Annotated in this window: 211 protein-coding genes, 1 tRNA gene and 2 pseudogenes (2 of these 214 only partly in view); 108 read left to right on the forward strand and 106 right to left on the reverse strand. The window is 67.9% G+C overall.

Annotated elements, in window-relative coordinates; translation table 11 throughout:
- From C6Y44_RS20835 to C6Y44_RS20845, 3 genes and pseudogenes are all read right to left on the reverse strand, one after another.
- Positions 1 to 868 (reverse strand): annotated as a pseudogene (locus C6Y44_RS20835) (sugar transferase); it reaches 661 nt to the left of the window's first position.
- Positions 869 to 1314: 446 nt separating this feature from the next.
- A pseudogene (locus C6Y44_RS20840) lies at positions 1315 to 1464 on the reverse strand (hydroxyquinol 1,2-dioxygenase); the annotation flags it as partial.
- 27 nt (positions 1465 to 1491) lie between these two features.
- Positions 1492 to 2022 (reverse strand): nuclear transport factor 2 family protein, encoded by a 531-nt coding sequence (locus C6Y44_RS20845; protein WP_192378554.1) that lies wholly within the window; start codon positions 2020 to 2022, stop codon positions 1492 to 1494.
- Between the two features lie 286 nt (positions 2023 to 2308).
- Here C6Y44_RS20845 and C6Y44_RS20850 point away from each other — a divergent pair, with 286 nt between their 5' ends.
- The 4 genes from C6Y44_RS20850 (at position 2309) to C6Y44_RS20865 (ending at position 6100) form a co-directional block, all read left to right on the forward strand.
- Positions 2309 to 3481 carry an acyl-CoA dehydrogenase family protein gene (locus C6Y44_RS20850; protein WP_120280295.1) on the forward strand — a complete coding sequence of 391 codons (1173 nt, stop codon included), beginning with the start codon at positions 2309 to 2311 and terminating at the stop codon, positions 3479 to 3481.
- A gap of 29 nt (positions 3482 to 3510) precedes the next feature.
- A complete protein-coding gene (bphC, locus tag C6Y44_RS20855) occupies positions 3511 to 4422 on the forward strand; it encodes a biphenyl-2,3-diol 1,2-dioxygenase (protein ID WP_016694848.1) in 912 nt (303 codons plus the stop codon).
- A gap of 159 nt (positions 4423 to 4581) precedes the next feature.
- Complete coding sequence (locus C6Y44_RS20860) at positions 4582 to 5247, forward strand: IclR family transcriptional regulator (RefSeq protein ID WP_225623634.1); 666 nt, start codon at positions 4582 to 4584, stop codon at positions 5245 to 5247.
- A 70-nt stretch (positions 5248 to 5317) separates the two neighbouring features.
- Complete coding sequence (locus C6Y44_RS20865) at positions 5318 to 6100, forward strand: IclR family transcriptional regulator (RefSeq protein WP_088897946.1); 783 nt, start codon at positions 5318 to 5320, stop codon at positions 6098 to 6100.
- On the opposite strand, the gene C6Y44_RS20870 is transcribed toward C6Y44_RS20865, so the two are convergent.
- On the reverse strand, positions 6082 to 6870 hold the full coding sequence (locus tag C6Y44_RS20870) for an SDR family NAD(P)-dependent oxidoreductase (RefSeq protein ID WP_088897945.1): 789 nt from the start codon (positions 6868 to 6870) through the stop codon (positions 6082 to 6084). The two genes, C6Y44_RS20865 and C6Y44_RS20870, sit on opposite strands and share 19 nt — an antisense overlap.
- A 108-nt stretch (positions 6871 to 6978) precedes the next feature.
- Here C6Y44_RS20870 and C6Y44_RS20875 point away from each other — a divergent pair, with 108 nt between their 5' ends.
- Complete coding sequence (locus tag C6Y44_RS20875; protein WP_088897944.1) at positions 6979 to 7566, forward strand: TetR/AcrR family transcriptional regulator; 588 nt, start codon at positions 6979 to 6981, stop codon at positions 7564 to 7566.
- A gap of 36 nt (positions 7567 to 7602) precedes the next feature.
- Here the strand turns inward: C6Y44_RS20875 and C6Y44_RS20880 are convergent, their stop codons facing one another.
- The 4 genes from C6Y44_RS20880 to C6Y44_RS20895 form a co-directional block, all read right to left on the reverse strand.
- Positions 7603 to 8739, reverse strand: coding sequence for a Rieske 2Fe-2S domain-containing protein (locus C6Y44_RS20880; protein ID WP_088897943.1), 1137 nt, complete (start codon positions 8737 to 8739; stop codon positions 7603 to 7605).
- A 40-nt stretch (positions 8740 to 8779) separates the two neighbouring features.
- Positions 8780 to 9058, reverse strand: a complete 279-nt coding sequence (locus C6Y44_RS20885; RefSeq protein WP_088897942.1) for a hypothetical protein — start codon at positions 9056 to 9058, stop codon at positions 8780 to 8782.
- A gap of 115 nt (positions 9059 to 9173) precedes the next feature.
- Positions 9174 to 10580 carry a sensor histidine kinase gene (locus C6Y44_RS20890; RefSeq protein WP_192378555.1) on the reverse strand — a complete coding sequence of 469 codons (1407 nt, stop codon included), beginning with the start codon at positions 10578 to 10580 and terminating at the stop codon, positions 9174 to 9176.
- Positions 10577 to 11284, reverse strand: a complete 708-nt coding sequence (locus C6Y44_RS20895; RefSeq protein WP_016694841.1) for a response regulator transcription factor — start codon at positions 11282 to 11284, stop codon at positions 10577 to 10579. Before C6Y44_RS20895 ends, C6Y44_RS20890 begins: the two co-directional genes overlap by 4 nt.
- 117 nt (positions 11285 to 11401) lie before the next feature.
- Between C6Y44_RS20895 and C6Y44_RS20900 the strand changes: the two genes are divergently transcribed.
- The 4 genes from C6Y44_RS20900 to C6Y44_RS20915 are packed head-to-tail and all read left to right on the forward strand — an operon-like array spanning position 11402 to position 15350.
- Positions 11402 to 12259, forward strand: a complete 858-nt coding sequence (locus C6Y44_RS20900; RefSeq protein WP_225623635.1) for a polyphosphate polymerase domain-containing protein — start codon at positions 11402 to 11404, stop codon at positions 12257 to 12259.
- A gap of 28 nt (positions 12260 to 12287) precedes the next feature.
- On the forward strand, positions 12288 to 12965 hold the full coding sequence (locus C6Y44_RS20905; RefSeq protein ID WP_088897938.1) for a DUF4956 domain-containing protein: 678 nt from the start codon (positions 12288 to 12290) through the stop codon (positions 12963 to 12965).
- The gene (locus C6Y44_RS20910; RefSeq protein ID WP_192378556.1) at positions 12965 to 14512 is read left to right on the forward strand and encodes a CotH kinase family protein; all 1548 of its coding nucleotides are present in this window, start codon (positions 12965 to 12967) and stop codon (positions 14510 to 14512) included. The genes C6Y44_RS20905 and C6Y44_RS20910 overlap by 1 nt, the downstream gene beginning before the upstream one ends.
- Positions 14513 to 14552: 40 nt before the next feature.
- Positions 14553 to 15350: an enoyl-CoA hydratase gene (locus C6Y44_RS20915; protein ID WP_159417553.1), complete on the forward strand. Its 798-nt coding sequence runs from the start codon at positions 14553 to 14555 to the stop codon at positions 15348 to 15350.
- 350 nt (positions 15351 to 15700) lie between these two features.
- Here the strand turns inward: C6Y44_RS20915 and C6Y44_RS20920 are convergent, their stop codons facing one another.
- Together C6Y44_RS20920 and C6Y44_RS20925 are read right to left on the reverse strand one after the other, a co-directional pair.
- Positions 15701 to 15919 (reverse strand): hypothetical protein, encoded by a 219-nt coding sequence (locus tag C6Y44_RS20920; protein ID WP_192378557.1) that lies wholly within the window; start codon positions 15917 to 15919, stop codon positions 15701 to 15703.
- A gap of 44 nt (positions 15920 to 15963) precedes the next feature.
- The gene (locus tag C6Y44_RS20925; RefSeq protein WP_192378558.1) at positions 15964 to 16398 is read right to left on the reverse strand and encodes a PaaI family thioesterase; all 435 of its coding nucleotides are present in this window, start codon (positions 16396 to 16398) and stop codon (positions 15964 to 15966) included.
- 90 nt (positions 16399 to 16488) lie between these two features.
- Here C6Y44_RS20925 and C6Y44_RS20930 point away from each other — a divergent pair, with 90 nt between their 5' ends.
- The 4 genes from C6Y44_RS20930 (at position 16489) to C6Y44_RS20945 (ending at position 19583) form a co-directional block, all read left to right on the forward strand.
- Entirely contained in the window at positions 16489 to 16971 is a 483-nt protein-coding gene (locus tag C6Y44_RS20930; protein WP_174246988.1) for a winged helix-turn-helix transcriptional regulator, read from the forward strand.
- 301 nt (positions 16972 to 17272) lie between these two features.
- Positions 17273 to 18145 carry an alpha/beta fold hydrolase gene (locus tag C6Y44_RS20935; RefSeq protein ID WP_192378559.1) on the forward strand — a complete coding sequence of 291 codons (873 nt, stop codon included), beginning with the start codon at positions 17273 to 17275 and terminating at the stop codon, positions 18143 to 18145.
- Positions 18146 to 18198: 53 nt separating this feature from the next.
- Positions 18199 to 18960 carry a DUF899 family protein gene (locus C6Y44_RS20940; RefSeq protein WP_192378560.1) on the forward strand — a complete coding sequence of 254 codons (762 nt, stop codon included), beginning with the start codon at positions 18199 to 18201 and terminating at the stop codon, positions 18958 to 18960.
- An 80-nt stretch (positions 18961 to 19040) separates the two neighbouring features.
- Positions 19041 to 19583 (forward strand): hypothetical protein, encoded by a 543-nt coding sequence (locus tag C6Y44_RS20945; protein ID WP_225623636.1) that lies wholly within the window; start codon positions 19041 to 19043, stop codon positions 19581 to 19583.
- Here C6Y44_RS20945 and C6Y44_RS20950 read toward each other — a convergent pair.
- Complete coding sequence (locus C6Y44_RS20950) at positions 19580 to 21532, reverse strand: APC family permease (protein ID WP_192378562.1); 1953 nt, start codon at positions 21530 to 21532, stop codon at positions 19580 to 19582. The two genes, C6Y44_RS20945 and C6Y44_RS20950, sit on opposite strands and share 4 nt — an antisense overlap.
- Positions 21533 to 21946: 414 nt before the next feature.
- Between C6Y44_RS20950 and C6Y44_RS20955 the strand changes: the two genes are divergently transcribed.
- The 3 genes from C6Y44_RS20955 (at position 21947) to C6Y44_RS20965 (ending at position 24124) form a co-directional block, all read left to right on the forward strand.
- Positions 21947 to 22621 (forward strand): PaaI family thioesterase, encoded by a 675-nt coding sequence (locus C6Y44_RS20955; RefSeq protein ID WP_192378563.1) that lies wholly within the window; start codon positions 21947 to 21949, stop codon positions 22619 to 22621.
- A gap of 132 nt (positions 22622 to 22753) precedes the next feature.
- Positions 22754 to 23632 carry a PaaI family thioesterase gene (locus C6Y44_RS20960; RefSeq protein WP_225623637.1) on the forward strand — a complete coding sequence of 293 codons (879 nt, stop codon included), beginning with the start codon at positions 22754 to 22756 and terminating at the stop codon, positions 23630 to 23632.
- A 102-nt stretch (positions 23633 to 23734) separates the two neighbouring features.
- A complete protein-coding gene (locus tag C6Y44_RS20965; protein ID WP_192378564.1) occupies positions 23735 to 24124 on the forward strand; it encodes a hypothetical protein in 390 nt (129 codons plus the stop codon).
- A 426-nt stretch (positions 24125 to 24550) separates the two neighbouring features.
- Here C6Y44_RS20965 and C6Y44_RS20970 read toward each other — a convergent pair whose 3' ends face one another.
- A complete protein-coding gene (locus C6Y44_RS20970; RefSeq protein ID WP_145692247.1) occupies positions 24551 to 24784 on the reverse strand; it encodes a hypothetical protein in 234 nt (77 codons plus the stop codon).
- Positions 24785 to 24913: 129 nt separating this feature from the next.
- Positions 24914 to 26449, reverse strand: a complete 1536-nt coding sequence (locus tag C6Y44_RS20975) for an amino acid permease (RefSeq protein WP_192378565.1) — start codon at positions 26447 to 26449, stop codon at positions 24914 to 24916.
- A gap of 219 nt (positions 26450 to 26668) precedes the next feature.
- On the opposite strand from C6Y44_RS20975, the gene C6Y44_RS20980 reads away from it, so the two are divergent.
- Entirely contained in the window at positions 26669 to 27175 is a 507-nt protein-coding gene (locus C6Y44_RS20980; RefSeq protein WP_192378566.1) for an Lrp/AsnC family transcriptional regulator, read from the forward strand.
- 72 nt (positions 27176 to 27247) lie between these two features.
- Here C6Y44_RS20980 and C6Y44_RS20985 read toward each other — a convergent pair whose 3' ends face one another.
- From C6Y44_RS20985 to C6Y44_RS21000, 4 genes are all read right to left on the reverse strand, one after another.
- Complete coding sequence (locus C6Y44_RS20985; RefSeq protein WP_192378567.1) at positions 27248 to 28333, reverse strand: Glu/Leu/Phe/Val family dehydrogenase; 1086 nt, start codon at positions 28331 to 28333, stop codon at positions 27248 to 27250.
- A gap of 35 nt (positions 28334 to 28368) precedes the next feature.
- Positions 28369 to 31827 (reverse strand): indolepyruvate ferredoxin oxidoreductase family protein, encoded by a 3459-nt coding sequence (locus C6Y44_RS20990; RefSeq protein ID WP_159417542.1) that lies wholly within the window; start codon positions 31825 to 31827, stop codon positions 28369 to 28371.
- Between the two features lie 380 nt (positions 31828 to 32207).
- A complete protein-coding gene (locus C6Y44_RS20995) occupies positions 32208 to 32621 on the reverse strand; it encodes an SPW repeat protein (RefSeq protein WP_060650397.1) in 414 nt (137 codons plus the stop codon).
- 172 nt (positions 32622 to 32793) lie between these two features.
- Entirely contained in the window at positions 32794 to 33792 is a 999-nt protein-coding gene (locus C6Y44_RS21000; RefSeq protein ID WP_192378893.1) for a zinc-binding alcohol dehydrogenase family protein, read from the reverse strand.
- 90 nt (positions 33793 to 33882) lie between these two features.
- Between C6Y44_RS21000 and C6Y44_RS21005 the strand changes: the two genes are divergently transcribed.
- The 5 genes from C6Y44_RS21005 (at position 33883) to C6Y44_RS21025 (ending at position 39465) form a co-directional block, all read left to right on the forward strand.
- Positions 33883 to 34035, forward strand: a complete 153-nt coding sequence (locus tag C6Y44_RS21005; protein WP_174246987.1) for a hypothetical protein — start codon at positions 33883 to 33885, stop codon at positions 34033 to 34035.
- A gap of 19 nt (positions 34036 to 34054) precedes the next feature.
- Entirely contained in the window at positions 34055 to 34636 is a 582-nt protein-coding gene (locus C6Y44_RS21010; RefSeq protein WP_192378568.1) for a hemerythrin domain-containing protein, read from the forward strand.
- A 438-nt stretch (positions 34637 to 35074) separates the two neighbouring features.
- Positions 35075 to 35989, forward strand: a complete 915-nt coding sequence (locus tag C6Y44_RS21015; protein WP_192378569.1) for a manganese catalase family protein — start codon at positions 35075 to 35077, stop codon at positions 35987 to 35989.
- Positions 35990 to 36117: 128 nt separating this feature from the next.
- Positions 36118 to 37410, forward strand: coding sequence for an ATP-grasp domain-containing protein (locus C6Y44_RS21020; protein WP_159417540.1), 1293 nt, complete (start codon positions 36118 to 36120; stop codon positions 37408 to 37410).
- 12 nt (positions 37411 to 37422) lie between these two features.
- Positions 37423 to 39465 (forward strand): CocE/NonD family hydrolase, encoded by a 2043-nt coding sequence (locus C6Y44_RS21025; protein ID WP_192378570.1) that lies wholly within the window; start codon positions 37423 to 37425, stop codon positions 39463 to 39465.
- An 88-nt stretch (positions 39466 to 39553) separates the two neighbouring features.
- On the opposite strand, the gene C6Y44_RS21030 is transcribed toward C6Y44_RS21025, so the two are convergent.
- Positions 39554 to 40012: a DUF6098 family protein gene (locus C6Y44_RS21030; RefSeq protein ID WP_192378571.1), complete on the reverse strand. Its 459-nt coding sequence runs from the start codon at positions 40010 to 40012 to the stop codon at positions 39554 to 39556.
- A 575-nt stretch (positions 40013 to 40587) separates the two neighbouring features.
- Here C6Y44_RS21030 and C6Y44_RS21035 point away from each other — a divergent pair.
- Positions 40588 to 41670 (forward strand): glycosyltransferase family 4 protein, encoded by a 1083-nt coding sequence (locus tag C6Y44_RS21035; RefSeq protein ID WP_159417537.1) that lies wholly within the window; start codon positions 40588 to 40590, stop codon positions 41668 to 41670.
- A 358-nt stretch (positions 41671 to 42028) separates the two neighbouring features.
- Positions 42029 to 43063, forward strand: a complete 1035-nt coding sequence (locus tag C6Y44_RS21040; RefSeq protein ID WP_225623638.1) for a GH39 family glycosyl hydrolase — start codon at positions 42029 to 42031, stop codon at positions 43061 to 43063.
- Positions 43064 to 43195: 132 nt separating this feature from the next.
- Here C6Y44_RS21040 and C6Y44_RS21045 read toward each other — a convergent pair whose 3' ends face one another.
- The 5 genes from C6Y44_RS21045 to C6Y44_RS21065 all read right to left on the reverse strand — a co-directional run bounded on the left by C6Y44_RS21045 (position 43196) and on the right by C6Y44_RS21065 (position 46800).
- Positions 43196 to 44395 carry a MalY/PatB family protein gene (locus C6Y44_RS21045; RefSeq protein ID WP_192378572.1) on the reverse strand — a complete coding sequence of 400 codons (1200 nt, stop codon included), beginning with the start codon at positions 44393 to 44395 and terminating at the stop codon, positions 43196 to 43198.
- 43 nt (positions 44396 to 44438) lie between these two features.
- Complete coding sequence (locus C6Y44_RS21050; protein WP_159417535.1) at positions 44439 to 45086, reverse strand: phosphate signaling complex PhoU family protein; 648 nt, start codon at positions 45084 to 45086, stop codon at positions 44439 to 44441.
- Between the two features lie 73 nt (positions 45087 to 45159).
- Entirely contained in the window at positions 45160 to 45318 is a 159-nt protein-coding gene (locus C6Y44_RS21055; RefSeq protein ID WP_159417534.1) for a hypothetical protein, read from the reverse strand.
- A 390-nt stretch (positions 45319 to 45708) separates the two neighbouring features.
- Positions 45709 to 46365 (reverse strand): hypothetical protein, encoded by a 657-nt coding sequence (locus tag C6Y44_RS21060; protein WP_159417533.1) that lies wholly within the window; start codon positions 46363 to 46365, stop codon positions 45709 to 45711.
- Between the two features lie 108 nt (positions 46366 to 46473).
- On the reverse strand, positions 46474 to 46800 hold the full coding sequence (locus tag C6Y44_RS21065; protein WP_159417532.1) for a SelT/SelW/SelH family protein: 327 nt from the start codon (positions 46798 to 46800) through the stop codon (positions 46474 to 46476).
- A gap of 666 nt (positions 46801 to 47466) precedes the next feature.
- Here C6Y44_RS21065 and C6Y44_RS21070 point away from each other — a divergent pair.
- The 4 genes from C6Y44_RS21070 to C6Y44_RS21085 are packed head-to-tail and all read left to right on the forward strand — an operon-like array spanning position 47467 to position 54048.
- A complete protein-coding gene (locus C6Y44_RS21070) occupies positions 47467 to 49455 on the forward strand; it encodes a hypothetical protein (protein ID WP_225623639.1) in 1989 nt (662 codons plus the stop codon).
- Positions 49456 to 49460: 5 nt separating this feature from the next.
- Positions 49461 to 50945 carry an archaeosortase/exosortase family protein gene (locus C6Y44_RS21075; RefSeq protein WP_225623640.1) on the forward strand — a complete coding sequence of 495 codons (1485 nt, stop codon included), beginning with the start codon at positions 49461 to 49463 and terminating at the stop codon, positions 50943 to 50945.
- Positions 50930 to 52405, forward strand: a complete 1476-nt coding sequence (locus C6Y44_RS21080; protein ID WP_192378574.1) for a glycosyltransferase — start codon at positions 50930 to 50932, stop codon at positions 52403 to 52405. The genes C6Y44_RS21075 and C6Y44_RS21080 overlap by 16 nt, the downstream gene beginning before the upstream one ends.
- Complete coding sequence (locus C6Y44_RS21085) at positions 52402 to 54048, forward strand: glycosyltransferase family 39 protein (RefSeq protein ID WP_192378575.1); 1647 nt, start codon at positions 52402 to 52404, stop codon at positions 54046 to 54048. The genes C6Y44_RS21080 and C6Y44_RS21085 overlap by 4 nt, the downstream gene beginning before the upstream one ends.
- Here the strand turns inward: C6Y44_RS21085 and C6Y44_RS21090 are convergent.
- From C6Y44_RS21090 to C6Y44_RS21105, 4 genes are all read right to left on the reverse strand, one after another.
- On the reverse strand, positions 54040 to 55104 hold the full coding sequence (locus tag C6Y44_RS21090) for a beta-mannosidase (RefSeq protein ID WP_192378576.1): 1065 nt from the start codon (positions 55102 to 55104) through the stop codon (positions 54040 to 54042). The genes C6Y44_RS21085 and C6Y44_RS21090 overlap by 9 nt on opposite strands.
- Positions 55105 to 55160: 56 nt before the next feature.
- Positions 55161 to 55889, reverse strand: a complete 729-nt coding sequence (locus C6Y44_RS21095) for a DUF5995 family protein (protein ID WP_225623641.1) — start codon at positions 55887 to 55889, stop codon at positions 55161 to 55163.
- A 78-nt stretch (positions 55890 to 55967) separates the two neighbouring features.
- A complete protein-coding gene (gene dcd, locus C6Y44_RS21100; RefSeq protein ID WP_016696219.1) occupies positions 55968 to 56558 on the reverse strand; it encodes a dCTP deaminase in 591 nt (196 codons plus the stop codon).
- Positions 56559 to 56592: 34 nt separating this feature from the next.
- On the reverse strand, positions 56593 to 57228 hold the full coding sequence (locus C6Y44_RS21105; protein WP_120280344.1) for a TetR/AcrR family transcriptional regulator: 636 nt from the start codon (positions 57226 to 57228) through the stop codon (positions 56593 to 56595).
- Positions 57229 to 57337: 109 nt separating this feature from the next.
- On the opposite strand from C6Y44_RS21105, the gene C6Y44_RS21110 reads away from it, so the two are divergent.
- The 3 genes from C6Y44_RS21110 to C6Y44_RS28345 all read left to right on the forward strand — a co-directional run bounded on the left by C6Y44_RS21110 (position 57338) and on the right by C6Y44_RS28345 (position 58628).
- Positions 57338 to 58162, forward strand: a complete 825-nt coding sequence (locus C6Y44_RS21110) for an oxygenase MpaB family protein (RefSeq protein ID WP_192378578.1) — start codon at positions 57338 to 57340, stop codon at positions 58160 to 58162.
- An 87-nt stretch (positions 58163 to 58249) separates the two neighbouring features.
- A tRNA-Gly gene (locus tag C6Y44_RS21115) sits at positions 58250 to 58320 on the forward strand.
- A gap of 173 nt (positions 58321 to 58493) precedes the next feature.
- Positions 58494 to 58628, forward strand: coding sequence for a hypothetical protein (locus C6Y44_RS28345; protein WP_263869916.1), 135 nt, complete (start codon positions 58494 to 58496; stop codon positions 58626 to 58628).
- 112 nt (positions 58629 to 58740) lie between these two features.
- On the opposite strand, the gene C6Y44_RS21120 is transcribed toward C6Y44_RS28345, so the two are convergent.
- The 4 genes from C6Y44_RS21120 to ahpC all read right to left on the reverse strand — a co-directional run bounded on the left by C6Y44_RS21120 (position 58741) and on the right by ahpC (position 62686).
- A complete protein-coding gene (locus tag C6Y44_RS21120; protein WP_225623642.1) occupies positions 58741 to 59229 on the reverse strand; it encodes a gluconokinase in 489 nt (162 codons plus the stop codon).
- Positions 59230 to 59298: 69 nt separating this feature from the next.
- The gene (locus tag C6Y44_RS21125) at positions 59299 to 60174 is read right to left on the reverse strand and encodes a hypothetical protein (RefSeq protein WP_192378579.1); all 876 of its coding nucleotides are present in this window, start codon (positions 60172 to 60174) and stop codon (positions 59299 to 59301) included.
- A gap of 206 nt (positions 60175 to 60380) precedes the next feature.
- Positions 60381 to 61976 carry an alkyl hydroperoxide reductase subunit F gene (gene ahpF, locus C6Y44_RS21130; RefSeq protein WP_192378580.1) on the reverse strand — a complete coding sequence of 532 codons (1596 nt, stop codon included), beginning with the start codon at positions 61974 to 61976 and terminating at the stop codon, positions 60381 to 60383.
- A 146-nt stretch (positions 61977 to 62122) separates the two neighbouring features.
- Complete coding sequence (gene ahpC, locus C6Y44_RS21135; protein ID WP_024102020.1) at positions 62123 to 62686, reverse strand: alkyl hydroperoxide reductase subunit C; 564 nt, start codon at positions 62684 to 62686, stop codon at positions 62123 to 62125.
- Positions 62687 to 62900: 214 nt separating this feature from the next.
- Between ahpC and C6Y44_RS21140 the strand changes: the two genes are divergently transcribed.
- Positions 62901 to 63701: an alpha/beta fold hydrolase gene (locus tag C6Y44_RS21140; protein WP_225623643.1), complete on the forward strand. Its 801-nt coding sequence runs from the start codon at positions 62901 to 62903 to the stop codon at positions 63699 to 63701.
- Here C6Y44_RS21140 and C6Y44_RS21145 read toward each other — a convergent pair.
- A complete protein-coding gene (locus C6Y44_RS21145; protein ID WP_192378582.1) occupies positions 63689 to 63907 on the reverse strand; it encodes a DUF2630 family protein in 219 nt (72 codons plus the stop codon). The two genes, C6Y44_RS21140 and C6Y44_RS21145, sit on opposite strands and share 13 nt — an antisense overlap.
- Between C6Y44_RS21145 and C6Y44_RS21150 the strand changes: the two genes are divergently transcribed.
- Complete coding sequence (locus tag C6Y44_RS21150; protein WP_064256149.1) at positions 63900 to 64322, forward strand: hypothetical protein; 423 nt, start codon at positions 63900 to 63902, stop codon at positions 64320 to 64322. The genes C6Y44_RS21145 and C6Y44_RS21150 overlap by 8 nt on opposite strands.
- Positions 64323 to 64401: 79 nt before the next feature.
- Here the strand turns inward: C6Y44_RS21150 and C6Y44_RS21155 are convergent, their stop codons facing one another.
- A complete protein-coding gene (locus tag C6Y44_RS21155) occupies positions 64402 to 64908 on the reverse strand; it encodes a VOC family protein (protein ID WP_159417525.1) in 507 nt (168 codons plus the stop codon).
- Between the two features lie 236 nt (positions 64909 to 65144).
- Between C6Y44_RS21155 and C6Y44_RS21160 the strand changes: the two genes are divergently transcribed.
- Entirely contained in the window at positions 65145 to 65573 is a 429-nt protein-coding gene (locus C6Y44_RS21160; protein WP_192378583.1) for a hypothetical protein, read from the forward strand.
- A 3-nt stretch (positions 65574 to 65576) separates the two neighbouring features.
- Here the strand turns inward: C6Y44_RS21160 and C6Y44_RS21165 are convergent, their stop codons facing one another.
- Positions 65577 to 66413: a DUF1206 domain-containing protein gene (locus C6Y44_RS21165; protein WP_159417523.1), complete on the reverse strand. Its 837-nt coding sequence runs from the start codon at positions 66411 to 66413 to the stop codon at positions 65577 to 65579.
- Positions 66414 to 66541: 128 nt separating this feature from the next.
- Between C6Y44_RS21165 and C6Y44_RS21170 the strand changes: the two genes are divergently transcribed.
- Both C6Y44_RS21170 and C6Y44_RS21175 read left to right on the forward strand, forming a co-directional pair.
- Positions 66542 to 69853, forward strand: coding sequence for a bifunctional proline dehydrogenase/L-glutamate gamma-semialdehyde dehydrogenase (locus C6Y44_RS21170; protein ID WP_192378584.1), 3312 nt, complete (start codon positions 66542 to 66544; stop codon positions 69851 to 69853).
- A 67-nt stretch (positions 69854 to 69920) separates the two neighbouring features.
- Positions 69921 to 70301: a hypothetical protein gene (locus C6Y44_RS21175; RefSeq protein ID WP_120280354.1), complete on the forward strand. Its 381-nt coding sequence runs from the start codon at positions 69921 to 69923 to the stop codon at positions 70299 to 70301.
- Between the two features lie 4 nt (positions 70302 to 70305).
- Here the strand turns inward: C6Y44_RS21175 and C6Y44_RS21180 are convergent, their stop codons facing one another.
- Positions 70306 to 71880: an SGNH/GDSL hydrolase family protein gene (locus C6Y44_RS21180; RefSeq protein WP_159417521.1), complete on the reverse strand. Its 1575-nt coding sequence runs from the start codon at positions 71878 to 71880 to the stop codon at positions 70306 to 70308.
- Positions 71881 to 71992: 112 nt separating this feature from the next.
- Here C6Y44_RS21180 and C6Y44_RS21185 point away from each other — a divergent pair, with 112 nt between their 5' ends.
- The 3 genes from C6Y44_RS21185 (at position 71993) to aroD (ending at position 74890) form a co-directional block, all read left to right on the forward strand.
- Complete coding sequence (locus tag C6Y44_RS21185; protein WP_024102029.1) at positions 71993 to 72316, forward strand: hypothetical protein; 324 nt, start codon at positions 71993 to 71995, stop codon at positions 72314 to 72316.
- A 117-nt stretch (positions 72317 to 72433) separates the two neighbouring features.
- Entirely contained in the window at positions 72434 to 74077 is a 1644-nt protein-coding gene (locus C6Y44_RS21190; RefSeq protein WP_159417520.1) for an MDR family MFS transporter, read from the forward strand.
- A 42-nt stretch (positions 74078 to 74119) separates the two neighbouring features.
- Entirely contained in the window at positions 74120 to 74890 is a 771-nt protein-coding gene (aroD, locus tag C6Y44_RS21195) for a type I 3-dehydroquinate dehydratase (RefSeq protein WP_159417519.1), read from the forward strand.
- Here the strand turns inward: aroD and C6Y44_RS21200 are convergent, their stop codons facing one another.
- From C6Y44_RS21200 to C6Y44_RS21210, 3 genes are read right to left on the reverse strand one after another with little or no spacing between them, the layout of a single operon-like run.
- Positions 74891 to 75259 carry a fluoride efflux transporter FluC gene (locus C6Y44_RS21200; protein WP_159417518.1) on the reverse strand — a complete coding sequence of 123 codons (369 nt, stop codon included), beginning with the start codon at positions 75257 to 75259 and terminating at the stop codon, positions 74891 to 74893. It lies immediately after the preceding gene.
- Positions 75256 to 75717, reverse strand: a complete 462-nt coding sequence (locus C6Y44_RS21205; RefSeq protein WP_159417517.1) for a fluoride efflux transporter FluC — start codon at positions 75715 to 75717, stop codon at positions 75256 to 75258. Before C6Y44_RS21205 ends, C6Y44_RS21200 begins: the two co-directional genes overlap by 4 nt.
- Entirely contained in the window at positions 75702 to 76601 is a 900-nt protein-coding gene (locus tag C6Y44_RS21210) for an alpha/beta fold hydrolase (protein ID WP_120280360.1), read from the reverse strand. The genes C6Y44_RS21205 and C6Y44_RS21210 overlap by 16 nt, the downstream gene beginning before the upstream one ends.
- A gap of 138 nt (positions 76602 to 76739) precedes the next feature.
- Here C6Y44_RS21210 and C6Y44_RS21215 point away from each other — a divergent pair, with 138 nt between their 5' ends.
- Both C6Y44_RS21215 and C6Y44_RS21220 read left to right on the forward strand, forming a co-directional pair.
- A complete protein-coding gene (locus tag C6Y44_RS21215) occupies positions 76740 to 78086 on the forward strand; it encodes a cytochrome P450 (RefSeq protein WP_159417516.1) in 1347 nt (448 codons plus the stop codon).
- 20 nt (positions 78087 to 78106) lie between these two features.
- Complete coding sequence (locus C6Y44_RS21220) at positions 78107 to 80227, forward strand: thiamine pyrophosphate-dependent enzyme (protein ID WP_159417515.1); 2121 nt, start codon at positions 78107 to 78109, stop codon at positions 80225 to 80227.
- Positions 80228 to 80243: 16 nt separating this feature from the next.
- On the opposite strand, the gene C6Y44_RS21225 is transcribed toward C6Y44_RS21220, so the two are convergent.
- Both C6Y44_RS21225 and C6Y44_RS21230 read right to left on the reverse strand, forming a co-directional pair.
- Complete coding sequence (locus C6Y44_RS21225; RefSeq protein WP_192378585.1) at positions 80244 to 80951, reverse strand: HNH endonuclease family protein; 708 nt, start codon at positions 80949 to 80951, stop codon at positions 80244 to 80246.
- A gap of 38 nt (positions 80952 to 80989) precedes the next feature.
- Positions 80990 to 82012 (reverse strand): beta-ketoacyl-ACP synthase III, encoded by a 1023-nt coding sequence (locus tag C6Y44_RS21230; RefSeq protein WP_120280364.1) that lies wholly within the window; start codon positions 82010 to 82012, stop codon positions 80990 to 80992.
- A 163-nt stretch (positions 82013 to 82175) separates the two neighbouring features.
- Here C6Y44_RS21230 and C6Y44_RS21235 point away from each other — a divergent pair, with 163 nt between their 5' ends.
- From C6Y44_RS21235 to C6Y44_RS21245, 3 genes are all read left to right on the forward strand, one after another.
- Positions 82176 to 82784, forward strand: coding sequence for an SAM-dependent methyltransferase (locus C6Y44_RS21235; protein WP_159417514.1), 609 nt, complete (start codon positions 82176 to 82178; stop codon positions 82782 to 82784).
- A gap of 97 nt (positions 82785 to 82881) precedes the next feature.
- Positions 82882 to 84717 carry an acyl-CoA dehydrogenase gene (locus C6Y44_RS21240; RefSeq protein WP_159417513.1) on the forward strand — a complete coding sequence of 612 codons (1836 nt, stop codon included), beginning with the start codon at positions 82882 to 82884 and terminating at the stop codon, positions 84715 to 84717.
- A gap of 138 nt (positions 84718 to 84855) precedes the next feature.
- Entirely contained in the window at positions 84856 to 86067 is a 1212-nt protein-coding gene (locus tag C6Y44_RS21245; RefSeq protein WP_225623644.1) for an oxygenase MpaB family protein, read from the forward strand.
- Between the two features lie 76 nt (positions 86068 to 86143).
- On the opposite strand, the gene C6Y44_RS21250 is transcribed toward C6Y44_RS21245, so the two are convergent.
- Together C6Y44_RS21250 and C6Y44_RS21255 are read right to left on the reverse strand one after the other, a co-directional pair.
- Positions 86144 to 88819: a VanW family protein gene (locus C6Y44_RS21250; RefSeq protein WP_192378586.1), complete on the reverse strand. Its 2676-nt coding sequence runs from the start codon at positions 88817 to 88819 to the stop codon at positions 86144 to 86146.
- 230 nt (positions 88820 to 89049) lie between these two features.
- A complete protein-coding gene (locus tag C6Y44_RS21255; RefSeq protein ID WP_159417512.1) occupies positions 89050 to 90363 on the reverse strand; it encodes an acetyl-CoA C-acetyltransferase in 1314 nt (437 codons plus the stop codon).
- Between the two features lie 124 nt (positions 90364 to 90487).
- On the opposite strand from C6Y44_RS21255, the gene C6Y44_RS21260 reads away from it, so the two are divergent.
- Positions 90488 to 91834 carry a 3-oxoacyl-ACP reductase gene (locus tag C6Y44_RS21260; protein WP_120283685.1) on the forward strand — a complete coding sequence of 449 codons (1347 nt, stop codon included), beginning with the start codon at positions 90488 to 90490 and terminating at the stop codon, positions 91832 to 91834.
- Complete coding sequence (locus C6Y44_RS21265) at positions 91835 to 92692, forward strand: MaoC/PaaZ C-terminal domain-containing protein (RefSeq protein ID WP_120280368.1); 858 nt, start codon at positions 91835 to 91837, stop codon at positions 92690 to 92692.
- A gap of 110 nt (positions 92693 to 92802) precedes the next feature.
- Here the strand turns inward: C6Y44_RS21265 and C6Y44_RS21270 are convergent, their stop codons facing one another.
- Complete coding sequence (locus C6Y44_RS21270) at positions 92803 to 93411, reverse strand: TetR/AcrR family transcriptional regulator (protein ID WP_006552668.1); 609 nt, start codon at positions 93409 to 93411, stop codon at positions 92803 to 92805.
- Positions 93412 to 93486: 75 nt separating this feature from the next.
- A complete protein-coding gene (locus C6Y44_RS21275; protein WP_159417511.1) occupies positions 93487 to 94686 on the reverse strand; it encodes a glycoside hydrolase family 3 N-terminal domain-containing protein in 1200 nt (399 codons plus the stop codon).
- 113 nt (positions 94687 to 94799) lie between these two features.
- Between C6Y44_RS21275 and C6Y44_RS21280 the strand changes: the two genes are divergently transcribed.
- From C6Y44_RS21280 to C6Y44_RS21295, 4 genes are all read left to right on the forward strand, one after another.
- Positions 94800 to 95267, forward strand: coding sequence for a universal stress protein (locus tag C6Y44_RS21280; RefSeq protein ID WP_159417510.1), 468 nt, complete (start codon positions 94800 to 94802; stop codon positions 95265 to 95267).
- A gap of 55 nt (positions 95268 to 95322) precedes the next feature.
- Positions 95323 to 96405, forward strand: a complete 1083-nt coding sequence (locus C6Y44_RS21285; RefSeq protein WP_159417509.1) for an isochorismate synthase — start codon at positions 95323 to 95325, stop codon at positions 96403 to 96405.
- A 140-nt stretch (positions 96406 to 96545) separates the two neighbouring features.
- Positions 96546 to 96719, forward strand: a complete 174-nt coding sequence (locus tag C6Y44_RS21290; RefSeq protein ID WP_006552672.1) for a DUF2613 domain-containing protein — start codon at positions 96546 to 96548, stop codon at positions 96717 to 96719.
- Complete coding sequence (locus C6Y44_RS21295) at positions 96700 to 100986, forward strand: alpha-(1->3)-arabinofuranosyltransferase (RefSeq protein WP_159417508.1); 4287 nt, start codon at positions 96700 to 96702, stop codon at positions 100984 to 100986. Before C6Y44_RS21290 ends, C6Y44_RS21295 begins: the two co-directional genes overlap by 20 nt.
- Here the strand turns inward: C6Y44_RS21295 and C6Y44_RS21300 are convergent.
- Positions 100875 to 102044: an acyltransferase family protein gene (locus tag C6Y44_RS21300; protein WP_120280372.1), complete on the reverse strand. Its 1170-nt coding sequence runs from the start codon at positions 102042 to 102044 to the stop codon at positions 100875 to 100877. The two genes, C6Y44_RS21295 and C6Y44_RS21300, sit on opposite strands and share 112 nt — an antisense overlap.
- 245 nt (positions 102045 to 102289) lie before the next feature.
- Here C6Y44_RS21300 and C6Y44_RS21305 point away from each other — a divergent pair, with 245 nt between their 5' ends.
- The gene (locus C6Y44_RS21305) at positions 102290 to 103525 is read left to right on the forward strand and encodes a DUF3068 domain-containing protein (RefSeq protein ID WP_159417507.1); all 1236 of its coding nucleotides are present in this window, start codon (positions 102290 to 102292) and stop codon (positions 103523 to 103525) included.
- Positions 103526 to 103553: 28 nt separating this feature from the next.
- Here C6Y44_RS21305 and C6Y44_RS21310 read toward each other — a convergent pair whose 3' ends face one another.
- On the reverse strand, positions 103554 to 104855 hold the full coding sequence (locus tag C6Y44_RS21310; protein ID WP_404817776.1) for a polysaccharide biosynthesis protein: 1302 nt from the start codon (positions 104853 to 104855) through the stop codon (positions 103554 to 103556).
- 42 nt (positions 104856 to 104897) lie between these two features.
- Between C6Y44_RS21310 and C6Y44_RS21315 the strand changes: the two genes are divergently transcribed.
- Positions 104898 to 106649, forward strand: coding sequence for a hypothetical protein (locus C6Y44_RS21315; protein ID WP_159417506.1), 1752 nt, complete (start codon positions 104898 to 104900; stop codon positions 106647 to 106649).
- On the opposite strand, the gene C6Y44_RS21320 is transcribed toward C6Y44_RS21315, so the two are convergent.
- Entirely contained in the window at positions 106560 to 107789 is a 1230-nt protein-coding gene (locus tag C6Y44_RS21320; RefSeq protein ID WP_120280375.1) for a glycosyltransferase family 4 protein, read from the reverse strand. The two genes, C6Y44_RS21315 and C6Y44_RS21320, sit on opposite strands and share 90 nt — an antisense overlap.
- 166 nt (positions 107790 to 107955) lie before the next feature.
- Between C6Y44_RS21320 and C6Y44_RS21325 the strand changes: the two genes are divergently transcribed.
- The 3 genes from C6Y44_RS21325 (at position 107956) to C6Y44_RS21335 (ending at position 110174) form a co-directional block, all read left to right on the forward strand.
- Complete coding sequence (locus C6Y44_RS21325; RefSeq protein WP_120283687.1) at positions 107956 to 108711, forward strand: class I SAM-dependent methyltransferase; 756 nt, start codon at positions 107956 to 107958, stop codon at positions 108709 to 108711.
- A gap of 22 nt (positions 108712 to 108733) precedes the next feature.
- Positions 108734 to 109636 (forward strand): ROK family protein, encoded by a 903-nt coding sequence (locus C6Y44_RS21330; RefSeq protein ID WP_159417505.1) that lies wholly within the window; start codon positions 108734 to 108736, stop codon positions 109634 to 109636.
- A gap of 106 nt (positions 109637 to 109742) precedes the next feature.
- Positions 109743 to 110174 carry a CBS domain-containing protein gene (locus tag C6Y44_RS21335; RefSeq protein ID WP_174246985.1) on the forward strand — a complete coding sequence of 144 codons (432 nt, stop codon included), beginning with the start codon at positions 109743 to 109745 and terminating at the stop codon, positions 110172 to 110174.
- 32 nt (positions 110175 to 110206) lie between these two features.
- Here C6Y44_RS21335 and C6Y44_RS21340 read toward each other — a convergent pair whose 3' ends face one another.
- Positions 110207 to 110623 carry a hypothetical protein gene (locus tag C6Y44_RS21340; protein ID WP_159417504.1) on the reverse strand — a complete coding sequence of 139 codons (417 nt, stop codon included), beginning with the start codon at positions 110621 to 110623 and terminating at the stop codon, positions 110207 to 110209.
- 110 nt (positions 110624 to 110733) lie between these two features.
- On the opposite strand from C6Y44_RS21340, the gene C6Y44_RS21345 reads away from it, so the two are divergent.
- Positions 110734 to 111213: a nucleoside deaminase gene (locus C6Y44_RS21345; protein WP_159417503.1), complete on the forward strand. Its 480-nt coding sequence runs from the start codon at positions 110734 to 110736 to the stop codon at positions 111211 to 111213.
- A 115-nt stretch (positions 111214 to 111328) separates the two neighbouring features.
- Positions 111329 to 112777: an aldehyde dehydrogenase gene (locus C6Y44_RS21350; RefSeq protein ID WP_159417502.1), complete on the forward strand. Its 1449-nt coding sequence runs from the start codon at positions 111329 to 111331 to the stop codon at positions 112775 to 112777.
- An 86-nt stretch (positions 112778 to 112863) separates the two neighbouring features.
- On the opposite strand, the gene epsC is transcribed toward C6Y44_RS21350, so the two are convergent.
- Positions 112864 to 113442, reverse strand: a complete 579-nt coding sequence (gene epsC / locus C6Y44_RS21355) for a serine O-acetyltransferase EpsC (protein ID WP_006552687.1) — start codon at positions 113440 to 113442, stop codon at positions 112864 to 112866.
- Between the two features lie 8 nt (positions 113443 to 113450).
- Positions 113451 to 114386: a cysteine synthase A gene (gene cysK / locus C6Y44_RS21360; RefSeq protein ID WP_016694541.1), complete on the reverse strand. Its 936-nt coding sequence runs from the start codon at positions 114384 to 114386 to the stop codon at positions 113451 to 113453.
- A 243-nt stretch (positions 114387 to 114629) separates the two neighbouring features.
- Here cysK and C6Y44_RS21365 point away from each other — a divergent pair, with 243 nt between their 5' ends.
- The 4 genes from C6Y44_RS21365 to C6Y44_RS21380 are packed head-to-tail and all read left to right on the forward strand — an operon-like array spanning position 114630 to position 117288.
- Complete coding sequence (locus tag C6Y44_RS21365) at positions 114630 to 114962, forward strand: hypothetical protein (protein WP_120280381.1); 333 nt, start codon at positions 114630 to 114632, stop codon at positions 114960 to 114962.
- Positions 114963 to 115019: 57 nt separating this feature from the next.
- Complete coding sequence (locus tag C6Y44_RS21370; protein ID WP_120280382.1) at positions 115020 to 115583, forward strand: SRPBCC family protein; 564 nt, start codon at positions 115020 to 115022, stop codon at positions 115581 to 115583.
- On the forward strand, positions 115583 to 116752 hold the full coding sequence (locus tag C6Y44_RS21375) for a zinc-dependent alcohol dehydrogenase (RefSeq protein ID WP_159419114.1): 1170 nt from the start codon (positions 115583 to 115585) through the stop codon (positions 116750 to 116752). The genes C6Y44_RS21370 and C6Y44_RS21375 overlap by 1 nt, the downstream gene beginning before the upstream one ends.
- A 59-nt stretch (positions 116753 to 116811) precedes the next feature.
- Positions 116812 to 117288 (forward strand): VOC family protein, encoded by a 477-nt coding sequence (locus tag C6Y44_RS21380; protein ID WP_159417500.1) that lies wholly within the window; start codon positions 116812 to 116814, stop codon positions 117286 to 117288.
- A 3-nt stretch (positions 117289 to 117291) separates the two neighbouring features.
- Here the strand turns inward: C6Y44_RS21380 and C6Y44_RS21385 are convergent, their stop codons facing one another.
- From C6Y44_RS21385 to C6Y44_RS21405, 5 genes are all read right to left on the reverse strand, one after another.
- Positions 117292 to 119193, reverse strand: a complete 1902-nt coding sequence (locus C6Y44_RS21385) for an NHL repeat-containing protein (RefSeq protein ID WP_225623645.1) — start codon at positions 119191 to 119193, stop codon at positions 117292 to 117294.
- A gap of 199 nt (positions 119194 to 119392) precedes the next feature.
- Positions 119393 to 121225 carry a phosphoenolpyruvate carboxykinase (GTP) gene (locus C6Y44_RS21390; RefSeq protein WP_159417499.1) on the reverse strand — a complete coding sequence of 611 codons (1833 nt, stop codon included), beginning with the start codon at positions 121223 to 121225 and terminating at the stop codon, positions 119393 to 119395.
- A gap of 280 nt (positions 121226 to 121505) precedes the next feature.
- A complete protein-coding gene (locus C6Y44_RS21395; protein ID WP_159417498.1) occupies positions 121506 to 121883 on the reverse strand; it encodes a DUF6802 family protein in 378 nt (125 codons plus the stop codon).
- Positions 121884 to 121921: 38 nt separating this feature from the next.
- Positions 121922 to 123307, reverse strand: a complete 1386-nt coding sequence (locus C6Y44_RS21400; RefSeq protein WP_159417497.1) for a hypothetical protein — start codon at positions 123305 to 123307, stop codon at positions 121922 to 121924.
- A complete protein-coding gene (locus C6Y44_RS21405; RefSeq protein WP_159417496.1) occupies positions 123304 to 123948 on the reverse strand; it encodes a hypothetical protein in 645 nt (214 codons plus the stop codon). The genes C6Y44_RS21400 and C6Y44_RS21405 overlap by 4 nt, the downstream gene beginning before the upstream one ends.
- Before the next feature lie 135 nt (positions 123949 to 124083).
- Here C6Y44_RS21405 and trmB point away from each other — a divergent pair, with 135 nt between their 5' ends.
- The 3 genes from trmB to C6Y44_RS21420 are packed head-to-tail and all read left to right on the forward strand — an operon-like array spanning position 124084 to position 128921.
- Positions 124084 to 124830 carry a tRNA (guanosine(46)-N7)-methyltransferase TrmB gene (trmB, locus tag C6Y44_RS21410; protein ID WP_159417495.1) on the forward strand — a complete coding sequence of 249 codons (747 nt, stop codon included), beginning with the start codon at positions 124084 to 124086 and terminating at the stop codon, positions 124828 to 124830.
- Positions 124827 to 125519 carry an NYN domain-containing protein gene (locus tag C6Y44_RS21415; protein ID WP_026061641.1) on the forward strand — a complete coding sequence of 231 codons (693 nt, stop codon included), beginning with the start codon at positions 124827 to 124829 and terminating at the stop codon, positions 125517 to 125519. Before trmB ends, C6Y44_RS21415 begins: the two co-directional genes overlap by 4 nt.
- A gap of 9 nt (positions 125520 to 125528) precedes the next feature.
- Positions 125529 to 128921, forward strand: a complete 3393-nt coding sequence (locus C6Y44_RS21420) for an MMPL family transporter (RefSeq protein WP_159417494.1) — start codon at positions 125529 to 125531, stop codon at positions 128919 to 128921.
- A gap of 56 nt (positions 128922 to 128977) precedes the next feature.
- On the opposite strand, the gene C6Y44_RS21425 is transcribed toward C6Y44_RS21420, so the two are convergent.
- The 3 genes from C6Y44_RS21425 to macS all read right to left on the reverse strand — a co-directional run bounded on the left by C6Y44_RS21425 (position 128978) and on the right by macS (position 131545).
- A complete protein-coding gene (locus tag C6Y44_RS21425; RefSeq protein ID WP_060650327.1) occupies positions 128978 to 129652 on the reverse strand; it encodes a DUF1707 SHOCT-like domain-containing protein in 675 nt (224 codons plus the stop codon).
- Positions 129653 to 129715: 63 nt separating this feature from the next.
- Positions 129716 to 130342 (reverse strand): response regulator, encoded by a 627-nt coding sequence (locus C6Y44_RS21430; RefSeq protein WP_120283689.1) that lies wholly within the window; start codon positions 130340 to 130342, stop codon positions 129716 to 129718.
- 63 nt (positions 130343 to 130405) lie between these two features.
- Positions 130406 to 131545, reverse strand: a complete 1140-nt coding sequence (gene macS, locus C6Y44_RS21435) for a MacS family sensor histidine kinase (RefSeq protein WP_159417493.1) — start codon at positions 131543 to 131545, stop codon at positions 130406 to 130408.
- Positions 131546 to 131719: 174 nt separating this feature from the next.
- On the opposite strand from macS, the gene C6Y44_RS21440 reads away from it, so the two are divergent.
- From C6Y44_RS21440 to C6Y44_RS21460, 5 genes are all read left to right on the forward strand, one after another.
- A complete protein-coding gene (locus C6Y44_RS21440) occupies positions 131720 to 133228 on the forward strand; it encodes an adenylate/guanylate cyclase domain-containing protein (protein ID WP_159419112.1) in 1509 nt (502 codons plus the stop codon).
- Positions 133229 to 133312: 84 nt separating this feature from the next.
- The gene (locus C6Y44_RS21445) at positions 133313 to 134434 is read left to right on the forward strand and encodes a lysylphosphatidylglycerol synthase transmembrane domain-containing protein (RefSeq protein WP_225623646.1); all 1122 of its coding nucleotides are present in this window, start codon (positions 133313 to 133315) and stop codon (positions 134432 to 134434) included.
- Positions 134435 to 134523: 89 nt separating this feature from the next.
- Positions 134524 to 135078, forward strand: coding sequence for a YceI family protein (locus C6Y44_RS21450; protein ID WP_120280414.1), 555 nt, complete (start codon positions 134524 to 134526; stop codon positions 135076 to 135078).
- 135 nt (positions 135079 to 135213) lie between these two features.
- A complete protein-coding gene (locus tag C6Y44_RS21455) occupies positions 135214 to 135594 on the forward strand; it encodes a DUF3054 domain-containing protein (RefSeq protein WP_159417491.1) in 381 nt (126 codons plus the stop codon).
- Positions 135595 to 135707: 113 nt separating this feature from the next.
- Positions 135708 to 137180 (forward strand): peptide MFS transporter, encoded by a 1473-nt coding sequence (locus tag C6Y44_RS21460; protein WP_159417490.1) that lies wholly within the window; start codon positions 135708 to 135710, stop codon positions 137178 to 137180.
- A gap of 22 nt (positions 137181 to 137202) precedes the next feature.
- Here the strand turns inward: C6Y44_RS21460 and C6Y44_RS21465 are convergent, their stop codons facing one another.
- The 3 genes from C6Y44_RS21465 to C6Y44_RS21475 form a co-directional block, all read right to left on the reverse strand.
- Complete coding sequence (locus C6Y44_RS21465) at positions 137203 to 137940, reverse strand: sulfite exporter TauE/SafE family protein (RefSeq protein ID WP_006552709.1); 738 nt, start codon at positions 137938 to 137940, stop codon at positions 137203 to 137205.
- Between the two features lie 104 nt (positions 137941 to 138044).
- Positions 138045 to 139724, reverse strand: a complete 1680-nt coding sequence (locus C6Y44_RS21470; RefSeq protein ID WP_225623647.1) for an NTF2-like N-terminal transpeptidase domain-containing protein — start codon at positions 139722 to 139724, stop codon at positions 138045 to 138047.
- A 79-nt stretch (positions 139725 to 139803) separates the two neighbouring features.
- The gene (locus C6Y44_RS21475) at positions 139804 to 141573 is read right to left on the reverse strand and encodes a penicillin-binding transpeptidase domain-containing protein (RefSeq protein WP_120280418.1); all 1770 of its coding nucleotides are present in this window, start codon (positions 141571 to 141573) and stop codon (positions 139804 to 139806) included.
- A 193-nt stretch (positions 141574 to 141766) separates the two neighbouring features.
- Between C6Y44_RS21475 and C6Y44_RS21480 the strand changes: the two genes are divergently transcribed.
- Complete coding sequence (locus C6Y44_RS21480) at positions 141767 to 143302, forward strand: ATP-binding cassette domain-containing protein (protein WP_120280419.1); 1536 nt, start codon at positions 141767 to 141769, stop codon at positions 143300 to 143302.
- 22 nt (positions 143303 to 143324) lie between these two features.
- Positions 143325 to 144137, forward strand: coding sequence for an alpha/beta fold hydrolase (locus C6Y44_RS21485; RefSeq protein ID WP_120280420.1), 813 nt, complete (start codon positions 143325 to 143327; stop codon positions 144135 to 144137).
- Between the two features lie 16 nt (positions 144138 to 144153).
- On the opposite strand, the gene C6Y44_RS21490 is transcribed toward C6Y44_RS21485, so the two are convergent.
- Together C6Y44_RS21490 and C6Y44_RS21495 are read right to left on the reverse strand one after the other, a co-directional pair.
- Positions 144154 to 144744: a TetR family transcriptional regulator gene (locus C6Y44_RS21490; RefSeq protein WP_120283693.1), complete on the reverse strand. Its 591-nt coding sequence runs from the start codon at positions 144742 to 144744 to the stop codon at positions 144154 to 144156.
- 328 nt (positions 144745 to 145072) lie between these two features.
- Entirely contained in the window at positions 145073 to 146299 is a 1227-nt protein-coding gene (locus tag C6Y44_RS21495; RefSeq protein WP_059383754.1) for an acyl-CoA dehydrogenase family protein, read from the reverse strand.
- Between the two features lie 133 nt (positions 146300 to 146432).
- Here C6Y44_RS21495 and C6Y44_RS21500 point away from each other — a divergent pair, with 133 nt between their 5' ends.
- Positions 146433 to 147548, forward strand: coding sequence for an energy-coupling factor ABC transporter permease (locus C6Y44_RS21500; RefSeq protein WP_159417489.1), 1116 nt, complete (start codon positions 146433 to 146435; stop codon positions 147546 to 147548).
- A gap of 27 nt (positions 147549 to 147575) precedes the next feature.
- Here C6Y44_RS21500 and C6Y44_RS21505 read toward each other — a convergent pair whose 3' ends face one another.
- Positions 147576 to 148211: a TetR/AcrR family transcriptional regulator gene (locus C6Y44_RS21505; RefSeq protein ID WP_120280423.1), complete on the reverse strand. Its 636-nt coding sequence runs from the start codon at positions 148209 to 148211 to the stop codon at positions 147576 to 147578.
- A 96-nt stretch (positions 148212 to 148307) separates the two neighbouring features.
- Here C6Y44_RS21505 and C6Y44_RS28485 point away from each other — a divergent pair, with 96 nt between their 5' ends.
- From C6Y44_RS28485 to C6Y44_RS21530, 6 genes are all read left to right on the forward strand, one after another.
- On the forward strand, positions 148308 to 148358 hold the full coding sequence (locus tag C6Y44_RS28485) for a hypothetical protein (protein ID WP_404817807.1): 51 nt from the start codon (positions 148308 to 148310) through the stop codon (positions 148356 to 148358).
- 114 nt (positions 148359 to 148472) lie between these two features.
- The gene (locus tag C6Y44_RS21510; protein WP_016694511.1) at positions 148473 to 148988 is read left to right on the forward strand and encodes a DUF4242 domain-containing protein; all 516 of its coding nucleotides are present in this window, start codon (positions 148473 to 148475) and stop codon (positions 148986 to 148988) included.
- Between the two features lie 7 nt (positions 148989 to 148995).
- Complete coding sequence (locus tag C6Y44_RS21515; protein WP_159417488.1) at positions 148996 to 150045, forward strand: acyl-CoA dehydrogenase family protein; 1050 nt, start codon at positions 148996 to 148998, stop codon at positions 150043 to 150045.
- The gene (locus tag C6Y44_RS21520) at positions 150021 to 150761 is read left to right on the forward strand and encodes an ABC transporter ATP-binding protein (RefSeq protein ID WP_172414956.1); all 741 of its coding nucleotides are present in this window, start codon (positions 150021 to 150023) and stop codon (positions 150759 to 150761) included. The genes C6Y44_RS21515 and C6Y44_RS21520 overlap by 25 nt, the downstream gene beginning before the upstream one ends.
- Positions 150758 to 151930 carry an ABC transporter substrate-binding protein gene (locus C6Y44_RS21525; RefSeq protein ID WP_088898275.1) on the forward strand — a complete coding sequence of 391 codons (1173 nt, stop codon included), beginning with the start codon at positions 150758 to 150760 and terminating at the stop codon, positions 151928 to 151930. Before C6Y44_RS21520 ends, C6Y44_RS21525 begins: the two co-directional genes overlap by 4 nt.
- A 47-nt stretch (positions 151931 to 151977) precedes the next feature.
- On the forward strand, positions 151978 to 152748 hold the full coding sequence (locus tag C6Y44_RS21530; RefSeq protein WP_269072686.1) for an ABC transporter permease: 771 nt from the start codon (positions 151978 to 151980) through the stop codon (positions 152746 to 152748).
- 7 nt (positions 152749 to 152755) lie between these two features.
- On the opposite strand, the gene C6Y44_RS21535 is transcribed toward C6Y44_RS21530, so the two are convergent.
- The 5 genes from C6Y44_RS21535 to C6Y44_RS21555 form a co-directional block, all read right to left on the reverse strand.
- Complete coding sequence (locus C6Y44_RS21535) at positions 152756 to 153229, reverse strand: nitroreductase family deazaflavin-dependent oxidoreductase (protein ID WP_159417487.1); 474 nt, start codon at positions 153227 to 153229, stop codon at positions 152756 to 152758.
- A gap of 4 nt (positions 153230 to 153233) precedes the next feature.
- Positions 153234 to 154133, reverse strand: a complete 900-nt coding sequence (locus C6Y44_RS21540; protein WP_174246984.1) for an alpha/beta fold hydrolase — start codon at positions 154131 to 154133, stop codon at positions 153234 to 153236.
- Entirely contained in the window at positions 154123 to 154764 is a 642-nt protein-coding gene (locus C6Y44_RS21545) for a TetR/AcrR family transcriptional regulator (protein ID WP_159417485.1), read from the reverse strand. The genes C6Y44_RS21540 and C6Y44_RS21545 overlap by 11 nt, the downstream gene beginning before the upstream one ends.
- Entirely contained in the window at positions 154761 to 156581 is a 1821-nt protein-coding gene (locus tag C6Y44_RS21550) for an N-acyl-D-amino-acid deacylase family protein (protein WP_159417484.1), read from the reverse strand. Before C6Y44_RS21550 ends, C6Y44_RS21545 begins: the two co-directional genes overlap by 4 nt.
- Positions 156582 to 156645: 64 nt before the next feature.
- Positions 156646 to 157509, reverse strand: a complete 864-nt coding sequence (locus tag C6Y44_RS21555; protein ID WP_159417483.1) for a patatin-like phospholipase family protein — start codon at positions 157507 to 157509, stop codon at positions 156646 to 156648.
- Positions 157510 to 157578: 69 nt separating this feature from the next.
- Here C6Y44_RS21555 and C6Y44_RS21560 point away from each other — a divergent pair, with 69 nt between their 5' ends.
- Both C6Y44_RS21560 and C6Y44_RS21565 read left to right on the forward strand, forming a co-directional pair.
- Positions 157579 to 158640, forward strand: a complete 1062-nt coding sequence (locus C6Y44_RS21560; RefSeq protein WP_159417482.1) for an alanine racemase — start codon at positions 157579 to 157581, stop codon at positions 158638 to 158640.
- A complete protein-coding gene (locus C6Y44_RS21565; RefSeq protein ID WP_159419111.1) occupies positions 158640 to 159791 on the forward strand; it encodes a PQQ-dependent sugar dehydrogenase in 1152 nt (383 codons plus the stop codon). The genes C6Y44_RS21560 and C6Y44_RS21565 overlap by 1 nt, the downstream gene beginning before the upstream one ends.
- Before the next feature lie 3 nt (positions 159792 to 159794).
- On the opposite strand, the gene C6Y44_RS21570 is transcribed toward C6Y44_RS21565, so the two are convergent.
- Genes C6Y44_RS21570 through C6Y44_RS21580 form a run of 3 tightly spaced genes read right to left on the reverse strand, consistent with a single transcriptional unit; the run spans position 159795 to position 162200 of the window.
- A complete protein-coding gene (locus tag C6Y44_RS21570; protein ID WP_159417481.1) occupies positions 159795 to 160247 on the reverse strand; it encodes a MaoC family dehydratase in 453 nt (150 codons plus the stop codon).
- Positions 160248 to 160275: 28 nt separating this feature from the next.
- Complete coding sequence (locus C6Y44_RS21575) at positions 160276 to 161022, reverse strand: GntR family transcriptional regulator (protein ID WP_159417480.1); 747 nt, start codon at positions 161020 to 161022, stop codon at positions 160276 to 160278.
- Between the two features lie 26 nt (positions 161023 to 161048).
- The gene (locus tag C6Y44_RS21580) at positions 161049 to 162200 is read right to left on the reverse strand and encodes an acyl-CoA dehydrogenase family protein (RefSeq protein WP_120280431.1); all 1152 of its coding nucleotides are present in this window, start codon (positions 162198 to 162200) and stop codon (positions 161049 to 161051) included.
- A gap of 212 nt (positions 162201 to 162412) precedes the next feature.
- Between C6Y44_RS21580 and C6Y44_RS21585 the strand changes: the two genes are divergently transcribed.
- Both C6Y44_RS21585 and C6Y44_RS21590 read left to right on the forward strand, forming a co-directional pair.
- Complete coding sequence (locus tag C6Y44_RS21585; protein ID WP_120280432.1) at positions 162413 to 163291, forward strand: HpcH/HpaI aldolase/citrate lyase family protein; 879 nt, start codon at positions 162413 to 162415, stop codon at positions 163289 to 163291.
- Between the two features lie 5 nt (positions 163292 to 163296).
- The gene (locus C6Y44_RS21590; protein ID WP_159417478.1) at positions 163297 to 164316 is read left to right on the forward strand and encodes a MaoC family dehydratase; all 1020 of its coding nucleotides are present in this window, start codon (positions 163297 to 163299) and stop codon (positions 164314 to 164316) included.
- A gap of 72 nt (positions 164317 to 164388) precedes the next feature.
- Here C6Y44_RS21590 and C6Y44_RS21595 read toward each other — a convergent pair whose 3' ends face one another.
- Complete coding sequence (locus C6Y44_RS21595; RefSeq protein WP_120280434.1) at positions 164389 to 164802, reverse strand: DNA-binding protein; 414 nt, start codon at positions 164800 to 164802, stop codon at positions 164389 to 164391.
- 43 nt (positions 164803 to 164845) lie between these two features.
- Positions 164846 to 165895 carry an enoyl-CoA hydratase/isomerase family protein gene (locus C6Y44_RS21600; protein WP_159417477.1) on the reverse strand — a complete coding sequence of 350 codons (1050 nt, stop codon included), beginning with the start codon at positions 165893 to 165895 and terminating at the stop codon, positions 164846 to 164848.
- Between the two features lie 58 nt (positions 165896 to 165953).
- On the opposite strand from C6Y44_RS21600, the gene C6Y44_RS21605 reads away from it, so the two are divergent.
- Both C6Y44_RS21605 and C6Y44_RS21610 read left to right on the forward strand, forming a co-directional pair.
- On the forward strand, positions 165954 to 167177 hold the full coding sequence (locus tag C6Y44_RS21605; RefSeq protein ID WP_159417476.1) for a CoA transferase: 1224 nt from the start codon (positions 165954 to 165956) through the stop codon (positions 167175 to 167177).
- Positions 167174 to 168568, forward strand: a complete 1395-nt coding sequence (locus C6Y44_RS21610; protein WP_159417475.1) for an amidohydrolase family protein — start codon at positions 167174 to 167176, stop codon at positions 168566 to 168568. The genes C6Y44_RS21605 and C6Y44_RS21610 overlap by 4 nt, the downstream gene beginning before the upstream one ends.
- A 74-nt stretch (positions 168569 to 168642) precedes the next feature.
- Here C6Y44_RS21610 and C6Y44_RS21615 read toward each other — a convergent pair whose 3' ends face one another.
- From C6Y44_RS21615 to C6Y44_RS21625, 3 genes are all read right to left on the reverse strand, one after another.
- Entirely contained in the window at positions 168643 to 169713 is a 1071-nt protein-coding gene (locus C6Y44_RS21615; RefSeq protein WP_159417474.1) for a 2-oxoacid:ferredoxin oxidoreductase subunit beta, read from the reverse strand.
- The gene (locus tag C6Y44_RS21620; protein ID WP_159419110.1) at positions 169710 to 171644 is read right to left on the reverse strand and encodes a 2-oxoacid:acceptor oxidoreductase subunit alpha; all 1935 of its coding nucleotides are present in this window, start codon (positions 171642 to 171644) and stop codon (positions 169710 to 169712) included. The genes C6Y44_RS21615 and C6Y44_RS21620 overlap by 4 nt, the downstream gene beginning before the upstream one ends.
- 121 nt (positions 171645 to 171765) lie before the next feature.
- Positions 171766 to 172479: a dienelactone hydrolase family protein gene (locus C6Y44_RS21625; protein WP_159417473.1), complete on the reverse strand. Its 714-nt coding sequence runs from the start codon at positions 172477 to 172479 to the stop codon at positions 171766 to 171768.
- 215 nt (positions 172480 to 172694) lie between these two features.
- On the opposite strand from C6Y44_RS21625, the gene C6Y44_RS21630 reads away from it, so the two are divergent.
- Entirely contained in the window at positions 172695 to 173387 is a 693-nt protein-coding gene (locus C6Y44_RS21630) for an SDR family NAD(P)-dependent oxidoreductase (protein ID WP_159417472.1), read from the forward strand.
- Positions 173388 to 173392: 5 nt separating this feature from the next.
- Here the strand turns inward: C6Y44_RS21630 and C6Y44_RS21635 are convergent, their stop codons facing one another.
- Positions 173393 to 173668, reverse strand: coding sequence for a WhiB family transcriptional regulator (locus tag C6Y44_RS21635; RefSeq protein WP_301951975.1), 276 nt, complete (start codon positions 173666 to 173668; stop codon positions 173393 to 173395).
- A gap of 202 nt (positions 173669 to 173870) precedes the next feature.
- Positions 173871 to 175091 carry a CaiB/BaiF CoA transferase family protein gene (locus tag C6Y44_RS21640; protein ID WP_159417471.1) on the reverse strand — a complete coding sequence of 407 codons (1221 nt, stop codon included), beginning with the start codon at positions 175089 to 175091 and terminating at the stop codon, positions 173871 to 173873.
- Positions 175092 to 175295: 204 nt separating this feature from the next.
- On the opposite strand from C6Y44_RS21640, the gene C6Y44_RS21645 reads away from it, so the two are divergent.
- A complete protein-coding gene (locus tag C6Y44_RS21645; protein ID WP_159417470.1) occupies positions 175296 to 176729 on the forward strand; it encodes an MFS transporter in 1434 nt (477 codons plus the stop codon).
- Positions 176730 to 176781: 52 nt separating this feature from the next.
- Here the strand turns inward: C6Y44_RS21645 and C6Y44_RS21650 are convergent, their stop codons facing one another.
- The gene (locus C6Y44_RS21650; RefSeq protein WP_159417469.1) at positions 176782 to 177678 is read right to left on the reverse strand and encodes a LysR family transcriptional regulator; all 897 of its coding nucleotides are present in this window, start codon (positions 177676 to 177678) and stop codon (positions 176782 to 176784) included.
- A gap of 71 nt (positions 177679 to 177749) precedes the next feature.
- Between C6Y44_RS21650 and C6Y44_RS21655 the strand changes: the two genes are divergently transcribed.
- From C6Y44_RS21655 to C6Y44_RS21665, 3 genes are all read left to right on the forward strand, one after another.
- Positions 177750 to 178667 carry a CoA transferase subunit A gene (locus C6Y44_RS21655; protein ID WP_159417468.1) on the forward strand — a complete coding sequence of 306 codons (918 nt, stop codon included), beginning with the start codon at positions 177750 to 177752 and terminating at the stop codon, positions 178665 to 178667.
- Positions 178664 to 179440 carry a CoA-transferase subunit beta gene (locus tag C6Y44_RS21660; protein ID WP_159417467.1) on the forward strand — a complete coding sequence of 259 codons (777 nt, stop codon included), beginning with the start codon at positions 178664 to 178666 and terminating at the stop codon, positions 179438 to 179440. Before C6Y44_RS21655 ends, C6Y44_RS21660 begins: the two co-directional genes overlap by 4 nt.
- 133 nt (positions 179441 to 179573) lie before the next feature.
- The gene (locus tag C6Y44_RS21665; RefSeq protein WP_159417466.1) at positions 179574 to 180632 is read left to right on the forward strand and encodes a DICT sensory domain-containing protein; all 1059 of its coding nucleotides are present in this window, start codon (positions 179574 to 179576) and stop codon (positions 180630 to 180632) included.
- A 16-nt stretch (positions 180633 to 180648) separates the two neighbouring features.
- Here C6Y44_RS21665 and C6Y44_RS21670 read toward each other — a convergent pair whose 3' ends face one another.
- Positions 180649 to 181875: a DICT sensory domain-containing protein gene (locus C6Y44_RS21670; protein WP_159417465.1), complete on the reverse strand. Its 1227-nt coding sequence runs from the start codon at positions 181873 to 181875 to the stop codon at positions 180649 to 180651.
- Positions 181876 to 182167: 292 nt separating this feature from the next.
- On the opposite strand from C6Y44_RS21670, the gene C6Y44_RS21675 reads away from it, so the two are divergent.
- Positions 182168 to 182590: an STAS domain-containing protein gene (locus C6Y44_RS21675; RefSeq protein ID WP_088898299.1), complete on the forward strand. Its 423-nt coding sequence runs from the start codon at positions 182168 to 182170 to the stop codon at positions 182588 to 182590.
- An 18-nt stretch (positions 182591 to 182608) separates the two neighbouring features.
- On the opposite strand, the gene C6Y44_RS21680 is transcribed toward C6Y44_RS21675, so the two are convergent.
- From C6Y44_RS21680 to C6Y44_RS21710, 7 genes are all read right to left on the reverse strand, one after another.
- Positions 182609 to 183649: an acyl-CoA dehydrogenase family protein gene (locus C6Y44_RS21680; RefSeq protein ID WP_088898300.1), complete on the reverse strand. Its 1041-nt coding sequence runs from the start codon at positions 183647 to 183649 to the stop codon at positions 182609 to 182611.
- Entirely contained in the window at positions 183646 to 184791 is a 1146-nt protein-coding gene (locus C6Y44_RS21685; RefSeq protein ID WP_159417464.1) for an acyl-CoA dehydrogenase family protein, read from the reverse strand. Before C6Y44_RS21685 ends, C6Y44_RS21680 begins: the two co-directional genes overlap by 4 nt.
- Entirely contained in the window at positions 184788 to 185396 is a 609-nt protein-coding gene (locus C6Y44_RS21690) for a TetR/AcrR family transcriptional regulator (protein ID WP_225623649.1), read from the reverse strand. Before C6Y44_RS21690 ends, C6Y44_RS21685 begins: the two co-directional genes overlap by 4 nt.
- Positions 185393 to 186961: an acyl-CoA synthetase gene (locus C6Y44_RS21695; RefSeq protein ID WP_159417463.1), complete on the reverse strand. Its 1569-nt coding sequence runs from the start codon at positions 186959 to 186961 to the stop codon at positions 185393 to 185395. Before C6Y44_RS21695 ends, C6Y44_RS21690 begins: the two co-directional genes overlap by 4 nt.
- Before the next feature lie 2 nt (positions 186962 to 186963).
- Entirely contained in the window at positions 186964 to 188121 is a 1158-nt protein-coding gene (locus tag C6Y44_RS21700) for an acyl-CoA dehydrogenase family protein (RefSeq protein WP_120280453.1), read from the reverse strand.
- 39 nt (positions 188122 to 188160) lie between these two features.
- A complete protein-coding gene (locus C6Y44_RS21705) occupies positions 188161 to 188970 on the reverse strand; it encodes a crotonase/enoyl-CoA hydratase family protein (protein WP_120280454.1) in 810 nt (269 codons plus the stop codon).
- Between the two features lie 113 nt (positions 188971 to 189083).
- Positions 189084 to 190520, reverse strand: a complete 1437-nt coding sequence (locus C6Y44_RS21710; protein ID WP_174247107.1) for an ABC1 kinase family protein — start codon at positions 190518 to 190520, stop codon at positions 189084 to 189086.
- Positions 190521 to 190706: 186 nt separating this feature from the next.
- On the opposite strand from C6Y44_RS21710, the gene C6Y44_RS21715 reads away from it, so the two are divergent.
- On the forward strand, positions 190707 to 191726 hold the full coding sequence (locus C6Y44_RS21715) for a sigma-70 family RNA polymerase sigma factor (protein WP_019290822.1): 1020 nt from the start codon (positions 190707 to 190709) through the stop codon (positions 191724 to 191726).
- Positions 191727 to 191735: 9 nt separating this feature from the next.
- On the opposite strand, the gene C6Y44_RS21720 is transcribed toward C6Y44_RS21715, so the two are convergent.
- Positions 191736 to 192194, reverse strand: a complete 459-nt coding sequence (locus C6Y44_RS21720; RefSeq protein WP_120280456.1) for a VOC family protein — start codon at positions 192192 to 192194, stop codon at positions 191736 to 191738.
- Between the two features lie 117 nt (positions 192195 to 192311).
- Complete coding sequence (locus C6Y44_RS21725) at positions 192312 to 192845, reverse strand: hypothetical protein (RefSeq protein WP_106201165.1); 534 nt, start codon at positions 192843 to 192845, stop codon at positions 192312 to 192314.
- A gap of 116 nt (positions 192846 to 192961) precedes the next feature.
- On the opposite strand from C6Y44_RS21725, the gene C6Y44_RS21730 reads away from it, so the two are divergent.
- From C6Y44_RS21730 to C6Y44_RS21750, 5 genes are all read left to right on the forward strand, one after another.
- On the forward strand, positions 192962 to 194167 hold the full coding sequence (locus C6Y44_RS21730; RefSeq protein WP_159417461.1) for a sensor histidine kinase: 1206 nt from the start codon (positions 192962 to 192964) through the stop codon (positions 194165 to 194167).
- A complete protein-coding gene (locus tag C6Y44_RS21735) occupies positions 194164 to 194820 on the forward strand; it encodes a response regulator (RefSeq protein WP_159417460.1) in 657 nt (218 codons plus the stop codon). The genes C6Y44_RS21730 and C6Y44_RS21735 overlap by 4 nt, the downstream gene beginning before the upstream one ends.
- A gap of 53 nt (positions 194821 to 194873) precedes the next feature.
- Positions 194874 to 195485: a DUF1707 SHOCT-like domain-containing protein gene (locus C6Y44_RS21740; protein ID WP_159417459.1), complete on the forward strand. Its 612-nt coding sequence runs from the start codon at positions 194874 to 194876 to the stop codon at positions 195483 to 195485.
- Positions 195486 to 195562: 77 nt separating this feature from the next.
- Positions 195563 to 196486 (forward strand): PaaI family thioesterase, encoded by a 924-nt coding sequence (locus tag C6Y44_RS21745; RefSeq protein ID WP_159417458.1) that lies wholly within the window; start codon positions 195563 to 195565, stop codon positions 196484 to 196486.
- Positions 196487 to 196577: 91 nt separating this feature from the next.
- Positions 196578 to 197534, forward strand: a complete 957-nt coding sequence (locus C6Y44_RS21750) for a peptidase associated/transthyretin-like domain-containing protein (RefSeq protein ID WP_159417457.1) — start codon at positions 196578 to 196580, stop codon at positions 197532 to 197534.
- On the opposite strand, the gene C6Y44_RS21755 is transcribed toward C6Y44_RS21750, so the two are convergent.
- Positions 197535 to 198740: a serine hydrolase domain-containing protein gene (locus C6Y44_RS21755; protein WP_159417456.1), complete on the reverse strand. Its 1206-nt coding sequence runs from the start codon at positions 198738 to 198740 to the stop codon at positions 197535 to 197537.
- Between the two features lie 112 nt (positions 198741 to 198852).
- Between C6Y44_RS21755 and C6Y44_RS21760 the strand changes: the two genes are divergently transcribed.
- Positions 198853 to 200823, forward strand: coding sequence for a M13 family metallopeptidase (locus tag C6Y44_RS21760; protein WP_159417455.1), 1971 nt, complete (start codon positions 198853 to 198855; stop codon positions 200821 to 200823).
- Between the two features lie 85 nt (positions 200824 to 200908).
- Here C6Y44_RS21760 and C6Y44_RS21765 read toward each other — a convergent pair whose 3' ends face one another.
- The 3 genes from C6Y44_RS21765 to C6Y44_RS21775 form a co-directional block, all read right to left on the reverse strand.
- The gene (locus tag C6Y44_RS21765) at positions 200909 to 201631 is read right to left on the reverse strand and encodes a M23 family metallopeptidase (protein ID WP_060650268.1); all 723 of its coding nucleotides are present in this window, start codon (positions 201629 to 201631) and stop codon (positions 200909 to 200911) included.
- 360 nt (positions 201632 to 201991) lie between these two features.
- The gene (locus tag C6Y44_RS21770; RefSeq protein WP_159417454.1) at positions 201992 to 203326 is read right to left on the reverse strand and encodes a cytochrome P450; all 1335 of its coding nucleotides are present in this window, start codon (positions 203324 to 203326) and stop codon (positions 201992 to 201994) included.
- A gap of 121 nt (positions 203327 to 203447) precedes the next feature.
- Positions 203448 to 204170: an enoyl-CoA hydratase/isomerase family protein gene (locus C6Y44_RS21775; protein WP_159417453.1), complete on the reverse strand. Its 723-nt coding sequence runs from the start codon at positions 204168 to 204170 to the stop codon at positions 203448 to 203450.
- A gap of 135 nt (positions 204171 to 204305) precedes the next feature.
- Here C6Y44_RS21775 and C6Y44_RS21780 point away from each other — a divergent pair, with 135 nt between their 5' ends.
- From C6Y44_RS21780 to C6Y44_RS21800, 5 genes are all read left to right on the forward strand, one after another.
- Positions 204306 to 205847 (forward strand): AMP-binding protein, encoded by a 1542-nt coding sequence (locus tag C6Y44_RS21780; protein ID WP_159417452.1) that lies wholly within the window; start codon positions 204306 to 204308, stop codon positions 205845 to 205847.
- 35 nt (positions 205848 to 205882) lie between these two features.
- Entirely contained in the window at positions 205883 to 207064 is a 1182-nt protein-coding gene (locus C6Y44_RS21785; protein WP_159417451.1) for an amidohydrolase family protein, read from the forward strand.
- Positions 207061 to 208494, forward strand: coding sequence for a FadD3 family acyl-CoA ligase (locus C6Y44_RS21790; RefSeq protein WP_159417450.1), 1434 nt, complete (start codon positions 207061 to 207063; stop codon positions 208492 to 208494). Before C6Y44_RS21785 ends, C6Y44_RS21790 begins: the two co-directional genes overlap by 4 nt.
- A gap of 29 nt (positions 208495 to 208523) precedes the next feature.
- Entirely contained in the window at positions 208524 to 208817 is a 294-nt protein-coding gene (locus C6Y44_RS21795; protein WP_120280469.1) for a DUF3263 domain-containing protein, read from the forward strand.
- A gap of 176 nt (positions 208818 to 208993) precedes the next feature.
- The gene (locus C6Y44_RS21800; protein WP_225623845.1) at positions 208994 to 210280 is read left to right on the forward strand and encodes an MFS transporter; all 1287 of its coding nucleotides are present in this window, start codon (positions 208994 to 208996) and stop codon (positions 210278 to 210280) included.
- Positions 210281 to 210306: 26 nt separating this feature from the next.
- Here the strand turns inward: C6Y44_RS21800 and C6Y44_RS21805 are convergent, their stop codons facing one another.
- The 12 genes from C6Y44_RS21805 to C6Y44_RS21860 form a co-directional block, all read right to left on the reverse strand.
- Positions 210307 to 211746, reverse strand: a complete 1440-nt coding sequence (locus C6Y44_RS21805) for an MFS transporter (RefSeq protein ID WP_225623650.1) — start codon at positions 211744 to 211746, stop codon at positions 210307 to 210309.
- Positions 211747 to 211849: 103 nt separating this feature from the next.
- Positions 211850 to 213421 (reverse strand): ABC transporter substrate-binding protein, encoded by a 1572-nt coding sequence (locus tag C6Y44_RS21810; protein ID WP_159417447.1) that lies wholly within the window; start codon positions 213419 to 213421, stop codon positions 211850 to 211852.
- A gap of 77 nt (positions 213422 to 213498) precedes the next feature.
- Positions 213499 to 214335, reverse strand: coding sequence for an SDR family NAD(P)-dependent oxidoreductase (locus C6Y44_RS21815; RefSeq protein WP_159417446.1), 837 nt, complete (start codon positions 214333 to 214335; stop codon positions 213499 to 213501).
- A 19-nt stretch (positions 214336 to 214354) separates the two neighbouring features.
- Entirely contained in the window at positions 214355 to 215392 is a 1038-nt protein-coding gene (locus tag C6Y44_RS21820; RefSeq protein WP_159417445.1) for an ABC transporter ATP-binding protein, read from the reverse strand.
- Positions 215382 to 216395, reverse strand: a complete 1014-nt coding sequence (locus C6Y44_RS21825; RefSeq protein ID WP_159417444.1) for an ABC transporter ATP-binding protein — start codon at positions 216393 to 216395, stop codon at positions 215382 to 215384. Before C6Y44_RS21825 ends, C6Y44_RS21820 begins: the two co-directional genes overlap by 11 nt.
- Before the next feature lie 37 nt (positions 216396 to 216432).
- On the reverse strand, positions 216433 to 218013 hold the full coding sequence (locus C6Y44_RS21830) for an ABC transporter substrate-binding protein (protein ID WP_225623651.1): 1581 nt from the start codon (positions 218011 to 218013) through the stop codon (positions 216433 to 216435).
- 48 nt (positions 218014 to 218061) lie between these two features.
- The gene (locus tag C6Y44_RS21835; RefSeq protein ID WP_159417443.1) at positions 218062 to 218964 is read right to left on the reverse strand and encodes an ABC transporter permease; all 903 of its coding nucleotides are present in this window, start codon (positions 218962 to 218964) and stop codon (positions 218062 to 218064) included.
- On the reverse strand, positions 218961 to 219914 hold the full coding sequence (locus tag C6Y44_RS21840; protein ID WP_159417442.1) for an ABC transporter permease: 954 nt from the start codon (positions 219912 to 219914) through the stop codon (positions 218961 to 218963). Before C6Y44_RS21840 ends, C6Y44_RS21835 begins: the two co-directional genes overlap by 4 nt.
- A gap of 292 nt (positions 219915 to 220206) precedes the next feature.
- On the reverse strand, positions 220207 to 221370 hold the full coding sequence (locus tag C6Y44_RS21845; RefSeq protein ID WP_159417441.1) for a thiolase family protein: 1164 nt from the start codon (positions 221368 to 221370) through the stop codon (positions 220207 to 220209).
- Positions 221367 to 222560 carry an OB-fold domain-containing protein gene (locus C6Y44_RS21850; protein ID WP_088898323.1) on the reverse strand — a complete coding sequence of 398 codons (1194 nt, stop codon included), beginning with the start codon at positions 222558 to 222560 and terminating at the stop codon, positions 221367 to 221369. The genes C6Y44_RS21845 and C6Y44_RS21850 overlap by 4 nt, the downstream gene beginning before the upstream one ends.
- A 31-nt stretch (positions 222561 to 222591) precedes the next feature.
- Positions 222592 to 223797: a CaiB/BaiF CoA transferase family protein gene (locus C6Y44_RS21855; protein WP_088898324.1), complete on the reverse strand. Its 1206-nt coding sequence runs from the start codon at positions 223795 to 223797 to the stop codon at positions 222592 to 222594.
- Positions 223794 to 225290 (reverse strand): aldehyde dehydrogenase family protein, encoded by a 1497-nt coding sequence (locus C6Y44_RS21860; RefSeq protein WP_159417440.1) that lies wholly within the window; start codon positions 225288 to 225290, stop codon positions 223794 to 223796. The genes C6Y44_RS21855 and C6Y44_RS21860 overlap by 4 nt, the downstream gene beginning before the upstream one ends.
- A gap of 210 nt (positions 225291 to 225500) precedes the next feature.
- Between C6Y44_RS21860 and C6Y44_RS21865 the strand changes: the two genes are divergently transcribed.
- The 6 genes from C6Y44_RS21865 to C6Y44_RS21890 all read left to right on the forward strand — a co-directional run.
- Complete coding sequence (locus tag C6Y44_RS21865; RefSeq protein WP_174246983.1) at positions 225501 to 226310, forward strand: TauD/TfdA dioxygenase family protein; 810 nt, start codon at positions 225501 to 225503, stop codon at positions 226308 to 226310.
- Positions 226307 to 227011, forward strand: a complete 705-nt coding sequence (locus C6Y44_RS21870; protein ID WP_088898326.1) for an SDR family NAD(P)-dependent oxidoreductase — start codon at positions 226307 to 226309, stop codon at positions 227009 to 227011. Before C6Y44_RS21865 ends, C6Y44_RS21870 begins: the two co-directional genes overlap by 4 nt.
- A 41-nt stretch (positions 227012 to 227052) precedes the next feature.
- Entirely contained in the window at positions 227053 to 227913 is an 861-nt protein-coding gene (locus tag C6Y44_RS21875) for a mycofactocin-coupled SDR family oxidoreductase (RefSeq protein WP_088898327.1), read from the forward strand.
- 82 nt (positions 227914 to 227995) lie between these two features.
- Complete coding sequence (locus tag C6Y44_RS21880) at positions 227996 to 228187, forward strand: ferredoxin (RefSeq protein ID WP_088898328.1); 192 nt, start codon at positions 227996 to 227998, stop codon at positions 228185 to 228187.
- Between the two features lie 47 nt (positions 228188 to 228234).
- Entirely contained in the window at positions 228235 to 229581 is a 1347-nt protein-coding gene (locus C6Y44_RS21885) for a cytochrome P450 (protein WP_159417439.1), read from the forward strand.
- A gap of 28 nt (positions 229582 to 229609) precedes the next feature.
- Positions 229610 to 230686: the 5' portion of a thiolase C-terminal domain-containing protein gene (locus C6Y44_RS21890; RefSeq protein WP_120280485.1), read on the forward strand. The gene runs 609 nt beyond the window's last position; only the first 1077 of its 1686 coding nucleotides appear in the window; the start codon lies at positions 229610 to 229612; its stop codon lies beyond the right edge, outside the window.

Here is a 230686-nt window from a genome sequence, read left to right on the forward strand (position 1 = left end):
ATCCGCGGACCGGCTACATCGACCACACCCGTGGCGACCACCAGGTCGGTGTCGAGCGGCTCGAGCTCCCAGACCAGATCGTGCAAACCATCGCTGCCCAGGGTCTCGGTGGCGGTGACCACCACCGTGTCCGCCCCCGACAACTTGAGCGCCTCGACCACCGAATGCTCGTCGCCGTAGATGGTGATCTCCCGGCCGTCGACATCGATCACATCCCCGGCCGCACCCGAATAACGCGGCACACAGACCCCACGACGCGGTAACCCTCCCCGTCCTTCCGGGAGAAGGTGCTCGCCATGTGCCGCACCGCCCGCGCACCACCGACCACCAGCACCGACGTCTGGAACTCACCCCGAGCACGCTTGCGCGCGATCACCTTCCGCCACACCCACCGAGTGAGCAGCAAGCCGGCGAGGCCGACCGGCAACGCAATGGCAAGGAACCCGCGCGCGATCTGCTGGTTGGCGATGAGCGCGATGATGGCGATGGTGCCGAACATGGCGAGCGTCGCCGAAATGACTCGCTGATACTCGTCGTAGCCGGCACCGATCACTCGACGCGACCGCGTGCGGAACAGGCTCAGTGCGCCCAACCACGCGACGATGATGGTCGCGGACGTCAACGAGTACTCGAGTGCTGCGCCCTCCCCGGCCAGCAAGAGTTCCTCGGATCCGAACCGCACCCACTGCGCCAGCAAGACGGACAGCACCACGGCAAGCGCGTCCGTGACGTAGGGCCGCTTGACGTAGGCGTCCTGCCACTTCCACCGATTGACGCCGGTGCCGGGCGACGCGTCCGCGGGGGCACGGTTCTGTGCACCCCGCGGAGCGTCGAACGGGTCGACCCCTCGATCATCGACCGTCGTCATCCCGCAGTCCTCCCCATAAGTGGCGTCTCCTCCCCGAGACAGAACTTAGTCTTGTCGCAGATCAGCCGGGAAATCCAGACCCATCGTCCGAGACGATCGTGGGGTTGTGTCCTGTGTTCGGTTGAATCTCTTGGGCTTCGAGCGCATCTACCTGCGTGTAGCCCCGAGCGTCCGAAAAACAGAAAGTGATTACAATCACTTTTACGTAACGCTCCCGTTCAGGATTCAGAGTCCGACGAACCCGGCCGCCAGAGCCGCAGCAGCGAATACTGTTACTGCGAGTTCACGAAACATCAAGAGTCCGCACGTAGTTGGCGGAGAGATCATGCGACTCGCACGGGAGGTGGGCTCACCAACCGAAGCCACCGCATCTTGACGCGGTGAAACGGGGTTCGCCCGGCCTGTTGCAGGGGCGAACCTCGTTTCACCGCGTCAACCTGTGGGGGTCAGACGCCCCCGGGCGCGAGCACGATGTCGAACCGGGCCTTCGCCCAGGAGCGGTCCCCCAGATCGCGTCCGTCCGGCGTCGGCGTGCCCGGCGACTGCTGCGCAAACTCCTTGACGAGCGAGTCCTTCACGCCGAAAACGCTGTCGCCGAAGAATCCATCCCTGACGGGCGTCGTTCAGAGGCCCTTCAGGAAACTGAAGAAGCCCGGCGTGTGCACCTCACGCAGGCGGGTGAGTTTGCGGTAGGAGATCAGCCAGACACCGTCGACCCTGCGGTATTCCTCGTGGTAGTGACCCCACCCGTGCAGCGACTCCTCGACGCCGTCGTTGTCCCACCACAGCTGGTCCTCCATCGCCCAGATGCCGCGGGCCGTGGTGGCGGATTCGAGGACGATCTCCGGGCAGTGACCGTGGTGTGCGGAGGTGATCGACACCGGTCCGTCGAGGAAGTTGCTGATGGCGCGGGTGAGTGCCTCGCGACCCACCACACGACCGGCTTCTTCACCGGTGCGGGGCTGCTTGTCGCTGGGGAGTCCACCCCACGTCTCGCTCACCACGTCCTCGGTGTGCAGAGTGGGGTACAGCTCCCACTGCTTGGTGTCCATCACCCGCAGCCGAGCTGCGAAGACCTGCTGGATCTCGTGGATGGCGAGAAGCTGTTCGGCCGCAGACAGATCACTGATCGGGCGGGCCGTGGTCTCGGTCATGGCGATCCTTCCGGAGCAGGCGGTCACCGGCCTGTCTACCGGCCCTCGGACGCAATCTCCTGCAACGTCCCGCTGATCGGAACAACAGCCGGCCCGCCGAAGGGGGCGGACCCCATCCGTGTTGCCCGGATGTCCCGTTCAACGGAAACATCGGTGCGCGATCACATCACGGGCTGGGACTGTTCGATACGCCACACCTGCACAGCGCAGGTCGCTCCGTTACGCGGAGCACCCCCTCCCACACAGTCCCGGCTCACAGCAGCCGATCCCAGGAAGAGTCACCGTCATGGGTCAGGTATTGGACAGGATCATGCAGCACGCGGACGAGATCCGCGCCGAGGGTGTCGAGGGCGACAAGCTCATGCGCCTCACCGACACCACCGCGAAGCGCCTGCGTGACTCCGGCATCATCCGCACCTTCCAGCCGAAAGAGTACGGCGGTTTCGAAGGCCACCCGCGTGAGGCGGCCGAGACCATCATGGCGCTCGGTGCACTCGACGGCGCGACGGGCTGGGTCGCCGGCATCGTCGGCGTTCATCCGTGGGAGCTCGCTTTCTTCGACCCCAAGGCCCAGGAGGAGATCTGGGGCGAGGACAACGACATGTGGATGGCCTCGCCGTACGCACCGATGGGTGTCGCGGTGCCCGTCGACGGCGGATACATCCTCAACGGCCGCTGGTCGTTCTCGTCCGGCACCGACCACTGCGGCTGGATCATGATCGGTGCCGCCGTCGGCGACAAGGACGGCAACCGTACCGGCAAGGTGCTGCACGTCGTGCTTCCCCGCTCCGATTACGAGATCGACCAGGACAGCTGGAACGTCATCGGCCTGCGCGGCACGGGTTCGAAGGACCTGATCATCAAGGACGCCTTCATCCCCGAGCACCGCACGATCGACGCCGACATCGTGCTCAGCGGCAACGGCTGGCGCCACGCGGGTCGTGACGAGACGCTGTACAAGTTCCCCTTCTCGTACATCTTCCCGCTGGGCATCACCGCGTCGCTGATCGGCATGACCGAAGGTGCCCTCGCCTGCTACGTCGCAGCTCAGAAGGAGCGCGTCCAGGTTTCGGGCATTCCGATCAAGGAGGACCCGTACGTCCTGTTCGCGATCAGCGAGGCGGCCGCCGAGATCTCCGCGTCGCGGCTCGCGCTGCTCGAGACCGTCGACCGCTTCTGGGACAAGACGGACCGCGGTGAGGAGATCAGCTTCGAGGAGCGCGCCATCGGACGTCGCACCCAGATCTCGGCCGCGTGGCGGGCCGTGCGGGCGATGGACGAGATCTTCGCGCGTGCCGGCGGTGCCGCGGTGCACCTGAAGACGCCGATGCAGCGTTTCTGGCGCGACGCACACGTCGGCCTGACGCACGCCATCCATGTGCCCGGCCTGATCTACCACTCCGCAGCCCTGACGCAGCTCGGTGGCGACCCGCAGGGTCCCTACCGCGCGATGATCTGATTCCCCCCTTCACTTTCGAGGACGATGACATGACTGAACTGAGAGGTCTCGGCTACCTCCGCATCCAGACGCAGGACGTGCCGCGTTGGCGCGCCCTGCTCCTCGACGGGCTCGGCATGGCCGAGGGAACCGGCCCCGAGGCCGACGGCTTCTACGCCCGCATCGACGAGCGCCGCTCCCGCATCCAGGTGCTGCCCGGCGATTCCGACAAGGCCCTGGCCGTGGGCTGGGAGGTGCGTGACGAGTTCGCGCTCCAGCGAGTGCGCGAGGCCGTCGAGAAGTCGGGACGCACCGTCGAGGTGCTCTCGCACAAGGAAGCGACCTACATCGACGCCGAGGGCGCCATCGCGTTCGAGGATCCGGCCGGAACCCGCCTCGAAGTGTTCTTCGGGCCGGTTCTCGACCACAGCCCGGTCGTGACGCGGTTCGGCGGACGCTGGGTGACCGGCGGCCTCGGCCTGGGTCACGTCGTGCTGCCGACGGCGAACTTTGCCGAGACGTACGAGTTCTACACGCAGGTTCTCGGTTTCCTGCCGCGCGGCTCGATCCGTCTCGACGAGGACGGCCTCGTGCGGGTCCGCTTCCTCGGTATCAACGAACGCCACCACAGCCTCGCGCTGTGCCCGGCTCCGCCGAACGAGGAGCCCGGCCTGGTGCACCTGATGACCGAGGTCGACACCCTCGACGCGGTCGGCCAGGCCCTCGATCGGGTGAACAAGCTCGACTTCTCGATCTCGTCGACGCTCGGCCGGCACACCAACGACAAGATGATCTCGTTCTACGTCCGCGCACCCGGCGGCTGGGATCTCGAGTTCGGTACCGAAGGCATGCTCGTCGACGAGCGTCACTACACGTCCGAGGAGATCACGGCGGATGCGTACTGGGGTCACGACCAGTCGGGATCCGAGCCGCTGAAGGCGTTCCTGCCTCCCACTGCCTGACATCCCACGGGCCTGTCCGACGAATGCACCGCGACTTCCGGTCGCGGTGCATTTTTCGTCGGTCTTGAAATTCGTTCTTCCGCAGAGCTCCGAGTGGCGCTACAGTCGTAGATACTCATTGATCGGTCGATCAATCAACGACACGCCACGGAGAAGACCATGTCCGAAGTCCTCCCCACCCCCTCGTCCGTCATGGACCGCGTCGGCCTTCTGCTCGAACCGTTCCGCGACACGGACGGACTGACCCTCACCGAACTGTGCCGACGAACGGGCTTCCCCCGCTCGTCGGCCCATCGCATGCTTCTCCAGCTCGTGCGGGTCGGATGGATGCGTCGCAGCGGCACCACCTATCACCTCGGCCCGAAGATCGTCGAGCTCGGCGCCCTCGCGCAGGCACACGACCGGATCCACAGCGCCGCCCTCCGCTCGATGTACGACCTGCACCGAGAGACCGGTCTCGCCGTCCACCTGACCGTTCTCGACGACGACCAGGTCATCTACCTGGAGAAGGTGAGCGGCGCGCAGTTCACCGACACCACCTGGGCGGGCCAGCGGCGTCCCGCCGAGGACACCGTCGCCGGCCTGGCGCTGCTCGCCCGACGCGACGGGCACCATCCTGCCCTGAGCGGCCCCGACGGATACACGCTCGCCGGTGGTGTCGTGTACGGCGGTGAATGCTTCCGGCACGCCGTCGCCGCGTTCGCCGCAGGGGACGGGGAGATCGCCGCACTCTCACTTGCCGGCCCCGTCGAGGCGCTCGGCGAAGACGCGACCCGGCGGCTGCGTCGGGCAGCCGACCACCTGGAAGCGACCCTGACCGCGTGACACCACGCCCTGTCCACAGCCCCGTTGATCAATCGATCAACGGACGGTTCCGGCACATCGTGAGGATGCCATGACACACACCGACGACTTCTCCAACGCCTTCATCGCCCGCGTGGCCGGGCTCCTGGACGAGTTCCACACCGGCGATCGCCTCACCCTCTCCGAACTGTCGACGCGCACGGGCCTGCCCCGCTCGTCCACCCACCGGCTGCTCACCCAGCTCGCCGAGCACGGCTGGGTGAGCAAGCGCGGCAAGACCTACGCGCTCGGACGCACACCGCTCGAGTGGGGCGCGCTGGCGAGGAACCACGACCGCCTGCACCGAGCGGCCCATCCCGTCCTGCACGACCTGCATTCGGCGACAGGTCTCGTCGTACACCTGGCGGTTCTCGAAGGTGGCGATGTGCGCTACGTCGACAAGGTCGGCCGCGGACCTGTCGCACTCCCCTCGCGCATCGGCGGACGGCAGCCGGCGCATCGCACCGCACTCGGAAAGGCCCTTCTGGCCCACACCCGGATGCACGCCGCCTATCCTGCGACCGGATGCACGTACGCCACTGCTCCGAGGGCTGAGAATTTGCTCTCCCGCAACGAGATCGCACGTATCCGCGAACGCCACGTCGCGCACGAGTGCGGGGAATCGTTGCCGGGTATCGCATGCGTGGCGGCGCCGATCGGAAACGGGCAGATGTGCGTCGGAGCGCTGTCCGTGACCGGACCCGTCGACATCGTCGACACCGTCAGCCTGGCCACCCCGGTCCGGCTCGCGGCGCGGGCCGTCTGGCGTTCCCTGTCCCCGGCCGATTCTCAGCCACACCTCGGCCGGCCGATGGCTCAGCGCACCAGCGCCTGACCTCCGTCCACCGGAAGCGAATGGCCCGTGATGTAGCGGGCCGCCTCGCTGCACAGGAAGACGACCGCGGGCCCGATATCGGTCTCGGGATCACCGAGTCGACCGAGCGGGATCGAACTCGCGTATGCGGCAGCTTCGTCCGGCTCGCGTTCCGCCCACTCCTGCATGGCCACCGAATCGGCGAGCGGAAGAATCGAATTGACGCGGATCCCGTCCGCCGCCCACTCACAGGCGGCGGTGCGGGTGAGAACCCGGATCGCTTCCTTCGCGGCGGCGTATCCACCCGTGCCCGAGGGGTTCCACCGGATACCGGCCGCCGATCCGAGATTGACGATCGAACCACCGCCGCGCAGGTGCGGGTGGCACGCCCGCATCATCCGCCAGGTGGCGGTCGGGCCGGACTCCATCCCGTCGCGGTACACGGCCTCGTCGAGTTCGAGCAACGTTCCCGGAGCGGGTGATTGCGCGTTGTTCACCAGAATGTTCAGGCCACCGAACTCCTTCACCACGTCCGCGACGGTCGCCTCCACGGCCGCCGCGTCGGTCACGTCGCACACGTACGGCACCGCACGGCCGCCCCGAGCTTCGATCTCGACCGCGGTGGCACCGATCGTCTCCGCGGTGCGCCCCACGACGGCCACCGAGGCGCCGGCTGCGGCGAGCGCAAGTGCGATCCCTCGCCCGATGCCCTGGCCGGCGCCGGTCACGAGGGCGGTGCCACCCGCGAGGGGGGTGGTGGGAACGATCGGGTCCATGCGGGTCACGGCCATGCATACTCCTGAAGACGTCGGGACGGGACTCCATTGATCGGTTGATCAATGAATGTGGCAGAATACGGTCGGGAACAGGCCTCACCCAGGCCTTACGAGAGGACGACGGTGGACCCGCAGGAGCGTAAGAGACAGATACTCGACAGGTCGGCGGAGATCTTCGCCCGCAAGGGTGTCACCGCCACCACCATCCGCGAGATCGCCGATGCGGTCGGTGTCTACTCCGGAGCGCTCTACCACTACTTCCCGTCCAAGGAAGCGATCGTCACCGAGCTCATCCGCGAGTACATCACCGACCTCAACGAACGGTGCCGCGAGGTGCTCGCCCGGTCGCTACCGCCGGTCGAGCGACTCGAGGCCTTCACACAGATCGCGCTGGAGACCTCCGAGGACTATCACGGCGCGACCTCCATCTGGCGACGCGAAGGCGAGTACATGCGCGAGCGCGTCGTCGAGGCCGACATGGTCTCCTCTGCCGACGCCATGGAAGTCGCATGGCGCGAGGCCATCCGGGACGGCATCGCGGAAGGGGTCTTCCGCACCGACATCGATCCCGAAGCGTTCCGGGAACTGATCTACGACGCGGTCTGGCATGCCTCCCGCTGGTACCGGCCCGGACCGAACCGCACCCTCGCCGATCTCTCGCGCACCATCGTGTCGTTGTTCGTCGACGGCTTCCGCCGACGCGACACATGATCCGCCCCGCCGCGTACGGCGGGACGGATCATCGGATCACTCCGCCGAACCGCTGAGGTTCTCCTCGACCTCCTTGTGCCACGACTCGAGCGCACGGGAGGTGTCCACCTCGAACTCGAAACGCTGCGTCATGTCCGGCGTGACGTCCTCGAGGTCGACGTAGAACTGGTTGTACCAGCGACGCAGCTGGTAGACCGGGCCGTCCTCCTCCGTGAGGAGCGGATTCTCGATGCGGGACTTGTGCTTCCAGATCTCGATGTCCTGGGCGAACTGCTCCTCGAGACCGTCGGTGAACATCTTCGCCATCTCGGCGGCCTGCTCCTCGGACATGCCCTCGATCTTCTTGACGATCGTGCCGAACTGCAGCACGAACGAGTTGTTCGTGACCGGGTAGTGGCAGTTGATCAGCTTCGACTCGATGGTCGTGCCCTCGGAGACCGTGTAGATCGTATCGAGCATGAAGGACGGACCGTAGTAGAAGGCGTCCGAGATCGTCTGCGCCTCCGGCAGATCCATCTGCACACCGGTCTTGATGTCGTCGCGCCCGTAGGAGCGCATGTGCTGGCCGGCGATGTGCCCGTCGAAGACGTTCTTGAAGTACTCGGGCATCTGGAAGTGCACGTAGAAGAAGTGCGCCATATCGACGACGTTGTCGACGATCTCACGGCAGTGCGATCCCTCGACGTGGATGGTCGTCCACGTCCAGTCGCTCCACTGCCCGTCCTCGTAGCCCTCGATCTCGGGGATCGCGAGCTCGGGAGTGGGCTCACTACCCTGCGGGCAGTGCCAGACGAACAGAACGCCGTTGCGCTCCATCGTCGTCCACGCCTTGGTACGGCCGAGCTTCGGCGTGCGGCGCGCGTACGGCACCGCTTCGCAACGACCCTGGCCGTTCCAGCGCCAGTCGTGGAACGGGCACGCGATGGTGTCGCCCTTGATCTCGCCGCGCGCGAGGTTGCCGCCCATGTGCCGGCAGAAGGCGTCGAGCACGTGCAGCTTTCCTGCCGTGTCGGCGAAGACCACCAGGTCGGTGCCGAACACCTTGACCTGATGCGGCTTTCCGTCACGGAAGTTCTTGGCGAGGCCGATGCAGTGCCATCCGCGCGCGAAGCGGGTGGGGTTGGTACCGGGATCGATGTTGCGGATCTCGATCCGCTCCTGGGGGACGGTCATGGTTTCTCCTGGGCTGGCAAGGGGTGAAGGCGAACGGCGGTCACCGGGCTGAGGTGACTGCCTCCGTGGAAGCGAGAGGAGCGATGGCGGGGTCGACTCGGTGGCCGGTCCGGATCACCCCGTCGGACACCGCCTCGTCCACCGTGCGGTCGAGTGCCTCACAGCGCATCACGTAGGCACCGGGACCGCACGCGGCGGCGGCCGCGATCTCGCGGCATGCCTGCCTGGCCTCGTCGGACCACTGGATACTGGTATGAGCGGGGCTGTACTTCGCGACGAGCACGCGAGCGTCACAGGTGTGACAGGCGAGCGACTGCATTGTTTCCGGTTCCCTTCCTCGGATGAGTCGAGAGTAGGAACCGCGATGTGGGCGGCGACACAGCTTTTCAGCCCAGCGGGACAATCGCTCTTCCACCGATCTCCCGGCGACTGCGTCAACGTGGGAGTAGGCGGGGGATGCGGACGCGGAACGTCGAGCCGACACCCTGTTCCGACTCCACCTCCACCTTCCCGCCGTGCGCTGCGACCAGCGCGGCGACGATCGACAGGCCCAGCCCGCTCCCCCCTGATGCGCGGGTGCGGGAGGCGTCGGCGCGGTAGAAGCGTTCGAAGACGCGCTCGCGGTCGTCGGGGTCGAGGCCGGGGCCGGTGTCGGCGACTTCCAAGACAGCATCGGTGTCCGCGGTGCCCACGCGCACCGTGACGTCGGCGTCGGGTGGGGTGTGGGTCAACGCGTTGGTGACGAGATTGCTCAGCACCTGACGCAGACGGGCGTCGTCGCCGAGAACCTCAGGAGTTCCCGGGCCGTCGATGATGTCGAGGGTGATGGTTCGTTCGGGCGCGACGGCACGCGCGTTGTGCACCGCGTCGGCGGCGACCGCGAGCAGGTCCACCGGGGAACGGTCGAGCGGGCGTTGTTCGTCGAGTCGTGCGAGCATCAGCAGGTCCTCGACGAGCAGGCCCATACGCCGGGCTTCGCGTTCGATGCGTTCCATGAGCATGCCCGTGTCGGTGCTCGCGCCCTGCCGGTACAGCTCGGCGAAGCCACGGATGGTGGTGAGCGGGGTGCGGAGTTCGTGGCCGGCGTCGGCGACGAAGCGACGCATCTTCTCCTCCGAGCGTCTCGCCGACTCCTCGGATGCCGCGGTCGCTGCGAATGCCGATTCGATCCTGCCGAGCATCGCGTTGAAGGTCACCGACAACCGGCCGATCTCGGTACGGGGATCGCCCTCGGGTACCCGCTCGCTGAGGTCGCCTTCGGCGATCGCTGCAGCGGTGCGCTCGACCTCGTCCAACGGACGCAGACTCATACGCACAACGACGCCCCCGGCCACCGCCAGCGCGACCAGCACGACAGCACCGATCACCGTCTGCAACACCACGAGCCTGTCCGCCGTCTCCTCGGTCTCGGCGAGGCTCATGCCGACCGTCGTCACCACACCCGACGCATTCTCGGTGCTCATCACCCGCCAGTGCGGACCGTCGTCGCCCGCGGATCCGACGGTGACCGGCCTGCCCGTCGGGTCGTCCGACACGTCGGGGGCGGTCGACTCGTCGTTGACGACGAACAGCACCCGGCCGTCGGCGTCGACGGCCTGCACGTAGAAGGGGCTCGGTGGTCGCCGGGAGTTGGGGGCGTCCAGCGGGGGCGTCGGTGGTGGCCGGTCGGGTCGCGCCCAGGTGCGTGCGGCCTCCTCGAGGTCCCGGTCGACACGCGAGAGCAGGGAGTTCTGCAGAGCCGACGTGACCGCGACACCCGACGCGAGCAGACCGATGCCCGCCAGGAGCACCAGGGCGGCCACCAGCGTCCAACGGAGTGGCAGCGCCCGTAGGCGGTTCATGTGCGGGGTTCCCGCATCACATAGCCGACGCCGCGCACGGTGTGGATGAGGGGAACATCGCCGGTGTCGACCTTGCGTCGCAGATACGACACGTACGACTCGACCACCCCGACCTCACCGCCGAAGTCGTAGTTCCACACGTGTTCGAGGATGCGGGGCTTGCTCAGCACCGTCCCGGCGTTGAGCATCAAGTACCGCAGCAACGTGAACTCGGTGGGCGACAGCGACACGGGTTTGCCGGCCTTGAAGACCTCGTGGGTGTCCTCGTCGAGTTCGAGGTCGGCGAAGGTGATGCGCGAGCTACGTTCGGCCTCGGACACCTTGCCGGCGCGACGCAGGATCGTGCGCAGCCGGGCGATGACCTCTTCGAGGCTGAACGGTTTGGTGACGTAGTCGTCGGCACCGAGCGTCAACCCCGCGACCTTGTCCTCCACGGCGTCCTTCGCGGTGAGGAACAGAACGGGCGCGTCGATGCCGTCGGCGCGCAGGCGACGCAGCATGCCCATGCCGTCCATGCCGGGCATCATCACGTCGAGGATCACCGCGTCGGGCCGGAAGCGACGCGCCTTGTCGAGTCCTTCGGCGCCGTTGCTCGCGGTCTCCACCTCGAAGCCCTGGAACTTCAGGCTCACGGACAGCAGTTCGACGATGCTGGGCTCGTCGTCGACGACGAGCACTCGCGCTTCGGGAATCCGGTCGGTCACGCATCGATTGTCGCGGGTGAGGCTGACGCCCCGCTCGAGGAAGCCTGGCAGTTTCATGTGAGTCTCCCGATTGCCAGCGAACTGCCAGGAAACCTCCAAGGCTCCTCGAGGTGACGGGTGTGTGCTGTCGGGGTGAACAACGGCTTCCAGCAGACCGCGAGCAAACTGCACGCGTTCAACCGGTACGAGATCAAGTACTTCGTCGACGAGATGAAGGTGCCCGAGCTGCGGCGCGAGCTCGCCGCCCGGATGGACACCGATCCGCACTCCCCGCACGGCGGGTATCCGGTGACGTCGCTCTACTACGACACCCCGGATCTGCGGTTCTACTGGGAGAAGATCGAGGGCCTGAAGTTCCGCCGCAAGGTGCGCATGCGGCTGTACGGAGATCCGGCCGCGTGTACCGACGACACTCCCGTGCAGGTCGAGATCAAGCAACGCGTCAACCGGGTGACCCAGAAGCGTCGCACCGCCCTCCCCTACTGCGTCGCCCTGCGATGGCTGAACGGACGTGAGGACATCGAGTGCGACGACTCGCAGCGGCCGTTCGTCAACGAGGTCTCCGGCCTCGTGGGGAATCTGGATCTGCGACCGATCGTGACCACCGGCTATCTGCGCGAGGCGTTCGTCGGACGCGACGCCGACCTCGGCCTGCGCGTGACGATCGACCACAAGGTGCACGGCCGCGACCGCGACTTCCACTTCGCGTCCGGCGCCGAGAACCGCTTCATCATCCCGCCGAAGCTGGCCATCGTGGAGCTCAAGGCCAACGAGCGGGTGCCCTACTGGGCGACGGATCTGACGGCGCGGCTGGACATGTCGGTGATCCGGGTATCGAAGTACTGCCAGTCGGTCGAGGCGTTCGGGCTCGCACCCCGGTCCCGTTTCGGCGCACCGGAACTGGTGCTGCCGGACGGCTTCGATGCGCGGGTACCGGCAGATCTTCTTTCCACCGAGCCGATTCCGGTTCGCTGACTTTCCCTTTTCCGAAACAAGGACGGATATGAATTTCGATTTCCAGGATCTCAGTGGCACGTTCACGACCTTCGACATCGTGGTGTCGCTGGCGTTGTCGTTCGTGCTGTCGAGTGTGATCGCGTGGGTCTACCGCTACACGCACAAGAACGTCTCCTACAGCCAGTCCTACGTGCAGACACTGGTGCTGGTCGGCATGGTCATCGCGCTCATCATGCTGGTGGTCGGATCGAACATCGCCCGGGCGTTCGCTCTCGTCGGCGCGTTGTCGGTGGTGCGATTCCGTAATGCCATCAAGGAAACCCGTGATGTCGGGTTCATCTTCCTGGTGATGGCCATCGGCATGACCACCGGTACCCGCTTCTACGTGCTCGCCATCGCGGCGACCGTCGCGATCTGCCTCGTGCTGCTCATCATGAACAAGTTCAACTGGTTCAAGCTCGACGTGCAGCGTCAGGTGGTCAAGGTGCAGGTGCCGCCGGAGCCCGCCTACACCAGCACCGTCGAGGACGTTCTCATCAAGCACTGCAGTGAATACGAGCTGGTGTCCACCGAATCCGTCCGCGCCGGCGCCCTGGTGGAGCTGTACTACACGGCGCAGCTGAAGAAGGGCACGAGCTCGAACGATCTGATCGCCGCACTGAGCGCCGTCAATGCCGGCCAGCGGGTGAGCGTCCTGACCGGATACGACCAGACCGACCTGTGATGACGGCACCGACACCGCGGCGCCGGCTGCGACACCGGATACCGACCTCGCTGCGTCGGCACTGGAAACTGCCGGTGGCGTTCATCGCGTTCGTCGCGATCGTGGCCACGGCCTTCGGGGCGACACGCGTGCGGCCCTACATCACCGGCGACCCGACGATCATCTCCTCGGAGATCACCGAGAACGTATCCGGCACAGTCGATTTGTTCGACACCTCCATCACACACGAGTTGTCGATCGAGATCGGCGACGCCGAGTACGACGATATGATCTCCGCATACGAGAAGGACGGCGACAAGGAGTGGGTGGTCGCCGATGTGATCATCGACGGCACCCGCATCGACGACGTCGGTGTGCGCCTGAAGGGCAACTCGACCCTGCGTGGCCTGCAGGGCGAGAACGGTGAAGGACCGGACGGCTTCGGGCCCCCGGAAGGATTCGAACTGCCCGAAGGCTTCGAGTTGCCCGACGGTTTCGATCCGGCGCAAGGCCCACCCGGGATGGAAGGCATGGCTCAGGTGGACCCGGAAGATCCGACCTCGCTGCCCTTGCTGATCCGCTTCGACAAGTACGTCGACGGTCGCGCGTATCAGGGCATGACCGAACTGTCGGTGCGGCCCGGATCGCCTGTGATCAACGAGGCGATGGCGTTGTCGCTCACCGCCGAGACCGATCAGCCGACCCAGCGGTACGCGTACACGGTGTACTCGGTCAACGACAGCGCCACCGCGACGCGACTGGTGCTCGAGCATCCCGACGAGCAGTACGCCAACTCGCTGTTCGACTCCCCCGGCTATCTCTACAAGGCCGATGCGTCGTCGCGGTTCGAGTACGTCGGCGACGACCAGTCCGACTACGCCGACCAGTTCGAGGAGATCAATGCCGCCGATTCCGGGACGCTGCAACCGATCATCAGCTTCCTGAAGTGGATGGACTCCGCCGACGACGCCGAGTTCGACGCGCACCTCGCCGACTGGGTCGACGTCGAGTCCTTCGCCCGGTACGTCGCGACCCAGAACCTGCTCGTCAACTTCGACGACATGGCCGGGCCCGGTCAGAACTACTACCTCTGGTACGACCTCGACACGAAGAAACTGTCGGTGGTCTCGTGGGATCTGAACATGGCCATGCAGGGCGACACGACCGCCGGCCCCGACGACACCATCTCCATGATGGGCGGCACAGGGCCGGGTGGTCCCCCACAGGGCATGCCGGGCGGCGCGCCACCCGAGGGGATGCCTCAGGGCATGCCACCCGGAATGCCGGGAGGCGACGGTGAAGGTCGCGGCCCAGGCGGCGGCAATACCTTGAAGACCCGTTTCCTCGACTCCGACGCCTTCACGGAGATCTACCGCCAGGCGTATCAGGAGCTGTCCGAGCAGATCTACGGCAACGGTCTGGCGCTCGAGGTCCTCGACGAGGTGGCGGCGTCGGTGCCGACCTCCGACGGACTCACCGCCGCGGCGCTGCAGGAGAGCGTCGACTCGATGCGCTCGTGGATCGAGGAACGCACCCAGGCACAGCTTCAGTGGATCCAGCCCCGCTGAGCGGGGTCGGATCCACCGAAGTTACGGATACTGTCGGCCCATGACTTCCGAAGAGATCCTGCTCGTCGAGCAGCGCGATTCCGTCCGCATCCTCACCTTCAACCGCCCGGAGGCGCGGAATGCGCTGAGCTCGGCGCTCATCGATGCCCTGCGCACCGAGATCGCCGCCGCGGAGGTGGACGACGAGACGAACGTCGTGGTCCTCACCGGCACCGACCCGGCCTTCTGCGCCGGACTCGACCTGCAGGAACTCGGGGAGAGCGGAGGCAACCTGTCGCTGGTCTCCGGCGCCGACCTCCCTGTCGGTCATCCATGGAAGCCCATCTCCAAGCCGATCATCGGTGCGGTCAACGGTGCCGCCATCACCGGCGGTCTCGAAATGGCGCTCGCGTGCGACTTCCTCATCGCGTCCGAGCGCGCCCGCTTCGCCGACACCCACGCGCGCGTCGGTGTCCTGCCGGGGTGGGGACTCACCCAGCGCCTGCCCGCGGCGGTGGGTCCGGGCTTCGCGCGTCGCATGAGTCTGTCGGGCAACTTCGTCGGAGCCGAGGAAGCGTTGCGGGCGGGACTGGTGACACAGGTCGTCGCGCACGACGAACTGCTCGACACGGCGCTGGAGCTCGCCCGGACGATCGCCGGCAACGACCAGCCGGGTGTGCGGGCGCTGCTCGCGTCGTACCGCCGGGCCGAGGAGCACGTCGTCGAACCCGCTCTACGTGTGGAGCAGCAGACCTCGGAAGCGTGGATGCGGGAGTTCTCCCCGGCACGGGTCGCCGAGAGGCGGGCCGAGGTGATCGAACGTGGAAAGTCCCAAAACGCCGTGAATCCCAAGTCCTGAAACGGTCGTAATTAAAGGACATTTCGGGTTAATCGGACAGATTTATCACGGAAGGATAACAACTAGTGACGGGAGGTAACAGGCTCTGAGACCTTCGCGAAGTATGGGACGGAAGTGAACTTATCCCTGCGGATTTTTTACTTCTCTCGCCCGTTCGCGGGCGGGTCCATTCACATCAACACGGAGGTATTCCTATGCTGCTCGGTTCTCTCGCCGCCACCGTCGGTGCTGCCGTCGCCGGCCTTCTGACCCCGGTCCTCGGTCTGCTCGCGGGCCTCGGCATCATTCTCTGATATCCGCCCGGATCGACTCCGCGCCCGCACACCCCCTGCGTGCGGGCGCGGTTCGATCTATTCGGACGGATCCACCTCAGGAGTCCGGAAAACCGTGTCCTCGTGACGCTTCCCGGACATTCGCTTCTCCAATTCCTCTTTCTCCCGTTTCGCCATCTCGGGATCGACGTCCTCACCCGGGACGGGTCCGGGATCTGTAGCCGGCGCGCCCTGACCGGGATCGGCCGCGTCGATCTCGTTCGAGCCGGTGTTCTTGATCGGGAGAAAAGGTTCCATGCTTGCCATGGATACGGATTCCCGACACCGATGCGCGCAAACAATTACTCCGGCAACGGAACGTTCTGCAGTCGCAGCTGACCGCGAGCAAGGACCTTGCCGGTCGCGGTGTCGGTGATGATCACCAGCCACAGCTGCTGAGTCCTGCCCTGCTGCAACGGTTCTGCCGTGACCGACGCGCGGCATCCTGTCGTCGAGCGCAGGAAGTCGGTCGAGTTGTTGACGCCGACGGCGAACTGACCGCGCTCGAGTACCGCAGCGCTTGCGCCGATGCTGCCGGCAGTTTCGACGATGGTCGCGTAGAGCCCACCGTGCACGACTCCCCACGGGGTGTGGTGGTCGGGGCCCAGGTCGACGTATCCGGTGACCTTCGTTCCGGTGGCTTCCTCGACGACGAAGCCGCTCGCCTCGACGAAGCGGCTCGGCGGCTTCTGCCCGTAGTCCTCGATGGTCGGACGGGCCTCGGTAGTTCCGGTCATGACAACTCCTCGTTCACGCTGACTTCGATAACCACAGTTAGCCACCGCGGAGGTCTGACTGTCAAGGATTAAGTCAGCTACCCTGTTGGCATGCAGTGGCTCGACTACAGCACCGACAACTGCTCGGTCCAGCGCACGATGGACGTCATCGGCGAGAAATGGACGATGATCGTTCTCCGCGAAGTGTTCAACGGCGTGCGACGTTTCGAGCAGATGCGTCGGCACACCGGCATCTCCGACCCCGTGCTGTCGGCCCGGCTGCGCACCCTCGTAGACGCCGGAATCCTCGACACCGTCCCCTACCGCGAGGAAGGCCGCCGCACGCGCAACGAGTACCGGCTCACCGACAAGGGCCGCGATCTCTACCCGATCCTCGTCGCCCTGCTCCAATGGGGGGACAAGTATTGCGCCGACCCTGAGGGTCCGTCGCTGCTCATCGAACACCGCGACTGCGGCGCTCCGGTCGAAGCGGTCGTGCAATGCGCCCACGGCCACGGTCCGCTACGGCCGAGCGAATCGCAGACCCGGCCGGGTCCGACCGCGCGAAAACTCCCCGAGGGCACGAAAACATAACGAAGTGGATTTTCGATCCGCGGCAGTGTTTCGCGCCGAGGCGGTGGGTACTCCTGGCTCAGCGTCCCGGTGCGGACGCAGTCCGGATAACCGAACGACAGGAGGAACACATATGCACTTTGGGTCTCTTGCGCTCCTCGGCGGACTGCCTGCGAAACCGGGCATCGCCCACTGAGCCGGCGCACGCCGCGTCCGCATCCGTGATGGGTGCGGACGCGGTCGTATGTGCGATGAATTTTCTGTGCGATGAATTTCTCGGGCGGCGCGGGTCGGTATGGTCACCGACCCAGAAGGAGCCGACATGCCCGAATTCGTCACCCACTCGATCGACGTCCCCGGCGCGACTCTCGTCTACGACATCCGCACCGTCCCCGGCGACACCACCCCGCTGCTGCTCGCCGGATCCCCGATGGACGCGAGCGGCTTCACCAGCCTCGTCTCCTACCTCGACGACCGGACGGTGATCACCTACGACCCGCGCGGCACAGGCCGCGGCACACGCACCGACACGTCGATGCAGTCCACCCCCGCCCTGCACGCCGACGATCTGCACCGGATCCTCGTCGAACTCGATCTCGGTCCCGTCGACGTCTTCGCCAGCAGCGGCGGCGCAGTCAACGCGCTCGAACTCGTCTCGCGCTATCCGGAGCAGGTGCGCACGCTGGTCGCGCACGAACCGCCGATCGTCGAACTGCTGCCCGATCGCATCGGGGCCGAGGCGGTGCGCGACGACATCCGCGATACCTATCAGCGCAGCGGCCTCGGACCGGCCATGGCCAAGTTCATCGCCCTGGTCGGCTACGAAGGTGAGCTGACCTCCGATTATCTCGACCGGCCCGCTCCGAACCCGTCCGACTTCGGCCTGCCCACCGAGGACGACGGGACCCGCGACGACGTGCTGCTGGGCCAGAACTGGATGTCGTGCACGGGTTACCACCCCGATCTCGATGCTCTGGCGAACGCGTCCACGCACATCGTCGTCGCAGGTGGTCGCGAGTCGGTACGCCAACTGTGCGGCCGCGCCTCGGCAGCGCTCGCCGAGCGGCTCGGCACGACTCCGACGCTGTTCCCCGGCGATCACGGTGGCTTCATGGGCGCCTCAGAGGGTATGCCCGGCGATCCTGAAGCTTTCGCCGCCGTGCTCCGCGACGTGCTCCAACCGAGCCGCGTGTAATCCGTCCGATCCGCTCCCGCGCGCGTCGCGGTTCCCGCTTTCCGGAGGTCACCATGACCGAACCGCACTCCGGCCGTCCACCCGTGGTCGACCTCGCGACCTGGCAGGCCGCGCGCGACGAACTCCTCGTTCGCGAGAAAGCCCACACCAAGGAAGGCGACGCCATCGCCGCGGCGCGCCGACGACTCCCGATGGTGGAGTTCGACGGAACGGTCGAGGTGGTCGGGCCCGACGGCCCGGTCCCCTTCCTCGACCTCTTCCAGGGTCGCAACGAACTCGTCGTCTACAAGCACATGTGGTACGACGGCGCACCCCCGCAGGGGCAGTGCGAGGGGTGCACCACCACGGCCTGGCACGTCCGCGACGCCGTCTACCTCAATGCTCGCGGCGTGTCGCTCGCGTTCGTCACCACCGGCCCGTGGGAGGAGGTGGCAGCGTTCGTCGAGTTCATGGGCTACACGCAGCCCTGGTATTCGGTGCGCGACCTCGACGAACCCGTGGGCGGAGCGATGGGCTATCTCACCTCCTATCTCCGGGACGGAGACCGGACCTTCCTCACCTATTCCACGACGGGTCGCGGCACCGAACGCGCCAACAGCTCGGCCGGCCTGCTCGACATGACCCCGTACGGGCGCGGCGAGAGGTGGGAGGACAAACCCGAGGGGTGGCCGGAGGGGAACGACCCGTGCTGGTTCTGGCGCGCCGACGCCGACGGCAACGCGACATGGGGCGAGACGAGCCGCCCGGTGCCGCAGTGGACCCGGCCCGGTGCGACTCCCGTCGAGACCCTCGGGAGGCAGGGCAACTGGCACTGACCATCCGCGACCGGTACTGGTCACACCGACGGTGCCGCGCGCCTACCGTGGAACGAGGTGTTCCCGACGAAGGAGTGTGCGTGGCGGAATCGTCCGGGTCGAATCGTCCCGAGTCCGAATGGAACGGCCGGGATTGGTACGTGAACTTCGGCGAGCGCAGCCCGTCACGGAATTGGGACGACGGCCGCCGTTACGGCTTCGTCGCCGCCGGCGGTGGCCGCTGGTATTCGGATTCCTTGCAGGAGTTGCCCGTCGGTGGCCACGTCTTCGTCTACATCCCGAAGAGCGGATACGTGGGCATCGGCGTCGTGACCGGCCCGGCTGCTCCGGCCGACGAGGCGACGCTCGTCGTCGACGGCCGCCCGGTGCCGTTCCGCAGCCTCGATCTGAAGGCGCCGTACATCCACGAGAGCGAGGGCACGGACCCGCACGAGGACCACCGCGAGTGGATCGTGCCGGTGCAGTGGACGCACACCGTCGCGCGTGAGGATGCCTTCCGCATCCCGGGCCTGTTCGCGAACCAGAACTCGGCGTGCCGTCTGCGTCACCGCTTCACCGTCGACACCGTGACGTCGTTCTTCGAGAGCGATCCGGATCGGGAATCGGACTCCGCGCTCGCCTAACTCGAATCCGACGAGTGCAACCGCCACGGCACACTCGTCACCATCACCCCGGGCTGGAACAACAGGCGACTCTTGAGCCTCAGTGCGCTCTGATTGTGGAGCAGGTTCTCCCACCAGTGCCCCACGACGTATTCGGGGATGAAGACGGTGACCACATCACGCGGTGAATTGCCACGCACCCGCCTGACGTAGTCGAGCACGGGTCGCGTGATCTCCCGATACGGCGACTCCAGCACCTTCAGCGGAATCGTGATGTCGCTGGCCTCCCATTCGCGCACGAGAGCACGGGTGTCCTCCTCGTCGACGTCGACGGTGATCGCCTCGAGGGTGTCGGGATGGGTGGCCGAGGCGTACGCGAGCGCGCGACGAGTCGGGTGATGCAGTTTGGCCACGAGCACGATCGAATACGTGCGGCTGGGCAGCAGGCCGTCCCAGTTGCCGGCGTCGAGTTCGACGGCCACGCGTCGGTAATGGTGGTTCACGGCCCGCATCGTCACGAAGACGGCCACCATGGCGAGGATCGCGATCCACGCACCGGCAACGAATTTCGTGACGAGCACGATGACCAGGACGGTCCCCGTCATCACCAGACCCATACCGTTGACGACGCGCGAGCGCTGCATTCTCCGGCGGTGACGTGGGTCGGTTTCGGTGACCAACAGGCGGGTCCAATGACGCACCATGCCGGTCTGGCTCAACGTGAAGGAGACGAACACCCCGACGATGTAGAGCTGGATGAGATGGGTGACCTCGGCGTCGAACACCCAGACGAGCACGATCGCCGCGAGGGCCAGGAAGACGATGCCGTTACTGAACGCCAGCCTGTCGCCTCGGGTGCGCAGTTGCGTCGGCAGGTGCTTGTCCTGCGCGAGTATCGACGCAAGGACCGGGAAACCGTTGAATGCGGTGTTGGCGGCGAGGACGAGGATCAACGCGGTCACGGCGGTGACGAGGTAGAAGCCGAGGGGGAAGCCGGTGAAGACCGTCTCGGCGACCTGCGCGACCAGCGTCTTCTGATGGTATCCCTCCGGCGCCCCGAGCACTTGCGTCGCGGGGTCGGCGGCGACGACGACGCCCAGCCGCTCGGCGAGGACGATGATGCCCATCAGCAGCGTGATCGCGATGGCACCCAGCATCAGCAGCGTGGTGGCGGCGTTGTGCGATTTCGGTTTCCGGAAGGCCGGCACCCCGTTGCTGATGGCCTCCACTCCCGTCAGGGCCGCGCATCCCGACGAGAACGCGCGGGCGAGAAGAAACGCGAAGGCCAGTCCGGCCAGGTGTGATTGTTCGGCGGCCAGTTCGTAGTGCGACGACTCGGCGCGCAGCGGGGCGTCGAACACGACGAGACGCACGAAACCCCAGACGAGCATCACCCCGATGCAGAACATGAATGCGTAGGTGGGGATGGCGAAAGCTGTGCCCGCTTCGCGGAGTCCCCGCAGATTGACCGCGGTGAGGAGAGTGATCGCGACGATCGCGAACAGCACCTTGTGGTGTTCGACGAAGGGGATCGCCGACCCGATGTTCTGGGCCGCCGACGAGATCGACACGGCGACGGTCAGCACGTAGTCGACGATGAGCGCGCTGCCCACCGTCAGGCCGGCCATCGCTCCGAGGTTCTTCGTCGCTACCTCGTAGTCGCCACCCCCGGACGGGTAGGCATGCACGTTCTGCCGATAGCTCGCGACCACGACGACCAGGACGACGGCGACGGCGAGACCGATCCAACCGGAGAACGCGTAGGCGGACAGGCCCGCCACCGACAGCACGAGGAAGATTTCCTCCGGTGCATAGGCGACGGACGACAGGGCGTCGGACGCGAACACCGGCAGGGCTACGCGTTTCGGCAACAGAGTGTGGCCGAGGGTGTCGCTGCGCAGCGGCCTTCCCAGCAACATCCGTTTGGTGACGTTGTCACGGCCCTTGTGGATGGTTACGGCCACGACCATCGACTCCTGTCCGGCGCATACCCGCGCACGCAGAAGCGAACGGTACGCTTGTATTACCCCGCTCGCCACGGGTGCAGATAGAGCGAATTCACCCCGTCGATCACCCGTCGGCAACGTTGGCAGATGAAAGAATCGTGGGTAGCGTGGAGTCGTTGTTGCTCCTCGCAACAAAGCGTGCCGCGTCTCCTCCCCTTTGACACGGCACGGACGGACCCCGTCGGCCCCTCCCCTCGTTAAGCCGACGGGGTTCTCTCATTGATTCCCGCCCGTATGGCGGTTCACACGTTTTCGTACAGAACGGTCCGTTTTACGGATTTTGCGATGATCCCGTGCAGCGGCAGCAGAACTTGACTCCTTCACCGTGCGCGCGGTCGACTGCTGTCCTTCACCACGCTCACGATCCGGAGAACCCCGATGACCGATTCCATCCTCGAGCTCTACGTCAACGACGGACTGTCCGACGAGGAAATCGATCAGCAGAGGGCCACCTACGGTCCGCTCACCGAGGACGTGCGCGAGCTGATCCAGCTCGCACTGCAGACCCGTGTGGATGCCGACGACGTCGCGCGGGCGCGGGAACATCTCTCGGCCGCGCGCGAGATCCTCGAACGCGACCGGGAGGACGGCCCGTACGGCACCCGGTTCAACGATTCGGGCCGATTCCGTAACTGGGGAAACGCCGCAATAGGCCTGCGCAACGCCATCGCCCCGATCGGCGACATCCACGAGGACGACGACGGACGCGTGTGGACGGAGATCCACCTCGGTCCCGTCTACGAGGGGCCGGCCGGGCACGTGCACGGCGGGGTCTCCGCGCTGCTTCTCGACCAGATCCTCGGCGACGCCGCGCGCATCTCGGGATATCCGGGGATGACGGGCACGCTCACCATCCGCTATCGCAAGCGCACCCCTCTCGGCGCTCTGCGCGTGGAGGCGAAACTCGACCGTGTCGAAGGGCGCAAGGCGTTCGTCGTCGGGCATATCGCCGACTCGGAGGGGATCTGCGTGGAAGCAGAAGGCATCTTCATCGCGCCGGTGTGGATGGTGCAGCAGCGCGACTCGTTCGCGGAGCCCCCGAGGCCCGAATAAGCTCACAACCGAAAAGTGAGGCTCACAACGCCCATGGTCGACCACCAGGGTTGCGAGCCTCACCTGCGCGTTGTGAACCTCGGGACGAGGCAACTCTTCCGTCGTCGCTCGCATGATGGCAATATCACTCTCATGAGCGAGAATAGCATTTCCGCAAGCCAGGGGCCGTCGGTGACCATGAGTCAGCACACCTTCACCGCCGACTTCGGCCTGACGTCGCTCCAGGTGAGCAAGGAACGCGCCGTCATGCGCGTCGACCTGCACGACAAGCTGCGCAACGACGCCGGCGCCGCAGCACTCGGGATGCTCACCACCGTGGTCGACATCGTCACGTCCACCCCCGCTCTCGCCGCGTGCAGCCCCGACTGGACGGCGACGCAGGACCTGTCCATCCACACGGCCGAACCCCTCACCGAAGGGCCGGTCGTCGTCGATACCCACCTGGTGCGCATCGGCAAGAAGACCGTGCACGTCGCCGCGGAGATCTTCGACGGGTGCGGCATCACCGACATGGGTGAGCTCGTCACCGCCCTCGACGACGGCGCGCTGCGCCCGGCAGGACGTGGCCTCGTCACCTTCGCTCGACTCCCCCGCGCCGCAGCGGCCGGCTCGGACCACTACAACCCCGGCGAGTGGGTGGGCGCCATCCGCGAGTATCCCAGCGAGCACGTCGAAGGATCGATCTACTCCCGCCTGGCAATGCGCACCCTCGACGCACAGACCGGCGTACTCGAGCTCGACCTCACTCCGTTCGTGGCCAACATGATCGGCACCATCCAGGGTGGCGCCCAGGCACTGCTCGCCGAGCACGCGGCGCACACCGTCCTCCCGGGTTTCGTGGCCACCGACATCCAGGCCCACTACCTGTCGCAGGTGAAGGTGGGGCCGGCACGGTCGCACGTCACAGTGGTCCGTGAGACGAAGGACCACGCGGTCGTCGACGTCCGCCTCGTGGACGCCGGAGCCGACGATCAGGTACTCGCCCTGACGACGGTCACCCTCAACGCCTGAGCTGATACCCCTGTTGCGAGAGTCACGACTTGCGACTCGGTGGGCCCGACTCCTCCGCCAGTACAGTTGATCGATATCCGGCAGGAGCGAGAGGAGTCGACCGTGCAGAATGCCGTGTTCTACTCGCTCGTCGCGATGTGCTCGTTGTTCGCCGCGTCGACCTGGTGTCTTTCACGCCCTCATCTGCTGTCGAGCGCGGCCGCGCTCGTGGCCTCCGGACTCTGGGTGCTGATGAACGGGCCTCTCGAGGGGCGCGTGCTGTACTCGGTGACCCCGAACCACGGGTTGACCGAAGCCGATCTGCTCTCGGGAGTGGGTGTGTGCATTGCCGCCTGGGGGCTCTGGGCGACGCGGAACCGACGACGTCGTCGGCGTTCGCAGCGGTCGCCGTCGTACCGCCGGCATCCGGACGGGTCCCGAGCGATGCCGACCCCCGTCTTTCCTGCGCAGAGCGATACCGAAACCGGTCCCATCCGTCGCAAAGCAGGATGAACGTTCCGGTTCGGGTCCGAGAAGATTTCTCAGGTCTCGTTTCAGTATCGACCCTGGACGAGTGCCCAGACGTCACCTAAGCTCCAAAGCGGCCACGGCGTAGGTGGCCGTGTCTCCCTAGAGTCCTCCCCGACACAGGAGATACAGCGCGAGGCCCCGCCGGCTCCTCCCCTCGATTCGCTGGCGGGGCCCTTCCCTGTCTGCCTCCCCGACGACAGGGGCAGATCGAATGGTAATCGGGTCCCCTCGTCCGATTCGTCCTGTGTTGGGACGAAACGCCGGGCAACCCTGTGACCTTCGTCTCTGCGGCGCTGTTCACAGCATAGAGCAATCTGCTCACTTGCGTGCATAGATCTTTCCCGGAATTCACCGAAGGTCGAGTCGCAGAGTCTGTTCTGCAACTTTCGCGCGCTTCGTACACTTTCCTCAGGCGCGATCTGTCAGTTCCGTGTGCCCCGCCTGACGAGCACAGTGTGCGCAGCAGTAGACGGCATCCGCCGACTCCACGCCGTGCCCGAGGATGCGGCAGTGGCAGTGGGCGCACTGCGGTGCCATCGCGGTGATCGCACACTCGAAACTGTCGAAGGTGCCCGAGACATCCCCACGCGTGAGGGTGAAGGTCTTGTCGTAGTCGTTGCCGCACGTGTCGCAGGTGGCCATGACTCTCCTCCTCTTCCGGCATCGCGACCGGACGGTGTCCGGTCTCCTTCCGATCGGGTACCCGCAACCGCCGGAACACACGAGCCCGCCCGCACCGATTCGGTGCGGGCGGGCTCGTGGACGATCGATCTATACCGGTTCGGGTTCCTTCGCTTCGTGCTTCGCAGCTTCCTGCTGCGCGGCCTCGAGCTTCAGGCGCTGTCCGAGCACCGACTTGCGGCGGCCGTAGACGAAGTAGATCGCCACGCCCAGGACCATCCAGACGGTGAATCGAATCCACGTCTCGACCGAGAGGTTGAGCATGAGCCAGCCGCAGGCGAGGACCGCGAGGATCGGGACCAGCGGCACGAGCGGCACCCGGAATCCGCGGGGCAGGTCGGGGCGGGTGCGACGGAGCACCATCACGCCGACGCAGACGAGGACGAAGGCGAACAGGGTGCCGATGTTGACCATCTCCTCGAGCACACCCATGGGGAACACCGCGGCGAGGACGGCCACGACACCACCGACCATCAGGGTGATGCGCACGGGCACACCCTTGTGGTTCGTGACGGCGAGCTTGCGGGTGACGAGTCCGTCACGGGACATCGCGAACAGCACGCGGGTCTGGCCGAGCATCATCACCATCACGACGGTGGTGAGGCCGGCGAGACCGCCGATGTTGATGGCCATCTGCGCCCAGGTGATGCCGTGGGCCTCGAAGGCCGTGGCCAGCGTCGCGCTGCCGTCACCGACCAGCTCGCTGCCGGTGCGCAGGTCGGTGTACTTCACCATGCCGGTGAGCACGAGGGTGACGCCGACGTAGAGGACGGTGACGATCGCCAGCGAACCGAAGATGCCTCGGGGCAGTGCCTTCTGGGGGTTCTTGGTCTCCTCGGCGGTGGTGGCGACGACGTCGAAGCCGATGAAGGCGAAGAAGACCAGGCTCGCCGCGGCGAGGAGGCCGTACCAGCCGTAGGTGCTGCCGCCCGCGCCGGTGAGCGCCGAGAACAGCGACTGGTGCAGACCGGACGCGGTGCTCTCCGCTTCCTCGGGCTGCGGGACGTACGGCGAGTAGTTGGACTTGTCGATGTAGAAGATGCCGACGACGATGACGAGCAGGACCACCGCGACCTTGATGGCGGTGACGACCGCGGAGACCCGCGACGAGACCTTGGTGCCGATCGCGAGGATGATCGTGATGGCACCGACGATGAGCAGCGATCCCCAGTCCACCGTGATCGGTCCGAGGTCGATCGACGCGTCTCCGCCGAACATGCCCCCGAGATACATCGACCATCCCTTGGCGACGACCGCGGAGGCGAGGGCGAACTCGAGGATCAGATCCCATCCGATGATCCAGGCGACGAATTCACCGAAGGTGGCATAGGAGAAGGTGTACGCGCTGCCGGCGACCGGTACCGCGGAGGCGAACTCCGCGTAACACAGTGCGGCGAGACCGCACGCGATCGCGGCGAGGACGAACGCCAGCGAGATGGACGGTCCGGCGAGATTGCCGGCGGTGCGGGCGGTGAGGGTGAAGATTCCGGCTCCGACCACGACGGCGACGCCGAACACGGTCAGATCCTTGGCGGTCAGTTCTCGTCGTAGCCGCGAACCGGGTTCATCGGTATCCGCGATCGACTGTTCGACGGATTTGGTCCGCCAGATGCCGACTCCGGGCATTGTGTGCTCCTCGGGGTGATTGCGGCGCCCGCCACGCCCGGTCCGGGCGAGGGGTAGGCATGTCGCTCACTTCGCGCGCATTACGTTGCAGCAAGCCGTGTTTGCGTGAGCATTTGATGCAGCAATCATGGCACTGGCTCGTGAAGTGTCAATATCTTTCTGTTCGGCTGAGCATTATGCTCGAGTGGTGACGCGCATCACAACGGAAAGGGTGTCATCGTGTTCAATCTCGACCGGCTCGACGCAGCTCTCCTCGGAGAGCTCACTCGCAACCCCCGGGCAGGAATCGTCGATCTGTCGGCGAAGCTCGGTGTCGCCCGCAACACCGTGCAGTCGCGCATCAGGAAACTCGAGGAGTCCGGTGCCGTCACCGGATACCGACCGGTCGTCGACCTGCCGAAGCTGGGCGTGCCGCTGCAGGCGTTCATCGGCGCCGAACTCGTCCAGGCGCGGATGGGACACGTGATCGCCCAATTGGGGCGATTCCCCGAGGTATTGGAAGTACACGCGACGACGGGCCGGGAGGACCTCCTGATCCGGATGGCCGCGCAGTCCCAGGAGGACCTCCTGCTGGTCCTCGAGCGGATCCACGCCATCGAGGGCGTCGCGCACACCACCACGACGCTCGCGCTCACTACGCCGATCGAGTACCGGACGCAGCCGCTCGTCGAGCACATCACCCGCGATGCGGGGCACGGCCGTTCGTCGTCGCCCGGGCAATCCTGACAGCACGAGAAGGGGAGGCACCTCGCGGTGCCTCCCCTTTGTTCCCCTGTGCGGATCAGTTCTCTGTGCGGATCAGGCAGTATCGATGCGCCGCTCGGCGATGCGGTTGGCGGCGGCGCCCGGCGTGACGCCGAGAGTGCCGGAGACGTCGAAGATCTCGGCGGTGCGGTCGAAGATCGACTCCACCCGCTCGCGGACGACCTCGGCGGCGGATCCGTCGACCTCACCGGCGACCTGGATCAGTCCGCCCGCGTTCGCGACATAGTCGGGCACCCAGACGATTCCGCGCTTACCCAGCAGTCCCTCCACCTCGGGCTGCGCGAGCTGGTTGTTGGCCGCACCGCACACGAGACGTGCGTCGAGGTGGGCAGCGGTGGTCGAGGTCAGCGTGCCACCGAGCGCGCACGGGGCGTAGACGTCGGCGGACGAGGCAACGACGTTGTCGGTGACCTGCGCCGGGAACTCGTCGACCACGCGGGCGATCGCAGCGGGGTTCACGTCGGAGACGATCACCTCGGCACCGTCTGCGACGAGCAACTTCACGAGTTCGTATCCGACCTTGCCGAGCCCCTCGACGCCGACCGTACGACCCGCGAGAGTCGTTTGGCCCCAGACCGTCTGCGCTCCGGCGCGCATGGCCTGGAAGACACCGAGTGCGGTCAGCGGTGAGCTGTCGCCGGATCCGCCGGCAGCGACGGTGCGTCCCACGGCATGGGCGGTGTGCCGGCCCACCACGTCGAGGTCCTCCGCGCGGGTTCCCACGTCGGCGGCGGTGATGTAGCGACCACCGAGCGACTCGACGAATCGTCCGTAGGCGGCGAGCAGTTCGTCGGTCTTGTCCGTCTTCGGATCCCCGATGATGACGGCCTTGCCGCCCCCGAGGTCCACGCCCGACACCGCGGCCTTGTAGGTCATACCCCACGACAGTCGCAGCACGTCCTCGAGCGCCGACATCTCGTCCGCATAGGGATAGAAGCGGGTGCCGCCCAGGGCAGGACCGAGTGCGGTGGAGTGGATCGCGACGATCGCGCGCAGCCCGGTGGCCGCGTCGTGGTGGAAGACGACCTGCTCGTGGGGACGGTCGGTCAGGCGGGCGGAGCGGCCGAACACGCCGTCGGACGTGGTGAACTCGGGGAGGTCGAGGGCAGAAGTGGTCATCGGTGGGTTCCTTTGCAGCAGACGATGTTCGTGCGTCAGAAGTCGGTGTCGACGCCGAGCTCGGCGAGGCGGGCCCGGTACTGCTCCACGGAGCGGAGCTTGACGTCCTCGTAGCCGCGCACCATGTCGGGCAGAGCCGCGATCTCGACGGCGCGGTCGTAGGAGTCGACGTGCAGGTCGGCGGCGAGCCGCTGGATCGTTGCGGTGTAGTGGGCGAGCAGAGCACGCTCGACGCGGCGGACGTGGGCGTAGCCGAAGGGATCGAGCTTCGTGCCGCGCAGACGCTTCGCCTTGGCCAGAGCCTTCAGCGCGACATGCGATTTCGGTCCGAAGCCGACCTTCTTCTCGCGGCCGAGTGCACGCAGCGCCGGCGGGTGCAGGCGGTAGGTGAGCTTGCGCCCACCGGGGACCTGGCCCTGCACCTCGTCGAGGAAGGCCGGGTCGACGAGCATGCGGGCGACCTCGTACTCGTCCTTGTAGGCGGTGAACTTGAACAGCCCACGGGCGACGGCCTCGCTGAAGTCCGTGCGGTTCGTGACGCGACGCTCGGCTTCCCAGGCTGCCTGCACCTGCCCGATGTAGCGGGCGGCGAGCGCTTCGCTCTGGAAGTCGATCAGCGACGCGGCGCGGATGCGCACGAGTCGCTCGACCTCACCGGTGAAGGTGGTGCCGGCGAACAGACGCTCCGGCGCGACGGTGGCGGCACGCTCCGGGCGGGCCGGTTCGGTCGCGGCGGCGAAGGCCGCGGGATCCGCGACGGCCACCCGGCCCCACCGGAAGGCGGCGATGTTGGTCGCGACGGCCACACCGTTGATCTCGATGGCCTCCTCGATGGCCTCGGCGGGGATCTCGAGTCCACCGAGTTGATGGGCGGCGCCCACGACGAGGAAGTTCGCGGCCGAGGTCTCACCGAACAGCGCCTGGGCTGCGGCGAGGGCGTCGAAGGAGACGGTCGTGCGGGTCGCGGTGTCGAGGCGGGCGAGCAGGTCCTGCTCGTCGGGGTGCCGGACCGAGCGGTCGTAGACCATGTCGCCGGTGGGGACGCGGCTCGTCGACGCGACCGCCACGGTCTCCTCACGGTTCGCGTAGGCGAGGTTCTTCGGCTCGGTCGCGGTGAGCAGGTCGAGCGCGAGCAGAGCGGTGGCACCGCCCGGGCCGACGCGGTTGCCGGGCTCGAGTCCGTCGGCGGCGAAGCGCAGGTGGGAGACCACCGGACCGGCCTTCTGGCTCATGCCGATCTGGTCGAGCGACTCGACCTCGAATCCGGCGCGCAGGGCTGCGGTGGCGAGCACCTGGTTGACGGTGACGATGCCGGTGCCGCCGATGCCCGCGAGGAAGATGTTGCGGGTTCCCTTGGGGGTGTCGATGGCGGCGTCCGGGATGCGGGGCGGGGTCGGAGCCTTGCGCCGCTTCGGCTTCTCGGGCGACGTCTCGACGGTCACGAAGGACGGGCAGTCGCCGTCGAGGCACGAGTAGTCGGTGTTGCAGGAGGTCTGGTCGATGCGGGTCTTCGAACCGAACTCGGTCTCGACCGGCTGCACCGACAGGCAATTGCTCTTGACGCCGCAGTCGCCGCAGCCCTCGCACACCGCTTCGTTGATGACGACGCGGGTGGTGCGGGCGGGCAGGGTGCCGCGCTTGCGCTGACGGCGTGCATCGGCGGCGCAGTGCTGGTCGTAGATGAGCACGGTGACGCCCTCGATCTCGCGCAGCAGCTTCTGTGCCTCGTCGAGCCGGTCGCGGTGCCAGACCTCGGTGCCGCGCGCGAGGGTGCGCTTGCGCAGACGCTTCGGCTCGTCGGAGCAGATGATGATCTTGCGGACGCCCTCGGTGGTGAGCTTGTGGGTCAGCGCCGGGATCTTCAGGGCGCCTTCGGCGTCCTGCGCGCCGGTCATCGCGACGACGTCGTTGTAGAGCAGCTTGAAGGTGATGTTCACACCGGCGGCGACGCACGCCTGCACGGCGAGCTGGCCGGAGTGGAAATAGGTTCCGTCGCCGAGGTTCTGGAACATGTGGCCGATGTCGGTGAACGGCGCCTGGCCGATCCACTGCGCACCTTCGCCGCCCATCTGGGTCAGGCCGGTGACGGCGCTGTCCTTGCGGCCCGAGAGGGTGACGAGGGTGTGGCAGCCGATACCGCCGCCGCCGATCGACCCCTCCGGCAGAGCGGTGGAGCGGTTGTGCGGGCAGCCGCTGCAGAAGTAGGGGGTGCGCTGGGTCGACAGCACCTCGAGCGACAACTGCGGCAGGGGTGCGGGGCCGAGTTCGACGTGGCCGCGCAGCACGCGACGCAGCGGGCCGCGCAGGCGACCGGCGGTGAGCTCACCGTCGACGGGCACGAGCGGGCGGCCGTCGGCGTCCTTCTTGCCGACGATCTGCGGGGCGTTCGCGGTGCCGTAGAGGATCTCGCGGATCTGGGTCTCGACGAAGGCGGTCTTGTCCTCGACCACGATCAGTTCGTCGAGGCCGCGGGCGAATTCGCGGACGATCTCGGGGCCGATGGGGTACGGCATGCCGATGCGGAGCAGGCGGATGCCGGCGCGGTGCAGCGCGGCGTCGTCGACGCCGAGGTCGAGCAACGCCTGGCGCAGGGCGTCGAAGGTGGTGCCGGTGGCGGCGAGGCCGACACGGGCCTGCGGCGGGTCGACCTCGATCACGTCGAGGCCGTTGAGGCGGCCGTATTCCTGGACGATCTTCCAGCGCGGCCCGTAGAGGTCGGCCTCGGCGATGACGCTGTCGCCGGGCGCGGCCATGGGGCGCTGCTTGTAGACGAACGGCCGTCCTTCCCATTCGATCTCGGGGACCGTGATGGGCAGGTCGGAGATGGAGCCGTCGACGGACCAGGCGCCGTCGGCGACGTCCGCGACGATCTTGAGGGCGACGAGGCAGCCCGAGGCGCGCGACAGCGCGACGCCGTGCAGGCCCATCGTGACGATCTCGGCGGCGTTGCGCGGGAACAGGACCGGGATGCCGAGGGCGGCGAGGGACCGCTCGCTGACGGCGGGCACGGTCGAGGATTTCGACGCGGGGTCGTCGCCCACCATGAGCAACACGCCACCGTTCGGGTTCACCCCGTACATGTTGGCGTGACGCAGTGCGTCGGTGGCGCGGTCGAGGCCGGGGCCCTTGCCGTACCAGACGCCGACGACGCCGTCGTGGGTCGGTGTGCCGGCGCCGAGCTGCCCCTGGCTGCCCCACACAGCAGTGGCGGCGAGCTCCTCGTTGAATCCGGGCACGAAGGTGATGTCGTGCTCGGCGAGGACCTTCGGCATGCCGTGGAGCATCTTGTCGAGACCACCGAGGGGGCTGCCCTGGTATCCGGAGACGAAGGTCGCGACTCGGCGACCGTCCCGCATGGCCCGTACCTGCTGTTCGACGAACAGGCGGGCGATGGCCTGGACGCCGGTGAGCAGCACGGTGCCGGAGCCCGAGCGATATCGGTCGTCGAGGTCGTAGGGAAGTCGTTCGCTTTCGCGGATTACGGTCTCGGTCATTGCGTACCACCCGTCCTTCGTCGCGGCGTCCGATTGTGTCTGCGCCGCTTCGATCGCGTCATTTGGTACAGCAATGGTTGATTGAACTAGGCGAACTCGTCAACAAAAGATTTTCGAGCGCATCATTTCGCTCAAATGTGATGCACCGCACACACATGAAGTGTGCACGGTGCTCAGAATCATCGCCCGCGGCGGACGCAGGCGGTTCCACCTCTCCCCCCGGTTCACGAACCCGCTGAGGGGTGGACCGGGTTGCCATCGCCGCCGGGAGGGTAAATCCCTCGGTAGCCGGAAGCGGCGTCCGGACGCCGCACCCGGTGAGGTGCTGCCGGTTCAGACCTGCAGCCGGCAGCACCGTCCGGGCTACGCCGCCGAACCGGTCAGCGCGAACGGTCCATCAGACCGGTTCCCATCGCCGCCGTGGCCACGCCCAGGACGAACACGATCGCACCCACGATGACGTGGGACCAGATCATGGACGTACTGGTGTCGACGCCGCTGACCAGCCACGGCGACACGAACAGCCACAGACCGAGCAACGGCGCGACGAACGCCAGGCCGTGGGTGCGGCCGTAGGCCGAACCGAGTGCCAGGGCGAGCAGTGCGACCGCGAGGCCGCAGATCAGATTGGTGGTGGCGAGTGCCGTCTGATCGGCGAATCCGATGATCCAGGCGGATGCCGCCGCGTACAGACCGGCAACCATCATCAATCCGTCGGTGACCTGAGCTGTGGGCTGTTCACCCATCCGGTCGTAACGTTCGCGCATCTCGACGATGTCGGGATGGGTGTGCATTGCAGAATGAGCCGATGATGTCGACATTGTCCTCATCTCCTCGTGGGTGAGAAGTCCGAGGGGCCCTCCTGGGTCCGACACCATTATCGTCGCCCCGGGCGGGATGTTGCCGTAGGGTAGAAAGTCCCGACTTGGCGATCTCGGGCGGGAAGAACCGTATCGATCCGGCCCCTCAGGGGACGAGGACGGCAGCACCGCGCACGCGGTCGCCGGCAAGATCCGCCAGCGCGCGGTCGGCTTCGTCCAACCCGTAGCGCATCGTCGCGACCCTGATGCGGTGCTGCCCGGCGAATGCGAGAAACTCCCGGGAATCCTTACGGGTATTGGCGGTCACCGACCGGATCTCACGCTCGTGGAACAGGTGCCGCTGATAGTTCAGCTGCGGTACGTCGGTCAGGTGGATGCCCGCGATCGAGAGGACGCCGCCGCGGTCGAGCGCTTCGAGTGCGGGCGGCACGAGGTCGCCGACGGGCGCGAAGAGGATGGCGGCATCGAGGGGCACCGGCGGTGCGTCCGCGGCGCCCTGCACCGACGCGGCCCCGAGTTCGCGGGCGAGATTCCGCGCGTCCTCACTCCTCGTCATGACGTGCACCTCGGCACCTTGCGCCAGGGCGACCTGCGCCGCGATGTGGGCGCTGCCGCCGAAGCCGTAGATGCCGAGCCTGCCGCCGTCGGGGACCGAGGCGCGCTTCAGCGCGCGGTAGCCGATGATGCCGGCGCAGAGAAGCGGAGCGAGTTCGACGTCGTCGTATCCGTCGGGCAGCGGGAGGGCGTATGCCGCCGGTACGGCGACGAACTCGGCGTACCCGCCGTCCTCGTCCCAACCGGTGTATCTCGAATTCGGACAGAGGTTCTCGTCGCCACGGCGACAGTAGCGGCACTGCCCACAAGTCGACTGCAGCCAGGCCACGCCGACGCGGTCGCCGGCGGCGAACCCCTCGACCGCCTCCCCCACCCGATGGACCACACCGACCACCTCGTGCCCCGGGACGACACCCGCCCGGTGGACGGGGAGATCGCCCTCGGCGACATGCAGGTCGGTGCGGCACACACCGCACACCAGCACACGCACCAGCAGATCGTTCGGTCCCGTCTCCGGAAGCGGGACGGATTCGAACCGCAAAGGGTGACCGGCGACGGGGCCGGGCTCCACCACTCGCCATGCTCGCATCGATCGGGGCTCGTCCACGGCGCTCGCCTCCCGCGTATCTGTCGATCTTCCTGTGTTTGCCGATGTCGGCACCGGTGAACTCCTTCATACATGAGCAGCACAGACGGTTCTGCCGATCCGTACGACGCAGCCGAAGATCCTGACGCCGATCCCGACAATCTCCTCTCCAAGGCTCCGCAACAGCCCGACCAAGCGGAGGGCGAGGACGAACCGGACGAGACCGGCGATACCGGACATTCCTGACGATCCGAAGGAGATCCCGATGACCGAAACAGCCTACGAGGGCCCGAATTCCGGCGGCACGGATGTCGTCACCATCCTCACCGAGGACCACCGGGAGATGCTCGAACTTCTGGGCCGAGCGGAGACCACACTCGACGCGGAGGAGCGCCGCGATCTCACCGATGCGGCGATCGCCGAGGTGATGAGGCACTCGGTCGCCGAGGAGATGTTCGTCTATCCGGAGATGGAGAAGCACCTCCCCGGGGGCACGGAAGCCGTCGAACACGACAAGGAGGAGCACGACGAGATCGTGCAGGTGATGAAGCAACTCGAGGACGCGGAAGCATCGAGTGCGGAGTTCACGACGTTGGTGAAGAAGTTGCAGGATCTTCTGCGCCACCACGCGAACGACGAAGAATCCGAACAGTTCCCGGCGTTGAGGACACATCTCGGGCACGACACCCTCGTGGAGGTCGGCACCAAGGTACAGGCCGCCAAGAAACTGGCCCCGACCCGACCGCATCCGTCCGCGCCGCATTCCGAACTGTTCCACAAGACCATCGGACCGGGGGTCGGCATGGTGGACCGACTGCGCGACGCACTGACCGGACGCAATACCTGAGCGTAGGAACAGGACGAGCGCACGGATCACGATTTCCATCAGGGCACCAACCAGGTATCGAAATAGATTGTCACTGACGATTTCTCGTCGTCCATCACCGAGACGAAGCCCGATTCGTCCCATTGCCTCCCGGCACGGATCCGCACGTCGAGCGCGAAGGTGAACTCGTCACCCGGTGGTGGATCGAAGGTCAGTTAGGCCAAACCGTCCCCCGCGGTCTCCGAGGACGCCTGTTCTCCATCTCTCCACGTTGACACAGAACCGGTGACAAACGGTGGATATCCATAGGGCGTTTGAGCTGCAGAAGCACGGGTAGTCGCACGTAGCACCACGGGCCAACCGAGGCGGCGTCGAGACCGGGCGCCACGAGGTGTCTTCACGGGCGCGTCTTCACGCGGGACGCGTCTCCGCACGATAATCGGCATTCGAGGGAGCAACATGTTTCGTCACACAGACCATCTGCAGTTCGACGTCAAGCCGGAGAAGCCCGATCCCGTCTACGCCCGCAAGCTCCAGGAACTGATCGGCGGCGCGTACGGTGAGATGACCGTGACCATGCAGTACCTGTTCCAGGGCTGGAACTGTCGAATGCCCGGGAAGTACAAGGACATGATCATGGACGTCGCCACCGAGGAGATCGGGCACGTCGAAATGATCGCCACTATGGTGGCGCGTCTCCTCGAAGGCGCACCCGCCACGGAGTCGACCAAGAACGCCGCCGCCGACCCCGTGGTCGCAGCCGTACTCGGCGGCATGGATCCGCAGCAGGCCATCATCTCCGGTGGCGGCCCCACTCTTTCCGACAGCAACGGTGTGCCCTGGAACGGGCGCTTCATCGTGGCCAGCGGTAACCTCCTCGCCGACTTCCATGCCAATGTCGCCGCCGAAGCGCAGGGCAGGGTGCAGACCGCGCGTCTGTACAACATGACGGACGATCCGGGTGTCAAGGACATGCTCCGGTTCAACCTCGCCCGCGACACCTACCACCAGAACCTGTGGCTCGCGGCCATCGAGGAACTGAAGGCCGACGGGATCGAGCCCAGCCCGATCGCACCGAACGCATTGTTCGACGAGGAGCATTCCGAGCACGCGTCGAGCCTGTGGCACCTGTCCGACGGTGCGGCCGCCGATCAGGGCCGCTGGGCGCACGGTACCGGCCCCGACGGCACGACACCCATGTCGTTCCTCGCCGACCCGGTCCCGCTGGGCGATGTGGCGAGCGCCCCGCCGCCGGACCCGAAGCTGTACGCGACATACGACGGATCGCAGGGCAAGCCCCGTTCTGCCGCATTGGGAACGGAGAAGGGCCTCATGGGTAAGATGAAGGACGCCCTCGACCCCGACAACCCCTGATCTTTCCTTCCGATGCAACCGCCCCGGCTCCCCGCGAGCCGGGGCGGTTGCGCGTGAAAGCACCTTCCCCGCGGTTTGTTTCGTTATCGGTTTGTTTTGTGACGCAAGGGAGCGGGAAGGCTTCATCCATGAGCACCAACATCTTCGTCCTCGGACTCACCGACATCCAGCGCAAGGAACTGGAGACCGTACGCGGCGCCGACCAGCTGAGCTTCCACGGCCTCCTCGACTACGAAACCCTGGTGGAGCCCGACGAATACGTGTTCGACGATCTTCTCGACGCCTGCCGGCGCGAGCTCGACGACTTCCCCGGCAGCGTGGACGGGATCATCGCTCACTGGGACTTCCCCACCAGCGTGCTCGCCCCGATCCTCGCCGCCGAACGGAACATCCCCTCGCCGTCGCTGCGCAGTATCGTGGCCACCGAACACAAGTACTGGAGCCGTCTTGCGCAGAAGGAATCCGTTCCCGAGTGCGTCCCGCAGTTCAACTCGTTCGACCCCTTCGACGACAACGCCCTCGACAGCATCGAGCTCGACTTCCCGTTCTGGGTCAAACCCGTGAAGTCGCATTCGTCGCAGCTCGGGTTCGAGATCCACAACGAGCAGGAGTTCGCCGACGCTCTCGTCGAGATCCGCGAGAAGATCGGGCTCGTGGGTAACGCCTTCGACGAAGTTCTGCGCCGTGTCGATCTCCCGGACGAGATCGGGAAGAGCTCGGGCACTACCTGTCTCGCCGAGCAGGTCGTCACCGGTACTCAGGCGGCTCCGGAAGGCACGATGTTCCAGGGACAGTTCAACGTCCACGGTGTCTTCGACATGCGCAAGGACACTGCCGGGCACAGCTTCGAACGTCTCGATTACCCGGCGAGCACCGTGCCCGAGGAGGTGCAGGCACGCATGATCGACATCACCGAGCGGTACCTGCGCCACGTCGGCTTCGACAACGGCTGCTTCAACTCCGAGTTCATGTGGGACGAGGAGAACGACAAGCTCTGGCTGATCGAGGTCAACACCCGGATCTCCCAGTCGCACAGCGAATTGTTCGCCAAGGTCGACGGCAGCTCCAACCACGAGGTGGCCATCGACATCGCCCTCGGCCGGCAGCCCCGGATGCCGCACCGGCAGGGTGAATACGCCGTCGCAGCGAAGTGCATCATCCCGCACTACGAGGACGGCATCGTCACCTCGGTGCCCTCGGAAGCCGACATCGCCCGTCTCCGCGAACGGATCCCCGGCGCTCTGGTGTGCATCGACGTCGCTCCCGGTGACCGGCTCGCCGATCTGCCCAACCAGGACGCCTACCGCTACGAACTGGGCACGATGTACATCGGCGCCGACAGTGTCGAACAGCTCGAGCAGCGCTATCACGAGGGACTCGAGGCACTTCCGTTCGCCTTCGATCCGGCGCACAAGGACTAGGAGGAGCACTACATGCGCACGACCACAGACCTCCCCCACGAGGTCCGTGTCATCGAGAACGTCTTCATCCCGATGCGCGACGGTGTACGGCTCGCGGCGCGGATCTGGCTGCCCGTCGACGCCGAAGCGAATCCGGTACCCGCTGTGCTGGAATACATTCCGTACCGCAAGCGGGATTCCACGCGCGGGCGGGACGCGCTGAACCATCCCTACATGGCCGGCCACGGCTACGCCTGCGTGCGAGTGGACATGCGCGGCAGCGGCGACTCCGACGGGGTGTTGCGCGACGAGTACCTCGCCGACGAGCACGACGACGCCTGCGAGGTCATCGAATGGCTGGCCGCCCAGCCGTGGTGTGACGGTTCGGTCGGCATGATGGGCATCTCGTGGGGCGGCTTCAACAGCCTGCAGGTCGCGGCGCGCCGACCACCGGCATTGAAAGCCATCGTCAGTGCCTCGGCCACCGAGGACCTCTACGTCGACAACATGCACTACATGGGTGGTTGCCTGTTGTCCGACAACCTCTCCGAGGCGACGGTGATGTTCGCCTTCAACAGCCTGCCTCCCGATCCCGCCATCGTCGGCGACCGCTGGCGCGAGATGTGGCACGAGCGTCTCGAGGGCAGCGGGCTGTGGATCGAGAAGTGGCTCGAACACCAGCACCGGGACGACTACTGGAAACGCGCCTCCGTCAACGAGGACTATTCCTCCGTGCAGTGCCCGGTCCTCGCCGTGGGTGGCTGGGCCGACGGTTACACCAACGCCATCTTCCGGCTGATGGAACATCTCGACGTCCCCCGCAAGGGACTGATCGGACCGTGGGGCCACAAGTACCCGCATCTCGGGGTCCCCGGCCCGGAGATCGGCTTCCTGCAGGAAGTCGTGCGGTGGTGGGACCACTGGCTCAAGGGCATCGACACCGGGCTGATGGACGAACCGATGGTCCGCGCCTGGATGCAGGACTCCATCGAACCGAACCCGTCCTACACGGAGCGTCCGGGCCGCTGGGTGGCCGAACCGTCGTGGCCGTCGCCGAACATCGAGAACCGCCGCTACACCTTCGACCGGTACGCGCTGCACCCCGACGAGGACGGCACCCTCACCGTCGACGAACGGCCACTGGCCCTCCAGTCCCCGCTGAGTGTCGGCATGTTCGCCGGCAAGTGGGCGTCCTACGCCGCGACTCCCGACCTACCGTCGGACCAGCGCGAGGAGGACGGCGGTGCGCTCGTCTTCGAGACCGAAGCGCTCGACACCACGACGGAGGTTCTCGGCCGTCCCGAGCTGGAGCTCGAGGTCTCGTCCGACAGACCGGTGGCGATGCTCGCCGCCCGGTTGTCCGACGTCGCGCCCAACGGTGAGGCGACACGCGTGACCTATGGGCTGTTGAATCTCACGCACCGCGACAGCAGCGAGAAGCCGGAAGCCCTCGAGCCGGGGCAGCGCTACCGCATCCGGATCGAGCTCAACGGCATGGCCCACGTGTTCCCGGCGGGGCACCGTCTGCGGTTGTCGCTGTCCACCTCCTACTTCCCGCTGGCGTGGCCGTCGCCGACACCCGCCGAGGTGACGGTGTACACCGGTGGCGGTCTGCATCTGCCGGTGCGCCCGCCCCGACCGGAGGACGCGCACCTGCGCGAGTTCGGCGAACCGGAGGCCGCCCCGGAACTCGGCATCACCCGGCTGCAGCCGGGCGAGCACCACTGGCGGACCACCCGCGACCTCGCGACCGGGGTGTCGACCCTCGACATCCTCGACGACCAGGGGTCGTTCCGGATCGACGAGACCGGCACGGTCATCCGGCGTCGCACCCAGGAGTGGTTCAGTTTCGGGGGCAACGATCCCAACTCGGTGCGCGGCGAGACGCAGACCCTGCGCCGCTACGAGCGGGACGACTGGCGCACCGAGGTCCGTACCCGCACGATCCTCACGTCCACCCCGGAGGAGTTCGTGATCAACGCCGAGCTCGACGCCTTCGAACTCGACGACGATCACGGAGATCGACGGGTCCACTCGGAGAGCTGGCAGCGACGGATCCCGCGTGATCTGGTCTGACGACGGCGATCCGGTCTGACGGAATCACAACGGAAGCCCACCCCGCGACGTGGCGGGGTGGGCTTCCTGCGTTCTGCGCGAACGGTGTTCAAGTACTCCTGCGTGAATCGTTGCCGACGTCGAAGTGCTCGTCGTACCACTTCTTCGCCTCGTCGAGCACACCCCTGCTCAGGCGGGCATGAGGCCGGACGTCGACGAGCAGCGGCTCGTGGTCGGGACCGCGCCCGACCATCCTGCCGGTCAGAAGCCACGCGAACCGTCCGTCCTCCTCGGCGAGCTCCGAGTACTTGCAGACGCGACGGGCGACCCAGTCCTTGACGGGCCGTCGCCACCACGGCTCGGGAGAGAGCGTGGTGGCCGAGAGCCCCGGCAGGGTCACGTTCGCCTCGTGGTCGCGGCTCGGTCCGTCCTCGGCGTCCGCCGCCGGCCCCTTCGAGTACCGCAGGTAGAGCAGCGGATCCGTCGCCAGATCGGCGAGCTGGTCGAGTGAGGTGATCAGCGGGATGTCGTCGGGATCAGGATGGAAACTTCGGACGGACGTGCTCACCTTCTCCTCCTCCTGCCGATACTCCAGGACGAATTCGGAGAGTTCCCCGCTCCCCTGCCACGAAACCCCGCACCGCGGTCGGGTCAGCGCGGTCGGCTCGGTAGGCACCGTCGCTGGCGAGCACCGCCCGCACCGTCTTCACGACGATGAGCAGATCCTGCAGGTGCGGACCAATTCGTCGAGTACCTTCTCCGAATCTCCGTCACGCGCGATCCATTCGTGCACCAGGATTCGGGCACAGCCATCCCTCCGAGAACCCGAGTCGATCGGGAGGGTACTTTATGACCCCGCCGGTGCCGAGAGGTAACGGGTCGGCACGATCATTCGATACGAATGCGTCCGAACGGCAAGAAGATTGAAGGTCCGAGATGGGGTAGGGAAATCACCCTCTCTTTCACCCTCGACAGTGGAGGTCACGGAGTGGATGTGCGACACGCGTCGTGGTTCGGCGACCCCGCCTCCCCACGCCTCGGCCACGTCCACCTTCCCGCCGACCGCTCCGCACGCACGGTGGCGACCTGTTTCGAGAGCTTTCCCCTCGACTTCTATTTCTGGTTACTGTTAGGAACTGTCGGATGCGCACTGACGCAACACTGGTCAACTCACCGAAGCTCGCTCACCGCATCGGATTCGGCGCCCTCGCACTCCGCCCGTCCGGCAGCGGAGTCCGGACCTACGTCCGCGAGCTGCTGACCGCGCTCGACCCGCTGCTTCCCGCCGCGGCGCTGCGCGCGACGGTGCAGTGCGACGCCACCGGCGAACTGCCCCCTCGCGTGGCTCCGCAGGTGCGGCCGGTCGCCGACGGGGTGCGGCGGGTCCTGTACGCCAAGGCGCCCGTCCGCGGGGTCGACCTGTTCCACAGCCTCGACGTCGACCTGCCCGTCCTGTGTTCCGGTGTCACTGTCTCGACGTTCCACGATGTCGCCGTCTTCGACACCCCGTGGACGTTCGGCAAGCACTTCGCCGCCGGTAAGCGTGCACTGTTGCGGGATGCCATGCGACGGGCCGACATACTCGTCGCGGTCTCGAACTTCACCGCTGAACGTCTCCACGCGCTGTGCGGCCGCGAGGCCGTGGTCACCCCGCTCGCCCCCGCGGCGTGGGCGAAACCTCCCACTCCCGAGGAGGTGCGCAACATCTGCAGGACCTACCGGCTGCCCGAACGGTTCGTCCTGCAGGTCGGCACCGTCGAACCCCGCAAGGACGTCGCGCTCGTCGCCGACGCGTGCCGCATCCTCGACGTCCCACTGGTGCTGGCCGGAACCGGATCCACCGGCCCCTACGCACCGGCCGGTTCGATCGGTCTCGGTTACGTTCCCACTGCGCACCTCCCCGCGCTGTACGCTGCGGCCATCGCTGTCGCCTACGCCTCGCGCTACGAGGGTTTCGGGTTGCCGCCGCTCGAGGCGATGGCGTGTGGCGGGGCGGTGGTGACAAGCGCCGTCGGTGCGCTGTCCGACGTCGTCGACGACGGAGCCCTGCTCGTCACCGAACACACCGTGACGTCGTGGACCGCGGCCCTGCGCGTCGTCGTCCACGACCGCGACACCTCGGAGGCGCTGCGCACCCGAGGACGCGAGGTCGCCGCGACCTCGACATGGACGCGCACCGCCGAACTCACGCGCGAGGCCTACCGCACCACGGGTCTGAGAATCTGACATGTCTGCGCGTCGGTAGACATTCGCCGACCGACCCCATGGCCGACCGGCGGCCCCGAGCGTCCGAATCGGGGGTCTGTTCCTCTGCGCCCAGACCGTAGCGATCGTGATGCTGGGTGCTGCGGTGGCTGTGTGAATCTCGCTCTTCGCGGAACGCTACGATCTTCCCTGGCCCGTCACCGCTGCTCTCTCTCGGCTGTCTGTGTTCTGGCCGGAACCCATGTCCTACCCATCACCGACGAGCTCGGCCTCACCGGTCTCGTCAAGTCCCGTTGAGGTTGCAGTGTCCCTTTCGCGGTCGATGCCGCGTCGCGTGTCGCGGTCCATGCCGCTCCGCGCCGTTCTCACCCTTGTCGGTGTGTTCGCTCTGTCGTGTACCCAGAGCACTGAGGCACGCGACTGCCGAACAGATCTGACCGCCGACAGTCTCGGGGTCGCGACGGGAGCGGGTCTCGACTCCCTGGACGCCGACGACCTCGACGCGTACATGTCGACGGTCGCCGACAGCGGCGCCGGATGGATCCGGTTCGACATGGACTGGTCGATCATCGAACCCGCGCGCGGCCGCTTCGACTGGAGGGGCACCGACCGGGTCGTCGCCGCGGCCGACGCACACGACCTGCAAGTGCTGGGCCTGCTCACCCACACTCCGCACTGGGCGCGGACGTCGGAGGCCGACCCCGATGATCCGCACGGGATGCCCGCCGACCCCGGCGAATTCGGTCGCTTCGCAGGCGACGTCGCCGATCGCTACTCGGACAGTGTCACGCACTGGGAGATCTGGAACGGGCCGAACCTGACGGCCTTCTTCGCCCCGCAACCCGACGTCGGCGCGTACGCCGACCTGCTCGTGGCAGCGTCGGACGCGATCCGCAACGTCGACCCCGGGGCGGTGGTGATCACCGGCGGCCTGTCCCCCGGCACCGACAACGGATCGGACATCGCCCCGACGACCTTTCTCGCCGAGCTGTACGACCAGGGCGTGTCGCCGGCCTTCGACGTGGTGGGCATGCATCCCTACAGTTATCCCGCTCTGCCGTCCGATGCGTCGACGTCCGACTGGAACTCTTTCTACCGCATGCGCGAGATGCGCACCCTCATGGTCGAACGGGGTGACTCCGACAAGCCCATCTGGGCAACGGAGTTCGGGGCACCGACGGGCACGGATACCGACGCGGTGGGACCCACGGAGCAGGCCGACATCCTGCGCGACGGGATCACCGAGCAGCGCGCGTTGGGATTCATCGACAAGCTGTTCGTCTACAGCCTCCTCGACCGGGGCACCGAGGTGACCGATCGCGAGCAGAACTTCGGGGTCCTCGCGCACGACGGGACACCCAAACCGGCCTGGGACGTGTTGCATACGGCCGCGGTCACTCCCGGTTGCCTCTGATCAGCAGCGACTCGATGTGAGGGCATTGCGCGCCGCCAGGCGCAGGGAACGGACGAGGTCGGCTGCGAGATCCGCGGTGCGCAGAGTCCATCGGTGGTGCGGTCGCGGGCTGGGGACGAGCTGTGCTGATGATCAGGCACCGAGCGCGTCGGTGACGCCGTCGAGGATCCGATCGAGGATCGGCCCCGACGTCGCGAAGTTGATGCGCAGGAAGTTGCGTGCCCCCGACCCGAACCGCACCCCACCATCGGCAAGGACGCGTCCCCGATCGCGGACGGCCGACACCGGATCGTCGATGTCGAGCGGCCCGGTGTTCAACCAGGTCAGGTAGGTGCCCTGTGGCAGGTGATGCCGTAGGGCCGGGATCCGTTCACGCAGCACCTCGTCCACCCGTCGGCGATTCCGGTCGAGGACCTGCAGCAGGTCGCGCTGCCACGCGTCGCCCTCGCGCCACGCGGCGAGCGTCGCAACGACTCCTGGAACCGAGACCGTCCCGTACAGGTCGAACGGTTCCGCGTCCCGGCGCTTCAGCAGGGTCTCGGAACCGTAGTGCACCACCGCGCACCGCATCCCTGCGAGGTTGAACGCTTTGCTGGCCGAGGTCAGCGTCACCGTGCGGGCAGCGGCCTCCGGCCCGAGCGAGGCGAACGGGATGTGCCGGTGCGGTTCGTAGATCAGCTCGGCATGGATCTCGTCGCTGACGACGAGCATGTCGAACCGTTCGGCGAGATCGGCGATCCGTTCGAGTTCCTCACGCGTGAGCACCCGACCGGTGGGATTGTGCGGGTTGACGAGCACCAGCACCCGCGGACGACGCCGCGCCACCAACGGCTCGAACGCATCGAAGTCGAGCACCCACCCGTCGCCCCGGTCGACGAACGGAAAGTCGATCTGCTGCAGACCCATCCGTCGCAGCGACGCGAGGAACGGCGGGTAGTTCGGTGTCTGGATCGCCACCGCATCGCCGCGCGTGGTGCTCAGGTGCAGCACGAGCTGCAACGCCTGGATGAGATCCGTCTGCTCGCGGACCGCACCGGGATCGGGTTCCCAGCTGTAACGCGTGCGCATGCGCAGCGCGAACTCCTCGCGCAGCGGCGTGCCGTGCAACCAGTCGGGATAGCCGAGATCGCTACGGTCGACCAGCTCGTGCAGCGCACGCGCGATCGGCGGTGCGACCGGGAAATCCATGTCGGCGACCCAGGCGGGGGCCAGCCCGTCGGCGGCCACCCGTGCCCATTTGGCACCGGACCGCGCCGACAGGGCGTCGAAGTCGAGGTCGTCGAACCCGGGCACCCCAGGACCGCCGACCGAGAGGCGCTCGTCGCTGGTCATGTGGATGAGAATCGCACGGTTCGCGGCGCTCCGCGCGCCGAAGTCAGGCGGCCGGTCGCTGGCCGGTGACGAAGAAGATCAACCGATCCGCGACGTCGACGGCCTGGTCGCCGAAACGCCCGTAGAAACGCGCGAGCAGGGCGGTGTCGACCGCGGTCCGGATGTCGCCGTCCCATTCGGGGCTCTCGAGCAGGGAGAGCAGTCGCGAGTGCACCGCATCGAGTTCGGTCTCGATGGCGTGCGTGCCCTTGATCGTCTCGAGGTCGAAGTCCGTGAACGCGTCGCGCAGGATCGCGACGATCTGCGCTGCGAGATCGGCCATCCGGCGAAGATCGTCGCGCAGGAGATCGGACACCAGCGACTCGGGATGGCGACGCCGTACGACCCGCGCAATGTGCAAGCTCAGTTCGCCCATCCTGGTGAGATCGCTCGTGATACGAACCGCGGAGAACACCAACCGCAGGTCGGCGGCCACGGGCCCCTGCAGGGCGAGGATCCGCACCGCCCGCTCGGAACAGTCGGTGTCGAGTTCGGCGATCCGTGCGTCGAGATCGAGGGCGGCCTGGGCTGCGTCGAGATCGGTGTCGAACAGGGCGCGAGTGGCCAGGTCGAGCCCTTCGGCGGCAACCGCTGCAAGCTCACCGAGGCGTCCGACCAGGTCGTCGAGCTGTCCTCGGAACAACTCCCTCATGTCTCGCTCCCTCCGTCGCCCGGTTCACGGCACGTGTACCCGGCTGATCCTCGTTGCAGTCCTCGGGAGGAGCCTAACGACGCGCGTCGACGACGCTCTCTACGGCGACGTCCTCGGAGGACGATACAGAGCTCGCGCTGTCGTCCATGCGGGCGAGATGAGCCTTGATCCATTCGGTGCTTCCCGGCGTCGCGGTGCTGTGCTGCGGGGTGCCGGCAATGCAGATAGACAAATTTTTTCCCTCGTCGTAACGCCGATGTGCTCGGCTGCGCAGGCCACACCCATCCCCTGGAGTGACCGTCATCACTATAGCCTGTCGGCGCGAAGCTTCAACTCGGGCGAGAACCTGGCCGGCAGCGCGACGTCCCCGGAGGTTCGCCGTAACCGTTCTGCTCCGGGTAGCCATGCTTCTCGACCGACCACCTCGACGCCGGGAGTACGTGCGCCGTCACCCTCGGACCAAGGACCTCCGGACGTCAGTGGCTCCTTACCCTGCCGCAGGAATCCTCCGGACCCATCTACCCGGACCACATCTACCGAATCGGTGCAGAAACGGCATCGGCGGCACCCACTTGTGGGTGCCGCCGATGTCGTCACGTGCGGATCGGGTCCTGGACGCCGATCAGAGGTAGGCGCCGATCAGGTCGCGCAGGAACTTGATCACGAACTGGAGCGGGTCGACCGGCTCCGGCTGCGACTGGGGGGCCGGCGGAACATTATCGGCCTGGGGCGCGGCCTCGCCCTGCGGTGCGGGCGCGGACTCGGCCTGCGGCGCGGACTGTGCCTGCGGAGCCGCCTCGCCCTGCGGTGCGGACTCGCCGCCGCCGACCGTCACGGAGATGCCACCTGTGAAGGGGCGACCGGACGCGTCGAAGATGTTCTCGTACTGCGCACCCGAGGCGTCCTGGCAGCCCCAGAAGACGTTGTAGGTGCCGTCGGTGATCGACTCCGGACCGGCCTGCGAGGGTGCGCCGTCCTTGATGTACAGCGCGCTCGAGGTGCTGGTGTTGGTCACCGAGAAGCTCGTGCCGGCGGGCTGCGCGTCGATGCGGCCCGACGGATCGGCCGTGTCGACGGTGCCCGGCTTCAGGACGTAGGTGACGCAGGTGACGCCGCGGTCGACGTCGGCACGCGTCAGATCGAAGTCGACGACGATGGCGCCGTTCTCCGCCTTCGCCGAGACGCTCGGACCCGCAGCCGACGAGACGCCCGGAACGACCAGGGCCAGCAGTGCGGCACCCGAGGCCGCGACGGCAGCCTTCTTCGCAACAGAATTCATCGATTTTCCTCCCCGTATTTCGATGTCGGCGACCGCTTTCGTGAACGGCACGCCGTCGACCGTGCCCGACGCGCGTAGAACGCGGGCACATATGCGAGAACGTTACCGCTAGATGTCGTTGCTGTCGCGACGAGGTGGGGAGTCGGCCCGGGCGACCCGATCCACATGCCCGAGATCACGATCCGGCTCCACGAGATCGCGCACCCGCTGCTTGAGTGTGGCGATCTCGGGAAAACCCTTGTCCTCCTTGCGGTCCCACACGACCGTGTCGTCGACGACGATGCGGAACACCCCACCGGTGCCGGGAACGAGCGCAACCTCGCCGAGCGCGGTACCGAAGGTGTTCAGCAATTCCTGCGCCATCCATCCGGCGCGCAGCAACCATTTGCACTGTGTGCAGTAGGTGATCGCGACGCGCGGAGCCTGCTCGGTCATGAGCGACAGGATATCTCCGCCGGAGATGGATGAAGCCCCGGCAATCGTGGTGGTGGATCGGCCGGGGCTTCTGCACGGACCGGTGATGGGGGGTAACCGACCCGTGCGGCCGTCCTCACATGGGGGGACAGGAGGACGACGCGGAACCGAGTCTAGACACGAGAAATTGTTACTCGCGAGTATCGCGCAGGCGGACGTCCGGCGTGTCAGGAAGCGACGGGAGGGTTCGCAGAATCACGCTGCTCCCGTTGCATCTCGACAAGTTGCTCCTCCCTTTCCGAGACGAACAGGAACCGACCGACCGCGAGCGCGCCGAGAGCCGAGAGGCCCAACCACGCCGCCAGCGCCGATGCGATCCACACCCACATGGCTCACAGTGTGCGCGAATCCGCCGAGAACACCAAACATCGGAGATCACAACATGGTTGCAAAAGCAATACTCGAGGACGCCTCACAATGTGACGCCCGTCGCCCACAACGCGTTCACCGTGGCCCGCCGACAAGCATCGGCACGACCTTCTCGGCACCTACCCTCCTGGTTCGCCCGACTCGGGGTCATCGGCCATAATCGAGGCCGGTCCGCGTTCCGTTACAACAGCGCAACATCACACCGAATTGTCGCCGCGTCTGCAATATTCTCGTGATCGGACGCAATACGCTGCTCGAGTGACATACCTCCGAACCGGTCGCCGTTCCCGTCGCACCCTCCTGCTGGCTCTTGCCACCTCGATGACGTTGTGTGCGAACCCGATTACCGCCGCAGCGCAGGATCTCGAGTCGACGGAACCGACGCCTCCGGGCGAGGTCGCATTCCCGACCCGCAATCTCGGACTCGGGCCGAACATCGAATTCCGCGGCAATTCCGATGTCGTCACGCTCACTTTTCCGGTCCCTGCCGGAAATACCCCCGCGTTCCTCGACACCACCGCCGAACTGCCCACGAACGTCGCGCGGGGATGGATCGACGTCACCTCGGACGGGCGTCTGCTCACACGCGTGGAACTGCCGCCCGGTGGCGATATCGTGCCGCTGTCGATCCCGCTCGCCGGCGCGAAGGTCGAGAACGACGCCTCGGTGATCTCGCTCGATCTGCACCTGGTCGCCGTCGACAACATCTGCCCCGACGACTGGACGCTGGGTTCGGTACGTCTGCGCGACGGTGTGGTCCGGTACGCGGGCACACCCGCGGCGCCGCAGGCGGTCGCCGACTACCTCCCGCCGGTCCTCGACCGCCTCGAGTTGTACCTGGCCGAGGATCCCACGGACGCCGAAGCGAGCGTCGTCCTCGACCTCGCAGCGACCGTGGGCGCCCGGTATTCCGGGCGGCAGGTGCCCGTGGACGTACGTGAACTCCCGGCGAACGGCGTACCCCCGGCAGCCGACACCCCGTTCGTCCGGCAGATCGTCGTCAGCGAGGGCGACCAGACGGGTGCGGAGGTCGTGCCGGTGCCCGACGGGCCGCCCGCCCTGTACATCCGCGGCGACGCGGAGACGCTCCTCGACCAGGGGCGCCTGATCACCAGCGCCCTGTCCGGCTTCGCCGTCGGCTCCGACGTCGCCGTCGGCGCGTTCGAGACCCGGCCCATCCTCCCGTCCGACTCGGCCACCCTGTACGACCTGCGGGTGTCCGACCTAGAGACGAGCGGCCTCGGGATCGCCGACGTGCACCTCTTCCTCGACCAGACCGAATTCGGGCGGCCGGTGCGCGATGTGAGCATCGACCTGCAGGGCTCCTACACCCCGCTCCCCGCCATCCAGGGCGGGTCGATCACCGTCTCCGCCGGCGACGTCACGCTCGATTCGTGGGCGGCCGACGCGAGCGGTGTCATCGACCGTGTCGTCACGGTTCCGAACTCGGCCCTCGGGCGGCTCACCGACATCAGCGTCGAACTCCGTACCACCGGTGCCCAGGAGCCGTGCGGTCTCCAGCAACCCGTCACCCTCCGTATCGACGGTGACAGTCGTGTCTTCAGCACGCTCGCGGATCCGCCACTCCCCGCCGGCTTCCCGTCGCTGCCCCAGACTCTGATGCCGAGGGTCGACGTCGCGACCTCCGATCGCAGCCTCGTCGACGTCTCCCGCGCCGTCGAACTCGTCGCCGGACTCCAGTCACTCACCAGCCGTCCGCTCGACCCCGAATGGGTGACGATCGACGACGCACTCGCCTCGTCGGGACCGGCAGTGATCGTGGACGCGAACGGTCTCCTCCCCGAAGGTCTGCAGTCGCAGCTGCCGCTCGTCCGCACCGAGGACCGCCGGTTCGAGGTCCGCAACGCCGAGGGCGAGAGCACCAGCCTCACCTTCGGCACCGAGGTGAACTTCGCCTCGCTGCAGGTCGTGCGGGACGACGGACGCACCGTGCTGGTCGCCACGTCGACCGCTGCTCCCGAGGAACTCGATCGGACGCTCGACTGGCTCTCCGCCGAGCCCGATCGCTGGTTCGAACTCGAGGGCAACGTGCTGTTCACCGCTCCCGACCGCGATCCGATCTCGCTCATCGATCCCCGGCCCCAGGACGACGATCTCGACGCACCGTCATCGGGATCGGACAGCACAGTGACCGCGGTGGTCGTCGCGGGTGTCGTCCTGCTCGTCGTCGGCGCGGCGGGCGCCGCGGTGTGGTCGCGTACCCGGCGCCGTCCGCAGTCGCGGTGAACACCATGACCGCGACAGTGGAGCAACCGTCGTTCACCGAGCGGTTCTTCACGAACTCGATGCTGCACACCACCAATCGGTGGATCGTGATCGTCGCTGCGACCCTGATCGCCTTCCACTCCACCTGGCTGCAGTTGATCGACGAGATCCGCACGGGTACCACCGGCGGCTACGTCCTCATCGTGCCGCCGCTCGTTGCGATCGTCGCGATCGGCATCACGCGGCAGCGGAAGAACGAACTGCCGATCCACGACCGGCAGACCGACATCATCACATCGGTGCTCCTGCTGCTGATCGCGCTCGCGATCAAGGGACTGCTGATGCCGCGCTACGCGACGAACTATCAGGTGATGCATCTCGACGTGCTCGCCGCGTGGGTGTTCGTGTGCGGGGCGTGCGTGGCGATGTTCGGTCTGCGCGTGACCTCGGCGTACTGGCAGGCCTGGGCGATGCTCTTCCTGAGCTCACCCGTGCTCTACCGGATCGTGCTCGTCGAGTTCGGGGGTACGAAGCTTGCCGCGGGACAGGTCACGCTCGTCCTCGCCGCCACAGCCATCGGACTCGCGACGCGGCGCACCCGGGCCCGCGGATTCTTCTACGGCTCCGCGACATTCGTGACCGGCCTGATGGTGCTCATCCTGATCGACCAGCGATGGCCGGACGCGCCCATCGCCGTGTCCCAGTACGTGCCGACGGTGATCGCGACGGTGATCGTCGGGGCGGGAGCCTATCTGTGGACCTACCGCGGGCTCGCCCCGCGCACGCTGCCACCGAATCCGGTGTCGATTCCCCAAGCCGCGCGAGGAGCCCTGTGCATTGTGGTGGCCGCGCTGCTCGCGGCGCTCGTGCCACTGCCCGACCAGCGGCTGACCCCCGTGTCGGAAGGGCCGCCCTATTCGGGCACCGCCACGCAGATCGTCCCGGCCGGGTGGGTGCAGTTGTCGTCCGCCGACTACGACTGGCCCCGCGCCTACTTCCGACAGGGATCGGTGCTGCGCCGCCAGATGATCCGTGCGGAGGAACCGAATCCCGATTGGGACCGTCTGCTGCGTCCGCGCACCGTCGCGGTGCAGACCCTGCAGGTGCGCAGCCCGAACGCATTCGCGGTCTACCCCACCGAGTCGATGTACGAACTCGGCAGGTCGCGCGTGAGCCCCAAGGAGTACGTCGACCTGGGGCGCGGGGTGACCGCCGAGTACTTCACCGTCGTCGACGACAACCTGCTCCTGACGTGGAGCCTGCTCAGCTTCGTGTGGACCCGCAGCGACACCGTCGCCCAGCGGGTGAGCCTGTTGACGGTGGACAACCACGAACTCGATGCGCCGTTCCCGCAGCCCGAGCCGAACTCCGTCGCCAACGTCCGCACGCTGCTGCGGGTGTTGCTGCGCGGCAACGGCACCGTCGAGGACACCGAACCCGAGTACAAGGACCGTTCCATGCTGATCGAAGTGGGTCGCGAACTCGTGGAGGCACAATGGCAGGGCGAGTGAACGTCGGCTCCGGACACGATGTTCCGCCCGCGAGCACCGCGGAGTTCGACGCCTACCGGACCGCAGCCCTCCACGAGGCGGTGCACGGACTCCGCGAACGCAGCCCCGTCTCGTCGGCGTCGGTCGCATTCGTGCCTTGGCAGAAATATCTCGGATTCGCGCTCGCCGCGGCCTTCGTACTCGCGCTCGTCGTGGCGACGAAACCGACCCTGATCGTCTTCACCGTGCTGTGCACCTTCGGGTACATCGCGACCCTCGCCGACCGGCTGCTGCTGTTCACCCGCGGCATGGCGCGCGACGCGCAGTTCATCGTCGACGACGAGGAAGCACTCGCCCTCACCGACGACCGGCTACCGCCGTACACGGTGCTCGTGCCCGCCTACAACGAACCCGAGGTGGTCGGCGACCTGCTCGCCGCGATGGCCGCGCTCGACTATCCGGCCGACAAGCTCCAGGTACTGTTGCTGCTCGAGGAGGACGACACCGTCACGATCGAGGCCGCGGAGAAGGCCGGGCTCGGTGAGAGCGTCGAGATCCTGCTCGTCCCGGCCGCCGACCCGCGCACGAAACCGAAGGCGTGCAACTACGGTCTGCACTTCACGACCGGTGAGATCGTCACGATCTTCGACGCCGAGGATCTGCCCGAGCCGTTGCAGCTGCGCCGGGTGGTCGTCGTCTTCGACCGTCTCGGCGACGACGTGGCGTGTGTGCAGGCGAAACTGGCCTTCCACAACGGAACCCAGAATCTGCTGACCGGCTGGTTCACCGCCGACTACGCACTGTGGTTCAACTTCATCCTGCCCGGACTGATGAAGTCGTACTCGCCGATCCCGCTGGGAGGCACGTCGAACCACATCCGCCGGTCGGTGTTCGACGAGATCGGCGCGTGGGATCCGTACAACGTCACCGAGGATGCCGATCTCGGCGTGCGGATCGCCGAATCCGGTTATTCCACAGCGGTTCTCGACTCGACCACGCTCGAGGAGGCGAACAGCGATCCGATCAATTGGGTGCGGCAGCGATCCCGTTGGTACAAAGGCTATCTGCAGACCTGGCTGGTCCACATGCGTCGGCCCGTCCGGTTGTGGCGGGTGATCGGCACCGCGGGGATGCTGCGGTTCACGACCCTGCTGGCAGGCACGCCGATCATCGCGTGCCTGAACATGGTGTTCTGGATGACGACGCTGGCGTGGCTGCTCGGCCAGGCGGAACTGATCGAGGAGATCTTCCCCTGGTACGCCTACTTCCCCGCGTTGATCTCACTCGTGTTCGGCAACGTCGCCGTGATGTACATGAACTTCGTGGCGTGCCGCGAGACGGGACACGCGAACCTGTGGTGGCCGTGCCTGACCGTGCCGTTCTACTGGGTCCTCATGTCGATCGCGGCGATCAAGGGCACCTACCAGCTCATCCGTAATCCTTCCTACTGGGAGAAGACCTTCCACGGGTTGTCGTCGTGAGGGCCCGCAGCACGTGGGTGTTCTGGACCGCCTGCCTGATCCATCTGATGGTGGGACTGTGGCTCGCGCTGGACGTGCAGTACTACCAGGGTGATTCGCTCAGCCGGGTGAGCGCTGCACGGTCGGTGCTGCTCAGCCGCGACCCGCATCTCGCCGCCCTCGGCTTCGTGTTCACGCCGCTCACCGCACTCGTCCAGGTGCCGCTCACGGGACTGTCGGCGTGGTTCCCGGGGCTGTCGGCCTATGCGGTCACGGCGGTGCTCGTGTCGGCGCCGTTCATGGCCGGTGCTGCGGTGCAGATCCACCGCATCGCGTGCGATCGCGGATGCCCGCCGTGGTTCGTGTGGACGGTGACGGCGGTGTTCGCCCTGAACCCGATGATCGTCTACTACGGCGCGAACGGGATGAGCGAGGCGCCGTTCCTGTTCGCGTTGTGCTGGGCCACACGTCGTCTGATCCGCTGGTGCAGCACCGACGACATCCACGACCTGGCACTGGCCGGAATCGCCCTCGCGCTGGCGTATCTCGCGCGGTACGACGCGCTGGCCGTCGGTGGGGCGGTGACGGTCTTCGTCGCGCTGCTCGTCCGGTACCGGTCGCGTCGCTACGCTCCCGGCTCGGGATGGCAGCCGGCGATCATGGACGCGATCCTCGTCGCCGCTCCCCTCATACTGGCCTTCGTCGCGTTCGTCGTGACGAGCTGGCTCGTCACCGGTGAATGGCTCGCGCAGTTCACCTCGGCCTACGGCAACGCCGCCATCCTCGAGCAGAGCGGTGGCGGCTCGTCGGGCGGACTCGGTGCGATCGCCTTCTCGCTCGCCGAGACCGTCGTGCTCGGACCGGCGCTTCCGCTGCTGATCCCGGTCGTGGCGGTGCTCGCGTGGCGGCGCCGCGACCTCGAACCGCTCGTGCCGTTCGTCGTCTTCGGCGCGGTCCTGGGATTCGCCGCGCTGTCCTATGCGCGCGGAATGACCTTCCCGTTCCTGCGCTTCTACATCTGCGCGATCCCGCTGCTCGCGGTATGGGTCGTGCAGCTGGCACCGCGACGCGGACTGCTCACGGCACGACGTCCCGGACCGCACGCCGTTCCGAGGACGGAGGACCGCAGCGGCGCGGCACCGTTGGGTGCGGTGCTCCTCGTGTGCAGTCTGCCCGTCACGTTCGTCGCGATGGGCTCGCCTACCCTGTCGCAGGAACAGCACGCGCTGCGCACGGTCCTGTTTCCGGACAACGACGATCCGTCCGAGGTACGTGAGCAGCAGCGACGGGTGATCGCGGCGTTCTCCACCGAACGACGCATCGCCGAATATCTCGACGCGATGGACCTGCCGCCGGGCTCGGTGCTGATGGACACGGTCTACGGGTTCGCGATCTACTCGGCCACCGAACGCCCCGAGACGTTCGTCATCCCTTCGGACTCCGACTTCACCGCCGTACTCAACCGTCCCTCCGCCTCCGGGGTCGAGTACATCCTGACCGTCCCCAACGAGGGCCGGGGAACATCGGATGCCGTCAACCGCCGTTACCCCACCATCTACGAGACCGGCAGCGACATCGCGGTGCTCGAACTGGAGATCCCCAACGACGGTGCCGACCAGCCCGATTGGCGCCTCTTCCGGGTACTCGACCGTGCTTCAGCCTGAGCGGTGGTGGCGCCGTAGGACGTAGTGGACCGGGTCGTCCGGGCCGATGTCGTAGGTGCACTCGTCCGGCCGCGGATCAGGGACGAACGACCACATCAGTGCGCCGTCGGCCCCGAGTTCGCGGTACTGCGTGAGCGTGCGGTCGACGATGTCGGCACGCTCGTTCACCCCACGGCACGAACCGGCCCGGACACCGAGTTCGGCGACGAGCATCGGCTTCGACAACCCGTCGAGCCGCTGCTCGAGGAACTGCGCGTCGTCGTAGTCGTGGTACTGCACCACGTCGAGTTGCTCGGCGCCGGCGATGGTCGTGAAATCGTCACCGGCCGAACCGCACTGGTCGCCTCCGATGGTCCCGACGGTGACGAGCCGGTCCGGGTCGTGCTCACGGACGATGGCGCCTGCTTCGTCTATCCAATCGCGGAGCAGCCGGGCACCGCCGGGCAGGCACTCGCGTCGTTCGAGGGTGCACTCGTCGTCGGTGCAGGTCGCGGTCTCGGGTTCGCCGATCAACTCCCACATCGCCACCACCGACGACGACCCCCACCGTTCGACGGCCGTCGCGACCCAGTCGTCGAAGGCGAGCACATGACCCGGCAGCGGGTCGCGCCAACCGGTGTCGTACCAGTTCGCCTGCTTGTATCCGCCCGCGTCGCACTCGCTGTCCTGCGGGGCGAGAACCGGGATCAGGTACACCCTGTGCCGCTCGGCGGCGTCGAAGACGGCATCGAGCGCGGTGAAGTCGAGCGTGCCGCCGATCCGGTGCACGGCGTGGGACTGAAAGGCGTCGAAACGCACCACCGAGCGCGGTGCCAGTGCGCCGAAGAACTCGTCGAGATCCACCTCGGCACCACATCCGTGGTTGACCTCCCAGCGGGTGCCGAGCTGGTAGGCGTTGAGCCCGGCGGGCCACCATGTCCGGTCGTCGAGAGCGAGATGGTCGCCGTCGGCGCGGACCATCGGGAGATCCTCGGGAGGCGAGGGGCGCGACGAAGTGTCCTGCGCACAGGCCGCGAGCAGGAGGAACAAAATGGTGGCGACCGCAGCGACGCGCACGTCCAGAGATTAACCGCCACGGAGCCGTGTACGCAGGCACCCGGGACATCGGGTCGTCAGAGGTTGTCGAGCGTCCGGATGATCCGGCGCATGTCCTTGCTCTCGGTGTTGTGGACGAGGCCGACGAGGGCCGCCGTCAGCGGGTCGGGGCGTGCGATGACCCTGCCGAGCACGGCGACGTTCCGGTCGAGGACGTCTATCGCGGCGGGGCGCAGGTTCGCATCCATCTGCGACAGCATCTCGGCCCACACCCATGCGGTCTCCCGCGCGCGGTCGAAGGCGAAGTCGAGGACCGGATGCACCGCGCCGACCGGTTCGAGGATCTTGATCAGGGGCGAGAACGACTCGATGGCGTCGCGCACCTTCGGCATCACCCCCGCGATGATGTCGTTGATCTTGTCGTAGTCGGTGCGGAAGGCGTCCAGTTCGCTGCCCGACAGGTTCTCACCCACGACGACGGCGAGATCGAGATTGATGTGCGCGTTGATCCCCAGCAGCAGGTGTTGCAGCACGATCAACCGGTCGTGCTTCGCGGCGTCGAACGCGATCTGCCACGCTCTGGTCGGTGCGGTCGCTTCGTAGGCTTCGAAGTAACGGTTCGCGAACAGGGTGTCGATGCGGTTCATGCGGTCCTTGTCCGCGAAGACGCCGGCCTTCACTGCCACGGTCATCTGCCGATAGACGGCCGCGAAGCATCCCCGCGGATCACCGCGCTCCGCGGTCTCGTCGACGATGCCGTCGAGGATCCCGAGCACCTCGTCGATGTCATTCGCATGCAGCGCCACGGTCCCCTCCTCCGTGCGGATGAGGATCATTGTGGACCCGCAGCTGCCGTCCCGGAAAGCATCGCGGGACGGGAAGAACTAACTGGGACGCGCGTCGGGGTGCTTGTGCACGAAATTCAGGTACGCCTTCGACGGCGTGGGCCCGCGCTGGCCCTGGTACTTGGACCCGACCTTCGCGCTGCCGTAGGGGTGCTCGGCAGGGCTCGTCAGCCGGAACAGGCACAGCTGACCGATCTTCATGCCCGGCCAGAGCGTGATCGGCAGGTTCGCGACGTTGGACAGCTCGAGGGTGATGTGCCCGTCGAAGCCCGGGTCGATGAACCCGGCCGTCGAGTGCGTGAGCAGACCGAGCCGGCCCAGCGACGACTTGCCTTCGAGGCGACCGGCGAGATCGGCCGGCAGGGTGCACCGTTCCATCGTCGACCCGAGCACGAACTCGCCGGGATGCAGCACGAACGGCTCACCCTCGGGCACCTGCACAAGCGACGTCAGTTCGTCCTGCTGCTTCGCCGGGTCGATGTGCGTGTAGCGCGTGTTGTTGAAGACGCGGAACAGGCTGTCGAGTTTGACGTCGACACTCGAGGGCTGCACGAGCTCCGGATCGAACGGGTCGATGCCCAGATGCCCGGAGGCGATCTGAGCGCGGATATCGCGATCGGAGAGCAGCACGAGTAGAGGTTAACAATCGCCCGGTCGCGGGGTTCTACGTGGCCGAGTCGCGCCGCAGTTGGGCCGACATCGTGAGCAGCAGTTCGGTGCACTCCTCGACGACGTCGTCGTGACTCAGCGGCACGGTGCCGTCGAGCCAGGCCGTCAACGCCTGGGCGAGTCCGCCGACGACGTAGTGCGCCGCGAGATCGAGCCGGGGGCTCGGGGTGATGGCGTAGATGTTCTCGGCCTGAGCGGTGACCAGACCGGCGAACATGCGGGTCGAGTCGAGGCGCCGCTTCGCGAGCTGCGTGTTGGCCTGGCTGACGGAGAACAGCATGCGGCCGAGCCGCGGATCCTCGTCGATCTCGCGGACGATGTTCTCGACGCAGGCCCGCACGATCGCGCGGTCGTCGTCGGCGGGTGCCGAGGTCACAGCGGCGAGCGTGCTCTCGGCGATGCGCTGGACGACGTGGTCGTAGACGGCACCGGTGAGCTCGTCGCGGTCGGCGAAGCTCTCGTAGAAGTAGCGCGATGCCAGACCGGCGCGCTTGCAGACACCGCGCACCGACAGCGTGGCTTCCCCGTCGGCAGCTCCGAGGAGATCGAGACCGGCCTCGATCAGCTGCGCTCGCCGATCGGCCTGTCGTTCCTCGCCTGCGCGTCCACCGTAGAGCCGTCCAGTTGCCATACCCCTATCTTCGCAGCGTCCGGTCTCCGTTCCGCGCAACCTCCGGTCTTTACCGTCGGCGCGCATCTGAGTACAGTCGTGGTCACTTCGAACGATGGAGGGAATTCCGATGACGACGACCGTCGACAAGCCCGTCGGCCTGGACGACACGATGGACGGGCTCGGCCTGGCCGCCGGAGCAGCGAACATCATCATGCAGCTGTCGTGGCCCGGCGTCGGCTACGGCGTCTACGAATCCCGCGTGGAGTCGGGACGGCTGTTCGACCACCCGATCAAGCGCACCCGCACCACCCTCACCTACCTGGCCGTCGCGGCGCGCGGCACCGACGACGAGAAGCGCTTGTTCCGTCGCGGCGTCAACAAGGCGCACTCGCAGGTCCGTTCCACCGAGTCGAGCCCGGTCGAGTACAACGCGATGGATCCGGAACTGCAGCTGTGGGTGGCGTCGTGCATCTACCGCGGATTCGAGGACGTGCACCGCGCGCTGTACGGGCCGATCCCCGACGACGCGATCGAGTACTTCTATCAGAACGGCGCGACCTTCGGTACGACGCTGCAGGTGCCGCAGCACATGTGGCCGAAGGACCGGGCGGCGTTCGAGCAGTACTGGGAGGACAACCTCCACAAGGTGAAGATCGACGACACGATCCGCGAGCACCTGCTGTCGATCGCCCGGATCGAGTTCCTGCCCCAGCCCGTCCCGGCCCTGTTCGGCAAGCTCAATCTCTTCTTCACCGCCGGCTTCCTGCCGCAGCTGTTCCGCGAGCAGATGTTGCTGCCGTGGACGCCGCGCGACCAGCGTCGCTTCGACCGCGTCATGCGAGCTCTGGGTGTGGTGAACAAGAGGCTGCCGGTCGCGGTGCGGGAGCTGCCCTACCGCGTGCTGCTGGCCGACATGCGGTGGCGGATCCGGACGGGCCGATCCCTGGTCTAGGGGTCCCGCGATCGACCCGGAGAGTCTGCTACAGTTTGCTCCGAAAGCTCGGGCCGGAGTCGGTGAGAATCGGCAAAAGCCCAGCGTGCCGATGTAGTTCAATGGTAGAACATCAGCTTCCCAAGCTGAATACGCGGGTTCGATTCCCGTCATCGGCTCCCACACGAAGGCCCCGACACGCGGTCGGGGCCTTCGTCGTTGTGGGGCGGGTCCGAGCCCGTCGTTCCTGCCGCAGGACGCTCCCGGCGCCGACTCGTGCGCGGATCACGACCGACCTTCCCGTACTGTGGGGGAATCGGGACCGTTCAGGTCCCCAATTGAGGGTGGCAACATGGCCGACAAATCGCCTCGCAGTTCGATGTCCAAGAAGTCCGGCAAGTCGCTGAAGGAAAAGCGCGCCGAGAAGAAGACCAGGACCAGCATCAAGGCCGAGGCTGAGATCGTCGCGAACGTCAGGAAGCGCTGATCTTTCTGAGGATGAAGGCCTCGACCGCACGGTCGGGGCCTTCGTCGTATCGAGTCTGTCGTTGTTGTCGATTTTCTCGCGTTCTTCGACAACAACACCTACCTCGACAGTCCTACCGGCGGCCTTCGAGGTACGAGCGGGCTGTATCGAGGAGTTCGGGGAGCGAGCGGGTCGCGTCCAGGGTGACGCCGTCCTCGTCGGGTCCCAGCGGCTCGAGCGTCTCGAACTGGGAAGCCACCAGCGACTCGGAGAAGAAGTGGCCGCCGCGTCCGCGAACCCTGGACCGCACGACGTCGACGGGCACATCCAGATGGAGGAAGACGGCCGGGGTGCCGGCACGCAGGATGTCGCGGTAGGACCGCTTCAGTGCCGAGCACGCGACCACCGGGGTCTCGACGCTGTCGGCAGCGGCCGCGGCGACCGCACGCAACCACGGCTCACGATCCTCGTCGCCGAGCGCGTGCCCCGAGCGCATCTTCTCGATCGACGCGTCGCTGTGGTAATCGTCCGCCTCGATGAAGGCGCCGCCGATCGCGTCCGCGAGTTGCTTCGCGAAAGTCGTTTTGCCACATCCACTGACGCCCATCACCACAACAGCCATGCCACATCGTAACTTCGGGGAGGTTGTGGTCGCTCTCGTCGAAATTCCCGACCACGACCTCCCCGAAGTTCACTCGAGGTACGACGCGTAATCGGCGTAGGGCACCTGACCAGTGGGGCTCGCCTTGATGGCCTCGGCAACCTCCGGCGGGATGGGAGCCCAGTAGGCCGGCATCGCGGCCGCGAGGGAAGGACTCACGGCGTAGATGAGAGCGAAGTTCACGATCCACAGCGGCGGCGCCATCGACATGCCGACGGTCGAGACGACGTCACCCTTCGTGTTGGTGACCAGCTGCGCGGCGCCGGACATCTGTTGCGCCGCAAAACCGAAGGCCGCCTCGATCGGGTACGCCGACCGGTACAGCGCCACCAATGTGTCCGTCGCGTCGTTGTTGCGCAGCCAGGTGTCGACGTACCCGCCGGGCGCGATGAGCGTGTTGATCTGCCGTGTCGGCGCCGACGCGTTGGCCGGGCTCTGCAGTATGCCGTCGGGCGTCACGTAGAGGCCGTAACTACCGAGGACCGACGGGGTGGAGACACCGTTCACGTCGGAATACATGGGGCGGCCGGTCGTATTGATGAGGATGTCGATGGAGCTCTGGATGATCTCGGCCGCCTCCTTGCTTCCGCCCACTCCCCCGCCGGTGGTGAAGTCGCGGGCCTGCTGCTCGGACAACGCATCCGACGGACTCAGCCCGATCTGACGGGCGATGTCCTCGGCCCACTCCCGACCGAGCGGGGCGTGCAACCGGGACGGGTCGGTGACCTGCGTCGGCGCCAGATGCTCGTAACCCGGTGCGCCGGAGAACGGGAGCGAGAAGCCGGTGACGTCGTCCGCCGATGCCGCGGGATTGACCCACAGGGCGAGCAACCCCATGAGCGCCACCACCGTGGCGGCTCTCCCTCCGCGTCTGTGCCGTCGGCCGGACTTCCGTGTGCTGCGCATAGGTCGGCCTCCTGGGACACCGTCGCGATGGGGACACACGTGCGTATTTCAGTGAAACGCCGGGGTAAAGAGTGCGTCAATGCCCCCACGGGGTGAATTGGGGGAGAATGTGGACGGTTTTCGCGAGATTCTCGGCAACGACCGCCCCCGACAAAGCAGCGTGGCCGCCACCCGGAAGGGTGACGGCCACGGGGCTGCAGTGACGCCTAGACGGTCGCAGCAACCGCTTCCTCGGCCTGGGCCGGGGCGCTCGTGCGGATGAGGTGGTCGAACGCGCCGAGCGCGGCCGTCGCACCCGCACCTGCGGAGACGATGATCTGCTTGTACGGGACGGTCGTGCAGTCGCCGGCAGCGAACACGCCGGGCACCGAGGTGCGGCCGTGGTCGTCGACGACGATCTCGCCACGCGGGCTGAGTTCGACCGTGCCGGAGAGCCACTCGGTGTTCGGCAGCAGGCCGATCTGGACGAACACGCCGTCCAGCTCGAGGGTGCGCGACTCATCGGTGGTGCGGTCGGTGTAGGTCAGGCCGGTGACCTTCGAACCGTCGCCGAGGACCTCGGTGGTGAGGGCGCTGACGATGATGTCGACGTTGGGCAGGCTGCGGAGCTTGCGCTGCAGCACCTCGTCGGCGCGCAGGACCGAGTCGAACTCGATGAGGGTCACATGGGCGACGACGCCGGCGAGGTCGATCGCGGCCTCGACACCGGAGTTACCGCCACCGATGACCGCGACGCGCTTGCCCTTGAACAGCGGGCCGTCGCAGTGCGGGCAGTAGGTGACGCCCTTGTTGCGGTACTCCTGCTCGCCCGGCACGTTCATCGCGCGCCAGCGGGCACCGGTCGCGAGAACGACGCTGCGCGAAAGCAACCGGGCGCCGCTCTCGAGTTCGACCTCGACGAGACCACCCTCGGTGGGGGCCGGGGTGAGCTTCGAGGCCTTCTGGACGTTCATGATGTCGACGTCGTACTGGCGCACGTGGTTCTCGAGCTCGGCCGCGAACTTCGGGCCCTCCGTGTAGGGGACGGAGGAGAAGTTCTCGATGGCCATGGTGTCGAGCACCTGGCCGCCGAAGCGCTCGGCGAGAACGCCGGTGCGGATTCCCTTGCGGGAAGCGTAGATCGCGGCGGTCGCGCCGGCGGGGCCGCCACCGACGACGAGGACGTCGAAGGGATCCTTCTCGCTGATCGCGGCGGCGGTGCGCTCGGCGGAGCCGCTGTCGAGCTTGCCGACGATCTGCTCGAGGTTCATGCGTCCGGAGCCGAACAGCTCACCGTTGAGGAAGACGGTCGGCACTGCCATGACCTGGCGTGCATCGACCTCGTCCTGGAAGAGCGAGCCTTCGATCGCGGTGTGCTTGATGCGCGAGTTGGTCACGCACATCACGTTCAGGGCCTGCACCACGTCGGGGCAGTTCTGGCACGACAGCGAGAAGTAGGTCTCGAAGTGGAAGTCGCCCTCGAGATCGCGCACCTGCTCGAGCAGTTCCACGGCCTCCTTCGAGGGGTGGCCGCCGACCTGCAGCAGGGCGAGCACGAGAGAGGTGAACTCGTGGCCGAGCGGGATGCCCGCGAACTCGACCGCGATGTCGGTGCCGACCCGGCGGATCAGGAAGGAGGGGCGACGGGTGGCTTCACCGTCGCGCACATGGGTGACCAGATCGGACATGCCGGCGATCTGATCGAGGAGGTCGGCGAGTTCCTTCGACTTCGGCCGGTCGTCGAGGGACGACACGAGCTCGATCGGCTGGGTGACCTTTTCGAGAAGGGACTTCAACTGGGCGGCAAGGGAGGCGTCGAGCATGAGGATTCACTCCAGAGGTGGAAGAACTGTGACCGGAAGAGATGGGAGTCGGCGAACTTCTCAGCTCGAGCCGAGCGGACCCGGACGGTGCCCGGTGGCACGGGACGTTCGATCCCGTGCCACCGGAACGAATTTCCGTCGACGAATCAGATCTTGCCGACGAGCTCCAGCGACGGAGCGAGGGTGTCGTCGCCCTCTTCCCACTTGGCCGGGCAGACCTCGCCCGGGTGGCTGCGGACGTACTGAGCAGCCTTGACCTTGCGGACGAGCTCGGCGGCGTTGCGGCCGATGCCCTCAGCGGTGACCTCGGTGAACTGGACGACGCCGTCCGGGTCGACCAGGAAGGTGCCGCGGTCGGCGAGGCCCTGGTCCTCACGGAGGACCTCGAAGTCGGTGCTGATCTGCAGGGTCGGGTCACCGATCATGGCGTACTTGATCTTGCCGATGGTCTCCGACGAGCCGTGCCACGCCTTGTGCGTGAAGTGCGTGTCGGTCGAGACGGAGAAGACCTCGACGCCGAGCTTCTGCAGCTCCTCGTAGTGGTCCGCGAGGTCGCCGAGCTCCGTCGGGCAGACGAACGTGAAGTCTGCGGGGTAGAAGAAGAAGATCGCCCACTTGTCCTTGATGTCCTCGTCGGACACGGTCACGAAGGCGCCGTCCTTGAAAGCCTCGGCCTTGAAGGGCTTGATCTTCTTGTTGATCAGCGACATGTAAGAACCTCACTCGTCTCGATGGGGTTGACGGTTCAGACGTTATCCGCGAACTATTGATTGTGCCAATCGATAGTTTCTAGAAGTTCGATAAGGAAGGGCTATAACACGCCGTTCGACCAGGTCGTTGCTTTTCCTTCCTCACAAATGTGACAGAACACACAACCTTTGCGACAGGGCACTCCGGCCCGCCCGACAGGGAAGAATGGAACCGATGCACTCACGACCGAGCTACCGCCGCACCGGATCCGGTGAACCCCTACTCCTCCTGCACGGCATCGGCGCCACGATGGACGACTTCTCCACCCTCGTCCCGCGACTCGCCGAGCACTTCGACGTGCTGAACGTCGACCTACCCGGTCACGGTTCGTCGCCGGAACAGAGCGGCCGACCCACCGTCGGCGCGCTCACCGACACCCTGGAGGCGGAACTCGACGCCCTCGGACTCGACCGGGTGCACGTTCTGGGCAACTCGCTCGGCGGACGACTCGCGATCGAACTCGCCGTGCGCGGCCGCGCCCTGTCTGTGGTCGCCCTGTCACCCTCCGGACTCGGACTGCCGCCGGAACGTATCTACCAGGGCGCGCTCATGACGACCGCGCGCCTGCTCAACAAGGCCCGCAGGCCGCTCATCGAACCGATGTCGCGCAGCGTCCTCGGCCGTACCGCACTCACCGCGGGTCTACGCGCGAAGCCGTGGGAGACGACCCGCGCCGAAGCACTGGCGGTCAAGGGCGGATTCGCCGATTCGGCCGGTTTCTGGTCGATGCTGTGGGACGCGATCCTGACCGATGTGCCGACGGGACTCGACCGGATCGACTGTCCCGTCACTCTGGCGCAGGGCGTCCTCGACACGGTCGCGTCGGCGCAGACCGTGCGGTACGTCCCACTGATCCCCGGGGCACGGTTCGTGCCGCTCCGCTGGGCCGGCCACGCGCCGCAGTCCGACTGCCCCGAGGCCATCGTCGACCTCGTGCGCCGGACTGCCGCGCGGGCGAGCACCTACTGCCGGTAGGACTCGACCTCGTCGACCGGCCGTGGCTGTGCGTCGTCCGGATCGTCACCGAACTCGGCCTTCGCGCGACGTTGACGCAGCAGGTCCCAGCATTGGTCGAGTCGCTTCTCGACAGCGCGCAGGCGCTGCAGATCCTCGTCGCTCGGACCGTCCGCGCCCGTCCGGTTTCGCACCCGACCGGCCGGGTATCTCCTCGACATGAGCATCGAAGACGGTCCCGGCGACACCCTCAGCCCCAGCGAAGGCCTCGACGCCGACGAGGTGCGGAACGACGACGGCGACGAGGTCGTCGATCCGCCCGAGGACTGGAGTGGAGCCGACAAGTTCGGAACGACCCAGCGTGAAGAGCAGGAAGGCGAGTCGCTCGACCAGCGTCTCGCCGAGGAGGAACCCGACGTCGAACCCGCCGAGCCGCTCGACAAGCCTGTCGCGGCGACGCCGGAGGACGAACTGACCGAAGACGTGGACGAGGTGGTCGACGACGCCACCACCGGCGCGCCCGAAGACTCGAAACTCGCGGACGAGGTCGACGGGGTGATCGTGGAGGATTCGCGCGTCGACCGCGGTCAGGTCAGCGGCGCGCCCGAGGACGGGGAGTCGCTCTTCCCGATCGTGGAGTAGGAGTTCGGCGAACAGACGAAGGGGAGGTTGTGTGCGTGTCCGGTAGACGGACACGCACACAACCTCCCCTTACTTCGCGCTACAGCACCTTCGAGCCGTACATCTCGCCGAGCGGGTCGGCGATCAGCTCGAGACGAACACCGTCGGGGTCGCGGAAGTACAACGAGACGTCGCTGTGTTCGACGAGCTCGACACCCGCGTCGATCAGCTTGTCGCGCAGGCGTTCCCAGGTGGGCAGGGCGACGCTGATCGCGATGTGGTGCAGACCGCCGAAGACCTCCTGATAGGGACCGACGTCGAGACCGGGGAAGTCGAAGAAGGCCAGCAGATTGCCGTTGCCGATGTCGAAGAAGAAGTGCGAGGAGCCGGGATAGTCGCGGTTCTCGATCAGCTCCGTCAGCGGGAACTCGAGGAGATCCTGGTAGAAGCGCACGGTCCGTTCGACGTCGCTGCTGATCAGCGCGGTGTGGTGCAGTCCCCGCGCTGACGACTGCGGGCGCGCGTCGGCGGGCTTCAGGTGCGCGTCGCGGATGAGTGCACGCCGACGCTCGAATTCTTCGGAGCGCTGCTGCTCGTCGGCGATCATCGATCCACCTTCCTCCCGATGTGGTTGCTTTCTCAACCAGGATGCTCCCAACTAGTTGCGTTGTCAACTAGTTGGTCGAGGTGGTAGCACTTCGTGACCCGGGGAGTCACGGACCGAGTACGACGATCTCGTCGCCGTCACGTCTTCTTCACGAACATCCGATTCGCCCGTTCCCGCAGATATCGGGTGCGGACGATGAATGTGTCGGGGGCTCAACGCCGTTCCGAGGAGATCCCATGAACCAACGCAGGACCCTGCGTGCGACGGTCGCGTTGCTCGCACCGCTCGCACTGCTCGCCGGTTTCGCACCCGCCGCGAGCGCAGCGGCGGACACCGACACCCGAGGACTGTGGACCGTCAGCACCCGCGGAGACACCGTGCTGCTGAAGTTGATCTATACCTCTCCACCGGACGAGGACTACCCCTTCATCTGCGTCGCGGCGCTCGGCACCGGCGAGTCCGGAACCGCGGAGATCTTCGGAGCGAACTACCAGACCATCGAATTCACGGGGATCGCCGCGGGGCCCAATATCGCGACCGCCAGTTGCGAGGACAACGACGGGGAGCTGCGGCCGGTGGGCGCGATCGAATTCGACCTGCCCGGCCCACCGACCCTCCACTACGTCGCGACCGAGTCCTTCTGGTTCGACGACGCAGACGACTGAGCGTCACATCTTCGCGTCGCGGGCCATGACGAAGCTGTAGAGGCCGTAGACCGCGATACCGAGGCCCATGAGGATCAGCAGCACCGTGCCGAAAGGCTGCGAGCCCAACGTCTTCAGCGCGCCGTCGAGCCCCGCTGCCTTCTGTGGGTCGGCCTGGAAGACCGCGACGATCACCAGCACACCGACGAGGCCGAGCGCGAGCCCCTTCGCGACGTACCCGACGAGACCGAGGCGTTTCACGAACGTACTCGGGTGGCTCTTCAGGTCGTCGACGAAGTTCTTCGACGCGCCCTTGTAGACGTGGTAGGCGCCCACCCCGAGGATGACGAGTCCCGCGACGACGAGGACGAACTTGCCGCCGCCGGACTGCAGCAGCTTCGCCGTCAGTCCCGCGTTCTGTTCACCGCTGGACTTGCCGCTGCCGCGGGCGAACCCGAACGCGGTGTACGCGAAGGCGAGGTAGACGACACCGACGCAGGCGGCCTTGAAACGGTCGAACGCCTTGTCCTTCATGTCGGTGCCGGGCTGTTCCGGCTCGGACGCCTTGCCGAAGGTCGCCTCGGCGAACCGCCACAGGCCCATCATCACGAAGACGACGACGGCGATCCACAACGCGATCTTCCCGCCGGGCTGCTCGCCCAGCTCCGCCATCGCACCGGACTGCGATGCCTCCTGCTCGCTGCGGCCGAACGCGACGCGGATCGCGAGGTAGCCGATGAGCAGGTGCACGATGCCACTGCCGACGTAGCCGGCACGGGCGAACTTCTCGAACACACCGTTCTGCGCGACGCGCTCGGCGGATGACGCCGCGCCACGCGACGCCGGGGCCTGACGGTTCACTCTCGTCTCCTCATCGGTCGGGACTGTCCCCTCGCGCTGTATTCCCGACACCGCGGACCACAAACGCGAACCGGCTCCTGTGGGTAGATTGGCGTCAGGTTCGAAACGCCGTCGATCGGAGGCGCACCGTGCGGATCGTCGAGGATGCTGTCGCCCTGGCCCGCCGGTGGGTGGAGGAATCGTCGGAGGTCGCACCCGACCGTGCGGCCCGCCGGCTCGCCGACGTCCTGAAGGACCCCCACGGACTCGAGTTCACGGTGCGCTTCGTCGACGAGGTCATCCGCCCCGAGGATCCGGCGACCGCAGCGCACGCCCTGGCCGAATTGTCCCGGAACATACCGGATTTCCTTCCCGTCCATCTCCGCGCGGCCGTGCGGGCGGGCGGCACGATCGGTCCCCGATTCCCCCACCTCGTCGTCCCTGCCGCGCGGCGCGCGCTCCGGGCGATGGTGGGTCACCTCGTCGTCGACACCGACGATGCCGCGCTGGGCCGGGCCATCGCACGACTGCAACGACCCGGCATCCGGCTCAACCTCAATCTGCTGGGAGAGGCCGTCCTCGGCGACGACGAGGCCCGCCGCCGTTTCGAGGGCACCCTCGCACTCCTGGCACGCGACGACGTCGACTACGTCTCGCTCAAGGTCTCGGCGGCCGTCGCGCCACACTCGCCGTGGGCCTTCGACGAGACCGTCGCGGACATCGTCGAGCGGCTCACCCCGCTGTACCGCCTCGCCGCGACCTCACCGACGCCGAAATTCGTCAACCTCGACATGGAGGAGTACCACGACCTGGATGTGACGGTCGCGGCGTTCACGACGCTGCTCGACCGTCCCGAGTTCCTCCGTCTCGAGGCCGGGATCGTGCTGCAGGCGTATCTACCCGACGCCCTGACCGCCATGATCGAACTGCAGCGGTGGGCGGCGGCGCGACGCGCACGCGGCGGCGCCGCGATCAAGATCCGGGTGGTCAAGGGTGCCAACCTGCCGATGGAACGAGTCGACGCGTCGTTGCACGGGTGGCCGCTCGCGACGTGGAACACCAAGCAGGAGACCGACACGAACTACAAGCGGCTGCTGCACTACGCGTTCACACCCGAGCGGATCGAGAACGTACGGATCGGGGTGGCCGGGCACAACCTCTTCGACATCGCCTACGCGTGGGAGCTCGCCGGTCGCCGGCACGTGCGGAACGGGATCGACGTCGAGATGCTGCTCGGCATGGCGCAGAGCCAGGCCGAGGTGATCCGTCGACACGTCGGCAGCCTGCTGCTCTACACGCCCGTCGTCCGCCCCGACGAGTTCGACGTCGCGATCTCGTATCTGGTGCGTCGACTCGACGAGGGTTCGGGGCAGGAGAACTTCATGTCGGCGGTGTTCGATCTCGCCGACGACCCCGCCCTGTTCGAACGCGAGGAGCAGCGGTTCCGCGCGTCGGTGGCGGCGCTCGACGAGGGCGTCCCCTCCCCCAACCGCACGCAGAACCGACAGGAGCCGCCCATCCCGGCGCCGGAGGTGTTCACGAACACGCCGGACACCGATCCGTCCCTGCCGCAGAACCGGGAGTGGGGTCGCCGCATCCTCGAGCGGGTGCCGTCGTCGAAGCTCGGCATCGACACCGTGCGTGCGCACACCCTCTCCTCCGAGGAACAACTCGAGCGCATGCTGGTCGACGCGACGGCGGCCGGTCGCGCCTGGGGTGCCCGCAGCGGTGCCGAGCGCGCACGGATCCTCGAACAGGTGGCCGACGTGCTCGAAGCGCGTCGCGCCGATCTGCTCGAGGTGATGGCGGCCGAGGGCGGTAAGACCCTCGACCAGTCCGATCCGGAGGTCTCGGAAGCGATCGACTTCGCCCGGTACTACGCCGAGCGCGCCCGCGCGCTCGACGCGATCGACGGTGCGCGGTTCGTGCCGTCGACCCTCACGGTCGTCACACCGCCCTGGAACTTCCCGGTCGCGATCCCGGCAGGGTCGACGCTCGGGGCGCTGGCTTCCGGTTCGGCGGTGGTCCTCAAACCCGCGACGCTCACGGCGCGGTGCGGGTCGGTGCTCGCCGAGGCGATGTGGGATGCCGGCGTGCCCCGCGACGTCCTGCACCTCGTCCATGCCGACGAACGATCGCTGGGCACGAAGCTCGTCTCCGACCCCCGCGTCGACCGGGTGGTGCTCACCGGTGCCTACGAGACCGCCGAACTGTTCCGTTCGCTGCGTCCGGGGATGCGGCTGCTGGCCGAGACGAGCGGCAAGAACGCGATCGTCGTGACGCCGAGCGCCGATCCGGATCTGGCGGTGCGCGACGTCGTGCAGTCGGCGTTCGGGCATGCCGGACAGAAGTGCTCGGCGTCGTCGCTCGTGATCCTCGTCGGCTCCGTCGCGCGCTCCCGTCGGTTCCGCGACCAGCTCGTCGACGCGGTGCGGTCGCTACCGGTCGGTCCTGCGCACGATCCGCGAACCCGTATGGGACCGTTGATCGAACCGGCTCGGGGCAAGCTGCTCACCGCGCTCACCGAACTCGAGGACGGCGAGTCGTGGCTCGTCGAACCGCGACGGCTCGACGAGGAGGGCCGGCTGTGGACGCCCGGCGTGCGCACCGGGGTGCCACGCGGGTCGCGCACGCATCTCGTCGAGTTCTTCGGTCCGGTACTGGGGGTGATGACCGCCGCCGATCTGGACGAGGCGATCGCGATCCAGAACGAGGTGGACTACGGACTCACGGCGGGTCTGCACTCGCTGGATTCGGACGAGATCGCCCGCTGGCTCGATCGGATGGAGGCCGGGAATCTGTACGTGAATCGCGGTATCACCGGTGCCATCGTGCGACGGCAGCCGTTCGGCGGTTGGAAGAAGTCGTCGGTAGGAGCCGGCTTCAAGGCGGGCGGGCCGAACTATCTCTTCGGCTTCGGTTCCTGGGAACCCTGCGTCCGGGACGAGGACGCGCTGCGCCGGGCGTTCGAGGACGACGAGCGAGCATGGACGTCGGAATTCGCTGTGGCACACGATGTCACAGGACTCTCGGCAGAGCGGAACCTGTTCCGGTACCGGCCCGTTCGCACACACGTACGCCTCGGTGAGGCGGGGCGGCCCGACGAACTCGTGCGCGTACTCGGTGCCGCAGCCCGAGCGGGCGCGCCGGTGGAAATCTCTTCGGCTTTCGCCGTCGATCTCGTAAGATGCTCGATTACAGCACGTTTCGACGGTCGCGTGCGCGTGGAGAGTGATGCGGAATGGGAGGAACGGATCGTCGACGTGGCCCCGGCGCGGGTCCGTCTGATCGGTGCAGCGCCGCCCGCCGAATGGAACGCCCGATGCGACATTGCGGTGTTCGACCATCCGGTGACCGGATCCGGACGAATCGAAATGCTGCCGTTCCTGGCCGAACAGTCCGTCACGATCACCGCTCATCGATTCGGCACACCGAACCGGCTCACCGACGAGATCATCTGAAAACAAACCCCGAAGCGGTTCTGCCGAAGGCCCTGTGAACCCCGACACTGTGAGGTGGAATAGGAAAATGGATATCGCCACGACACCCCCGACCGAACGTCGCAAGCGCGCACTCGCCGCGGTGAAAGAACTGGGCCCCCAACGCACCGAGAAGGCCGTCGTCAAGGTGCGCTGCCCCAAGGGACACACCCTCGCCGCGGTCTACAAGACTTCCGAGGGACAGGTGGTGGTCTCCCGCAGTGGCCCGGGTGGACGCGGCAACCGCGATCGCGAAGCCACCCCGCACAACGGCACATCACTCAATTCGGAATTCGTGGACACCCTCGAGGCAACCCAGTTCGAGGACGACGAAATCCCCTCGGGCTGCGCGTGCGGTCCGCGAACGCTCTCGCGGAAGAAGATGCAGGACGCCGTCGCATCTCACGAACACGTCGTCAACCTGACCTGATCCCTCACAGACCGAACCGCAACTGCACCCGGAACACGTCGAGCACCTCGTCGACCCAACCCAGGATCGACAGCGTCGAATCGATGTTCTGCGGTGGCGTGCACACCAGGGTGTCGTGCCGGATCAGCCGATCGAAATCCACGGCGACAGGACCGTTTCGCACCGTTCCGTTCGGCGATCGGAATTCGACGCCGGCACGCACCATCACGTCGATGATCTCCTGCGCGAGGATCCCGTAGGCGACCGTCGTCGGGTGCACACCGTCGAGGGAGAACAACCCTCCACTGTCGCGACCGCCGTGACCGTCCGCCGACAGGAAACGTGTGTCGGGCACCGGATCGAGTGCGGCGAGCGCCGGCGGTAGCGGGTACGGCTGCCACCATGCGGGTCGCGCATCGAGGTCGTCGACGTAGCGGCGGGCGGCCAGGCGGTCGAGGATGCCCGCGGTGTCGAGCAGATACCAATCCAGTCCCGCGCGACGCGCATCGGCGACCGCCTGGGTGATCGTCTCGTCGAACAGATCGATCGCGGCGTCGACCATGCGGGCCTGCGCACCGGTGATGTGTTCGTCGCGGCTCGCGTCGAAGCGGCGCGCGTCCACCCACGGCCGGGTGTAGTAGGGGAAGTACGGGGAGCCGTTCTTCGTCCCGATTCCCCGGGCGATGGGGGCGATGGTGACATGCGGAACGGTGCACAGCACCACGTGCCGCGCGCCGATGTTCCGGAGCTTCGCGACGACCTCCGCGAACTCGCTGTCGAAATGCTCGGGTCGCCAGATCGTGTAGGCCTGTTTCGCGTCGAGGTCGCGGAAGTCGTCGCCGCTCCACACGACGCGCAGTTCGGTGATGGTCCGCAGTGCATTGTTGGAACCGAGGAAAACGACGAGGGTCTCGATGCCCGCATCGGTGTCCTCGTCATGCTCGGCACCGAGTTCGGTGGCGACGTCGAACAGCGTCATCTCGCGACGCCGGTCGTCGGCGTTGGGGTAGACGTACAGCGCCGCCCGCTCCCCGTTGTTCTCGACGAGCTGCCGCACGAGATCGTCGCGGGGTGTGGCGATGCGGTCGGCGCAGTCGCGGGCGGTCTTCTGCAGCGCGTCGCGCAGATCCCAGCCGAAGCACGACAGGTTGTGGAGATATCCGACGAGCGGTGGTGTCGCACCGGGTCCGCGTTCCCAGTAGTCCTCGACCTCGTCCATGAAACCCTGCGCGGTGAACAGTGCGGTCGGCAGTTCCCATGGTTCGAGCGTGGATCCGTGCCGCTGCTCGATCCGGCGCAGCAGCACTTCGACGTTCAGCGGCAGTCCGCCCGGCCCGCCGAAGCGCGGGTACCGCAGGTCGGCGCCGAGCTCATGGGCGACGATCGCCGGGACGGAGACGTCGGTGTTGTAGATCGCGCCGCTCTGGAAGCCCTGCAGCAGGGAATCGCCGAGAGCCACCAATCGATGTGGTGGAGTGCCGCGGAAGGACCGGGGAACGTCGATGCCGAGCGTCGGGTCGAACACCGGCACCCGCGGCGGTTCGGCGGCACGGGCCACGACCGTGTCCGGTGTGCCGTCCGGGATCTCGTCGGCCGTCATCACGCCTCCTCAGCCCCCTCATCGAGGGTAGGCAGACAGCAACGTCGTGGTGGCCGGATCCGGCACCTCGTCGACGGCGAAGCCTGTCCGGGCCGGCGCGTACCTTCGGAGCATGAGCGACGCCGACTTCGCCCACACCGATCGCGCCGAGAAGAACCGGCGAGACAAGGCCGTGACCCTGGCCCGGTATGCATGGAACCGCGGCATCTCGGGAGCCGAACTGCTCGCCATGACCGACGAGACGCGACGCAAACTGGCACGGGCAGCGGATGCACATCCGCCGCGCACGATGGAGACCTGGGAACTCGCCGCGAGATTGATGGACGAGAAGACGGCGTGGGCGCAGAAGCACCCCGACCATCCTGCAGCGGTCCGCACCGACGAGGACGAGAAGATCATGTGGGTCAAACCGCCCGTGCGGTCCTGGTTCGAGTGACCGGGAGGAAATCGCCTTGCAGCAGAAGTTACCGAGTGCAACAATTCTCGATCGCCTCACTCCTGTGCAGGCCACCTTCACGTAACAGCTCGATATTCCTATTCCGACAGGAACACCGTGACCACCACTTCGGAACCACTGGTTCTCACCCAGCGACGGATCTGGATCATCTTCTCCGCGCTCATCGCGGGCATGATGCTCGCGAGCCTGGACCAGACGATCGTCTCAACCGCCATGCCCACGATCGTCGGGCAGCTCGGCGGCGTCGAACACCAGGCGTGGATCACCACCGCCTACCTGCTCGCGGTGACCATCGTGATGCCGATCTACGGCAAGTTCGGCGACGTCTTCGGGCGCCGGCACCTGTTCCTCATCGCGATCGGCGTGTTCACCCTCGCGTCCGCGGCGTGCTCGATGACCGACGACTTCTGGACGTTCGTCGTCTTCCGCGCGATCCAGGGCTTCGGCGGCGGCGGTCTGATGATCCTGTCGCAGGCGATCATCGCCGATATCGTGCCCGCGAGCGAACGCGGTAAGTACATGGGCCCGCTCGGTGCGATCTTCGGCCTGTCGGCCGTCGGCGGCCCGTTGCTGGGCGGCTTCTTCGTCGACCATCTGACGTGGGAGTGGTGCTTCTACATCAACATCCCGGTCGGGATCATCGCGTTCGTGATCACCTGGATCGCACTGCGCCTGCCGTCGAAGAAGCCCACGAAGCGGATCGACGTCCTCGGCGTGCTCACGCTGTCGCTGGCCACGACCTGCCTGATCTTCTTCACCGACTTCGGCGGCGACGCCGACCGCGGCTGGGACGATCCGCTGACGTGGGCGTTCGGCGCGGGTCTCGTGGTGTTCGTGTGCCTGTTCGTGCTCGTCGAGTCGCGCGCGCAGGACCCGATCATCCCGCTGTCGCTGTTCCGCAACTCGATCTTCGTCAACGCCACCGCCATCGGCTTCGTCCTCGGTCTCGGCATGTTCGCCGCGATCGCCTTCATGCCGACCTTCCTGCAGATGTCGTCGGGCACCTCGGCCGCGGTCTCGGGCCTGTTGCTGCTGCCGATGATGGCCGGTCTGATGATCACCTCGATCGGCTCAGGTCTGGCCATCACCAAGACCCAGCGCTACAAGATCTATCCGATCGCGGGTTCGCTGATCACCGCGGCGGGCATGCTGTGGCTGACCACGCTCGAGGGCGACACCCCGCTGTGGGTGATCTGCTCGATGCTGTTCGCCTTCGGTCTGGGTCTCGGCCTGATCATGCAGGTCGTCATCCTGATCGTGCAGAACGCCGTGCCCGCCGACGAGATCGGCACCGCGACGAGCTCGAACAACTACTTCCGCGAGGTCGGTGCGGCGCTCGGTGTGGCGATCTTCGGCACGATCTTCACCAACCGCCTGTCGGAGAAGCTCGTCGAGGTCTTCACCGCGGCCGGCGCGACGCCGGAGCAGGCCGGCCAGGCCACCGCGACCGTCGATCCGGCAGCGATGAAACTCCTGCCCGATCCCGTCCGCGAAGGTGTCATCGACGCCTACGCCGACTCGCTGGCACCGGTCTTCTGGTACCTCATCCCGTTCCTGCTCATCGCGTTCGTCCTCGCGTGCTTCATCAAGGAGATCCCGCTCTCCGACGAAGCACTCATGGTCGCGCGTGGCGAGGCCGTCGCCGACCCGTCGAAGACGGCGAAGGACGACGCCGTCGTGGTCGTCGAGGGAACCGAGGCCGGCGCGGACACTGCAGACAGCGGTTCGAAGCGGCCGTGATCGAATAGGTCCGGTCATCGGACGAGGGAACGGAGACGGCACGTGGGACGAACGATCACACCGGTTCGCGTCAAGGACGTGGTGATCGGTGAAGGCGCACCCACGATCGTCGTCCCCGTCACCGGCCGCACCCCCGAGGTGCTGCGCGAACAGATCGCGGCCGTCGCCGATCGGGCCGACGTCGTCGAATGGCGCGTGGACTTCTTCCACACCGTCGACGATGTCGCCTCGGTGGACGCGCAGGCCGGCGCCCTGGCCGAGCAGTTGCAGGGCACTCCCCTGCTCGCGACCTGCCGCACCGCGAACGAGGGCGGGGAGATCGCGATCGACGACGAGGCGTACGCCGATCTGACGGTCGCGCTCGCCGAGAGCGGCGCGGTGGATCTGGTGGACGTCGAGTACCGCCGCGACCGTGCCGCCGTCGAGCGGATCGTCGCGGCGGCGCACGCACGCGGTGTCGCGGTGGTGGCGTCGAACCACGACTTCGACGCCACTCCGCCGAAGGACGAGATCGTCGCGCGGCTGTGCGAAATGCAGGAGCTCGGCGCCGACATCTGCAAGATCGCCGTCATGCCGCGGTCGACGACCGACGTGCTCACGCTGCTCGACGCGACCCGCACCATGCACGAGGATCACGCCGACCGCCCGTTGATCACCATGTCGATGGGCGGTCTCGGCGTGGTGTCGCGGATCGCCGGTCAGGTCTTCGGGTCGGCCGCGACGTTCGGGATGGTCGGCACCGCCTCGGCGCCCGGTCAGGTCGCCGCCGAGGAACTGCGCTCGGTGCTCGGCCTCATCGACCGCGCCCTCTGATCACCACACGGCGGCGAGAGCGAGCCCGGCGGCCGCCGCGACGAGCGTGGTCGCGAGCGTGCCGAACGCGATCGCCGCGGCGGCGGCGTAGCGGCGCGCCACGATCAGACGAACGGAGTCGACGCTGGTCGTGCTGAAGGTCGTGTAGCCACCACAGAAACCGACTCCCGCGATCGTGAGCATCGCCGTGGGGGCGTCGTGGAACAGCACCGCACCGGCCAGTATCCCCAGCAGCAGCGAACCGGTGACGTTGATCAGCACCGTCGGCCACGGCAGGGACGACCCGGAACGGGCACGCAGAGCGCTGTCGACGACGAAGCGGACGACCGCGCCGAGGCTGCCCGCCAGCGCCACCCACACCGCGATCATCGCCGTGCCCCTCGGCGATTCCCGAACCACGCGCCCAGCGCGACACCGACGCCGGTCGCGAGAAGGCCGACGAGCACGGTGCCCAGCGCGTAGGTCGCCGCGGCGAGCGGATGCCCGTCGCGCAGCAGCAGGTCGGTGTCGACGGCGAGCGCGCTGTAGGTGGTGAACGAGCCCAGCGCACCGGTACCCACTCCGAGCCGGGCCGCCTGCCGCCAGGAGGTGTCGGGGCCGATACGGATCAGTGCCTCGAGCAGGAAGCCGAGCAGCAGTGCACCGAGGACGTTGATCGCGAAGGTCGTGACCGGCCAGCCCCCGGACTCGACGGGCAACCACCGGCCGAGGCCGTAGCGGGCACTCGTCCCGAGCAGGCCGCCCACGGCGACCGCCGCCAGCGCCGACGGTCGCAGGTGCAGCGCTCTCGGCAGCGGGCGTTCGCTCCCGGTCAGTCCTGGTCCCACAACCCCAGAACAGTAGTGAGGATCTCCTCCGACGCCCCGAGACCCCCGAGATGACTTTCGCCGGGCAGGTGGTGGAACTGGGCGTCGGGCAGCAGGTCCACCATGTGCAGGCCGTGTTCGATCGGGATGATGTGGTCGGTGTCGCCGTGCCACCACCGCACGGGAACCTTCACGTCGGAGACGCGGAAACCCCAGTCGCGGGTGAACACGACGATGTCGGAGAACGGCGCGGAGATCTGACGTCGGCTGCCGTTGAGCAGGTCGTCGAGGAACATCGCCTTGAACTCGGGACGGGCGAGCAGGCGGCGGTCGGCCTCGGGTGAGAGCCGCCCGTACAGGTCGATGATCGGCGACGCGAACGGGCGCACCACGCGGATCGCCGCGCTCACCGCCACACCGATCGGGACGCCCGCGGTCTGCAGCGCCGGCGCGACGAAGGCGCCCAGCTTCATCAGGTTGCTGTCGATCGCCTCGGGACCGGCCACCGGGGCCACACCGCCGAGGACCGCGGCCGCGACGACCCGTTCACGCAGCGCATAGGCCGCCGCGAGGGTGTAGGGGCCGCCGCCGGACAGTCCGACGATAGCCATGCGGTCGACCCCGAGGGTGTCGGCGACGATGCGCAGATCGTCGCTGAAGGCGAGGACGTTCTCGTAGATGTGCGGCGTCGACGACCCGATCCCCGGACGGTCGATCCCGATGAGGCGGATGTGGTTCCGTTCGGCGAAGGCGCGGGCCTCGATGGGAACCTGGCGACGCGCACCCGGTGTGCCGTGCAGCCAGAACACCGTGCGGCCCTGGGCCGACCCGAACTCGGCGAAACCGAGCCGGCGGCCCTCCCCGACCGCGACGGTGCCTTCGAGCTTGGGGCGTTCGACGTCCATGGCGCCAGCATGGCACGCACCCGCACGCCCGACCAGCAACCGTCCCGTGGGACGAATCGACGCAACCGAGATGTGATGCACGCTACATTGGATCTGACAACAGTCAGCGTCAGATTCCGACCACCCGGAGATGCGCCCGTGACGAAGATGCTTGCTCCCCCACCTCCAGGCCTCGCTCCCGTCCCGGGCGACAGCGGCCTCCCCTACGTCGGCTACGCGCTGAAGTACATGCGCGATCCCATTGCGGCATATACGCATCGGTACCACGAGCACGGTCCGGTCTCGTGGTTCCGCTTCGCCGGCCGGCCCTGGGTGGTGCTGCTCGGACCCGACGCCGTCGGCGCGGCCCTGCAGAACCGCGACCGCGCGCTGCTGAACGGACCGGGCTGGCGTGCCCTGATCGGGCCGTTCTTCGACCGTGGACTCATGCTGCTCGACGGCGACGAGCACACCGCGCACCGTCGCATCATGTCGCAGGCCTTCACCCGCGACCGGCTGTCCCTCTACACCGACCGCATGCACCCGTCGATCGAACGGACCCTCGACGGATGGACGCCGCGCGACGACTTCCGCGTGTACCCGGCACTCAAGGAACTGACCCTGGGCCTCGCGACGGAGATCTTCATGGGCGGCGCCGAAGGGTCGTCCGACCGCGAGATGGACGAGGTGAACCGGGCTTTCATCGGATGTGTGCAGGCGGCCACCGCCATCGTGCGTTACCCGCTGCCGGGCACGCGGTGGCGTCGCGGCATCGTGGGACGGGCACGCCTCGAGAAGTTCTTCCGGCACTACCTCCCCGCGCGTCGCGCAGGGGACGGCGACGACATCTTCTCGGTGTTCTGCCACGTCGAATCCGAAGAAGGCGAACGGTTCTCGGACGACGACGTGGTCAATCACATGATCTTCCTGATGATGGCCGCGCACGACACCTCGACGATCACACTGTCGACGGCGATGCAGTATCTCGGCCAGTTCCCCGAATGGCAGCAACGCTGCCGCGAGGAGTCCGACGCGCTCGGCACCACCACGCCGAGTTTCGACCGACTCGACGAATCGACCTCGCTGGATCTGGTGATCAAGGAATGCCAGCGGCTCGTGACGCCGGTGCCGGGTGTCGTGCGACGCGCGGCGAAGGACACCGAGATCCTCGGCCACTTCGTCCCGAAGGGGACCCTCCTCAATCTGGGGATGCACTTCTCCCATCACATGCCCGAATTGTGGCCCGACCCGGAACGTTTCGATCCCGAGCGGTTCTCGCCGGAGCGCCGCGAGGACAAGGTGCACAAGTACGCATGGGCGCCCTTCGGCGGTGGCGCGCATCGGTGCCTGGGCATGCACTTCTCGGGAGCCGAGATCAAGACGGTGCTGCACCATCTGCTGTTGCGTTTCCGCTGGCACGTGCCGGCCGACTACGTCGCGCCGATGAACTTCACGTCGTTGCCGTTCCCGAACGACGGGGGTCCGATCCACCTCCTTCCGAGGTGATCAGGGCGTAGAAAGAAGGAGTGACCGCCGCCGACGAACTCGACGAACGTTTCGTCACCGCCGTGCGCGCTCTGCCGGAGCACGCTCCGCCGGAGCTGCCGGTCGACCGGCGGGTCGACCACGACCTGCTGGTGCGGTACTTCGACGCCCAGGTGCAGTCGCGGCACCTCGATTTCGCGGCTCGCACCCTGCAGGGACGCGGTGAGGGTTTCTACACCATCGCGTCGGCAGGCCACGAATCGAACGCCGCGCTGGGCCTGTGCACGCGGGTGACGGATCCTGCTCTGCTGCACTACCGTTCGGGCGGTTTCTACGCGGGTCGCGCGTCGCTCGTCGAGGGCAGCACCCCGATCCGCGACGTGCTCGCCGGATGCGCGGCGTCCACGCTCGATCCGATCTCGGCCGGTCGGCACAAGGTGTTCGGCAACGCCGATCTGAACATCCTGCCGCAGACGTCGACGATCGCCTCGCACCTGCCACGGGCCGTCGGGCTCGCTCTCGCGTTACCGCGGATGCAGCGACTCGGGCTCGCCGCGGCGTGGCCGTGGGATTCGGTGGTGGTGTGCAGTTTCGGTGACGCCTCGGCGAACCATTCGACGGCGGTCGGTGCCCTGAACGCGGCCGCCTACTGCCGGCACCGCGGGTTGTCGTTGCCGTTGCTGCTGGTGTGCGAGGACAACGGGCTCGGCATCAGCGTGCCCACCCCACCCGGCTGGCTCGAGCGGTCGCTGTCGTCGTATCCGGGGATCGAGTACCGGTCGGTGGACGGCGCCGATCCGGTGGAGATGCTCACTGCCGCAACCGATGCCGCGGAGACGGTGCGCACGACCCGGGCACCGATCCTGTTGCACGTGCGGGCGGTGCGTTTTCTCGGTCATGCCGGTTCCGACGTCGAGTCGGCCTACCGCAGTCCATCGGATCTCGCTGCCGATCACGAACGGGACCCGCTGGTGGGCACCGCCCGCGAACTCGCCGCGCGTGGAGTGCTCGATGCTGCAGGGATTCTCGACCGGTACGAGCGGATCCGAGCCGAGGTCGACTCCGTCGCGGACTCACTGACCCGGCCGCCACGACTGGCGACCACCGCCGAGGTGATGCGGCCGCTGGAATCCGGGCTCGTGCTCGTCGACGACGATCCGCATCCGGCCGGTGAACCACTCACGCTCGCCGGGGCCGTGACCCGCGCGCTCGGGCAACTCCTCGAGGAGGATCCCCACACCTGTGTGTTCGGGGAGGATGTCGGCCTCAAGGGCGGGGTCTACGGGGTCACCCGAGGACTGCAGGAGCGCTTCGGACGCCTGCGCGTGTTCGACACCCTGCTCGACGAGCAGACGATCCTCGGCACCGCGCTGGGTTTCGCCGTCGCGGGCATGCTGCCGATCCCGGAGATCCAGTACCTGGCCTATCTGCACAACGCCGAGGATCAACTGCGCGGTGAGGCCGCGAGCCTGGCGTTCTTCTCCGACGGGCGGTACCGCAATCCGATGGTCGTGCGCATCGCGGGCCTGCCCTACCAGCGCGGCTTCGGCGGGCACTTCCACAACGACGATTCCGTCGCCGTGCTGCGCGACATCCCCGGTCTCGTGCTGGCCGTGCCGAGCTCACCCGCCACTGCCGGCGCCCTGCTGCGCACGTGCGTCGAGCTGGCACGTCAGGAGGGCCGGGTGTGCGTGTACCTGGAGCCGATCGCGCTGTACCACCGGCGCGACCTCTACGACGAGGGCGACGGACTGTGGCAGCAGGTCCCCGACACCGCCGGGCTTCCACCGGGATCGGTGTGCACCTACGGCGACGGGCGCGACGTGCTGGTGGTGACCTTCGGGAACGGGGTGCCGATGAGTCTGCGTGCCGTCCGTCGCGCGGGAGTCGCGGCGACCGTCCTCGACCTGCAGTGGTTGTCGCCGCTGCCGACGACCGCGCTGCTCGAACACGTCCGTCGCTTCGAGCGCGTGGTGGTGGTCGACGAGACGCGCCGCAGCGGAGGTGTCGCGGAAGCGGTCGTCGCAGCGCTCGTCGACGAGGCGTGGCAGGGCCGGATCACGCGGGTCACCTCCCACGACAGCTACGTGCCGCTCGGGCCCGCAGCCGCGCACGTGCTGATGTCGGAGGACGACATCGTGCGGGCGCTGCTGGAGGCGTGATCAGCAGGAAGCGGTATCAGCAGGAGGAGAGGATCCGCGACATCGCGTCGTGCTCCGCCTGGGTGACCCACAGCTCGTAGGTCGTCTTCACCTCGATCTGCCGCACGACGTACTCGCAGTGGAAGGCGGTGTTCGGCGGCAGCCACTCCGACGCGTCGGAGTCGCCCTTGCCCTGGTTGGTGGGGCCGTCAACGGCGATCAGGTTGCGCGGATCGTTCGCGAGATTCCGCTTCTGCTGATCGTCCAGATGGCGGGCGCCCTTCTTCCACGCATCGGACAGGGCGACGACGTGGTCGATCTGCACGGCGGCCGAGGTCTCGACCCCGCGACGGAAGGAGATCGTCTTCCCTGTGTACGGGTCCTGGAGCGTGCCGGCGGTGACGGTGCACTGCTTCTTCCCGGGCTCGAAGGAGACGTCGACGAGGTCGCGCTGCAGGATGTCGTTACGGGTGTCGCAGCCGTTGCGCCCCAGGTCGACGGTCACCTCGTCGGTCCAGGCCGAACCGAACAGCGAGCGGTCGTAGCCGCTCTGCGATTCGGCGGGCCGGACGGGCAGTGCCGCCAACGCCTCGAGCGCTTCGGAGGGGTTCTCGACCGGGCTCCCGCCGGGACCGGCCGGCTCGTCGTCCCCCACCGGTTCGAGGAGGACGACGACCACGCTGACCACGATGAAGCACAGGACCCAGACCCAGCGGGGAATGGACGACGTACGGGTACTCGCCATGTGTCGATACTGCTACGAAGTCGTACTGCTGCCGCTTCCTACTTCGCCAGCGGGGGCATCTTCACGACCTGGCCCGCGTACGACAGGCCGGCACCGAACGCGAGGAGCAGCGCGGTGGATCCGGCCTCGACCTGGCCGGTGCGCAGCATCTTCTCCATCGCCAGAGGGATGGACGCGGCGGAAGTGTTGCCGGTCTCGATGATGTCGTCGGCGACCGCGACCGTCTCGGGCAGCTCGAGCTGCTTGACGATGACGTCGTTGATACGCAGGTTTGCCTGGTGCGGGACGAAGGCATCGAGGTCCTCGAGGGCCACGCCGGCCTTGTCGGCGATCTGCCGGGCGAACTTGCTCATCTCGAAGGCAGCCCAGCGGAAGACCGCGGTGCCCTCCATGATGATCCAGGGGCGCTTCTGATCGGGATTGTTCGCGAAGTCGACCCAGTCGGGTTCCTGACGGATCGCGTTGGCCTGCGAGCCGTCGGAGCCCCAGACGGTCGGGCCCACGCCGACCTCGTCGGACGGGCCGACGACGACGGCACCGGCACCGTCGCCGAAGATGAAGCGCACCGAGCGATCGGTGGGCTCGGTGGTGTCGCTCATGCGCTCGACACCGACGACGAGCACGTGCTCGGCGGAACCGGCGCGCACGAGATCGGAGGCGACACCGAGGGCGTAACAGAAGCCTGCGCAGCCCGCTGCGATGTCGAGGGCGGCGGCCCCGCCGGTGCCGATGCGGTCGGCGACGAGAGCCGCGGCCTGCGGGGTCTGGAAGGGGTAGGTGGAGGTCGCGACGATCACGGTGTCGATCTGCGCACCCGTGAGACCGGCGGCCGCGAGGGCCTGCTCGGCGGAGCTCGTCGCCATGTCGACGACCGATTCCTTCGGGTGCTCCTCGGCGAAGCGGCGCTCCTTGATACCGGATCGCGACTGGATCCATTCGTCGCTCGAGTCGATCTGCTCGCAGATCTCGTCGTTGGTGACGATGCGCTCGGGGCGGTGCACACCCAGACCGAGCAGCGCGCTGTTCCTCAGCGGGGCAGGGACAGCGATCTGTGCACCCATCAGACGAACTCCTCCTCCTCGACGTACCGCGTGTCGGCACATCGCATCCGGTCAACGATATCGCAGGTCACGGTTTCGTCACAGCGCTACCCCGACGATGCGCTTCCGTGACCCGTACCGCAAGTGGCCGTCTCGTTCACCGCACGCGGACTAGCGTCGCGGTATGGATGCACAGGACTGGAACGAGAAGTATGCGGCGTCGGAACTGATCTGGGGCGCGCCGCCCAATCCGGTGATCGTCGAACACGTGGCGTCGCTGCCGCACGGTCGCGCCCTGGATCTCGGGTGTGGTGAAGGTCGTCACTCCTTGTGGTTGGCAACGCGTGGATGGGAGGTCGTGGGCATCGACTTCTCCGAGGTCGCCCTCGACAAGGCCCGCCGGATCGCGGCGCAGGCGCCGTCGCGTTCGCGAGACCGGCTCCGCTACGTCCGCGCAGATGTGACGGCCGACTCGTTCGAGGGCGAATATGACCTGATTCTCTCGGCCTTCTTGCATTTCCCTCCGCCACAGCGGAAGGCGCTTCTCGACCGCGCGATCAATTCACTGAAACCTGAAGGAATCCTCATATTCCTGGGGCACGACGCGATAAATCCCGAGGAGGGCGTGGGTGGACCACAGGACAAGGAAATCCTGTACACACCAACCGATCTCGTCGAGGAAATCGACGGCAGATTGGAAATCGGGATTGCCGAACGGCGATATCGGGAAACCGATGCGGGAACGGCTATCGACGCGCTCGTCGTGGCGAGCAAACCACCTCTTGGCAGTTAGTTGCCCGACGAGTAACATGGAGATGTTACCGACGAGTAATAACTTGGGCGGTACTTGAAGCCAGCTGGACCGCACCACACTGGGAGACACCGACGCCATGGGCCATTACAAGAGCAACCTCCGCGACCTCGAGTTCAACCTGTTCGAGTTCCTGAAGATTCAGAAGGTCCTCGAAGCCGGCAAGTTCGGCGATCTGGACGAGGACACCGCGCGCGGCATCCTCGCCGAGGTCAAGGCGCTGGCCGAGGGGCCGGCCGCCGAAGGCTTCGCCGACGCCGACCGCAACCCGCCGGTCTTCGACCCCGAGACCCATTCGGTGTCGCTTCCCGAGCCCTTCAAGAAGTCGTTCCGCGCCTGGTGGGACGCCGGTTACTGGTCGATGGGCATCCCCGAGGAGATCGGCGGCACCGACGCACCCCGCAGCCTCCTGTGGGCCGTCAACGAGATGATGCTCGGCGCCCAGCCGGCGGCGTTCATGTACGCGGCCGGCCCGGCCTTCGCCGGCGTGCTCTACGACAACGGCACCGACGAGCAGAAGCAGTGGGCCGCCACCTGCGTCGAGCGCGGCTGGGGCGCCACCATGGTCCTCACCGAGCCCGACGCCGGATCCGACGTCGGCGCCGGTCGCACCAAGGCGATCAAGCAGGACGACGGCTCCTGGCACATCGAGGGCGTCAAGCGGTTCATCACCTCGGCCGACTCCGACGACCTGTTCGAGAACATCTTCCATCTGGTCCTCGCCCGCCCCGAGGGTGCCGGCCCCGGCACCAAGGGCCTGTCGCTGTTCTTCGTCCCGAAGTTCCACTTCGACTTCGAGAAGAACGAGATGGGCGAGCGCAACGGCGTCTTCGTCACCAACGTCGAGCACAAGATGGGCCTCAAGGCCTCCGCGACCTGCGAGGTCACCTTCGGCGGCCACGGTGTTCCGGCCCAGGGCTGGCTCGTCGGTGAGGTCCACAACGGCATCGCGCAGATGTTCGACGTCATCGAGCACGCCCGCATGATGGTCGGCACGAAGGCCATCGCGACCCTGTCGACCGGCTACCTCAACGCCCTCGACTACGCCAAGGAGCGCATCCAGGGCGCCGACCTGACCCAGATGTCCGACAAGACCGCCCCACGCGTGTCGATCATGCACCACCCGGACGTCCGTCGTTCGCTCGCGATGCAGAAGGCCTACTCCGAGGGCCTGCGCGCCGTGTACCTGTACACCGCCGCGCACCAGGACGACTCCGTCGCCGAGCAGGTCTCCGGCGCCGACGCCGGTCTCGCGCACCGCATCAACGACCTGCTGCTGCCGGTCGTCAAGGGCTGCGGCTCCGAGCGGGCGTACCAGTACCTGAAGGATTCGCTCCAGACCCTCGGCGGTTCGGGCTTCCTGCAGGACTACCCGATCGAGCAGTACATCCGCGACTCGAAAATCGACTCGCTGTACGAGGGCACCACCGCCATCCAGGCGCAGGACTTCTTCTTCCGGAAGATCGCCCGCGACCGCGGTGTGGCGCTCGCCCACGTCGCCGGTGAGATCAAGAAGTTCGTCGAGCGCGACGACGCCGACCAGCGTCTGAAGAAGGAGCGCACGCTCCTGGCCACCGCCCTCGGCGAGACCCAGACGATGGTCGCCACGCTCACCCAGTACCTCATGGGTGCGCAGGAGCAGCCCACCGAGCTGTACAAGGTCGGCCTCGGTTCGGTCCGCTTCCTCGAGGCGTTCGGCGACCTGATGATCGGCTGGCTGCTGCTCGAGCACGCCGAGATCGCGCTCTCCGCACTCGACGCCGGCGTCGATGCCTCGGACAAGGCGTTCTACGAGGGCAAGGTCGCGGCCGCGTCCTTCTTCGCCAAGAACGTCCTGCCGGAGCTGAGCGTCGCGCGTCAGATCATCACCGACGTCGACCTCGACATCATGGAGCTCGACGAAGCGGCGTTCTGATCGAACCGCTCACGGCGGTAGCGCGATAGACGAGACCGACGTTGTGCGCGATTTCCCGACGGATTTCGCACACGACGTCGGTCTCGTCGTTTCGGGAGCAGCATTGACAACCTTTGTTGTCAGTAGCACTCTGAGCCCGTGACCATCACCGGCACGTCCACCACGACTCGGTACATGCGCGACCGCGAGAAGGCCGCCCGCATCACCGCACCCCTACGCCCGTTCGCGGGACGCGCTCCCGACGCCACGCCCGAGGAAGCGGACGCCCTGCGCCGTGCGCTGCTCGAGCGCGACGAACCGAGTGCCGAGTTGGTGCGGGCCATTCGGCGCGACCGCACCGTCACCCTCGCGCAGTTCCGCACCGCGCTCGCCGAGGGCATCGACGCTGTCCCCGACGCCCCTCCCGTGCTCCGGAAGTACTTCGAGATGCTCGAGGACACCCCCGACTGGGTCGACCGCGACAGGATCGCGCTCGGCGCCCGCACACTGCGCAGGGTCGGATCCGACGTCGGCGACGTCCTCGCCTACGGCTCGCTGCTCGGCGGATACAACAACTCCGGTCCGCTGCCGGTGCTGACCTCGTCCGGTCGTCTCACCGGCGAGCGCACCCGTCGACGTATCGCCGAGACCGGGACGTGGTGGAACGGATGCGTCGCCGACGGCGGTCTCGAACGGTTCGGCGAGGGATTCAAACTGTCGGTGCACGTGCGGCTGATGCACGCCTTCGTCGACTACCACCACGAGCACGACGGCGAGTGGGACACCGAGTTCCGCGGGCTACCGGTCAACCAGTTCGACCAGGCCGGCACGCTGGGCCTGTTCTCGATCACCTTCCTGCTCCACACCCGCGTCCTGGGGGTGCGATACACCCGGCGCGAGGCCGAGGCCGTCCTGCACCTGTGGGCGTATGTGGGCTGGTTGATGGGCGTCGACCCGAAGTGGCTCCGGTTCGAGGAGCGCGCGGGACTGCGGATGATGTACCAGATCGGGTCGTCCTCACCCGCCGCCGACGAGAACAGCCACATGCTCGCCAGGTCGCTCGTCGAACTGCCGCTCCACACGCGGTATCCGCGTTTCCAGGCGTTGCGTCGACGGTACGAATACGAACGCGGGCTGTCGCTCGCGACGACACTTCTCGGCCCGTCCGGGGTCCTCGCGCTGAAGGTTCCGCTACGTCCGCCGTGGTATCCGGTCGGTCGAATAGCTGTGAACGTCGTCGAACACCATGTGATCGGCCGCTTCCCTGCCGGGAAGGCGTGGCTGCAGCGGCACGGCGAGAAACAACTGCGCGACGCACAGCTCCGCATCCTCGACGGCGAGATCCCCGACGTGGTGCCGCTTCCGGAGTGACGAAACAAGGGGAGGTTGTGTGCGTGTTCCTTCACCGGAACCGCACACAACCTCCCCGAAGTTTCGAGGGCGTCCGCTACTCCTCCTCGGTTCCACCCGCTGCAGGTGCCTCGGCTGCCGGCGCTTCGGCCGCAGGCGATCCGGGTGCGGGCGCCGGTGCGTCCTCGGCCTCGGCGTCTTCCGCTCCGGTGTCGCCGGAGGTCGCGTCGTCGCCGCCACCGGAGGGCTCGTCACTGGGTTCCGGTTCGGGGCTGATGCACTTCACGATCGGGACCGGGTCGTACCGGACCGTGCGGGTCGCGTTCGAGATCTGCGCGCCCGTCCGTGCGTCGGTGACGATCCGGGTGTCGGTGACGGTGAAGCCCTGCGCGCCGCTCGACGGGATACAGGCCGAACCGGCGGGCAACGTGATCGTGTTGGGCGAGGTGAAGTTCGTGCGGTTGCCGGTGATCGACTGGACGTCGACGGTCTTGGTGCCCCAGATACGCACCGTGATGTCCGAGCTCGTGCCGATGGTCTGGATCAGGACGCCCGTGTCGAACGGGTTGCGGAACTTCAGGTCGATGGCACCGTCGTAGATCGTGGCCTCGCGGGCCGCCGGGTACCGGGAGATGTAGTAGCTGTGCTCGGTGTGCTCGACGTCCTCCATCCCGGCGAAATAGGTCGCGTTGTAGAGGGTGGTCGCGAGCTGGCTGATGCCACCGCCCACGGCCTTACCGGGACGTCCGGCCTCGATGATGCCCGACTCGATGTACCCCTGCGCCGCACCGCGCGGACCGGTGTAGTCGTTGAAGGAGAAGGTCTCCCCCGGCTTGACGATGGCGCCGTTGATCTCCTGCGCGGCCAGCCGGATGTTGACACCGGAGGCGTATTCGAAGCCGCTGGTGGTGAACTCCGAGACCACTTCCTTGATGCCGAGCTTCTCGGCGCCTTCGGTGGTGAGTTCGGGTTCGGCCTTCTTGTACACCGCGTCGGTGCTGCGGTCGCCCTCCTCCTTCAGCAGGTCGGGCAACCTCTCGAGGGTGACGGGCCAGTCGACCATCTCACCGGTCTCGCTGGGCACGATCGTCGGACGACCACCGTCGAGGACGATCCGCGCATCCTTCGGTTCGGTCTCCGAGGGGGCGAGCTGCGGCGCGAGGATGCCGATCGCGGCCTCGGTGTTGTACTGCGGTTGGAGTCCACCCGAACCGTCCGGCACGAACGACAGGACGGCGCCCACCGCGTCGCGCGGCAGCACACCGACGGCCCCGTCGAGCCCCCGGACGACCAGATCCTGCGCCACGGCCGGGACGGCGACCTCCGCCAGCGCCCGGTCGAGGCCCTCGCGGGTGACGGTGACGTCGACGCTCTCGACAGGCAGCGCGACGTCGCCGTACGGCCAGCGCCCGGCGAAGACGTCGCCTGCGACGGCCACGTCGAGTTGCTGGCCGGGCTGCGGCGTCACCGGAACGGGCGTGCCGTCCTCGAAGACGATGTTGCCCTCGCGCGGTTCGTGCGCGGCGGCGGCAGCGGCCTTCTCGATGGCTGCGGAGAGAGCCACCTCGTCGCGGGTGGAGACCACGCCGACCTCGTCGTTCCCGAAGAACGACGCGAGTCGCGTGAACGGATTGAGTGGCTGCGAACCCACCTGGTCGAGCGTCGCGGGCCAGTCGATCCCGATTCCGGCCTCCGACGGCACGATCTGCCCCTGGGTGTCGCCGGCGGTGACGTCGACGGGCATGTCGAGACGCGGCGTCAGTTGCTCGGTGAGTTCGGCCTCGGCCGCGTCGAGTGACATACCGCCGATCTCGACACCCGCGACGGTGACACCGCGCGGCACCTTGCCCGACGACAACGCCAGATCGGCCACGTAGAACACTGCGAGCAGTGCGACGACGCCACCGACGACGAGCGCGATCGTGCGCCGGGGCAGATTCGACCCGGACCTGCCCGGTTCGTCGCCGTCGCCGCCGGAACCTCCCGATCCGCCGGTGGGCGGAGGGGTGACGGGAGGCGGTCCCTGCGGTGGCGGACCCGCCTGCATCTGCTGGGTCGGCTGGTCACCCTGCGGTGGGTGGGCGGCCGACGGCATCGCCGTCGACGTGGGTGGGACGGGAGCCCCCGCCTGTTCGGGACCGGGCTGTGCCGGATTCTGTTCCTCCTGCGAACGGAGGAGACGATCGGTGGCGGCGGACGATCCGTCGCCCGGTGCCCGGTCCCCCGGCGCGACGACCGGGATGACCGCGGTGGGCGCCTCCGAGGGATGGACGTTCTCCGTCGGGGCCTCATCCGCGCCGGTGGGCGCCGCTTGGGCCGTGTTCGTGGGAGCTACCTGCTCCGTGTTCGTGGGAGCCACCTGCTCCGTGTTCGTGGGAGCCACCTGCTCCGTGTTCGTGGGAGCCACCTGCTCCGTGTTCGTGGGAGCCACCTGCTCCGTGTTCGTGGGAGCCACCTGCTCCGTGTTCGTGGGAGCTACTCGCTCCGTGTTCTCGGCTCGGACCTCCGCGGGAGCCTGCGGGGCCTCGGCATCCGCCTTCGCCTCGGTGACACTGCTCGCCTTCGCCTCGGTGACACTGCTCGCCTTCGCCTCGGTGACACCGCTCGCCTTCGCCTCGGTGACCTCCCGGTGAGGATCGACCGCTTCGAAACGCTCGGTAGGAGCCGACGCACCCTCGGCCTCACGAGCCGACTCCGCCGTCGAACCGACGTTCTCGGTTCGTGCGTCGTCGTGCTCGTGAGGGGACTCGTCGGTCCCGTTGCTGCCGCTCACCCGGATCCCTTCGCAAAGCTGGGCGCGCCGTCGAATTCGTGCGCCGACTACCTGGTTTCAAGGGTAGTGCCCCAGCTTCGGGCGGCTGCGCCCGGAATGCGAAGACCCCGCGTTGCTACCAGGTCGGGGGTCAGGCAGCAGCGCGGGGTCGCTGGGTCTATCGCTGTCCGTCGCGGAGCGTTACACACCGAACGGAACTTTTTTCCTCAACGACTTCCGAGGGGTGTCGATCAGGCCTCGAGAATCGCCGTCACACCCTGTCCACCTGCGGCGCAGATGGAGATCAGGCCGCGGACGGGCTTGCCGGTCTCCTGCTTCTTCTCGTGCAGCATCTTCGCCAGCGAGGCGACGATCCGGCCGCCGGTCGCGGCGAACGGGTGGCCGGCCGCCAGCGACGAGCCGTTGACGTTGAGCTTGCTGCGGTCGATCGAGCCGAGCGGGGCGTCGAGGCCCAGCTTGCCCTTGCAGTACTCCTCCGACTCGAACGCCTGGAGTGTGGCGAGCACCACGGAGGCGAACGCCTCGTGGATCTCGTAGAAGTCGAAGTCCTGCAGGGTCAGGCCGTTGCGCTGCAGCAGGCGCGGGATGGCGTAGGTGGGCGCCATGAGCAGCCCGTCGCCGCCGTGGATGTAGTCGACCGCAGCGGTCTCGGAGTCGACGAGGTAGGCGAGCACCGGCAGCTTGCGCTCGGCGGCCCACTCCTCGCTCGACAGCAGCGCGGCCGACGCGCCGTCGGTGAGCGGCGTCGAGTTGCCGGCAGTCATGGTGGCGTCACCGAGCTTGGTGCCGAAGACCGGCTTCAGCGTCGACAGCTTCTCCACCGACGAGTCGGGACGCAGGTTGTCGTCGCGGGTCAGCCCGAGGAACGGGGTGACGAGGTCGTCGAAGAAACCGCGGTCGTAGGCGGCGGCCATGTTGCGGTGGCTCGCGACGGCGAGCTCGTCCTGCGCCTCGCGGGCGATACCGAACTCCTTGGCGGTGATCGCGGCGTGCTCACCCATCGACAGGCCGGTGCGCGGCTCACCGTTGCGCGGGATCTCGATGCCGAGCATCGACGGGCGGACGTTACCGAGCAGCTTGACCCGGTCGGTTGTGGTGCGGGCCCGGTTCAGAGAGAGCAGGAACTCGCGGAGCTGGTTGTTCACGGCGATCGGAGCGTCGGAGGTGGTATCGACGCCACCGCCGATACCCGCCTCGATCCGTCCGGCGGCGATGGCGTCGCCGACCGCGATGATCGACTGCAGGCCGGTGCCGCAGGCCTGCTGCAGATCCCAGGCCGGGGTGTAGGGGCTCAGCGCACTGCCGAGCACGCTTTCACGCACGAGGTTGAAGTCGCGGGCGTGCTTGAGGACCGCACCGCCGACGACGGCACCGAGGCGCTCACCCTGCAGGTTGAAGCGGCCGACGAGACCGTCGAGGGTGGCGGTGAACATGTCCTGGTTGGACGCGCGGGCGTACTTGCGGTCGGACCGGGCGAACGGGATCCGGTTGCCTCCGAGAACGGCGACACGGCGCTGCTGCGTGGAACGGGCTTTGGTGGTCACTGGTGTCTCCCGGTTTCGGACGGATTCGACTTCTGGCTACTATTCTTACTCACGGGTAAGTTTGTTGTCGAACACGCTTGCTGTCGAACACTGCACCGACGACCGAATCGAAGAAGGTGGAATCGTGGCCGAAGCCAAGGGCGCACCCAAGCTCTACGCCCAGCTCATCTCGTCCGCACCCGGAGCGTTCCTCGCCAAGCAGTTCGGTCTGCCACAGCCCGAGAAGCTCCGGCGCTACCAGCCCGGCGAGCCCCCGCTCCCCGGCCCCGTCCTGCTCGGCGGCAACGGCCGCCTGGTCGAACCGATCCGCAACCTCCTGAGCGACTACACGTTCGCCGAGCCGTCCGACACGAAGTTCGGCGCACTCGTCTTCGACGCTACCGGCATCACCGACCCCGCGGGCCTCGAACAGCTCTTCACGTTCTTCCAGCCCACCCTGCGCAATCTCGCCCCGAGCGGCCGCGTCGTCGTCCTCGGCACCACGCCCGAGGAAGCCGGATCGGTCGACGAGCGCATCGCTCAGCGCGCCCTCGAGGGCTTCACGCGCAGCGTCGGCAAGGAACTGCGTCGCGGCGCGACCGTGCAGCTCGTCTACGTCTCCCCGAAGGCCGCGACCGGCCTGTCCGGTGTGGAGTCGACGCTGCGCTTCCTGCTCTCGGCGAAGTCGGCCTTCGTCGACGCCCAGGTGATCCGCATCGGTGAGGGCGACGCCACCGCCCCCGAGTCGTGGGAGCGCCCGCTCGCCGGCAAGGTCGCGGTCGTCACCGGCGCGGCCCGCGGCATCGGCGCGACGATCGCCGAGGTCCTCGCCCGCGACGGCGCGACCGTCGTCGCCGCCGACGTCCCCGCGGCCGGCGACGCGCTGACCCAGACCGCCAACAAGGTCGGCGGCACCGCCTTCGCGCTCGACGTCACCGCCCCCGACGCCGGCGAGAAGCTCGCCGCGCACCTGCTCGAGCGTCACGGCGGCGCCGACATCATCGTCCACAACGCCGGCATCACCCGCGACAAGCTGCTCGTCAACATGGACGCCGCCCGCTGGAACGCCGTGATGGGTGTGAACCTGATCGCCCCGCAGAAGATCACCGACGTGCTCGTCGAGAAGGGCGCGCTGAAGGAGGGCGGCCGGGTCATCGACGTGTCGTCGATCGCCGGTATCGCCGGTAACCGCGGCCAGACCAACTACGGCGCCTCGAAGGCCGGTGTCATCGGCCTCGTCCAGGCGACCAGCGAGGCGCTCGCCGACAAGAAGATCACCGTCAACGCCGTCGCTCCGGGCTTCATCGAGACCGCTATGACGGCCGCGATCCCGGTCGCCACCCGCGAGGCCGGCCGCCTGATGAGTTCGCTGCAGCAGGGCGGCGAGACCGTCGACGTCGCCGAGACCGTCGCGTGGTTCGCGAACCCCGCGTCGAGCGCCGTGACCGGGCAGGTCGTGCGCGTGTGCGGCCAGTCCATGCTGGGGGCCTAGATGGCACGGATCGAACTGCCCTCGCTGCCGTCGACCTTCGACATCTACAGCCGGGCCGTGCTCGGGGCACTGCCCGTCGTGGGCGCCTCGGGCGACAGCCTGCCCGACGACGTCCTGGTCCTGCGGTCGCTGAAGGTCGATCCCGACGATCTCGCCGAGTACACCAAGGTGTGCGGGTTGCGGTTCGGCGACAGCCTGCCGCTGACCTATCCGTTCGTCCTCACGTTCCCGCTCGTGATGAAACTGATGGTGTCGAAGGGCTTTCCGTTCGCCGCCGTCGGTTCGGTGCACGCCGAGAACGTGATCGAGCAGTTCCGGCCGATCTCGGTCACCGAGCCGCTCGACATCGCGGTGCACGCGGAGAACATGCGCGAACACCGTAAGGGCCTGCTCGTCGATCTCGTCAGCGAGGTCAACGTCGGACGCGAGCTGGTGTGGCGGCAGACGTCGACCTTCCTGCACCAGCAGCGCACGTCGCTGTCGGGTCAGCCCAAGCCGGAGCCGAAGGAGGAGGAGATCCCCCTGGTCCCCACCTCCACGCTGCGGGTCGACCAGAAGGTCATCGACCGCTACGCGGCGGTCTCCGGTGACCGCAACCCGATCCACGTCTCGACCCTGGGTGCCAAGGCCTTCGGATTTCCGAAGACCATCGCCCACGGCATGTGGAGCGCGGCGGCCACCCTGTCGGCAGTCGAGGGGCGGATTCCCGGCAAGGTGACCTACGCGGTGCGGTTCGGGAAGCCGGTGCTGTTGCCGTCGTCGCTGAGCCTGTACGCGCAGCACGTCGCCGACGGGTGGGATCTGGCACTGCGGCATCCGAAGAAGCAGTACCCGCACTTGACCGCCACGCTGCGGTAGGACGGGAACAACCGAGATTTCGGGCGGGACGGGACGCGATGGGGGCGTTCCGCCCCGCCCGAACCCTTGTGTGAATATCCTTGCGGCCGAAGCATTCCCGGCGAGAAGAATCAGTGCATCTGGTCGGAACGCTTACGTCCCGCGAGACCGCGCCAGGCCAGGTTCTCGAGCAGATCCGCAGCCTGCTGCACGTCGATCTCACCACCGGCGATGCGGTCGGCGACGGCCTCACCGGCACCGACGAGCGCGACGGCCATGATCGTGAAGTTCGTGTCGGGTTCCGGATCGCGCGTGCTCGATTCGAGCAGATGCGCGGTGAGTTCGATCAGCCGGTCGCGGCTGCCCTGCACCTGGGGCGCGAAGGCCTGCTGCGACAGCGCCTGACGATAGAGGACCATCCACGACGGCCGGTGCTCGTCGACGAAGCCGAGGAACGACTCGAGCGCGACCCGCAGTTGTTCACGCGGGGCGAGGGTGGGATCACCCGCCGGTGTGAGCGCCTCGACGAACCGCTGTCCCTCGCGGGCGATGCACGCCGCGAACAACTCGTCCTTCGACCCGTAGTACAGGTAGAGCATCGGCTTCGAGATCGACGCCCGCGCTGCGATGGCGTCCATGGACGTGTTGTGGAAACCGTGCTCGGAGAACACTTCGACGGCGGCGTCCAGCATCTGTTGCTCGCGGACCGCACGCGGCAGTCGCTTGGTTCCGCCCGCCATGACTCCTCCCGGACTCCTCGAATGAATTTCTTACTCTACGGTAGGAAGCCTGTGGTCGAAGCAACCTGCGACATTTCAGCAGTCCAGAGCGCCCTTCGCGCGTGTCACGGTCCGTACCGACTCGTCGACCCATTCCGGCGAGAGCGTGCCCTCCGCGACGACCTGCTCGAGATGGTCGAGCACGGCGGGCACCTCGTCGGTGGTCAGCCACAGTGCCTGGTTCACGCCCGCCACCATCGCGGCCTCGACGGCCTCGGTGATGCCGTAGGTATCGGTGATCGCGCGCATCCCCGACAGGTCGTCGGTGAAGATCACGCCACCGAAGGCGGGGCCGCCGTAGGCACCCGAGCGGAGCAGGTCCACCGCTGCCGGGCTGATGCTCGCGGGCAGGCCGCCGGTCAGACCCGGCACGTCGAGGTGACCGAGCATGACGCCCACCTCGGGCGAGACCAGGCTGCGGTACGGCACGAGATCGCTCTGCTGCAGTTGCTCGATCGGCGGGGTCGTCACGGCACCGGTGTGCGAATCACCGGAGGCCGAGCCGTGACCCGGGAAGTGCTTGAGCACCGGCATGATTCCGGCGTCGATCAGTCCCCGCGCATAGGCGCCGGCGTACTGCGTGACAACCTCGGGATCGTCGGAGAACGAACGGTCGCCTATGACCGAGTCGTCGGGCTGGCTGCTCACGTCGACGTCCGGCGCGAAGTCGACGGTGATGCCCAGCGACTTCAGTTCCTGTCCGCGTTCGAACGCCATCCGGTAGGTCTCGTCGACCGTCATCGTCTGCGCCGTCACCCGCGCGGACGGATCGGGTCCGAACAGGTCGCCCACGCGCGACACGCGGCCGCCCTCCTCGTCGATCGTGACCATGAGCGGCAATGCGCTCTGCGCGGCCACCTGCGGCACGAGACCGTCGGTGAGCATCGACGCGTCGGTCCAGCTGCCGATGAAGATGCCGCCGATCTGCTCGGATTCGACGATGGCCTGCGCGTCGACGGCTCCGGTGACCCCGACGTTGAGCAACTGGGCGAGCTTCTGCCGCAGCGTCAGCCGGGCGAGCAGATCGTCGCCGCAGGTCGCCGACGTCGCGGCCGCGGTCGCCTCGGTGGTCGTGGCGGTCGCGGTGGTGGACGAGGCGGGCGCGGTGTCGGACGAGGCGGGCGCCAGGCTCGACGTCGTCTCGACCGGGTCGTCGCCGCCCGAATCGGACGAACCGCATCCCGCGGTGGTGAGGGCGACCGCGAGCACGGCGGCGACAGTGTGACGGATCCGCATGGTGCCGACGGTAGCGGACGAACCTCGAGGACCCACAGCTCGAACCTCCCCCAGGGACGCTCCGGCGGGTTAAGGTGCACCCGAGCATCCGAATCCGACCCAGGGGGTACGCGGTGGGCGCAGATCTGATCCTCATCGCCTACGACGGTTCCGAGAACTCGAAGCGTGCCGTGCGGTATGCGGGTCGTTTCCTCGAGTCGTGCCGCGCCGTCGTCGTCACCGCCTGGGAGCCGATGGTCCGGCAGGCCGCCCGCATGTCCGGCCTGTCCGGTGTCATGCAACCCGACTGGGTGCCCGACGAGGACAGCGAGGACGTCGCCCTGTCCGACGCCCGCATCACCAACGACGAGGGTCTCGAGATGGCACGCTCGGTAGGTCTGCACGCCGAGGGCCGCACCGTCGAGGTCGTCAACGCGGTGTGGTCGGCGATCATCGAGGCCGCCGACGAGCTGGACGTCGACATCATCGTCACCGGCACCCGCGGCACCACCGGTCTGCGGTCGCTGTTGCAGTCGTCGGTGGCCGATCACGTGCTCCGGCACAGTCACCGGCCGGTCCTGATCGTGCCGCCGGGTCGCTGACGCCCCGTACCGGGTCACCGGCGCCGGGTGCGGGCAGGGATATTGTCGATCCACCATGGACGGATTCCTGCTCTCGCGCGCCGAACGCTCGGTGCACGCCACCGGCACCCGCCGGTTCTTCGACGACGTCCACTCCGCCACGCAGGCACTCCGCAGCGGTAAGGCGACGATCGTCGTCGGTGCACTGCCGTTCTCGCGGCACCGTCCGGTGGCCCTCGCGCAGCCCGACGACGTCGAGCTCGTCGACGGCCCGTGGCAGGCCCCTCCCGACCTGTCGGACCTGCCGCCGGTGCGGATCTCCGCCGAACTGCCGCTGCCCCGCGTGCACGTCGAGCGGGTGCGCCGGCTCGTGGAGCAGATGTCCCTCGGGGAGATGGAGAAGGTCGTCGCCGCCCGGCGGGTCACGCTCGAGGCCGACGAACCGCTCGACCCGCTCGCTCTCGCGGCCCGCATGATCGAACGCCATCCCGACGCGGCGACGTACGCGCTGGACCTGAGCGCGGCGGGCGAACGCTATTGGGGTCACACGCTGGTCGGGGCGACCCCCGAACTGCTCGTGAGCCGGCGCGGCGACACCGTCACGTGCCGTCCCCTCGCCGGGACCGCCGCACGCCGGGCCGATCCGGACGAGGACCGCCGCGCCGGTGAGGACCTGCTGACCTCGGACAAGAACCTCACCGAGCACGGTTACGTCGTCGACTGGATCCGCACCCGACTGGCCCCGCTGTGCAGCGACCTCGACATCCCCGACAAGCCCGAACTCACCGCGACACCCGATGTCTGGCATCTCGCCACGCCGATCACCGGCACCCTCCGCGACGCCGGCACCGACGCGCTCACCCTCGCCCACGTCCTGCACCCCACCCCGGCCGTGGCGGGCACCCCCACCGAGGCCGCGCTGGACGTGATCTCCCGGGTCGAGGGCGACCGGCGCTTCTACGGCGGCGCGGTGGGCTGGTGCGACGAACAGGGCGACGGCGACTGGTTCGTCGCCATCCGGTGCGCGGAGCTCAGTTCCGACGGCCGACGCGCCGTGACCTGGGCCGGAGGCGGCATCGTGGCCGATTCCGATCCCGTCGCCGAACTCGACGAGACCACCGCCAAACTACGCACGCTGCTCGGCGTGCTGGGTGTGTAGCGCACCGCGGCAACGGTGAAGATCGACTCGGAGGCTCGCACCGTCCGCCGACGCCTTCCGGGGTGATAGTTTGGCGCGGACCGATAGACAGCGTGGCGGCCGGCGATGACTGCCTGCGTCACTGGAGATGGGGAGACGGAATGGGGAAGTTCCTGGGACCGGGCCTGGGTAGCGTGGTCGTCGGTGCCGTACTCGGTGCCGTGGCGGTCTTCGGTGTGACGGCCGCTGTGCAGGAGAATTCGCGCCCTCAGATCGATCGCAGTGGCAACGCCGATTCGTCCCTCCTGAACCAGGTTGAGTACGGCAGCCGCTGACGGCGCCGGCAACGCTTCGAGTTCACGCACGTACCGAGGCGAGACGGAGCTCCCGTCCGCCGAACCGCTGTCCCGCCGGTGGCTGTACGCAGTCGCCGCGGTGGCGGTGATCCTGTCCTTCGCCCAGGTTCCGGGCCTGGTCGTCGCCGACACCAAGTACGACCTGACGCAGAACCCGATCGGATTCCTCACGCGCGCCGCTCACCAATGGAGCAGTGTGGCGCCGCTCGGGCAGGTGCAGAACCAGGCGTACGGCTACTTCTTCCCGCACGGCTCGTTCTTCGCCGCGGGTCAACTTCTGCACATTCCCCCGTGGATCACCCAGCGGGTGTGGTGGGTGCTGCTGCTCGTCGCCGGATTCTGGGGCCTCGTCCGCCTCGCCGAAGCCCTCGGCATCGGGAGCCGTAGCTCCCGCCTGATCGCGGCGACGGTGTTCGTGCTGTCCCCGCGCGTCCTCACGACGCTCGGTTCCATCTCGTCGGAAGCACATCCGATGATGCTGGCGCCGTGGGTGCTGCTACCGCTGGTGCGGTATCTGAACACGCCGAATCCCGGCTCGGCCCGCCGGCTCGCCGCGCAGTCCGCCGTGGCGGTGACGCTCATGGGCGCGATCAACGCGGTCGCGACCGCCGCGGCCTGTCTCGTCGCGGCGCTGTGGTGGGCCGCGCACCGCCCGAACCGGCGCTGGTGGCGCTTCACCCTGTGGTGGCTGCCGCTGTGCGTCGTCGCGGTGACCTGGTGGATGGTGCCGCTGCTGCTGCTCGGCCGCGTCAGCCCGCCCTTCCTCGACTTCATCGAATCGTCCGGTGTCACCACCGAATGGACGTCGCTCGCCGAGGTGCTGCGCGGCACCAGCAGCTGGACGCCCTTCGTCTCCCCCGAACGCATCGCGGGAGCCGTGCTCGTCACGCAACCGGCCGCCGTCCTCGTCACCGGCGCTCTGGCCGCGGCCGGTCTCGCCGGCCTCGCGATGCGGTCGATGCCTGCGCGCGGTCGATTCACCCTGATCCTCGTGGTGGGTCTCGTCGGCATGGGCGTCGGTTACGTCGGCCGGCTCGACTCGCCGTTCGCCGAGCAGGTCCGGTTGTTCCTCGACACCGCCGGTGCGCCGCTGCGCAACGTCCACAAGCTCGAACCGCTCGTGCGACTGCCGATCGTGCTCGGGATCGCGCACCTGTTGCGCGCCGTGCCACTGCCCGGATCGGTGCCGTGGTCGCGTGCCCGTAACGCCTTCGCGCATCCCGAACGCAATCCGATGGTCGCGGTGACGACGCTGATCCTCGTCGCGATGACGCTCGCGACCTCACTCGCGTGGACCGGGCGGCTCGCTCCGCGCGGCGCCTACGACGAGGTCCCCGAGCACTGGCACGCCGCGGCGGCCTGGCTCGAGGACAACACGAGCGAGCGCGGCGAACGCGCCCTCATCGTTCCCGGCGCGCCGTTCGGCAGCCAGATGTGGGGGCTCACCCGCGACGAACCGATGCAAGCACTCGCGTCGACGCCGTGGGCCGTGCGCGACGCCGTCCCGCTCGTGCCGCCCGGCGCCATCCGTGCCCTCGACGCCGTGCAACGCGACATCGCCGACGGCCGCCCGTCCGACGGTCTCGCCGCGACCCTGCGCGGTCAGGGCATCGGTTTCCTGGTGGTGCGCAACGACCTCGACCCCGACACCTCCCCCGCCGCGCGACCGGCACTCGTGCATCGCGCGCTCGACGGTTCGCCGGGTATCGAGCGGGTCGCCGAGTTCGGTGACGACATCGTGTTCGACAACCCCGACGACTTCGTCACCGACGCCGACCTGCGACCTGCCTATCCGGCCGTGGAGATCTACCGCGTCGCCGAACCCGCCGCGGCGCCCGTCGGTCCCTACGTCGTGGACGTCGCCGACGTGCCGGTCGTGCAGGGAGGCCCCGAAGCGCTGCTGCGCCGCAACACCGCGCAGCCCGAGTTCGTCGGTCCCACACTCCTCGCCGCCGACGCGGCCCGCGCGGGTCTGCCCGTCGACGAGGTGACGGTCACCGACACCCCGACGGACCGCGAGACGGATTACGGGCAGGTCGACCATCATTCGTCGACGATCCGCGCGGCCGACGACCCGCGCCGCACCCACAACGCCGTCCCCGACTATCCGGTGCCCGACACCGAACTCGTCCGCGCCGAATGGGAAGGCGCCCGCATCAGCGTGTCGAGCGCGGCGTCGGATGCCACCCAGCTCGGCGGCACGTCGGTCGCGAGCAGCCCGGCCGCGGTGGTCGACGGCGATCCGACGACCGGCTGGCACAGCAACGGTCTCGAATCGGCGATCGGCCAGTGGCTGCAGCTCGACCTCGACCGGCCGATCGAAGCGGGTCTGCTGCACCTGACGACGAGTTCCGGAGCCCTCGGCGATCCCGTCAAGTGGCTCGAGGTGTCCACCGACCGGGGCAGCACGGCGGTGCGCGTCGACGAACCGGGACGCGAACAGACGGTCGCGCTGCCGCTGGGCACCACCTCGTGGATCCGCATCACGTCCGTGCACACCGCACGCGGCACGGTCGGCAACCAGTTCGGTCTCACCGAGGTGGTCGTCGAGGACTTCACCGACCGGAACGAACCGCGCCCGATCGACATCCGTCGCCGCATCGTGGTGCCGGGCCCGGCCGAGGACGCCGCGGTGCGCGGATGGCAGCTCGGACAGGAATTCCCCGGCCGCGGCAGCTGTGTCGACACCGACGACCGCGTGCGCTGCGCCCGGGGGCTCGCCACCTCCGCCGAGGAACCCGGCGTGTTCACCCGCACCCTGGACGTGCCGCAGGAGACCTGGGTCCGTCCGGAACTGCTCCTGCGCGGGCGTCCCGGGCCGGCGCTCGAGGATCTCGTGGACCGCTCGGATCGGGTCGTCGCGCGCGGTGACGCCGACGTTGTCGACCTGCAGGGCTCGGCGTTCGCCCTCACCGACGGTGATCCGCGGACGTCGTGGACCGCGGAGGAGAGCTCGCTCGAAGCAGGTGCGCCGCGGCCGTCGCTCACGCTGGAACTGCCCGAGGAACAACGCGTCACGGGATTGGACATCAGGGCGGCGCTGGGAGCGCTGCCGGTCGCGCCGTCGCGGGTCGCGGTGAATCTCGGCAACGGACCGCAGGTGCGCGAACTCGACGGTGACGACACGACCGTCGACCTGACCCCGCACGTCACGGACCGGATCGAACTCACCGTGGTGCGCTGGCGCGACACCCTCGATCGCACCGTGCTGGGTTTCTCGAAACTCACCCCGCCCGGGCTCGCCGAGGTGTCGGTGCTCGGCGACGACGGGCCGATCGGGGCACAGGGGTCCGTCTACGACGAGACGGTGACCGTCGACTGCGAGCGCGGACCCGTCGTGGAGATCGACGGGCGCAGCTACCGCACGTCGCTCACCGCGCGGGTCGCCGATCTCGCGGCGGGCGTGGAGGTTCCCGCGACGCTGTGCGACACCGACGTCGTCGGCACGAACCCGGGCCGGGTCGACATCGACGTCGATCCCGGTGCGGCCTTCGTCGTCTCGGGTCTACGGCTCGACGTCCCCGGTTCCGATGCGCCCGTCGCGGAGCCGACGGAACTCGACAAGGGCCGCTGGACGGAGAACCTGCGCGAGGTGACGGTCCCGGCGGGCGACGAGGACCGGCTCGTGGTGGTGCCCGAGAGCACCAACGTCGGCTGGGTCGCCCGCACCCCGGACGGTGCCGTGGCGACGCCGGTCGTCGTGGACGGCTGGCAGCAGGGCTGGATCGTGCCGGCCGGACCGGAGCAGACGCTGACCCTCGAGTTCGCGACCGACCGCTGGTACCGGCTCGGGATCTTCGGCGGGTTGCTGTTGCTCGTCCCGTTGTTCGCGGCGGCCGTGTGGCCGCGGCGGCGCGTCGACGATCCGGGTCCGATGCCGCGCACCTGGGGTTCGTCTGCTCTCGCGCTGACCGGTGTGCTGGTCGCGGCGACGCTCCTCGCGGGATGGGTCGGTGCCGCCGTCGCGGTCGCCGGCGCGGTGGGGGTCGGTGCGCTCGCGGTGCGCCGCGGACCCGACCTGGCGTCGCGCGTGCTCGTGGGCACCGCGGGCGGCGCGACGATGCTCGCGATGGCGCTGCTGTCCACAGGGCCGTGGCGATCACCCGACGGATATGTCGGGCACTCGTTCCTGATTCAGTTCGCGGCGCTCGTCGGCGTGGTCGCAGTGGGCCTGGCGGCGGTGCCGCGCCGGGCCTTGTCCCAGCGGTGGAAGGCGGCCCGCGCCGGCTCCTCGACGAGGGCGTAGCTGACGGACGCGACGGCCAGGCTCAGCACGACCGTCACCGTCAGGACGAACCAGAAGTGCCCCGCGAAGGCCGGGATCCCGAAGACGGGGAAGACGATCGACAGCACCGCGAGGTGCCAGATGAACACGCCGTACGACCAGCGTCCGACGGCCAGCGCAGCCGGGCTCGCCAGGATGCGGTGCCGCCGGCGCGGCGCGAGGGTCAGCGGGGCGAGCAGTGCGAAGCTCATGATCGCGCCCAGGGCGATCTTGGCGAGATATTCGGTGGGTGCGAGGTCGGTGAGCGTCTCCGGTCCGGCAAGCGGGGTGGCCGCGGCCGCGAAGGCGCCGACGGCGATCGCTCCCATCACCGCGCGCCGCGCCGCGAGCCGGTGCACCCACGTCTCGGGTCCGGTGACGAGTTCGGCGAGGATCATGCCTGCCGCGAACCAGGGCAGGTAGCCGGGCAGCCAGTTGGTGTGATTGATGTGGTCGGGGGTGCTCACCGGAACCCACGCCCACAGCAGCGACAGTCCGCTCACGGAGAGCAGCAGTGGGACGCGGTAGCGGGCAGCGTGCCCGCGCAGCCCACTCACCGCCAGGGCCAGCAGCGGCAGCACGAGGTAGAAGGCCACCTCCACCGACAGACTCCACATCTGGGTGAGGCCCTCGGTGAGGGTGAGTGGGACGAACACCTGCACGAGCGCGAGATTCGACCACCACACCGTCGCGCCGCCGCCCGCACCGGGCAGCAACCACAGCACCAGGATCACGACGGTCCAGTAGGCGGGGAGGATGCGGGTCGCGCGGGAGAGGAAATAGCGGGTCGTCGAGGGGGACGGTCCGAGCCCGCGGGCCGCCGCGGCGTGCGGACGCCACAGCAGGAAACCGGACAGGGCGAAGAACAGGGCGACGGCGAGGTCGAACCGTGCCCACACCCGGCCGATCAGCGGGTCGTGCACTGCGCCGGTCTGGAACGCGACGTGGGTGATCAACACACCCACTGCTGCGAAACCGCGCATCCCTTCGAGTGCAGGAAGGAATCCGCTCACGCTGCGGGTCCGGTCGGTGGTGGTCATCGGGCACCAGTGTGCCGTGTCGCGGGGCGGCGGACTGAGCAGGATCGCCCGGAACGGGACGATCCCGGCAGCGACGAAGATCGACTACCGATCCGTCCCAGCGGTGAGCGGACGCGCATATTGCCATACCGGGCTGTTAGTGTCTGAGCTCACGTGGTGTTCGCGGGCCGGATGCCAGGCGATCCGTGCAGCCCTGCTGCTGCCGGTGGGGGTACTCGATGACGACCGTTGAGTGAGGAGAAAGCATGGCTGAGCGTTCGAGCTCCGGCCGGATACTGGCAATGATTCTGGTGGGCCTGGGGGCCTTCCTCCTGGTGATCGCGATTCTCGTGCCGACGTACACGCTCGGGAAGCTGAGGACGACACCGCTCGATCTCGAGGTGACCACGGTCGCCGAGGGCACGGGCGACATCCTCAACTCCCGTCAGCTGCTCGCCGGCAACGCTCAGGTCGATCGCGACGTGCCGATCGTCGCGCAGCGCTTCGTCACCGTCGAGGATCCTTCGGACGCCGAGATCATGACGCTTCAGTCCGGTCAGACTGTGCGACGACTCGACATGCAGGGGGACACAGGTCTGGTCTCCGCCATCGTCGACCGCGTCACGGTCGACCGGAAGACGTCCATGCCCGTCTCGGCGGAGGAGTTCCCGGATCGTGTGAGCACGGTCCAGGTCAATGCCGACCGGCCGCCGGTGGAGATCGACAACCGCGAGGGACTGCAGTACAAGTTCCCGTTCGACGTCCAGCAGGAGTCGTACCCGTACTACGACATCAACGCTCGCGACAATTTCCCCATCGACTTCGTCGGTGAGGAAGAGATCAACGGCATGAAGGTCTACCACTTCCATCAGGAGATCGGCCCGATCGACCTGTCGAAGGCCGACCGCGAGGTCCCGACCTACAAGCTCAGCCTGCCCGCCTCCACCTGGGGTGTCGGTGAGGGCGACGAGCCGATCACGATGACCCGCTGGTACAACAACACTCGCGACCTGTGGGTCGACCCGGTCACCGGCGTCGTCGTCAAGGGCCAGGAGCAGCAGGACCAGTACTACGCCCGCGAGGCCGACAAGCCCGAGGTGACCGTTCTGAACGTGACGCTCCCGTTCAACGAGGAGACGATCGAGTACCAGATCGAGCAGGCCAAGGACGGCCAGGACACCATCTCCCTGTTCGGCCGCACCCTGCCGATCATCCTCGGCATCCTCGGCGTCATCCTGCTGATCGTCGGCTTCCTGCTCGGCCTCCGCGGCGGCGGCAACCGTCGCCCGGCCACCGCGACCGGCGGTCCCGCTCCGGCAGGCCCGGCCACGACCACGGTCGGCCCGGCGCATTCGGCCGGCGCGCAGCGCGATCACACCGAGGACCGCACCGAGGTCATCCCGCGCCAGACCGATCCGAACGCGCAGCAGCGCGACTGGACGACCGATCAGACGCAGGAGATCCCGCGCACCGATCTGCGGAAGCCTCCGACGCAGGAGTGATCGTCCGGTAGACGAATCGAGCCGCCCCTCACCGATCCCGGTGGGGGGCGGTGTCGTTCGTGGGTGACTCATCGGTGGGCGGGGTCGCCGCGTCGTCCGTGGACGACCGGGTCGCTGCAGCACCGCGCAGAGCGAGCACCGCGACCACCGCGGCCGTCGCAGCGGCCACACCGACGGCGACGGCGATGAACTGCCGCAGGGTCGACGCCACCGCGAACATCAGCACCGCCTCGAGGGCGAGTCCCGCCCACGCGACGAGCGCGAGATGCGTGCGCTCCCCGGCGATCGCCGACAGCAGCGCGCCCTGCAGGACGGCGAGACACGCGCCCTGCAACGCGAACAGCCACAGCAGCGACTGCACCGGCCCGTAGGCGTCGCCGACCAGCATCGGGACGATCGGTGCGCAGATCGCCGCGCCGGCGACGAGCACGGCGCCGATCGCGACGAGGACGGTGAGCGCCGACCGCACCGCGGCCGCCGACTGCGCGGGGTTCGCCATCCGCGGATAGAGCACCACACCGACAGCCTGCGGCAACCAGAAGGCGACCTTCGTCGCCACCGCCCCCAAGGCGTACAGACCGGCCGAATCGGGGTCGAGCAGCATGCGGGCGAGCAGCAGGTCGAGCGACGTGAGCGCGATGAGGGCCAGCTGCACCTGGGAGGCACGCAGCACCGCGCCGGCGGTCGGGACCGGTTCCGTCCTTCCACCCGACGTGCGGCCCACGAGCACGCTCGCGGCCAGCGCGACCGCACCCGTGCCGAGCGCCCCGGCGAACAGCGCGGGGCCGGGACCGCCTCCGACGGCGAGCACCGCCACGGCAGGCACCACCTTCGCGACGCCGGCGGCGGCCAGGACGGCGCTGAGCGCCGCGAACCTGCCCCTTCCCTGCAGCAGACCCTGTTCGGCGGCGAGGAGGACGAGCAGCGGCGCGGTGACGAGCGACCCGAACGCGCCCCCGACACTCGTGTCGAGCGCCCAGGCCACGACGGGCACGAGGAGCATCGCGACGACGAAGGCGAGCACGGCGCAGCGGTAACCGAGACGACGCAGCGCCGCGGCGCCGGTGCCGTGCACGGCCTCCCGGGCGACGACCGTCTGCAACGCCAGTGCCGGCACGGCGAGGACGAGCTGCGCGGCGAGCAGGCTCGCGAACTCGCCGTATCCGGCGGGACCGAGCCAGCGTCCCGCCGGCAGGTGCAACAGATAGGACGCGAGGTTCGCGGTCATCGCGCCGACCGTCACCAGTGTCATGCCGGCGACGGCGGTTCCCGTCGTCGAACCACGAATGGTCTCGGTGCCCTCCGACGCGGGTCGGGGTGTTCGCGGCATCCGCTCATCCTCCCATCCGGAACGACACCGTATTCTGCCGCCATGTCCCGCCCGGAGTCGTCCCGCATGTCCACGACGGCGGCTCTCCCGGCGGTCTGGTCCCTCGTCCTGGCGGTCGCGGTGCTCGGTCCGTTCCTCGTCTCCCCCGGCTACCTGCTCTTCCGTGACGCGGTGAGCACTCCCCGATCGTTCCTCACCGATTCCGCCCTCGGTCTGTCCGACGCCGCCGCCCGCGCGGTGCCGCAGGATGCCCTGCTGGCGTGGGTGAGCACCGTCGTCGACGGTGGTGTCGCGGTCACGGCGCTGCTCGTCGCGTCGTTGTGGGCCGCGGGATGGGGCGCAGCACGGCTGGTCGCGGTGGTGCTGCCGGCGAGTGGAACCGGCGCCCGGCTCGTCGCGGCGACGGTCGCGATCTGGAATCCCTATGTCGCCGAGCGGCTGCTGCAGGGGCACTGGAGTCTGCTCGCCGGGTACGCCGCGCTGCCGTGGACGATCGGTGCGGCCGTCGCGATCCGGCGACGGAGACGCGGCGGGTGGGCGTCGCTCGCTGTCTGCCTGGCCGCTGCGGGGCTGACCCCGACCGGTGCCCTGCTGGCGATCGTGACGTCCTGCGCCGTCCTCGTCGCTCCGGGTGGACGGACGCGGGTGCTGCCGCGCGTGGGCGGCGCACTCGCGCTGGGTGTCGCGGTGTCGTTGCCGTGGCTGGTCGCGACGGCGCTCGCCGGTGGCGGCACCGAAGCGGACCCGGCCGGCGTACGCGCCTTCGCCGCCCGGGCCGAACCGCTGCTCGGCACGATCGGTTCGGTGGCAGGGCTCGGCGGGATCTGGAACGCCGAAGCCGTCCCCACCTCGCGCACCACGGCATGGGCGCTGATGGGCACCCTGCTGCTGCTCGCGGTGGTGGCGTGCGGGGTGCCGGCGCTGTGGCGGCGACGCAGGAATCCCGTGATCGTCGCGGTGGTGGTGCCCGCCGTCCTCACGGTGCTCGTCATCGCCCTCGCCGCGACCGGCCCGGGACTCGCCGTCGGCGAATGGGCGATGGTGAACGTGCCCGGCGCGGGACTGCTGCGCGATACCCAGAAGTGGGTCGCGTGGGCGATGCCCGCCTACGCGCTCGCCGCGGCGGCCGGCACGACCGTCCTCGCCCGGCGCTTCGCGGCGCCCGAACCGGTGTGGGCGACGGCCGCGATCGCCGCCGTGCTGGTCGCGCTGCCCGACCTGGTGTGGGGTGTGGGCGGGCAACTGCAACCCGCGCGCTATCCGGCGGGCTGGGAGAAGGTGTCGCAGATCGTCACGGCCGACGGCGGCGACGTGGCGGTGCTGCCCGCCGGCATGTTCCGGGTCTTCGATTTCTCCGGGCCCGTGCCGGTGCTCGATCCGTCCCCGCGCATGCTGCGCGCCGACGTCCTGCAGACCGGAACCCTGATCGTCGCCGAGGGCAGTGTCGCCGGGGAGGGTCGCCGCGCGGAAGACGTCGAAACCCTGCTGTTGTCCGGCGCGGATCCGAGTGCGCTCGCCGCCCGTGGGGTGGGCTGGGTGCTCGTCGAGCACGGCACACCGGGCGAATCGGGCGCCGCGAAGAGCACGCTCGATGCCCTCGAACCCGCCTATCGCGACGACGATCTGAGCCTGTACCGGGTGGAGGGGGTCACCTCGACCCCGTCACCCCATCGCGCCCTGGCGATCGGGGCGCACGTGGTGTGGCTACTGGTACTGGCCGGCGGCGCTGGCTGCGCGCTCGGGCAGCGGGTCGGCGAGCATCGACGGCTCGTCGGCGCGCGGGAACAGTCCTGAGACGGTGTGCCCGAAGGTCGTGACGGACAGGACCTCGTGCACGCCCTCTCCCGTGGCCTCCCATGAGAACTCGCCGGCGCGGATGCGAGCCTTGTTGCCGAGCTGACGACGACGGTCGGCGTCGGCGAGCAGATCGGCGACGGCAGCGGTCAGTTCGGCGGGTGAGTCCACGAGCAGGCCGGTCACGCCGTCGATGATCGAGTCGGTCAGTCCCTTGGAGCTGCGGTAACCGATGGTGGGCACACCGTGCTGGGCGGCCTCGACCACCGCGAGACCCCACCCCTCCTTGCGCGAGGGCATCACGTGAACCCAGGCGCGGGAGAGCAATTCGTGCTTGCGCTGTTCGTCGACGTGGCCGTGGAAGGTGACGGCGTCGCCGATGCCGAGTTCGGCGGCCGCATCGCGGAGGTTCTGCTCCCACCAGCCGCCGCCGATGACGTCGAGATGCAGGCCCGGGACGGTGCCGCGCAGCGTCGCGACCGCGGCGAGGGCGTCCTCGATCTGCTTGTGCGGCACCAGCCGCGAGAGCACGCACACGCTCGGGTGGGCCGTGCGCGTGTCGTCGCCGCCCACCGCGACGCCCGCGGGGACGGCGTCGACACCGTTGCGGACCACCGCGATCCGCTCCCGATCGACGCCGAGAGCGCGCAGCTCGTCGGCGGACGGAAGGGAGACGGTGAGGTACTGGTTGCGGCGGTGTACGCGCGGCGACAGCGACGACTCGATCCACCAGCCGAGCTTGGCCATCAGCCTGCCCGCGACCGGCCACTGCTCACGATGGCAGTGGTGCACGAGCACCGTGACGGGCGCGCCGGCGACGAGCCGGGCGAAGAACGGGATGCCGTTCTGGGTGTCGATGACGGCGTCGGGGCGGATACCGGCGAGGGGGCCGACACCGAATCTGCCCGCGAGGATCGCGGCGAGCGCGCGCGGGTAGACGGTGAGCCGTCCCCCGCCGCGGCTGACGGTGATGCCGTCGATCCGGTCTCGCTCGGCAGCTCCGGGATAGGAAGCGGTCCGCAGGACGACGCGGACGCCGCGCGCCGCGAGTTGCGCCCCGACCTGCTCGAGATACCGCTCGCTGCCACCGCCCTGCGGATGCCCGGTATCGCGCCAGCAGAGCAGCAGAACCTCCCGCACGCGGTGACCCCCCTGTATGTCGACTCGACCACCCGGCCGGGCAGATGTGACTCGGACGATGACAGGGACACAGTAGCGGGTGCCGGTCGGCGACAGGTGAGGGACGAGTGCGCGGCCCGCACTAAAGTGACTGGACGTGCCATCGACGACCCGACCCCGCACCGACGTGACCCGGCTGTTCGCCCGCCGCGCCACACTGCGCCGTTCCGTGGGGTTGCTCGGCAGCTTCCGCTTCGAGCAGACGGCACCCGAGAAGTTCTACGGCGGTCTCGCGCGCGACACCGTCGACCTCATCGGCGATCTCTACTCGGGTCTGACCGGCGCCGATCTGACGGGCACCACGGTCGTCGACGTCGGTGGCGGACCGGGCTACTTCGCCGACGCGTTCACCGAGGTGGGGTCGCGCTACGTGCCGATCGAGCCCGACCCGTCCGAGATGCACGCCGCCGGCCTGCAGGTCGGCGGTGCGATCCGCGGCTCGGGCCTGGCACTGCCGGTGCGTACCGGCTCGGTGGACGTGTGCTTCTCGTCGAACGTCGCCGAACACGTCGCGACGCCGTGGGTGATGGCCGACGAGATGCTGCGCGTCACGCGGCCCGGCGGACTGATGGTGTTGTCGTACACCCTGTGGTGGGGGCCGTTCGGCGGGCACGAGACCGGTCCGTGGCACGCCTTCGGCGGCGAGTACGCGGCCCGGCGCTACGCCCGCAAGCACGGCCGGGAGCCGAAGAACCGGTACGGGGTGTCACTGTTCGACGTGGGCGCGAGCGACGGTCTGCGCTGGGCACGTTCGACGCCCGACGGTGAACTGCTCGCGGCCTTCCCCCGCTACCACCCGAGCTGGGCGTGGTGGCTCGTGAACGTGCCCGGCGTCCGGGAGTTCCTCGTCAGCAACCTGGTACTGGTCCTGCGGCGACGCTGACCCGTCGCTTAGTGTCGTCGCCATGACCGCATTGGCCCTGGACGTCGGCGGCACCAAGCTCGCCGCTGCCGTCGCCGCCGACGACGGCACCCCGCTCGAAGCCCGATCCGTACCGGTCCCCCGGAAGGACGTGTGGGGCGCGTGCGCGGGACTGCTGCGGGAGGTCGCGGAGATCGGCGACGGACCGGTGACCGCCGTGGGTATCGCCGCCGCAGGACCGGTCGACACGAACGCCGGGACGATCGGTCCGATCAACATCTCCGAGTGGAGCTCCGGCTTCGCACTCGTCGACGCCGTGCGTTCCTTGTTCCCCGACGCCCGCGTCGATCTGGTGATGGACGGCCCGGCCGCGACCCTCGCCGAACAACGCTTCGGCGCCGGACGCAACGTGGCCGACCTGCTCGGGGTCGTGCTCGGCACCGGTATCGGCGGCGGTCTCGTGCTCGGAGGCCGGATCGTGCGCGGCCGCACCGGAAACGCCGGCCACATCGGGCACGTCGTCTCGCCCTACGGCACGACGGTGTGCGCATGCGGAGGGGTCGGCTGCATCGAGACCGTGGCGAGCGGCCCGTCGGCGGTGCGCTGGGCCCGTGCCCACGGCTGGGATGGCCCCGACGGTGTCGCGCTGGCCGCGGACGCCGAGGCCGGGGTCGGCGTCGCCGCGGCGGCACTCGAGCGGGCCGGGACGGCACTGGGCCAGGTCATCGCGTCGGCAGCAGCACTGGCGGATGTGGGACGGGTGGTCGTCGGCGGGGGCTTCGCGCAATCGGGCGGGCACCTGTGGCGGCCGATGCTCGCGTCGGCGGCCCGGCACGCCCGCCTGCGGTTCGTACAGGACCTGCAGATCGTCCCCGCCGAACTCGGCGCACTGGGCACCCTCACCGGCGCATCGATCGTCGCCGCAGGTCACGACTGGATAACCTGACCCGGCACACCGGGCTTTCCGGCCTACCCTGAGGACCACATCGGAGTCCCGGCGGAAACCGGTGACGGGCCGCCGGGATGCTCTGCGAGCAGATCGGCGGTACCGGATGCGGATTGCTGACATTTTGCGGAACAAGGGCTCGGCGGTGCACACGGTCGGGCCCGGCACCACGGTGTGCGAGCTCATCGGCGACTTCGCACGATTCAATATCGGCGCAATGGTGGTGTGCGAGGGCAAGAGCGTCGCCGGGATCGTCACCGAACGCGACGTCGTGCGAGCCCTGCACGAACGCGGACCGTCGATCCTCGCCGCCCCGGCACACGAACTGATGTCCCGGACGGTGACGACCTGCCTGCCCACCGATTCGGTCGACAGTCTCGCCGAGACCATGACCGAACAACGGATCCGGCACCTGCCGGTCGTGGTGGACGCTCAGCTGGTCGGGATCGTCAGTATCGGCGACGTGGTCAAGAGCCGCATCGACGAACTACAGACCGAACGCGACCAGCTCGCCTCGTACATCCACGATGGCGGCTGACTTGTCGTTCCACGACGGTGGCTGAGAACTGATCAGTTCTCGCCGGTCGCAGCGTCGTCGGGAGACGTGTCGCCGGTGGCACTCTCCTCTGCGGCACTGTCTTCGGTGGCGCTCGGGCGGTCGAGGATGCTCACGCTCATCCCGTAGGGCAGGAACCGCACCGAGCGTCGCGGGTCGGTGTTGCCCTTGAGCGTGCGCAGCGCGTCGAGTTCGGTGCGATGGACCTGGTCGACGCGGGCCACGCCGTCGTCGTCGGTGGTGTAGACGACCCAGACGCCGTCGCCCTTCTCACCGGTGGTCTCGGGCCGCGGCTGCGTGCGCGTCGGCGCCACCGGCGGTTCGAGGAACGAGAAGATGCGGTCCTTCAGTTCCCGCAGTTCCTCACCGGCTTCCCGCACCACGCGGTCGAGATCTTCGGGGTCGAACCCGAACGGATTGTTCTCCGCCATGACATGTCTCCTGACCGTTGGGCACCCTCCAGTGTGGTGACGGTCGCCGATTCGCGCCACCCGACTCCTCCCCCGCCCTACTGTGCAGCCGAGGGAGGAAGGAGACATCCATGGTGAACGACACGGATCTGCAACATCTGAGGCGGTGCGTCGAACTCGCGGAGGAGGCGGTCGCGGCAGGTGACGAGCCGTTCGGGTCGGTGCTCGTCGACGCGGACGGCGAGGTCCTGGCCGAGGACCGCAACCGCGTCGCCGACGGCGACAGCACCCGGCATCCCGAGTTCACCCTCGCGCGGTGGGCGGCCGAACATCTCGAACCGGACCGGCGCGCCACCGCCACCGTCTACACCTCCGGTGAGCACTGCCCGATGTGCGCGGCCGCGCACGGCTGGGTGGGCCTGGGGCGGATCGTCTACGCGGCGTCCTCCGAGCAACTGGCCCGGTGGCTCGGCGAGATGGGTGTGCCGCCGGCGCCGGTCCGTCCGCTGCCGATCCGCGAGGTAGTGCCCGATGCCGTCGTCGACGGGCCCGTTCCCGAGCTCGAGCAGGCGATTCGGCTCCTGCACCGTCGCTGCCACCTCGGGGAGTGAGCCTTCCCGTCCCATCCGGTCTGGTCACCCCCTGGTCAATAGTTGTAACGTGTTCTAGTGTTCGAGGTCACACGAATACGGCCGATACACGAGCACAGCCAGGTGAGGAAGCGACATGACCGACTACGACAAGTTGTTCATCGGCGGCGAGTGGGTGGCACCGTCGACCGACGAGAGACTCGAGGTGTTCTCCCCCGCTACCGAGGAGCGCGTCGGCTCCGTGCCGGTCGCGGGACCGAAGGACGTCGACGCCGCGGTCGCCGCCGCCCGGCGCGCCTTCGACGACGGGCCGTGGCCGCGCACGTCGCCGGCCGAACGCGCACAGGTGCTCGCCAAGGCCATCTCGCTCATCGAGCAGCGCAACGACGAGATCGCCGGCGTCATCGCCTCCGAACTCGGCCAGCCGGGCCCCTCCGTCCAGATGGTGCAGATGACCCCGGCCCTGGGGACGCTGAACTACTACGCCGGACTGGCGGATTCGTTCAACTGGGTCGAGGAGCGGACCGGATCCTTCGGCCGCACCCGCGTCACCCGCGAACCGGTCGGCGTCGTCGCCGCCGTCATCGCGTGGAACGTGCCGCTGTTCCTGTGCGCCAACAAGATCGCGCCCGCTCTGCTCGCCGGATGCTCGGTGGTGCTCAAGCCCGCACCCGAGGCTCCGCTGGCCGTGAACCTCATCGCCGAGATCTTCACCGAGGCAGGCCTTCCCGAAGGTGTGCTGTCGGTGGTTCCGGGCGGCGCCGAGACCGGCGAGAACCTCGTGTCCCATCCCGACATCGACAAGATCACCTTCACCGGCTCGACCGCGGTGGGCAAGCACATCGGTGAGATCGCGGCGCGCAACCTCAAGCGCTGCTCGCTCGAACTCGGTGGCAAGTCGGCGGCCATCGTCCTCGAGGACGCCGACCTCGATTCCACCATCGCCATGCTCGTGATGTCGGGTCTGATCAACACCGGTCAGGCGTGCGTCGGCCAGACGCGCATCCTGGCTCCGCGCTCCCGCTACGACGAGGTCGTCGAGAAGGTCGCCGGCGCAACCGCATTCTTCCCCGTCGGCCCTCCCGGCGACGAGGCCGCGCAGATCGGTCCGCTGATCTCCGCCAAGCAGCGCGACCGCGTCGAGGGCTACATCGCCAAGGGCAAGGAGGAGGGTGCCCGCGTCGTGATCGGCGGCGGCCGTCCGGCGCACCTCGACAAGGGCTACTTCGTCGAGCCGACGATCTTCGCCGACGTCGACAACTCGATGACGATCGCCCGCGAGGAGATCTTCGGTCCCGTGCTGTGCGTGCTGCCCTACGACAGCGTCGACGAGGCCGTGAAGATCGCCAACGATTCCGACTACGGCCTCGCCGGTTCGGTGTACACCACCGACGTCGAGAAGGGTCTCGAGATCGCGTCGCGCGTGCGCACCGGCACGTACGGAATCAACTGGTACGCATTCGATCCCGGTTCGCCGTTCGGCGGGTTCAAGAACTCGGGCATCGGACGTGAGAACGGACCCGAAGGGCTCGAGGCGTTCTGCGAACTGAAGTCCGTGCTCTACCCGCCCGGCTACGAGGGCTGATCCCGCAAAAAGGGGAGGATATGTGCGTTCTCGTCGGAGAACTCGCACATATCCTCCCCTTTTTCGTGTTTCGGGAGGACGCGACTTCAGATGTACATCGCGGGATCGATGTACGTCGTCGGATCCACGAGCGGTTCGTGCTTCTTGCGGGACCGGACGGTCGCGGGGATACCAGTGGCGATCGAATCCGCCGGCACGTCGTGGGTGACCACGGCGTTGGCGCCGATCGCGCTGTCGTCCCCGATCACCACCGGGCCGAGGACCTTCGCCCCCGCCCCGACGGTGACCCGGTTGCCCAGCGTCGGATGACGCTTCTCCTTCGCCAGCGACCGGCCGCCGAGCGTCACGCCGTGGTAGAGCATCACGTCGTCACCGATCTCGGCCGTCTCACCGATGACCACGCCCATGCCGTGGTCGATGAAGAAGCGCCGGCCGATGGTCGCGCCGGGGTGGATCTCGATGCCGGTGAGGAACCGGGTGAACTGCGCGAGGATCCGCGCAGGTCCCTTCAGGGCGGGCACCTGCCACATCCGGTGCGCGATGCGGTGCGACCAGATCGCGTGCAGCCCCGAATAGACGATGGCGTTCTCCGCGTCGCTGCGCGCGGCCGGATCGTGGCCGCGCGCCGACTGCAGATCCTCCCGGAGAGTGTGCAGGATACCCACGACGGCGATCAGTCCCGGATGTGCTCGAACAGCGGCGTGGAGATGTAGCGCTCGCCGAAGTCGGGAACGACGACGACGATCAGCTTGCCGGCGTTCTCCGGACGCTTCGCGATCTCGAGTGCGGCCCACACGTTGGCGCCGGCCGAGATGCCGCCGAGGATACCCTCGTCGGTTCCCAGGCGACGGGCGACCTCGATGGCGTCGTCGAACTTCACGTCGACGATCTCGTCGTAGATCTCGCGGTCGAGGACCTCGGGCACGAAGTTCGCGCCGATGCCCTGGATCTTGTGCGGGCCGGGCTCACCGCCGGTGAGGATCGGCGAGTCGGCAGGCTCGACACCGACGATCTTCACGTCGGGCTTGCGGGCCTTGAGGGTGCGGCCGACACCGGTGAGCGTGCCACCCGTGCCGATGCCCGCGACGAAGATGTCCACGGCACCGTCGGTGTCGTTCCAGACCTCTTCACCGGTGGTGCGCTCGTGGATCTCCGGGTTGGCCGGGTTTCCGAACTGGCGGGCCAGGATGGCGTTCTCGGTGTTCGCGACGATCTCCTCGGCCTTCGCGACGGCACCCTTCATGCCCTCGGAGCCGGGGGTGAGGACGATCTCGGCACCGTAGGCGCGGAGCATCACGCGACGCTCGGTCGACATCGTCTCGGGCATCGTGAGGATGACCTTGTAGCCGCGCGCAGCGCCGACCATGGCGAGCGCGATACCGGTGTTGCCGGAGGTGCCCTCGACGATGGTGCCGCCGGGCTTCAGCTCACCGGACTTCTCGGCGGCGTCGATGATCGCGACACCGATGCGGTCCTTGACGCTGTTGGCCGGGTTGTAGAACTCGAGCTTCGCGGCGACGGTGGCGCCGGCCCCCTCGGTCAGACGGTTGAGCTTGACGATCGGGGTCCGCCCGACCAGCTCGGTGACGTTGTCGTAGATCCTGCTCATGCTCGATCCTCCTCATGGCCACACACGGCGGCTCGGGTCGCGGTCTCGGTCTATTGCACCATTTCGCCATCATCGGACGACTCGGCGGGCCCATCGATGTACGAACGTATCCGTACGCCGTCGTTATTCCCCGGCGAGTCGGCGTGTCTTCGCTCGGATCGGCCTCGACGGGTTCGTGCCCGGCGAGATTTCGGACCGGCTCGACCGGGTTTGCCCGGCCACCGAGCACGGGTAGCCGACCATATGAGTCATCACGATCTTCCCGTCCCCGATTACGACGAACTGGCGCCGGGCACGCTCGCGCCGAGGATCCGCGCACTCGACGAAGCACAGTTGACGGTCCTCATCGAGCACGAGCAGAAGAACCAGAACCGGCCGAACTATCTCGAAGTGCTCACCGCCCGGCGCGACGAACTCGCCTCCGGCGCGGAACCCACCGGTGGCGATCCGACGAACGCCCCACCGGTCGACCACACGTCGAGCGGTTCACCGGTCGATCCGTCGCACTCCCCGGACGATCACACCCCGCTACGGCACGGTGTCGCCGAACAGACGCCGAAACGCGGAAAACCCTGACTCCACCGAACACCGAGTACCGGACACCGGCCCGAGCATCCGAACAAGGAGACCACCGTGGTCGACTTCGACAGAGTCGTGCAGAACGCAAGCCGAGTCGTGGAGAACGCGAACAGGGCGATCGACGACGCCGGTCGCTCGGTGGGCGGATTCGTCCGGCGCGCCGTCGACCGGCCCGTCGACGCTCGGAAACCGCAGACGGTGACCGTCGCGGCTCCACGGGCGCAGGTCATGCAGTTCTGGCGGGATCCCGAGAATCTGAGCAGAGTCTTCGGCGACCGCGTCCGGGTGGAGACGGTCGAAGCGAACCGGCTGCGCTGGACCTGGGAGGGCCCCGGCGGGACGACCTGGGACACCCGCGTCGACGTCACCTCGGAAGGACTCGCCTTCGTCGGCGAGGACGACGCGGACACCCCGGGCCCGCGCGTGGTCCTCGCGGTGTCCGACGCACCCCGGGGCGGCACCGCGATGACCCTGCGTGCCGAGGTTCCCGTCCCCGATCTCGTCACCGGCGCCCTGACCTTCACCGCGCTCTACCGTGCGCGAGCCCTCATGCAGACCGGTGAGATCCCCACCCTGCAGGGCAGTCCGAGTGCCCGTGAATCGGAAGGAGACGCGTGATGCGAGCCCTGTGCTGGATGGGCGTGAACGAGTTGTCGGTGGAGACGGTCGACGATCCCGGCCTGGTCAATCCGCACGACGTGATCGTGCGGGTCCGCCTCACCACGACCTGTGGGTCCGATCTGCACTTCCTCGGCGGGTATCTGCCGGGGATGCGGGAGGGCGACGTGATCGGCCACGAGTTCATGGGCGAGATCGTCGACACCGGCCCGGAGGTGACCACCGTGCGGGTCGGCGACCGGGTGGTCGTGCCGTCGTTCATCGGATGCGGGAAGTGCCCGTACTGCGCCGACGGCCTGCACGCGGTGTGCGACACCACCAACCCGAACGCCGCGATGCAGCAACCGGTGCTGGGCTATCCCACCGGCGGAATCTACGGCTACACCCACCCGTTCGGCGGGTACCAGGGTTCGCACGCCGAGTACATCCGCGTGCCCTTCGGCGACGTCAACTGCTTCCAGATCCCCGAGGGTGTCGGCGACGAACAGGCCCTGTTCCTGTCGGACGCGGTACCGACGGGTTACATGGGCGCCGACTTCTGCGACATCACCCCGGGCGACACCGTGGCGGTCTGGGGCGCCGGCGCCGTCGGTCTCATGGCCGCGGCGAGTGCGAGGATCATGGGCGCCGACAGGGTGATCGTGATCGACCGTTTCCGCGACCGCCTCGACCGCGCCGCGAAGAAGGTGGGCGCCGAAACCGTGGACTACACCGAGGTCGACAGCGTCTACGAGACGCTCCGCGAGAGCACCGGCGGACGCGGACCGGACGCCTGTATCGACGCGGTGGGCATGGAGGGTCACGGCACCGGCGTCATGCAGGCCTACGACAAGGTCAAGCAGGCGCTGCGGATGGAGAGCGACCGCGCGACCTCCCTGCGCGAGGCGATCCTGTCCTGCGGCAAGGGCGGAGTCGTGTCGGTGCTCGGCATCTACGGGGTCACCGACAAGTTCCCGATGGCGGTGCTGACGAACAAGAGCCTGACCCTGCGGACGGCGCAGCAACACGGCCAGCGGTACATGCCCACCCTGTTCGAACACGTCCTCGAGAGCCGCCTGGATCCGAGTTGGCTCATGACGCACGACCTTCCGCTCACCGACGCGGTGCGCGGATACGAGATGTTCAAGAACAAGGAGGACGACTGCCTGCGCGCGGTCTTCCGCCCCTAGATCTTCACCGGTCGGATTTCTTCAATACGAGCGCACGGTCGGCGTCCGACACTGGCGCCATGACGAATTCGGTGAACCCCATTCCCGAGGGATACACCTCCCTCACCCCCTTCCTCGTCGTGGACGGCGCCTCCCGCGCGATCGACTTCTACTGCGACGCGTTCGGAGCGACCGTCGTCGACCGGATGGACGGCCCCGACGGGGCGGTGATGCACGCAGAGCTCGATTTCGGCAACGGCCGACTGCAATTGAGCGATCCCCATCCCGGCATCGGCCTGCACGCGCCGAGCGGAACGAACGACGTCGACCATTCGTACGTGCTGTACTGCGCGGACGCCGACGCGGTGTTCGCGCGGGCCGTCGCCCTCGGTGCCCGCGTGTTCGAGGAACCGTCGACCTTCGTCACCGGCGACCGGTTCGCGTCGATCCTCGATCCGTTCGGTCATCGGTGGGCCGTGATGACGCGGGTCGAGAACGTGCCCGCTGAGGAAGCGAAGCGACGACTCGACGAGTGGGCGGCAACGCAGAACGCGTGACGGTCAGGGCGTCACGGGCGCGGCGGCCCCGACGAAGGCCACCATCTCGTAACCGCCGGGGTTGGTCTGGATCGGGATCTCCTTCCAGTTGTTGGCCACCCACACGTTCCCGGCCTGGTCGATCGTGATGCCGGTGTTGCGGACGAGACCGTCGAATCCGTAGCCGGTGACGTCCGGGGAGATCGGTGCGCCCGTGGTGGTTCCGGGGCGGCAGTCCACTGCCCTGCTGCCGCAGAACTGGGAGACGGCCCGGCCGGCGAAGTTCGCGACCCAGATGTTGTCGTTGCCGTCGACGACCACACCCCACGGCACCCGGAGGCCGCCGCCGGTGATGGGGAACGGCGTGAGATTCCCGTCGATCATCGTGAGGCTGCCCTCGAGAGTGGGGGTCAGCGCGGGATCCGGGCAGGGGATGCCGATGACCCGCGAGTTCGCGACCCACGCGGTTCCCGCGGAATCGACGGCCACGCCGAGGGGTTTCTCGAGTCCGGCCCCGCCGATGGCCGGGACGATCGGGGTGCCGGAGGCCTCGAGCACAACGACGGTGTCGCTGCCGTTGCCGGTGACGAACACCCGGCCGTCGGCGCCCTCGGCGAGGGCGAAGGGTTTCGTCACGCCGAGGTCGGTGAGGTTGCGTGCGGCGGCCGGGTTTCCGCCCGGATAGATCGTGACGCTGTCGTTGCCGCAGTTGGCCGTCCAGATGTCGCCGCTGCTGTGGGAGATCAGGCCCTGCGGCCAGTCGATCTCTCCCTGCGTGAACCCGGTGTCGGGTGAGATCGGCTGCCCGTCCGCCGTGAACACCGACAGGCTGTTGTGCGGTGGTTGCCGGTCGTCCGGGCAGCCGGGGGCGGGAGCCGCGAATCCGAAGTTGGCCACCCACACGTTGCCGTCGCGGTCGATGTCGATACCGAACCCTGCCCCGCTCAGTCCGCCACCGGTGTACGGCGATCCGGGGTAGAACTCGCCCGTGGGGGTGAGCCTGATGAGGTTGTCCGCGCCGCACACCGGAGTGTCGGTGCCGGGCGCGTATTCGTAATTGTTGGTCACCCAGATGTTGCCGTCGCGATCGACGGTCATGTTGCCGGGGCCGTCCATCGACACACCGTCGCCGACGAAGCGCAGCGCCAACGTCCATGCACTCGGGGGGAGGGCACGGTCGGGAACGATCGGGGACGGACCTGCCTTCGACACCGCGAACAACTCGACGACGTTCTGCCAGGGATGACGGGCGGTGTTCACCATGGCCTGCCAGGTGTCGGAAGCCGGTGCCCCACCGGGCGTCCCGGCGAGCCGCACCAGTTGGTCGCACACCTGCTGCAGGGCAATGCAGTTGGCGACCATGTCGGCGAGGGAACCGAAGGTGCCCAGCGCTTCGGTATCGGGGCCGTTCGGGGAAGTTCCGAGTACCGGAGCGATGTCGCCCGTGACGGGATCGACGAGATTGTGCGCCATACGTGCCGCGTTCTGCAGACCGGGCGACGGTCCGGCGACCCTACCGCCCTCGGTGAACTGCGCCAGCGCGTAAGCCGCTGCCACCGTGGTCTTCTCGTCGAGAACGACGTCCGCCGGCGAATTCCCCACGCCCAGCACGCCGCTCAGCACCGCCGGAGAGCCCGGTTTCCCGGCCACCGCATAGATCACCGACGACGCCGGCTGCGGTGTGTACCCGATCGCGAAGTCACCCGCCGGTCCCGACGTCGCGCGCCCCAGCAGGGCCGGACCGTCGGCCGACGTCGCGAACAGCGATATCTCGTAGCCGGGCAACGGAACCGCGGACGTGAGGACACGTCCGCGGAGTTGCTCTTCGTTCTGTGCGGTGGCGGGTGCCGCCAGGAGCGCCCAGGCCAGCGCCGTCGCTCCCACCAGTGCCGCACACTTCCGACCGATACGACTCGAACCACGCACGAGACGACCCTCTCGCCGACGGAAAGTAGTTGCAGTGCATCGTCGAACTACGTCACCGGTCAGCGTGGCACAACCGAGATGTCCGCTGTGGACGATTTCCCGGATTTCACCCCCGTATCCCCGCGGACGGCGTATCCCACAGACGGCGAATGCCGCCCCCGGCCGGAACCGGGAGCGGCATTCGTCGTGCTGTACGGACTCAGCCCAGACGCTGCTTGAGGGCCTCGAACTCGTCGCGGATGCCCGAGGGCACCTTCTCACCGAGGAACTCGAACCACTCGGCGATGCCGTCGATCTCGGCCTTCCACTCCTCGACGTCGACCTTGAGGGCCTCGTCGACGTCGGCGGGATCGACATCGAGACCGTCGAGCGTGAGGTCGGCGGCGCTGGGCACGTAGCCGATCGGCGTGGACTGCGCGCCGGCCTTGTGCTCGATGCGGTCGACGATCCACTTGAGCACGCGCGAGTTCTCGCCGAAGCCGGGCCACAGGAAGCGGCCGTCGTCGCCGCGACGGAACCAGTTGACGTAGAAGATCTTCGGCAGCTTGTCCTCGTCGGCGTTCTTGCCGAGCGTGATCCAGTGGTTCAGGTAGTCGCCGGCGTTGTAGCCGAGGAAGGGCAGCATGGCCATCGGGTCGCGACGGACGCTACCGACCTTGCCCTCTGCCGCGGCGGTCTGCTCGGACGACAGGGTCGCGCCGAGGAAGGTGCCGTGCTGCCAGTCGAAGGACTCGCTGACGAGGGGCACCGTCGTCTTGCGGCGGCCACCGAACAGGATCGCGGAGATCGGCACACCCTGCGGGTCGTCCCACTCGGGGGCGAGGATCGGGCACTGCGACATCGGGGTGCAGTAGCGCGAGTTCGGGTGGGCGGCGTTGGTGCCGGACTCGGGGGTCCAGTCGTTGCCCAGCCAGTCGGTGAGGTGCGCCGGGGTCTCGCCGCCGATGCCCTCCCACCAGATGTCGCCGTCGTCGGTCTTCGCGACGTTGGTGTAGATGGTGTTGCCGGCCTCGATGGTCGCCATCGCGTTCGGGTTCGAGTCGGCGCTGGTGCCCGGCGCGACACCGAAGAAACCGAACTCGGGGTTGACGGCGTAGAGGCGGCCGTCCTTGCCGAAACGCATCCACGCGATGTCGTCACCGAGGGTCTCGGCACGCCAGCCCGGGATGGTCGGCTGGATCATCGCGAGGTTGGTCTTGCCACAGGCCGACGGGAACGCCGCGGCGATGTAGTAGGCCTTGTCCTCGGGCGAGATCAGCTTGAGGATCAGCATGTGCTCGGCCAGCCAGCCCTCGTCGTGGGCCATGGCCGACGCGATGCGCAGCGAGTAGCACTTCTTGCCGAGCAGGGCGTTGCCGCCGTAGCCGGAGCCGAAGCTCCAGATCTCACGGGTCTCGGGGAAGTGGGTGATGTACTTCGTGTCGTTGCACGGCCACGGGACATCCTGCTGACCGGCCTCGAGCGGCGCACCCACGGAGTGCAACGCCTTGACGAACGGACGGTCGGTGCCGAGCTTCTCGAGCGCCGCGCTGCCCATGCGGGTCATGATGCGCATCGAGACGACGACGTACTCCGAGTCGGTCAGCTCGACGCCGAGCTTCGGGTCCTCGGCACCGAGCGGGCCCATGCAGAAGGGCACGACGAAGAGGGTGCGTCCGCGCATGCTGCCGCGGTACAGCTCGGTCATCGTGGCGCGCATCTCGTCGGGGTCGACCCAGTTGTTGGTCGGGCCCGCGTCGATCTCGTTCTTCGAGCAGATGAAGGTGCGCGACTCGACGCGTGCGACGTCCGACGGATCGGAATTGGCCAGGAACGAGTTCGGCTTCTTCTCGTCGTTCAGACGCGTGAAGGTGCCGGCCTCGACCAGCTGAGAGGTCAGACGGTCCCATTCCTCATCGGATCCGTCGGCCCATACGACACGATCGGGCTGGGTGAGCTCGGCAATCTCCTGGACCCAGGCAAGCAACTCGGCATGCTGGGTCGGGAGCTTGTCGTCGGTACCGTTCAAACCGGGAATGGTCGCTGAGGTCATCAAAACTCTCCTGGGGTGTGCCCGGAACCGGGATCCCACCTCCGACCTGCACGTTCTTCTGTGCGGACGATGGCAGACCCGGGCTTGCCCCTCTCGGCAGGGGTACCACCTACTTCGTCCGTGGCCGAACAGGCGAAGTAGGCGCCGGATGTCCTTTTCATAGAGGTTAACGTCGGAATGCAGACCGGCGTCACTCGGGGCCGGTCGGAAATCTCACAGAAACGATTCAGAACTTGCGCACAATACCGTCCCCTCCCCCTGCTGCGCAGCCGGATATGAATCACTTCGACTCTTCTCCGTGGTGTACGTCGTATTCAAGGCTACCTGTGTCCAGTCGGCTCCACCGACCCGATCCGTCGAGCTCGCGACAGTATTCCCACACGCCGTAACGGCCGTCGTCCGCGATCACCGACAGGCGGTCGCTGCTGCCGTCGAGATCGGTGTCGGTGGCCACCACCAGGCCGTCGCCCCAGTCGCCACCGACCCTCCAGCGCTCGGTATCGGCGACGACCGTCTCGGCAGCGCCGTCACCGTCGAGGTCCGTGGTCGGGGCGAGCGCGTCGGCCCAGGCGGCCACCTCGGCCGGATCGAACCCGGACGGATCGAACGGATCGGTGAACGGCTGGGGTGCGCCACCCGAGCCGGCGAATTCGGCCATCGTCTCCCCTTTCCGACCCGGCACCCGCCGGATCGCTCCTATCCGGTTGGACGCACCCCGGCACCCTGCGGTTCCGGGATGTGTCCGAGTGCCGCCAGGTCGCGTTCGCACGCGGCGATGCGGGCACGCCGCTCGCCACGGCGACGGGTGATCTCCACGTCGATCGCGGCGACGCGCTCACGCACGCGGGTCGCGTGCCGGTCGCGCGCGGCGACCGCGAGCGCGGTGGACTGCAGTTCCGTCTCGTGGATGCGGGTGCGGATCCAGGTGTCGAGTTCCGCCCGTACGGTCGCGAGCTCGTCGGCGATCCACCGCCGCATCCGGTCGCGGTAGGCGATGCGCCTGCGGATCCGTATCAGCCATCCGGCCGCCGGGACCGCGCACGCGATCGCGACCACCAGCGACATCCAGCCCGGCAGGTCCCCGAACGGGGTGAGGAGCAGTCTGCCGAGACCGGCACCTGCCGACGCACCGAAGACCACCGTCAGCGTGTCCTCCATCGACCGCGCGGTCTGCGGTGGGCGGGCCGTGCGCGTGGGTTCCGGCGCCGGCGTGCCCGGTGCGATCCTGGCCGTCTCGTCGGTGAGCCGCGCGCACAGGTCGTCGACGTGGGCGTCGATCGTCGTGACCACCGCATCCGCGTCCGCGGTCTCGAGCACCTCGCCCGCAGCGGTGGACGCCGCCCGCACGCGCATCGCGACCTCCTGCAACAGCGTCACCTGCAGCCGGCGTAGATCGGGACCGGAGGTCGCGGGTGGTGCTGCGGCGGTGAGGCGGGAGCGCTCCGCACGCAGGTCGCCTTCCTCGTCCTCCGCGCTCAGGCGCCCGATCTCCTCCTCGATCATCGGCCGGGTGGCGGCGACGACCGCTGCTCGTGCTCGTCGCGGGTCGTGCGACGACCGGACCGTCGCGGCCAGGACGTCCCGCAGTTCGACGAGTCCGGACGCGGTGAACAGGGTCTGCCGGACCGCCTCGCTCGCGTCGTCTTCGAGTTCGCGTGCCCGCCGCGCGGCTGCGGCGCTCACGGGCAGGATCACGACCCGCGGCAACCAGGACGCGTGCCGCTGCAGGATCTCGACGTCGGCGTCGCGCACCGCACGCCAGTCGGGGAAGCGGTCGATGCCCGTCAACGCACAGACGACCTCGATCGACTCGGCTGCCGCCGCGCGCACGAGGTCCAGTTCGGTGCGGCCGATCGTCGCCGACGGGTCGAGCACCACGAGAGTGACGGCGCGGCCCTCGTCCGTGATGTCCGGCCCGCCCAGATGTCGTAGCTCCGCTGCCAGCGTGCCGGCGCCGGAACCGGGCACTCCGACGACCCGCACGCCGGTCGCGGCCGGCCCGTGCAGTCCCATCCATCCGCGCGGGTTCCATCGGCGCAGGACGTCGTCGGCCGGATCCACGAGTCCGCTCGGCGGTGTCACTGCGGTCCTGCGGCGACGGACTCCATCGGGCCCAGCCCGATCAGGTCGAGGGTCTGTTCGACGAGTTCGCGCGCCTGCGGTGCAGCCGGGACACCCGCCACGACCCGGGCGAGCTCCTCGTCGCGTAGGCGGCGGACCACGGCCGCACGCGCGGCGAGCGGTTCCGCGAGCCGCGCGTCGTCGTGGACGGCGACCACCTGATCCGGCGGCACCTCCGTCGCACGCGCGACGAGAGCGCACTCGGTGTCATCCGTCCCGCCCGTCACCACGAGGACGAGGCGACGAGGATCGACGGCCGCCAGCGCGGCGCGGTCGGCCGGATGGGCGACGGCCGGGTCGAGACGACGCGGCACGACGTAAACGACGAGGTCACCGTCGAGGACCGGATCGGGACCGTCCGGCGTGTCCACTGCCACTCCGGCCACGGCCGCGTCTACTTCCCCACCCTCGATATCGACCCTGCGGAGCAGCAGTTCGCGTACCTGCGCCTCGACGCACTCCCGGCCGGTCCCGGGCCGCCCCGCGACCTGCACCCGCAGCGCGGCCGCATGCTCGGCCAGCGCCCTGCGAATCAACCGCCCTGCCTGCGCATCCCGTTGTTCGACCTGCGCGGCGAGGTGGTGCCACAACTCCCCCGTCATGATCCCCCGATCGTCGGCGGAGATTGTCGCAGAGAGACCGCTGACAGGCAGCCGAACGAATGCTTCCCTGAGAAAACACTGTGGCCACTCAGGTCACTCCCGCCACACACTCTCGGAATACGCGACAATGGACGGGTGAACGAAGCCGATCAGCACACCACCGAGACGCTCGACGAGCGCCCGACCCGCGGGAACCGCCTGTACCCCAGGGTGACGAGTTTCCGGTCCCGCCGTGGATCGCTGACCGACCCTCAGCAGCAGTGCTGGGACCGTCGTTGGCCCGAACTCGGTAAGGAGGTCGGCGACGAACCGCTCGACGTCGACGCATGGTTCGGCCGCTCCGCGCCCCTCGTCCTCGAGATCGGATCCGGAACGGGAACCGCCGCGGTCGCCATGGCCCAGGCCGAGCCCGAGGTGAACCTCATCGCCGTAGAGGTCTACAAGCCCGGCATCGCCCAGACACTGCAGAACATCGAACGCAGCTACGACACCGACGCGCCGATCCGGAACCTGCGGATCCTGCGCGGCGACGCCGTCGAGGTGCTCGAGAAGATGCTCACCACCGAGTCGCTCACCGGCGTGCGGGTCTTCTTCCCGGATCCGTGGCCCAAGGCCCGCCACCACAAGCGCCGGCTCTTGCAGGCCCCGACGTTCGCCCTGATCGCCGACCGGTTGAAGCCTGGTGGAGTGCTGCACGTGGCCACCGACCACGCCGATTACGCCGAGGCCATCGCCGAGGTGGGCGATGCCGAACCACGCCTCGCCCGCTTCACCGGCACCTCCCCGATCAGCCTCGAACGCCCGGTCACCAAGTTCGAGGACAAGGCACACCAGGTGGGTAGCGCGATCAACGAGTTCGTCTGGGGGAAGATCGGAGCATGAGTGTCCATGAAGAGCTTCCCGGCGTGACCGATTCCTCCGCGATCGACGGCGTCGAGCCGGTCCGTAAGGTCCTGCTCGTCTGGGACGCACCCAACCTCGACATGGGCCTCGGCGCGATCCTCGGCGGCCGTCCCACCGCCGCCTACCGTCCGCGTTTCGACGCTCTCGGCCGATGGCTGCTCGGGCGCACTGCCGAACTGTCGCGTCTGCACTCCGCGACCCTCGAACCCGAGGCCACGGTGTTCACCAACATCGCCCCCGGCAGCGCGGACGTCGTCCGCCCCTGGGTCGAGGCCCTGCGTAATGTGGGCTTCGCGGTGTTCGCCAAGCCGAAGATCGACGAGGACAGCGATGTCGACTCCGACATGCTGAACCACATCGAGCTGAGGCACCGGGAGGGTCTCGCCGGTGTCATGGTGGCCTCCGCCGACGGGCAGGCGTTCCGTGAGCCCCTCGAGAGGCTCGCTCAGGAGGGCATCGCGACCCAGGTGCTCGGTTTCCGCGAGCACGCCAGCTGGGCGGTGACCTCCGAGATCATCGAGTTCCTCGATCTCGAGGACATTCCCGGTGTGTTCCGCGAACCGCTGCCCCGCGTCAGCCTGGAATCGCTGCCCGACGAGGGTGCCTGGCTGCAGCCGTTCCGACCGCTTTCTGCTCTCCTGGTGGGGCGCAAGAGCGTCGCCGAATAGGAGACTTACGTGTTCGACCGTTGGGGAGAGCTCGTCTACCGCGCGCGCTTCACCGTCATTGCGGTGATGGTCGCGGGGTTGCTCGCGCTCGCCGGGTACGGGCTGAGCCTGAACGATCACCTCAGCCAGAGCGGCTGGGACGATCCCGGTTCGGAGTCCGTCGCCGCCGCCAAGCTCGCCGACGGCACCTTCGGCCGCGACACCGCGGGCGACGTGCTGGTGCTGTACACGGCGCCCGAGGGCAGCACGGTCGACGATCCCGCGTTCTCCGCGAAGATCACCGACAGCCTGAACTCGCTGGTCGCGGAGCACCCCGACGAAATCCTCAAGATCAACGGTGCGTACTGGCCCACGGACAACGCACCGTCGCTGCCGACGCTGGCCGACCCGTCGCGCCAGCACGCGATCGCGTCGATCGCCATCGCCGGCGAGGACGACACGGAGCTGACCGGCAACTTCCGCGAGGTCAAGGACGCCTTCTACATCGACGGCGTCGACGTGCAGCTCGCCGGTCTGCAGCCGATCTCCGGCGCGCTGAACGACACGATGGCCAACGACATCAAACGCATGGAGATCCTCGCGATCCCCGCCGTCGGCATCCTGCTGTTCTTCGTCTTCGGCGGTGTGGTCGCGGCCGCTCTCCCGCTGATCACCGGTGGTCTCACGATCGTCGCGGCGAACGGCATCGTCCGGTTGATCACCAACTTCACCGAGGTCAACTCGTTCGTCGCACCGGTCGTCTCACTGATCGGTCTCGGCCTGGCGATCGACTACGGCCTGTTCATGGTGTCGCGTTTCCGTGAGGAACTCGCCGAGGGCTACGACACCCCGGCGGCGGTGCGACGCACCGTCATCACCGCAGGTCGCACGGTGGTGTTCTCGGCGACGATGGTCGTCACCAGCCTCGGTGGCCTCGTGCTCTTCCCGCAGGGCTTCCTCAAGTCGGTCGCCTACGGCGCGATCTCGGCGGTTTCGCTGGCCGCCCTGCTGTCGATCACGATCCTGCCCGCCATCCTGAGCATCCTCGGCCGGCGCATCGACAAGTTCGGCATGAAACGCTTCGGGCAGATCCAGTCGAACGAGCAGGTCGAGAACAGTTTCCTCGGCCGCCTCTGCCGCTGGGTGATGGTCAACCCGATGAAGGTGACCATCCCGACGGTCATCGGTCTGCTGCTGCTCATCATGCCGCTGACCGGCATCAAGTTCGGCGGCATCAACGAGACCTACCTGCCGCCCGAACACCCCACGCGCGTCGCGCAGGAGACCTTCGACGAACTGTTCCCCGGCCAGCGCGCCGAGCCGGTCAAGCTCGTCGTCCGCGGTGCCGAGGGCGGCGATCTCAACAAGATCATCACGACGGCCAGCGAGGCTCCCGGCCTCGTCGAGAAGTTCCAGATCACCGGCCCCGCGAAGGACGGCGTCCGCGTGCTCAAGGCCGGTCTGACCGACCGCAACGAGTCCGCCGACACCATCGAGTACCTGCACGCGGCCGAATGGCCCGAAGGTGTCGAAGTGCTCGTCGGCGGCACCCCGGCGATCGAGCAGGACTCCATCGCCGCCCTGCTCGAGACCCTGCCGCTGATGGTCGTGGTCGTCGTGCTGTTGACGACGTTGCTGATGTTCCTGGCGTTCGGCTCGCTCGTGCTGCCGGTCAAGGCCGTGTTGATGAGCGCCCTGGGCCTGGGTTCGACGCTGGGCATCCTCACCTGGATCTTCATCGACGGCAACGGCGCCGATCTGCTCAACTTCACCCCGGGACCGATCATGTCGCCGGTGCTCGTGCTGATCATCGCGATCGTGTACGGCCTGTCGACCGACTACGAGGTGTTCCTGCTCTCCAGAATGGTCGAGGCGAGATCGTTGGGGGCGAGCACCACTGAGTCGATCCGTATCGGTACCGCCCACACCGGTCGCATCATCACCGCGGCCGCGCTGATCCTCATCGTCGTCACCGGTGCCTTCGGGTTCTCGGAGCTGGTGATGATGAAGTACATCGCGTTCGGCATGATCGCCGCGCTGATCATCGACGCGACCGTCATCCGCATGTTCCTCGTGCCCGCCGTGATGAAGCTGCTCGGCGACGACTGCTGGTGGGCCCCGGCGTGGATGAAGCGGGTCCAGGAGAAGATCGGCCTGGGCGAACCGATCCTCGCCGACGAACTGATGCCCGAGGACGTTCCCGAGCTCATCACCGTCGGCATGTTCGGTCCGGCGACGGTCGCGGCCACGGGCGCGCACCGTTTCCCGGCAGGCGCCTTCGAGGGCGGCTCCGACCTCACGCAGCCGTTGCCCAAGATCGCTCCGCCGAGGCCTGCCGCCGAACAGCGCAAGCTCCGCGATCTCACGCCGCCGCCGGTGCGACGGCAGGCCCCGGGCCGTCCTTCGGTCCGTCCGGCCGCGCCCGCATCCGGTCGTCCTCCTGCTGCTCCGCGGAACGGCGAACGGGTGCCGCCGGCAGCCGGGCGTCCGATGCCGGCGAGCCGTCCGGTGCAGCCCGGTACGGGTCCGGGGCGTCCGTCGCGTCCGGTCCCGGAGCCGCGTCGTCGCCCGGAGGACCGGCCGCCGGTGGACGAGCGCAACGGCTCGGCTCTTCCGGGGCGCGGTGTCCCGGAGAAGGGTGTCCCGGAGAAGCCCGAACGTCGTGCCCCCGAGATGCCGCAGCGCGATGTCACGCAGCGCGGTGCGCTCGATTCGACGCAGCGCGGTGCGCTCGATCAGACACAGCGCGGTGCGCTCGATTCGACACAGCGCGGTGCGTCCGACCCGTCGTCGCCGTCGTCGGTGCCTCCGCTTCCCCGCCGTCAGCGCGGGGAGGTTCCGCCGCCATTGCCGCAGTCCTTCGTCCGGCCGCCCGCTGCCCCGGGCGATGCGGAGGCTCTGCCCGGTGCCCAGGCTCCGCGGCCGAGCGAGCCCGGCACCGGTCGTGGACGGGATCCGCAGGCGATCGAGAACTGGTTGTCCCAGTTGCGCCGCACGTCGCCCGGCGGGGAGTCTTCGGCCCAGCGGTCGAGGCCCACTTCCGGCGCACCGCGCCCCTCGGCCGCCGGAACGCAGCGACCCTCGGCGCCAGAGCCCCAGCGACCTTCGGCACCGGACTCGCAGCGTCCCCCGACATCGGAGGCACCGCGACCTCCTGCCCGGCCGCCCGTGCCGGGTACTCAGCAGCCGCCCACACAGGGCATGCAGCCGCCGACACAGAACGGTCCCCGTCCGCCTCTACCCTCCCGGTCCCGTGGTCCGGAGCAGCCGTCCCGCCCGGCCGGCGAGCGGCCGGAAGCGCGGGCGGACGAATCGCAGCCGGAGCAGAACGACGCGGAGTCGCGGAGGCGTGGACGCCACGGTCCCGACAGCGGTCGTTCGATCAGCGTCAGCGAGCTGATCGCCCGGCAGCGTCGCGACTGATCTCCCGAACGAACCCGAGGCGACCCGCAGAGCGGGTCGCCTCGGGTGTTTCCGGGTCAGCTGCCGTTGAAGAACTTCCGCAGCCGCGTGGACAGCGGATGGGTGACGTTGAAACTCCCGCCGCGGACCTTGCCCGTCACCACGACGTGCAGCGGCCCGTACGGCGCTCCGCCGCGCACCTTCGACGACACGCTCGACGCGACGTTCTCGACGCCGTTGACGTCGGCCGTGGCCTCGGCGGGGAGCACGATGTTGATCGAGCTGAGGTAGTCGCTCACGTCGATCCGCACGACCTGCGTCTGCATCACCGCCTCGGTGAAGTCGAGGGTCACGGAGGACGCGACGGTGTCGAGGACGATGGTGGGCGGCACGTGCCAGCGACCCTTGCGTTCGATGCCGGAGACACGGCCCTTGATCACGAGAGGAGCGCCCTGGCCGGTCGCGGGGAATGCAGCTGCACTCGGCGCCGGGTAGCCGGCCGCACTCGGCGCGGGGTAGTGCGCCTGCGACATACCCGGCAGATTCTGTTCCTGGAACTCGGGCCGGATCTGGATACCGGGTAGGTCGACGAGCACCTGGTTCAGGTCGCCTCGGGTCTTGGCCGCGAGGACGGTGTCCATCCGTTCGGTGAACTCCCCGAGCGAGAGCATTCCCTGCCCGACCGCCCGCTGCAGAAGTTCGCCGACGTGCTCGCGTTCGGCGTCCGACACCCGCAGATCCTTCGGTTCCATGCCCCCGAGCTTAACGGGACGAACGGTATGCCTCCGAAGTCGTCCGGGCCACTGTGCGGGGCGCTATTCGAGGCCCTGTTCGATGACGTAGCGGGTGAGTTCGACGCGGTTGGCGAGCTGCAGTTTGCGCAGCGTCGCCTGGACGTGGTTCTCCACCGTGCGGTGGCTGAGCGTCAGTCGCGCTGCGATCTGTTTCGCCGACAACCCTTTCGCGACGAGACGCAACACTTCGGTCTCCCGGCCCGTGAGCGTCGGTGGGGGTCTCCGGTCGGCGACGTCGTTCGACATCCGGCGGTACTCGCCGAGCACGAGCCCGGCCAGGCCGGGGGTGAAGACGGCCTGTCCCCGCGCGGTCGCGAGAACGGCATCGACGAGTTCGTGCACCGAGGCGCTCTTCACGAGATAGCCGGACGCGCCCGCCTTGATCGCGCCGAGCACGTCGTCGCGTTCGGAGGACGCCGACAAGACCAGCACCCGGCTGTCCGGAGAGACCTCGAGGACCGCTCGGGTCGCCTCGGTGCCGGTGCCGTCGGGCATCGCCATGTCCATGAGCACGACGTCGGGACGGACGACCGCGGCGCGACGCGCGGCGCTCGCGACACCGTCGGCCTCGGCGACGACGGTGAACCCGGCCTCCTCGAGGTCACGTCCGACGGCGTTGCGCCAGATCGGGTGGTCGTCGACCACCATCACGCTGACGGTGCCGCGTTCCTCCGTGGTGTTCCCGTGTGTTTCCGCGCTGATCTCGGCCACTCATTCCCCCTTCGGTACCCGGATCTCCCATTCGGTTCCTTCGCCTACGTCACTGTCGAGCAGTGCGACGCCACCGAGCCATTCCGCTCGCCCGACGATCGATTTGGACACCCCCATGCGTCCCTGTTCGCGAGCTTCGTCGAGTCTGCCCGGTTCGATCCCGACGCCGTCGTCCCGGATGCTGAGCACGATCTCGTCGCCGAGATCCTCGAGAAGGATGTAGGCGGCGGCACCGGCACCGGCGTGCAGTTGCGTGTTCGACAGCGCCGCCGTTGTGAGCGCCGCGAGTTCCTCCGCTCGATCCCGCGGGATCATGATCGGGTCGGCGGGCGCGGACACCGTCGCACCGGTCCCGGCCCGGGCCCGGACGAGGGCGGTGAGGTCGGCGTACTCACCGCCGCGGTCGACGTCGGTGTCCTGTTCGGAGATCAGCTGCCGCAGCGCGGTCTCCTGTTCGCGTGCCAGCTCGGCGAGTTCCGTCGCATCGCCGCCCAGCTCGAGTCCGCGCCGTTGCACGAGCGCGAGCACCTGGAGCACGCCGTCGTGCACCTGCCGGGCGAGCCGGTCCCGTTCTTCGGTGGCGGCTGCCACGCGCACGGCCTGCTCGAGTTGCCGGTGCGCACTGCGCGCGGTGGTGGTGGCGAAACCCATCGCCACACCGCACGCGACGAGCACGGGCGCCGTCGCGTCCCGCCACAGGTCGAGGTTGATCTGGTCGCGCACGACCGCGCTGACGACGGACATCAGCAGCGCCGAGCCGATGCCGGTGAGCGGACCGCCGAGGATCGCGGCCGACAGCACCGCGTTGGCGACCCACAGCGTGGTGGGCATGGTCTGGTGGTTGCTGTACCAGTCGTGGTCGGCGACCAGCCGGGTCGCCGCCATCAACGCGACGGCGAGGATCTGGTCCACCACGGTGACCGTGCGCCTCAGTCGTGCCTCGCGGGAGAGCAGCACCGCCGAGACGAGCGACCACGTCACGAGCACTCCGACGAAGAACCACGACAGCCCCGGACGGGTGTAGTTCACGACGGTCGAGAACTGCGATCCCACCGCGTATGCGACGGTCACGAGCCGGAAGACCTGGGCGGCCCGCCACAGGGGCGCATCCGCATCCGGACCGGTCGGAGACGGCCTCATGTGTACGTTTCGCACCTTTCGTCACAATGGGTGGGGCGGGTGAATCCAACCACTCCTCGCCCCCAACGGTGACCGCACCATCCTGTGACCGTCCGCACAGTGGTTTGATTTGAAGTCGTGCTGAGGTCGTACCGAGCTGTCGCCGCCACCTTGCGGAGTCGTTGGCCGCTCTACATGGTCTCCATGGGTGCGTCGAACCTGTTCGGTGCGATGCTCGTGTTCGCCTTCGTCCGATACGGCATCCCGATCGCCGAGACCGACGCCATCATCGCGGATCGGGTCCGCAACTTCGCGGTCTTCGCGGTGTACCTGGTCTTCGCCGGGATCGTGAGCCTCGGCGCCGCGGCGATCACGCTGCGCTCGGTCGTGCGGTGGCAACTCCGCGGCGGCCCACCCACCCGGGCCGAACAGATGGCGGCCCTGCACGCCCCGCTGCGACAGGCGATCGTGCATCTCGGCCTGTGGCTGCTCGGCGGCGTGCTCTTCGTCTTCCTCACCGCCGAGGAGATGCCGTCGCTCGCGGTGGCAGTCTCGCTCACCGTCGCAATGGCCGCGACCAGCACTTTCGGTTTCACCTACATGCTCGGTGAACGCATCCTGCGGCCGGTCGCCGCGCGGGCGCTGAGCGAGGGGAACTTCGACCGGACGATGGCTCCCGGCGTCGGTACGCGCCTGGCCATGACCTGGGGTCTGGGCACGCTCATGCCGGTCGCCGGGATCGTGCTGCTGTGCGTGACGCAGTTGAGCGCCAACACCGATTTCGACGCCGACGCGCTCGCCCTGTCCGTACTCGCGCTCGCGGTGACGTCGATCGGCCTCGCGCTCGTGTTGTCGCTGCTGACGTCGGCGCAGATCTCCGACCCGATCAAGCAGTTGCGCTGGGCGATCGAACGCGTGCAGCGCGGCGCCTCGGGAGTGCAGGTCGAGGTGTTCGACGGCAGTGAGATCGGACGCCTGCAGGTCGGCTTCAACCGCATGATGGCCGAGTCCGACGAACGCCGGCGTCTGCGGGAGTTGTTCGGTCAGCACGTCGGCGAGGACGTCGCGCGCCGGGCCCTGCAGTACGGCACCGAACTCGGTGGTGAGACGCGCTACGTCGCGGTGCTGTTCGTCGACATGGTGGGTTCGACGGCGACGGCCGCCGAGCGCCCGCCGAGCGAGGTCGTCGAACTGCTCAACGAGTTCTTCCGTGTCGTCGTCGAGGTGGTCGACCACCATCACGGCTTCGTCAACAAGTTCATGGGCGACGCGGCATTGGTGATCTTCGGCGCTCCCCTCGACCGGCCCGACGCCCCCACGGCGGCGCTCGCGGCGGCCCGCGAACTGCGTTTCGCTCTGGACGAGATCACCGGACTCGATATCGGGATCGGCGTGTCGGCGGGACTCGCGGTGGCCGGCAACATCGGCGCGGCGGAGCGCTTCGAGTACACGGTGATCGGCGACCCGGTCAACGAGGCCTCGCGCCTGACCGAGCTCGCGAAACTGCGTCCGAGCAGGGTTCTCGCGTCATCGAGCGCGTTGTACTTCGCGGACGACGAGGAGCGCAGCCACTGGGAACTCGGCGACGAGGTGCAGCTGCGCGGCCGACGGCGAATGACCCATCTCGCTTGGCCCGTCCGCTATCCCGGAGCCCCCGGAGAAGCGAACGGGACGGACGAATCGAACACTTCGACGGACGAGTGACGGCCCGTCCCGCGACACCCGCGAACGACGCGGAACGGCCATAGCGCCCTCTTCGTGACCCGACGGTCGGTTACGGTGAACAGCGTGGCGCAGCCGCACGACGATCCTCCATGCCCCGACGCCACGCCGCGTCGGGGCTCGTTCCGGTGGATCAAGTGGGTGTCGGCGATCGCCCTCGTTGCTCTGCTGACGGTCGAGGCGATCTACCTGTGGCCGACGATGAGCGACTCGTGGCGCGCGGTCACGGAGATGCACTGGGGCTGGTTCGCGGCGGCCGTGCTGGCGCAGATGATCTCCCTCAGCGGCTTCGCGGGAGTGCAACAGCGACTGCTCCGCGCCGGCGGGGTGCGCGTCGGGCACTGGCGGTCGGCGTCGGTGATCTACGGCAGCACGGCGATGGCGGTGACCCTGCCCGCAGGCCCGGTCTTCTCCACGGCCTTCACCTACAAGCAGACCCGCAAGTGGGGGGCGACCCCCGTGGTCGCCTCGTGGCAGCTCGCGGTTTCCGGTGTCATCGCGGCCGTGACCCTGGCGTCGGTGGGCATGATCGGTGCGTTCGCGGTCGGCAGCCGGATCAGCCCCGTCACGCTCGTGTTGTCGCTCGCCGGGGCGATCGCGTTGATCTTCGGCCTGCGGTACGTCGCGAAGAACCCCATGTCGATCGAAGCGGCGGGCACGTGGGTGCTCCATCGGGTCAACCGCATCACGAGGAAGCCGAGGGACACCGGCTTCGACGTCTTCGAACGCACCCTCGCGCAGCTCGAGGCCGTCGAACTCGCGCGTCGCGACGGTGTGGCCGCTGTGGCGTGGTCGGCCGTGCACCGTGCCGCCGATGTCGCGTGCCTCGGACTCGCATGCTGGGCCGTCGGCGGCTCCCCGTCGGTGGCGGGGTTGTTCATCGCGTTCGCGGCGGCGAAGGCCGTAGGCAGTGTGCCGCTCGCGCCGGGCGGCCTCGGATTCGTGGACGGCACCCTCATCGCGACGCTCACCGCCGCCGGACTGAGCGCGTCGCAGTCGCTGGCAGCGGTCTTCGTGTACCGGATGGTGAGCTTCGCGTTCGTGGCCCTGGCGGGCTGGGCCACCGTCGCCGCGATGTACCGGGGCAACGGACCCGACGAGATCGATCCGATCGCCGAGCGCGCAGAACACGAGCGCAGCACCCTCGAACGGCGACGTCGTCCGGTCGAGAATTCCGAGCCGGCGTGATGCGCATCACAATGTAGTTGCGCAAGCAACTATTCGGTGGCATGGTTGTCGACAAGCAGTTGAAAGTTTAATCATCGAGGAGGACCACCATGACCACCGCCACCACCACCTTCCCCGGCCTGACCACCGGCACCTGGGCTATCGACCCCGTCCACTCGAACGTGGGCTTCACCGTCCGGCACCTCGTCGTCAGCAAGGTTCGCGGCACCTTCGAGAACTTCTCCGGCGCCATCACCGTCGCCGAGGACGGCACCGCATCGGTGAACGCCGAGATCGACGTCAAGTCGATCAACACCAAGAACGCCGACCGCGACGCGCACATCCGCTCCGCCGACTTCTTCGACGCCGAGCAGTTCCCCGTCGCCACCTTCACCTCGACCGACGTGCGTGCCGACGGTGACGACTACATCGTCACGGGCGACTTCACGCTCCACGGTGTCACCCGCCCGGTCGACCTGAAGCTCGAGTTCAACGGCGTCAACCCCGGCATGGGCCAGGGTCCGGTCGCCGGCTTCGAGGCCACCACCGTCATCAACCGCAAGGATTTCGGCATCAGCATCGAGATGCCGCTCGAAGGCGGCGGAGCCGTCGTCGGCGACAAGATCACCATCACCCTCGAGATCGAGGCCGGCCTGCAGGCCTGACCCCTCTCGCAGACGACAGCGCCCCTGCTCCGGCAGGGGCGCTGTCGCGTTCCACCCGCTCCACCGGCCCGAATCGTGCTCGAGAGCACGCACCGGAGATTCCGACGCGCCCCGCGCCGCCGCTACTCTGGACCCGTGAAGAAGTACACCCCGGCGTTGGCGATCGACGTCGTTCTCGTCGTCGTATTCGCCGTGCTCGGTCGTTCCAGCCACGACGAAGTGCTCGATCTCGTGGGGCTCGCAGGAACGGCATGGCCGTTCCTCGGCGGCCTCACCGCCGGATGGTTCTTCACCGCGTGGCTCTACCGCGACAAGTTCGACGCCTTCGCAGCCGTTCCCACCGGACTGCTCGTGTGGGTGAGCACCCTCGTCGTGGGGATGCTGCTGCGGGCCGTCACCGGTCAGGGCACCGCGACCGCCTTCATCATCGTCGCGACGATCTTCCTGGGCCTGTTCCTGGTGGGCTGGCGCGTCGTCGTCGGACTGCTCCAGCGTCGCAGGGTCGACGCCCACTGACCTGCACCGACTTCCCGGTCTCGTTTCTCACACTCGCACCGAAGTGTGATCTGCGACCGCGGGATACGCGAATTTTTCGCGCTCGCGCCCCGTGCGGTGGAACAGTGGAGATCATGTCCACGCTGGAACCACCTACCCTGACCGGGTCGCGATCCGACCATCGGTTCTTCGGTCAGCCACTACCCCTGGCCAACCTGTTCGGTGTCGAGATGTGGGAGCGATTCTCCTTCTACGGCATGCAGGGCATCCTGATCTACTACCTGTACTACTCGGCATCCGAGGGCGGGTTGGGGATCAGCCAGGGGGCCGCGACCTCCATCGTCGGCGCCTACGGCGGCACGGTCTACCTGTCGACGATTCTCGGGGCGTGGATCGCCGACCGATTGCTGGGTTCCGAACGGACCCTGTTCTACAGCGCCGTGCTCATCATGTTCGGCCACATCGCGCTCGCGGTGCTGCCCGGTTTCGTCGGGGTGGGTGTCGGCCTGGTGCTGGTCGCGTTCGGTAGCGGTGGTCTGAAGGCCACGGCGACGTCGATCGTCGGCGATCTCTACGACGAGCAGGACACCCGCCGCGACGCCGGTTTCTCCATCTTCTACATGGGCGTGAACATCGGCGCGCTCGTCGGCCCGCTGCTCACCGGCTTCCTGCAGACGCGCTACGGCTTCCACTGGGGCTTCGGTCTCGCCGCGGTCGGCATGTTCCTCGGCCTGCTGCAGTACACGATCTACCGCAAGCATCTCGGCGACATCGGCAAGGTGCCGCCCCACCCGCTGCCCGCCGAGACGCGCACGAAAGCCGCCGGGATCGGTCTGGTCGCCGTGGTCCTCATCGCGGTCGCCGCGCTGACCGGCCTCGTCACGACGAGCAACATGTCCGACATCGTCGTCGCCCTGACCATCATCGCGACGATCACCTATTTCGTCATCATGCTGTCGAGCAAGCAGATCACGCCGATCGAGCGCAGCCGGGTGCTGTCGTTCATCCCGATGTTCATCGCCAGCGCGGTGTTCTGGTCGCTCTTCCAGCAGCAGTTCACGATGGTCGCCGTCTACGCCGACACACGCCTGGACCGCGATCTGTTCGGGTGGGAGTTCCCGCCGTCCTGGGTGCAGTCGATCAACCCGGTCTTCATCATCCTGTTCGCGGGTGCCTTCGCCGCCGTGTGGACCAAACTCGGACCGCGTCAGCCCTCGTCGCCCATCAAGTTCGCCGCGGGCACGATCATCATGGGCATCGCCTTCCTGTGCTTCATCCCCATGGCCGGTGGCGGCCCCAACAGCGCTCCGTTGCTCGGACTCGTCTTCATCCTGCTGCTGTTCACCTTCGCCGAGCTGTTCCTGTCCCCCGTCGGACTGTCGCTGTCGACGAAGCTCGCGCCGAAGAACTTCCACACACAGATGGTCGCGTTGTTCTACCTGTCCGTCGCGTGCGGCACGGCCATGGCCGGCACCCTCGCCGGGTTCTACGACGAGAACAACGAGGTGCCGTACTACCTGTGGATCGGCGGAGCATCGATCGCAGTGGGCATCGTGCTGGCACTGTTCGCGCCGCGCATCAAGAAGCTCATGCACGGCGTGCAGTAATACCGCTGCACAGGGACACCACTCAGCGGAGAGCGAGCCATACCGCCAACCCGAACCCTGCGAGCGCGACACCCACGCGCAGCAGGTTCGGGGGTATGCGCCGTACGAGCGGCGGACCGCAGTAGCCACCGGCGAACGCGCCGACGGCCATCGCGGCCGCCGCTCCCCAGTGCACGGGCCCGAAGACGGCGAACCCGATCGCCGCGACGAGATTGGCGACGCCGAGCAGGTAGCTCTTGAGGATGCTCGCGCGCCAGATCTGCTCGGAGGTGCAGATCAGCACCAGCGCGTAGAAGACGACGCCCGCGCCGGCCCCGAAGTATCCGCCGTAGACCGCGACGACGAAGACCGCCACGGAGAACACCCGCGGCAGGTCGCGGCCGCCGGCCAGAGTGCGGATGCGTGGTTGGAGCAGCAGCGCGAGAGCGGCGAGCGCGACAAAGCCCGGAACGATCGCCTCGAACGAGTCGGGCGGGGCGACGAGCAGGACAGCCGCGCCGACCACGCCGCCGAGCGCGGCATAGAGCGTCCACCACCACACGCGGGGGCCGGTGTCGACGACCTCCCGCGCCGAATTGGTCAGCGCCCCGACACCGACACCGACCATCGCGACGGTGTTGGTGACGTTCGCCGCGACCGGCGGGAGGCCGACGGCGAGCAACGCCGGATACGAGACGATCGACGCCAGGCCGGTGACGAACCCGACGACACCCGCGAAGAATCCGGCAACCACGAGCAGGGCCAGATCGAGGACGGTCACGGTCGCTCAACGTACCTGTACGCCGCGGACCGGCCTCCGGTGGATCAGTACGCCGCGGACCGACCTCCGGCCGATCAGTACACCATGGACCGACCTCCGGCCGATCAGTCCCCGAGCAGTGGTTCTCCGAGCTTGCGCAGGAAGGTGTCGGCCATCTTGATCGCGCGGTCGCCGCCGTCGGCATCGGCGACGAAGACCGCGAAGGCCAGGTCGCCGCCGGTGTAACCGAAGAACCAGCGGTCCTCGCCGCTCGCCGCGGCGATACCCGCGAGACCGGCGTGTCCGCGGAGGAAGGACGCCGGACCGTTCTGCACGTTGTCGATCATCATGCCGCGCAGGGCGTCGATCACCGAACCGGGCAGCGCTTCGGGGGCGTCGTGGACGACCGTCTCCTGTCCCTGCACGATCGTCGGGACAGCGGCACTGCCCCGCGCGACCGAGGCGGCCAGCACCGCAGCGCCGAGCGGCGTGATCAGGTTCTCGTCGGAGTCCGATCCGGCGAACTGGACCACTCCGGAGCGGTTGTGCCCGATCTGCGAGGTCTCGAACTCGAAGCCCGGCACGTCGTAGTCGACACCGAGGCCGAGGCGACGGGCGGTGGAGGCGACGTCGTCGGACCCCACGTCGTTCGGATCGACGCCGCGCTCGAGGCCGGCCGCCAGCCGGACCGGATCGAGAACGCCGCCGGCCGGGTAGAGGCCGTGGGTGATGACGGGACCGAGTTCCATGGCCCAGTTGTTGACGTCGGCGGCGAGGATGCCACCGGTCGACGGCTGGATGGCCACCAGCGCGGCCGGGGTACCGGCGGTGACGACCGCTTCCTTCGCGGCGAGCTGCACCTGGGAGTCGACGGTCGCCTGCAGGTCCGGGGGCGGCGGGCCCTGGAAGCCGGCCACCTGGATCGGACCGTCCTCGGGATCCTCGAGGGTGACCGCCCAGCCCGCCGTCCGGTCGCGTTCGAGCTGCCACGCCGAGCGCAGCGAGTCGAGCAGTGGCGTGGAGATCCGCCGATCCGCGCTGATCAGGGTGGGTGTAGTGAGCACCTCGACCCCAGGGATCGACACGATGCCGTCCTCGAGGAACTGGTAGTCCTGGTCGCGGAGCTTGACCGCCGTGATCCGGTTGCCGGGGTTCTCCGCCATCCGCTCCTGCATCAGCTGGGCGGTGATGACGGGCGCGACCGGCTCGAGAACCGCCGCGAGACGAGTGGTGGTGTCGACGGGATCGGGCATCGCCGCCGGGTCGAGCACCACGGCGTTGATGGTCTGTTCCTCCATGAGGAGACGGCCCGTGCGGTCGAAGATCTTCGGCGGTGCGGCGTCGGTGCGCACGTGGTGGACGGTGCGTCCGCCCGACAGGTCGGGGACGACGACCTCCGGGTCCCAGGACACACGCCAGCCGACGGCGAGCTTCCGTACCGAACCGGTGACCTGATACGACCAGTCCTTGCCCTCGCCGAAATTCCATCCGGCGGAGAGCGTGAAGTATCCCGAGTCGTCGTTGAGTTCGACGAGCTGGGTGACGTCGTAGTCGACGGTGCCGTCGGACAGTCCGTCGTACATCTGCGAGATCGTTTCCTCCGCCGCGTTCGGGTAGGAGGTCAGGGCCGCTGCTGCGCCCGCATCACGCTCGTCGAGTGCGGCGACGAAGTCGTCGACGAGGCGTTGCGCCTCGCTTCGAGAATCCGAGAACACAACCGTCGTCAGCGCGACGACAGCCACGACGAGGCACACGGCCAGCGCGACGATGCGCCCCCGCTTCCCCCGCCAATCACGAAATCTCATATGTAACAACCTTCACTTCAGTCACACGAGATACCAGCACGCGTTGTGCACGAACACATCACAATTGCGCCACGCGTCCCTACCCCCTCAGCCATCGCCCCGCCGCCTCGACGGCAGGGGCCGAGCCGTCCGCCCCCGACACGAACACCGCAAAGGCAAGATTATCCTGTGATCCGATAAACCAGCCGTGCGCCCCGACGTTGTCACCGTACTCCGCCGTCCCCGTCTTCCCCGCCAGATCGGGAATGTCGCGCAACGTGCCGGCTGTACCCTCGATCACAGTCTCGCGCATCATCTCTCGCAGTGCCGCGAGCACGTTCTCGGGCATCGGTTCGGCGTCCCGATCCGCGGTCGCCGGCTGCCCCTCGACAATCGCCGGAACCGGCGTTCGACCGTTCGCCACCGAGGCTGCGACCAGCGCCATCCCGAACGGCGACGCCGTCACCTGCCCCTGCCCGATCGCTGCCTCCACGCGGGCCGCATCGGTGTCGGCGACCGGCACGTCACCCGTGACCGTGACGAGACCGGGCGTGACGTAATCGATGCCGAGACCGAACCGTTCTGCAGTCGCGCGCAGGGCGTCGGGCGGCAGGTCCAGAGCGAGCCGCCCCATCGTCGTATTGCACGAGAACGCGAACGCGGTGTGCAGCGGCACCGGGCCGAGATCGAAGTTCTCGTCGTTGGGGATCGTGCGCGAACCGATCGAGGCGACGCCCGGGCACGGCAGCACGGTGTCGGGTTCGGCGAGCCCGGCATCGAGCGCCGCCGCGGTCGTCACCACCTTGAACGTCGACCCCGGCGGGTAGAGGCCGGTCGCGGCGATCGGCCCCTCGGCGTCGGCCTCGTCGTTCTGGGCCATCGTGCGGATCGCGCCCGTCGAGGGTTCGATCCCGACGATTACCGCGGGCGTGTCGAAACCGGCGAGGACCTCCTCGGCCCGTCGCTGCAGGTCGAGATCGATCGTGCTGGTCAGGTCGGGTGCCTCCGGTCCCGCTTCGCCGGCGACCTGGCTCGTCGTGCCGTCCGCCGCGACCCGCCGGATCACCCAGCCCGCCGAGGCGTCCTGCCCCTCCTGCCAGAGTTCGGCGAGGCCGGACCACACGGGCGAGGCGAGATCGCGCTCGGTGGTGAGCAGACGGGTCTGCGGCACGAGCGTCACACCGGGCAGCGCGGCGAGGCGATCCTCGATCGGCGCGAGGTCCTCCTCACGCAGCGTGATCACTCCCGCAGTCCCGCCGGCGGCCGCCGCGACCTGCTCGGCGAGGCTCTCCGCCGTGATGGTCGGAACGACCGTGGCCAGCACGGGAGCGACCGCGGCGGGATCGGCGGTCGCATCCAGGTTCACGACGGTGACGACCTGCTCCCCCATGAGCGGCCGCCCGGCCCGGTCGAAGATCGTGGGCGGGGCACCGACGGTGGTCAGGTACTCCAGCGACGCGCCACCCGCCAGCTCCGGCGACAGCACCGTGGGATCCCAGCGGACCCGCCACGCATCGGCCTCCGGATCCTCCGTCGCGCTGCCGGTGGTGCGGTACGACCAGTCGCGACCCTCCCCGAAGGTCCACGTCACGTCGAGCTCGAAGGTGTCGTCGTCGCCCGTCCCCGCGACACTCACGGTGGGATCGTCGTGGCCGAGCCCGGCGAAGAGGGCGTCGATCGCGGACTCCGCGGCCACCGGATCGGTGGTCGACGCCGCCGCGCCGGAGACGTCGCCGGCGTCGAGAGCGGCAGCGAACTCCTCCGCGATCGTCTCCGGCTGATCGGGGCCGGTCGCACACGCCGACAGCGACAGCACCGTGGCTGCCGCGACACCCATACCAATCAGTCGGATCCGCACGGTCCCGATCATGCCTGCACTTCCGAGCCCGTGCCTGTTATCGCAGGTAGGAGTCGGGGTGAAATATTCGGTTGCATACCGGACGGTGCGGGATCACCATGGTGTTCGCATCCCGTACCCGTCGATCGGAGAAGTCCGTTGCTCCTGTGAGAGGTCCCGTCCCCCGCGCACTCGCGCAATCGACCCTCACCCTTCGGGAGCCACCATGTCTTCATCCGGTATCACGCTGTCCGCACTCTCCTACGTCCATCCGGACGGCACCGTCGCCGTGCAGGATCTCGACGCCGTCGTCCCGGCCGGGCGGATCGGCCTGGTGGGCCGCAACGGAAGTGGGAAGACCACCCTGCTGCGGCTCATCGCGGGTGAACTCCGCCCGACCTCCGGTTCGTCGACGGTGCGCGGACGGGTCGCCTACCTTCCCCAGGACGTGACCCTCGATCCGACGGTGCCGGTCGATTCCGTCCTCGGTATCGGAGAGATCCGGAAGTCACTGCGACGCATCGAATCCGGATCGTTCGACGATCGGGACTTCGAGGTCGTCGCCGACCGGTGGGACATCGAGGACCGCGCCCTCGCGCTCATGCACCGAGTCGGCCTCGACCGGATCCTGCACGACGCCGGGGATTTCGATCGCACCGTCGGTCAGCTCTCCGGTGGGGAGACGGTGCTGCTCGCCTTCACCGCCCGCCTGCTCGACGACCCGGACGTGCTGCTGCTCGACGAGCCGACGAACAATCTCGACGCCGACGGTCGCGCGCGCCTGCAGGATGCACTCGACCGGTTCCCCGGCACGGTGCTCGTCGCCGGGCACGACCGGGAACTGCTCGACCGCACGGATGCGATCGCCGAACTGCGCAACGGTGCGTTGCGCCTGTTCGGCGGCGGGTTCGGCGAATACGAGCGGATCGTCGCAGAGGAACAGGAGGCGGCACGGGCTGCGGTGCGGGATGCCCGCAACGACGTGCGGCGCCAGGCACGCGAACTGGCGGCAGCGCACGTCACGATCGCCCGGCGGCAACGCTACGGGCAGAAGATGTACGAACAGAAGCGCGAACCCAAGATCGTCATGGGCGCGCGCAAACGGCAGGCGCAGGAATCCGCCGGGCGTTTCCGCCGCGAGCACGAAGAGGATCTGACCACGGCACGGGAGAACCTGGACCGTGCGAAGGACGCGGTGCGCGACGATCCGGAGATCCGCATCGACCTGCCCGGGACCGCGGTTCCGCCCGGTCGGCGGGTGGCGGACGCACCGCTCGAGATCGTCGGGCCGGAGCGGATCGCGCTGCGCGGGCCCAACGGGTCGGGGAAGACGACCCTGCTGCACCGCATCGTCGAAGCGGAACCCCACGTTCCCTTCGCGTTGCTCCCGCAGCGGCTCGACATCTTCGACGACGATCGTTCGGTCGCGGAGAACGCCGAGGATCGGGCGCCGCACCTGACTCCGCAGCAGGTGCGGGCGCGTCTGGCGCGCTTCCTGTTCCGCGGCCGTCACGCCGAGGTCGCCGTGGGAGCGCTGTCGGGTGGGGAGCGACTGCGGGCCGCGCTCGCGATCGTGCTCGCGGCCGATCCCGCTCCGCAGTTGCTGCTGTTGGACGAGCCCACCAACAACCTCGACCTGGCCGGTCTCGCGCACCTGACCCAGGCCCTGCGCGCCTACAGCGGTGCGCTCGTGGTGGTCTCGCACGACGAACGATTCCTCGAGGAGGTGGCGGTGGATCGGTCGGTCGAACTCGAAAGATGAACCGTTCGGCGATACTGCTGGGATGAGCCATGCGACGAATCCCGCCGACGGCACCCGGATCCGGTTCACCACGGCAGGCCCCGAGGGGGCACCGGTCGTGCTGCTGGTCCACGGCAGTGCCCTGTCGTCGGCGGTGTGGCGGGCCTTCGGGTACGTGAAGGCGCTCGGCGGGGATTTCCGCCTGGTCATGCCCGATCTGCGTGGCCACGGCCGCAGCGACACCCCGCACGACGAGGACGCCTACGCGATGGACGCGATCGTCGGGGACCTGCTCGCCGTCCTGGACGCGGCGGGAGCCGACCGGGTGCACTACGTCGGCTATTCGTTCGGCGCCCGTGCAGGACTCGCGCTCGCCGTCGCCGCTCCGGAGCGGCTGGCGAGTCTGACCCTGCTCGGCGGGAGCGCACGCCCCCAGGAGGGAGCGATGGACGCGATGTTCTTCCCCGGCACCGTCGACGTGCTCGAGCGCGAGGGCATGGACGGTTTCATCCGTGCCTGGGAGGAAAGGCGTCGCACGCCGGTCGATCCCGCGACGCGTTCGGCCTTTTCGAAGAACGACGCGCAGGCTCTCGCCGCCTATTTCCGCCGGTCGGATCGGGAACCGGGAATCGGCGACGAGACACTCGCGGGCATCGACGTGCCCGTGCTCGCCGTCGTCGGGTCGGACGACCGCCTGCGTGTGGAGGACACCCGCGCGTTGTCGCGCACCGTCCCCGGTGCGCGACTCGCGATTCTGCGCGGGGTGGACCATGCCGAGACGGTCTCGGCCGCACTACCTGCGGTCGAGACCTTCCTCTCGGCACGCGCCGGCCGGAAACCGACCGACACGCGCTGATACTCGGTTCGGGCGCTCAGGCCGGGACGACGACCTGTTCCCGCGGTGTCATCGCCGGCACCGGCCGGGACTGCTGCGCCTTCCGGTGCGGTGCGACCACGGCCTTCTCCTGCGCAGCACGGGCAACCGCCTGCTGCCGGCCGACTCCGGATGCCTCCGCGAGCAGCGCCGACACCGACCGCTTCATGACCTCGACCGCTTCGGGCACCGACAGGCGCAGTACGTCCCGCAGCGATACCCAGGTAGGCCAGGTCGTCGACACTCCCAGCAGGTTCTCGATGTGGGTGCGGACGGTGTCGTCGACGCCCTCGAACTGGTCGGAGAACAACGCCCTGATCTCGTATCGCGCCCGGTCGAGATAGCGCAGGCGGTTGCGCTGCAATTCGCGCGAGAACGGCGCGCGGATCTCGGACGACCGCGCGAACGGCGCGATGTATTCGAGCAGTTCCGCTCGCTGCCTGCAGTAGGCGTCGATCCGTTCGTCGAGCGGCAGCGACGGATCGATCGGCTCGTAGGCGTCGTCCTGGCGCCGCATCAGTTCGGCACCGGTGGCGGCGAACAACGTCTCGAGATCGCCGAAGTGTCCCCACAACGATCGCAGGGACACCCCGGCCCGCGAGGCGATCTGCGCCCCTGTGGGTTTGAGCTCTCCCGCCCTGATGAGCGCGATATGAGCCTCTATGACGGCCTGCCGGGTGCGCTCTGCGCGAGCACTCCTGCCGTCCGTCGTGACCGACGGCTTGTCGCCGTCCTTTCGTTCCGCGTACATCGCTCCCCCGATTTCCGCTCGGATTCCCCTCCGGACCGGTCACTCCCCTCGTCGGTGACCGGCATAACTTTTCTCATGGCGAACAATAGTCGACACAGCGGGGGAATTGTCATCCCCCATCCGAAAATTGTCCCGTTTGCGAATTTCGAGCGGCCGTACGCAGGGATTACTGTGCAAGCAATCCCTTCGCGATATGTGTTACTTGAATTTCGTTGCTACCCGCGTAGATCATCAGCGATTTCGCATCACGTGCAAGTTGTTCGACACGATATTCCGCCATGTACCCGTTTCCCCCGAACAGTTGCACGGCCTCCATCGCCACCTCGGTCGCCGCCCGCGACGAGTACAGCTTCATCGCCGACGCCTCCGACAGGCTCACCGGCTTCCCCGCCTGCGCGCGCTCGATCGCGCTGAAGACCATGTTGCGGACATTCACCCGCGCGATCTCCATCTCGGCGAGCTTGAGCTGGATCAACTGGAACTGTGCGATCTCCTTGCCCCACAGCTTCCGCGATTTCGCGTACTCGGTGCACAGTTTCAGGCACTGCTCGATGATGCCCAGGGCCAGATAGGCGATGCCGATGCGTTCGGTGGCAAAGGACTCGCGCGCGCTGTCCTTGCCGTCGCTGCGACCGCCCTCCTCGGTCTCCCCCAGCAGCCGGTCGCGGGTCAGGCGCACGTTGTCGAAGAACAACTCGCCCGTCGGCGAGGAGTTCATGCCCATCTTCTTGAAGGGCGGGCTCTGGGTGAGCCCCTCCATGCCCTTGTCCAGCACGAATGCGAGCACCTTGCGGTCGCGGCGATCCACCGAGGGATCGCCTTCGTCGAGCTTCGCGTACACGATGATCACGTCGGCGTACGGACCGTTGGTGATGAAGGTCTTCTGGCCGTTGAGGATGTAGTCCTCCCCGTCGCGGCGCACCGTCGTCTTCATCCCGCCGAACGCATCGGAACCCGAATCGGGTTCGGTGATCGCCCACGCACCGACCTTCTCGAAGGTCACCAGCTCGGGCAGCCACCGCTTCTTCTGCGCGAGGGTGCCGCGGCTGCGGATCGTGCCCGCCGTCAGGCCCAGGCTGACACCCAGCGAGGCGATGAGCCCGAGACTCACCCCGGCGATCTCGATGTTGAGCAACGCCGCCATCCCCGGAGAACCGCCGGTACCCCCGGACGATCCCGAAGGCTTCTCTCCGCGTTCCTCTTTCGCAAGGGCCCGTTCGAGTGACTCGCGGGCCATCTCGTCGATGCCGAAAGTCGCGTACAACTTCCGGATGATGTCGTACGGCGGCAATTCTCCTGACTCGAGACTGTCGACGTGCGGACGGATTTCCTTCTCGATGAAACCGCGAAGTGCGTCGCGGAACATGAGGTCTGTGTCGGACCACTCGTACATGCACCGAACATAGAACAGGTGTCGATTCCGTCCCGGCCTTTCGTCCCACTGGGCATCCGAAAACGCTCCACGTACAGCGTGCCGGTACTAGCCTTCGCCGCAGAGCACTCCGTCGGCGAGAGGGACATCGGAGATGGTCGATTCGAGTGGGTTTGCCGGCACGGACGTCCTCGCCCTGCACATGGGCGACGGCCTGATCGCCGACCGCGCGTCCGCGTGGTTCTTCGTCATCGCCGTGATCGGGGTCAGCATCGCCGCCTGGTACGCACGCAGCGACCTGAACAAGAGGTCGGTGCCGACGGCGGCGGCAGTCTGCGCCCTGTTGTTCGCCCTGCAGGTGGTCGACGTGCCGGTGCTGCCGGACGTCAGCGGCCATGTCGTGGGCGGCGCACTCGCGGCGATCCTGCTCGGCCCGTTCGTGGGGGCGGTCGCATTGACGATCGTCCTCGTGGTGCAGGCCTTCGTCTTCGCCGACGGCGGCCTGTCGGCGCTGGGCGCCAATGTCACCAACATGGTGCTCGTCGCCATCGCCGCCGGTTTCCTCACCGCGACGGCGCTGCGTGCGCTGTGTGAGCACCGCGGTGTGCGGCGGTTCGTCATGCTCGGCCTGGTCTCGTTCGTCGGTGGGTTCGTCTCGGTCCTTGCGGCCGTGACGGGTTTCGTCGTCGAGTACGCCCTCGGCGGCACCTTTGCCGTGCCGGTGTCGAACATCGGATTCCTCTACGCGACGCACGTTCCCGTCGGGTTGGTCGAGGGTGTGGTGACGGCCGCCGTCGTGCTCGCCGTCGCACGGGTCTCCCCGGAATCCGTCCAGCTCACGCGACTGCCGGTCAATCCCCTCGACGCGACCACGTCTCCGCCCCCTCCTCCGCGTCCACGCGCTCAGGGGACGCTGTTCATCGGTTTGGCGTTCACCTCGCTCGTGGTCGCGGGGATCGTCGCGCCGCTCGCCGTCGACACCCCCGGTGCTCTCGAGGTGGCCACCACGCGGGGCTGTGAGATCGACTCGCTCGCCGAGGATCTCACGGGCGACTGTATGGCCCGGGACGTCGAGGAACACCGGCTCGCCGACAGCGCGCTGGCCGACTACACGATCGACGACCGCCCCGGTTCGACGGGCGTGGCCGCGGTGCTGGGCACGCTCGGCACCTTCGTCCTGGCCAGCGTGTGTTTCCGCGCTCTCGTGCCGCGGCCGGCGAAGACCACCGCCGAGCAGCGCACGCAGCAGCGGAGCAGCTCTGCGGGCTGAGTCCGCAGGCTGCCGCGGCGGCACGGATCAGCGGGAGAGGTGCGCCTCGATGGTCGCCGCAGCCATCTCCCTACCGAACCGGATGGGCTCGACCGAGTGCTCGAACTTGCTGCCCGACAGGGCACCGTCGTAGATCAGTTGCACGCGCCGTGCCACCGCCTCGGACTCGGACACCCCGGCGAGACCGAGCAGTTCGACGAGCGTCGAGTTCAGCCATTCCCGGTGCGCGAGTACCGGTTCGAGTGGTTCCTGCGGAAACTCCGTCGCAGCGTTGGCGTACTGGCATCCCCGGAAGTTCTTCTTCGGCGCCGACTGCATCGCGAGATCGAAGAAGGTGAGGATCTTCGCGATCGGATCGTCGAGCGGTTCGACGGCGGCGTGCCACCGCTGCCGGTCGCGCCGGTCGAGGTCGTCCAGATAGGCGAGCACCAGTGCATCCTTCGACCCGTACGACGAGTAGAGGCTCGCGCGGGCGACGCCGGCCTCGGCGAGGATGCGGTCGATGCCCACCGCGCGGATGCCGTGCTCGGCGAAGAGCGCGCTCGCGGTGTCGAGCAGGCGTGTGGCGGGTGAGGGCTTGGACGGCGACCCCTCGGCTTTCCCCTTCGGACCGGCCGTGCCCTTCGGAGTGCCGGTTGATTCACTCTCGACGAACGTACGCACGTGCCCAGCGTAACGGACAGCGCGCGATAGACAGACCGTTCTATTCACAGTACGGTGGAGCACGTGACACACAGCCTTCTGACTCGCCGCCTGCACGTGGATCTCGTGCGGGTGTCGACTGCTGCGTGTTGTCGCTCCACTCTCTGACCGGCCTCGTCTGCGTGCACCGCATGCCGTAGTCGCCCCGTCCGAAGACGAAACGGCGCCCCGTCGTGCCCGGACCGGTCACAGTTCCAACCCGCTTTCCCGGAAGGTGACCCCATGTCGCTGTATCTCTACGAACTCGTCCCCACCGAAGGCCAGGCCGAGGCTGCCATCAAGGCCTTCGACGATGCTGTCGTCGCTGCCGGCGGCGAACTGATCGAATCGCAGGTCACCACCGGTGGCACGCGCGTCTTCGCGATCGCCGAGTTCGACGCGTGCCGCCCCGCGCAGCTCGAGTCGGCCTCCCTCGATGTCGCCGAGATCGTCGGCCCGAACGAGGTCCGTCTCGTCGGCGCCGAGCTCGACCAGATCAAGGCCACCCGCCCCGAGGCCGGTTACCTCGTCGAATGGGACATCCCCGACACGATCGACATGGAGACCTACCTCGCGCGCAAGAAGGCGAACTCGCCGAAGTACGCCGACGTCCCCGAGGTGAGCTTCCTGCGCACCTACGTCCGCGAGGACATGGACAAGTGCCTGTGCTTCTACAACGCCCCCGACGAGGCCGCCGTCGTGCGTGCCCGCGAGGTCGTCAGCACGCCCATCGACCGTCTCCACTCCCTCGAAGGATAAGCATCCGATGACCGCGGCCATTGACCGAGCGAGCGAGCAACAGCGCGCGGCGATCGCAGAATTCGTACGCGATCGCGCCGCTGCTCTCGATCGCGGAGAAACCGACATCCGCACCGACATCGCCCGCACGGGTGAGCTCGGCCTGCTCCGCAAGGGGCTGGACGGGGAGTGTCTCTCCGAGATGGTCGCGGTCATCGACGAGGTCGCCGGCGAATCGCTCACCGTCGGCTTCTCGCTGTGGGCGCAGCGCATGGCGCTCGAATACATCGACCGCGCACCGCAGTTCCTGCGCGATCGTTATCGGGACGACCTCGCGTCCGGTCGCACGATCGGCGTCACCGCCATGGCCGCGGCCCTCAAGCATCTCGCCGGTCTCGGCGAACTGCCCCTCGTCGCCGAACGGACCGACGACGGCATCACCGTCACCGGTCCGATCCACTGGGCGTCCAACGTCTTTCCCGACTCGGTGATCGTCTTCCCGGCCCGCACCGCCGACGGCGATCGCCTCGTCGCCGTGGTCCGCGCCGATGCCGAGGGCATCACCATCGCGGATTCGCCCGAACTGCTCGCGCTCGGTGCCACGTCGTCGACCTCGCTGAAGTTCGACGGTGTGCGGATTCCGCAGTCGCACATCCTCACCGAGGATCTCGCGAACTTCTGCGGTTCGATCCGGCCGACCTTCATGATGTTGCAGACGTCGTTCTGCGTCGGCATCGCACGCGCGTCGCTCACGGAGGCGGCCGGCCGTCTGCACGGACTCGGCGAGCAGTTCACCGGTGAGTACGAAGAACTTTCGGCGCGTTACGAGTCGCTGCGCGAGCGGCTGTACCGCTTCGCCACCGAACCCGCCTCGATCGCTCCCGCGGAGTTCATCCGTCTGCGTCTCGACGGTTCGGTGGTCGCGGTCGCCGCGACCCGCCTCGAGGCGACGCTGCGCGGCGGCGCCGGATACGCGACGGCCAGCGCCACCAACCGCCGATTCCGGGAGGCGGCCTTCCTGCCCATTCAATCGCCGTCGGAAGGACAGCTTCGGTGGGAACTGTCGCAGTACGAATAACGAACGGATACAAAAGTTTCGCCGGCCGCCGTAGCCCGGTCCTCCAGGGGGTGGACCTGGATATCGCGACCGGCGAGTTCCTCGTCGTGCTGGGCAGCAGCGGTAGCGGCAAGTCGACGCTGCTACGGATCGTCGCGGGTCTCGATCACCTCGATCGCGGTTCCGTCGACTGGCCCGACACCGAGGGCGACAACCGTCCGCACACCGGAATGGTCTTCCAGCAGCCCTTCCTGATGCCGTGGCTCACCGTGCGCGAGAACATCGCCTTCGGTGGACGTTTCGCCGCGCACCGCGAGCGGTTCGACACCGCCTACGCCGATTCGCTCCTCGAGCGTTTCGGCCTTTCCGCGCTCGCCGGCTACTACCCCGACCAGCTGTCCGGTGGTCAGGCCCAGCGTATCGCCGTCATCCGCGCCGTCGCGGTGCGTCCGCGACTGCTGCTGCTCGACGAGCCGTTCAGCGCCCTCGACCCGGCCACCCGTTCCGATCTGCGGTCGTGGCTCGGCGAACTCGCGCGCGATCTCGGTTTCACGACGGTCCTCGTCACGCACGACATCGACGAGGCGCTCGAACTCGCCGACCGCATCGCACTGTTCGGGAGTTCGGGCGTGGTGCAGCAGGAATGGACGCTCGGCGGCATGTCGGCGCTCGACCGCGACGCGCTGCGTCCGGCCATCCTGGCGCACTACCGCGATTCGTCGCTGTCCGCGACATGACCGATTCGGGCCTGTTCAGCCGTCGCACCCTCATGCGCGGTGCGCTCGGCCTCGCGGCTGCCGGTGGTATCGCCGGCACGATCGACCTCGCGCGCACCGCGACCACCGACCGCGCCAACCGCACGGGGCAGTTGCGCATCGGTTACCTGCCGATCACCGACGCCGCGCCGCTGCTCGTCGCGCACGGGTCGAGTCTGTATCCCACCGGCGTCGTCGATTCCGCGAAGCCGGTGCTCTTCCGAAGCTGGGCATCGCTGGCGGAGGCCTTCATCAGCCGACGCGTCGACGTCGTGCACCTGCTCATGCCCATGGCCGTCCAGTTGCGGTACAGCCTCGGCAGTTCCGTGCGGATCCTCGGCTGGAACCACACCAACGGCTCGGCGCTGACGGTCGCCCCGCACATCACCGATCTGAGCGATCTCGCCGGGCAGACGGTGGCCATCCCGTTCTGGTGGTCGATCCACAACATCGCCCTGCAGCAGCTGCTGCGGGCGCACGGACTGACACCGGTCGTGCGGGAGGCGCCGTCGAAGTCCGCGCGCACCGTGGGTCTCGTCGTCATGGGTCCGTCCGACATGATCCCGGCCCTGGCGAACGGCTCGATCGCCGCGTTCACGGTCGCCGATCCGTTCAACGCCGCGGCGGAGGTTCGCGGGGTGGGGCGGATCCACCGCTTCCTCGGCGATGTGTGGCGCGACCACGCGTGCTGCGCCCTGCTCGTGCACGAGGACCTGATCGAACGCGACCCCGTCGCCGTGCAGGCCCTCACCGACTCCGTGGTCTCCGCCCAGCTGCAGATCGGCGCCGACCGTCCGGCCGCGGCCGCGATGCTGTCCGCCGGATACCTGCCGCAGCCGTTGCCCGCGATCACGAAGGCGCTGACCTATCCCGATCGCGAGGCCGGCACGGTGCACCCGCAGTGGCAACCGCAGCGCATCGGCTACCAGCCGTTCCCCTTCCCGACCTTCACCGCGGCGCTGATCGAGGCGATGCACGACACCGTCGTCGACGGCGACACGCGGTTCCTCTCGCGCCTCGACCCTGCGACCGTGCACGACGACCTCGTCGACGACCGGTTCGTCCGCACGTCCCTCACCCGCGTCGACGGCACCGATGCCTTCGGCCTTCCCGCCGATCTCACCCGCACAGAGGAGGTCGATCCTTCGTGAGCGCCCCGACCAGCACGGCGCCGGAGACGGCCCGCACCGCCCGGCAGTTGCCTCTCGTCCCCCAGGCCGTCGCCATCGTCATCGCTGTGGCCCTGTGGTGGCTCGTGACGACGGTGCTCGTCGCGCCGGATTCGCTCGTGCGGGACTTCGCCCCGCAGTACGTCTTCCCGGCGATCGTCGATCTGTTCGCACGCGGCGTGCTGCTGCCCGACACCCTCGCGAGTCTGTGGCGGTTGCTGGTGGGTCTGCTGATCGCCGCGACGCTCGGCATCCCGCTCGGGCTGCTGATCGGACTCAACCCGCTCGTCGAGCGCGCGACGATGCCCATCATGCAGTTCCTACGGATGATCTCGCCGCTGTCCTGGGCGCCCATCGCCGTGGCGCTGTTCGGCATCGGGCACCAGCCGGTCTTCTTCCTCATCGCCGCCGCCGCGATCTGGCCGATCGTCATCAACACGGCTGCCGGGGTGCACGGCATCGACCAGGGCTACCTGATGGTCGCCCGCTCGTTCGGCGCGACGCGTCTCGAACTGCTCACCACCGTCGTCCTACCGGCCATCCGCGCGCAGGTGCAGACCGGTCTGCGGGTCGGCCTCGGTATCGCGTGGGTCGTACTCGTGCCTGCCGAGATGCTCGGCGTGCGGTCCGGTCTCGGCTACCAGATCCTCAACGCCCGCGACCAGCTCGCCTACGACCAGGTCATGGCCGTGATCGTCGTGATCGGCTTCCTCGGGTTCTGGCTCGACTGGGCGGCGCGGCACCTGCTGCGCGAACGGCGTAAGCCGGTGAGCGTCGAGGAAGCCGACCGTCCGCTCTGATCTGAGGTCAGGACTCGAGCGGCGTCAGCACGAAGACGGGAAGCACCCGGTCGGTGCGCTTCGCGTACAGCGCGTAGTTCGGCCACGTCTGCAGCAGCACCTTCCACAGCCGCTCGCGTTCGTCGCCCTCCGCGATCCGCACCGACACCGCGTATTCGTGCCCGTCGTACAGCACCTGCGCCCGGTCGGCCGCATGCAGGTTGACGGCCCAGGACGGCGCCTTGGGGTGCCCCCAGTTCGAGCCCACCACGAGCCATCCCCCGTCGTGCGGCACGCACAGCAGCGGTGTGGACCGCGGCTCCCCGGTCTTGCGGCCCTTCACGGTGAGCACGAGCGACGGAAGTCCCGCGATCGCGAGCAGGGTGACCTTGCCGCGTGTGAGCCGTTGGATGGTCTTGTCCACCGCGATGATCGGCCGTGAATACCGCGGCAGCCACGGCAACGCTCCGATACGGACAGCGACCGGTCGGAGCGGATTCATGCGGCTATCTCCCCCAGGCTCCCAGCAGCGTTCGGGCTGCAGCGACGACGGCCAGCGGCTGATCGATCATCGGATGGTGGCCGGAAGCCGGAAGATCGATCAGCAACGCATCAGGGCCGAGATTATCGACGATCCGCCCGTAGAGCGCGTCGTCGATGATGCCGCGTTCGCAGCGGAAGTAGGCGACGGCGCATCCGGGATTCATCACCTCGAGGCTACGGCGCCCCTCACGTCCCATGCGGAGATTGTCGAATTTCCACGACCAGCCCCCAGCGGGCACCGCGTCGCCGTCATCGCCGTCGACCTGCTTCAGCGACCCGCGGGCGATGTGCTCGAGCACGTAGGGTTCGGCGTCGTCCTGCGGCGGCACGAGGCGGAACCGTGCGACGGCGTCCTCCGCCGCGGCGTAGACCTTCGGCGGTCCGGCGTTCGCGACGGCCTTCGCGCGCATCTCGAGTTCCTCGGGCGTCATGTCGCGGATCGGCGAATCGATGATCACCACACCGGCAAGTTCGTCGCCGTGGAGATGGGAGGCTGCGAACGACACGATCCCGCCCATGCTGTGGCCGATGAGGACCGGCGGACCGCTGATACCGCCGGCCCGGGCCGCGGCGAGAACCTCCGCGGACCACGCTTCCAGGGTGTAGTGCTCGCGGTGGTCGCTGTCGCCGTGACCGCTCAGGTCGAGCGCGACGACGCGACGTCCGGCGGCGAGCTGCGGGCCGATGTGGTCCCACCACCCCGAATGCGCCATGCCGCCGTGGACCAGCACGACGCCCGGCAGACCGGATTCGCCCCACGCCCGGAAGGCGATGGTCGCACCCGCTGCCTCGACCTTCCCGGTCTCGACGGGTGCGGCCAGGGCGTCGACGAACCACTGAGGAGCAGATCCGTTATTGCTCATCACCCGAACTTATGTCAGATGTGACGAGCGCCAACATCCGGGCCATCAGTTCGATCCGTCGCACGTCGAATTCCGGCTGCGGATGCACCGTCGACGCCAGCGCTTCGCCGTCGAACATGTGCACGAGCGACAACAGCAGGGTGTCGAAGACGTCGGACGGGAACCGGGCCGCGACCGGCAGCGACCTGCCGAAATCGACGATCTGGGCGTGGTAGCGCTCGGCCATCGGCGCCAGATGCTCCCGCAGCGCCGGATCGGTGCGCGCCGCGCCGAGCAGTTCGTACCAGGCGGCGTTCATCGGCGCTCGGCAGGCGGTGCGCAGCAGTTCGAGGCACACCCGCAGCGACTCGGAGATGTCCGCGTGCTCGTCACCGAGCGCCGCGAGGCCGGCCTCGAAGTTCGCGAACTGGCGTTCCCTGACCGCATCGGCCGCCGCGATCATCAGGTCGAGACGCGTCGGGAAGTGCCGGAACACCCCACCCGACGACACCCCCGAGCGCCGGCACACCTCACCGATCGTCGTCGCGGTGTAGCCGAGCTCGGCGAGGGAGGTGATGGTCGCGTCGAGGATGCGACCGATCGTCTCCTCCCTGCGCTCCTGCTGGGTGCGGCGTACTGCGGGTGCGCTCACGCGACGGGCTCACCCGCCGGGGTGCGGATCGGCGCGGGTCCACGTTCCTCCACTCCCGCGCGCAGGAACCGGCCGGTGCCGACGGTGCGTCCGTAGCCGGGCACGAACTCACCCTCGCGGTAGACCACCCGGCCGGCGACCGCCGTCGCCGTCACGGCGCGATCGTTGCGGTCGACCATGCGGCGGATTCCGCCGAACTCCTCGAGCGGAGCCTCGTGGTAGGCGTCGACATCGGCGTTCAGCCCGGCAGGATCGACGACGACGAAGTCGGCGCGGTCGCCCACCCGCAGGTGGCCGGCGTCGATTCCGTAGAAGTCACCGAGTTCGCCGGTGAGCTTGTGGACGGCCTCGGGCAGCGTGAGGAACGGCTTGCCCGACTTCTCGGCGTCGTGGACGCGGCGCAGCAGGCAGATCGCGAAGTTGTAGAAGGCCATGTTCCGTAGGTGGGCGCCGGCATCCGAGAATCCCACGGTGACGCCGGGAGTGCGGATGAGCCGGTCGGCGACCTTGCTGCGGTCGTTGGCGATCACGGTGTGCCACCGGAACTTCCGGCCGTGCTCGACGACGAGGTCGAGGAAGGTGTCGACCGGGTGCAGTTTCCTCTCGCGCGCGACGTCACCGATCGACCGGCCGACGAGCGAGGCGTCGGGGCATTCGACGATCCGGGTGTCGTCGAAGTCGCGGTGCCACACGCGGGGTGAGAACTTCTTCTCGAAGTCCTGCCGGAACCAGCGACGGTAGGCCTCGTCGCGCAGCAGGTCGTTGCGGACGAGTTCGTCCTGCAGATGCAGTGCGGCACGACCCGATCCGAACTCCTCGAAGACGACGAGGTCGATGCCGTCGGAGTACACCTCGAAGGTCGTGGGCAGGTGCTGCCAGCGGAAGGCACCCTTGCCGATCCGGTTGGCCGCGAACGCGATCGGACCGAAGATGCGGTTGACCCACCGTTCGGCCTTCGTGTCGGCCGCGGCGAGCACCGACGCCTTCATCGGCTTGCGTCCGATGCCCGTGCTGGCGAGGGCGAAGAACGCGACGTCGTACTTGGTGTTGAGGTTCGGCACGGCCTGCAGGATGCGACCGCGTCGGCGCAGGATCTTGTGCAGGCGGCGGAATTCCGACCACGACGCGTGGGTCGACGGCAGGGTGCGCGAGCGGTAACGGTCGCCGTCCATCTTGTCCCACGGGTTTGTCATCGTCGACACTCCGAGGAAGCCCGCGTCGAGGGCGTCCTCGACTCGCGCGTCGATGTCGGCGAGTTCGGCGCGGGTCGGGCGGTTCGCCGACTCCGTGGAGCGTCCGAGTCCCATCACCGACGCGCGGACGTCCGAATGTCCCACGAAGGCCGTTACATTCGGTCCGAGCGGCAACTTGTTCAGCGCCTCGATGTATTCGCGCGGCGTGCTCCAGGTCTTGGACTTCTCGAGGGCCGAGAGGACGTGCTCGCGCGGAAGTGCCTCGACGCGGCTGAACAGGTCGGCAGCGTCGACCGGCGGCACGAACACCGTCGAGATCGAGCAGTTGCCCATGAGCACGGTCGTGACGCCGTGCCGCACCGACTCGGACAGACCCGGACCCACGAGCACTTCGGCGTCGTAGTGGGTGTGGGTGTCGACGAAGCCGGGCATCACCCAGCGGCCGTGCGCGTCGACGACCTCGGTGTCCGGGCCGACGGGAAGGCTGTCGGAGGTCGCGGTGACGACGACCCCGTCGCGGATGCCGAGGTTGCGGACGACGCCGGGCGCGCCCGTCCCGTCGAACCAGAGACCCCCTCGGACGATGACGTCGAAATCCCCATGATTGTGATCCACACCACTCATGGCGCGAGGGTAACACGAAAAAGAGGTCGCGCACTCTCTAAATTCCCGACCCCGATCGTCGAGCTCACCAGCCTGCACGCCGGAGCCACTCCGCAACCTCGACGGCCTGCCGCTCACCCGCCCGATATGCCGGACGTCGCCTGGCGCCGTCGAGCGGGTCGGGACCGAACACATCCACAGCGTCGCGGTCCGGTTCGATCGTTACGACGCGACGTGCCCTCGCCGCGGCGAGTTCCCGCTCGAGATGGTCACGTGGAAACAGGTGCGCGAACGGATCGACGACGACCAGCACATCCGCCCCGGTCCCGAGGTCCGCATTGGTTCCTGAGCGGATACCACCGTCCATGTACCGCCGACCACCGATCGTGATCGGCGGGTACGCACCCGGCATCGCGGTACTCGCCGCGACGGCGGTGGGCAACGGCACCCCACTCGTCCGGGACCACACCACGGGCTCACCGGTGTCGACGTCCACCGCCGTGATGAGCAGTCGCCGAGCCGGCCAATCACGGACGGCGATCAGCGAACCCGTCCGGGCGATGTGCGCCTGTTCGGTCCCCGTGTCGGCGTCGCAGGCAAGCCGGCCGACACGGCGCCGAGCGGTCTCGGGGTCGAGGGCGGGGTCGGCCAGCACGGCCAGGACCGAGGCCGGTCCGGCAGGGTCGGGTTTTGGAGGAGGATTCTCCTCCGCGAGGAGAGGCGGAGGGTCCGCGAGACGCTCGAGGTCTCTTCCGGCCGCGAGCAGGGCACCCACGATCGCACCGGCCGACGTGCCGACGATCAGGTCGGCGCCGCCGAGGTCCGTCCCCTCACGGCGTAATCCACTCGCAAGCCCCGCCGTCCAGGCGGTACCCACGATTCCGCCGGCTCCGAGCACCACGGCGTATTCCGGGAAGGACTCCCCTTCGTCGGACGGCGGACCGTACACGGACTCCCCCTTTCGGTCGTCCCACTGGTCATGATGCGGCCGAGCCGGACGACCGTCTACGGTTCGGCCATGGATCTCGACACCACTCCGGCACTGCTCGTCGACCGCGACATCCTCGATCGCAACATCGCGCGGATGGCGCAGTCCGCCGCCTCGCGAGGCCTGTCGCTGCGACCCCACGCGAAGACGCACAAGTGCTCCGAGATCGGACGACGTCAGCTCGACGCGGGAGCCCGAGGTCTCACGGTTGCGACCGTCTCCGAGGCCGAGGTCTTCATCGAAGAGGGCTTCGACGACCTGTTCGTCGCGTATCCGCTGTGGGTCGACGCCGCCCGCGGTGCACGGTTGCGTGCGCTGGCCGACCGGGTGCGCCTCACGGTCGGGATCGATTCGGCGACCGGAGCCCGGCAACTCGTCGAGCACGCCGGCACCGCGATCGGTGTGCTCGTCGAGATCGACAGCGGCCACCATCGCACCGGCGTGCTGCCCGAGCAGGCCGGAGCCGTGGCGTCGGCGGCGCGTGAGGCAGGCCTCGACGTGCGCGGTGTCTTCACCTTCCCCGGCCACTCGTACGCACCCGACGCGCCGTGCAGCGCCGCCCGGGAGGAAGCCGACGCTCTGGCGGCCGCAGCGGAGTCGCTACGAGCAGCCGGGATCGAGCCGTCCGCGATCAGTGGTGGCTCCTCCCCCACTGCTCTTCTCGAAGTACCCACGGTCGCAACCGAACTGCGCCCCGGGGTGTACGTCTTCGGCGACGCCCAGCAACTCGAACTCGGCGCGGTGAGCGAATCCGACATCGCGCTGACCGCCCTGGCGACCGTCGTGTCCGCTCGCGACGAGGTGGTCGTGCTCGATGCCGGTTCCAAGGTGCTCGGCGCCGACCGGGCCGCGTGGGCCACGGGGTACGGACGCATCCTCGGGGAACCGGACGCACGCACCACGGCACTGTCGGAGCACCACGCGACGGTTCAGTGGCCGGAGGCGTCGACCCGCCCACGACTCGGCGACAGGGTGCGGGTGATTCCCAACCACGTCTGCAATGCCGTGAACCTGGCGGACGAACTGATCGTGATCTCGAACGGTGAAGTGGTGGACACCTGGCGGGTGGTCGCGCGAGGATGTACGACGTGATGCGCAGACGTCTGGCCTGCCTGACCGCAGCGGTGGTACTGCCGCTGAGTGCGTGCGCGTCCGAATCGACCGCGCCGGACACCGAGACCATCACAGGGGCGACCACCGCAGGGGCGGCAACCACCGAGACCGTCACGGACGCAACCGCCTCCGCGGTGTCCGGAGCCGGTGGGGCGGACAGGGTGGACGGGGTGCCCCGCGTGGTCGGGACCGTGGCGTCCGGACTCGACACGCCGTGGGGGATCGCCTTCCTGCCCACCGGTTCCGCGCTGGTCACCGAACGCAACAGTGGCCGGATCGTCGAGATCATCAACGGCGAGGTCCGCGAGGTGGGCCGCGTCGGCGAGACCCTCGCGCAGGGCGAGTCGGGATTGCTGGGGATCGCGGTGTCGCCGACCTTCGACACCGACCGCTTCGTCTATCTCTACGTGACCACCGCCAGCGACAACCGGGTACTTCGAGCCGTTTTCGACGGCACCACGCTCACCGAACCGGAGGTGATCCTCGACGGCATCCCAGCCGCTCGGATCCACGACGGCGGGAGGATGATCTTCGGTCCCGACGGGATGCTGTACGTCGCGACCGGCGAGGCGGGCCGCCGCGAACTGGCGCAGGATCCGAATTCGCTCGGCGGCAAGATCCTTCGCATCACGGGCGACGGCGAACCCGCGCCCGGCAATCCCGATCCGGCATCGCCGGTGTACTCGCTCGGTCACCGCAACGTACAAGGACTCGCGTTCGACGACCGGGGACGGTTGTGGGCGTCGGAATTCGGGCAGAACGACGTCGACGAGTTGAATCTCGTGGCGGCGGGCGCGAACTACGGCTGGCCCGTGGTCGAAGGAGCCGGGGGCTCCGGCGAATTCGTCGATCCGGTCCTCACCTGGCCGGTCTCGCAGGCGTCGCCGTCGGGCCTGGCGTGGTTCGGCGGCAGCCTCTGGATGGCAGGCCTGCGCGGAGAACGACTGTGGCGCATCGATGTTCAGGACACCGCAGCCACCGCGACCGACTTCTTCGTCGGCGAGTACGGAAGATTGCGGACCGTCGTCGCCGCGCCGGACGGCTCACTGTGGTTGACGACGTCCAATCGAGACGGTCGCGGCAGCCCGGCCGGCGACGACGATCGCATCCTCCGGATCGAGATCTCCTGACGATCAGGGGACGAGAACGACGACCGTCTCGGCGACCAGCGCCGGGCGCTCTCCACCCTCGATCTCGATGGTGTATCCGACGACGAGGTTCGCACCCTTGGCGGTGCGCTCGAGCGACTTGAACTCCGCGCCGGCACGGATCCGCGAGCCGACGGGCACCGGCGCGGGGTAACGAACCTTGTTGCTGCCGTAATTGACCTTCATCTTCAGGCCTTCGAGGGAGAAGATCTGGGTGCCGAGGACCGGCAGCAGCGACAGGGTCAGATAACCGTGGGCGATGGTCTTGCCGTACGGGCCGTCCTTCGCGCGCTCGGGGTCGACGTGGATCCACTGGTGATCGCCGGTGGCCTCGGCGAACAGGTCGATGCGCTTCTGGTCGATCTCGATCCAGTCGCTGTAGCCGAGGTGCTCGCCGACGGCCTTCTCGACCTCGTCGATTCCGTTGAAAACCCGCATTGTTGCTCCTGTCGATGTGCGGCGACGGTCAGAGACCGGCTCGCCTGAGGGTGACGCGATAGGTGTAATGCTCGGGCAGAAAGTAACTCACCGACAACTCGGTGGGCACCCCGTCGTCGTTCGAGTACAACCGGTCGACGCGCAGCAGAGGATGTCCCACTTCGCAGTTCAGCTCGCTCGCCACCTGGTCGGTGGCGAGCGCGACCGTGATGGACTGTGCTGCTTCGACGATCGGGCTGTCGAGATGCGGTTCGAGCAGCCCGATCATCGTGTTCCGGCTGGACGCTCCCGCTTGGAGCTCCGGCGACTCGAGTACGTGCGCGGCGACAGGTTCGGGCAGGTGAACCGTGGTGAGCACGAACGGGATTCCGTCGTGCAGTCGCTTGAACACCACCGTGTACAGCACGTCGGTGTCGAGACGCAGTCGGCTCGCGGCGTCGATGTCGACTCCGCGTCGCAGCGGCGAGACGATCTGCATGACCGTGTCGGCCGACAACGCGAGCAGATCCTCGATCGAGCCGAGCTGGCGCCGGTAGCGCCGGCCCGACTCGTTCGCGAAGGTGCCGCGGCCGGGAACGCGGTAGACGATGCCGTCGGCCACGAGATCCTGGAAGGCGCGACGCACCGTCTGCCGGCTCACGCCGTGCTCCTCGGCGAGTTCGGCCTCCGTGGGCAGCCGTGTGCCGTCGCTGTACCGTCCCGCCTCGACGGCCTCCCGGAGCTGGCGCGCGAGTTGCGCGTACGCCGGTTCCGTTTCCCGCACCTTGTAATCCATGACGGACCGATCCTAGCGGCCGGTCGTCACAGTCCGCCGCGTGCTACGAGCTGGCCGGCGATGACGTTGCGCTGGATCTCGTTGGTGCCCTCGCCGACGATCATCAGCGGCGCGTCGCGGAAGTAACGCTCGACGTCGTACTCGGTGGAGTAGCCGTAACCGCCGTGGATGCGTACCGCGTTGAGGGCGATCTCCATCGCGATCTCCGAGCAGTACAACTTGGCCATGCCGGCCTCCATGTCGCAGCGCTCGCCGCTGTCGTACTTCTCCGCCGCGTAACGCGCCAGCTGCCGCGCCGCGGTGAGCTTGGTGGCCATCTCCGCCAGGTAGTTGCCGATGGACTGGTGCTTCCAGATCGGCTGACCGAAGCTCTCGCGCTGCTGCGCGTAGGCGAGCGAATCCTCGAGTGCGGCGGTCGCGACACCGAGGGCGCGGGAGGCGACCTGCAGACGGCCGGTCTCGAGGCCCTTCATCATGTGGGCGAAGCCCTTGCCGGGCTCACCGCCGAGGATCGCGTCGGCGGAGATGCGGTAGTTGTCGAAGCTCAGCTCGCACGACTCGACGCCCTTGTAGCCGAGCTTGGGCAGGTCGCGCGAGACGGTCAAGCCCGGGCCGTGCTCGACGAGCACCACGGAGATGCCCTTGTGGCGCGGCTGCGCGGTGGGGTCGGTCTTGCACAGCAGGGCGATCAAGCCGGCCCGACGGGCGTTGGTGATCCACGTCTTGGCGCCGTTGATGACCAGCTCGTCGCCGTCCCGCTTGGCGGTGGTGGTCATCGCCTGCAGGTCGGAGCCACCGCCGGGCTCGGTGAGCGCCATCGTCGCGCGGATCTCACCGGTGGCCAGCTTGGGCAGGTACTTGCTCTTCTGCTCCTCGGTACCGAACAACGCGAGCAGCTTCGCGACGACGGTGTGCCCTCCCATCGCACCCGACAGCGACATCCATCCGCGGGCGAGTTCCTCGGTGACCTGGACGTAGCAGGGCATCGACACCGGCGATCCGCCGTACTCCTCGGGCACGGCGAGCCCGTAGATGCCGATCTGCTTCATCTGCTCGATCCACTTCTCGGGGTACTCGTTGGCGTGCTCGACCTCCTGCACCGACGGCTTGACCTCCCGATCGATGAAGTCGCGGACGGTCTTGACCAGAAAAGTCTCTTCGTCGTTCAGGTAGGTCACGGGGCATCCTTCGCTTGGGACGGGCCATACGGACCCGGGAAACTTTGTACGGCCATTTTGTGGACCAAGTTCGGACGTTGTCAACGCGAAGACCGCCATTCGACGTCGTGATTGCAAAGTTTTCGACGATACGAACGACTGCACCTTCCTATGAGCACACCTCTCCGTGGGGTGGCATACCGCCAACAATGGCCGTACATTTAGCGCCGTCATTGCCGACCGAACTCCCCGAGGTCCCCGTGTCTTCCGAGCAACACCTCCGCCGGCGCGCCGTTCTCGTCGCCCCCGGTTCCGACGAACGCAAAGCCGGTAAGGCCCTCGCCTCCGCCGCCGACGAGGTCGTCCTCGACCTCGAGGACGCCGTCACCGCCGCCCAGAAGGACGCCGCCCGCGAACTCGTGGCTCCCCTGGTCCGCGAACACGGCGCCACGCGCACCGTCTCCGTTCGTATCAACGGACGCGGCACCCCCTGGTTCGAGGACGACCTGCGCGCGTGCGCCGCACTCGGCGACGCCCTCGCCTCGATCGTGATTCCCAAGGTCGAGAGCGCCGACGATCTCGTCGAGGCCGACCGCATCCTCGGCAGCGAGTCGACCGTCACGGTGCAGGCCCTCATCGAGACCCCCGCCGGCGTGCAGCGCATCGACGAGATCGTCGCCGGTCCCCGGGTGGCCGGCGTGATCATCGGTTACGCCGACCTCGGCGCCTCACTGGGCCGCGCCCGCACCGCCGCCCCCGAGCACTGGCTCTACGTCCAGGACCGCGTACTGCACGCCGCCCGGGCCGCCGGTGTCCAGGCGATCGACGGACCGTTCCTCGGCATCGCCGACGACGACGCCTTCCGTCACTCGGCGCAGTGGGTGTCCGATCTCGGATTCGACGGCAAGTGGGTCATCCATCCTGCGCAGATCACCTCTGCCGCAGCGGCCTTCACCCCCACCGACGATCAGGTCGACGCCGCCCGCAAGGTCCTCGCCGCACTCGAGGAAGCCGAGAACCGCGGCGCCGGAGCTGCCCAGCTCGACGGCCAGATGCTCGACGAGGCCGTCGCCGTCGCCGCCCGTCGCACACTGTCGAAGATCGGAGCCTGAAAGCCATGACCACCTCGTACGTCGGCGGACCCTATTTCGACGAACTGACCGTCGGTCAGGTCTTCGACACCGCCCCCGCCGTGACGCTCACCGACGGCCTCGCCGCCGCGCACCAGAGCATTCTCGGTGACCGCCTGCGTCTTCCGCTCGACAAGCACCTCTCGGCCGCCGTCGCGGGCGGACCGGTCGCGCACGCCGGCTTCGTCACCGACATCGCGATCGGGCAGTCCACGCTCGTCACACACCACGTCAAGGCCAACCTCTTCTACCGCGGCCTGCGTTTCCGTCGTTTCCCGCACATCGGCGACACCCTCTACACCACCACCGAAGTCGTGGGACTGAAGGAGAATTCGGCCAAGCCCGGACGCAAACCCACCGGCCTCGCGGCGCTGCGCATGAACACCGTCGACCAGGACGGCAACACCGTCCTCGACTTCTACCGCTGCGCGATGCTGCCGCTGAGCGAGAATCCCGACCCCGACCGCGTCGTGCACTCCGACGACCTGTCGGCCATCGGACCGCAGGACGAACCGCAGTGGTCCGCGCCCGCCGACTGGGATCTGGATGTCTACCGCTCGAAAGTGCCGGGCGAGCACTTCGACAAGTCGCTCGCCGGTGCCGTGCTGCAGTCCAGCGGCGACGTCGTCTCGAGCGCACCGGAACTCGCGCGCCTGAGCCTCAACATCGCCGCGACGCACCACGACGAGCGGGTCGGCGCATCCGGTCGTCTCGTCTACGGCGGCCACACCATCGGCCTGGCCTTCTCACAGGCGACCCGCGCTCTGCCGAATCTCGTGACGGTGCTGGGCTGGAAGTCGTGCGACCACACCGGTCCGGTGCAGGAGGGCGACACCCTCACCAGCGATCTGCACGTCGAATCCGCCGAGCCTCTCGCCGAGGGCGGTGGCGTGCTGAACCTTCGGTCGCTCGTCTACGCACACCGCGGCGGTGCCGCGAATAGCGACCGCGGTGATGCCGAACCGGCGCCCGTGCTGGATTGGCGGTTCACCGCTCTCATGGCCTGACGGCCACCGCTGCCGAGACCGACGTTGTGTGCGAAATCCCTTGAGAAATCGCGCACAACGTCGGTTTCGTCGTTATGCGTCGACCCGTTTGACGAGGCGTTCGTAGCGCTGCCGGGCCGCCTGGGTGCTTCCCAGGCCCAGGCCGAAGGCGATCTCCTGCCAGGTCATCCCGCGTTCCCGCGCGATCCGGAGGATCAGCGCCTCGAGTTGGTCCATCTCGGCGCGCGCCTTCGGGACGAGGCCGAGCGCGGCGATGACGTCGGCGTCGTCGACCTCGGGTTCGTCGGGGCCGGGACTGTGCACGCCGCCCGCCAGTGCCGCGACGAGACGGATGGCGCCGAGCGGGTCGAGCATCTCGGGGTGCGACTGCCTGGCCCGTTGCTCGGGAGTACTGCCGTGCCGTTCGGCGATTCGGAACAGGCCCGCGTACTCACGATGGGCGCGTTCGCGACTCGGATTCGGTGGGGTGAAGCCGTCCTCGGACATGAATCCAGGATCGCGTGTGAACAAGTTGTTGTCAACAGTTTGTTCACAGGTCGCGGATCTCGTCCACCAATCCCCAGTCGAGTGCGCGGGAGGCGTCGAGGGGCGCAGCCGTGACGAACAGGTGCAGCGACCGCCACCGGCCGATCCGCCGCGGGATGCTGACCGTCCCCCCGGCCCCGGGGATGAGACCCATCGAGACCTCCGGGAGACGGAAGACGGTGCCGGGAGTCGCGACCACCCGGCCCGCGAAGGCCGGGATCTCGATCCCTGCACCGATGCAGTGACCGTGCAACCGCACCTCCATGCGACCGGCGAGCTGCGCAACGAGACGACCCGCTCCCCCACGTGTGCGGACGAAGTGCGCGAGCGTGATGTCGGGTGTGCGGCCGAACTCGTCGAGATCACCTCCGGCGCAGAACGACGACCCCGCCCCGTCGAGCACCACCCGTTCGATGCTGTCGTCGACGACCGCGAGGCGCAGAGCGTCCACAAGAGCGTCGCGCAGCACCGTTCCGTAGGCGTTGCGGCGCTCGGGCCGATTGAGGGTGATGTGCAGGAGGTCGCCCTCGCGGGCGATCAGCACCGGTTCGTCCGAGGGCGGAGGCAGCGGGCGCGGGCCGCGTCCGGCAAGCCACGCGGCGAACTCGGGTCCGCCCTGCAGCGTCGAGTAGCCGAGCGACTCCACGTCGATCGCCTCCGGCACCGCGAGCGTCTCCGAGGCCCGCACGACCTGCCGTGCCACCAGCGCGGCCTGCTGGTTCGCGGCGACCGCCTCGGCGAAGGCGGCGATGCTCGCATCCGGGTCCGGTGTCTCGACCACGCCGCGGGACGAAGCGACCGGCGCGTAGGTGAGGTCGAGCGCGTCGATCAACGGCCGGACCCCGGCGGGAATCTCACGGGTCGCGCGGCCGACGAGAATCCGGTCGGCGAGCGCGGCCTGTTCGACGGCACGCTCGATCAGGGGAATGTCTCCGTCGAGATCGACGACGACCATCGGCCGGGAGACCACACCGCCCTCACCGAGAAGGGGCTCTCCCACCGCGCCGTTCGCCAGATCCGCAGCAGAGAGAAGCATCGCTCGTGCCGTGTCCATATGGTCCGTCCTTGTACTCCACCAGGCCCCATCCGGCACGAAATGTAACATCACGGTCGTGGCCACCGACCTCGCCGCAGACCCGGTACGCGACTGGGCCGACAGCGGAATCGCCTTCCTGACCGGCAGAGTCGACGGTCCCCCACTGCTTCCTCCCGGCCGTGCCGCCACTGTTGCGCGCGAGCGCTCCGCGTGGATCGCCGCCGCCTCCGGGGGCGTCGTCGAGGTCGACGGTGCGCGCTTGTTGTCCGAGCGTGCCGCGTTCACCGGTCATCGTCGCGCTGGGGCAGTCTCGGCCGGAGGTGCGTGTCGTCTGCTGCCGACGATCGACGGATGGGCGGCGGTCTCGTGCGCGCGTCCCGACGACCCGCTCCTGCTCGGCGCCCTGATCGGCGACGAGATCCCCGACGATCCGTGGCCCGCCGTCGCCGACTGGCTCGTCGAACACACCGGGGCGGAGCTGGCCGAGCGAGCCGAACTGCTCGGGATCGCCGCGGGACCCGTCGTCCACGGCGTCGCCGCTCCGCTGACACCGTCGGAACCGCGCTCGGTCGACGGGTTGCTCGTCGTCGACTTCAGCGCCTTGTGGGCCGGGCCGCTGTGCGCGCATCTGCTCGGTCTCGCCGGTGCGCGCGTCGTCAAGGTCGAGACGCCGTCGCGGCCGGACGGTGCGCGTCGCGGCAATGCCGACTTCTATCGACTGCTGCACGGCGGGCACGAATCCGTCGTGCTCGACCCGGCCGATGACACGCAGCGACGCGAACTCGCGGAACTGGTGGCAGCGGCCGATATCGTGATCGAGGCGTCGCGACCGCGGGCACTCGCCGGTTTCGGCCTCGACGCTGCGAAGGCCGTCGACGACGGCACCACGTGGATCTCGATCACCGCGCACGGACGGGATTCGCACCGCGTGGGTTTCGGCGACGACATCGCGGCCTCCACCGGCCTGATCGCCTACGACGCAGAGGGTCCCGTCTTCGTCGGCGATGCGATCGCCGATCCCCTCACGGGTCTCACCGCCGCTGCGCTGGCCATGTCGGCGCCACCCGACGGGCGCGGAAAGCTCTGGGACATCTCGATGTCCGCTGTCGTCGCGGCGACTCTCGACGAACCCACGGCCATCTCGCAACCCGCCATCCGCGAGGGCGAGCAGTGGGTGCTGCAGACAGCGGACGGTGGCGTCGCCGTCACCGAACCGCAGAAGCGTGAAATCTCCGGTGACGTCGCCGAATCCGGACGCGACACCCAGCGCGTACTCGCCGATCTGGGCATCCGGTCGTGAGCGTCCTCGTCGTCCGCGACGTCGAGATCGACGGCGTCGGCGGAACCGATGTCCTCATCCGTGACGGGATCGTCGCATCCCTCGGGTCGGACGTGCCGGTGCCCACGTCTGCGGACGTCGTCGACGGCCGTGGAGGCGCACTGCTTCCCGGCTTGCACGACCACCACATCCACCTGCACGCTCTCGCGGCCGACCGCGCATCGGTCCGCTGTGGTCCGCCTGCCGTCCGCACCGCCGACGAACTCGCCCGCACACTCGCACGCGCGGCCGGCGACGGATGGATCCGGGGCGTCGGGTATTCGGAAGACGTTGCGGGTCTGCTGGATTCCATCTCGCTCGATGCGTTGCACGCCGAGCGTCCCGTGCGCATCCAACATCGCAGTGGCGCAGTGTGGTTCCTGAACTCCATTGCCGCCGGGCTCACGGGCCTCGCGACCGCTGATCACCCCGGTGTCGAACGCGACGAGAAGGGACATCCGACAGGACGGGTATGGCGCGCCGACACATGGCTCCGCGACCGGCTACCCGACACCGGCCCTCCGTCGCTCGCAGATGTGGGCGTCGAACTGGCGTCCTACGGCATCACCGGCCTCACCGACGCGACGCCCGACCTCACCCCGTCGACCCTCGAACACCTCCACGCTTCCCACGTCGAGGGGTCCGTCCCGCAACACATCCGGCTTCTCGGTGCGCCACTCGATTTCGTCGACTCCGAGACGTTCGCCGCCGGCCCGTACAAGATCGTGCTCGCCGACTCCGGACTGCCCGACCTCGACGACCTCGCGACGACGATCCGCCGCGCCCACGATGCGGGTCGCGGGGTGGCGGTGCACTGCGTCAGTCGCGAGGCGTTCGCGATCCTGCTCGCCGTCCTCACCGAGGTGGGCACCGTCCCCGGCGACCGCATCGAACACGGCGCCCTCATCCCGGCCGAGTCGATCGACGACCTGAGGCGCCTGGGCCTGCAGGTCGTCACCCAGCCAGGCTTCCTCACCGACCGCGGCGACGCCTATCTCCGCGACGTGCCCGCCGTCGACCTGCCCGACCTCTACCGTTGCAGGAGTCTCCTCGACGGCGACGTGCCGGTCGCGCTGTCCAGCGATGCCCCTTACGGCCCCGCCGACCCGTGGGCGGTGATCTCCGCCGCGGTCTCCCGCACGTGCCCGACCGGTGAGGTCGTCGGAGTGGACGAACGCATCCCTGCCGCGACCGCGCTCGACCGGTATCTGGCCCCGCTCGACGATCCCGGTGGTGCTTCCCGTCGCGTGCGGGTCGGCGTGCCGGCCGATCTCGTCCTTCTCGACCGCCCCCTGGTCGACGCCCTCGCAGCACCGACCGCAGATGCGGTCCGCGCGACCGTCATCGCCGGTCGCGTCGTCCACCACGCCTGATCCGCTACAACTTCCGCTATCCGCTACAGCAAAATTGCCGTAGCGGATGACCAGGACGGTAGCGGATACAGCCATCAGGGCACGGTCCACGTGTTGTCGCCCCGCAACAACTGCTGCAGGTCGGCGGTACCGGCCTCCTGCGCGGTCCGCACCCTGGCGCGTTCGGCGTCGTCGTAGGTCGTCCGCGCGACCTGCCGCACGATCCCCGTGACCACGTAACGCAGGTCCTGGTCCGACAGCCGCGACAGTGCGTACGCGTATTCGGGGTCGTCGGTGTGCGCGTCGTGCACGACGATGTCGGCGGCATCCACCTCGGAACGTTGCACCACCCGCAGGCCGAAACCCTTTCTGACGACGCACAGCTCGTCGTCGACCCCGAAGATGATCGGTTCGCCGTGCCGCAGCGGGATCAGATGCGACGGCGCCTCGTCCTTGCGCAGCACGTCGAACGAGCCGTCGTTGAAGATCGGGCAGTCCTGCAGGATCTCGACGAAGGCCGCGCCGCGATGGTGCGCCGCCGCGCGCAGGACGTCCGTCAGCCCGGCGCGGTCGGAGTCGAGCGCACGTGCGACGAAGGACGCTTCGGCGCCGAGTGCGAGCGAGAGGGTGTTGAACGGCGCGTCGACCGACCCGCCGGGTGAGGACTTGGTGACCTTGCCGACCTCCGAGGTGGGCGAGTACTGCCCCTTGGTGAGGCCGTAGATGCGGTTGTTGAACAACAGGATCCGCATGTTCACGTTACGGCGCAGGGCGTGGACGAGATGGTTGCCGCCGATCGACAGGGCGTCGCCGTCGCCGGTGACGACCCACACCGACAGATCCGGGCGCGTCACCGCGAGACCGGTCGCGAGAGTCGGAGCGCGTCCGTGAATCGAGTGCACACCGTAGGTGTCGAGATAGTAGGGGAACCGCGACGAACAGCCGATGCCGGAGACGAACACGAGATTCTCACGCCGGACACCCAATTCGGGCAGCAGGCTGCGGACCGTGGCGAGGATGACGTAGTCGCCGCAGCCCGGACACCACCGCACCTCCTGGTCGGAGGTGAAGTCCTTCGCCTTCTGCGGGTCCTCCGTGCGGGGCACACCGTCGAGTGCGTCGGTGTGCGGGCGGAGTCCGAGATCGTGGCCGAGGAGTCCGGTCATGCTCGTTCCCTCTCTGCTGTGGGGTCGAGTTTCGTCGACGAGGCGACCGCGGCCGGTGTCCGGGATCGTTCGGTGTCGGCGAGTGTTCCGGCGAACTCGGCCTCGATGGCGTCGTGGAGTTCGTCGGCGCGGAAGGCCATGCCCGCCACCTTCGTCACCGGCTGGATGTCGGCGTCGAACCGCGACCGCAGCAGGAACGACAGCTGGCCGAGGTTCATCTCGGGGACCAGCACGCGCCGGTAGCGGCCGAGCACGTCGCCGAGGTTCTTCGGCATCGGCGCCAGGTGACGGAGGTGCGCACGGGCGACGACATGCCCTGCCCGCCGGGCGCGGCGCACGGCTTCGCCGATCGGCCCGTACGACGAACCCCAGCCGAGCACCAGTACCTCGGCGTCACCCGTGGGGTCGTCGACGTCGAGATCCGGGACGTCGATGCCCGCCACCCGCGCGACCCGCAGTCGGGTCATCAACTCGTGGTTAGTGTGGTGGTACGAGATGTCGCCGGTGCCGTCGGCCTTCTCGAGTCCGCCGATCCGGTGCTCGCGACCTGCGGTTCCAGGTATCGCCCAGTCGCGCGCGAGGGTGTCGGCATGGCGGGCGTAGGGCTGGTAGCCGGGGTCGTCGTCGCCCGGCGACCCGGCGAAGCGCGGATCGATACGCGGCAGGTCGTCGATATCGGGGATGCGCCACGGTTCGGATCCGTTGGCGATCGCACCGTCGGACAACAGCATGACCGGGGTGCGGTAGGTGATCGCGATGCGCGCGGCTTCGAGCGCGGCGTCGAAGCAGTCGGCGGGCGACTGCGGAGCGACGATCGCGACGGGTGATTCGCCGTTGCGGCCGAACATCGCCTGCATGAGGTCGGCCTGTTCGGTCTTCGTCGGCAGGCCTGTGGACGGTCCGCCGCGCTGGACGTCGACGACGATCAGCGGCAGCTCGGTCATCACCGCCAGACCGATGGCCTCGGATTGCAGGGCTATCCCCGGGCCCGACGTGCTGGTGACGCCGAGCGCGCCGCCGTAGGACGCGCCGATCGCCGCGCCGATACCCGCGATCTCGTCCTCGGCCTGGAAGGTGTGTACGCCGAAGCGTTCGAGCCTGCTCAGTTCGTGGAGGATGTCGGAGGCCGGGGTGATCGGGTAGGTGCCGAGGAAGACGTCCATCCCCGCCGCGCGACCCGCCGCGACGAGACCGTAGGCGAGGGCGGTGTTGCCGGTGATCTGCCGATACGTCCCGGGTGGCAGCGACGCGCGGGCCACCTCGTAGGTCGTGGCGAACGTCTCGGTGGTCTCCCCGTAGTTCCAGCCGGCGCGCAGGGCTAGGACGTTGGCGTGCGCGATGTCGGGTTTCGACGCGAACTTGCGCTCGAGGAACGTCTCGACCGGCGCGATCGGCCGCCCGTACATCCACGACAGGAGACCGAGCGCGAACATGTTCTTCGAGCGCTGCGCGTCCTTCTTGCCGACGCCGGCCGGTTCGACGGCTCCGGCGGTGAGCGTGCTCATCGGCAGGGCGTGGACGGTCAGATGCTCCACGGCGCCGGTACCCAGCGGATCGGCGTCGTAGCCCGCCTTGCTCAGGTTCCGTTTGGTGAACTCGTCGCTGTTGACGATGACGGTGCCACCTCGGGGCAGATCGCCGACGTTGGCCTTGAAGGCCGCCGGGTTCATCGCGACCAGCACGTCGGGCCGGTCCCCGGCGGTGAGGATGTCGTGGTCGGCGATCTGGATCTGAAAGCTCGAGACCCCGGGAAGAGTGCCCTGAGGTGCGCGGATCTCGGCGGGGAAGTTGGGTTGTGTGGCCAGGTCGTTGCCGAAGGCGGCCGCCTCGGCGGTGAACCTGTCACCGGCGAGTTGCATGCCGTCGCCGGAGTCGCCGGCGATGCGGATGACGACCTGTTCGAGTTTCGCGCTCGACGCCATGCGCTCCATCGTGGCCCTCACGCGCACATGTGCAACCGTTTCTCCCGAAAAATTCTGTCCATCCGCTACAAGATCGGCTTTCCGCTACAGCGAATTTCCGTAGCGGAAAGCCAACTTTGTAGCGAATACGTCAGGACTTCACGGTGTCCCCGACGAAGCTCAGCGCCTGGGGCCACGACACGGCGTAGGCCTCGGCGTTGACGGGGTTGCCGTGCCGGCCGCGGGAGGAGAAGCCGTGTTCGGCACCCGGGTAGACGTGGGTGATGGTCGCGCCGGTCTCGCGCTGTTGCAGCGTCGCCTGCAGGTCCGCGAAGGTCTCGGCGCTCATGATCGTGTCGGCGCCGGCGTGCAGCACCATGACGGGTGCCGCGACGCGACCGGCCTGCTCGACGGCGTCGATCGTGTGGTTCGGGGCGGGCGGCACCGCGATCGACGGGTGGTAGGCCACGACGTTCGCGACGCGCGTGTCGCGGGCGCCGAGGATCAGGGCGAGACGCCCGCCGAGGCACCATCCGATCACGCCGACCTTCTCCAGGCGTAGTTCACCGAACGCGTGGTCGAGCAAGATCGCCATTTCCGCGAGGCACTTCTCGTCGTCGAGACCGTGCATCAACTCCATGAGCTCCTCGCGCGAGGTGTCGTCGGCGCTCGGTCCGTGCCAGGGGTCCCAGACGAGCGCGGTCACACCGGTTCCGGCGATGTCGTGCGCGTACTCGCGGACCTGGGCGTCGATGCCGGTGATCATGGGCAGCAACAGCATTCCTCCGGTGGCACCGCCGAGCGGCCTGGCCAGATAGGCGCGCAGACCTGCGATGTGAACGAATTCTGCCTCGATGTCGGTCATCGACCGTCCTTCCCCTTGCGTCGTTTGTTCGTCATGATCTTCGTACGAAGTCGTTCAGCGGGCAGCGCATCCACCCGTCGCTGCAGCTCAGGGACCGCCCGTCCCACCCACCGAAAAAATGAGAACATCATTTCCGTTTTACGGTATCGTTCCTCTCGCGCACCGGCGGACGCTCGGAGCGCAGCAGACGGCTCGCTCGAAAGGGATACAGGCAGATGGCTCGCACCGTATTGGTCAGTGGTGGCACCGGCGGCCTCGGCAGCGCCGTGACGAAACATCTCCTCGACACCGGATGGCGGGTCGTGGTGCCGTGGCTGGTCCGTGACGAGGTCGAGCGCGTGGGCACGCATCCGAACCTCCAGCTCGTCCAGGCCGACCTCTCCGACGAGCAACAGCTCGAGGACGCCCTGAACCTGGCGTGCGACGACCCCGACGCTCCCCTCTTCGGCGTCGTCAACCTCGTCGGCGGCTTCACCTCGGGACCGCGAGTGCACGAGACTCCCATCGAGGTGCTCGACTCCCAGCTCGACCTCAACCTGCGCACCGCCTATTCCGTCAGCCAGGCGGCGCTGCCCCACCTGATCCGCCGCGGCGGTGGATCGATCGTCTGCATCTCCACCGCCGCGACGCTCAACCCCTTCCCGGGCGGCGCCTCCTACATCGCCTCCAAGGCCGCAGTGTCGGCCCTGGTCGAGACCATGGCGCTCGAGTACCGCGACGATCACATCCGCGTCAACGCGCTGCTGCCGGTCGTCATCGACACCCCGGCCAACCGCGCCGCGATGCCCGACGCCGACACGAGCCGCTGGTCGAAGCCGGCCGACATCGCGAAGGTCATCGAGTTCTTGATCTCCGATGCGGGTGCCTCCATCACCGGTGGCCTGATCCCCGTCACCAACGTCGGCTGACAGCGTCAGGCCGACTGGAGGCGACCGAGTTTCATCGAGCGTTCGAACGCTCGCCGTTCGGCGTAGTTCATGCCGCCCCACACGCCGTGCGTCTCTCCGGTGCGCACGGCGTGCGCTCGGCACGCGTCGATCACCGGACAGGAGCGACAGACCTCCTTCGCCTGCCGCTCGGCCCGGAGCACCGCACCGCGGCCGTCCTCGGGCTGAGGGAAGAACATCGACGTGTCCACCCCGCGGCACCGCGCCGCGACCACCCAGTCACGGTCGCCGGATCCGTACATCGCCGCCTCCTTGCCCATCGGGCCATCGCGGACCCGCACTCGTCGAACGAGTATTTGTACGGCCATTTTTCGGTACCCGACGGGGATCGTCAATCGCTGAGCAGCACAAATCCATCAGAATCGACGATGCCAGTCGCTTCGGATACCTATAAGCACCGGACGCTATGGCCGCACATTTGATGAGCGGACGGGACAGGGCGGATCAACCGACGATGCCGGCCTTCTTCAGACCCGCGATCTGCTCGTCGGTGAGCCCGAGATCGGCGAGCACCGTGTCGGTGTGCTGACCGAGACCCGGAACCGCACCCATGGGCAGTTCGACGTCGCGGAAGTTCATCGGCGGCAGGATGCCACGCACCGGACCCGCCTCGGTCTGCACCTCACGCCAGCGGTCGCGCGTCGCGAGCTGGGGGTGTTCGATGAGCCCGCGCAGATCCCGCAGCTGCGCAGCCGGCACACCGGCGTCGGCGAGCTTCTCGTCGAGCTCCGCGCTCGTGAACTGCTTGGTGGCCTGCCCGACCAGCGCATCGACCTCCTCGCGGCGACGCACCCGCTCGAGATTGGTGGCGAAGCGCGGATCGTCGCCCAGTTCGGGCATGCCGAGCACATCGGTGAGCGTGCGCCAGCCCCGGTCGTTCTGCACTCCGATGAGGATCTCCCCGTCCGAGGTGGGGTACTTGTCGTACGGCGCGATCGAGGTGTGCGACAGACCCATCCGCGGCACCTGGCGTCCCTGATACATCTGCAGGTACATCGGGTAGCCGAGCCATTCGGCGGTGGCGTCGAACATCGACACGTCGATCGTCGCGCCCACGCCGGTGCGGTGCCGGCGCAGCAGCGCCGCCTGGATCGAGGTGAGCGCGTACATGCCCGCGGCGATGTCCGAGGTGGGGATGCCCGTCTTCACCGCAGTCTCGGGCGTGCCGGTGATCGAGCACAGGCCGGTCTCGGACTGCACGAGCATGTCGTAGGCCTTGCGGTCGCGCATCGGCCCGTCGGTGCCGTATCCCGACATGTTGACCACCACCAGTTCCGGGTGGTCGGCGCGCAGCTCGTCGGCACCGAGTCCGAGACGCTCCACCGCGCCGGGTGCGAGATTCTGCAGGAAGACGTCGGCGCCGCGGATCAGCTTCTTCACCGCGTCGATGCCCTCGGGCGATTTGAGGTCCACGGCGAAGGACTCCTTGCCGCGGTTGAGCCACACGAAGTGGGCGGCCAGTCCTTGCACGGCACTGTCGTAAGCGCGGGCGAAGTCGCCGTCGCCGACGCGTTCGACCTTGACGACCCGGGCTCCGAGATCCGCGAGATGGCGCGTCGCGAGGGGCGCGGCGACCGCCTGCTCGAGGCTCACCACGGTGACGTCCTCCAGCGGCAGGCCTGCAGAAACCTCCCCCTCGCTCCGATTGGTTCCGTCGCTCGTCACCCTGTGTGTCCTTTCGCGTCCGCGGTTCCCGTCCGGCGTCGCTGTATGTCTACCAGGCCGAACACCGACTCCCCGGTAATACCTCTGGGGTATCGATCTGCGTTCCATTGGGTATTGGACTGGAAAGCCGAGCCCTGCCACTCTCTGATGAGACGCAGACCACATTCCACCCGCCTCGTCGGGGGCGTAAGAGACGGAGGGCGCATGAGTTCGTCCACACCCACCGATCAGGAGATCGCGAAGAAGGCCCGCAAGGCCGGCATCGCCTCCTTCATCGGCACCACCATCGAGTGGTACGACTTCTACATCTACGGCACGGCCGCCGCGCTGGTGTTCGGCCAGATCTTCTTCTCGGACGAACTCTCGAGCGGTGTCGCGACCCTCCTCGCGTTCGTCACCCTCTGGGCCGGCTTCCTCGCCCGCCCGCTCGGCGGCGTCATCTTCGGCCATCTCGGTGACCGCATCGGACGCAAGAACACCCTCGTCATCACGCTCGTCATGATGGGCATCGCGACGGTGGGTATCGGCATGCTCCCGACCTACGCGCAGATCGGGATGTGGGCGCCGGTCCTGCTGGTCTTCCTGCGCATCGTGCAGGGCGTCGCAGTCGGCGGCGAATGGGGCGGCGCCGTCCTCATCGCCAGCGAGAACGCCCCGAAGGGCAAGGGAATCCTGTATTCGGCGTTCGCGCAGCAGGGTTCGCCCGCAGGCAACCTGCTGTCGACGATGGCGTTCTTCTTCCTCGCTGCGCTGCCCACCCCGCAGTTCATGATGTGGGGCTGGCGCATCCCGTTCCTGCTCTCGGGCGTGCTCGTCGTCATCGGCATGGTGATCCGCCTCAAGCTCGAGGAATCGGACGCGATGAAAGCCGTTCTGGCACGCAAGAAGACCGTCAAGCTCCCGATCAAGGAAGTGCTGCGCAAGCACTGGGTCCTGGTCCTGCTCGGCGCCGGCGCACTGCCTCTCGCCCAGGTGACCTACTTCAAGAACACCTTCGCTCTGTCATGGGCGACGAGCGAACTCGGTTACGAGCGCGGCACCTTCCTCGCGATCATCGCGATCGCCCTCGTCGTGCAGTTCATCGTGCAGCCGTTCGGTGCCGTGCTGGTGTCGAAGATCGACATGCGCAAGGCAATGCTCCTGATGATCGTCCCGGAGCTGTTCCTCATGCCCGCGATGTTCTTCGCGATCCGCACCGAGACCTTCGCGGTCGCCGTGATCGGTATGTGCCTCGCGACGATTCCGCACTCGATGTTCTACGGCGCGATCGCCGGCATCCTCGCCCGCGCCTTCCCTGCGAACATCCGCTACTCGGGCCTGTCGCTCGCCTACCAGCTGTGCTCGCTGATCGTCGGCGGTGGCACCCCGGTGCTCGCCCAGTACCTGCTCAACTCGTCCGGTGACGTCACCGGTGTGGCCATCGCGGCGGCCTGCTACGCAGCGGTCTCCCTCGTGTGCACCCTGGCACTGCTCAAGCGCACCGGATACGACCCGAAGGCACCCTCGGTCGCCGAGAAGTCCGACGCCGACGAACTCGCCCTCGAGCAGTCGGAGGCGGCCGAGCGCGACCGCCGCACGCCGGGCGCCGAGGACACCCCTCGCTCCGACGACACCCCACGAGATCGCGTCCATGCCTAGGACGGATCCTTCACACTCGGGGCCGGCCGGCGCAGTCGCCGGCCGGCTCCGGTCACTCCGGAGTCGGCAGTGCTTCCTCGGAGAGGCGGAGAACCTCTCGCAGCGCGGCATTGTCGTCGTCCTCCCGCCACACGAGCCGCACGTCGAGCGGCTCGGGATGATCGGCGAGGGGAACGAACACGACTTCGGGGTTGATGACGTTCGCCGCGACCGACGAGACCGTCATCGAGCATCCCACCCCGGCCGAGACCAGGGCGATCAGCGACAGCGAATCCGGGGCGCTCTGAACGATTCTGGGTGTGAAGCCGACGTCGTGGGCGAGACGGAGCAACAGCTCGCGCAGCATCGATCCGGGTTCGGCGGGCAGCATCACCCACGCCTCGTTCGCGAGGTCCTCGAGCCGGACCTGCTCACGGTCGGCGAGCGGGTGTTCCTTGGGCAGCGCCACGACGAGGTTCTCGCGAGCCACGACGCGCGACGCGATCCCGGGCGGGAAGAACAACAGGCGCACGATGCCGATGTCGAGCTTGCCCGCGGCCAGCTTGTTGAGCGCCTCGCTCGCGTACGCCGAACTGTCGAGCACGAATTCGATACCGGGATGGGTGCGCCGCACGAGCTTCGCCCACCGGCCCACGAGATAGTGCGAGGACGAACCGGCGAAACCGATACGGACCCTGCCGGTCTGACCCGACCCCGCGGCGGTCACCGCCATCTCGGCGAGCCGGCAGGCGTCGAGGATGTTCCGGGCCGGCTCCACGAGCGCACGACCGCTCTCGGTCAACCGCACGCTGCGGGTGTTGCGTTCGAAGAGTTCGGCGCCGAGTTCCTTCTCGAGTCTGCGGATCGTGCGGCTGAGCGGCGGCTGGGCCATGTGCAGCCGTTGCGCCGCCCGACCGAAATGCAGTTCCTCCGCCACCGCCAGGAACGCCTTCACCTGCTGGATCTCCACCCGTCGATTATTGCGCCTGCGAGCGCCTGACATCCGACACCGAATTACCGACCACACGGAGGACGACCGGTATGCCGGACAAACTCATGACCATGCGCGAGGCGATCGCCACCTATGTCGAGGACGGCATGACCGTTGCCCTCGAGGGTTTCTCGCACCTCATCCCGTTCGCGGCGGCGCACGAGATCATCCGGCAGGGCAGGCGCGAGCTGACGTTGTGCCGCATGACCCCCGACATCATCTCCGATCAGCTCATCGCCGCCGACTGCGTCTCGAAGCTCGTCGCCTCGTTCTTCGCCAGCGGCTCGGCCGGGTCGCTCTACGAGATCCGCCGGCGCATCGAGAACCACGACCCCGTCGCACTCGAGGTCGAGGAGTACAGCCACTACGGCATGGTCTGCCGCTACCAGGCCGGCGCGGCCGGGCTGCCCTTCTTCCCGCTGCGCTCGTATGCCGGCAGCGACCTGCCGAAGATCAACCCGAACATCCGGCTCGTCGAGGACCCCTTCGGCGGCGGCAGCGTCTACGTCGTGCCTCCCCTGAACCCGGACGTGACGATCATCCACGCCCAGCGCGCCGACCGCTCCGGCAACGTCCAGATCTGGGGCATCGCCGGTGTGCAGCAGGAAGCGGTCTACGCCGCGAAGAAGGCCATCGTGGTGGTCGAGGAGATCGTCGACGACGACGTCATCCGCTCCGATCCCAGCCGCACCCTCGTCCCCTCGCACGCGGTGGACGCGGTGGTGCTGAGCCCGCGTGGAGCGCACCCCTCCTACGCGCAGGGCTACTACGACCGCGACTGCGCGTTCTACCGCCGCTGGACCGCGATCAGCAAGGACCCCCAGCAGTTGCGCACCTGGCTGAAGGAATGGGTCCTCACCACCGCCGATCACGCCGAATACCTCGAGAAACTGGGCGAGGAGTACTGGGCCGACCTCGAGGTCGCGCCGCGCCCCTCCGGGACCGTCGACTACGGGAGCCGAAAGTGACCACCACCGAAAACTTCTCCACCACCGAACTGATCGTCTCCGTCGCTGCGCGGGCCCTGGCCGGCAAGGCCCGGGTCTTCGCCGGGGTGGGTCTGCCCACCCTCGCCGTCGACCTCGCCGCCCGCACCTCCAACCCCGACGTCGAGCTGATCTACGAGTCCGGGGTCTGCGGCGCGCACCCCGAGGCGATGGCCGAGGGCATCGCCGACTCCGTCGTGGTCTCCGGCGCCGAATCCGTGGTGTCCATGGCATCGCTGTTCGGGTACGTGCTGCAAGGCGGCAACGTCGACGTCGGCTTCCTCGGTGCGGCGCAGATCGACCGCTACGGCAGCCTCAACACCAGCATCATCGGTGACTGGGACAAGCCCACCGTGCGTCTGCCGGGCGGCGGCGGAGCCGTCGAGATCATGCCCAACGCCGGCGAGGTGTTCGTGATCATGCGACGCCACGATCCGAGCGCGTTCCCCGCCGAACTGGACTTCTGCACCACCCCGAGCCCGGTGCGCGCCCGCGAGGCCGGCGTCGGCATCATGCCCCGCGGCCGCGGCGTGACGAAGGTGTTCACCAGCCTGGGCGTGCTGTCGCGGCAGGATCCCTTCGACGAACTCGAACTGACCAGCATCCACCGCGGTGTCACCGTCGACCAGGTCCGCGCCGCGACCGGCTGGGATCTGAAGATCTCCGACGAACTGACGCTGACCGAGGATCCCACCGCCGAGGAGATCGACCTGCTGCGCAACGAGATCGACAAGGTCCGCCTATATCTGCGGTAATCCCGTCGGCGTGACCGACGTGGCGGCTGGCAGGATGTCCGCAGCGGACGATGCCCCGGATCCTGCGAGCCTGCGCGCGTCCGCGTGATGCCCGGCGGACGGACCGCCGCGTGATGCGGGAAGGCGGCACGTCATGCACGCGAGCGCGATCCACGACCTCGTGGACGGCACGGTCGTCGCGGCCGTGATGCCGTCGACCGTGGCGGACTCCGGCGCGGATCGGGGCGTCCCCGTCCTGATGCCCTTGACCGACCTCGCGCGTGGGTCAGTGGCCGGTCGCGCTGCCGTCGCACTGGTCGACGAGCGCGAGGTGTTCGCCGATCCCGCGACGGTCCTGCGCGGGATCGCGGCCGTGCGCGAGCGCGGATTCGCCGTGGCGGTACGCATCGCGGAATCGGCGTCGCGCGCCACGGTGGTCCTGGCCCTGGTGGAACCGGAGGTGGTCGTCGTACCGGCCGAGGCACTCGTCGCATCCGATGTGCGGGCCGCCACGACCCTGCTGTCGTTGCGGGCCCACTGCGAGCGCACGAACTCCGTCGTTCTCGCCGAGGGCGTCGACTCCGACCTGCATCGCGAGGCGGCCCTCGCCCACGGCATCGGCTTCGGTTGCGGTGCAGCACTACACACTGTGGAGGGCAAGTCCGATCCTTCCTCGCCGCGCGGTGGGTTGTTCCGTGAACCCACCTGGAGCGCACCGCTCGACGATGCGACCGCCACGCCCTTCCGTATCCTGTCTGCCGGGCGGGAACGCGTGTGGAGCGGCAAGGGTCTGCTCGTGTCCATGAGCGCCGACCTCGAGGCGCGAGCCGGGGAGGCCGGCCCCGACACGGTCGCCCTCGGCACCTTCCAGCACCACGACCACTTCACGGGAGCCGCACGCAGGCGATGGATGTCGATGGCCGACACCCTCGCACACGTCGCGGTCTTCGCGGTCGGCTTCGGCACGAGCGCCTCGGGCCCGGACCTCGTCCCGATCGAGCCGCACGATCCCCTCGTCGACGAGTGGAACGTCATCCTCCTGGGAGAGTCGTTCGCGTGCGCACTCTCGGCCCTCGACCTGCACCGCACGGCCGGCGGCGAGCGGGAGTTCGAGTACGTCGTCTCCTACGACCGGGAGGCCGTCGCCCGCGCGGCGCGCGCGACCCTGTCCCGCCCACGACCGGTACCCGTGGAGATCCCACCGTCGTCCTGAGCCGCTCCCCCGCGGTTCACCCCTCGAAGCGCGCCAGGATGCTGTGGGCACACCGGATCACGGTGCCGCGGTCGTAGGACAGTACGTAGTGGAACTCTCGGTCGAGATCCGCTGCGTCGGTGTGCATGTCGAGCGCGGCGAGCACGCACGCGAAGTGCGGGCCGAGGACGACGACGTTCCATTCGTCGACCATCGGATCGTTCGGGTCCAACGGCGCGTGGTGTACCGCGGAGTCGACGTAGGGATCGATTCCGACGCCGTAGACCCCGGTGTAGGCGACCTGCTCGGCGAGCTGCGCCCATCGTGCCCGGGAAGTCGGGGTGAAGTGCTCGGCGCGCTGGAAGGTGCCGAGCACGATCGTCTCCGGTCCGGCTCCCACCGCGTTGGTCTCGAGCAGCTTGCTCATCGACACCAGAAGTCGCTTGAAACTACATGTGCGCCTGCGTCCTTCGGATGCCAGAGCGAAGGGGGTGAGTTCGGGGTCGTCCGGAGCGGCCGGTCGCGGACGCAGCGACATCGGTTCGACATCCGAATCCGCTTGCGCGGTATCCCCGGTCGATCCGACTGCCGGATACAGCGCGCCCATTCCGTATTCGGCGGCCAATCCCAGAGCGCGGCGGCGATGCAGTTCCGAATCGACACCCTGCGCGATGACGACCGCGCTGCTGGATTCGGTGTACGCGGCGACGGCGTGCGCGATCCTCGCCGTCGAGGCGTCGGCCGCACGCGCGATCAGGGCCGGCGACGTGATGATCACATCCGGTTCGACGAGCGGCAGCAGCGCGAGGGCCTGGGCACGCGCTCCCACACCGTCCACCGCGACGAGCATGCCGGCGGTGCGCGCCGCCGCGATGGTGCGCAGCGTCCTGGCAGGGGCGGCGATCAGCGCCTGTTCGGTGATGAGCACGACCGTCGTCGGGCTCCGGCGGTCATCGAGCGCGCCGAGTTCGTCGAGGGAATCGAGATCGAGGGTGACCAGATGCGGCACGGCCGACTCGACGTGCCGGCCGGCCCTGCGCCATTTGATGCGGTCCAGCTGCGACTTCTGGTGCATGGCCCGGGCGGCCTCGCTCAGCGCGGTGGCGTCGTGCAACGATGATCCTCCCGGACCAAGCAGTTGCAGTTCGACGGCGGACAGCGCACCGCTGCCGAGCCGGTGGATGGGGGCGAGCTCCGTCTCCACGGTGAGGCCGCCGAACGCGGCCTCCGCGTCTGCGGCAGCGTCGGCAGGAACAGCGCTCATGAATCCAGCATCCCATCTCAGGGCACCGATCGTCCGCTCGGGCCGACGGAGTCGAGACATAGGACATCTCCGCAGTTCAGACGGATGCGTTATCGAAACGCGACTTTACGTTACCGTTCCGTTACCGGGCGGGTCGTCGGGAAGCGACCTCCGTCGGACAGGCTCTGTGCAAGCCCGAGGCGAGTTCTCACCGCGACCCCGACGTTCTCACCGGGACCCACAGCAGGCCGACCGCCTGCGCATGATCCAGCCCGCACCGGACGGCACGAATCCACGCCGACAGGAGACCGCAATGAGCACACGTACGAGCACCACCCGCAGGATCATCACCGACACCGGGGCACTCTCACGAGCCGGTGCAGCGACCGTCCCCCGAGCGCCGCGCTACCGCCTCGACGTCCACTCGCCGTCCCGTCGCTGCAGTGTCCTGCGGGCGAAGGGCGATCTCGACATGACCGCCCGAGCGGAGTTCGCCTCCACTCTCGGCGACCTCGCACACTCGGGCGATCACGTCGTCGTCGACCTGTCCGAGGTGACCTTCATGTACTCCGAGGTCGCCTCGACACTCGCCGATGCCGATCACATCCGGCCCGGCCGTTTCCACGTCGTCGCACCCACACGTCAGGTGCGCATGCTGCTCGACATCCTCGCTCCCGACCTCGACGTCACCGACCGCACCGAAGTCGGCCTCGTGGGGAGCGCGTCCGCCGCCTGATACGGCGACGAATGCCCGTCAGCGGGTGGGGCCGCCGGTGATCAACGCCCACACGTCCCCGGCCTCGCCGGCCGCGGCGAGCAGTTCGGAGTCCCACGACGCGACCGTTCCGAATTCGCTGCGCCACGACAGGATCCGGTTGGCGTGCCGATGCAGCTCGTGTTCCATCGTGAAGCCGATCGCGCCGAGCGCCTGATGCGCGTTGCGGGCGACGACCGAGGCCGCATGTCCGGCGCACGAGGCGGCCGCTGCGATCGCGAAGCGGGTCGACGCGTCACCGAAACCTCCGGCGAGAACGGCATCGACGGCGCCATCCGCGGCGGCGTGCACGAGCGAGGCCTCGGTGGCGATGTCGGCGACGAGCGCCTGCACCGCCTGGAACTTGCCCAGCGGACGACCGAACTGCACGCGCGCGGTGGTGTGGTCGACGACGAGCTCGAGGATCCGATCCATCGCGCCCGCGGTGGCCAGTGCGCGGACGAGCGCACCCCGGTAGCGGAACTCGTCGGCGGTGCCCGCCGGAACGTCGCGTCCCGACAGTGCCGACAGGTCGACGCGCACGTGATCACGGGGCTCCGCCGCCAGGTTCACGGCCTCGACGATCTCGACGTCGCCGTGTGCGACCTCGGCGACCTGCCATCCCTGCGGCGACTGCCACAGCACGACGATCGAATCCGCGAACCGGGCCCACGGCACGTGGCGCGCGCGGCCGTCGGCGTCGAGCACCGCGGCAGTGCGCACGGCCGGCGCCGCATCGAGGCCCGCCTGGTCGAGGAGCCAGCCCGCGAGCAGATCGTTCTCGGCGACCGGCACGGCAGCAGCGGCGCTGCCGGCGGCTTCGAGCAACAGGGCGGCCTCCAACCATCCCGCGCCGCTTCCGCCGCTCTCCTCCGAACCGGTGAGCCGATCGAGGCCGAGCTCGGTGAGGGTGCTCCACAGGGCACGATCGAGTTCGACGACCTCACCGATCCGATGGTCGTCACCCGAGGTGAACACCTCGGACAGCATCTGTGCGAAGTCGCGTAGTTCCGTCGACTGCAGTGCGTCCTGTCCGCTCATCTCATCCCCAATCCTCGTGCGATGACCCCACGGAGGATCTCGCTCGTGCCGCCGCGCAGTGTGAAGCCCGGTCGTTGCATGACACCTGCCCGGACGAGCTCGGCCAGATGGTTGTCGGCCGCGGTGTATCCCGCGATCTCATCGGCGAGATCTGCCAGATCACCCTCGGTCTTCGTGCCGAGCACCTTCACGACCGACGCCGCGAGTTCGGCGTTCTCGCCGCGTTCGAGGGACTCGGAGACCGCGGTGGACATGCGGTGCAGGCCCGCCATGCGCCCGATGGTCGCTCCGATGCGGGTGTCCGCCTCGACGCTGCCGTCGGCCACACCGTGCACGAGGGATTCGAGTATCCCGAAGGTCGACAGGAAACGCTCGGGACCGCTGCGCTCGTAGCCGAGCTCGCTCGTCACCTGTTCCCAGCCGGCACCGATCTGCCCGAGCACCAGGTCGTCCGGGACGAAGACGTCGTCGAGCAGCACCTCGTTGAAGTGGTGGTCGCCGGACATCGACAGGATCGGGCGGATGGTCACGCCCGGGGAGTCGAGCAGCACGATGAACTGGCTCAGCCCGTCGTGGCGGTGTGCCGGATCGAGCGGTGCGGAACGCGCGAGGCCGAAGAAGGCGTCGGCGTGGTGCGCCCCGGACGTCCACAGCTTGGTGCCGGAGATCCGCCACCCACCGTCCACCTGCGTGGCCTTCGTCTTGACGCTCGCGAGGTCGGATCCGGAGTCGGGCTCGGACATGCCGATGGCCCAGCAGATCTCACCGGCCGCGATGCCCGGCAGGAACCGCTTCTTCTGCTCCTCGGTGCCGTACTTGAGCAGCGACGGTGCGGCCTGACGGTCGGCGACCCACTGAGCGGCGACCGGCGCGCCCACCGCGAGCAGCTCCTCGGTGACGACGAAGCGCTCCATGAAGGTTCGTCCGTGTCCGCCGTACTCGACGGGGATCGTCATGCCGACCCAGCCGCGAGCGGCGAGCGCGCGCGTGAACTCGGGGTTCCATCGCGTCAGCCAGGTGTCGATGCCCGGGGTGAACACGCCCTCGTCGATCTGTTCCTTCAGGAACGCCCGTACCTCGGCACGGAGTTCCGTCAGTGCCGGGTCGGGGGTGCCCGCCCTCGGCACGAGTCGTGCACTCATCGTGAATCTCCTTCTCCACCGGTGATGGTGGGACACAGCAGCGCCAGCGACAGGTCCGCGTAGCGTTCGGCGATCTCGTCCGGGCCGTCCGGGCCAGCGGGGTCGTACCAGTTGGCGATCGCCGAGACCATCGCCAGGATCGATCGACGGCAGTCGTCGGGATACTTCGTGGTGAAGACGCCTTGTGCGACACCGCGATCGATGATGTCGCGGATCCGCCTCCGGCCGTCGCGCCGACGCTCCTCGTACAGTCGCGCACCCTCGGGTTCGAGGTTGCGCACCTCCGTCGCGATCATGCGACCCTGCTCGGGGAACTGCGTGCGGAAGATGACGTTCCCCTTGACGAACGCGCGGATCTGCTCGACCGGATCGTCGCCGGCGCGGGCGAGTTCGGCGTCGCAGACCGCGTCGTAGGTGTCGACGCCGTCGAGCAGGATCGCCAGCAGCAGATCCTGTTTGTTCTTGTAGTGGTAGTACAGGGCGGACAGGCTCACGCCGGCTTCCTGCGCGATAGTCCGGATCGACGACGAGCCGTATCCGTTGCGCACGAATTCCTTCCGGCCCGCCTCGATGAAGACGCGCTGTTTCGGCGACAGCACTCTCACGACAGCGCTCCGGTATCGGCGTACTGCGCGATCAGCTCGCCGAGCGTGCCCTTGACCATCTTGCCCGTCGGCGTGCGCGGCAGTTCGTCGACGAACCGCACGTGCCGGGGGCACTTGAAACGCGAGAGGCGTTCCCGGCAGAACCCGATGATGTCGTCCTCGAGCTCGTCGGATCCGTCCACATCGGGGACGAGCTGCACGAACGCTTCGACGCGTTCACCGCGGTCCGCGTCCGGCACACCGACCACCGCGACATCCGCGATCGACGGGTGCAGCGCGAGGACGTTCTCGATCTCCTGCGGGTAGATGTTCACCCCACCCGAGATGATCGTGAACTTGTCGCGCCCGGTGAGGAACAGATAGTCGTCCTCGTCGAGATATCCGATGTCTCCGGTCGTGTACCAGTTACCCTCGAAGGGGTGCCTGGTGGATGCCGTTTTCTCCGGATCCTTGTGGTACTCGAACGAGAAGTCGTCCCGCTCGAAGTAGACGGTGCCGATCTCCCCCGTGGGCAGCCGGTTGCCGTTCTCGTCGCAGATCCGCGCCAGCCCGAGTGTGCCCGGGCCGCCGGTCTTCCCGACCGTTCCAGGTTTGTCGAGCCATTCCTGCGGGGTGACGAGAGTATTGCCGATCGCCTCGGTCGCGGAATAGTACTCGTAGACGATCTCGCCCCACCACCGCATGAGTTCCTGCTTGACCTCGACCGGGCACGGCGCCGCCGAATGCAGTGCGCACCGCATCGACGACAGGTCGTAGCGCTCCCGGACCGCGCGGGGCAGTTTCAGCAGGCGCACGAAATGCGTGGGCACCCACTGGCTGTGGGTCACGCGATAGCGTTCGATGCACGCGAGACTGTGCTCGGGGTCGAACCGCTCCATGAGCACGACCGTGCCACCGAGTGCCTGCGTCGACACGCCGTACCGCAAGGGCGCGGCGTGGTAGATCGGTGCCGGTGACAGGTAGACGGTGTTCTCGTCGAAACCGAAGCGGCGCACCTGCTTCAGCAGCGGAGGACCGGGCTCGTCACCGACCTGGGCACCGGAGAGAGCGGGCTTGATGCCCTTGGGGCGACCGGTGGTGCCGGAGGAGTACAGCATGTCGCTGCCCCGCGGCTGATCGGCCATCGGGGTGACGGGAAGACCCGCCACCTCCTCCTCGTACACGAGATGTCCGGGCACCTCTCCCCCGAAGGCGACGCGGTGCGTCACCTTCGGGGTGAGCGGCGCGATCGCCTCGGCGAGTTCGGCGAGAGGCGCCGAGACGACGAGCACCTTCGCGTCGCAGTCGTCGACGATGTACGCGGCCTCGACGGGAGCGAGGTGCGTGTTGACGAAGGTGACGTAGACGCCCGATCGAACTGCACCCCAGTACAATTCGAATGCCGTGGCGTCGTTGACGGTGACGACCGCGATGTGGTCGCCCTTCCCGACGTCGTGTGCGCGCAGCCAGTGCGCGAACCGGACGGACGCGTCCTCGAGTTCCCGATAGGTGAGCGTCCGTCCGGTCGCGGCCTCGTGCACGGCGGGCCGGTCCGGGGCGACGGCGGCGTAACGGCCCGGGTACATCCCTACAGCCCCAGGTCCTTGGAGATGATCGTCTTCATGACCTCGCTGGTGCCACCGTAGATCCGGGTCACGCGGGTGTCGGCGTACAGCCGGGCGATCGGGTACTCGGTGATGTAACCGTAGCCGCCGTGCAGCTGCAGACACTTGTCGATGACGCGACCGGAGACCTCGGTGCAGAACAGCTTCGCGCGGGCCGCGTCGGCGACCGTGAGTTCCTTGCGGTCGAGCAGTTCGAGGCAGTGGTCGACGTAGACACGCGCGGCCTGGGTCTCGGCCGAGCACTCGGCGAGCACGAACTTGGTGTTCTGGAACGACGCGACCGGCTTGCCGAACACCTTGCGTTCCTTGGTGTAGGCGATCGCGTGCGCGATGGCGGCCTCGGCGAAGCCGACCTGGTTCAGGGCGATGCTCAGACGCTCCTGCGGCAGGTTGTGGGTGAGGTACCCGAAGCCCGCGCCTTCCTCGCCGAGGAGGTTCTCGACCGGCACCTTCACGTCGGTGTACGACAGTTCGGCGGTGTCCTGCTGGTGCAGGCCGATCTTGTCGAGCTTGCGGCCCACCGCGAAGCCCTCGCTGTCGGTGGGCACCGCGATGATCGACAGGCCGCCGCGGCGGTTCTCGGGATCGAACGGGCTGGTGCGGCAGACCGTGAGGATGAGGTCGGCGGTGACGCCGCCGGTGATGAAGGTCTTCGCGCCGTTGATGATGTAGTGCTTGCCGTCCTCGGACAGCTTCGCCGAGGTCGCGATGTTGGCGAGGTCCGAGCCGGTGCCGGGCTCGGTCATCGCGATCGCGGTCATGATCGAGCCGTCGGCGAAGCCGGGCAGCCAGCGCTGCTTCTGCTCCTCGGTCGCGTATTCGAGCAGGTAGGGCAGGATCAGGCAGGCGTGCACCGTGTAGGAGCCGAACGAGACTCCAGCGCGCGCAACCTCTTCGAAGACGATCGTGTTGAACTTGAAGCTGGACTCGCCGCCTCCGCCGTACTCCTCGGGGACCTGGATTCCCAGGATGCCGAGTTCGCCCAGCCGGCGGAAGAATTCGCGGGGCGGGCGACCCATCTCGTCCCATTCCTCGCGATGCGGCGCGACCTCACGTTCGATGAAGTCGCGCACCATCTTCCGGAACTGATCGTGTTCTTCGGTGAAGATCGTCCGCTGCATGGCTTGTCCTCCGGGGTGTGGGGGAAGGAGAGGGGAAGGTCAGTTACCGGTGAAGTTGCCGGTGCGTCGTTCGAGGAACGCCGAGAGGGCTTCGCGGTGGTCCTCGCTGTGGTGCGAGAGCGCCTGGAGGGAGGCCGACAGTTCGAGGAGCGTGTCGAGATCGACGCGCTGGCCCTCGCGCAGCAGCTTCTTCGTCATGCGCAGTGCGTTCGGGGGGTTGACGGCGACGCGGGCGGCGAGCGCGTTCGCGGCGTCGAGTAGCTGTTCGGGTTCGACGACCTGCGAGACCATGCCCCAGTCGAGAGCGGTCGCGGCGTCGACGCGGTCGCCGGTGAAGGCCATCTCGGCGGCGCGCGCGGCACCGACGGCGCGCGGCAGCAGCCAGGCACCGCCGTCGCCGGGGATGATGCCGAGCTTGACGAAGCTCTCCGCGAAGAACGCCTTCGACGAGGCGATCCGCATGTCGCACATCATCGCGAGGTCGCAGCCGGCGCCCACGGCGGGTCCGTTGACCGCGGCGATGATCGGGACCTCGCAGTGGTAGATGGCCCGGGGCAGGCGCTGGATGCCGCGGCGGTAACCCTCGCGCAGGGCGTGGGGTGCGCCGCCGAACATGCCGCGACGCTCGTCCATGTCCTTGACGTTGCCGCCGGCGGAGAAGGCCGATCCGGCGCCGGTGAGGATGACGACGCGGGTGTCGATGTCGCGGTTGGCCTCCTCGACGAGCTCGACGAGACGGTCGACGACGTCGTCACCCGAGATCGGGTTGCGCGCCTCCGGAAGGTTGATCGTCCAGGTCACGACGTTTCCGTCGCGCGTGCTCAGTACGACGTCCTGCGAAGTTGCCATTGCGGTCGCGGTCCTTCCGGTAGCCAGTGTGTGGCTCGCACCATAATTAGGTCGAACGATCGTTCAAATTACGGGGCGCGTCGGATTCTGTAAAGACCCAACGGGCTCGTGCCTCAGTCGGGGAGGCTCACGTTCGATTCGGCGATTCTTATGGCTACCTCGTCCGGGAAGATGTTCCGGAAGACGAAGGGATCACGGCCGAGCACCCAGCCCGGCGCCAGCGCGGTCGCATAGCGCTCGAAATATCCGAGCTGCTTCCCGAACAACACGAGCTCCTCGGGAGTCGACGTGTTCCACTTGCGTCCGAGCGAGACGAGCGCACCGATCAGCTCGCTGAGCCGCAACTCCCCCACGTCCTGACCGAGCAGCGGACCGAAGATCTCCGCCACCTGCCGGCCGACCGCCGCGTCGTCGACGTCGAGGTCGGCGGCGACACCGAGCGCCCGCACACTCTGCGCGACCGCCGTGAAGTCCCCGTCGAGCAACGCGGCACGGAACAACGCCCGCAGCAGCGCGCGCCACTTCTCGGGCAGTTCGCCGACGATGCCGAAGTCGAGCAGCGCGACACGTCCGTCGTCGAGCAGCCAGAGATTGCCCGCGTGCACGTCGCCGTGGAACGGACCGTGACAGAGCACCGCCTCCATCCACACCTTCACCCCCCGGCGCACGAGCAGGGAGGTGTCGAGCTCGTCCTGTCCCGGCACCACCCGGTCGACGGGCTTGCCCTGCAGGCGCTCCATGCAGATCACCCGCGGACCGCACCACTGCCAGTACACCTCGGGCACCGTGACATAGGTGTTGTCGCCGAACGCGGAGATGTTGCGGCGGAAGCGATCCTGACGATCCGCTTCGACCGCCGCGTTGAGCTCGGTCATCGTCGCGTTGTAGAGATCGCGGATGATCCCCGGAGTGTTCGCGATACGGAAGAACTCGAAAAGCTGCAGCAGCTTCGCGCCCATGTAGGCGGCGCGCAGATCGACGAGCATGCGGTGCGCGATCCCCGGCCGCTGCACCTTCACCACGGCCCGACGGCCGTCGCGCAACACGCACCCGTGCACCTGGGCGACGGACGCCGCGGCGAGCGGCACATCGTCGAACGACTCGAACGTCTCGTCGATGCGGTGTCCGAGATCCTCCTCGATCACCGCGCGGGCCTGCTCGGAGGGGAAGGTCGGCACGTCGTCGAGCATGCGCAGGCACGCGTCGGCGAGAGCCGCGGGGAACAGCCCGGGCGACGACGCGATGAGCTGGCCCAGCTTCACGAAGGTCGGCCCGAGATGTTCGAAGGCGTCGACGGTGCCGTGCGCGGCCGCTTCGACGAGGCTGTGCTGCCGGGGCCGGACGGTCCACCGCAGCACCGCCCACACCACGAAGGTGATCAGGACGGCGGCGACGACCACTGCCCGTCCGAGCTCGGCCGGCCCGAACCGGTCGAGCGGAGGCCGCTCGACGTCCAGGGCACCGGGTGGAAGTCCGTCGGCGAAGGGGCCGACGGGCCCGTTGCGCTCGGGCCTGCTGTGCCCCTGCGCTCCGGATACGCCTTCGCGCAGCGTGTACTCGTGCACGACCTGTCCCCACTCCGTCCACCACGCGCTCACCTCGGCGCGACTTCGTGCACGGTACCTGCATCCGGCGCCCCGATCGAGACCCGGCGATCATCTGTCTTCTGTCGGTGCCCCCGACTACTCTCTGACGGGTAGCGGATTCGGGTCCGACCAGCCGGGGGTATCGCGCTCATGACCGAACAACTGCTCGAAGAATCTGCCGGTTCGACATCGACGTCGACCGATTTCATGGAACTCGCCGAGCCGTTCCGTCGCGAACTGCTCGCCCACTGTTATCGCATGAGCGGGTCGCTGCACGATGCGGAAGATCTGGTCCAGGAGACCTATCTGCGCGCCTGGCGCGGTTACGAGAACTTCGGCGGCCGCTCCTCACTGCGCACGTGGCTGCACCGGATCGCTACCAACGTGTGCCTGACGGCGCTCGAAGGCCGCAGTCGCCGGCCGTTGCCCACCGGGCTCGGCGCGCCCAGTTCCGATCCCACCGACGATCTGGTCACCCGCCCCGAGGTGCCGTGGCTCGAGCCGTTCCCCATCGGGTACGCCACCGACGATCCGTCGGATCCCGCCACCATCGCCGCCTCCCGCGATTCCGTCCGCCTCGCGTTCGTCGCCGCCCTGCAGCACCTGTCCGCCCGCCAACGCGCGGTCCTGCTGCTCCGCGAGGTCCTGCAGTGGCGCGCCACCGAGGTCGCAGCCGCGCTCGACACGTCGACGGCGGCGGTCAACAGCCTCCTGCAGCGGGCACGCGCGCAGCTGAAGGACGCCCAGGTCCGCGACGACGACCTCGCCGAACCCGACAGCGCCGAGACCAAGGCGTTGCTGCAGCGCTGGGTCGACGGCTTCGAGAAGTACGACATCGATTCGCTCGTCGAGATGCTCACCCAGGACGCCGTCTGGGAGATGCCGCCGTTCGAAGGCTGGTACCAGGGCCCCGAGGCGATCGTCACCCTCATCAAGCAGAACTGCCCCGCGAAGGGCCCCGGCGACCAGGTGCTGCTTCCCACCGTGGCCAACGGCCAGCCGGCCTTCGGCCTGTACATGCGAGGGGAGGACGGCCGCCACCACCCTTTCCAACTGCAGGTGCTCGACATCGTCGACGGTAGGGTCACGCACGCCACCGTCTTCTTCTCCGACGACACGACGGCGTTGTTCGCCAGGTTCGGGCTACCGGAGGACCCGGCAGCCCGCTGACGTCGAAGGTCACGCCTCGGCAGGCGCGGCTTCCGTGACGTCGGCCTGCTGAGCGGCGGTCATGTCCATCCACATGACCTCCCAGACGTGGTTGTCGAGGTCGCGGAACGCCCGCTGGTACGCGTAGTCGCCCATGTCCTCCTTCGCCTTCTCGGCCCCGGCGGTCACCCATTCGGTGCCGCCGGCCGCGATCGCGCCGTCGACGAGCGCGTCGACACCTTCGCGACTGTCGGCCGACACGCACATCAGCACCTCACGGGCCTTCGTGGTGTCGCAGATGTCGTCGTTGGTGAACATCCGGAACATCTGCTTCTCGAGCAGCATCACGTAGGTCTGGTCGTTGATCTTCAGGCAGGCGGCGTTCTCGTCGCAGAACGACTCGTCGAACGTGAATCCGAGCTTGTCGAAGAATACGCGGGTGGCGGTGATGTTCTCGACGGCGAGATTGACGAACAGCATGCGCGACATGGTTTCTCCTGTGGTCGGTTCGTCCCGCGGGGACGCGGTGTGGGTGTCACCGATACAGACCGGCCACCCTGCGAGAACTCATCGCGCACCCCGAGATTTCTCGACGCGGTGTGGTCGTCACTGCTTGCCGAGCACCCAGACCGGGCCCGTGATCAGCCAGATCACCGTGATCGTGGCGAGGGTGGGGAAGATTCCGTACAGCGCCGAGGCCTGCTCGCCGTTCGCGACGGTCGACCCGAGCCCGAGCACGGCGGCCGCGCTGATCCCGGCCGCGAGCAGCCATCGTCCGAAGTCCGCACATTCCTTGCGGAAGGCCTCCGGCCCTTCCTTCGGAGCGGGTTCCGGTTTCGCACCACCCGCGAAGTGATAGGCGAATCGCCGGTCGGCCCACCGGACGACGCTCGGTCCGAAGGCGACACTCACACCGAGATAGATACCCGCCACGCGATGGACCCAGCCGACCTCCGCCCCGTTGTGCAGATCCACGGCGACGGCCGCGAGCAGGACGACGTCGATCAGCGGGATCAGGGCGAGCAGCACCGCACCCGTCCTGCCGAGCCGGAGCAGATACCGGAACACCAGTCCGGCCGCGAGCACGACCCAGAACGCGATCTCGCATCCGACGATGAAAGCGGCGATGTGGCTGAACATGGCCTCAGAATCGCGCGCACATCCCCACGCGCGCGTCGCCCGATGGGCGGCAGATGCCTCATCACTTCGGGTGACGTCGACCCTGATCATCCCCCGGTTGTGGTCGAATCGTTGCCGTGGACAACCGTGAATCCGAGATTCGAGTGGGATTCGTGAACCCGCGGTACAACTCCCTGCTCGTCGCCCTCGCATACTTCGCGGGCGGCGCGCTGTTGTACGCCCTGGATCTCGGTGTGCTCGTCGAGGACCGCCCGCCGCAGCCGCTGTGGGTGTGGCTCGTTCTGCTCGCCTGCGTGTGCGCACCGATGACGATGCGCCGCACGCGACCGCTTCTCGCCCTCGTGCTGGGCACGGTTCCGGTACTGGTCGACCTCGTCGTCGGCCCCTCGCTGCCGGTCTGGATCGCATACGGCGACCTGCTGTACGCCGCAGCGCTCTTCGGCTCGGCACGCACCAGCCGCTTCCTCGAACGCGCCCCTGTTGTCCCGATCGTCGTCGGCGCCGTCGCGCTCGGCGTGTACTTCGGAGAACTGCGCATCGCCGTGTGGGCCGTGTCGATCGCCGCGCTCGTGATCATCGTCCCGATCTGGTGGGCCCGATCCGTCCGCATACATCGGGACGCCGCCGACATCGAACGGGCACGCGCCGAGGCCCTCTCGCGGGTCGCGGAACTGGACCGTCGCGCCGCCATCACCACCGAGCGGCAGCGCCTGGCCCGCGACCTGCACGACGTCGTGGCCGGGCACCTGTCGTCGATCGCGATCCAGAGCGAGGCCGCGCTCCGCCTCCGCGAGTCCGACCCGGACAGGGCACTGACCGTGCTCGACTCCGTGCGCTCCGGCAGCGTGGCCGCCCTCCAGGAGATGCAGTCGATGGTGCGCCTGTTGCGCAGCGACGACACCGACGACGAGATCACCACCGCAGGGCGCCTCGCCGACCTCGAACCGCTCACCGCCTCCGCACGTGCCGCCGGCACCTCCGTCCGGATCGACGGTCATCCACCCGCAGACCTCGACGCGGAGGTCGATCTCACGGCCTACCGCATCGTCCAGGAGACCCTGACGAACGCGGTCAAGCATGCACCGGGACGGCCGGTGACCCTTCGGTTCGACGACACCGACGGCCGGCTCGGGATCGAGGTGGTGAACCCGATCGGCGACCCGGACACCCCAGACCCGTCACCGGCCCGCGGCGCCGGGCACGGCCTGCGCAACATCGCCGAACGCGCCGCCGCGGTGGGCGGGCACGCCCGCTCCGGTCGCGACGGGAACGAATGGAGGACATACGTGCAACTGCCGCTCGCGAACAGGAGGACGACGTGACGATCAGGGTGTTGCTCGCCGACGACCACAGCGCCATCCGCGCGGGTCTGCGGCTCCTGCTCGACACGAGCGAGGACATCGAGGTGGTGGGCGAGGCCGCCGACGGCGCCGTCGCGGTGTCGCAGGTCCGCGCGCTCGCCCCGGATGTCGTTCTCATGGACATCCGCATGCCGCATGTCGACGGGATCGCCGCGACCCGCACCATCACCGAGGAGACGAGTGCCCGGGTGCTGGTGCTGACGAGTTTCGAGATCGACGAATACGTCTTCGAGAGCCTTCGTGCCGGGGCGGCCGGATATCTCCTCAAGACCGCCTCGGCGGATGCCATGCTCGACGCGATCCGGGCGGTGCACTCCGGGGAGTCCGTGCTCTCACCGCAGGTCACACGAACCGTCATCGACGCATTCGTCTCGAAATCCGCTCGGCGGGAAGGTGTTACGAACGGGCCGGATTTCGATGCTCTCACCGCGCGCGAACAGGAGGTCTTCGCGTGTCTGGGCGAGGGATTGTCCAACCGCCAGATCGCCACCCGTCTCGGGATCGGTGAGAACACGGCGAAGACGCACGTCGCCCGGGTGCTCCACAAACTCGGGCTGCAATCGCGGATCCAGGCGGCCATCCTCGCCCGGGACATGCCCGATCATCAGCTCTAGGATCGGGGATGCACCAGGATTCGACAACCGACTCCGAAAGCGCGGGAAAAGAAATGACCGGCACTTCCGATCACGACGACCTGCTGCTCAGCGACGCCGAACGCATGCACGCGTTGAACGCACTCGGCGAACACTACGCCGCGGGCCGGCTCGACAGCGTCGAGTTCTACGAACGATCCGGGGAGATATCTTCGGCGCGAACGTTTTCGGCGTTGCTCCCGTCGTTCCGGGGACTGCCCGGCGGTGTTCCTCTCGAACAGGTCGACGGTCACATCCGGATGATCCACGACTCCTCCGCGCCGGCGGTCCGCCACGACAGCTCCCCTGCGGCGGCATCCCAGTCCCCGGAGGACGAACTGGCCTCGCTCCGCGAACGCGGCAGCATGGTCGAGACGCTGGACTGGATCATCATCGGCGTCACGCTCGTGACCTTCCTCGTCCTGCAGATCGCTCTCGACTGGAGCTACGCGTGGATCGTGTGGCCGTCGCTGATCGTCACGCTCAGCGTTCCGCGGTTGATCCTGAAGTACAGCGACGACGACGAGAAGGTCTACGAGGAGCTCAAGAAGTCGGAGGCCGCCGAACGGAAGAAGCGGCTCGAGGAGGCGTCGAAGAGGATCCGGGAACTCGAGGGTCGCCGCGGTCCGGAGACGCCCCGAAGTTGAAGCGACGGGCGACCGCGAACCGGGGCGAACCGCTCCCCGACTGCTCCCCGCTGCGCTGTTCCTGGTAGAAGCAAGGAATGGCAATCGAGACCGCACAGTTCACCGTCGACCGTCCGGGTCGTTTCATGGGCGTCGGCATCGAGGTCGCCGACGACGCGTCGGTCTCGGTCACCCAGTCCGTCGGATCGCACCTGTTCGACCACCGCGGGCAGACCACGCTCGCTTCCATCGGCGTCTTCACCGACGTCGCCGCGGGCGCACCCGCCGGCATCGCGCGGTTCGCGGAGACCGGTGAGCGACCGCAGGGCGTGCTGTCGCACGTGACGGCGACGCTCGCCCACCCCTTCCCCGCCTCGGGGACCCTCGTCGGTCACGGCAGCAGCCTGTTCTTCGACGAGTCCACCGCCGTGTCGGGCACCGACGTGCGCGACGAGGAGGGTGTTCTCGTCGCGCACCTGGTCGGCCGCTCGATCGTTGTCGGGCGCACCCCGATGGACCACGGCGCCGAGACGTCGGAGGCCGTGCCGGAGCGGGGCGAGCCGGAACCGTGGTCGGATGCGGCGATCCTGGCCGAACTGCCCGGCCTCGATATCGTCACGGGCATCTCCACCGGGACTCTTCCGCGGGGCCCGCTCGCCGGTCTGCTCGGACTCGAGGTGACGGCTGCCGAGCGCGGTGCCGTGCAGGCCCGCGTGTCGCCGTGCGAGTGGATGGCCAACGTGATCGGTTCGGTGCAGGGCGGTGTGCTCGTGTCGATGGCGGAGGCAGTCACCGGCCTGGCCGCGCAGACGCTGACCGGCATCGATCAGGACTATCGCGTGCTGGAGATCGGCCTCGACTATCTCTGCTCGCCTGCCGTCCCCGGGCCGGTCATCGAACTGCGGTCCGAAGCGGTGCGGGCCGGACGGCGACTCGCGTCCTTCGAGACGACGCTGTGCGCCGCCGATGGCACCGTCTACGTGCGCGCGCACGCCAACGTCCAGCTGTTCCCCCGCGCGTAACGGGTTCGCAGGAATCTCCCAGCCTTCTCGCACCGTGCCTCGAGCGTCCGGACGCACGATGGTCGGAACAAGAACGCACGGAGGAGAGATCATGAACGAGGACGTCGAGGCGAGCCGCAGACGTGTCAGCCGCCGACGGGCGTTGGCGCTCGGCGGAACGATCGGCCTGGGCGGGCTGATTGCGGCGGCGTGCGGCACGAACGAATCGACCACCGCGACGACCGGCACCGCATCGGCGGCGACCACCACGGCATCCACCGCGACCGGCATCGACGCGCAGCTCGTCGCGATGCTGGACGACGCACCGAGCTGCGTGATGAGCGCCGAGGTGACGCAGGGACCGTACTGGTTCGACGTCGACTCCATCCGCCGCGACATCGTCGAGGACCGGCCTGGCCTTCCCCTCACGCTGGCGGTGCGGGTGCAGGATCTCGCGAACTGCGATCCCGGTGGGTCCTCGGCTCCGGTCTCGAACGCCGTCGTCGAGATCTGGCACTGCGACGCCGGGGGCGAGTACTCGGGCTTCGAATCGGGCACGGCCTTCCCGGGTGGCCCGGTTCCGCCGGCGGGTGGGCGTCCACCGGAGGGGATGGCACCCCCGGAAGGCATGCAGCCGCCCGCCGGGATGGGCCCACCGCCCGGGATGCCCGGAGCACCGGGTTCCGGCGAGACGTCCGACGGCTCGTACAGCTCGGGGGACGTGGAGGCCACGACCACCGACGACGGCACATACCTGCGCGGCGCGCAGGTGACGAATGCCGACGGCATCGTCTTCTTCGACACGATCTATCCCGGTTGGTACCGCGGCCGCACCGTGCACATCCATCTGAAGGTGCACATCGATCGGTCGACGGTGCTCACCACGCAGCTGTACTTCGACGACGCGCTCACCGACGAGATCTTCTCGACGGTCGAGCCGTACACCGAGCACAGCGGCCGCGACACCCGCAACGACACCGACTCGATCCACGACCCGACGGGGACGACGGTCACCGCACGTCAGGGCGACCGGGTCCTCGCCGCGGTCAACGTGGGTGTCGACGTCTGATCACCCTGCTCGGCGCGCGGCCGTCACCGCCGCCGCGCCGAGTCTCGGGAACCGGCCGTCGGAGATCGTGGTGAAGGTGTTGCCCATGCGGTTGGTGACGAACGCGACCGACAGTCCGGTCTCCGGGTCGGCGAACGCTCCCGAACCGCCGAAGCCGTAGTGGCCGACCGACCGCAGCGGCTGCTGCCTCAGGGCGACCCATCCGGGGTGATAACCCAGCCGCCAGTTGGGCCGGATGCCGAGGACGTAGTCGCGTCGCCGGGTCTGCACTTCGAGCAGCTGGTCGACGGTGTCCTCCTTCAGCAGGCGGGCACCGTCGATCGCTCCGCCGTTCGCGATCGCCGCGTACATGCGGGCCAGGGCCCGAGCGGTGAACACACCGTTCCATCCCGGCATGACGGCGTCGTGCGCGGACGGACTGCGCATCAGCTCGTCGAAGCCCTCCGCCATGCCTGCCTCGGCGAGACCCCGTACGCCCGGCGCGTGTGACAGCACCGCCGACGCCGTCGTCCACGGTGCCGGCAGGAAGTTGACCTTGGGGAACACCCGGGCGATGCGGTGCCGCTGGTCCTCGGGCACGTGGTACCAGAACTCGTCCGTGCCGAGCGGCTCGGCGATCTCGGTGCGCACGAGTTCCTGGAAGGGCGCCCCGGTCACGCGCGACGCGACCTCGGCGACCAGGTTGCCGTAGGTGACGGCGTGATAACCCGGCCCGTGGAAGCGTCGTGGATCGGGCGGGGAGGCGGCGAGCGCGGCGGCCACCGCCTCGGAGTCGAGCAGTCCCTCCCGACCCGGCACGAGACCGCGCGACCTGTGCAGTCCGGCGCGGTGCGACATGAGCTGTCGCAGCGTGATGGTCTCCTTGCCGGCCGCGGCGAACTCCGGCCAGTACTCGGCCACGGCCGCGTCGTAGTCGAGCAGGCCACGCTCGGCGAGGCGGTGCACCACCGTGCTGGCCACTCCCTTGCCGGTGGAGAACGACAGCACGACGGTGTCGCGGGTCCACCGCTTGTCGCGCGCGGCCCAGCCCGCCCAGATGTCGAGGACGGGTTCGCCGTGCAGGTAGCAGGCGAGAGCACCGCCGCCCTGGCCCGGCTTGTAGAACATCCGGAAGAACAGATCCGCGACAGGCATGAAGCGGGGATCGACCAGCATCTGTGTCGACGGGGTCGCCGCGGGCGGCTCCGTCGTGGAACCTTCGGTCATGAGGGCGATGGTAGGAGTATGTAAACGCTCCCGAGGGTGTTCTCCCACTTCTACGGCGGTCCGGTCCGCGGGTGACTGCACGACCTACCCATCCGATGTAAGGATGGGGAGCATGACCCTCGCGCAGAACTCGGAGATTCGCTCCGGCATCGATCTCGGACACGTCGACGAACGGGTCCGCCCCCAGGACGACCTCTTCGAACACGTGAACGGCCGATGGCTCGCCGAACACGAGATCCCCGCCGACCGCGCGCTCGACGGAGCCTTCCGCACGCTCGCCGACAAGGCCGAGGTCGACGTGCGGACCATCATCGAAGAAGCCGCGGCGTCCGGCGCCGAGCCGGGCACCGACGCCCAGAAGATCGGCGACCTCTACACCTCGTTCATGGACACCGCGACGATCGAGGCCGCCGGTCTCGATCCGATCCTCGAGGAACTCGGGGCGGTCTCGGGAGCTGCCGACCGCGCCGCGCTCGCGGCGGTGCTGGGCCGGTTGCAGCGCGCCGGCGTGACGGGCGCGCTCGCGCACTACGTCGACACCGATTCGAAGAACTCCGAGCGGTATCTCATGCATGTCTCGCAGGGCGGGCTCGGGCTGCCCGACGAGTCGTACTACCGCGAGGACCGCTACGCCGAGATCCGCGGCCGGTACACCGCCCACATCGGCCGGATGTTCGCCCTCGCCGACCTGCCCTACGACGCGGCGAAGGTGGTCGCGCTCGAGACGAAGCTGGCCGCCGGGCACTGGGACGTGGTCAAGCGTCGCGATGCCGACCTGAGCTACAACCTGCTCACCCTCGACTCGCTGCTCACCGATCTTCCGCAGTTCGATTGGACCGGATGGCTCACCGCGACCGGCGCGACCACCGAACAGTGGGCGGAGATCGTCGTCCGTCAGCCGAGCTTCCTCGAGACGTTCGCGACGCTGTGGGCCGACGAGGACCTCGACGACTGGAAGGCCTGGGCGGTGTGGCGGGTGCTGCGCGCGCGGGCTCCGTATCTGTCCGAGGCGTTCGTCGACGAGAACTTCGCCTTCTACGGCCGCACGCTCACCGGTACGCAGGAGATCCGGGACCGCTGGAAGCGCGGCGTGTCGCTCGTGCAGGATCTGCTCGGCGAGGCCGTCGGCAAGCTCTACGTCGAACGGCACTTCCCCGCCGAGGCGAAGACGCGCATGCAGGTGCTCGTCGACAATCTCACCGAGGCGTACCGGCAGTCCATCACCGACCTCGAATGGATGAGCCCGGCCACGCGCGAGGCCGCGCTGCGCAAGCTCGAGAAGTTCACGCCCAAGGTCGGCTATCCCGACACCTGGCGCGACTACTCCGCCGTGACGATCACCGCGGACGACGTGGTGGGCAACTACCGCAGCGGGTACGCCGCGGAGTACGACCGCGATCTCGGCAAGCTCGGTGGTCCGGTCGATCGCGGCGAGTGGTTCATGACGCCGCAGACGGTCAACGCCTACTACAACCCGGGGATGAACGAGATCGTCTTCCCCGCCGCGATTCTCCAGCCTCCGTTCTTCGACCTGCATGCCGACGACGCCGCGAACTACGGCGGTATCGGCGCGGTCATCGGGCACGAGATCGGCCACGGTTTCGACGACCAGGGCGCGAAGTACGACGGCGACGGCAATCTGGAGAACTGGTGGACCGATTCGGACCGCGAGGAATTCGGCAAGCGCACCGCCGCACTCATCGCGCAGTACGACGAGTTCGAGCCGAAAGCCCTTCCCGGACAGCGCGTCAACGGCAGCTTCACGATCGGCGAGAACATCGGTGATCTCGGCGGTCTGTCGATCGCGTTGAAGGCCTACGAGATCGCGCTCGACGGCAAGCCCGCGCCCGTCATCGACGGCCTGACCGGGCTGCAGCGCGTGTTCTTCGGGTGGGCGCAGGTGTGGCGTACGAAGGTTCGCGACGAAGAGGCGTCACGACGCCTCGCCGTCGACCCGCACTCGCCGCCGGAGTTCCGCTGCAACGGCGTGATCCGCAACATCGACGCGTTCTACGACGCGTTCGAGGTCAGCGAGGGCGACGGGCTGTATCTCGAACCTTCGGAGCGCGTGCGCATCTGGTAGCTCCACGCACGACACTGCCCCGACGCGGAATGCGTCGGGGCAGTGGTCGTTTTCAGGTTTCGTTCCCGGGCTGTCGCCTACCGGATCAGCCGAGGTGCGAGCTCGGCACCGGAACGCCGCGCGCGTGGAACCACGGGATGGGGTCGACCTTGGCGCCGCCCGGCTGCCACACCTCGTAGTGCAGGTGCGGTCCGGTGGACTGGCCGCGGTTGCCCATCGTGGCGATCTGCTCGCCGGCGCGGACGTGCTGGCCAACCGAGACGAGGGACTGATCGATGTGGCCGTAGACGCCGGTCGTGCCGTCGTCCTGCGCGATGCGCACCCACAGGCCGAAGCCCGAGGCCGGACCGGATTCGATCACGACGCCGTCGGTGACGGAGACGATGGGCGTGCCGATCGAGTTCGCGACGTCGATACCGTTGTGGTTGGTGCCCCAACGCGGGCCGAAGCCGGACGTCAGCGTTCCTGCAGCGGGGAAAGCGAGTGCGGGGCGACGCGCAGCCTCCTCGCGGGCGGCCTGCTCGGCGGCCTCACGGGCGATCCGCTCGGCCTCTGCACGCTGTGCTGCCTCCTGGGCAGCGATCGCCTCGGCGACACGCTGTGCTTCCCGCTCGGCGGCGCGGTTCAGCTTCTCGGTGTAGTGCGATGCGTCGACACCGGCGACCTTCAGCACCTGCGGTGCGGTCGAGAGGTTCTCCCCGGCGCCCGTCCATGCGGTGGCGGACTCGACGCGGACCCGGTCGCCTGCGGCGTTCGCGACCGTCGTTCCGCCGACGGTGACGGCGCTCGCGAGGACCGCGACTGCCATCCACCTGCCGGCGCGGGTTGCGCGCCGTCGCAGATCGGTGGCTTCTCGGGTGTGGGTGGATTCAGGATTTCGGATCACAGCAGTTTCCTCTGGGACAGGCCCTCGGTAACGAAAGGGTCACGATTCCATCACAGAGTACTTCTACCTTTGACGACCTCAGCGTGTCGCCTTGACTCCAAACCGACCGGTATCGGACAAAAGACGCCCGATTTGCCCTACTCGATTCACATCGACACCATCGACCTCACGCGTTGGACGCAAAACCAGGGTAAACAGTGAGTGACGTCACGCCATCGGATAACGGGGAACTGCTCTCCGATGGGGTAATGAGGCGGTATCGCGGCCCCAGCCGAAGGGGCCCTACCGCACCGCGAAACGCAGACCGAAATTGTCGAACGTCGCGGGCAACGGACGCGCCGGATCCGGCTTCACATCCGACACCACGGTGAACTCGGCGGACCGGAGCAGTGTCGCGAGGAAGGTGCTCGCCGCGAACAGCACGATGCTGCGCCCGGGGCACACCGTCGGTCCGGCGCTGAACGGCACGAGCGCGGGATAGCGCTCGGCGCGGCCGTCGAGCCAGACCTCGGGTTCGAAGGTGTCGGCGAACGGCAGGTCGTCGGCGCGGTGGAAGGCCGAGGACAGGATCACGAAGCCCGTACCGGCGGGAATCGTCGAGGCACCACCCGCACCGTCGCTCCACGTGGTCTCCTCCACGGAGTCCCGGAGGATCACCGGAGTGGTGGGCCACAGCCGGGTCGTGTCCAGCACGCAGGCCCGCAGGTACTCGTAGACCTGCGGTGTCCCGGCCTCGGTCCCCGACAGTTCCGACTCGACGCGCAGGCGCTGCTCGGAATGGGTCGACAACACCGCCAGGGTTCGGGCGCCGACCATGCCCGCGGCGTCGAACGCGAACAACCAGTGCGGCATCTGCCCGATCGGGTCGACGGACGCCGGCGCGGCGAGGTCCCGGACCACCCCGGCCAGACTCTCGGACGGAGCCGCCGTGACATGACGGTGCAGGTTCTGGGTGAAGCGGTCGCGCAGACGGTGCCGGAGCGGATGCGCGAACGACCAGTTCCCGTTCGAGCGCAGTGTCCACAGCTGGTCGGTGATGCTCTCGTCGTCGCGGGCGGCGTCGCCGAACGCGAGTCGCCGGACGAGCCGCCACCAGGTCTTCACGAAATCGGGAGCGTCGAGTTCACCGCGCGACCTCGCATGCTCGAGCAGGTCCTGCGCCTCCTGCTCGATCACGGGAACCCATTCGGCCGCGAGACGGTGCAGGGCGTGTTCCGGTTCGAGGACCGACTCGTTGAACGCGCGTCGCTGGGCGCGAATGTCCCCTCGGGAGATGAGCACACCGTTGGGCTGGAACGGGCTCAGTGCAGCCACCTTCTCCTTGTTGGCCGCAGTGAACGACGCCGTGTCGGTGCGCAGGATCCGGTCCACATCCTCGGGCGTCAGAACGATCGCGAGGGTGCGGCCGGGGATCGGCACGACCGCCGGCCCGTCACCGTGCCGCTTCCGTAGATCGGCGACCAGGCGGACCACGCCGGCATCGGACTGGTTCTTCTCGAGCAGCTTCATCGCCCAGCGCCGACGAGCGATCGGTCCCACCGCCACGAACGGCACGGCCACCTGTCCGAGGAGTCGAGCGGCGTCGGTGGGCGAAACGGTCGCGGTCGATGCAGGCACAGGTGCTCCCGGCGTCGGAGGGACAGGACCTATGAAGGCTTCCCGCCGGGCAGGCATCCAAACGTCCGGCCGCCGGACACGTGTGGAGATCAGCGCGGCCCTCGGAACGAGCAGGCTTGTCCTACTTGCCTCGTGAGAGCACCTTGTCGGCCGCCTCCCAGTGGGCATCGGCGATCCACAACCGCGCGAACGCGTCGACCGCTTCCTCCGGACTCGCGCCGTTCACGACATGCTTGATCGACGCGGAGGACGGATTGGCGAGGGCGCGGCCGAGAGTGCGCCACCCTTCGTCGAAGGTCTCCCGCGGGATCACCTTGTCGACGAGGCCGATGCGTTCGGCCTCCTCGGCTCGCAGGATGTCGCCGGTCCCGGCGAGCATGAGGGCACGCCCGCGTCCGACCAGCGAGGCCAGCCGTTCGGCTCCGCCCCAGGCGGGCATGATCGCCAGCGACACCTGGTTGAAGCCGATCTTGATGTCGTCCGCGGCGATGCGGATATCGGCGGCGACGGCCACTTCGGCACCACCGCCGAGTGCGTGACCGTTGAGCGCGGCGACGACGGGCGCGGGGAAACCTGCGATCCGGTCGCACACGGCGCGCATCTGCCGGGCCATGTCGGCGGCCTGCTCGTGGGTGCGGAGCTTGGCGAGTTCCTTCAGGTCGCCGCCGGAGACGAAGGCGCGGTCGCCACCACCACGGATCACCAGGGCACGCGCCTGCGCCTGCCCGGCCTCGTCGAGCACCTTCTCTAGCTGGTCCATCGTCTCGGGGGCGATGGCGTTGCGCGCGTGCGGGCGATCGATGGTGACGACGGCGAGTCCGTCGTCGAGCTCCAGCTCCACCATGGTCTGCTCTCCGAACTGATATTGGAATTCTACTTTTCGGAGAATACCATCTCCACATCCGGCCAAGGCCGGTCTGAACCGGTCGCGCCGCGACGAACGGCGGCGTGACGCCATCCCGGACACTGGAGCTTTCAGATGCGGCAGATCCCCTCCGAACTGGTCGAACGCTACGAGAGCGAAGGGTGGTGGACTCGCGAGACGATCGGCGACATGCTGGCGCGCGGCCTGAAGGCCGCACCCGACACCGAGTTCCGCATCCACTCGACCATCCGACCGTGGTCGGGCACCGTGAGCGAGGTCGAGCACGTCGCGCGGCGCCTCGCAGCCGGCCTGCACCGCCGCGGGGTCGGCCCCGGCGACGTGGTGGCCTTTCAGCTCCCCAACTGGATGGAGGCCGCGGCCGTCTTCTGGGCCTCGTCCTTCCTGGGCGCGACCGTCGTGCCGATCGTCCACTTCTACGGTCCCAAGGAACTCGGATACATCCTGCGCGAGTCCGCTCCCAAGGTGTTCGTGTGTGCCGAGAAGTTCGGATACACCGAGTATCGGCCCGAACTGTGCGCCGACATCCCTGTCGTCGGTGTCGTGGGACGCGACTTCGACGACCTGCTCGACGACGAACCCTTCGAGGGCGTGCTCCCCGTCGACCCCTCGCAGCCGGCACTGCTGGCGTTCACTTCCGGCACCACGAGCGATCCTAAGGGCGTGATCCACACGCACCGGACGCTCGGCTTCGAGACGAGGCAGCTCTCCGAGCGCTATCCCGCCGACCGCGGCTCACAGCTCACGGGTGCGCCGGTGGGTCACTTCATCGGCATGGTCAACGCCTTCCTCATCCCGATTCTCGACCACACCCCCATCAACCTGCTCGACGTCTGGGATCCGGCCCGCGCGATCGAACTGATGGAGAGCGACGGACTCGTGATCGGCGGAGGCGCAACCTATTTCATCACCAGCCTGCTCGACCACCCGAACTTCGACCCGGACCGGCACCTGCAGTACATGAAGTACGCCGGCCTGGGCGGGTCGACCGTGCCCGCCGCCGTCACCCGTCGTCTCGACGATCTCGGCATCACGGTGTTCCGCGCCTACGGCAGCACCGAGCACCCGTCGATCACGAGCTCGCTCGTCACCGACCCGGTGGACAAGCGTCTGTTCACCGACGGCAACGCGTGCCCCGGAGTGGAGATCCGCATCGCCGACGACGGCGAAATCCTCAGTCGCGGACCGGATCTGTGCATGGGATACACGAACCCGGAACTCACGGCCCGCGCCTTCGACGAGGACGGCTGGTACCACACCGGAGACGTCGCGATCGTCGACGAGGACGGCTTCCTGACGATCACCGACCGCAAGGCCGACTTCATCATCCGCGGTGGGGAGAACATCAGCGCGCTCGAGGTCGAGGAGGTGCTCCTGACCCTGCCCTCGGTGGCCGAGGCCGCCGTCGTGTCGGCGCCGGACGAGCGCCTCGGAGAGCATGCCGCCGCCGTGCTGCGCCTGCGGCCCGGGCACGAGATGCCGTCGCTCGAGGACATCCGCGCACACTTCGGGCAGGCGGGCATCGCCAAGCAGAAGTGGCCCGAGGAACTGCACTGCGTCGACGACTTCCCGCGCACGGCGAGCGGGAAGATCCAGAAGTTCCGGGTTCGTCAGGATATTGCGGCTGCGCACACATGAGAATAGTATTCTCGTAACAGGAGAAGGAGGATTTGATGACCGCGAACGATTTGCCGTACCAGCTGTTCGATGCGGACAACCATCTGTACGAGACCGAGGAGGCACTGACGAAGTTCCTTCCGGAGAAGTACAAGGACGTGATCAAGTACGTGCAGGTCGACGGCCGCACGAAGATCGCGATCCGCGGTCAGATCAGCGAGTACATCCCCAACCCGACCTTCGAGGTCGTCGCCCGACCGGGCGCCATGGAGGACTACTTCAAGAACGGCAACCCCGAGGGCAAGAGCCGTCGGGAGATCTTCGGCAAGTCCATGAAGTCGATCCCGGCTTTCCGCGAGCCGGCGGCCCGTCTCGAGCTCATGGACGAACTCCGCATCGAGCGCACGCTCATGTTCCCCACCCTCGCCAGCCTCGTCGAGGAGCGCATGCGTGACGATCCGGAGCTGATCCACGCCGTCGTGCACTCACTCAACCAGTGGCTCTACGAGACGTGGTCCTTCAACTACAAGGACCGCATCTTCACCGTGCCGGTGATCAGCCTGCCGATCGTCGACAAGGCCATCGAGGAACTCGAGTGGTGCGTCGAACGCGGCGCGAAGGCGATCCTCGTGCGCCCGGCTCCGGTTCCCGGCTACCGCGGACCGCGTTCGTTCGCCCTGCCGGAGTTCGATCCCTTCTGGAAGCGCGTCGTCGAGCTCGACGTGCTCGTGACCCAGCACTCCTCCGACAGCGGCTACGCCCGCCACACGGCGGAGTGGGACGGCGCCGACAAGGAGATGCTGCCGTTCGTCACCAACACCTTCCACATGGTCAACGAGTGGCGTCCGATCCAGGATGCGGTCGCATCGTGGGTCTGCCACGGTGCACTCCTCCGATTCCCGGAGCTGCGGATCGCGGTGATCGAGAACGGCGCGAGCTGGCTGCCCGGTCTGCTGCAGAACCTCGCCGACACCTTCAAGAAGGCCCCCGAGGGCTTCGGCATGAAGGACCCGGTCGAGGCGGTCAAGAACAGCATTCACGTCAGCCCCTTCTGGGAGGAGGACTTCAGCAAGCTCACCGCCCTCATCGGCGCCGAGCGCGTGCTGTTCGGTTCCGACTACCCGCACCCCGAGGGCCTGGCCGAGCCGACCACCTACATCCAGCACATCCAGCACCTGCCCTTCGAGGACCAGAAGCTGGTCATGGGCGGCAACCTCGCGAGGCTCCTGAAGGTATGAGCAGGCGGACCATCCCCGAGATGGTCCTCAGCGCCGGCGACCGCTTCGGTGATGCCGAAGCGGTCGTCGACGGGGACCTCCGGATCTCCTTCACCGATCTCACCGATCGAATTCGCCGCGCCGCCGGGGCATTCGCCGACGCAGGTGTCGGCAAGGGTGATCGGGTGGCGATCTGGGCCCCCAACTCCGCCGCGTGGATCGTCGCGGCCTTCGGCCTGCTCACCGCGGGTGGTGTGCTCGTCCCGGTGAACACCCGCTACCGCGAGGACGAGGCGGGCGACATCATCCGGCGCAGCGGAGCGAAGCTGACCCTCGTGCAGGACGGCTTCCTCGACCAGGAGTACGTGGTGCCGGCCGGTGTCCACCGGATCGACATCGCCTCCGGTTTCCTCGACAGCGGAAGACCTTTCGTACGCGAGGTGGCCGGTGAGGACATTGCCGACATCATGTACACCTCGGGCACCACCGGACGCCCCAAGGGCGTGATGATGAACCACCTGCAGACCCTCCGGATGTTCTCCGAGTGGTGCGATCTGGCCGATCTGCGACGCGGCGACCGCTATCTGCTCGTCAACCCGTTCTTCCACATGTTCGGCTACAAGGCCGGTCTCGTCGCGTCGTTCATCCGCGGCGCCACGATGATTCCCGTCCCGGTCTTCGAGACGGACACCGTCCTCGACCTGATCGAGCGAGAACATGTGACCATGCTGCCCGGACCTCCCACGCTCTACCACTCGCTCCTCGCAGCGCAGCAGGACCGGACGCACGACCTGTCGTCGCTGCGCGCGGCCGTGACCGGATCGGCCGACATCCCGGTCGATCTGATCCGGCGGATCCGGAACGAACTGCCCTTCGAGACGATCATGACGGGATACGGTCTGAGCGAGGCCGGCACCGCGACGGCCTCCCGCCGCGGCGATACCTTCGAACAGATCGCCACGACCGTCGGAAAACCCTGTGACGGTGTGGAAGTGAGCATCGCCGACGACAGCGAGGTGCTCATCCGCGGATACAACGTGATGCAGGGTTATCTCGACGATCCGGAGGCCACCGCCGCAGCCGTCGATGCCGAAGGGTGGCTCCACACGGGTGATCTCGGCGAGATCGACGCCGATGGCCACCTCCGGATCATCGGACGCAAGAAGGACATGTTCGTCGTCGGCGGCTTCAACGCCTATCCCGCCGAGATCGAAGGTTTCCTGCTCGAACACCCGGCCGTCGACCAGGTGGCCGTGATCGGGATTCCCGACGACCGGCTCGGCCAGGTGGGCAAGGCGTTCGTCGTCTCGTCCGATCCCGTCCCCGCCGAGGACCTCATCGCCTGGAGCCGCACACGCATGGCGGGATTCAAGGTTCCGCGTGTCGTCGAGTACATCGACGCGCTCCCCCTCAACGCGACCGGCAAGGTCGTCAAAGAACTACTCCGTTGACACATCCCCCATCAGACAGGAGTTCCGGCATGTCGGACGAAGCTGCGATGATCGCTTTCGCCGTGAAGTGGCGGCACTGGAACGGTGGGCCCGACGAGGACATCTGGGTCACCTTCGGGATCACCCCCGAGAACTACTTCCACCGCCTCCGCGGCCTGCTGACCAAGCACCGGTGGAACCAGTTGGAACCACACATCCTCGAGCAACTCGTGCGCATCTGCGACGAGCGGCTCGACACCGTCGACCTCGCCGCCGCGGCGGACCGACGTGACCGGGCACGGTACGTCTCGTCGGCGCATCCCCTCAGCAGACTGTCCGCCTGACCACGGCTTCGAGGAACTTCACGGGAATCGGTTTCGTCCTCCTCCGCCTCGGGTATCCGCCGAGGCACCGAGCTCGATCGGAGGGGGCAATCGTGGAGAACGGTTCCGTCGACCCGACACCGGACGCTCACGAAGAGCGGCCGGAGACGGTACGGCGCGCCATCGGCGCGTCGGCCATGGGCAATTTCACCGAGTGGTTCGATTACGGCGTCTACGCCTACACGGCCACCTACATCGCCGATTCGTTCTTTCCCGGCGATCTCGAATCCGCGACACTGCTCACGCTGGGCGTCTTCGCAGTCTCCTTCATCATGCGGCCGCTGGGCGGTTTCGTGTGGGGTCCGCTCGGCGACCGGCTGGGTCGTCGTCAGATCCTGGCGCTCACCATCCTGCTGATGGGTGGTTCGACGGTGCTGCTCGGCGCTGTCCCCTCGTACGAATCGATCGGGTTCTGGGCGCCGCTGCTGCTCGTGCTGTTGCGCATGATCCAGGGCTTCTCCACCGGCGGTGAGTACGGCGGCGCGGCGACCTTCATGGCCGAGTACTCCCCCGACCGCAAGCGTGGTTTCTACGGCAGCTTCCTCGAGTTCGGCACGCTGGGCGGTTTCTCCGTCGGTGCGTTCCTCGTCCTGATGATCGATCTGCTGTCCACCGACGCCTTCATGGCGACCTGGGGCTGGCGACTGCCGTTCTTCGTCGCCGGCCCGCTCGCCCTGGTGGGCCTCTACCTCCGTTCGAAACTCGACGAGACACCGGTCTTCAAGGAACTCGAGGAGGCGCACCAGGAGGAGGCCAGCGTCGGCGCCGAGTTCAAGGACCTGATCACCCGGTACTGGCGGCCGATCATCAAGATGATGGGTCTGGTCATCGCGCTGAACGTCTGCAACTACACGTTGCTGAGCTACATGCCGACCTATCTCGAGGATCGGATCGGTCTGACGACCACCTCGGCACTGATCCTGGTGTTGATCGGTCAGCTCGCGATGATGGCGGTCATCCCGTTCTCCGGGGCGTTGTCGGACCGGATCGGGCGCAAGCCCCTCTGGGCGGCGTCGCTGGCAGGTCTGTTCGTTCTCGCCGTGCCGATGTACATGTTGATGTCGGTGGGCTTCGGCTGGGCCATCCTGGGCTTCACCGTGCTCGGACTGCTGTACGTGATGCAGTTGTCGACGATCTCGGCGACCTTCCCCGCGATGTTCCCCACTCAGGTCCGGTTCGCCGGGTTCGCGATCTCGTACAACGTGTCCACCTCGATCTTCGGTGGTACGGCTCCCGCGATCAACGAATGGCTCGTCGAGCGGACCGGTAACGACCTCATGCCGGCCTTCTACATGATGGGCGCCTGCGCGGTCGGCCTCGTCGCCCTCTACTTCGTGGCGGAGACCGCGGGTGCATCGCTGCGTGGACGCGGCATCCCGGGTATCGACAACGAAGCACACCCCACCGCTCTGTCGCATCGTTGACGCTGTCCCCTGTCGACCGGAGCCGGTCACGGGCGGGAGGCGGATGCCGCAGGTCGTGTATCGGCCCGGTCCGCAGAGTCCACACGACGGATGGTCATGGTCGCGGCGGCCGCCAACAGGGCGGTCGCCGCGCCGATCAGCATTCCGGTGAGGAATCCGTTCTGTGAGGGGACCACGGTTCCTGCGAAGTCGACGCTCATCTGAGCGAGCACGACTCCCGCGACCGCAGCCGACGCTGTGCCTCCCACCGAACGCAACAGGGTGTTGACACTGTTGGCCGACGAGATCTGTGTCGGTGGAACCGCTCCCATGATCAACGTGGGGATCGCTCCGTACGCCAGCCCGATTCCCGCGGCAATGACGCACGTGATCACCATCAGGCCCCAGGTCGAGCCCATCAGGAACAACGACGAGGCATACGCGGCTGCCATCATCAGACATCCGGTGCACAGGGTCGTGCGGGGCCCACGGATGGTCGTCAGCCGTGCTCCCAACGGGGAGACCGCCATCATCAGCAGTCCGGCGGGTGCGCACCACAATCCCATGACCACCATCGACTGCCCCAGCCCGTATCCCGTTTCCGTGGGCAGCATCCGGATCTGGGGAACCAGCAACGCCTGGAAATACATCGAGAAGCCGATCAGGGTCGCGACGAGGTTGGTGACGAGAACCCGGTTGCCCTTCGCTACGCGAAGATCGACGAGCGGGGCCGCGGCCCGCAGTTCCCACCGGCCCCACACCACGAACACGACGAACGAGACGGCGAACAGGATCAGGACGGTCGCGCTGGTCCAGCCCCAGTCGCCACCTTTCGAGATCGCCAGCAATCCGGCTACCAGCGCCAGCGACAAACCGAGTGTGCCGAAGCCGTCGAACCGGCCCGTTTCCGGTGGAACGGGCGTGTCCCGCACGAGCCACGCGATGAGCACCGCGACGAGCACACTGAGAAGACCGACTCCCCAGAACAGCATTCGCCAGCTCGTGAACTGGATGACAGCCGCTGCGAGAGGCAACCCGAGCGCTCCCCCGATCCCCAGGGACGAACTCATCAGGGCGATGGCCGAGCCGAGGCGCGCCGGTGGCACGAGGGAACGCAACGCACTGATGCCGAGGGGCACGATCCCGAAGCCCGCACCCTGGAGGGCACGGCCGACGAGCATCGGCGCCAGCGACGACGACAGTGCACACAGGAACGACCCGACGATGAGCGGGATCGTGCACACCAGCAGCATCCGGCGGGCGCCGTACATGTCGCCCAGACGTCCCGTCACGGGTGTCGCGACGGCACCCGCGAGCAGGGTCACCGTAACCACCCAGGACGCATTGGACGGGCTGGTCCCGAGCAGAGCGGGCAGTTCACCGAGCAGCGGGATGACGAGGGTCGACATCACCGTGGTGACGATGCCGGCGAACACCAGTACCCAGATCGTGCGACCGGCGAAACCCGTCGTCGATGTTCCGTCCACCCCGGCGTCTCCTCGTTCCATTGTTCACGGCTCGTGCGCCGCTGCCCTCTGTATCGGCATGAGGTTCGGCTCCCGAGGTGGTGCCCCGGGAGCCGAACCGACATCAGTCCTCGATCCAGATCTCCTCGGGGCGAAGCGATCCGAGGGTGTACATCTCGATGCCCTGCACGTCGGGTGAGGCCATCAGCGAGGGCGCCGCGGCGATGTAGAAGATCGCCGGAGTGAGCTCGACGATCCGCTGCTCGGCCTCCGCGTAGACGTCCTTGCGTTCGTCCGTCGACTCCGAGAGACGACCCCGATCGAGTGCCGCGTCGAGTTCGGGATCCGCAACACCGGTGAAGTTGCCCGGCGACCTGCTGTGGAATGCCGTCCACAGTGTGTAGTCGGGATCCTGCACGGCGGCGGAGGACACCATCATGTCGAAGTCGCGGGCATTCGATCGGGCCGTGACCTGGGCGTAGTCGAGCACCTCGACCTGCACGTCGACATTGTCGAAGGCGCTCAGCTGTGCCTGGATGGTCTCGCCCGTGGTCCGCGTGTCGGTCGTCGGGTACGACAGGAAGGTGAAGGAGACGGGCTTGCCCTCGGCCGAGAGTTCGTCGAACAACTTCTGGGCCTCCTCGGCATTCGCCGTCGGCCACTCCACGTCTGTGTAGAGCGGTGAACCCTCGGCGAACAGCGAGGTCGGCACGACACCGTCGCCGTTGTAGACCACGCTGTTGAGACCGTCGAGATCGAGCGCCAGAGCCACCGCACGTCGTGCACGTTCGTCGTCGAAGGGTGCGCGCCGGAGGTTCAGGGCGAGGGTCTGGCCTCCTCCGACCTCGGTCACCACGGTCTGCAGGCCGGCGGCGTCCGCCTTGGCGAGATTCGACCAGTTCGCCTCCAGCGAGAGGTCCGCGGCCCCGGTCGTGACAGCATTGATCCGCTGGGGTCCGTCCGATACACCGCGCACGACCAGCCGATCGAGATACGGCTTCGGGGCGTCCCAGTAGTCCGGGTTCTTCTCGAAGGTCATCTCGGCCTGACGGGTCCAGTTCACCAACGTGAACGGTCCGGCGCCGACCGGATTCGCGTCGAACTCGGCCTGTCCCTTCTGCAACGCGGTGGGCGAGGCGATCCAGTTGAGCGCGTTGGCGATCACGCCCTGCGCGAAGTGCGGATTGGGTTCGGCGAGTGTGATCTTCAGAGTTCCGGGATCGACCACCTCGTAACCGGTGATCTGCGCGGCCTGCCGGATGCCGCTCGAGCCGGTCGCCGGGTCGGCGATGCGCCTCCAGTTGAACTCCACCGCGGCCGCGTCGAAAGGTGTTCCGTCGGTGAAGGTCACGTCCGGTCGCAACGTGAGGGTGAACGTGCGACCCCCGTCGTCGGTCGTGAACCCCGTGGCGAGTCCGTACTCGACCTCGAGCGTCGTCGGGTCGTTGGTCATCAACGTCCCGTACAACGCGTTGCCCACGATCGGGTGGTGAGCCCAGGTATTGGACAACCCTCCCGGGTCGAGGGTGCGGGGCTCGCTCAGCTGGAGTGCGACGAGTTCACCGCCCGCGACGGGATCGCCCGCCGCGGTGGTCTCACTCGCGTCTGCGGTGTCGCCACCGCCGCAACCGGACAGCAGGAGAACGCCGGCACAGGCCGACGCGAATCCCCTGGCGAGGTATCTCTTTCCGAACATGCGTCACCTTTCGAACACCGACCCGGATACGGACCGGCCCTGCAGCACACAGGTACTGCAGGGCCGAGAAAGGAAGATCAGGAGGAACGTGTTGCCGCGGCGAAGGAGGCCTGGCGGGCGGCGGCTTCCCGGACCGCTTCACTGCGGGTCATGGATGTCATCTCCCGCCACGCCTGTTGCAGTTGTTCACCCACAAGATGGGTCGGCCCGTCGGCCATATTGTCGAGCGCCTCGGCGACGACGGACGCGGGTGTCGCAAGGCCCGGAACGTCCGCGTCGAGGCTGTCGATCGCGCCGCGGGCGAAGAGGAGTCGACGTAGTGCCGGGGTGTCGGTACGGCCCACCACGAGGGACAGGACGTCGACACCGTGAGGCTTCAACTCGGCCCACAGACCTTCGGCCATCACCATGTCGAACGCCTTGGAGGCACCGTAGGCCACCATGTTCGCCCCACCGCGCAAGCCCGCGGCGGACGACATGAGGATCAGCGCACCCCTTCCTCGTTCGACCATGCCGTGGGCGAAGTGATGGCAGACGCGCATGTTCGTGATGCAGTTGCGCTGAACGAGTCCGACGGCAGTCTCGACCGGATTGTCCAGGAAAGGCCGGAAATTCGGATCTGCGCCCGCGCAGTACACGACGGTGCCGATCTCGAGATCGGCCGTACCTTCGGTGATGATCTCCATGGCGTCGGGAGCGGACAGATCGACCGCCAGGATCCTCGTCTCCACGTCGCCACGCGAACGGATCTCGGCGGCGACCTCCTCGAGCGCCTCGGGCCGGCGGGAGAGCAGGACGACGTTCAGACCGCGCGCCGCGAACGTCCGCGCGAACTCTGCGCCCACCCCCTCCGATGCCCCGAGGATCAGCGCCCACGGCCCGTATCGATCGGCGAACTCTGCAGAATCGGTCATCGAATGATCCTTCTGTCGGTCAGGCGTCCGCACCGGCACCGACTGCGGCGGGTTCGGGAAGATCACGTCCGGTCACGGACGGGAGTGGGAAATGGCAGGCCGCGTACTGGCCCGGACGGACCTCACGCATCTCGGGTTCCTCTTCGGCACAACGGTCCTGGGCCATCGGGCAGCGGGTGCGGAACCGGCAACCCGTGGGGGGCGCGAGCGGCGACGGCACGTCGCCGGCCAAGGGTGGTCCGGCGAATCCCTTCTCCGGGTCGGTCAGCGGCACCGAATCGAGCAGCGCGCGCGTGTAGGGATGCGCCGGGTCGTCGTACATCTCGATGGAGTCACCGAATTCGCAGACCTTGCCCAGGTACATGACCATGACCTTGTCGCTCACCGTGCGCACCACGCCGAGATCGTGGGCGATGAACACGACGGTGAGGTCGAACTCCGCCTTGAGTTCCTCGATCAGGTTGAGGATCTGGGCCTGCACCGACACGTCGAGTGCCGAGACCGGTTCGTCGCAGATGAGCAGCCGGGGATTCAGGGCGAGCGCCCGCGCGATGGCGACGCGCTGCGCCTGGCCACCCGAGAGCTGGCGGGGCAACATGCCGGCGAAGCGCTCGCCGGGCAGACCGACCTGTTCGAGGACCGACACCGATGTCGTCGCCCGTTCCTTCGCAGGTGTTTTCGCGACCGTCAGGCCCTCGACGACGATGTCGGCGACCGACCGGCGCGGATTGAGCGAGGCGACCGGGTCCTGGAAGATCATCTGCATGTCGCGCCGGAGCGAGCGCATCCGGTTCTCGTTCGCCTGCTCGATCCACTCGTCGCCGAACCGGATACGGCCCGAGGTGATGCGGTCCAGGCGCAGCACCGCACGACCGGTGGTCGACTTGCCGCACCCGGATTCGCCGACGATGCCGAGGGTTTCACCGGGCAGGACGTCGAAGCTGATCTTCGAAACCGCCTGCACCGTACCGTTGTCGGTGGGGTACTCGACGACGAGGTCCTGCACGCTGAGCAGGGCCTCGTCGCCGCGCAGATGGGTGGCACCACTACCGGCCATGGGATTCACCTCCGGAAACGGCCCCGACCGGAACGGTCACCGGGCTCAGACACGCAACGTGATGATCGACGCCCACCGATTCGAGCGGGGGCGGCGTGGTGTGGCATTCGTCCGACGCGTGGCTGCAGCGCGGCGCGAACCGGCAACCGTCCGGTGGCGACGTCGGGTCGGGCAGCGACCCGCCGATCACCCGCAGCGGTGCGTGCCGCACATGATCGATCGTCGGGGTCGCCCCGAGCAGGGCGTGGGTGTAGCGGTGCATCGGCTGCTCGAACACCTCACGGGTGGAACCGACCTCGGCGAGCCGCCCCGCGTACATCACCGACACCCGGTCGGTGCGACCGGCGACCACCGCGAGGTCGTGACTGATGAGCATCATCGACATGCCCCGGTCGCGCTGGACGCGCCGCAGCAGGTCGAGGATCTGACGTTGGATCGTCACGTCCAGGGCGGTGGTCGGTTCGTCGGCGATGAGCAGATCCGGTTCGCACGCCAGCGCGATCGCGATCATCACGCGCTGGCGCATGCCACCGGACATCTCGTGGGGGTAGTTACGGAGGCGTCGTTCCGGGTCGGGGACGCCCACCTCCTCGAGGAGCTTCAGGGCCCGGGTGTGTGCCTCGGACCTGCTGACGCCGAGGTGCTTCCGCATCCCCTCGGTGAGCTGGCGCTCGACCCGGACTACCGGGTTGAGCGACCGGCCCGGATCCTGGAAGACCATCGCGATCTGCTTGCCCCAGATCTCGCGCTTCTCCTTCTTGGTCAGGGCCAGCAGGTCGCGGCCCTGGAAGGTCACCGATCCGGACCGGCCCGAGCGGGGCGGCATGAGCCCCATGATCGCCCGGGCCATCACCGACTTTCCGGAGCCCGACTCGCCGACGATACCCAGCGCCTGTCCGGAGTCCAGATCGAGCGACACGTCGTCCACTGCGCGGACGGTGCCTCGTGGCGTGCCGATGTAGGCACGGAGATTTCTCACTTCGAGAATGGGCTGAGTGGTCACGGCGAGCCGGTCCCTTCCGTCTTGTCGGCTGTATCGGCTAGTTGTTGCTGAGCCAGAATTCGGCCGGCATCGGCGATCCGAGGGTGTAGAGCTGCACACCCTGCAGATCCTTCGAATAGGCGACCGACGGGGTGGCCCGGACGTACCAGAGACCCACCACCTGATCGGCCAGGCGCTGCTGGACGACGTCGTACGCTTCCTTGCGTTCCTCGACGGTCGCGCCGAACCGGCCGCGCTCGAGAGCTGCGTCGAGCTCGGGATCGCTGATGCCGGTGAAGTTGCCGGTCGACGTGGAGTCGAACGCGATCGAGAGCGGGAAGTCGGGGTCCTGCGTGATCGCCGAGGAAATGATCATGTCGAAGTCGCGCGCACCCGCCCGCGCCGTGAGCGTCGGGTAGTCGAGCACCTCGACCTGCATATCCACATTCTCGAATGCTCCGAGCTGGGCCTGGATGGCTTCGCCGAGAGAGCGCGCCTCCGCTGTCGGGTAGGCCAGGTAGGTGAACGAGACGGGCTTGCCTTCGGCAGCGAGTTCGTCGAACAGCTTCTGTGCTTCCTCGGTATTCGTCTCGGAGAGCGGGATGTCGGCGTAATAAGGCGAATCCTCGGGGAAGAAGGTGCGGGGTATTTCGCCCTCGCCGTTGTACACCACGGTGTTCGCGGCATCGAGATCGACAGCGAGCGACACGGCGCGACGTGCCCGCTCATCGTCGAAGGGAGCCCTGCGGAAGTTCATCGCGGCGAACTGTCCACCGCCGGTCGATGTCACCTGGGTGGCGAGGCCCGCAGATTCGGCACGCTCGAGGCTGGTCCAGCTCGATTCCATCGACAGGTCCGCGGCCCCCGTCGTGGCTGCGTTCAGTCGCTGGTTGTAGTCGGCCACCGTCCGGATCGTGAGTTCGTCGAGGTAGGGCTTCGGCGCGTCCCAGTACGATTCGTTCTTCTCGAGTCGGATCGAGTCCTGACGGGTCCAGTTCACGAGCGTGAACGGCCCTGCACCGATGGGGTTCTCGTCGAACACCTGCTGTCCCTGTTCGAGGGCTGCCGGCGAGGCGATCCAGTTCAGTGCACCGGCCACGATGGCCTGGGCGAACTGCGGGTTGGGCTCGACCATCGTCACGCGCAGGGTGGTCGGGTCGACGACCTCGGTGGACTCGATCTGTGACGCCTGACGGATCGTCGTCGAGGCGAGCGCGGGGTCCTTGAGGCGGTCCCAGTTGAACTTCACCGCTGCGGCGTCGAGGGGTGTGCCGTCGCTGAACTTCAGGTCGGGCTGCAGTGCGAGCGTGAACGTCTTCCCGTCGTCCTCGGTCGAGAAGTCCGTCGCCATACGGTATTCGACGTCGAAGGTGTCGTTGTTCGTGATGATCAGCTCGCCGTAGAGAGCGTTGCCCAGCACCGGCTGATGGGCCCACGTGTTGGACAGCGCGGCCGGATCGAGCGAACGCGGCTCACCTGCCTGGAGGACGGTGGCGGAACCACCCGCCACGGGATCGCCGGCCGCCGCGGTGTCCTGGGCCGAGGCGGTGTCGGAACCGCTCGATCCGCAGGCCCCCAGGACCAGTACGGCGGAACAGGCCACGGCGACCGCCGCGAACATTCTTCTACGTCGAATCATTGTCGACCTTTCATCGGGAAGTTCTGAGTACGAGCGCTTTCGGGGCGTTCAGTCGTGCAGGGTGCGGTCGTACTTGGTGCGGAGGTGGTCGCCCACCTGATTGAGGGCGAACACCGTGAAGAAGATGACGAGTGCCGGTACGAACACCAGGTGCGGCGACGTGGCGATGGCGTCCTTGCCGTCGTTGATCATTCCGCCCCAGCTGGGCTGCGGCGGCGGGATGCCCAGGCCGAGGAAGCTCAACGATCCCTCCGCGACGATGAGCGCCGCGATCACGATGGGCATGTACGACGCGAGGGGCGCGAGAACGTTGGGCATGATCTCCCGGAACAGGATCCGCCCGCTGCCGGCACCCATGTTCTTCGCCGCCCTCACGAATTCACGCGACGACCACGCGAGGGTGTTCGCACGCGCGAGGCGGATGAACGACGGGATCGCCAGCAGGCCGAGACCGAAGAGGATGGTCCGCACGCTCGGGGTGAGGATCGAGGCGAGGGCCAGGAGCAGGATCAGCGGCGGGAAGGCGAGCATCGCGTCGGCCAGCAGCGAGATCACGGCGTCGACGCGCTTGCCGAAGTAGCCGGCGAGCATGCCGAAGAACGATCCGATCAGGAAGCCGACGAGACCGGCGACGGCGCCGATGACGAGGGAGACCTGCGCACCGTAGACGACGCGGGACAGGATCGACCTGCCGAGGGTGTCGGTTCCCAGGAAAGTGTCGAGGGAGTCGAGATTCGGTGGGGTCCGTGGAGGTCCGATCGGAATGTTGTACGGCGCCATCGGAAGGACGCTTGCGAAGATCGCGGCACCGATGATGAGAACCAGCCACACGATCGACAGGTAGACCAGCACCGAACGGGTCTTCTTGGCGGCGGGTACCTTCGGTAGATCCTGGGCGGCCGACTCGACCCGCTGTGCGTCGTCCTTCTTCTCGAGCGCGACCTGCGTCATGCTCCGACCACCTTCCTGACCCGCGGGTCGACGACTTGGTAGCTGAGGTCGACGAGGGTGTTGATGCCCACGTAGACGACGGCGATGAAGGCCACGACCCCCTGCACCATGATCACGTCGCGCGAGGTGATGGAGGAGGCGACGAGCTGGCCCAGACCCGGTAGGCCGAACAGGGTCTCGACGATCACCGTGCCGCCGATGAGGCGGCCGAGGTTGATGCCGGCGACGGTGATGAGGGAGAACGACGAGGGCCTCAGTGCGTGCCGGAACATCACGTACCAGGAGGGCATCCCCTTGGCCCGGGCCGCGGCGATGAAATCCTCGCGCAGCGTGCCCATGAGGTCGGTACGGAGCAGGCGGTGGAAGGCCGCGATCTCGGTGAGCGCGATGGCGAGTGCCGGAAGCATCGCGCTGCGCAGATTGTCGCCGAGACCTTCTCCGATCCGGGACCAGCCCATCACCGGGAAGATCTGGAGCTTGATCGCGAGGAAGTAGATCAGGACGGGGCCGGCGATGAAGGCGGGCACCGAGAGGAAGACGGCCGACAGGGCGTTCATGCCGCGGTCGACGGCGCTACCCGGGCGGGACGCGGAGATCACCCCCATGACCAGTGCGACCACCAGTGCGATGAGCAGACCCATCGCGGCGAGCTGCAGCGTGACCGGCAGTCGTTCTGCGATCGCCTCGCTCACGGATTGACCTGTCAGCGGCGAGGTTCCGAGATCGCCGCGGACTGCGTCGGACAACCACCCGAAGTACTGGCTCCAGAAGGGCGCATCGAGGCCGAGCTTCGCGTTCAGTTCGGCGACCGCCTGGGGAGTTGCGTTCTCCCCCAGGATGACCTGGGCGACGGAGCCGGGCGCGAGACCGAGCAGGCCGACGACCGCGATGGTCACCAGCAGGACCACCAGCAGGCTGCGGCCCACCTTCTTCGAAACTGTGAGAAACATCCGACTCAACTTTCGTCGTACTACCGAGGCCGTGGATCACGGCGACGCAGAACACGAGCAGAGTGCACTACCTGTGATGCCCCACACATTAGAGCCTGTCTGCGGCCGCGGCAATATGGATTACAGAAAAGACGAATGGAGTTTCTAATTATTCAGAACGGCAATCTTGCAGTGCTGCAAGATATTCGAGATATGAGACGGAAAGATGTGCCGGGCCGGCTCGTATGCACGGCGAGGACCCGTGCACCGAACAGGTGCACGGGTCCTCGCCGAACAGCGATGCCGGGTGGAGTTACGGATCAGTCCCCGGGCCCTCCAGGATCGTCACGGCAGCAACGGCCGTCGGCCCTCCGACATTGTGCGCGAGACCTGTTCGCGCTCCGTCGACCTGATTGACCGCCTGTCCGCGGAGCTGCTCGAACAACTCCACGCACTGCGCGACACCGGTCGCGCCCGGTGGATGCCCCTTCGTGTTCAGACCGCCGCTGGGATTGACCGGCAGCGACCCACCGACCTCGGTGACTCCCGCCTCGAGCAGCTTGAAACCCTCGAAGCGTTCGGCGAATCCGAGATCCTCGTAGCTGATGATCTCGATTCCGGTGAAGTAGTCGTGGATCTCGGCGACGTCGATGTCCCCCGGCGACAGGCCCGCGATGCCGAACGCCTGTTTCGCCGCGCGCCGGGTCGCCGCGAAAGAGGTGAGATCGCGCTTGTGCTGGTGCATCACGGCGTCGAAACCCAGACCGGTGCCGCGGATCCACACGGGCCTGTCGGTGTAACGGTCGACGACGTCGTCCGCCACCAGGATCAGGGCGGCCGCACCGTCGCTCTGCGGTGCGCAGTCGTAGACCCCGAAGGGGGTCACCACGGTATCGGCTGCGAGAACCTCCTCCACCGACAGCTCGAATCGGCGACACGCCTTGGGATTGTTCAACGCGTTGCGGTGGTTCTTCACCGCGACCATCGCCATGTGTTCACGGGTGGCCGGCGACTCGTACAGATAGCGGCGCATGTGCAGCGCGAAACCCGCCTGTGCGAGACCGAGGGGGAAATCCCACGCCATGTCGCGCGTCATGGATTCCCATTCCCAGAGCATGCCCTTCGAGGCCGTCTCCCGGAGTTTGTCGGCACCCATCACGAGTGCGACGTCGCACGCCCCCGATGCGATGCCGTAGACCGCGTTGCGGATCGCGTCGTGTCCGGTCGCGCAGGAGTTCTCGACTCGCGTCACCGGAACGTCGTGCAGCCCGAGGGTGTCGGCGAGGATCCCGGACGGGAAACCGTCCGTCGTCCCCATCGATCCGAACCACGCCGCGTCGATGTCCGACTTCCTCACGCCCTTGTCGACGCTCGCCGCGCAGTCGGCGAAGGCCATCGGAAGCAGGTCCCGGATGCCCAGAGCGAAATGTTCGGCGAAGGGTGTCATTCCTGCGCCGACGATCGCGACCTTTCTCATGCCGCTTCCTCCTCGTCCACGGGATCCGAATCGGGTTCGAAGGCGTATCCGTAGTCGGGGACACCCGAGCGCACCGCGATGCGGCGGAGCACCAACCGTCCCCGGTCACCGATGTCGACACTGCCGGCAACGGTGCCGGTGACCCGCACCAGCGCACGCACTCCGACACCGTCGAGGTCGACGACGACGAGTGAGTACGGCGTACGCAGACCCGGCACCGGCACGTGCACGGTGACCTCGGTGTAGACCGTCCCGGTGCGCGGCAGTTCGACGAAGGTGTACTCGGTGTCGAGCGAGCCGTCCTCGTCGATCCGGTAGCGCGGCGGGAAGTCGACCTGGTCGCTGTCGAGGAAACGGCCACCCTCCCATCGCACCTTGGCTTCGAAGGCCCGTTCGTAGGCCGCCAGCGAGATCGGGATCTCGCCGGGCAGGGTCTGTGCCGAATCGAGCACGGGCCGTGCCGGTCTCTCCCGGCGACGGACCTCGGCCGTTCCCTCCGCGACGGTCAGTCCCGACAGGCTGGCCTGTTCGACTCCGACGAGAGGTCCGGTGAGACCGGACTCCGCCATCGCGGCCAGGGCGAAGAGCGCCGAACTCGCGCCCGTCGTCGGCAGATCCGTGGTCTGGGTGGCCGCGAGCGAGGCGGCGTGCTGCGCCGGGACTCCCGCCACGACGGCCGGGGTGTCCACCCAGGCCGTCGCGAGCGAGGCGAGATATCCCCGCTTCCTGAGCAGTCTCGGGTCCCCGTAGTCGTGGATGTCGCCGGAGGCGTTCCGCGTACGTACGGGCAGGCTGCGCGACACGCGTGCGGCGGTACGCACCTGCAGCCCGTGATCGGAGGTGAGGGCTGCCGCCGCACCGGCCGAGTTCAGGTCGACCCCGATGACCAGTGTCCGTGGTCGCGCCGAGCCGAGGGCGTCCAGCGTCGCCGGCGCGCCCCCGAGTCGCTCGATCACCTCGAGTTCGGGATCGAGTCCGAGTCCTGCGAGCAGGACCGCGGCGTTGCTGCTCTCGGTCAGCGGCAGATCCCGGCCGACGAGGACGACGTACTCGACGGATCCGCCCGCTTCGAGCGCGGCGCGGCCCGCCTCGACGGCGAGGGTGACGGCGTCCTCGTCGTCACCGGCGATCCTGGCGTCGGGAGTACCCCAGCACGGCAGGTACGTTCCGATCGATGCGATGTAAGGCATTGGCCCTCCCTGAACCGGGTGCAGCCCCCGACTAGGTGACTGCGCCCGCTGTCTTGAGCTCGATGATGCGCTCCCAGTCCAGACCGAGCTCCTGCAGGATCTCCTCGGTCTGGGCGGCGAACTCGGGTGCCGGTCCGGTCTGCGGCGGCGTCACGTCGAACTGCACCGGATTGGCGACGAGCTCGAGTTCCCCTGCCTTGACCAGATATTCGTTGTCGCGGACCTGCGGGTCGCTCACGACCTGCAGCGAGTCCTGGACCGGTGCCCACGGCCCGGCGAGCGTGCCGAACCGCTGGACCCATTCCGCGAGCGGGCGGCTGCCGATGACCTCGCGCAGGATCTCGACGGCCTCGACGGTGTTCGCAGCGATCGACTGTGCGTCCGCGAAACGCGGATCGTCGATGAGGTCGGTGCGGTCGATGTGCGTGCACACATCGGCCCAGAACCTCGCCGGCTGCAGCATCACGAACGAGATGTAGCGTCCGTCCGCGGTGCCGTAGACACCCGAGAGCGGGTTCGTCGGGGCGCCGTGGCCACCGGCCTTCGGCGCTTCCATGTGCTGCCCGAGATGCGCGGACAGTGCGATGGTGTGGCCCATCGCCCACACCCCGCTGCTGAGCAGCGAGACGTCGACCACCGAGGGTTCGCCCGTGCGTTCACGCTTGAACAACGCCGCCGCGATACCGCCGGCGAGGTTCGTGCCCGAGATCGTGTCGCCGAAGGCGGGTCCGGGAGGTGCGATCATCCCCTCGATGCCGGGCGGGGTGAGCGTCGCGGCGACACCGGCGCGCGCCCAGAAGGCCGTCATGTCGTATCCGCCCTTGCCGGACTCGACGCCGCGCGGGCCGAGCGCACTCCCCCGCGCGTAGACGATCTTCGGGTTGACCGCACGGATGTCGTCGACGTCGATCTGCAGCTTGGTCCGCACCTTGGGCAGGAAACTGGTGAGGAAGACGTCGGCGGTGCGCACGAGCTCGAGCAGCACCTCACGGCCCTCGGGAATCGAGATGTCCAGGCCGAGGCTGCGCTTGCCGCGATTGGCGTGCTCGACATTCGGATTCGGATCACCTTCGACACGAAGGGTTCCCGTCTGCCGCAGACCCCGCTGCGGGTCGCCCGTCACCGCGTGCTCGATCTTGACGACGTCGGCGCCCCACTCCGCGAGCACCGCACCCGCAGAGGGAACGAAACCGTACATCGCGACCTCGACGACGCGGACGCCGTCGAGTGGCTTCACGACGTCACCACCTTCGAGAACGCCTTGAGCTGCTGGAACTCCTCGAGTCCGGCCCTGCCCATCTCACGGCCGATGCCGGACTGCTTGTAACCGCCGAACGGGACGTCGGGGCTGAAGTAGTTGCCGCCGTTGACGGAGAAGGTGCCGGTGCGGATCCGGCGTCCGATCGCGATGCCGCGCTCCTCGTCGGCGGTGAGCACACCACCGGACAGGCCGTACTTGGAGTTGTTGGCGATCCGCACGGCATCGTCGTCGCCGTCGAACGGGATGACGGCGAGGACCGGTCCGAAGACCTCCTCCTGTGCGATCTCGCTGTCGGGGTCGACGTTCGCGAGCAGGGTGGGCTTGTAAAACCAGCCCGGATCGACCTTCTCGCCACCGGTGACGAGGGTCGCGCCGTCCGCCACGGCGCGCTCGACCATGCCGTGGATCTTCTCGCGTTGCTTCTCGCTGATGACCGGGCCCATGTAGATCTTCGGGTTCGACGGATCGCCGTAGGGCACGTTCTGCATCATCCCGGCGACCTGCGCGACGATCTCGTCGTGCTTGTCGCGGGGGACGAGCAGACGCGTCGTCAGCGCGCATCCCTGTCCGGCGTGCGAGCAGATGCTGAAGGCGGCGAACTGTGCGGCGGTCGCGAAGTCGGCGTCCTCGAGCACGATGAGGGCCGACTTGCCTCCGAGCTCGAGGAAGACCTTCTTGAGCGAGTCGGCGGCGGCGGCCATGATCTTCTTGCCCACGGGGGTCGAACCGGTGAAGGTGACGACGTCGACGTCCGGATGGGTGGTCATGAGCTCGCCCGGTGCGACCTGCGACGACGAGATGATGTTGACGACGCCGGCCGGGATGTCGGTGTGCTCGGCGATGACCTCGGCGAGAGCCTGGGTGACGAGCGGAGTGTCGGGTGCGCCCTTGAGCACGATCGTGCAGCCTGCGGCGAGCGCCGCGGGGAGCTTCGCCATCGCCAGCTGGGTCGGGTAGTTGTAGGCGACGATCGCGGCGACGACGCCGGCAGCCTCCTTCTCCACCCAGCGACGGTGCGGCTGTCCTCGGAAATCGACCTCGCCGAGGTCTTCGGTGAACTCGGTGGTGCGCAGCAGGTCGGCGTAGTACTTCACGATCTCGATCGGCGCGTCGAGCTGGTTGCCGTAGGTGAGAATCCGCGGGGCGCCTACCTCGGCGATCGTCAGTTCGCGCAGTTCCTCGATGTTGTCGCGCAGGGCCTGGTAGAGCTGATCGAGGCACTTGATCCGGAACTCGACGTCGGTCGACCAGGTGGTCGTGTCGAATGCGCGTCGCGCTGCGCGGATGGCGGCTTCGGCTTCCTCGACGCCTGCGTCGGGAGCATGTCCCACCAGTTCGCCGGTCGCCGGGTTGTAGGACGCGAACGTGCGCTCGGCGGTGACGAGCTTCCCGTCGATCAGCAGCCGCTTCGTCACTTCGGTGGTCGCGGTGTCGGCCACCGCGGTGGCTCCGTTCTCCTGCACTGACATCCCATCTCCTCGTATCGTCCGGAAATCACATTCTCAGATCAGAGAATTAATCTGTTCGACTTTCGAGAACTCTAGCAAGGGGCAGCGCGGCAGGATAGCCCCGAAAGTGACCTCCGCCACGTAACGACGGCATGCATGGGCGAATTCTCCGGGTCTTGCGGCGCTCAATCGCGCGAGAGTATGGTTCTCGCAACCGGAAGGGAGATTCTTGTGATCAGCACTACAGCCCTCAGCCCGTCACTCGGTGTGGAAGTCACTGGCCTGGACAGCCTCGACGACGAGCGTGTGGTCGCCCAGCTGCTCGAAGCACTCAAATGGCGTGGCGTACTTCTTGTTCGCGGTATTCACCTCGACGACGAGGCCCAGCTCGCCTTCAGCCGCAAGCTCGGCAAGGTCGTCATGCCCGCCCCCGGGCAGGAGATCTTCACCGTCTCGCTCGACCCCGCCAAGACGCCGTCGGCCGAATACCTCAAAGGCACGTTCCACTGGCACATCGACGACACCACCAACGAGGTGCCGGCGAAGGCCACCACGCTCACCGCCCGCCACGTCGCAATGGTCGGTGGCGGAACGGAATTCGCCAGCACCTACGCCGCCTACGAGAATCTTCCCGACCACGAGAAGAAGCGGTACGAAGGCCTGCGTGTCGTCCACAGCTTCGAAGCCGCCCAGCGGCTCGTCTACCCCGATCCGACCGAAGAGCAGGTGGCGCGCTGGCGCGCCCTCGCGCCGCGTGAATCGTCGCTGGTGTGGGAACGCCGCGACGGTCGTCGGTCCCTCGTCATCGGTGCCACCGCAGACCACATCGTCGGCATGCGCCCCGAGGAGAGCCGCGAACTCCTCGACGAACTGCTCGCCTGGACCACCCAGGAACGCTTCTCCTACTCCCACGAATGGGCCGTGGGCGATCTCGTCGTCTGGGACAACACCGGCATGCTGCACCGGGCACTGCCCTACGACCCGTCGTCCGAGCGCCTCATGCGCCGCACCACGATCGTCGGTGACGAACCGTGGCAGTGAAGACAGCGGTCGTCACGGGCGGAAGCTCCGGAATCGGCAAGGCAATCGCCGAACGCCTGCGCAAGGACGGCCACCAGGTCGCGGTGCTCGATCTCAACCCCTCCGGTGAGGAGCTCGAGTACAAGGTCGACGTCTCCGACCGCGCACAGGTCGACGACGCCTTCACCCGGATCCGCGAGCAGCTCGGCCCCGTCACGATTCTCGTCAACGGCGCGGGTCTCGAGCTCTACAAGCGCTTCCACAACATCGACTACGCGACCTGGCAGAAGGTTGTCGACGTCAACCTCGGCGGCGTCTTCCACTGCGTGCAGGCCGCCCTGCCCGACATGCTCGAGGCCGGCTGGGGACGCATCGTCAACATCTCGTCGTCGAGCGCGCAGTCGGGTCAGCAGTTCATGACCGCCTACGTCTCGTCCAAGGCCGGCGTCAACGGACTCACCAAATCACTTGCGCTGGAATACGGTCCGTCCGGCATCACCGTCAACGCCGTACCGCCGGGCTTCGTCGAGACCCCCATGCTGCACCGCTCCGCCGAGAAGGGTCTGCTCGGCGGCACCATCGACGAACACATCCAGCGCACCCCGGTCCGCCGCGTCGGGCAGCCCGAGGACATCGCCGCCGCGTGTTCCTTCCTGATCTCCGAAGAAGCCGGATACATCACCGGTCAGATCCTCGGGGTCAACGGTGGGCGCAACACCTGAGACATCCCCATCTGCCGAACCCGAACCGAAAGGACAATCCAGTGGGACGTGTAGAAGGCAAGGTCGCTTTCATCACCGGTGCAGCCCGCGGTCAGGGCCGCAGCCACGCGGTCAAGCTCGCCTCCGAAGGTGCCGACATCATCGCGGTCGACATCTGCAAGAACATCGACTCCATGGGCTACGCGATGGCGACGCCCGAGGACCTCGAGGAAACGGTGCGCCTGGTCGAGAAGGAAGGCCGACGCATCGTCGCCATCGAGGCCGACGTGCGCGACGCCGCGCAGATGAACGCCGCCGTGGAACAGGGCATCGCCGAGCTCGGCAAGCTCGACATCGTCGTCGCCCAGGCCGGCGTCGCCGGCATGAAGGGCGAACCACAGACCCAGGCGTGGACCGACGTGGTCAACACCAATCTCGTCGGCACCATGAACGCCGTACAGGCCGCGCTTCCGCACCTGTCCGAAGGCGCATCGATCATCGCGACCGGCTCCACCGCCGCACTCATGGACGTCTCGAAGGTCGACCAGCCCGGCAAGGACCTCGGCGGCGTCGCCTACGTGTTCTCCAAGCGCGCACTGGCACAGTACATCCACACCCTCGCTACACATCTGGCTCCGCGTGGTATCCGCGCCAACACACTGCACCCCACCAACTGCAATACCGACATGTTGCAGAGCGAACCGATGTACCGGTCCTTCCGTCCCGACCTCGACAAGCCCACCCGGCAGGATGCAGAGCCCGCTTTCGGTGTGCAGCAGGCGATGTCGATTCCGTATATCGAACCCGAGGATTCGAGCAACATGGTGCTCTTCCTCGCCTCCGACGAGTCGCGCTACGTCACCGGCATGCAGATGCGCGTCGACGGCGGCGGCTATCTCAAGTGGTACGACTTCCATATCTGACCGTCCCGTCGCGGACGGGCCCGGCGTATGCGAGGACGTTTACAGCCCGAACAAACTCACACCCTCTACCGGGAGGAACATCGTGAAGGTGAAAGTCGACCCCGAGCGCTGCCAGGGCCACACCCTGTGCGCCATGGCAGCACCGGACGTCTTCGAACTCAGTGACATCGACGGGCACGCCACCGCCGTCGTCGAAGACGTTCCCGCCCATCTGGAGGAGGCCGTGCGCGAAGCCGCCCGGTCCTGCCCTGAGCAGGCCATTCAGATCTCCTGACCACCAACGTTTCGACAGCCCCGATCGAAGCGTCAGAGAGGACAGTCATGAGCGTCGACGACGTCGTTGCCGACACATCCCACCGCACTCCGGTCTACCAGTTCGACCGGCACGCACCCGACTACCGCGACAACTTCCTTCCGATCACGGAAGAGATGCAGTCGAAATGCCCGATGGCCTGGTCGGACACCCACGGCGGCCACTGGGTCGCCGCGGGCAGCGACGAGGTGTTCAACCTCGTCCGATCCCCGAACGTCTCCAACGACCACGACATCAAAGGTGTCCGAAAAGGCTACAAGGGCATCATGATTCCGACAGCCGAACGCGCTTCCGGCGTGCGCGGCGGAATCCTGGAGATGGACGACCCCGAGCACCGGGAGTTCCGCGCCCTGCTCAACCCCTACCTCTCGCCCGCAGCGATCAAGAAGTGGATCCCCGTCATCGACGAGGTCGTGCGTGCGAGCCTCGACGAGAAGATCGAGAGCGGACGGATCGACTTCGTCGACGATCTCGCGAACATCGTGCCGGCCGTCATCACCCTCGCCATGCTCGGTGTCCCCATCAAGAAGTGGGAGGTGTACTGCGAGCCGGTCCACGCCGCGATCTACACCCCGCCGGACTCCCCGGACATCGCCCGCGTCGGCGAACTGCACCGCAACATGGGCATCGACCTGATCACGAACCTGTTCGAGATCCGCGAGAAGCCCCGCCCCGGCCTGATCAACGCGATCGCCGACGTCGAGGTGCTCGGTGAGAAGCCCGACGACATGGAGCTTCTCGGCATCCTCAGCCTGCTGATCGGTGGCGGCTTCGACACCACCACGGCGCTGACCTCGCACGCACTCGAGTGGCTGAGCCAGAACCCCGACGAGCGCGAACGTCTCAGCCGGGAACGCGACAGCCTGCTCGACAGCGCCACCGAGGAGTTCCTGCGGTACTTCACCCCGTCGCCGGGCGACGGTCGCACGTTCTCCGCCGACTGCGAGTTCAAGGGGACGCAGTTCAAGGAAGGCGAGCGCCTGTGGCTGTCGTGGGCGATGGCCAACCGCGACCCGGCACTGTTCGACGATCCGAACTCGATCGATATGGAGCGAAAGGGTAACCGCCACTTCAGCTTCGGCCTGGGAGTTCACCGGTGCATCGGCTCGAACCTGGCACGTACCGTGTTCAAGCGCATGCTCCTCGCCGTGCTCGACCGGATGCCCGACTACAAGTGCGATCCGGAGACGACGGTGCACTACGACTCCATCGGCGTCATCCAGGGCATGCGGCATCTCCCGGCGACGTTCACACCGGGCAAGCGCCTCGGCGCCGGCCTCGATGAGACGCTGGAGAAGCTGCAGGTCCAGATCGACGAGCAGGAGCTCGCCGCTCCGATCACGGCACAGAAGTAAGGAAACGGCTCAATTGGCTGACTCGACGGTGGTCGACCGTGAAAACCGGGATGGGGCGACGAAGAGATCCGGACGTCCCCTGCCCCAGCTGACGCCTCAGAACAAGTTCTTCTGGAAATCCGGTGAAGACGGCCGGTTGCGGATCCGCGAATGCGAGTCGTGCTCGGCTCTCATCCACCCTCCGCAACCGATCTGCCGTTACTGCCGGGGTCGGCAGATGGGAGTGCGCGTCGTCTCCGGCTTCGCGACCCTCATCGGGTTCACGGTCAACCACCGTTTCGGTCTGCCAGGACTGAAACCGCCGTTCGTCATCGCGCAGGTCGCACTCGAGGACGATCCTCGGGTGCACCTGACGACGAACGCGATCGAATGCGAGCCCGACGAGCTCGTACTGGGCATGCGCATGGAGGTCGTCTTCCACCAGGACGGCGACGTGTGGCTTCCGCTCTTCCGTCCGACGGCGGAGCAGGGAGAGCCTGCCCCGCTGCCGGTGGACGAGATCGAACCCGAACAGATCCGCTTCCATATCCGCCCGCCCGCGACGCAGGACAAGTTCGAGGACAAGGTCGCGATCACCGGTATCGGCGCGTCCGACCTGGGTCGCAGGTTGATGGTCGACCCCATCGAGCTGACCGTGCAGGCATGCGAACGTGCCGTCGCCGATGCAGGGTTGACGCTCGACGACATCGACGGACTGTCCACCTACCCCGGGGCCGGCCCCGTCGTCGGTTTCGGCGAGGGCGGTATCGGTGCCGTCGAAGCCGCACTCGGCCTACGACCGACCTGGTTCAACGGTGGCCTCGAAACACCCGGCCCCAGTGGGTCGGTGATCGCTGCGATGCTCGCGGTTTCCGCCGGGCTCGCCCGCCACGTGCTCTGCTACCGCACGCTGTGGGAATCCACCTACGGCGAATACGTCAAGGCCGGCGACATCAGTCCGCCCGGCGGACGCACGCCCAGCTGGATGGTGCCTTTCGGCGGCACCTCCGCCGCCCACACTCTCGCGCAGAACGCGCAACGCTACTTCCATCGCTACGGCGCGAGTCGCGAAACCCTCGGCTGGATCGCACTGAATCAGCGGGCCAACGCCGCGATCAATCCCACC

The sequence above is a fragment of the Rhodococcus rhodochrous genome (assembly GCF_014854695.1).
GTDB lineage: Bacteria > Actinomycetota > Actinomycetes > Mycobacteriales > Mycobacteriaceae > Rhodococcus.

Bases quoted from the DNA above. Each gene is read 5' to 3' on its own strand.
- C6Y44_RS20845 (WP_192378554.1), bottom strand. From the start codon at position 2,022: ATGACCGAGACCACGGCCCGCCCGATCAGTGATCTGTCTGCGGCCGAA.
- C6Y44_RS20850 (WP_120280295.1), top strand. From the start codon at position 2,309: ATGGGTCAGGTATTGGACAGGATCATGCAGCACGCGGACGAGATCCGC.
- bphC (WP_016694848.1), top strand. From the start codon at position 3,511: ATGACTGAACTGAGAGGTCTCGGCTACCTCCGCATCCAGACGCAGGAC.
- C6Y44_RS20860 (WP_225623634.1), top strand. From the start codon at position 4,582: ATGTCCGAAGTCCTCCCCACCCCCTCGTCCGTCATGGACCGCGTCGGC.
- C6Y44_RS20865 (WP_088897946.1), top strand. From the start codon at position 5,318: ATGACACACACCGACGACTTCTCCAACGCCTTCATCGCCCGCGTGGCC.
- C6Y44_RS20870 (WP_088897945.1), bottom strand. From the start codon at position 6,870: ATGGCCGTGACCCGCATGGACCCGATCGTTCCCACCACCCCCCTCGCG.
- C6Y44_RS20880 (WP_088897943.1), bottom strand. From the start codon at position 8,739: ATGACCGTCCCCCAGGAGCGGATCGAGATCCGCAACATCGATCCCGGT.
- C6Y44_RS20885 (WP_088897942.1), bottom strand. From the start codon at position 9,058: ATGCAGTCGCTCGCCTGTCACACCTGTGACGCTCGCGTGCTCGTCGCG.
- C6Y44_RS20890 (WP_192378555.1), bottom strand. From the start codon at position 10,580: ATGAACCGCCTACGGGCGCTGCCACTCCGTTGGACGCTGGTGGCCGCC.
- C6Y44_RS20905 (WP_088897938.1), top strand. From the start codon at position 12,288: ATGAATTTCGATTTCCAGGATCTCAGTGGCACGTTCACGACCTTCGAC.
- C6Y44_RS20910 (WP_192378556.1), top strand. From the start codon at position 12,965: ATGACGGCACCGACACCGCGGCGCCGGCTGCGACACCGGATACCGACC.
- C6Y44_RS20915 (WP_159417553.1), top strand. From the start codon at position 14,553: ATGACTTCCGAAGAGATCCTGCTCGTCGAGCAGCGCGATTCCGTCCGC.
- C6Y44_RS20920 (WP_192378557.1), bottom strand. From the start codon at position 15,919: ATGGAACCTTTTCTCCCGATCAAGAACACCGGCTCGAACGAGATCGAC.
- C6Y44_RS20925 (WP_192378558.1), bottom strand. From the start codon at position 16,398: ATGACCGGAACTACCGAGGCCCGTCCGACCATCGAGGACTACGGGCAG.
- C6Y44_RS20930 (WP_174246988.1), top strand. From the start codon at position 16,489: ATGCAGTGGCTCGACTACAGCACCGACAACTGCTCGGTCCAGCGCACG.
- C6Y44_RS20935 (WP_192378559.1), top strand. From the start codon at position 17,273: ATGCCCGAATTCGTCACCCACTCGATCGACGTCCCCGGCGCGACTCTC.
- C6Y44_RS20940 (WP_192378560.1), top strand. From the start codon at position 18,199: ATGACCGAACCGCACTCCGGCCGTCCACCCGTGGTCGACCTCGCGACC.
- C6Y44_RS20950 (WP_192378562.1), bottom strand. From the start codon at position 21,532: ATGGTCGTGGCCGTAACCATCCACAAGGGCCGTGACAACGTCACCAAA.
- C6Y44_RS20955 (WP_192378563.1), top strand. From the start codon at position 21,947: ATGACCGATTCCATCCTCGAGCTCTACGTCAACGACGGACTGTCCGAC.
- C6Y44_RS20960 (WP_225623637.1), top strand. From the start codon at position 22,754: ATGAGCGAGAATAGCATTTCCGCAAGCCAGGGGCCGTCGGTGACCATG.
- C6Y44_RS20970 (WP_145692247.1), bottom strand. From the start codon at position 24,784: ATGGCCACCTGCGACACGTGCGGCAACGACTACGACAAGACCTTCACC.
- C6Y44_RS20975 (WP_192378565.1), bottom strand. From the start codon at position 26,449: ATGCCCGGAGTCGGCATCTGGCGGACCAAATCCGTCGAACAGTCGATC.
- C6Y44_RS20985 (WP_192378567.1), bottom strand. From the start codon at position 28,333: ATGACCACTTCTGCCCTCGACCTCCCCGAGTTCACCACGTCCGACGGC.
- C6Y44_RS20990 (WP_159417542.1), bottom strand. From the start codon at position 31,827: ATGACCGAGACCGTAATCCGCGAAAGCGAACGACTTCCCTACGACCTC.
- C6Y44_RS20995 (WP_060650397.1), bottom strand. From the start codon at position 32,621: ATGCACACCCATCCCGACATCGTCGAGATGCGCGAACGTTACGACCGG.
- C6Y44_RS21000 (WP_192378893.1), bottom strand. From the start codon at position 33,792: ATGCGAGCATGGCGAGTGGTGGAGCCCGGCCCCGTCGCCGGTCACCCT.
- C6Y44_RS21005 (WP_174246987.1), top strand. From the start codon at position 33,883: ATGAGCAGCACAGACGGTTCTGCCGATCCGTACGACGCAGCCGAAGAT.
- C6Y44_RS21010 (WP_192378568.1), top strand. From the start codon at position 34,055: ATGACCGAAACAGCCTACGAGGGCCCGAATTCCGGCGGCACGGATGTC.
- C6Y44_RS21015 (WP_192378569.1), top strand. From the start codon at position 35,075: ATGTTTCGTCACACAGACCATCTGCAGTTCGACGTCAAGCCGGAGAAG.
- C6Y44_RS21020 (WP_159417540.1), top strand. From the start codon at position 36,118: ATGAGCACCAACATCTTCGTCCTCGGACTCACCGACATCCAGCGCAAG.
- C6Y44_RS21025 (WP_192378570.1), top strand. From the start codon at position 37,423: ATGCGCACGACCACAGACCTCCCCCACGAGGTCCGTGTCATCGAGAAC.
- C6Y44_RS21035 (WP_159417537.1), top strand. From the start codon at position 40,588: ATGCGCACTGACGCAACACTGGTCAACTCACCGAAGCTCGCTCACCGC.
- C6Y44_RS21045 (WP_192378572.1), bottom strand. From the start codon at position 44,395: ATGACCAGCGACGAGCGCCTCTCGGTCGGCGGTCCTGGGGTGCCCGGG.
- C6Y44_RS21050 (WP_159417535.1), bottom strand. From the start codon at position 45,086: ATGAGGGAGTTGTTCCGAGGACAGCTCGACGACCTGGTCGGACGCCTC.
- C6Y44_RS21060 (WP_159417533.1), bottom strand. From the start codon at position 46,365: ATGAATTCTGTTGCGAAGAAGGCTGCCGTCGCGGCCTCGGGTGCCGCA.
- C6Y44_RS21065 (WP_159417532.1), bottom strand. From the start codon at position 46,800: ATGACCGAGCAGGCTCCGCGCGTCGCGATCACCTACTGCACACAGTGC.
- C6Y44_RS21075 (WP_225623640.1), top strand. From the start codon at position 49,461: ATGACCGCGACAGTGGAGCAACCGTCGTTCACCGAGCGGTTCTTCACG.
- C6Y44_RS21080 (WP_192378574.1), top strand. From the start codon at position 50,930: ATGGCAGGGCGAGTGAACGTCGGCTCCGGACACGATGTTCCGCCCGCG.
- C6Y44_RS21105 (WP_120280344.1), bottom strand. From the start codon at position 57,228: ATGGCAACTGGACGGCTCTACGGTGGACGCGCAGGCGAGGAACGACAG.
- C6Y44_RS21110 (WP_192378578.1), top strand. From the start codon at position 57,338: ATGACGACGACCGTCGACAAGCCCGTCGGCCTGGACGACACGATGGAC.
- C6Y44_RS28345 (WP_263869916.1), top strand. From the start codon at position 58,494: ATGGCCGACAAATCGCCTCGCAGTTCGATGTCCAAGAAGTCCGGCAAG.
- C6Y44_RS21120 (WP_225623642.1), bottom strand. From the start codon at position 59,229: ATGGCTGTTGTGGTGATGGGCGTCAGTGGATGTGGCAAAACGACTTTC.
- C6Y44_RS21125 (WP_192378579.1), bottom strand. From the start codon at position 60,174: ATGCGCAGCACACGGAAGTCCGGCCGACGGCACAGACGCGGAGGGAGA.
- ahpF (WP_192378580.1), bottom strand. From the start codon at position 61,976: ATGCTCGACGCCTCCCTTGCCGCCCAGTTGAAGTCCCTTCTCGAAAAG.
- ahpC (WP_024102020.1), bottom strand. From the start codon at position 62,686: ATGTCGCTGATCAACAAGAAGATCAAGCCCTTCAAGGCCGAGGCTTTC.
- C6Y44_RS21140 (WP_225623643.1), top strand. From the start codon at position 62,901: ATGCACTCACGACCGAGCTACCGCCGCACCGGATCCGGTGAACCCCTA.
- C6Y44_RS21150 (WP_064256149.1), top strand. From the start codon at position 63,900: ATGAGCATCGAAGACGGTCCCGGCGACACCCTCAGCCCCAGCGAAGGC.
- C6Y44_RS21145 (WP_192378582.1), bottom strand. From the start codon at position 63,907: ATGCTCATGTCGAGGAGATACCCGGCCGGTCGGGTGCGAAACCGGACG.
- C6Y44_RS21155 (WP_159417525.1), bottom strand. From the start codon at position 64,908: ATGATCGCCGACGAGCAGCAGCGCTCCGAAGAATTCGAGCGTCGGCGT.
- C6Y44_RS21160 (WP_192378583.1), top strand. From the start codon at position 65,145: ATGAACCAACGCAGGACCCTGCGTGCGACGGTCGCGTTGCTCGCACCG.
- C6Y44_RS21175 (WP_120280354.1), top strand. From the start codon at position 69,921: ATGGATATCGCCACGACACCCCCGACCGAACGTCGCAAGCGCGCACTC.
- C6Y44_RS21180 (WP_159417521.1), bottom strand. From the start codon at position 71,880: ATGACGGCCGACGAGATCCCGGACGGCACACCGGACACGGTCGTGGCC.
- C6Y44_RS21185 (WP_024102029.1), top strand. From the start codon at position 71,993: ATGAGCGACGCCGACTTCGCCCACACCGATCGCGCCGAGAAGAACCGG.
- C6Y44_RS21200 (WP_159417518.1), bottom strand. From the start codon at position 75,259: ATGATCGCGGTGTGGGTGGCGCTGGCGGGCAGCCTCGGCGCGGTCGTC.
- C6Y44_RS21210 (WP_120280360.1), bottom strand. From the start codon at position 76,601: ATGGACGTCGAACGCCCCAAGCTCGAAGGCACCGTCGCGGTCGGGGAG.
- C6Y44_RS21225 (WP_192378585.1), bottom strand. From the start codon at position 80,951: ATGGCGAGTACCCGTACGTCGTCCATTCCCCGCTGGGTCTGGGTCCTG.
- C6Y44_RS21230 (WP_120280364.1), bottom strand. From the start codon at position 82,012: ATGGGTGCACAGATCGCTGTCCCTGCCCCGCTGAGGAACAGCGCGCTG.
- C6Y44_RS21235 (WP_159417514.1), top strand. From the start codon at position 82,176: ATGGATGCACAGGACTGGAACGAGAAGTATGCGGCGTCGGAACTGATC.
- C6Y44_RS21240 (WP_159417513.1), top strand. From the start codon at position 82,882: ATGGGCCATTACAAGAGCAACCTCCGCGACCTCGAGTTCAACCTGTTC.
- C6Y44_RS21265 (WP_120280368.1), top strand. From the start codon at position 91,835: ATGGCACGGATCGAACTGCCCTCGCTGCCGTCGACCTTCGACATCTAC.
- C6Y44_RS21270 (WP_006552668.1), bottom strand. From the start codon at position 93,411: ATGGCGGGCGGAACCAAGCGACTGCCGCGTGCGGTCCGCGAGCAACAG.
- C6Y44_RS21275 (WP_159417511.1), bottom strand. From the start codon at position 94,686: ATGCGGATCCGTCACACTGTCGCCGCCGTGCTCGCGGTCGCCCTCACC.
- C6Y44_RS21285 (WP_159417509.1), top strand. From the start codon at position 95,323: ATGGACGGATTCCTGCTCTCGCGCGCCGAACGCTCGGTGCACGCCACC.
- C6Y44_RS21290 (WP_006552672.1), top strand. From the start codon at position 96,546: ATGGGGAAGTTCCTGGGACCGGGCCTGGGTAGCGTGGTCGTCGGTGCC.
- C6Y44_RS21300 (WP_120280372.1), bottom strand. From the start codon at position 102,044: ATGACCACCACCGACCGGACCCGCAGCGTGAGCGGATTCCTTCCTGCA.
- C6Y44_RS21305 (WP_159417507.1), top strand. From the start codon at position 102,290: ATGGCTGAGCGTTCGAGCTCCGGCCGGATACTGGCAATGATTCTGGTG.
- C6Y44_RS21310 (WP_404817776.1), bottom strand. From the start codon at position 104,855: ATGCCGCGAACACCCCGACCCGCGTCGGAGGGCACCGAGACCATTCGT.
- C6Y44_RS21315 (WP_159417506.1), top strand. From the start codon at position 104,898: ATGTCCCGCCCGGAGTCGTCCCGCATGTCCACGACGGCGGCTCTCCCG.
- C6Y44_RS21330 (WP_159417505.1), top strand. From the start codon at position 108,734: ATGACCGCATTGGCCCTGGACGTCGGCGGCACCAAGCTCGCCGCTGCC.
- C6Y44_RS21335 (WP_174246985.1), top strand. From the start codon at position 109,743: ATGCGGATTGCTGACATTTTGCGGAACAAGGGCTCGGCGGTGCACACG.
- C6Y44_RS21340 (WP_159417504.1), bottom strand. From the start codon at position 110,623: ATGGCGGAGAACAATCCGTTCGGGTTCGACCCCGAAGATCTCGACCGC.
- C6Y44_RS21345 (WP_159417503.1), top strand. From the start codon at position 110,734: ATGGTGAACGACACGGATCTGCAACATCTGAGGCGGTGCGTCGAACTC.
- C6Y44_RS21350 (WP_159417502.1), top strand. From the start codon at position 111,329: ATGACCGACTACGACAAGTTGTTCATCGGCGGCGAGTGGGTGGCACCG.
- cysK (WP_016694541.1), bottom strand. From the start codon at position 114,386: ATGAGCAGGATCTACGACAACGTCACCGAGCTGGTCGGGCGGACCCCG.
- C6Y44_RS21365 (WP_120280381.1), top strand. From the start codon at position 114,630: ATGAGTCATCACGATCTTCCCGTCCCCGATTACGACGAACTGGCGCCG.
- C6Y44_RS21375 (WP_159419114.1), top strand. From the start codon at position 115,583: ATGCGAGCCCTGTGCTGGATGGGCGTGAACGAGTTGTCGGTGGAGACG.
- C6Y44_RS21380 (WP_159417500.1), top strand. From the start codon at position 116,812: ATGACGAATTCGGTGAACCCCATTCCCGAGGGATACACCTCCCTCACC.
- C6Y44_RS21390 (WP_159417499.1), bottom strand. From the start codon at position 121,225: ATGACCTCAGCGACCATTCCCGGTTTGAACGGTACCGACGACAAGCTC.
- C6Y44_RS21395 (WP_159417498.1), bottom strand. From the start codon at position 121,883: ATGGCCGAATTCGCCGGCTCGGGTGGCGCACCCCAGCCGTTCACCGAT.
- C6Y44_RS21405 (WP_159417496.1), bottom strand. From the start codon at position 123,948: ATGACGGGGGAGTTGTGGCACCACCTCGCCGCGCAGGTCGAACAACGG.
- C6Y44_RS21415 (WP_026061641.1), top strand. From the start codon at position 124,827: ATGAGTGTCCATGAAGAGCTTCCCGGCGTGACCGATTCCTCCGCGATC.
- C6Y44_RS21425 (WP_060650327.1), bottom strand. From the start codon at position 129,652: ATGGAACCGAAGGATCTGCGGGTGTCGGACGCCGAACGCGAGCACGTC.
- C6Y44_RS21430 (WP_120283689.1), bottom strand. From the start codon at position 130,342: ATGGTGGTCGACGACCACCCGATCTGGCGCAACGCCGTCGGACGTGAC.
- macS (WP_159417493.1), bottom strand. From the start codon at position 131,545: ATGAGGCCGTCTCCGACCGGTCCGGATGCGGATGCGCCCCTGTGGCGG.
- C6Y44_RS21440 (WP_159419112.1), top strand. From the start codon at position 131,720: ATGGTCTCCATGGGTGCGTCGAACCTGTTCGGTGCGATGCTCGTGTTC.
- C6Y44_RS21450 (WP_120280414.1), top strand. From the start codon at position 134,524: ATGACCACCGCCACCACCACCTTCCCCGGCCTGACCACCGGCACCTGG.
- C6Y44_RS21460 (WP_159417490.1), top strand. From the start codon at position 135,708: ATGTCCACGCTGGAACCACCTACCCTGACCGGGTCGCGATCCGACCAT.
- C6Y44_RS21470 (WP_225623647.1), bottom strand. From the start codon at position 139,724: ATGAGATTTCGTGATTGGCGGGGGAAGCGGGGGCGCATCGTCGCGCTG.
- C6Y44_RS21475 (WP_120280418.1), bottom strand. From the start codon at position 141,573: ATGATCGGGACCGTGCGGATCCGACTGATTGGTATGGGTGTCGCGGCA.
- C6Y44_RS21480 (WP_120280419.1), top strand. From the start codon at position 141,767: ATGTCTTCATCCGGTATCACGCTGTCCGCACTCTCCTACGTCCATCCG.
- C6Y44_RS21485 (WP_120280420.1), top strand. From the start codon at position 143,325: ATGAGCCATGCGACGAATCCCGCCGACGGCACCCGGATCCGGTTCACC.
- C6Y44_RS21495 (WP_059383754.1), bottom strand. From the start codon at position 146,299: ATGTACGAGTGGTCCGACACAGACCTCATGTTCCGCGACGCACTTCGC.
- C6Y44_RS21500 (WP_159417489.1), top strand. From the start codon at position 146,433: ATGGTCGATTCGAGTGGGTTTGCCGGCACGGACGTCCTCGCCCTGCAC.
- C6Y44_RS21510 (WP_016694511.1), top strand. From the start codon at position 148,473: ATGTCGCTGTATCTCTACGAACTCGTCCCCACCGAAGGCCAGGCCGAG.
- C6Y44_RS21515 (WP_159417488.1), top strand. From the start codon at position 148,996: ATGACCGCGGCCATTGACCGAGCGAGCGAGCAACAGCGCGCGGCGATC.
- C6Y44_RS21525 (WP_088898275.1), top strand. From the start codon at position 150,758: ATGACCGATTCGGGCCTGTTCAGCCGTCGCACCCTCATGCGCGGTGCG.
- C6Y44_RS21535 (WP_159417487.1), bottom strand. From the start codon at position 153,229: ATGAATCCGCTCCGACCGGTCGCTGTCCGTATCGGAGCGTTGCCGTGG.
- C6Y44_RS21540 (WP_174246984.1), bottom strand. From the start codon at position 154,133: ATGAGCAATAACGGATCTGCTCCTCAGTGGTTCGTCGACGCCCTGGCC.
- C6Y44_RS21550 (WP_159417484.1), bottom strand. From the start codon at position 156,581: ATGAGTGGTGTGGATCACAATCATGGGGATTTCGACGTCATCGTCCGA.
- C6Y44_RS21560 (WP_159417482.1), top strand. From the start codon at position 157,579: ATGGATCTCGACACCACTCCGGCACTGCTCGTCGACCGCGACATCCTC.
- C6Y44_RS21565 (WP_159419111.1), top strand. From the start codon at position 158,640: ATGCGCAGACGTCTGGCCTGCCTGACCGCAGCGGTGGTACTGCCGCTG.
- C6Y44_RS21570 (WP_159417481.1), bottom strand. From the start codon at position 160,247: ATGCGGGTTTTCAACGGAATCGACGAGGTCGAGAAGGCCGTCGGCGAG.
- C6Y44_RS21575 (WP_159417480.1), bottom strand. From the start codon at position 161,022: ATGGATTACAAGGTGCGGGAAACGGAACCGGCGTACGCGCAACTCGCG.
- C6Y44_RS21590 (WP_159417478.1), top strand. From the start codon at position 163,297: ATGACCACCTCGTACGTCGGCGGACCCTATTTCGACGAACTGACCGTC.
- C6Y44_RS21595 (WP_120280434.1), bottom strand. From the start codon at position 164,802: ATGTCCGAGGACGGCTTCACCCCACCGAATCCGAGTCGCGAACGCGCC.
- C6Y44_RS21600 (WP_159417477.1), bottom strand. From the start codon at position 165,895: ATGGACACGGCACGAGCGATGCTTCTCTCTGCTGCGGATCTGGCGAAC.
- C6Y44_RS21615 (WP_159417474.1), bottom strand. From the start codon at position 169,713: ATGACCGGACTCCTCGGCCACGATCTCGGACTCCGCCCGCACACCGAC.
- C6Y44_RS21620 (WP_159419110.1), bottom strand. From the start codon at position 171,644: ATGGAGCGCATGGCGTCGAGCGCGAAACTCGAACAGGTCGTCATCCGC.
- C6Y44_RS21625 (WP_159417473.1), bottom strand. From the start codon at position 172,479: ATGACCGACATCGAGGCAGAATTCGTTCACATCGCAGGTCTGCGCGCC.
- C6Y44_RS21630 (WP_159417472.1), top strand. From the start codon at position 172,695: ATGGCTCGCACCGTATTGGTCAGTGGTGGCACCGGCGGCCTCGGCAGC.
- C6Y44_RS21635 (WP_301951975.1), bottom strand. From the start codon at position 173,668: ATGTACGGATCCGGCGACCGTGACTGGGTGGTCGCGGCGCGGTGCCGC.
- C6Y44_RS21645 (WP_159417470.1), top strand. From the start codon at position 175,296: ATGAGTTCGTCCACACCCACCGATCAGGAGATCGCGAAGAAGGCCCGC.
- C6Y44_RS21655 (WP_159417468.1), top strand. From the start codon at position 177,750: ATGCCGGACAAACTCATGACCATGCGCGAGGCGATCGCCACCTATGTC.
- C6Y44_RS21665 (WP_159417466.1), top strand. From the start codon at position 179,574: ATGCACGCGAGCGCGATCCACGACCTCGTGGACGGCACGGTCGTCGCG.
- C6Y44_RS21670 (WP_159417465.1), bottom strand. From the start codon at position 181,875: ATGAGCGCTGTTCCTGCCGACGCTGCCGCAGACGCGGAGGCCGCGTTC.
- C6Y44_RS21675 (WP_088898299.1), top strand. From the start codon at position 182,168: ATGAGCACACGTACGAGCACCACCCGCAGGATCATCACCGACACCGGG.
- C6Y44_RS21680 (WP_088898300.1), bottom strand. From the start codon at position 183,649: ATGAGCGGACAGGACGCACTGCAGTCGACGGAACTACGCGACTTCGCA.
- C6Y44_RS21685 (WP_159417464.1), bottom strand. From the start codon at position 184,791: ATGAGTGCACGACTCGTGCCGAGGGCGGGCACCCCCGACCCGGCACTG.
- C6Y44_RS21695 (WP_159417463.1), bottom strand. From the start codon at position 186,961: ATGTACCCGGGCCGTTACGCCGCCGTCGCCCCGGACCGGCCCGCCGTG.
- C6Y44_RS21700 (WP_120280453.1), bottom strand. From the start codon at position 188,121: ATGCAGCGGACGATCTTCACCGAAGAACACGATCAGTTCCGGAAGATG.
- C6Y44_RS21705 (WP_120280454.1), bottom strand. From the start codon at position 188,970: ATGGCAACTTCGCAGGACGTCGTACTGAGCACGCGCGACGGAAACGTC.
- C6Y44_RS21715 (WP_019290822.1), top strand. From the start codon at position 190,707: ATGACCGAACAACTGCTCGAAGAATCTGCCGGTTCGACATCGACGTCG.
- C6Y44_RS21720 (WP_120280456.1), bottom strand. From the start codon at position 192,194: ATGTCGCGCATGCTGTTCGTCAATCTCGCCGTCGAGAACATCACCGCC.
- C6Y44_RS21725 (WP_106201165.1), bottom strand. From the start codon at position 192,845: ATGTTCAGCCACATCGCCGCTTTCATCGTCGGATGCGAGATCGCGTTC.
- C6Y44_RS21740 (WP_159417459.1), top strand. From the start codon at position 194,874: ATGACCGGCACTTCCGATCACGACGACCTGCTGCTCAGCGACGCCGAA.
- C6Y44_RS21745 (WP_159417458.1), top strand. From the start codon at position 195,563: ATGGCAATCGAGACCGCACAGTTCACCGTCGACCGTCCGGGTCGTTTC.
- C6Y44_RS21750 (WP_159417457.1), top strand. From the start codon at position 196,578: ATGAACGAGGACGTCGAGGCGAGCCGCAGACGTGTCAGCCGCCGACGG.
- C6Y44_RS21755 (WP_159417456.1), bottom strand. From the start codon at position 198,740: ATGACCGAAGGTTCCACGACGGAGCCGCCCGCGGCGACCCCGTCGACA.
- C6Y44_RS21760 (WP_159417455.1), top strand. From the start codon at position 198,853: ATGACCCTCGCGCAGAACTCGGAGATTCGCTCCGGCATCGATCTCGGA.
- C6Y44_RS21765 (WP_060650268.1), bottom strand. From the start codon at position 201,631: ATGGCAGTCGCGGTCCTCGCGAGCGCCGTCACCGTCGGCGGAACGACG.
- C6Y44_RS21775 (WP_159417453.1), bottom strand. From the start codon at position 204,170: ATGGTGGAGCTGGAGCTCGACGACGGACTCGCCGTCGTCACCATCGAT.
- C6Y44_RS21780 (WP_159417452.1), top strand. From the start codon at position 204,306: ATGCGGCAGATCCCCTCCGAACTGGTCGAACGCTACGAGAGCGAAGGG.
- C6Y44_RS21785 (WP_159417451.1), top strand. From the start codon at position 205,883: ATGACCGCGAACGATTTGCCGTACCAGCTGTTCGATGCGGACAACCAT.
- C6Y44_RS21790 (WP_159417450.1), top strand. From the start codon at position 207,061: ATGAGCAGGCGGACCATCCCCGAGATGGTCCTCAGCGCCGGCGACCGC.
- C6Y44_RS21795 (WP_120280469.1), top strand. From the start codon at position 208,524: ATGTCGGACGAAGCTGCGATGATCGCTTTCGCCGTGAAGTGGCGGCAC.
- C6Y44_RS21800 (WP_225623845.1), top strand. From the start codon at position 208,994: ATGGGCAATTTCACCGAGTGGTTCGATTACGGCGTCTACGCCTACACG.
- C6Y44_RS21810 (WP_159417447.1), bottom strand. From the start codon at position 213,421: ATGTTCGGAAAGAGATACCTCGCCAGGGGATTCGCGTCGGCCTGTGCC.
- C6Y44_RS21815 (WP_159417446.1), bottom strand. From the start codon at position 214,335: ATGACCGATTCTGCAGAGTTCGCCGATCGATACGGGCCGTGGGCGCTG.
- C6Y44_RS21820 (WP_159417445.1), bottom strand. From the start codon at position 215,392: ATGGCCGGTAGTGGTGCCACCCATCTGCGCGGCGACGAGGCCCTGCTC.
- C6Y44_RS21830 (WP_225623651.1), bottom strand. From the start codon at position 218,013: ATGATTCGACGTAGAAGAATGTTCGCGGCGGTCGCCGTGGCCTGTTCC.
- C6Y44_RS21835 (WP_159417443.1), bottom strand. From the start codon at position 218,964: ATGACGCAGGTCGCGCTCGAGAAGAAGGACGACGCACAGCGGGTCGAG.
- C6Y44_RS21840 (WP_159417442.1), bottom strand. From the start codon at position 219,914: ATGTTTCTCACAGTTTCGAAGAAGGTGGGCCGCAGCCTGCTGGTGGTC.
- C6Y44_RS21845 (WP_159417441.1), bottom strand. From the start codon at position 221,370: ATGAGAAAGGTCGCGATCGTCGGCGCAGGAATGACACCCTTCGCCGAA.
- C6Y44_RS21850 (WP_088898323.1), bottom strand. From the start codon at position 222,560: ATGCCTTACATCGCATCGATCGGAACGTACCTGCCGTGCTGGGGTACT.
- C6Y44_RS21860 (WP_159417440.1), bottom strand. From the start codon at position 225,290: ATGTCAGTGCAGGAGAACGGAGCCACCGCGGTGGCCGACACCGCGACC.
- C6Y44_RS21885 (WP_159417439.1), top strand. From the start codon at position 228,235: ATGAGCGTCGACGACGTCGTTGCCGACACATCCCACCGCACTCCGGTC.